General features: G+C 67.9%; 198 protein-coding genes and 1 pseudogene (2 of these 199 only partly in view). 114 read left to right on the top strand and 85 right to left on the bottom strand.

The window, feature by feature from the left end; all coding sequences use genetic code 11:
- Window positions 1-331, bottom strand: the beginning of a protein-coding gene (locus tag ABIC50_RS14695; protein WP_354164921.1) for an AraC family transcriptional regulator. 641 nt of this gene lie to the left of the window's left edge; only the first 331 of its 972 coding nucleotides appear in the window; the start codon lies at window positions 329-331; the stop codon falls past the left edge of the window.
- A gap of 94 nt (window positions 332-425) precedes the next feature.
- On the opposite strand from ABIC50_RS14695, the gene ABIC50_RS14690 reads away from it, so the two are divergent.
- The gene (locus ABIC50_RS14690) at window positions 426-1,259 is read left to right on the top strand and encodes an oxidoreductase (RefSeq protein ID WP_354164918.1); all 834 of its coding nucleotides are present in this window, start codon (window positions 426-428) and stop codon (window positions 1,257-1,259) included.
- 80 nt (window positions 1,260-1,339) lie between these two features.
- Here the strand turns inward: ABIC50_RS14690 and ABIC50_RS14685 are convergent, their stop codons facing one another.
- Complete coding sequence (locus ABIC50_RS14685) at window positions 1,340-1,714, bottom strand: VOC family protein (RefSeq protein WP_354164916.1); 375 nt, start codon at window positions 1,712-1,714, stop codon at window positions 1,340-1,342.
- Between the two features lie 244 nt (window positions 1,715-1,958).
- Between ABIC50_RS14685 and ABIC50_RS14680 the strand changes: the two genes are divergently transcribed.
- Window positions 1,959-2,795, top strand: coding sequence for an alpha/beta fold hydrolase (locus ABIC50_RS14680; RefSeq protein WP_175679614.1), 837 nt, complete (start codon window positions 1,959-1,961; stop codon window positions 2,793-2,795).
- Window positions 2,796-2,876: 81 nt separating this feature from the next.
- On the opposite strand, the gene ABIC50_RS14675 is transcribed toward ABIC50_RS14680, so the two are convergent.
- The gene (locus tag ABIC50_RS14675) at window positions 2,877-3,584 is read right to left on the bottom strand and encodes a DUF3142 domain-containing protein (RefSeq protein WP_354164913.1); all 708 of its coding nucleotides are present in this window, start codon (window positions 3,582-3,584) and stop codon (window positions 2,877-2,879) included.
- A gap of 7 nt (window positions 3,585-3,591) precedes the next feature.
- On the bottom strand, window positions 3,592-5,763 hold the full coding sequence (locus ABIC50_RS14670) for a PA5441 family protein (RefSeq protein WP_354164910.1): 2,172 nt from the start codon (window positions 5,761-5,763) through the stop codon (window positions 3,592-3,594).
- A 419-nt stretch (window positions 5,764-6,182) separates the two neighbouring features.
- On the opposite strand from ABIC50_RS14670, the gene ABIC50_RS14665 reads away from it, so the two are divergent.
- From ABIC50_RS14665 to ABIC50_RS14655, 3 genes are all read left to right on the top strand, one after another.
- Window positions 6,183-7,688 carry a hypothetical protein gene (locus ABIC50_RS14665; protein WP_354164908.1) on the top strand — a complete coding sequence of 502 codons (1,506 nt, stop codon included), beginning with the start codon at window positions 6,183-6,185 and terminating at the stop codon, window positions 7,686-7,688.
- A 32-nt stretch (window positions 7,689-7,720) separates the two neighbouring features.
- Window positions 7,721-8,047 (top strand): hypothetical protein, encoded by a 327-nt coding sequence (locus ABIC50_RS14660; RefSeq protein WP_011660617.1) that lies wholly within the window; start codon window positions 7,721-7,723, stop codon window positions 8,045-8,047.
- 146 nt (window positions 8,048-8,193) lie between these two features.
- A complete protein-coding gene (locus ABIC50_RS14655; RefSeq protein WP_354164905.1) occupies window positions 8,194-9,246 on the top strand; it encodes a helix-turn-helix transcriptional regulator in 1,053 nt (350 codons plus the stop codon).
- 45 nt (window positions 9,247-9,291) lie between these two features.
- Here ABIC50_RS14655 and ABIC50_RS14650 read toward each other — a convergent pair whose 3' ends face one another.
- Window positions 9,292-10,704 carry a 3-deoxy-D-arabino-heptulosonate 7-phosphate synthase gene (locus tag ABIC50_RS14650; RefSeq protein ID WP_354164902.1) on the bottom strand — a complete coding sequence of 471 codons (1,413 nt, stop codon included), beginning with the start codon at window positions 10,702-10,704 and terminating at the stop codon, window positions 9,292-9,294.
- Window positions 10,705-10,709: 5 nt separating this feature from the next.
- Between ABIC50_RS14650 and ABIC50_RS14645 the strand changes: the two genes are divergently transcribed.
- Window positions 10,710-10,943 (top strand): hypothetical protein, encoded by a 234-nt coding sequence (locus tag ABIC50_RS14645; RefSeq protein WP_354164899.1) that lies wholly within the window; start codon window positions 10,710-10,712, stop codon window positions 10,941-10,943.
- 42 nt (window positions 10,944-10,985) lie between these two features.
- On the opposite strand, the gene ABIC50_RS14640 is transcribed toward ABIC50_RS14645, so the two are convergent.
- Entirely contained in the window at window positions 10,986-11,747 is a 762-nt protein-coding gene (locus ABIC50_RS14640) for a 2-keto-4-pentenoate hydratase (RefSeq protein ID WP_354164896.1), read from the bottom strand.
- A gap of 265 nt (window positions 11,748-12,012) precedes the next feature.
- Here ABIC50_RS14640 and ABIC50_RS14635 point away from each other — a divergent pair, with 265 nt between their 5' ends.
- Both ABIC50_RS14635 and ABIC50_RS14630 read left to right on the top strand, forming a co-directional pair.
- Window positions 12,013-12,492, top strand: a complete 480-nt coding sequence (locus tag ABIC50_RS14635; RefSeq protein WP_105832331.1) for a universal stress protein — start codon at window positions 12,013-12,015, stop codon at window positions 12,490-12,492.
- Window positions 12,493-12,506: 14 nt separating this feature from the next.
- The gene (locus ABIC50_RS14630) at window positions 12,507-12,698 is read left to right on the top strand and encodes a DUF2964 family protein (protein ID WP_011660611.1); all 192 of its coding nucleotides are present in this window, start codon (window positions 12,507-12,509) and stop codon (window positions 12,696-12,698) included.
- Between the two features lie 106 nt (window positions 12,699-12,804).
- Here the strand turns inward: ABIC50_RS14630 and ABIC50_RS14625 are convergent, their stop codons facing one another.
- Window positions 12,805-13,995, bottom strand: coding sequence for a tetratricopeptide repeat protein (locus tag ABIC50_RS14625; protein ID WP_354164893.1), 1,191 nt, complete (start codon window positions 13,993-13,995; stop codon window positions 12,805-12,807).
- Between the two features lie 427 nt (window positions 13,996-14,422).
- Here ABIC50_RS14625 and ABIC50_RS14620 point away from each other — a divergent pair, with 427 nt between their 5' ends.
- The 9 genes from ABIC50_RS14620 (at window position 14,423) to ABIC50_RS14580 (ending at window position 26,419) form a co-directional block, all read left to right on the top strand.
- The gene (locus ABIC50_RS14620; RefSeq protein ID WP_354164890.1) at window positions 14,423-18,193 is read left to right on the top strand and encodes a nitrate reductase subunit alpha; all 3,771 of its coding nucleotides are present in this window, start codon (window positions 14,423-14,425) and stop codon (window positions 18,191-18,193) included.
- Window positions 18,190-19,725, top strand: coding sequence for a nitrate reductase subunit beta (narH, locus tag ABIC50_RS14615; protein ID WP_354164887.1), 1,536 nt, complete (start codon window positions 18,190-18,192; stop codon window positions 19,723-19,725). Before ABIC50_RS14620 ends, narH begins: the two co-directional genes overlap by 4 nt.
- Window positions 19,722-20,423: a nitrate reductase molybdenum cofactor assembly chaperone gene (gene narJ / locus ABIC50_RS14610; RefSeq protein WP_354164884.1), complete on the top strand. Its 702-nt coding sequence runs from the start codon at window positions 19,722-19,724 to the stop codon at window positions 20,421-20,423. Before narH ends, narJ begins: the two co-directional genes overlap by 4 nt.
- Window positions 20,424-20,447: 24 nt before the next feature.
- A complete protein-coding gene (narI, locus tag ABIC50_RS14605) occupies window positions 20,448-21,131 on the top strand; it encodes a respiratory nitrate reductase subunit gamma (RefSeq protein WP_138850576.1) in 684 nt (227 codons plus the stop codon).
- 9 nt (window positions 21,132-21,140) lie between these two features.
- Window positions 21,141-21,929 (top strand): peptidylprolyl isomerase, encoded by a 789-nt coding sequence (locus ABIC50_RS14600; RefSeq protein ID WP_354164882.1) that lies wholly within the window; start codon window positions 21,141-21,143, stop codon window positions 21,927-21,929.
- A 15-nt stretch (window positions 21,930-21,944) separates the two neighbouring features.
- The gene (locus ABIC50_RS14595; protein ID WP_354164879.1) at window positions 21,945-23,210 is read left to right on the top strand and encodes an MFS transporter; all 1,266 of its coding nucleotides are present in this window, start codon (window positions 21,945-21,947) and stop codon (window positions 23,208-23,210) included.
- A gap of 99 nt (window positions 23,211-23,309) precedes the next feature.
- The gene (locus ABIC50_RS14590) at window positions 23,310-25,046 is read left to right on the top strand and encodes a site-specific integrase (protein WP_354164876.1); all 1,737 of its coding nucleotides are present in this window, start codon (window positions 23,310-23,312) and stop codon (window positions 25,044-25,046) included.
- Between the two features lie 78 nt (window positions 25,047-25,124).
- Window positions 25,125-25,448: a TfoX/Sxy family protein gene (locus ABIC50_RS14585; protein ID WP_354164873.1), complete on the top strand. Its 324-nt coding sequence runs from the start codon at window positions 25,125-25,127 to the stop codon at window positions 25,446-25,448.
- 59 nt (window positions 25,449-25,507) lie between these two features.
- Window positions 25,508-26,419, top strand: a complete 912-nt coding sequence (locus ABIC50_RS14580) for a hypothetical protein (RefSeq protein WP_354164870.1) — start codon at window positions 25,508-25,510, stop codon at window positions 26,417-26,419.
- A gap of 20 nt (window positions 26,420-26,439) precedes the next feature.
- Here ABIC50_RS14580 and ABIC50_RS14575 read toward each other — a convergent pair whose 3' ends face one another.
- Complete coding sequence (locus tag ABIC50_RS14575; RefSeq protein ID WP_354164868.1) at window positions 26,440-28,617, bottom strand: DUF4132 domain-containing protein; 2,178 nt, start codon at window positions 28,615-28,617, stop codon at window positions 26,440-26,442.
- Window positions 28,618-29,157: 540 nt separating this feature from the next.
- On the opposite strand from ABIC50_RS14575, the gene ABIC50_RS14570 reads away from it, so the two are divergent.
- Window positions 29,158-30,585 (top strand): aminotransferase-like domain-containing protein, encoded by a 1,428-nt coding sequence (locus tag ABIC50_RS14570; RefSeq protein ID WP_354164866.1) that lies wholly within the window; start codon window positions 29,158-29,160, stop codon window positions 30,583-30,585.
- Between the two features lie 37 nt (window positions 30,586-30,622).
- On the opposite strand, the gene ABIC50_RS14565 is transcribed toward ABIC50_RS14570, so the two are convergent.
- Together ABIC50_RS14565 and ABIC50_RS14560 are read right to left on the bottom strand one after the other, a co-directional pair.
- Window positions 30,623-31,747, bottom strand: a complete 1,125-nt coding sequence (locus ABIC50_RS14565; protein WP_354164863.1) for an aminotransferase — start codon at window positions 31,745-31,747, stop codon at window positions 30,623-30,625.
- Window positions 31,748-31,895: 148 nt separating this feature from the next.
- Window positions 31,896-32,513 (bottom strand): LysE family translocator, encoded by a 618-nt coding sequence (locus tag ABIC50_RS14560; protein WP_354165265.1) that lies wholly within the window; start codon window positions 32,511-32,513, stop codon window positions 31,896-31,898.
- Between the two features lie 67 nt (window positions 32,514-32,580).
- On the opposite strand from ABIC50_RS14560, the gene ABIC50_RS14555 reads away from it, so the two are divergent.
- Complete coding sequence (locus ABIC50_RS14555) at window positions 32,581-33,504, top strand: LysR family transcriptional regulator (RefSeq protein ID WP_354164860.1); 924 nt, start codon at window positions 32,581-32,583, stop codon at window positions 33,502-33,504.
- Window positions 33,505-33,629: 125 nt separating this feature from the next.
- Here the strand turns inward: ABIC50_RS14555 and acnB are convergent, their stop codons facing one another.
- Window positions 33,630-36,215, bottom strand: coding sequence for a bifunctional aconitate hydratase 2/2-methylisocitrate dehydratase (acnB, locus tag ABIC50_RS14550; RefSeq protein ID WP_175669504.1), 2,586 nt, complete (start codon window positions 36,213-36,215; stop codon window positions 33,630-33,632).
- Window positions 36,216-36,801: 586 nt separating this feature from the next.
- Between acnB and ABIC50_RS14545 the strand changes: the two genes are divergently transcribed.
- Entirely contained in the window at window positions 36,802-37,464 is a 663-nt protein-coding gene (locus tag ABIC50_RS14545) for a glutathione S-transferase family protein (protein WP_229083397.1), read from the top strand.
- Window positions 37,465-37,528: 64 nt separating this feature from the next.
- On the opposite strand, the gene ABIC50_RS14540 is transcribed toward ABIC50_RS14545, so the two are convergent.
- From ABIC50_RS14540 to fdhD, 5 genes are all read right to left on the bottom strand, one after another.
- Complete coding sequence (locus ABIC50_RS14540; RefSeq protein WP_229083398.1) at window positions 37,529-37,786, bottom strand: MoaD/ThiS family protein; 258 nt, start codon at window positions 37,784-37,786, stop codon at window positions 37,529-37,531.
- Window positions 37,787-37,847: 61 nt separating this feature from the next.
- A complete protein-coding gene (locus ABIC50_RS14535; RefSeq protein ID WP_175708251.1) occupies window positions 37,848-38,411 on the bottom strand; it encodes a molybdenum cofactor biosynthesis protein MoaE in 564 nt (187 codons plus the stop codon).
- 47 nt (window positions 38,412-38,458) lie between these two features.
- Entirely contained in the window at window positions 38,459-39,577 is a 1,119-nt protein-coding gene (gene moaA, locus ABIC50_RS14530; protein ID WP_354164857.1) for a GTP 3',8-cyclase MoaA, read from the bottom strand.
- Window positions 39,578-39,761: 184 nt separating this feature from the next.
- Window positions 39,762-40,976, bottom strand: a complete 1,215-nt coding sequence (locus ABIC50_RS14525; RefSeq protein WP_354164854.1) for a molybdopterin molybdotransferase MoeA — start codon at window positions 40,974-40,976, stop codon at window positions 39,762-39,764.
- Complete coding sequence (gene fdhD / locus ABIC50_RS14520; protein ID WP_354164851.1) at window positions 40,973-41,845, bottom strand: formate dehydrogenase accessory sulfurtransferase FdhD; 873 nt, start codon at window positions 41,843-41,845, stop codon at window positions 40,973-40,975. Before fdhD ends, ABIC50_RS14525 begins: the two co-directional genes overlap by 4 nt.
- Before the next feature lie 417 nt (window positions 41,846-42,262).
- On the opposite strand from fdhD, the gene ABIC50_RS14515 reads away from it, so the two are divergent.
- The 4 genes from ABIC50_RS14515 to ABIC50_RS14500 all read left to right on the top strand — a co-directional run bounded on the left by ABIC50_RS14515 (window position 42,263) and on the right by ABIC50_RS14500 (window position 46,125).
- A complete protein-coding gene (locus ABIC50_RS14515; RefSeq protein ID WP_229083404.1) occupies window positions 42,263-43,663 on the top strand; it encodes a cytochrome ubiquinol oxidase subunit I in 1,401 nt (466 codons plus the stop codon).
- A 2-nt stretch (window positions 43,664-43,665) separates the two neighbouring features.
- On the top strand, window positions 43,666-44,673 hold the full coding sequence (gene cydB, locus ABIC50_RS14510) for a cytochrome d ubiquinol oxidase subunit II (protein ID WP_354164848.1): 1,008 nt from the start codon (window positions 43,666-43,668) through the stop codon (window positions 44,671-44,673).
- Window positions 44,674-44,776: 103 nt separating this feature from the next.
- On the top strand, window positions 44,777-45,697 hold the full coding sequence (locus ABIC50_RS14505; protein ID WP_175708246.1) for a bestrophin family protein: 921 nt from the start codon (window positions 44,777-44,779) through the stop codon (window positions 45,695-45,697).
- Between the two features lie 41 nt (window positions 45,698-45,738).
- A complete protein-coding gene (locus ABIC50_RS14500; RefSeq protein ID WP_354164846.1) occupies window positions 45,739-46,125 on the top strand; it encodes a VOC family protein in 387 nt (128 codons plus the stop codon).
- 97 nt (window positions 46,126-46,222) lie between these two features.
- On the opposite strand, the gene trpS is transcribed toward ABIC50_RS14500, so the two are convergent.
- Window positions 46,223-47,236, bottom strand: coding sequence for a tryptophan--tRNA ligase (gene trpS, locus ABIC50_RS14495; protein WP_354164843.1), 1,014 nt, complete (start codon window positions 47,234-47,236; stop codon window positions 46,223-46,225).
- Window positions 47,237-47,445: 209 nt separating this feature from the next.
- The gene (locus tag ABIC50_RS14490) at window positions 47,446-47,601 is read right to left on the bottom strand and encodes a hypothetical protein (RefSeq protein WP_006753127.1); all 156 of its coding nucleotides are present in this window, start codon (window positions 47,599-47,601) and stop codon (window positions 47,446-47,448) included.
- 313 nt (window positions 47,602-47,914) lie between these two features.
- Here ABIC50_RS14490 and ABIC50_RS14485 point away from each other — a divergent pair, with 313 nt between their 5' ends.
- The 5 genes from ABIC50_RS14485 to argE all read left to right on the top strand — a co-directional run bounded on the left by ABIC50_RS14485 (window position 47,915) and on the right by argE (window position 53,022).
- The gene (locus tag ABIC50_RS14485; protein WP_354164841.1) at window positions 47,915-49,078 is read left to right on the top strand and encodes a tetratricopeptide repeat protein; all 1,164 of its coding nucleotides are present in this window, start codon (window positions 47,915-47,917) and stop codon (window positions 49,076-49,078) included.
- Window positions 49,079-49,269: 191 nt separating this feature from the next.
- Window positions 49,270-50,616, top strand: a complete 1,347-nt coding sequence (locus ABIC50_RS14480; RefSeq protein ID WP_354164838.1) for a flavin-containing monooxygenase — start codon at window positions 49,270-49,272, stop codon at window positions 50,614-50,616.
- Window positions 50,617-50,742: 126 nt separating this feature from the next.
- Window positions 50,743-51,180, top strand: a complete 438-nt coding sequence (locus ABIC50_RS14475) for a RidA family protein (protein WP_354164835.1) — start codon at window positions 50,743-50,745, stop codon at window positions 51,178-51,180.
- Between the two features lie 8 nt (window positions 51,181-51,188).
- Window positions 51,189-51,866, top strand: a complete 678-nt coding sequence (locus ABIC50_RS14470) for a DUF1028 domain-containing protein (RefSeq protein WP_354164832.1) — start codon at window positions 51,189-51,191, stop codon at window positions 51,864-51,866.
- Window positions 51,859-53,022, top strand: a complete 1,164-nt coding sequence (gene argE, locus ABIC50_RS14465; protein ID WP_354164830.1) for an acetylornithine deacetylase — start codon at window positions 51,859-51,861, stop codon at window positions 53,020-53,022. The genes ABIC50_RS14470 and argE overlap by 8 nt, the downstream gene beginning before the upstream one ends.
- A gap of 70 nt (window positions 53,023-53,092) precedes the next feature.
- Here argE and ABIC50_RS14460 read toward each other — a convergent pair whose 3' ends face one another.
- Window positions 53,093-54,016 carry a LysR substrate-binding domain-containing protein gene (locus tag ABIC50_RS14460; protein ID WP_012372721.1) on the bottom strand — a complete coding sequence of 308 codons (924 nt, stop codon included), beginning with the start codon at window positions 54,014-54,016 and terminating at the stop codon, window positions 53,093-53,095.
- 353 nt (window positions 54,017-54,369) lie between these two features.
- Between ABIC50_RS14460 and ABIC50_RS14455 the strand changes: the two genes are divergently transcribed.
- The gene (locus tag ABIC50_RS14455; RefSeq protein WP_105832362.1) at window positions 54,370-55,791 is read left to right on the top strand and encodes a purine-cytosine permease family protein; all 1,422 of its coding nucleotides are present in this window, start codon (window positions 54,370-54,372) and stop codon (window positions 55,789-55,791) included.
- Window positions 55,792-55,916: 125 nt separating this feature from the next.
- On the opposite strand, the gene ABIC50_RS14450 is transcribed toward ABIC50_RS14455, so the two are convergent.
- The 5 genes from ABIC50_RS14450 to ABIC50_RS14430 all read right to left on the bottom strand — a co-directional run bounded on the left by ABIC50_RS14450 (window position 55,917) and on the right by ABIC50_RS14430 (window position 63,905).
- Window positions 55,917-58,214, bottom strand: coding sequence for an FdhF/YdeP family oxidoreductase (locus tag ABIC50_RS14450; protein WP_354164827.1), 2,298 nt, complete (start codon window positions 58,212-58,214; stop codon window positions 55,917-55,919).
- 99 nt (window positions 58,215-58,313) lie between these two features.
- Window positions 58,314-61,166, bottom strand: a complete 2,853-nt coding sequence (locus tag ABIC50_RS14445; RefSeq protein ID WP_354164824.1) for an ATP-dependent Clp protease ATP-binding subunit — start codon at window positions 61,164-61,166, stop codon at window positions 58,314-58,316.
- A 508-nt stretch (window positions 61,167-61,674) separates the two neighbouring features.
- On the bottom strand, window positions 61,675-61,944 hold the full coding sequence (locus ABIC50_RS14440) for a hypothetical protein (protein WP_354164821.1): 270 nt from the start codon (window positions 61,942-61,944) through the stop codon (window positions 61,675-61,677).
- A gap of 100 nt (window positions 61,945-62,044) precedes the next feature.
- Window positions 62,045-62,860, bottom strand: coding sequence for a family 1 encapsulin nanocompartment shell protein (locus ABIC50_RS14435; RefSeq protein WP_011660567.1), 816 nt, complete (start codon window positions 62,858-62,860; stop codon window positions 62,045-62,047).
- On the bottom strand, window positions 62,853-63,905 hold the full coding sequence (locus ABIC50_RS14430; RefSeq protein WP_502913471.1) for a Dyp-type peroxidase: 1,053 nt from the start codon (window positions 63,903-63,905) through the stop codon (window positions 62,853-62,855). Before ABIC50_RS14430 ends, ABIC50_RS14435 begins: the two co-directional genes overlap by 8 nt.
- Window positions 63,906-64,445: 540 nt before the next feature.
- Here ABIC50_RS14430 and ABIC50_RS14425 point away from each other — a divergent pair.
- From ABIC50_RS14425 to ABIC50_RS14400, 6 genes are all read left to right on the top strand, one after another.
- The gene (locus ABIC50_RS14425; RefSeq protein WP_011660565.1) at window positions 64,446-64,898 is read left to right on the top strand and encodes a phosphate-starvation-inducible protein PsiE; all 453 of its coding nucleotides are present in this window, start codon (window positions 64,446-64,448) and stop codon (window positions 64,896-64,898) included.
- Between the two features lie 154 nt (window positions 64,899-65,052).
- A complete protein-coding gene (locus tag ABIC50_RS14420) occupies window positions 65,053-65,508 on the top strand; it encodes a DUF1269 domain-containing protein (protein ID WP_354164815.1) in 456 nt (151 codons plus the stop codon).
- Window positions 65,509-66,044: 536 nt separating this feature from the next.
- Window positions 66,045-67,469, top strand: a complete 1,425-nt coding sequence (locus ABIC50_RS14415) for an aminotransferase-like domain-containing protein (protein ID WP_175734102.1) — start codon at window positions 66,045-66,047, stop codon at window positions 67,467-67,469.
- 289 nt (window positions 67,470-67,758) lie between these two features.
- Window positions 67,759-69,297, top strand: coding sequence for an FAD-dependent oxidoreductase (locus ABIC50_RS14410; protein ID WP_354164813.1), 1,539 nt, complete (start codon window positions 67,759-67,761; stop codon window positions 69,295-69,297).
- A 194-nt stretch (window positions 69,298-69,491) separates the two neighbouring features.
- Complete coding sequence (locus tag ABIC50_RS14405) at window positions 69,492-70,697, top strand: zinc-dependent alcohol dehydrogenase (protein ID WP_175669480.1); 1,206 nt, start codon at window positions 69,492-69,494, stop codon at window positions 70,695-70,697.
- Window positions 70,698-70,725: 28 nt separating this feature from the next.
- Window positions 70,726-71,058: a four-helix bundle copper-binding protein gene (locus ABIC50_RS14400; RefSeq protein ID WP_012372709.1), complete on the top strand. Its 333-nt coding sequence runs from the start codon at window positions 70,726-70,728 to the stop codon at window positions 71,056-71,058.
- A 63-nt stretch (window positions 71,059-71,121) separates the two neighbouring features.
- Here the strand turns inward: ABIC50_RS14400 and ABIC50_RS14395 are convergent, their stop codons facing one another.
- Window positions 71,122-72,708 (bottom strand): PAS domain-containing hybrid sensor histidine kinase/response regulator, encoded by a 1,587-nt coding sequence (locus tag ABIC50_RS14395; RefSeq protein WP_354164810.1) that lies wholly within the window; start codon window positions 72,706-72,708, stop codon window positions 71,122-71,124.
- A gap of 287 nt (window positions 72,709-72,995) precedes the next feature.
- Here ABIC50_RS14395 and ABIC50_RS14390 point away from each other — a divergent pair, with 287 nt between their 5' ends.
- From ABIC50_RS14390 to ABIC50_RS14340, 11 genes are all read left to right on the top strand, one after another.
- Window positions 72,996-73,367 (top strand): chemotaxis protein, encoded by a 372-nt coding sequence (locus tag ABIC50_RS14390; RefSeq protein ID WP_354165262.1) that lies wholly within the window; start codon window positions 72,996-72,998, stop codon window positions 73,365-73,367.
- Between the two features lie 274 nt (window positions 73,368-73,641).
- On the top strand, window positions 73,642-74,499 hold the full coding sequence (locus ABIC50_RS14385) for a BON domain-containing protein (RefSeq protein ID WP_354164807.1): 858 nt from the start codon (window positions 73,642-73,644) through the stop codon (window positions 74,497-74,499).
- Window positions 74,500-74,546: 47 nt separating this feature from the next.
- Window positions 74,547-77,354: an ABC transporter transmembrane domain-containing protein gene (locus ABIC50_RS14380; RefSeq protein ID WP_471685651.1), complete on the top strand. Its 2,808-nt coding sequence runs from the start codon at window positions 74,547-74,549 to the stop codon at window positions 77,352-77,354.
- Window positions 77,296-77,823, top strand: a complete 528-nt coding sequence (locus ABIC50_RS14375; RefSeq protein ID WP_175669476.1) for a hypothetical protein — start codon at window positions 77,296-77,298, stop codon at window positions 77,821-77,823. Before ABIC50_RS14380 ends, ABIC50_RS14375 begins: the two co-directional genes overlap by 59 nt.
- Before the next feature lie 187 nt (window positions 77,824-78,010).
- Window positions 78,011-78,760: an SDR family oxidoreductase gene (locus ABIC50_RS14370; protein WP_105832425.1), complete on the top strand. Its 750-nt coding sequence runs from the start codon at window positions 78,011-78,013 to the stop codon at window positions 78,758-78,760.
- Window positions 78,751-79,362 (top strand): D-glycero-alpha-D-manno-heptose-1,7-bisphosphate 7-phosphatase, encoded by a 612-nt coding sequence (locus ABIC50_RS14365; RefSeq protein ID WP_011660554.1) that lies wholly within the window; start codon window positions 78,751-78,753, stop codon window positions 79,360-79,362. Before ABIC50_RS14370 ends, ABIC50_RS14365 begins: the two co-directional genes overlap by 10 nt.
- Window positions 79,359-80,561: a glycosyltransferase family 9 protein gene (locus ABIC50_RS14360; RefSeq protein WP_354164804.1), complete on the top strand. Its 1,203-nt coding sequence runs from the start codon at window positions 79,359-79,361 to the stop codon at window positions 80,559-80,561. Before ABIC50_RS14365 ends, ABIC50_RS14360 begins: the two co-directional genes overlap by 4 nt.
- A gap of 3 nt (window positions 80,562-80,564) precedes the next feature.
- On the top strand, window positions 80,565-82,310 hold the full coding sequence (locus ABIC50_RS14355) for a carbamoyltransferase family protein (RefSeq protein WP_175703590.1): 1,746 nt from the start codon (window positions 80,565-80,567) through the stop codon (window positions 82,308-82,310).
- Window positions 82,307-83,308 (top strand): glycosyltransferase family 2 protein, encoded by a 1,002-nt coding sequence (locus ABIC50_RS14350; RefSeq protein ID WP_354164801.1) that lies wholly within the window; start codon window positions 82,307-82,309, stop codon window positions 83,306-83,308. Before ABIC50_RS14355 ends, ABIC50_RS14350 begins: the two co-directional genes overlap by 4 nt.
- On the top strand, window positions 83,305-84,381 hold the full coding sequence (locus ABIC50_RS14345) for a glycosyltransferase family 9 protein (protein WP_354164799.1): 1,077 nt from the start codon (window positions 83,305-83,307) through the stop codon (window positions 84,379-84,381). Before ABIC50_RS14350 ends, ABIC50_RS14345 begins: the two co-directional genes overlap by 4 nt.
- Window positions 84,371-85,321: a glycosyltransferase gene (locus ABIC50_RS14340; RefSeq protein WP_175679568.1), complete on the top strand. Its 951-nt coding sequence runs from the start codon at window positions 84,371-84,373 to the stop codon at window positions 85,319-85,321. Before ABIC50_RS14345 ends, ABIC50_RS14340 begins: the two co-directional genes overlap by 11 nt.
- Before the next feature lie 49 nt (window positions 85,322-85,370).
- Here the strand turns inward: ABIC50_RS14340 and ABIC50_RS14335 are convergent, their stop codons facing one another.
- Window positions 85,371-86,444, bottom strand: coding sequence for a sigma-54 interaction domain-containing protein (locus ABIC50_RS14335; protein ID WP_354164796.1), 1,074 nt, complete (start codon window positions 86,442-86,444; stop codon window positions 85,371-85,373).
- Between the two features lie 349 nt (window positions 86,445-86,793).
- Here ABIC50_RS14335 and ABIC50_RS14330 point away from each other — a divergent pair, with 349 nt between their 5' ends.
- Window positions 86,794-88,161, top strand: a complete 1,368-nt coding sequence (locus ABIC50_RS14330) for a sigma-54-dependent transcriptional regulator (protein ID WP_011660547.1) — start codon at window positions 86,794-86,796, stop codon at window positions 88,159-88,161.
- A gap of 17 nt (window positions 88,162-88,178) precedes the next feature.
- Here ABIC50_RS14330 and ABIC50_RS14325 read toward each other — a convergent pair whose 3' ends face one another.
- Window positions 88,179-89,102 (bottom strand): glycosyltransferase family 2 protein, encoded by a 924-nt coding sequence (locus tag ABIC50_RS14325; RefSeq protein ID WP_354164794.1) that lies wholly within the window; start codon window positions 89,100-89,102, stop codon window positions 88,179-88,181.
- A complete protein-coding gene (locus tag ABIC50_RS14320) occupies window positions 89,081-89,788 on the bottom strand; it encodes a PIG-L deacetylase family protein (protein WP_354164792.1) in 708 nt (235 codons plus the stop codon). The genes ABIC50_RS14325 and ABIC50_RS14320 overlap by 22 nt, the downstream gene beginning before the upstream one ends.
- Window positions 89,789-89,928: 140 nt before the next feature.
- On the opposite strand from ABIC50_RS14320, the gene ABIC50_RS14315 reads away from it, so the two are divergent.
- Window positions 89,929-92,235: a hybrid sensor histidine kinase/response regulator gene (locus ABIC50_RS14315; protein WP_354164789.1), complete on the top strand. Its 2,307-nt coding sequence runs from the start codon at window positions 89,929-89,931 to the stop codon at window positions 92,233-92,235.
- A 68-nt stretch (window positions 92,236-92,303) separates the two neighbouring features.
- On the opposite strand, the gene ABIC50_RS14310 is transcribed toward ABIC50_RS14315, so the two are convergent.
- Window positions 92,304-93,350 carry a UDP-glucuronic acid decarboxylase family protein gene (locus ABIC50_RS14310; protein ID WP_041491851.1) on the bottom strand — a complete coding sequence of 349 codons (1,047 nt, stop codon included), beginning with the start codon at window positions 93,348-93,350 and terminating at the stop codon, window positions 92,304-92,306.
- Window positions 93,350-94,666 (bottom strand): glycosyltransferase family 4 protein, encoded by a 1,317-nt coding sequence (locus ABIC50_RS14305; protein ID WP_354164786.1) that lies wholly within the window; start codon window positions 94,664-94,666, stop codon window positions 93,350-93,352. The genes ABIC50_RS14310 and ABIC50_RS14305 overlap by 1 nt, the downstream gene beginning before the upstream one ends.
- A 241-nt stretch (window positions 94,667-94,907) precedes the next feature.
- On the opposite strand from ABIC50_RS14305, the gene ABIC50_RS14300 reads away from it, so the two are divergent.
- The 7 genes from ABIC50_RS14300 to ABIC50_RS14270 all read left to right on the top strand — a co-directional run bounded on the left by ABIC50_RS14300 (window position 94,908) and on the right by ABIC50_RS14270 (window position 99,659).
- Window positions 94,908-95,312: a BON domain-containing protein gene (locus ABIC50_RS14300; protein WP_011660541.1), complete on the top strand. Its 405-nt coding sequence runs from the start codon at window positions 94,908-94,910 to the stop codon at window positions 95,310-95,312.
- 27 nt (window positions 95,313-95,339) lie between these two features.
- Window positions 95,340-96,368, top strand: coding sequence for an SDR family oxidoreductase (locus ABIC50_RS14295; protein ID WP_011660540.1), 1,029 nt, complete (start codon window positions 95,340-95,342; stop codon window positions 96,366-96,368).
- Between the two features lie 37 nt (window positions 96,369-96,405).
- Entirely contained in the window at window positions 96,406-96,705 is a 300-nt protein-coding gene (locus ABIC50_RS14290) for a DUF2795 domain-containing protein (RefSeq protein WP_012372690.1), read from the top strand.
- 88 nt (window positions 96,706-96,793) lie between these two features.
- Window positions 96,794-97,360: a hypothetical protein gene (locus tag ABIC50_RS14285; protein ID WP_012372689.1), complete on the top strand. Its 567-nt coding sequence runs from the start codon at window positions 96,794-96,796 to the stop codon at window positions 97,358-97,360.
- A 130-nt stretch (window positions 97,361-97,490) separates the two neighbouring features.
- On the top strand, window positions 97,491-98,348 hold the full coding sequence (locus ABIC50_RS14280) for an SDR family oxidoreductase (protein ID WP_354164783.1): 858 nt from the start codon (window positions 97,491-97,493) through the stop codon (window positions 98,346-98,348).
- A 28-nt stretch (window positions 98,349-98,376) separates the two neighbouring features.
- Entirely contained in the window at window positions 98,377-98,988 is a 612-nt protein-coding gene (locus ABIC50_RS14275; protein ID WP_175736796.1) for a DUF4142 domain-containing protein, read from the top strand.
- Between the two features lie 59 nt (window positions 98,989-99,047).
- A complete protein-coding gene (locus ABIC50_RS14270; RefSeq protein ID WP_011660535.1) occupies window positions 99,048-99,659 on the top strand; it encodes a DUF892 family protein in 612 nt (203 codons plus the stop codon).
- A gap of 135 nt (window positions 99,660-99,794) precedes the next feature.
- On the opposite strand, the gene ABIC50_RS14265 is transcribed toward ABIC50_RS14270, so the two are convergent.
- Window positions 99,795-101,231, bottom strand: a complete 1,437-nt coding sequence (locus ABIC50_RS14265; RefSeq protein WP_354164781.1) for an NRAMP family divalent metal transporter — start codon at window positions 101,229-101,231, stop codon at window positions 99,795-99,797.
- Complete coding sequence (locus ABIC50_RS14260) at window positions 101,228-101,881, bottom strand: UdgX family uracil-DNA binding protein (protein WP_354164778.1); 654 nt, start codon at window positions 101,879-101,881, stop codon at window positions 101,228-101,230. The genes ABIC50_RS14265 and ABIC50_RS14260 overlap by 4 nt, the downstream gene beginning before the upstream one ends.
- A 232-nt stretch (window positions 101,882-102,113) precedes the next feature.
- Here ABIC50_RS14260 and ABIC50_RS14255 point away from each other — a divergent pair, with 232 nt between their 5' ends.
- Complete coding sequence (locus ABIC50_RS14255; RefSeq protein WP_212073917.1) at window positions 102,114-102,590, top strand: response regulator; 477 nt, start codon at window positions 102,114-102,116, stop codon at window positions 102,588-102,590.
- Between the two features lie 27 nt (window positions 102,591-102,617).
- On the opposite strand, the gene ABIC50_RS14250 is transcribed toward ABIC50_RS14255, so the two are convergent.
- Both ABIC50_RS14250 and ABIC50_RS14245 read right to left on the bottom strand, forming a co-directional pair.
- Entirely contained in the window at window positions 102,618-103,832 is a 1,215-nt protein-coding gene (locus tag ABIC50_RS14250; protein ID WP_354164775.1) for an MFS transporter, read from the bottom strand.
- Window positions 103,833-103,879: 47 nt separating this feature from the next.
- Window positions 103,880-104,143, bottom strand: coding sequence for a DUF4148 domain-containing protein (locus tag ABIC50_RS14245; RefSeq protein ID WP_175679557.1), 264 nt, complete (start codon window positions 104,141-104,143; stop codon window positions 103,880-103,882).
- A gap of 220 nt (window positions 104,144-104,363) precedes the next feature.
- On the opposite strand from ABIC50_RS14245, the gene ABIC50_RS14240 reads away from it, so the two are divergent.
- The 3 genes from ABIC50_RS14240 to dctA all read left to right on the top strand — a co-directional run bounded on the left by ABIC50_RS14240 (window position 104,364) and on the right by dctA (window position 107,637).
- Window positions 104,364-105,257, top strand: a complete 894-nt coding sequence (locus ABIC50_RS14240; protein ID WP_354164772.1) for a LysR family transcriptional regulator — start codon at window positions 104,364-104,366, stop codon at window positions 105,255-105,257.
- A gap of 69 nt (window positions 105,258-105,326) precedes the next feature.
- Window positions 105,327-106,262, top strand: a complete 936-nt coding sequence (locus ABIC50_RS14235) for a LysR family transcriptional regulator (RefSeq protein ID WP_175664696.1) — start codon at window positions 105,327-105,329, stop codon at window positions 106,260-106,262.
- Window positions 106,263-106,314: 52 nt separating this feature from the next.
- Complete coding sequence (gene dctA, locus ABIC50_RS14230) at window positions 106,315-107,637, top strand: C4-dicarboxylate transporter DctA (RefSeq protein WP_354164769.1); 1,323 nt, start codon at window positions 106,315-106,317, stop codon at window positions 107,635-107,637.
- A gap of 25 nt (window positions 107,638-107,662) precedes the next feature.
- Here the strand turns inward: dctA and ABIC50_RS14225 are convergent, their stop codons facing one another.
- From ABIC50_RS14225 to ABIC50_RS14160, 10 genes are all read right to left on the bottom strand, one after another.
- Window positions 107,663-108,445, bottom strand: coding sequence for a substrate-binding domain-containing protein (locus tag ABIC50_RS14225; protein ID WP_354164766.1), 783 nt, complete (start codon window positions 108,443-108,445; stop codon window positions 107,663-107,665).
- A gap of 63 nt (window positions 108,446-108,508) precedes the next feature.
- Window positions 108,509-109,804 carry an MFS transporter gene (locus ABIC50_RS14220; RefSeq protein ID WP_105832390.1) on the bottom strand — a complete coding sequence of 432 codons (1,296 nt, stop codon included), beginning with the start codon at window positions 109,802-109,804 and terminating at the stop codon, window positions 108,509-108,511.
- Between the two features lie 321 nt (window positions 109,805-110,125).
- A complete protein-coding gene (locus tag ABIC50_RS14215; protein WP_354164764.1) occupies window positions 110,126-111,133 on the bottom strand; it encodes a hypothetical protein in 1,008 nt (335 codons plus the stop codon).
- Entirely contained in the window at window positions 111,130-112,953 is a 1,824-nt protein-coding gene (locus ABIC50_RS14210; RefSeq protein WP_354164762.1) for a tetratricopeptide repeat protein, read from the bottom strand. Before ABIC50_RS14210 ends, ABIC50_RS14215 begins: the two co-directional genes overlap by 4 nt.
- Complete coding sequence (locus ABIC50_RS14205) at window positions 112,950-113,678, bottom strand: peptidylprolyl isomerase (RefSeq protein WP_354164759.1); 729 nt, start codon at window positions 113,676-113,678, stop codon at window positions 112,950-112,952. Before ABIC50_RS14205 ends, ABIC50_RS14210 begins: the two co-directional genes overlap by 4 nt.
- A gap of 137 nt (window positions 113,679-113,815) precedes the next feature.
- Entirely contained in the window at window positions 113,816-114,964 is a 1,149-nt protein-coding gene (locus tag ABIC50_RS14200; RefSeq protein ID WP_354165257.1) for a DUF2827 domain-containing protein, read from the bottom strand.
- 41 nt (window positions 114,965-115,005) lie between these two features.
- A complete protein-coding gene (locus ABIC50_RS14195) occupies window positions 115,006-116,109 on the bottom strand; it encodes a DUF2827 domain-containing protein (RefSeq protein ID WP_354164757.1) in 1,104 nt (367 codons plus the stop codon).
- The gene (locus ABIC50_RS14190) at window positions 116,106-117,266 is read right to left on the bottom strand and encodes a DUF2827 family protein (protein WP_354164754.1); all 1,161 of its coding nucleotides are present in this window, start codon (window positions 117,264-117,266) and stop codon (window positions 116,106-116,108) included. The genes ABIC50_RS14195 and ABIC50_RS14190 overlap by 4 nt, the downstream gene beginning before the upstream one ends.
- Window positions 117,267-117,414: 148 nt before the next feature.
- Complete coding sequence (locus ABIC50_RS14185) at window positions 117,415-118,110, bottom strand: OmpA family protein (protein WP_354164751.1); 696 nt, start codon at window positions 118,108-118,110, stop codon at window positions 117,415-117,417.
- A 107-nt stretch (window positions 118,111-118,217) separates the two neighbouring features.
- Complete coding sequence (locus ABIC50_RS14160) at window positions 118,218-126,953, bottom strand: YadA-like family protein (RefSeq protein ID WP_502913470.1); 8,736 nt, start codon at window positions 126,951-126,953, stop codon at window positions 118,218-118,220.
- Between the two features lie 1,714 nt (window positions 126,954-128,667).
- Between ABIC50_RS14160 and ABIC50_RS14155 the strand changes: the two genes are divergently transcribed.
- Window positions 128,668-128,934, top strand: coding sequence for a hypothetical protein (locus ABIC50_RS14155; RefSeq protein WP_012372664.1), 267 nt, complete (start codon window positions 128,668-128,670; stop codon window positions 128,932-128,934).
- A gap of 650 nt (window positions 128,935-129,584) precedes the next feature.
- Window positions 129,585-129,980, top strand: coding sequence for a hypothetical protein (locus ABIC50_RS14150; protein WP_138850518.1), 396 nt, complete (start codon window positions 129,585-129,587; stop codon window positions 129,978-129,980).
- Between the two features lie 269 nt (window positions 129,981-130,249).
- Here ABIC50_RS14150 and ABIC50_RS14145 read toward each other — a convergent pair whose 3' ends face one another.
- The 3 genes from ABIC50_RS14145 to ABIC50_RS14135 form a co-directional block, all read right to left on the bottom strand.
- Entirely contained in the window at window positions 130,250-130,732 is a 483-nt protein-coding gene (locus ABIC50_RS14145; protein ID WP_006753979.1) for a PRC-barrel domain-containing protein, read from the bottom strand.
- Between the two features lie 90 nt (window positions 130,733-130,822).
- Window positions 130,823-131,254, bottom strand: coding sequence for a CBS domain-containing protein (locus ABIC50_RS14140; RefSeq protein WP_011660523.1), 432 nt, complete (start codon window positions 131,252-131,254; stop codon window positions 130,823-130,825).
- A gap of 94 nt (window positions 131,255-131,348) precedes the next feature.
- Window positions 131,349-131,600: a hypothetical protein gene (locus ABIC50_RS14135; protein WP_006753981.1), complete on the bottom strand. Its 252-nt coding sequence runs from the start codon at window positions 131,598-131,600 to the stop codon at window positions 131,349-131,351.
- A gap of 144 nt (window positions 131,601-131,744) precedes the next feature.
- Here ABIC50_RS14135 and ABIC50_RS14130 point away from each other — a divergent pair, with 144 nt between their 5' ends.
- The 11 genes from ABIC50_RS14130 to ligD all read left to right on the top strand — a co-directional run bounded on the left by ABIC50_RS14130 (window position 131,745) and on the right by ligD (window position 142,131).
- Complete coding sequence (locus tag ABIC50_RS14130; protein WP_011660522.1) at window positions 131,745-132,050, top strand: hypothetical protein; 306 nt, start codon at window positions 131,745-131,747, stop codon at window positions 132,048-132,050.
- Between the two features lie 370 nt (window positions 132,051-132,420).
- Complete coding sequence (locus ABIC50_RS14125; protein WP_126223740.1) at window positions 132,421-132,678, top strand: hypothetical protein; 258 nt, start codon at window positions 132,421-132,423, stop codon at window positions 132,676-132,678.
- A complete protein-coding gene (locus tag ABIC50_RS14120; RefSeq protein ID WP_354164749.1) occupies window positions 132,675-132,986 on the top strand; it encodes a hypothetical protein in 312 nt (103 codons plus the stop codon). Before ABIC50_RS14125 ends, ABIC50_RS14120 begins: the two co-directional genes overlap by 4 nt.
- Window positions 132,987-133,035: 49 nt before the next feature.
- Entirely contained in the window at window positions 133,036-133,344 is a 309-nt protein-coding gene (locus ABIC50_RS14115; RefSeq protein ID WP_354164748.1) for a hypothetical protein, read from the top strand.
- Window positions 133,345-133,672: 328 nt separating this feature from the next.
- Window positions 133,673-135,112 (top strand): RNA polymerase factor sigma-54, encoded by a 1,440-nt coding sequence (locus ABIC50_RS14110; RefSeq protein ID WP_354164745.1) that lies wholly within the window; start codon window positions 133,673-133,675, stop codon window positions 135,110-135,112.
- A gap of 69 nt (window positions 135,113-135,181) precedes the next feature.
- Window positions 135,182-135,364, top strand: a complete 183-nt coding sequence (locus ABIC50_RS14105) for a DUF3008 family protein (RefSeq protein WP_011660519.1) — start codon at window positions 135,182-135,184, stop codon at window positions 135,362-135,364.
- Between the two features lie 54 nt (window positions 135,365-135,418).
- Window positions 135,419-135,580, top strand: coding sequence for a DUF1328 family protein (locus tag ABIC50_RS14100; protein ID WP_006498332.1), 162 nt, complete (start codon window positions 135,419-135,421; stop codon window positions 135,578-135,580).
- Window positions 135,577-135,963, top strand: a complete 387-nt coding sequence (locus tag ABIC50_RS14095) for a DUF3022 domain-containing protein (RefSeq protein ID WP_006753988.1) — start codon at window positions 135,577-135,579, stop codon at window positions 135,961-135,963. Before ABIC50_RS14100 ends, ABIC50_RS14095 begins: the two co-directional genes overlap by 4 nt.
- A 171-nt stretch (window positions 135,964-136,134) precedes the next feature.
- Window positions 136,135-138,243, top strand: coding sequence for a catalase HPII (katE, locus tag ABIC50_RS14090; RefSeq protein ID WP_471685650.1), 2,109 nt, complete (start codon window positions 136,135-136,137; stop codon window positions 138,241-138,243).
- Window positions 138,244-138,300: 57 nt separating this feature from the next.
- Entirely contained in the window at window positions 138,301-139,308 is a 1,008-nt protein-coding gene (ku, locus tag ABIC50_RS14085) for a non-homologous end joining protein Ku (protein WP_105832395.1), read from the top strand.
- Window positions 139,309-139,332: 24 nt separating this feature from the next.
- Entirely contained in the window at window positions 139,333-142,131 is a 2,799-nt protein-coding gene (ligD, locus tag ABIC50_RS14080) for a DNA ligase D (RefSeq protein ID WP_354164742.1), read from the top strand.
- 5 nt (window positions 142,132-142,136) lie between these two features.
- Here the strand turns inward: ligD and ABIC50_RS14075 are convergent, their stop codons facing one another.
- Window positions 142,137-143,462 carry a cation:proton antiporter gene (locus ABIC50_RS14075; protein ID WP_354164740.1) on the bottom strand — a complete coding sequence of 442 codons (1,326 nt, stop codon included), beginning with the start codon at window positions 143,460-143,462 and terminating at the stop codon, window positions 142,137-142,139.
- A 42-nt stretch (window positions 143,463-143,504) separates the two neighbouring features.
- The gene (locus tag ABIC50_RS14070) at window positions 143,505-143,861 is read right to left on the bottom strand and encodes a DUF3175 domain-containing protein (RefSeq protein WP_354164737.1); all 357 of its coding nucleotides are present in this window, start codon (window positions 143,859-143,861) and stop codon (window positions 143,505-143,507) included.
- 144 nt (window positions 143,862-144,005) lie between these two features.
- Between ABIC50_RS14070 and ABIC50_RS14065 the strand changes: the two genes are divergently transcribed.
- The 5 genes from ABIC50_RS14065 (at window position 144,006) to ABIC50_RS14045 (ending at window position 146,499) form a co-directional block, all read left to right on the top strand.
- Entirely contained in the window at window positions 144,006-144,431 is a 426-nt protein-coding gene (locus ABIC50_RS14065) for a hypothetical protein (RefSeq protein ID WP_354165248.1), read from the top strand.
- Between the two features lie 91 nt (window positions 144,432-144,522).
- Window positions 144,523-144,888, top strand: coding sequence for a DUF3022 domain-containing protein (locus tag ABIC50_RS14060; RefSeq protein WP_012372653.1), 366 nt, complete (start codon window positions 144,523-144,525; stop codon window positions 144,886-144,888).
- Between the two features lie 237 nt (window positions 144,889-145,125).
- The gene (locus ABIC50_RS14055; RefSeq protein ID WP_011660511.1) at window positions 145,126-145,674 is read left to right on the top strand and encodes a type 1 glutamine amidotransferase domain-containing protein; all 549 of its coding nucleotides are present in this window, start codon (window positions 145,126-145,128) and stop codon (window positions 145,672-145,674) included.
- Window positions 145,675-145,677: 3 nt separating this feature from the next.
- The gene (locus ABIC50_RS14050; protein WP_354164734.1) at window positions 145,678-146,019 is read left to right on the top strand and encodes a DUF1488 family protein; all 342 of its coding nucleotides are present in this window, start codon (window positions 145,678-145,680) and stop codon (window positions 146,017-146,019) included.
- A 270-nt stretch (window positions 146,020-146,289) separates the two neighbouring features.
- On the top strand, window positions 146,290-146,499 hold the full coding sequence (locus ABIC50_RS14045; RefSeq protein ID WP_105832399.1) for a hypothetical protein: 210 nt from the start codon (window positions 146,290-146,292) through the stop codon (window positions 146,497-146,499).
- Between the two features lie 74 nt (window positions 146,500-146,573).
- Here the strand turns inward: ABIC50_RS14045 and ABIC50_RS14040 are convergent, their stop codons facing one another.
- Complete coding sequence (locus ABIC50_RS14040) at window positions 146,574-147,821, bottom strand: phosphatidylserine decarboxylase family protein (protein ID WP_175675695.1); 1,248 nt, start codon at window positions 147,819-147,821, stop codon at window positions 146,574-146,576.
- Window positions 147,822-147,952: 131 nt separating this feature from the next.
- Here ABIC50_RS14040 and ABIC50_RS14035 point away from each other — a divergent pair, with 131 nt between their 5' ends.
- From ABIC50_RS14035 to arsN2, 6 genes are all read left to right on the top strand, one after another.
- Window positions 147,953-148,204 carry a hypothetical protein gene (locus ABIC50_RS14035; protein ID WP_354164731.1) on the top strand — a complete coding sequence of 84 codons (252 nt, stop codon included), beginning with the start codon at window positions 147,953-147,955 and terminating at the stop codon, window positions 148,202-148,204.
- 126 nt (window positions 148,205-148,330) lie between these two features.
- Window positions 148,331-148,666 (top strand): ArsR/SmtB family transcription factor, encoded by a 336-nt coding sequence (locus ABIC50_RS14030; RefSeq protein ID WP_354164728.1) that lies wholly within the window; start codon window positions 148,331-148,333, stop codon window positions 148,664-148,666.
- A gap of 22 nt (window positions 148,667-148,688) precedes the next feature.
- The gene (locus ABIC50_RS14025) at window positions 148,689-149,183 is read left to right on the top strand and encodes an arsenate reductase ArsC (RefSeq protein ID WP_175698852.1); all 495 of its coding nucleotides are present in this window, start codon (window positions 148,689-148,691) and stop codon (window positions 149,181-149,183) included.
- Window positions 149,184-149,249: 66 nt separating this feature from the next.
- Window positions 149,250-150,320, top strand: a complete 1,071-nt coding sequence (gene arsB, locus ABIC50_RS14020) for an ACR3 family arsenite efflux transporter (RefSeq protein WP_138850503.1) — start codon at window positions 149,250-149,252, stop codon at window positions 150,318-150,320.
- A 20-nt stretch (window positions 150,321-150,340) separates the two neighbouring features.
- Window positions 150,341-151,063, top strand: coding sequence for an arsenical resistance protein ArsH (arsH, locus tag ABIC50_RS14015; RefSeq protein ID WP_354164726.1), 723 nt, complete (start codon window positions 150,341-150,343; stop codon window positions 151,061-151,063).
- Window positions 151,064-151,101: 38 nt separating this feature from the next.
- The gene (arsN2, locus tag ABIC50_RS14010) at window positions 151,102-151,530 is read left to right on the top strand and encodes an arsenic resistance N-acetyltransferase ArsN2 (RefSeq protein ID WP_354164723.1); all 429 of its coding nucleotides are present in this window, start codon (window positions 151,102-151,104) and stop codon (window positions 151,528-151,530) included.
- A 66-nt stretch (window positions 151,531-151,596) separates the two neighbouring features.
- On the opposite strand, the gene treY is transcribed toward arsN2, so the two are convergent.
- From treY to ABIC50_RS13950, 12 genes are all read right to left on the bottom strand, one after another.
- Window positions 151,597-154,371: a malto-oligosyltrehalose synthase gene (treY, locus tag ABIC50_RS14005; RefSeq protein ID WP_354164721.1), complete on the bottom strand. Its 2,775-nt coding sequence runs from the start codon at window positions 154,369-154,371 to the stop codon at window positions 151,597-151,599.
- Window positions 154,368-156,599 carry a 4-alpha-glucanotransferase gene (malQ, locus tag ABIC50_RS14000; RefSeq protein WP_354164719.1) on the bottom strand — a complete coding sequence of 744 codons (2,232 nt, stop codon included), beginning with the start codon at window positions 156,597-156,599 and terminating at the stop codon, window positions 154,368-154,370. Before malQ ends, treY begins: the two co-directional genes overlap by 4 nt.
- Window positions 156,596-158,467: a malto-oligosyltrehalose trehalohydrolase gene (gene treZ / locus ABIC50_RS13995; RefSeq protein ID WP_354164717.1), complete on the bottom strand. Its 1,872-nt coding sequence runs from the start codon at window positions 158,465-158,467 to the stop codon at window positions 156,596-156,598. The genes malQ and treZ overlap by 4 nt, the downstream gene beginning before the upstream one ends.
- A gap of 9 nt (window positions 158,468-158,476) precedes the next feature.
- On the bottom strand, window positions 158,477-160,591 hold the full coding sequence (glgX, locus tag ABIC50_RS13990; RefSeq protein ID WP_175661228.1) for a glycogen debranching protein GlgX: 2,115 nt from the start codon (window positions 160,589-160,591) through the stop codon (window positions 158,477-158,479).
- 34 nt (window positions 160,592-160,625) lie between these two features.
- Window positions 160,626-162,827, bottom strand: a complete 2,202-nt coding sequence (gene glgB, locus ABIC50_RS13985) for a 1,4-alpha-glucan branching protein GlgB (protein ID WP_354164714.1) — start codon at window positions 162,825-162,827, stop codon at window positions 160,626-160,628.
- Window positions 162,824-166,234, bottom strand: a complete 3,411-nt coding sequence (gene treS / locus ABIC50_RS13980; protein ID WP_354165245.1) for a maltose alpha-D-glucosyltransferase — start codon at window positions 166,232-166,234, stop codon at window positions 162,824-162,826. Before treS ends, glgB begins: the two co-directional genes overlap by 4 nt.
- Complete coding sequence (locus ABIC50_RS13975) at window positions 166,234-169,635, bottom strand: maltotransferase domain-containing protein (protein WP_354164711.1); 3,402 nt, start codon at window positions 169,633-169,635, stop codon at window positions 166,234-166,236. Before ABIC50_RS13975 ends, treS begins: the two co-directional genes overlap by 1 nt.
- Window positions 169,636-169,934: 299 nt before the next feature.
- Window positions 169,935-170,423, bottom strand: coding sequence for a phage protein NinX family protein (locus ABIC50_RS13970; RefSeq protein WP_354164708.1), 489 nt, complete (start codon window positions 170,421-170,423; stop codon window positions 169,935-169,937).
- Between the two features lie 12 nt (window positions 170,424-170,435).
- Entirely contained in the window at window positions 170,436-171,245 is an 810-nt protein-coding gene (locus tag ABIC50_RS13965) for an endonuclease/exonuclease/phosphatase family protein (protein WP_105832414.1), read from the bottom strand.
- The gene (locus ABIC50_RS13960) at window positions 171,236-173,455 is read right to left on the bottom strand and encodes a VTT domain-containing protein (protein ID WP_354164705.1); all 2,220 of its coding nucleotides are present in this window, start codon (window positions 173,453-173,455) and stop codon (window positions 171,236-171,238) included. Before ABIC50_RS13960 ends, ABIC50_RS13965 begins: the two co-directional genes overlap by 10 nt.
- On the bottom strand, window positions 173,452-173,790 hold the full coding sequence (locus ABIC50_RS13955; RefSeq protein ID WP_006753757.1) for a hypothetical protein: 339 nt from the start codon (window positions 173,788-173,790) through the stop codon (window positions 173,452-173,454). The genes ABIC50_RS13960 and ABIC50_RS13955 overlap by 4 nt, the downstream gene beginning before the upstream one ends.
- Window positions 173,787-174,482, bottom strand: a complete 696-nt coding sequence (locus ABIC50_RS13950; protein ID WP_011660492.1) for an MgtC/SapB family protein — start codon at window positions 174,480-174,482, stop codon at window positions 173,787-173,789. The genes ABIC50_RS13955 and ABIC50_RS13950 overlap by 4 nt, the downstream gene beginning before the upstream one ends.
- 200 nt (window positions 174,483-174,682) lie before the next feature.
- On the opposite strand from ABIC50_RS13950, the gene ABIC50_RS13945 reads away from it, so the two are divergent.
- Window positions 174,683-174,925 carry a DUF6566 family protein gene (locus ABIC50_RS13945; RefSeq protein ID WP_011660491.1) on the top strand — a complete coding sequence of 81 codons (243 nt, stop codon included), beginning with the start codon at window positions 174,683-174,685 and terminating at the stop codon, window positions 174,923-174,925.
- 124 nt (window positions 174,926-175,049) lie between these two features.
- Here ABIC50_RS13945 and ABIC50_RS13940 read toward each other — a convergent pair whose 3' ends face one another.
- Window positions 175,050-175,724: an HAD family hydrolase gene (locus tag ABIC50_RS13940; RefSeq protein ID WP_105832417.1), complete on the bottom strand. Its 675-nt coding sequence runs from the start codon at window positions 175,722-175,724 to the stop codon at window positions 175,050-175,052.
- 193 nt (window positions 175,725-175,917) lie between these two features.
- Between ABIC50_RS13940 and ABIC50_RS13935 the strand changes: the two genes are divergently transcribed.
- A complete protein-coding gene (locus tag ABIC50_RS13935) occupies window positions 175,918-177,102 on the top strand; it encodes a sugar transporter (RefSeq protein ID WP_354164702.1) in 1,185 nt (394 codons plus the stop codon).
- Window positions 177,103-177,375: 273 nt separating this feature from the next.
- Here the strand turns inward: ABIC50_RS13935 and ABIC50_RS13930 are convergent, their stop codons facing one another.
- The 3 genes from ABIC50_RS13930 to ABIC50_RS13920 all read right to left on the bottom strand — a co-directional run bounded on the left by ABIC50_RS13930 (window position 177,376) and on the right by ABIC50_RS13920 (window position 181,341).
- Entirely contained in the window at window positions 177,376-178,545 is a 1,170-nt protein-coding gene (locus ABIC50_RS13930) for a helix-turn-helix domain-containing protein (protein ID WP_354164699.1), read from the bottom strand.
- A 163-nt stretch (window positions 178,546-178,708) separates the two neighbouring features.
- Window positions 178,709-179,836, bottom strand: a complete 1,128-nt coding sequence (locus ABIC50_RS13925) for an NAD(P)-dependent alcohol dehydrogenase (RefSeq protein ID WP_354164697.1) — start codon at window positions 179,834-179,836, stop codon at window positions 178,709-178,711.
- Window positions 179,837-179,850: 14 nt separating this feature from the next.
- A complete protein-coding gene (locus ABIC50_RS13920; protein WP_354164695.1) occupies window positions 179,851-181,341 on the bottom strand; it encodes a benzaldehyde dehydrogenase in 1,491 nt (496 codons plus the stop codon).
- 989 nt (window positions 181,342-182,330) lie between these two features.
- Between ABIC50_RS13920 and ABIC50_RS13915 the strand changes: the two genes are divergently transcribed.
- The 10 genes from ABIC50_RS13915 to ABIC50_RS13870 all read left to right on the top strand — a co-directional run bounded on the left by ABIC50_RS13915 (window position 182,331) and on the right by ABIC50_RS13870 (window position 190,769).
- On the top strand, window positions 182,331-182,834 hold the full coding sequence (locus ABIC50_RS13915) for a hypothetical protein (protein ID WP_175736740.1): 504 nt from the start codon (window positions 182,331-182,333) through the stop codon (window positions 182,832-182,834).
- Between the two features lie 264 nt (window positions 182,835-183,098).
- The gene (locus tag ABIC50_RS13910) at window positions 183,099-183,503 is read left to right on the top strand and encodes a hypothetical protein (RefSeq protein ID WP_354164693.1); all 405 of its coding nucleotides are present in this window, start codon (window positions 183,099-183,101) and stop codon (window positions 183,501-183,503) included.
- Window positions 183,504-183,975: 472 nt separating this feature from the next.
- Window positions 183,976-185,112 (top strand): muconate/chloromuconate family cycloisomerase, encoded by a 1,137-nt coding sequence (locus ABIC50_RS13905; protein ID WP_354164690.1) that lies wholly within the window; start codon window positions 183,976-183,978, stop codon window positions 185,110-185,112.
- A 34-nt stretch (window positions 185,113-185,146) separates the two neighbouring features.
- Window positions 185,147-185,434, top strand: coding sequence for a muconolactone Delta-isomerase (gene catC / locus ABIC50_RS13900; protein ID WP_354164687.1), 288 nt, complete (start codon window positions 185,147-185,149; stop codon window positions 185,432-185,434).
- A gap of 75 nt (window positions 185,435-185,509) precedes the next feature.
- The gene (gene catA, locus ABIC50_RS13895; RefSeq protein WP_354164685.1) at window positions 185,510-186,463 is read left to right on the top strand and encodes a catechol 1,2-dioxygenase; all 954 of its coding nucleotides are present in this window, start codon (window positions 185,510-185,512) and stop codon (window positions 186,461-186,463) included.
- A 116-nt stretch (window positions 186,464-186,579) separates the two neighbouring features.
- Window positions 186,580-187,938, top strand: coding sequence for a Rieske 2Fe-2S domain-containing protein (locus tag ABIC50_RS13890; protein ID WP_354164682.1), 1,359 nt, complete (start codon window positions 186,580-186,582; stop codon window positions 187,936-187,938).
- Window positions 187,935-188,423: a benzoate 1,2-dioxygenase small subunit gene (benB, locus tag ABIC50_RS13885; protein WP_006753839.1), complete on the top strand. Its 489-nt coding sequence runs from the start codon at window positions 187,935-187,937 to the stop codon at window positions 188,421-188,423. The genes ABIC50_RS13890 and benB overlap by 4 nt, the downstream gene beginning before the upstream one ends.
- 38 nt (window positions 188,424-188,461) lie before the next feature.
- Complete coding sequence (benC, locus tag ABIC50_RS13880) at window positions 188,462-189,487, top strand: benzoate 1,2-dioxygenase electron transfer component BenC (RefSeq protein ID WP_354164679.1); 1,026 nt, start codon at window positions 188,462-188,464, stop codon at window positions 189,485-189,487.
- Window positions 189,484-190,260, top strand: coding sequence for a benzoate diol dehydrogenase BenD (benD, locus tag ABIC50_RS13875; RefSeq protein ID WP_175704675.1), 777 nt, complete (start codon window positions 189,484-189,486; stop codon window positions 190,258-190,260). The genes benC and benD overlap by 4 nt, the downstream gene beginning before the upstream one ends.
- A gap of 116 nt (window positions 190,261-190,376) precedes the next feature.
- The gene (locus ABIC50_RS13870; protein ID WP_175679518.1) at window positions 190,377-190,769 is read left to right on the top strand and encodes a RidA family protein; all 393 of its coding nucleotides are present in this window, start codon (window positions 190,377-190,379) and stop codon (window positions 190,767-190,769) included.
- Here the strand turns inward: ABIC50_RS13870 and ABIC50_RS13865 are convergent.
- The 4 genes and pseudogenes from ABIC50_RS13865 to ABIC50_RS13850 form a co-directional block, all read right to left on the bottom strand.
- Window positions 190,769-190,867, bottom strand: a pseudogene (locus ABIC50_RS13865) (SDR family NAD(P)-dependent oxidoreductase); the annotation flags it as partial. The gene ABIC50_RS13870 and the pseudogene ABIC50_RS13865 sit on opposite strands and share 1 nt — an antisense overlap.
- Before the next feature lie 35 nt (window positions 190,868-190,902).
- Window positions 190,903-194,040: an efflux RND transporter permease subunit gene (locus ABIC50_RS13860; protein ID WP_354164677.1), complete on the bottom strand. Its 3,138-nt coding sequence runs from the start codon at window positions 194,038-194,040 to the stop codon at window positions 190,903-190,905.
- On the bottom strand, window positions 194,037-195,146 hold the full coding sequence (locus tag ABIC50_RS13855) for an efflux RND transporter periplasmic adaptor subunit (protein ID WP_354164674.1): 1,110 nt from the start codon (window positions 195,144-195,146) through the stop codon (window positions 194,037-194,039). Before ABIC50_RS13855 ends, ABIC50_RS13860 begins: the two co-directional genes overlap by 4 nt.
- An 82-nt stretch (window positions 195,147-195,228) precedes the next feature.
- A complete protein-coding gene (locus tag ABIC50_RS13850; RefSeq protein ID WP_006753846.1) occupies window positions 195,229-195,846 on the bottom strand; it encodes a TetR/AcrR family transcriptional regulator in 618 nt (205 codons plus the stop codon).
- A 76-nt stretch (window positions 195,847-195,922) separates the two neighbouring features.
- Here ABIC50_RS13850 and ABIC50_RS13845 point away from each other — a divergent pair, with 76 nt between their 5' ends.
- Entirely contained in the window at window positions 195,923-197,383 is a 1,461-nt protein-coding gene (locus ABIC50_RS13845) for an efflux transporter outer membrane subunit (RefSeq protein WP_354164672.1), read from the top strand.
- A gap of 29 nt (window positions 197,384-197,412) precedes the next feature.
- Here ABIC50_RS13845 and ABIC50_RS13840 read toward each other — a convergent pair whose 3' ends face one another.
- The 4 genes from ABIC50_RS13840 to coxB are packed head-to-tail and all read right to left on the bottom strand — an operon-like array spanning window position 197,413 to window position 203,142.
- On the bottom strand, window positions 197,413-199,032 hold the full coding sequence (locus ABIC50_RS13840; protein WP_354164669.1) for a c-type cytochrome: 1,620 nt from the start codon (window positions 199,030-199,032) through the stop codon (window positions 197,413-197,415).
- Window positions 199,023-199,424, bottom strand: a complete 402-nt coding sequence (locus tag ABIC50_RS13835) for a cytochrome C oxidase subunit I (protein ID WP_212072006.1) — start codon at window positions 199,422-199,424, stop codon at window positions 199,023-199,025. Before ABIC50_RS13835 ends, ABIC50_RS13840 begins: the two co-directional genes overlap by 10 nt.
- Window positions 199,421-202,069 carry a cytochrome c oxidase subunit I gene (gene ctaD, locus ABIC50_RS13830; protein ID WP_354164667.1) on the bottom strand — a complete coding sequence of 883 codons (2,649 nt, stop codon included), beginning with the start codon at window positions 202,067-202,069 and terminating at the stop codon, window positions 199,421-199,423. The genes ABIC50_RS13835 and ctaD overlap by 4 nt, the downstream gene beginning before the upstream one ends.
- Before the next feature lie 14 nt (window positions 202,070-202,083).
- The gene (gene coxB, locus ABIC50_RS13825) at window positions 202,084-203,142 is read right to left on the bottom strand and encodes a cytochrome c oxidase subunit II (protein WP_354164665.1); all 1,059 of its coding nucleotides are present in this window, start codon (window positions 203,140-203,142) and stop codon (window positions 202,084-202,086) included.
- Between the two features lie 283 nt (window positions 203,143-203,425).
- Here coxB and ABIC50_RS13820 point away from each other — a divergent pair, with 283 nt between their 5' ends.
- Window positions 203,426-204,409 carry an SDR family oxidoreductase gene (locus ABIC50_RS13820; protein ID WP_354164662.1) on the top strand — a complete coding sequence of 328 codons (984 nt, stop codon included), beginning with the start codon at window positions 203,426-203,428 and terminating at the stop codon, window positions 204,407-204,409.
- 5 nt (window positions 204,410-204,414) lie between these two features.
- Entirely contained in the window at window positions 204,415-206,193 is a 1,779-nt protein-coding gene (locus ABIC50_RS13815; RefSeq protein ID WP_354164661.1) for a glycoside hydrolase family 15 protein, read from the top strand.
- Between the two features lie 221 nt (window positions 206,194-206,414).
- Here the strand turns inward: ABIC50_RS13815 and ABIC50_RS13810 are convergent, their stop codons facing one another.
- A complete protein-coding gene (locus tag ABIC50_RS13810) occupies window positions 206,415-208,241 on the bottom strand; it encodes a thiamine pyrophosphate-requiring protein (RefSeq protein WP_354164658.1) in 1,827 nt (608 codons plus the stop codon).
- Window positions 208,242-208,405: 164 nt separating this feature from the next.
- Here ABIC50_RS13810 and ABIC50_RS13805 point away from each other — a divergent pair, with 164 nt between their 5' ends.
- The 11 genes from ABIC50_RS13805 (at window position 208,406) to ABIC50_RS13755 (ending at window position 220,673) form a co-directional block, all read left to right on the top strand.
- Window positions 208,406-209,506 carry an enolase C-terminal domain-like protein gene (locus tag ABIC50_RS13805; RefSeq protein ID WP_354164655.1) on the top strand — a complete coding sequence of 367 codons (1,101 nt, stop codon included), beginning with the start codon at window positions 208,406-208,408 and terminating at the stop codon, window positions 209,504-209,506.
- A 42-nt stretch (window positions 209,507-209,548) separates the two neighbouring features.
- Window positions 209,549-210,400, top strand: a complete 852-nt coding sequence (locus tag ABIC50_RS13800; protein ID WP_354164652.1) for a hypothetical protein — start codon at window positions 209,549-209,551, stop codon at window positions 210,398-210,400.
- On the top strand, window positions 210,397-211,062 hold the full coding sequence (locus ABIC50_RS13795; protein ID WP_354164649.1) for a gluconate 2-dehydrogenase subunit 3 family protein: 666 nt from the start codon (window positions 210,397-210,399) through the stop codon (window positions 211,060-211,062). The genes ABIC50_RS13800 and ABIC50_RS13795 overlap by 4 nt, the downstream gene beginning before the upstream one ends.
- Window positions 211,052-212,722, top strand: coding sequence for a GMC family oxidoreductase (locus ABIC50_RS13790; RefSeq protein ID WP_354164646.1), 1,671 nt, complete (start codon window positions 211,052-211,054; stop codon window positions 212,720-212,722). The genes ABIC50_RS13795 and ABIC50_RS13790 overlap by 11 nt, the downstream gene beginning before the upstream one ends.
- A 58-nt stretch (window positions 212,723-212,780) precedes the next feature.
- Window positions 212,781-213,173, top strand: coding sequence for a CopM family metallochaperone (gene copM, locus ABIC50_RS13785; protein WP_354164643.1), 393 nt, complete (start codon window positions 212,781-212,783; stop codon window positions 213,171-213,173).
- 207 nt (window positions 213,174-213,380) lie between these two features.
- Entirely contained in the window at window positions 213,381-214,121 is a 741-nt protein-coding gene (locus ABIC50_RS13780; RefSeq protein WP_175745646.1) for an FRG domain-containing protein, read from the top strand.
- Between the two features lie 219 nt (window positions 214,122-214,340).
- On the top strand, window positions 214,341-214,823 hold the full coding sequence (locus ABIC50_RS13775; RefSeq protein ID WP_175675656.1) for a BON domain-containing protein: 483 nt from the start codon (window positions 214,341-214,343) through the stop codon (window positions 214,821-214,823).
- A 113-nt stretch (window positions 214,824-214,936) separates the two neighbouring features.
- Complete coding sequence (locus ABIC50_RS13770) at window positions 214,937-215,422, top strand: DUF1641 domain-containing protein (protein WP_354164640.1); 486 nt, start codon at window positions 214,937-214,939, stop codon at window positions 215,420-215,422.
- 301 nt (window positions 215,423-215,723) lie between these two features.
- Complete coding sequence (locus ABIC50_RS13765) at window positions 215,724-217,106, top strand: HlyD family secretion protein (protein ID WP_354164638.1); 1,383 nt, start codon at window positions 215,724-215,726, stop codon at window positions 217,104-217,106.
- 85 nt (window positions 217,107-217,191) lie between these two features.
- A complete protein-coding gene (locus tag ABIC50_RS13760) occupies window positions 217,192-218,796 on the top strand; it encodes a DHA2 family efflux MFS transporter permease subunit (protein ID WP_354164635.1) in 1,605 nt (534 codons plus the stop codon).
- A gap of 2 nt (window positions 218,797-218,798) precedes the next feature.
- Window positions 218,799-220,673 carry an efflux transporter outer membrane subunit gene (locus ABIC50_RS13755; RefSeq protein ID WP_354164632.1) on the top strand — a complete coding sequence of 625 codons (1,875 nt, stop codon included), beginning with the start codon at window positions 218,799-218,801 and terminating at the stop codon, window positions 220,671-220,673.
- Here the strand turns inward: ABIC50_RS13755 and ABIC50_RS13750 are convergent.
- From ABIC50_RS13750 to ABIC50_RS13735, 4 genes are all read right to left on the bottom strand, one after another.
- Window positions 220,621-220,989 carry a hypothetical protein gene (locus ABIC50_RS13750; protein WP_354164629.1) on the bottom strand — a complete coding sequence of 123 codons (369 nt, stop codon included), beginning with the start codon at window positions 220,987-220,989 and terminating at the stop codon, window positions 220,621-220,623. The two genes, ABIC50_RS13755 and ABIC50_RS13750, sit on opposite strands and share 53 nt — an antisense overlap.
- Before the next feature lie 5 nt (window positions 220,990-220,994).
- Complete coding sequence (locus ABIC50_RS13745; RefSeq protein ID WP_175745640.1) at window positions 220,995-221,561, bottom strand: GNAT family N-acetyltransferase; 567 nt, start codon at window positions 221,559-221,561, stop codon at window positions 220,995-220,997.
- A 338-nt stretch (window positions 221,562-221,899) separates the two neighbouring features.
- Window positions 221,900-222,121, bottom strand: a complete 222-nt coding sequence (locus ABIC50_RS13740) for a hypothetical protein (protein WP_011661424.1) — start codon at window positions 222,119-222,121, stop codon at window positions 221,900-221,902.
- A 65-nt stretch (window positions 222,122-222,186) separates the two neighbouring features.
- Window positions 222,187-222,450, bottom strand: coding sequence for an HPr family phosphocarrier protein (locus ABIC50_RS13735; RefSeq protein WP_041491840.1), 264 nt, complete (start codon window positions 222,448-222,450; stop codon window positions 222,187-222,189).
- 355 nt (window positions 222,451-222,805) lie between these two features.
- On the opposite strand from ABIC50_RS13735, the gene ABIC50_RS13730 reads away from it, so the two are divergent.
- Together ABIC50_RS13730 and ABIC50_RS13725 are read left to right on the top strand one after the other, a co-directional pair.
- Window positions 222,806-223,156, top strand: coding sequence for a zinc ribbon domain-containing protein YjdM (locus ABIC50_RS13730; protein ID WP_354164627.1), 351 nt, complete (start codon window positions 222,806-222,808; stop codon window positions 223,154-223,156).
- Between the two features lie 43 nt (window positions 223,157-223,199).
- Window positions 223,200-224,036 carry a spermine/spermidine synthase domain-containing protein gene (locus ABIC50_RS13725; RefSeq protein WP_175734175.1) on the top strand — a complete coding sequence of 279 codons (837 nt, stop codon included), beginning with the start codon at window positions 223,200-223,202 and terminating at the stop codon, window positions 224,034-224,036.
- Between the two features lie 33 nt (window positions 224,037-224,069).
- Here the strand turns inward: ABIC50_RS13725 and ABIC50_RS13720 are convergent, their stop codons facing one another.
- Together ABIC50_RS13720 and ABIC50_RS13715 are read right to left on the bottom strand one after the other, a co-directional pair.
- Window positions 224,070-224,255 (bottom strand): ribbon-helix-helix protein, encoded by a 186-nt coding sequence (locus ABIC50_RS13720; RefSeq protein WP_006752901.1) that lies wholly within the window; start codon window positions 224,253-224,255, stop codon window positions 224,070-224,072.
- 92 nt (window positions 224,256-224,347) lie between these two features.
- Entirely contained in the window at window positions 224,348-225,106 is a 759-nt protein-coding gene (locus ABIC50_RS13715; RefSeq protein WP_354164625.1) for a YoaK family protein, read from the bottom strand.
- Window positions 225,107-225,421: 315 nt separating this feature from the next.
- On the opposite strand from ABIC50_RS13715, the gene ABIC50_RS13710 reads away from it, so the two are divergent.
- Together ABIC50_RS13710 and ABIC50_RS13705 are read left to right on the top strand one after the other, a co-directional pair.
- Window positions 225,422-225,772, top strand: a complete 351-nt coding sequence (locus ABIC50_RS13710; protein WP_006752899.1) for a hypothetical protein — start codon at window positions 225,422-225,424, stop codon at window positions 225,770-225,772.
- The gene (locus ABIC50_RS13705) at window positions 225,769-225,981 is read left to right on the top strand and encodes a twin transmembrane helix small protein (RefSeq protein WP_006752898.1); all 213 of its coding nucleotides are present in this window, start codon (window positions 225,769-225,771) and stop codon (window positions 225,979-225,981) included. Before ABIC50_RS13710 ends, ABIC50_RS13705 begins: the two co-directional genes overlap by 4 nt.
- A gap of 202 nt (window positions 225,982-226,183) precedes the next feature.
- Here ABIC50_RS13705 and ABIC50_RS13700 read toward each other — a convergent pair whose 3' ends face one another.
- The 4 genes from ABIC50_RS13700 to ABIC50_RS13685 form a co-directional block, all read right to left on the bottom strand.
- Entirely contained in the window at window positions 226,184-227,227 is a 1,044-nt protein-coding gene (locus tag ABIC50_RS13700; RefSeq protein WP_354164623.1) for an AraC-like ligand-binding domain-containing protein, read from the bottom strand.
- Between the two features lie 132 nt (window positions 227,228-227,359).
- Entirely contained in the window at window positions 227,360-228,886 is a 1,527-nt protein-coding gene (locus ABIC50_RS13695) for an amidase (protein ID WP_354164620.1), read from the bottom strand.
- A gap of 57 nt (window positions 228,887-228,943) precedes the next feature.
- Complete coding sequence (gene oxdA / locus ABIC50_RS13690; RefSeq protein ID WP_354164617.1) at window positions 228,944-229,996, bottom strand: aliphatic aldoxime dehydratase; 1,053 nt, start codon at window positions 229,994-229,996, stop codon at window positions 228,944-228,946.
- Window positions 229,997-230,089: 93 nt separating this feature from the next.
- Window positions 230,090-230,686, bottom strand: partial view of a transporter gene (locus tag ABIC50_RS13685; RefSeq protein ID WP_354164615.1) — the 3' portion only. It continues 300 nt past the right edge of the window; 597 of the gene's 897 nt are visible here — the last part of the coding sequence; its start codon lies off the right edge, out of view; the stop codon is at window positions 230,090-230,092.

Below are 230,686 nucleotides of genomic sequence, written 5' to 3'. Positions count from 1 at the left end.
ACAGCGCGAGCAGCGGGTGCTCCGCCGTCGCGTCGGTTTCCATGCTGAACGGCACGGGCACCGACACCGCCAGATAGTGATCCTCGTCGTACAGATAGCGTTCGCCGCCGAAATAGCCGCGCTTGCGGCCCTGGCACACGATCACGATGCCGGGGTCGTACAACACCGGCGTGCGCGACAGCGCGCGGTTCGACCGCAGGATGCGCACGCTCGGCAGCGCGGTCAGGTTGTAGCCTTCGTCGGGCGCCAACGCGTGCAGCAACGCGATCAGACGTTGGCGGCCGCGCGCGGGCAGCGACGGCGATCGGGGCGAGGAGGGCGCGGCGCTCATAGTTTTGTGCAAGAAAATCAGCAGAATTGGGCTTATTCGGCGTAGGTCGTCAGACTAGTATGCATGCTTCGATCGACATTTGGGAGAAGCTCACATGGCATCCGGCAACCTCATGCTTATCACCGGCGTCAGCAGCGGCTTCGGCCGCGCGCTCGCGCAGGAAGCGCTGGCCGCGGGTCATACGGTGGTCGGCACCGTCAGAAGTGAAGCGGCGAGGCAGGCGTTCGAAGCGCTGGCCCCGCAGGCGGCGATCGGGCGCGTGCTCGACGTGACCGACTTCGAGCGCATCGACGGCGTCGTCGCGGACATCGAGACGAACGTCGGCCCCGTCGACGTGCTGGTGAACAACGCCGGCTACGGGCACGAAGGCATCCTGGAGGAGTCGCCGCTGTCGGAGATGCGCCGGCAGTTCGACGTGAACGTGTTCGGCGCGGTCGCGATGATCAAGGCCGTCGTGCCGTTCATGCGCGAGCGCCGGCGCGGCCGCATTCTGAACATCACGTCGATGGGCGGCCACATCACGATGCCGGGCATCGCGTATTACTGCGGCAGCAAGTTCGCGCTGGAAGGGATTTCGGAAACGCTCGGCAAGGAGCTCGAGCCGTTCGGCATCGCGGTGACCGCCGTCGCGCCGGGCTCGTTCCGCACCGACTGGGCCGGCCGCTCGATGGCACGCACGCCGCGTTCGATCGCCGATTACGACGCGATCTTCGATCCGATCCGCCAGGCGCGCGAGGAAAAAAGCGGCCGGCAATTGGGCGATCCCGCGAAGGCCGCGCGCGCGATGCTCGCGGTCATCGCGGCGGACCGTCCGCCGGCCCATCTGTTGCTCGGCAGCGATGCGCTGCGGCTCGTGCGCGCCAAATGGGCGGCGCTGGAAGACGAGATGCGCGCATGGGAGGCGGTGACCGTGTCGACGGACGGTTGACGCGCAATGGCTCGCGTGTCACGCATCCGCGCTCGGCTGCGTGACGCACGGATGCAGTGCATCGTGGCCCGATCGAACGATCAGGCCTCGGCGCGCGAGCAAACGGCTTCGATGTTGTGCCCATCCGGGCCGATGACGAACGCCGCATAGTAGTGCGCGTGATACTGCGGGCGCAGGCCGGGTGCGCCGTTGTCCTTGCCGCCGGCCGCGAGCGCCGCACGGTGGAACGCGTCGACCTGCGCGCGCGTGTCGGCCGCGAATGCGAGGTGAAGATGGGCCGGCTTCTCGTCGGTCTGGAACAGGCACAGCGTCGGCTTGCCCGGCACGCCGAGTTCGACGCCGTAGGTCGGCACGCCTTCGTCGAGGACCGCCACGCCGAGCGGTGCGAGTGCTTGGAGAAAGAACGCCTTGCTGGCTGCGTAGTCGCTGACACCGAATTTGACGTGATCGAACATGAATGTCCCTGAAGTGAGTGGGGCTGCACGGCGGATCCGACGCGATATTGCCATACCGCGCGGCGGCCCGCCGGGCCTCGTTCATGCTGATTCAGTTCATTTCATGACAGGGTCGCGGTTTTCCGCTACAACAGCTAAGTGCCGCATCGGTCGGCGCGGTGTGCCGCCGCGCCGCGGTTCGTGCCGACACCCGCCCGGGTGCCCGGCCGGCACGCGTTCATCTACCCCAAAGGAGCCTGCAGCCATGCCTTACATCACCACGAAGGACAACGTCGAGATCTTCTACAAGGACTGGGGCCCGAAGGATGCACAGCCGATCGTGTTCCACCATGGCTGGCCGCTGTCGTCCGACGACTGGGATGCCCAGATGCTGTTCTTCGTCCAGAAAGGCTATCGCGTGATCGCGCACGACCGCCGCGGGCACGGCCGCTCGGCGCAGGTGTCCGACGGCCACGACATGGATCACTACGCGGCGGATGCGTTCGCGGTGGCCGAGGCGCTCGACCTGCGCAACGCAGTGCACATCGGTCACTCGACCGGCGGCGGCGAAGTCGCGCGCTACGTGGCCCGGCACGGCGAGCCGGCCGGCCGCGTCGCGAAGGCGGTGCTGGTCAGCGCGGTGCCGCCGCTGATGCTGAAGACGGACGCGAACCCGGAAGGCCTGCCGCTCGAGGTATTCGACGGCTTCCGCAAGGCGCTCGCCGACAATCGCGCGCAGTTCTTCGTCGATGTGCCGAGCGGCCCGTTCTACGGCTTCAACCGGCCCGGCGCGACGGTGCACCAGGGCGTGATCCAGAACTGGTGGCGCCAGGGCATGATCGGCAGCGCGAAGGCGCACTACGACGGGATCAAGGCCTTTTCGGAAACGGACCAGACCGAGGACCTGAAGGCGATCACCGTGCCGACGCTCGTGCTGCACGGCGAAGACGACCAGATCGTGCCGATCGCGGATGCCGCGCTGAAGTCGATCAAGCTGCTGAAGAACGGTTCGCTGAAAACCTATCCGGGCTACTCGCACGGGATGCTGACGATCAACGCGGACGTGCTCAACGCCGACCTGCTGGCTTTCGTGCAGGCATAACGGTGTAAGCGGTGCATGCCCGCTTCGGCGGGCTGCGACGCCGATGTGCGGGCGGGATGGCGGCCACCGCGTTTTCGCCCGCTAGTCGTTGCGCAGGAATACGACGTAGCCGCGGAACCACGGATTCGCGGCGAGGTACGGCGGCGCGTCCCACTCGCCGCCCTGGATCACGCCGATGCGAAACGGCAGCTGCAGCCGTGCGACGCGCGGCAGGTAGGCCGCATGGTCCGGAATCGTGCTGCGGCCCTGGTAGGTCTGCACGACCACTTCATCGACGATCCCCCTGAGCTGGTTGACCTGGTCGGTATCGATGCGGCTGCTCCAGTCGAGCAGCCCCGTGATGCTCAGCCGGCAATCGGCGGGCAGCGTGTCGCGCAGCGTCCGCAGGAATTCGAGGTAATCCTGCAGATGCCGCGTGCGCGCGTCGAAGTCGATCTGGATACCGGTGATCGTGCGGCCCGACGCGCGCCAGCGCTCGAGCTGCGCGAGCATGATCCGCGTCACGCGCGGCGTCCAGCGCAGCGTATGCGCACGATAGACGAGCCACACCCGGGCGTTCGGCGCGGGCGGCAGCGCGACGCCCTGCGCGATGACGCGTACCTGCGACTCGTCGCGCGGCGACGCTTCGATCTGCCCTTGCAGCACGTACAGCGTGCGCGCGCCGCTGACGACCGGCTGCGGCTTCACGCCGGCCCACAGCCAGAACGCGTCGTACCGCGCGGCGTCGACGGTGCCGGCCAGCGCGACGCGGCAGGCCAGCAGCAGAACGACACACGCGATGCGCTTCACGCGGCGCTCACCAGTAGTAGCGGAGCTTCTGCGCCCACGGCGTGCCCGGATACGCGGTTTTCAGCGTGTCGAACCAGCGCTTGCGCACGTTCTTCGGCACGTCCTTGCCGCCGCATTCGTTGGTGCCGCCTGGCGCATAGCAGTTGATCGAGCGGTAGAGCGCGTACGCGCGGTCGTTCGGGCTGGCCTGCGCATCGGCGATCACGGTCACGTAGCTCGACATCCGCTCGTACGGCTTGCCCGCGAACTGCGACGGCGCGCCGCCGAGCGTCGGCGGCACGCGCGTGGCGGCCGCCGCCGACGCGTTGCGCATCCACGGCGGCACCGCGTCGCTCTCGAGGCCGACCGCGGGCGGATGAAGGCGCACGAAATCGGCGAGGCAGTTCAGCCCTTTCGCGTCGGCGGGATTCTGTTGCAGCGCCGCGGCGATCTCGCGCGCGGACGGGCACACATAGCCGTCGTCGTTCCGGGCGCCCGACGCGATGAACGGTTTCAACGGAGCGGCGGGCGCGCCGGATACCAGCGCGGTATCGGCGATGAAGTCGGCGTAGTGCGAGCGCGTGAGCTCCTTGTACAGCAGCGTGTACAGCGCGGTGTCGCGCAGCGCACCGCCGGCCGCCTGGTTCTGCGCCTGCGTGCGCAGCAGGTCCGCATTGGCCGTGTGCTGCAGCAGGACGGCCCGGATCGCGGCGTTTTGCACGAGCGAATCGTCGGCGAACACGTCGTTGACGAGCCCGGCCTGCTCCAGGTTGATCGCGAGCGCGAGTTCCAGCGCCTCGCGCTGGAAGCGCAATTTCGCGAGCGGAATCAGGTCGCGCCACAGCTGGCGTGCCTTGTCGCCCTGGCCGCTATCCTCCAGCGCGAACGCGCGCAGCGCCTGCTGGCTCAGGCCGAAGTAGTCGAGCGGCGCGGCGGGCGTCGGCGGCAGCAGCGCGAGCGCGGCATCGGGCTTGCGTCCGATCTGCACATACCAGGTGGCGAGCAGGTAGTCGTACAGCGCGGGCGCGTTCGCGAAGCGCGGTTTCTGCGCCTGCAGGTCGTCCAGCGTCAGCGGCTTGCCGCGGCTCGACTCGCTGTTTTCCGGCGTACGCATGCGCAGCAGGTCGACGGTCGCGAGCACGGTCGGCGACTGGATCTGGCGCGCGTCGAGTTCCGATCCGAACAGCAGCTTGCTGTCGAGTTCGTTCGCCAGCTGGATCAGCGGCACGTTCGACGTCGCCGGCGACCAGCGCGCGAGCGCGTGACCGTAGAGGTCGGCCTGCTGTGCGACGTCCCCGCCGAGCCACGCGACGCGCCGCAGCAGCCCGTTGGCGGAAACCGCATAGCGCCCCTGCGGATACACCTTCAGGTAGGTGCGAAACACGGTGTTCGCGGCGTCGAGCGACACCTTCGTGACGCGTGCGCGCGAGGGCGTCGGGTTGTCGTTGTCGAATGCGTTGGCCTGCGCGGCGTTCAGTTGCGCGCGCCCGGCCATATAGAGGCCGGTTTCCTTCAGCCACGGGTTCGCGCTGTGCGATGCGCTCGCGAAGGCGCGCGTCGCGGCGTGGAAGTCGGCACGGTAGAACGCGTTCGCGCCGTCGAGGTACGTGGCGAACTGCTGGCCGAGCGGCGACTTGACCGGCGGCTTCGTCCACGCGGCGCTTGCGCCGCCCGCCGCACAGGTTTTCTGAGCGATGTCGGCGCGCGCCGCGCGCAGGCGGGCGGCTTCGTCGGGGGGAAGGCCGCCGGCACCGTCCAGTGCGTCGTTGAACGCATCCGCGCCCGCGTCCTTGCTACGACAGATGCTGCCTTCGCCGTCGGCGTACCGGTTCGACGGCGCATCGGCGTCCGCTGCGCCGCCGGCCGGGTCGGGCGCCTTCTGGCCGATATCGATCCACCCGGAAAAATCCATCGGGAACGGCACGATCATCTGGCTGATCCGGTCTTTCGGCGGGATGGTTTTCGGATCCGGAAACACCCGCGCGACCTTGGCGCTGTCGACCATCATCAGCATCGCGTTGATGCGCGTGTCGTTGGCGGGGCTCAGCATCGGCACGTTGCCGCACGAGTACGTACCCTGGCGGAGCGTGGGCGGCACGTTGCAGCTGTCGTCCGAGCTGGCGTGGGCGGCGGGCAGGCAAAGCAGGCTGGTCGCCAGTGCGGCGAGCAGGTTTCGGTTCAGCGTCGGGTTTCTCGGCATTTTTCTTGTACTAGGTGGGGCCGCGAGGGCCGGTTCTCTCAGCGGGCATTTCGCCTGGGCGCGTATCGTACCTCACGAGCCGGTTCGGTCGCCGGCCCGGCGAGATGGAAGTCCACTCACTGTAGACGCAACGCCACCTTGAATCCGGAGCGCATGAATTAAGATGCAGCCGGCAGTGACGGACATCCGGCGATCGACGACAAGTCGTCGTCTTCGCCGTCCGACGGGGGTGGTCTGCAGAAGGCGGCGTTCGGGTTGATCCGCGCGACGGAATCGATCCTGACGGGGACATGAAACGGCGCCGCGTTGCATGCCTGTTCAATAGTATTGCTAATCGATCGGCCGACAGACGCGATGCGGCGGCGTTTCGGCCAACGGCAGACGAGAGCATGCCGAAAAAAGAAAACAAGAGGATTCCGATGAAACCCATTACATGGTTGGTCGTGTCAGCCGTTCTCGCGCTGAGCGCATGCGGCGGCGACGACGTCGCCACGAACGGCGGCGCGTCGTCGTCGACGCCCGGCATTCCCGGTTCGCCGTCCGGGACGACACCGCCCGGCGGCGGTTCGAGCGGCGGCCCGACGGGCGGCGGCACCGCGCAGCCGCAGGCCGGCTGGTCGACGGCCGTCGCGGTGGACGGCAAGGGACCGGAAGGGGACCCCAGCGTGTCGATCGACGCGAGCGGCAATGCGCTCGCCACGTGGATGACCCTTGGCCCGGCCGGCACGAACGGCAACGAAATGTGGGGCGCGCGCTATGTCCCGGGCTCGGGCTGGGCCAGCGCGACGCGGCTCGACACGAGCGACGGTTCGCACTCGATGAACGGGCTGACCGGCGTTCAGCCGCAACTGGTCGGCAACGCGAGCGGGCAAGCGGTCGCGTTCTGGACGGAATGGATGCCGGGCCCCAACACGTACGCACTGTGGGCGCGCCCGTACAGCCCGGCTACCGGATGGGGCGCGCCGCTCGAGCTGGCGGCGGACATGGCCGGTTCGTCCTATACGGCCGGGATCGACAGCCAGGGCAACGCGCTCGTCGCGTGGACGCAATCGATCAGCCTGCTCGATACGCGCATCGCATGGACACGCTATACGCAGGCGGGACAGTGGTCGCCGACGGCGCTGATCCAGATGCCGGTGCAGACCGGGCCCGGCGCGGTGACCGGCGATACCGACAACGTGAGGCCGATGATGTCGGTGCTGCCGTCCGGCCGCGCGGTGCTCGCATGGCGGCAGACCAACCATACGAAGTCGGCGCTGTGGACGGCGACCTACGACGCGACCAACGGCTGGACCGACGTCAACCAGGCCGTCTCGAACTCGAGCCTGTTCACGACGATCATCTCGCCGGTGGCCGGCATGGACGCGAAGGGCAACATCACGCTGCTCTGGGGGCAGCTCGACGTGACGGGCGGCCAGATCCTCACGGCGACGATGTCGCAACGCTACGTGGCCGGCACCGGGTGGCAGCCCGCGCAGCCCGTCGTGCCGGCGATCGCGGAGCCGACCGGGTTCATCGCGACGCCGATGCTGACCGTCAACGAAAACGGCGTGGCCGCCGCGATGTGGGCCGAAGGGGGCGCCGTGCTGCAGGCGAGCGTATCCGATGCCAGCGGCAACTGGGGACCGCTGCAGCGGCTGACGGAGCACCTGAACGGGGCGGCCGCGCAGTATCCGCCGCTGGTGATCGACGCGGCCGGCAACGTGACGGCCGCCTGGCAGGACACGGGCTTGCCGGGCGCGTCGGCCGTCATCGCGGCCACCTACCGGAACGGTGCATGGAGCGCGTCGACGGTGGCGGCGCAGAGTGCATCGTGGCCGGCGCTGGCCGTCAACGGCACGGGGTCGATGGCGCTTATCTGGCAGTCGTATGTCGCGAGTATCGGCAGCCAGCTGCAGTCCAGTTTCTATACCCCCGGCTCGTAAATCGCGTTGCGCGGGAAACCGAAGGAGAAACGATGAAGCAAACCTTGCATTGCACCGTACGGACCGCGCTGGGCGCCGCGGTTGCCGGCCTCGTGCTGTCCGCGTGCGGCACGACGCAGATGAACATGGTCGACGTGCAGACGTCGACCGCGAAGACGCTCGGGCTCGCGTCGTCCGACGAGATCACCATCGCCAACGTGCAGTACGGGAAGAAGGACGCGCTGGGCGGCCAGAAGGTGAGTTACAACGCGACGACGGGCAAGGGCCGGCGTTTCGGCTGTACGGTGTTCATGATTCCGGGGCTCACGCCGATAGATCGGCCGACGTACAACAACTGGGAGTGCCATCCGCAACGCTGATGGCTGCGATCACGACGACGCCTGCCGCGGGGCGTCGGTCGACCGCTTGTGGACGATATGCCGCGCCGGCCTTGCGTCGGCGCAATTTGGTCCGATAATCGACGAACCGATTCATTCCTTCCCGTCGGCTCGATAAAAAAACCGTCATGGATCAAGCGGCATTCGTCCCTGTTTTCAAGTTTCGCACGACCGATTATCCCGAGCCGGACCGGTTCCACGTCTGGGTCAAGGACATGCTGTGCGACTACCGGCTGGAGGACCCCGGCGGCCACGGCCCGTTCGACGCGCAAGCGAGCGGTGCGGCGCTCGGCCCGCTGATCCTGTCGGGCCGGCAATGGCGCTCGCGCGCGCCGACCTATATGGTTCACCGGACCACGCGGCGGATCCGGCTCGACGGGCAGGATTCGATCCGCTTCACGCTGCTGCTCGGCGGCCGGCTCGCGAGCCATACCGGCGGCCCCGAGCTGATCAAGCGCGCCGGCGACGTGTTCGTGTACGACGTCGCGCAGATCAACGACTGCCGGGTCGAGGCCGGCGACGTGATCAGCCTGGTCGTGCCCAGATACCTGCTGCCGAGCCATGCGGCGCAAGCGCACGGGCAGACGCTGACGAGCGGCGTGGGCCGCCTGGTCGGCGATCAGATGCTGTCGTTGTTCCGGAATCTGCCGGACCTGCGCATGCACGACGTGCCGAGCGTCGTGCAATCGTTGTTGCTGCTGCTGGCGGCGGCGGTGGCGCCGAGCGCACAGGCACTCGGCGAAGCGCGCGGCCCGATCGACAACGCGCTGGTCGAGCGCGTGCGGCGCTACATCGACCTGCACCTGCTGGAACCCGACCTGACGCCCGAGCGGATCTGCCGGGACATCGGCGTGTCGCGGGCACGGCTCTATCAGCTGTTCAAGGAAGAGGGCGGCGTGATGCGGCAGATCACGCGCAGGCGCTTGCGTCACGCATACCACGTGCTGGCCGATCCGCAGCGCCGCCATCGGCGCATCGCGGAAATCGCATGGGCGCACGGCTTTCCCGACGAGAAGTATTTCCACCGGCTGTTCAAGGCCGAGTTCGGCCATACGCCGAAGGAAACGCTCGAGTGTGCGGCCGCGCCGGTGCTGCTGCCTTGCGGTGCGGGCGACGATCGATGGGGCGACGGCGGCCGGCTGGCGGGATGGACGTTGCCGTTCGGCGTGCTCACCAATTGAGCGGGCCGCGCGACGCCGTTATGCGGCGGCGGCCCGCTTCGACCTTCACGCGCACGCGCTGCTCGCGACGCCGCCTTCGTCCGCGTCGTCGATCGCGGCGCGCAAGTCGTCGATGGCCACCATCAGTTCGCGGACCTGCCGCAACGACGGGTATTGATGCAGCACCGCATGCCATTGCGGCTGCGTCAGCAGCGCCTGCCAGATCACACCGAGGCCGGCCGGATCGGTATCGGGCTGCCGCGCGAGCGCGCTCGCGTATTCGAGGCTCGCCTGCGCCGACAGCAACTGCATCCGGCTCGCGGCGCCCAGCAGGCGCGGCGTCGCGTCCGCGGACGCATCGCAGCAATAGAGTACTTCCCGTCGCAGCGCCGCGTCGTCGGTCGTCAACGCGCGCAGCGACGCGCCGTGCACGCGCACCGTGCCCTGATGCGTCTCGAACGAATAGATCGTGTCCGCGTCGGCCTGCGCGAGCAGGTTCAGGCCGCGCAGCAGTCGCGGCAAATCGGTCGTCGCGGCGTCCGCCGACGCCTTCGCCTCGACGAGGAAGCGCACGTTCCACACGGGCGCCGCTTCGTCGCCGCGCGTGCGTTCGAGCAGGATCGCATCCCATTCGGTCTTCGCGCGGTCGTGGCGGCCCGGTATCGATGACGGCACGCGCATCGACGTGACCACGCGGTACATGCGCTTCTGGTCGATCGCGTCGAGCCGGCGGGCCAGTGCGTCGAGCGCCTGCGCGGCCAGCGCTTCGACGGCCGCGCCGCGCTGCTGGGACGCGACGCCCTGCGCGACGGCGACCGTGCTGCCTTCGAGCGGGCCTTGCCGGACCCACAGTGCGCGGTATCGACGGACGTGTTCGTCCGATGCCAGCGCGTCGAGACGCAGCAGGCGTTCGAGTGCGGCACCGTCCTTCAACTTCACGATGTCCTGCTCGAAAGGGGTGTCGGTCGCCATGCCGGGCAGCGCGAGCAACTGCTCCAGCGTGGCATGCAGTTCTCCCCACGATGCGGACGTTGCGGCCGCATGCAACCGCGCGAGCCCGTCGCGCTGCCACGCCTGCGCGCTGCGCTCGAGCTTGGCCGGGTGCGCGATCGCGTTGACGGCCGAGTGCAGCGCGCGCCGGTCCTGCTCGGCATGCGCATGCAGCGACGCGTATTCGCGCACGCTCGGCGCGTCGTGCCGCAGGACCGACGCCTGAAACGCGTGATCGCCGGCATGCGGATCCATCGCAGCGCGGATCATGTGCGCAAGGGCATCGATGAAGCGCTGCCGCAGCGCCGCGCCGGGAGACCGGTCGTCGGCCAGCATCCGGCGTGCGTCCTCGATCACGCGCGCGAGGGTCGCCGCCGGGTTCGTGGCATCGGCCGGCGTCGGCGCGCCGTCGAACGGCGGCAGCTGATAGCGGCGCGTGACGGAGAGCAGGATTTCGTCGAGCAGGGCGGGCAGCGGTGTCAGCGACATGGCGTATGGGCGTGAAAGCGGTTCGCGTGCCCGCGGTTCGAACCGCGGGCGACGATGTGCAACGTTATCACGCCGGGCAGGACGAAGCCGGCCGGCGGGCCACGAAACGCGAGCGGCCGGGCATGCAGCTGGCGACGGTCCGCCGCCAACCCGCCGTCGTGGATCGGCTTCAGCTCGTGACGCCGTCGACGTCGTGCGCAGCGCGCTGCACGTTCATCAGGATCGCCGGGCCGCGTTGACGTGGGCTTCACCCCAGCCCGGGCAGCGGCGCCCGCGCCAGGTTACGCCGTCAGCGTTACCGACAGGCTGCCGAGCTCGCCGAAGCGCACGGTCAGCGCATCGCCGAGCGGCACGTCGATCGCGCCCGCATACGAGCCGGTCGTCACGATCTGGCCGGCGCGTGCGCCGTCGCCGCGCGACGCGAGGAAATTCACCAGCCATACGAGCGGCTTGAGCGGATCGCCGTCCGGATGGCGGCCGTCGATCGTGCGATTCAGCGCGCCTTCGAACGACAGCGCGAGCGTCTCGAGCGGCACGTTCAGGCCGTCCGGCACGACGGGGCCCACGCACAGCCCCTGGTTGAACTGCCCGTCGGCGAGCAGTTCGAACTTCGACGCGCGCGCGGGCTCCGCATAGCGGCAGCCCAATACCTCGAGCACGATGCGCACTTCGCGGATCGCGCCGCGTACGTCGTCCTCGTCGTACGGCTGCGCGCGGGCCGGCAGGTCGCGCGCGAGCACGAACGCGATTTCCGGCTCGATCCGCACGATCGGGCCGCCGACGACGCGGTACGGCGCATCGGCTTCGCGGATCGTCGACGCGAAGATCGGCGCGACGATCACGCGGTCGGGCGGCGGCAATGCGCATTTCCATCCGCCGATCGTTTCGCCGAGCAGATCGGCGACGCGATGCTGGATCGCGAGCGCGGTGTCGACGTTCTCGGGGCGGAAGGCGTCGGGCAGCAGCGGGCCGGGCGCGCCGGCATGGCGGGCGGCGACGAGATGCTGGGCGGCGCCGTCCACGCGTTCGGTAGTCGTTGTCATGTCGGTTGAGCGAGTTGAAAGTGAACCGGCAAAAAGGGGCCGGACGAAGATCGCAGCTCTGATGATAGCGCCTTCGGCAGCCTGGCTGCTCGGTCGCGCGGCGCGGCCGCAGGCCCGGCACGTCGATTTCCCCGCGTGGCGCTTTGCCGCACGACGGGCTTCGGACGGACCTTGATCGCCGTCAACCCTCGAACCCGCCGTCCGCCGATGATGGGGGCATGGCCGCGCGCGACCGCTCGCGGCAACTCACCCCAGCGAGGTTCGTATGTACAAGAAGATCATGGTGGCCATCGACGGCAGCGCTTCGTCGAAACAGGCGCTTGCCGAGGCCGTGAAGATGGCAGTGGCGGCCGATACGCATGTCAGCGTCGTGTACGTGGTCGACAAGTCCGTGCTGTTTACGTACGCGGGCCGCTTCGATCCGCATTCGCTCATCGAGGAAATCCGCGACGACGGGCGCAAGGTGCTGCGTGAAGCCGAACAGATCATCGCGCTGGCCGGCGCGAAGGGCGAGGGCGAACTCGTCGAGACCGAGACCATCGGCGAGGACATCGCGGAACGCCTGCAGCGTTACGTGAAGGAGTGCGGCATCGAGCTCGCGGTGGTCGGCACGCACGGGCGGCGCGGCATCCGGCGCGTGCTGCTCGGCAGCGTCGCCGAGCGCTTCGTGCGCGGCGCAACGTGCCCGGTGCTGCTGGTTCGCGGCGACGACGGCGACGTGCCGGCGTCCGCCGCGGCGGCCTGACACGGGGGCGCGCGATGATACGTCGCCAGTCCCGGATCGTCGTCGCGACGATCGCCGTGTTCCTGTCGCTGGCGGGGATGATGGCCGTCGTGACCGGGCTGCTGTTCGACCAGGCGATCGCGCTGCGCGGCGGTGCGATCGCGTTGATCGTCGGCGTGGCCGGTTTCGTCGTGATGCTCAACCCGGGGCCCAAGGGTGAAGGGTGAGACGGGGAAGACACCGGTCTTCTCTTAACGGCGCGTGCCGGCGCCCGGTAGTGGCCGCCGGGGCCCGACGATCACGGCCTGCCGCGTGCGGCGGGCCCGTGACGGATCACGTGCCCGTCGTACCCGACGCCGACGCACCGGCCTCGGCAGGCTTCTCCTGCACATTCAGCCGCTTCAACGTTTCCGCCAGCTCCGTGTTCTTCGGCTGAATCTTCCTCGCCTGCGCGAACGCATCGCGCGCTTCATCCTGGCGGTCCAGCTTCCACAACACCTCGCCCTTGTGCGTGAGGCCGGTCGCCCACGCTTCGCGCGTGTCACTGTCGCCGTCACCATTTTTCTCGAAGATCGCGATCGAGCGGTCGAACCACGTGAGCGCTTCGTCGTTGCGGCCGAGCCGATATAGCGCCCAACCCTTGCTGTCGAGCGCATACGCATCGTCGGGCGCTTTCGCGAGATGCGCGTCGATCATCGCGAGCCCGCGATCGACGGCGACGCCCGCGTCGACCAGCCGATAGCCGGTGTCGTTCAGGCGGTCGTCGGGGATCTCGCCGAGATCGAGCACGGCGGCCACGCGGCCGGCGTCGCGTTCTTCGGTCGCGAGCGACAGCAGCTTGATGACGATCTGCTGGCGCAACTCGCTGCCGATCCGGTCGCCGTTGGCGACCAGGCTGCCGAGGTATTGCGTGTACAGGTCCGGCGAACCCGGTACGTTTGCGCTGTTCGCAATCGCCGCGCCGGGGCCCGCGCACCAGTCGGTGTCGGCAGAATCACCCAGCATCCCGGTGTACAGATTGACGGTGCGCGGCGTGCGTGATTGCGCGTAGTACGTGTAGCCGTTCGCGTCCGAGTGGCCGCACGCCAGATATTCGTGCTCCACGTCCAGCAGGTAAGGGAAGCCGCGCAGCGGCGCGTCGCTGCCCGCATTGACGAGCCGGAACGATTCGCCCAGGTCGCCGTCGCCGATGACCGGGTTGAACACCCACTGCTTCTGCGGATGCGATTTCGGCAGCCGGATCCGCACGGTGCGGCCGGCGTCGTCGGTCGTGCCGAATACGACGCTGTCGTGCTGGCCCGGCTTGACCGGCAGGCCCGCGATGACCTGGCCCGGCAGGAACAGCCGGTAGCGCGCATTCGGCAGCGGCTGGTGCGTGACCGGGTCGCGCAGCACGAACTGATGGACGTAGGCGCCTTTGCCGAGCGACGTCGTCGGCGCGATATAGGTGCGGGCGTGAGCGGCGGGCAGCGTGGCGCAGCCGATCACGGCGGCAATGCATGCGGTGAAAAGGCGTGATGTCATGAAATGCGGTTCTTATAGGTAAAGGTGTTATTGACCGACGGCCGGTAAACCTTCGAATGCATTGCGCAGTCTTCTATAAACAACGTGCTGCGGGCCGGCGATCGCCCGACGGGAATCGCCGTTCATTCAATGCCATTCGAGGCGGATTGCGCCCGACCGATCCACGGGGAAACGGACGGGCAGGCGCAGCGGAGCGCCCGCGTGCAGCATAACAGGTGGTGCCGCTCGATCGTCCTGTTTGCGATCGTTGCAGACGGATGAACGATATCGTGATTTGTATCAAATCGTGATACGTCGCTTCGCCCGACAATGGATTCGACCACGGTGAGAAGGACGCAGCGATCGAAATTCGATGGTCCTTTACAACCGGTATTTCACCTCCTTAAATAATCAGGGTCTGCGAACAGACCGGAAAAACGAGATCCCCATGAGCCATTTCCTGGACAGATTGCGTTATTTCTCCACCACGAGGCCAACCTTCTCCGACGGACACGGCGCCGTCACCGACGAAGACCGCAAATGGGAAGACGGCTACCGGATGCGCTGGCAGCACGACAAGATCGTCCGTTCGACTCACGGGGTGAACTGCACGGGCTCATGCTCGTGGAAGGTCTACGTGAAAGGCGGGATCGTCACCTGGGAAACCCAGCAGACCGATTACCCGCGCACGCGCCCCGACATGCCGAACCACGAACCGCGCGGCTGCTCGCGCGGTGCTTCGTACTCCTGGTATTTGTATAGCGCGAACCGCCTGAAGCATCCGATGGTGCGCAGCGCGCTGGTGAAGCTGTGGCGCGAACGCCGCCGCACGCTCGGCGCCGTCGACGCGTGGCGCTCGATCGTCGAGGACGACGACGCGCGGCGTTCGTACCAGAGCCGTCGCGGGCTCGGCGGCTTCGTGCGTGCGAGCTGGGACGAGGTCAACGAGATCGTTGCGGCCGCAAACGTTTACACGGTCGAGCGGTACGGGCCCGATCGCGTGGTCGGCTTCTCGCCGATCCCGGCGATGTCGATGGTGTCGTATGCGGCCGGCTCGCGCTACCTGTCGCTGATCGGCGGCGTGTGCCTGAGCTTCTACGACTGGTACTGCGACCTGCCGCCCGCGTCGCCGCAGACCTGGGGCGAGCAGACCGACGTGCCGGAATCGGCCGACTGGTACAACTCGACGTTCATCATGATGTGGGGCTCCAATGTCCCGCAGACCCGCACGCCCGACGCGCACTTCCTCGTCGAGGCGCGCTATCGCGGCACCAAGGTCGTGTCGGTGTTCCCCGATTACGCGGAAGGCGCGAAGTTCGGCGACCTGTGGCTGCATCCGAAGCAGGGCACCGACGCGGCGCTCGCGCTCGCGATGGGGCACGTGATCCTGAAAGAGTTCCACCTGGCCGGCAAGAGCGACTACTTCATCGACTACTGCAAGCGCTACACCGACATGCCGTGCCTCGTGCGTCTCGTGCCGCACGGCGACGGCTACGTGCCCGAGCGTCTCGTGCGCGCATCCGACTTCGACGACGCGCTCGACGAAGCCGCGCACCCGGACTGGAAGACCGTGATGATCGACGACGCGACGGGCGAATTCGTCGTGCCGGTCGGCTCGGTGGGCTTTCGCTGGGGGCAGCAGGCGGACGCGGACAAGGGCAAGTGGAACCTGCGCGGCGAGACGTCGAAGGGCGCGGCGCTGTCGCCGCGGCTGTCCTGCACGGCCGAGCACGACGACGTGGTCGACGTGCTGTTCCCGTACTTCGGCAACCAGCCGCACGCGCACTTCAACTCGACCGCTCACGGCTCCGAGCTGTCGCGCCGGATCGGCGTGCGGCGCGTCGCGACGCGCGACGGCGAGATGCTGGTCGCGACCGTCTACGACCTGTTCGTCGCGAACTACGGGCTCGACCAGGGGTTGGGCGGGCGCGACGTGGCCGCGAGCTACGACGACGATCTGCCGTATACGCCGGCGTGGCAGGAAACGATCACCGGCGTGAAGCGCGCGGACGTGATCTCGGTCGCGCGGCAGTTCGCGGAGAACGCGCACAAGACGCAAGGCAAGTCGATGGTGATCATCGGCGCGGGGATCAACCACTGGTTCCACATGGACATGTCGTACCGCGCGATCATCAACATGCTGATCATGTGCGGCTGCATCGGCAAACCGGGCGGCGGCTGGTCGCATTACGTGGGCCAGGAGAAGCTGCGCCCGCAGACGGGCTGGACCGCGCTCGCGTTCGCGCTCGACTGGAACCGGCCGCCGCGGCACATGAACGCGACGTCGTTCTTCTACGCGCACACCGACCAGTGGCGCTACGACACGATGGACCCGAGCGCGCTGCTGTCGCCGCTCGCCGACAGGACGCAGTTCCACGGCTCGCCGATCGACTACAACGTGCGCGCGGAACGGATGGGCTGGCTCCCGTCCGCGCCGCAGCTCGCGGTGAATCCGCTGAAGGTCGGCGCGAGTCTGGGCGATGCAGCTGAAGCCGGCGCCGACGTCGCCCGGCAGCTGAAGGCCGGCACGCTGCGCATGGCGTGCGAGGACCCGGACGCACCGGACAACTTCCCGCGCAACCTGTTCGTGTGGCGCTCGAACCTGCTCGGCTCGTCGGGCAAGGGGCACGAGTATTTCCTGAAGCACCTGCTCGGCACGACCAACGGCGTGCAGGGCGAGGACCTTGGCGCGACGGGCGGCGCGCGTCCCGAGGAAGTGAAGTGGCACGACGACGCGCCGCGCGGCAAGCTCGACCTGCTCGTCACGCTCGACTTCCGGATGTCGACCACCTGCATGTATTCGGACGTCGTGCTGCCGACCGCGACGTGGTACGAGAAGGACGACATGAACACGTCCGACATGCATCCGTTCATCCATCCGCTGTCGGCGGCGGTCGATCCCGCGTGGGAATCGAAAAGCGACTGGGACATCTTCAAGGGAATCGCGAAGCGCTTCTCCGAGTTGTGCGTCGGGCATCTCGGCGTCGAACGCGACGTCGTACTCGCACCGATCGCGCACGACACGCCGGGCGAGCTCGCGCAGCCGTTCGACGTGCACGACTGGAAGCGCGGCGAATGCGAGCCGGTGCCGGGCCGTACGATGCCGGCGGTGATCGCCGTCGAGCGCGACTACCCGAACACCTACGCGCGCTTCACGTCGCTCGGGCCGCTGATGGACAAGCTCGGCAACGCGGGCAAGGGCATCGGCTGGGATACGAAGGACGAAGTGAAGCTGCTCGGCGAACTGAACTACACGGTCGCCGACGGCGCCGCGCAGGGGCGCCCGCGCATCGACACCGCGCTCGACGCGGCCGAGGTGATCCTCGCGCTCGCGCCGGAGACCAACGGCGAAGTCGCGGTGAAAGCGTGGCATGCGCTGTCGGGCCTCACCGGCATCGATCACACGCACCTGGCCGTCGCGCGCGCGGATGAGAAGATCCGCTTCCGCGATATCCAGGCGCAGCCGCGCAAGATCATCTCGTCGCCGACGTGGAGCGGGATCGAATCCGAGCACGTGTCGTACAACGCGGGTTACGTGAACGTGCACGAACTCGTGCCGTGGCGCACGCTGACGGGCCGTCAGCAGCTGTACCAGGACCATCCGTGGATGCGCGCGTTCGGCGAGTCGCTGTGCGCGTACAAGCCGCCGATCGACACGGGCAGCTACGAACACATGGTCGGCAAGCGCTCGAACGGCAACCCCGAGCGCGTGCTGAACTTCCTGACGCCGCACCAGAAGTGGGGCATCCACAGCACGTACACCGACAACCTGCTGATGCTGACGCTGTCGCGCGGCGGCCCGATCGTGTGGATGTCGGAGGACGACGCGAAGGCGATCGGCGCGGTCGATAACGACTGGATCGAGTGCTACAACTCGAACGGCGCGTTGTGCGCGCGGGCGGTCGTGAGCCAGCGGATTCCGTCCGGGATGGTGATGATGTACCACGCGCAGGAGAAGATCGTGAACACGCCGGGCTCCGAAATCACCGGCACGCGCGGCGGCATTCACAACTCGGTCACGCGCATCGCGCTCAAGCCCACGCACATGATCGGCGGCTATGCGCAGCTGTCGTACGGCTTCAACTACTACGGCACGGTCGGCTCGAATCGCGACGAGTTCCTGATCGTGCGCAAGATGAGCAGGATCGACTGGCTCGACGGAGAAGAGCGCGCGGTCGAGCCGGCAACGCAAGCGGTGCGGGCGGGAGAAACGTCATGAAAATACGTGCACAGATCGCGATGGTGCTGAACCTCGACAAGTGCATCGGGTGCCATACCTGCTCGGTGACCTGCAAGAACGTGTGGAGCAGCCGCGAAGGGATGGAATACGCGTGGTTCAACAACGTCGAGACGAAACCGGGCATCGGCTATCCGAAGGACTGGGAAAACCAGGACCGCTGGCGCGGCGGCTGGCAGCGGCGTGCGGACGGCAGGATCGAGCCGCGCCTCGGCGGCAAGTGGCGGCTGCTCGCGCAGATTTTCGCGAACCCGCACCTGCCCGAGATCGACGATTACTACGAGCCGTTCACGTTCGACTACGCGCATCTGCAGGAAGCGGGCAACACACGCGCGATGCCGGTTGCGCGACCGCGCTCGCTGATCAGCGGCCAGCGGCTCGAGAAGATCGAGTGGGGCCCGAACTGGGAGGAAATCCTCGGCGGCGAGTTCGAGAAGCGCGCGAAGGACTACAACTTCGAGAACGTGCAGAAGGACATCTACGGGCAGTTCGAGAACACCTTCATGATGTACCTGCCGCGCCTGTGCGAGCACTGCCTGAATCCGGCATGCGTCGCCGCGTGCCCGTCGGGCTCGATCTACAAGCGCGAGGAAGACGGCATCGTGCTGATCGACCAGGACAAGTGCCGCGGCTGGCGCATGTGCGTGTCGGGCTGCCCGTACAAGAAGATTTACTACAACTGGCAGAGCGGCAAGGCCGAGAAGTGCATCTTCTGCTATCCGCGCATCGAGGCCGGCCAGCCGACCGTGTGTTCGGAGACCTGCGTGGGCCGCATCCGCTACCTCGGCGTGCTGCTGTACGACGCCGACCGGATCAGCGAGGCCGCCAGCGCGGAGAACGAGAAGGACCTGTACGAAGCACAGCTGTCGCTGTTCCTCGATCCGGAGGATCCGGCCGTGATCGCGCAGGCCGAACGCGACGGCGTGCCGGCCGCGTGGATCGACGCCGCACGGCGCTCGCCGACCTACAAGATGGCGATCGACTGGAAGATCGCGTTCCCGCTGCATCCGGAATACCGGACGCTGCCGATGGTCTGGTACGTGCCGCCGCTGTCGCCGATCAACGCCGCCGCGAACAGCGGCGCGCTCGGGATGAACGGCTACCTGCCGGACGTCGAATCGCTGCGCATTCCGCTGCGTTATCTGGCGAACCTGCTGACCGCCGGCGACGAGGCGCCGGTGAAGCTCGCGCTCGAACGGCTGCTCGCGATGCGCGCGTTCATGCGCGCGCGCCACGTCGACGGCATCGACGCGCGCGGCGTGCTCGACCAGGTGGGGCTGTCGCTCGCGCAGGTCGAGGAGATGTACCGCTATCTCGCGATCGCGAACTACGAGGATCGCTTCGTGATCCCGACGACGCATCGCGAGTATGCGGAGAACGCGTACGACCTGCGCGCGTCGTGCGGCTTCTCGTTCGGCAACGGCTGTTCCGACGGCCGTTCGTCGGCGAGCCTGTTCAGCGCGAAGAAGGAGAAGGGCACCAGGACGATTCCGATCCACGAGGTATCGCGATGAGCACCGCACCCGATCCGACCTACGCGGCGTTCGCGGCGCTGCTCGACTATCCGGACGACGCGCTCGTCGACGTGCTCGACTCGATCGAAGTTCATCTGCGCGAGCGCATGCGCGTGCCGCAGGCGGTGCGTGTGGGCCTCGACAGGTTCTTCGCGTACGTGCGCGAGCGCGACCTGCTGACGCTGCAGGAGAACTACGTCGCGCTGTTCGATCGCGGCCGCGCGACGTCGCTGCACCTGTTCGAGCACGTGCACGGTGAATCGCGCGATCGCGGGCAGGCGATGGTCGACCTGCTGCAGATGTACGAGCGGCACGGGCTCGCGCTGAACCCGGGCGAGCTGCCCGACTACCTGCCCGTGTTCCTCGAATACCTGTCGCGGCTGCCGGCGCCCGATGCGCGCAACCTGCTCGCCGAAACCGGCGAGATCCTGCGCGCGCTGGCCGGCCAGCTCGCGCAGCGCGGCAGCCATTACAGCTTCGTCGTCTGCGCGCTGCTGCCGATGGCCGGCCTCGCGCCGGTCGATGCACCGGCCGCCGCGGACGACGACGTCGCCGCCGAGCGTCCGACTGCGGACGACTATCGCGCGCTCGACGCGTCGTATGCGGACGAAGCCGTGCGCTTCGTCGGCGCGGCAACGCCGGCGTCGACGGAGCAGACGGTGCGGTTCCACGACAAGCGGCCGGCCCGCGGCGCGTGAGCGCGGGCTCAACTGGGGAAAGACATGAACGCTTACTTGCATCAGTTCCTGTTCGGGATCTACCCGTACATCTGTCTCGCGGTGCTGCTGGTCGGCAGCCTGATCCGCTTCGACCGCGAGCAATACACGTGGAAAAGCGATTCGTCGCAGTTGTTGCGCCACGGCATGCTGCGGCTCGGCAGCAACCTGTTCCACTGGGGCGTGCTGGTCGTCGTGCTCGGGCACTTCGGCGGTTTTCTGGCGCCGCACTGGCTCGTGTCGCCGTTCCTGTCGGCGTCCGGGCACCAGCTGGTCGCGATGGTGGCGGGCGGCGCGGCCGGTGTCGCGGCGATCATCGGATTGACGATCCTGATCTGGCGGCGCCTGGGCGACGCACGCATCCGCAAGAACAGCCGCACGTCGGACATCGTGATCGTGCTGATGCTGTGGGTGCAGCTCGCGCTCGGGCTCGGCACCGTCGTGCTGTCGACGCGTCACATGGACGGCGTGATGTTCGAGCAGCTCACCGACTACGTGAAGGGCGTCGTCACGTTTCGGCCGGACATCGCGAGCCTGCTCGTCGGCGTGCCGCTGACGTACCGGCTTCATATCCTGCTCGGCTTCACGATCTTCCTCGTGTCGCCGTTTACACGGATGGTGCATATCTGGAGCGGCATCGCATCGGTCGCGTACCTGATCCGCCCGTACCAGCTCGTGCGCAAGCGCTGAGGAGGTGGCATGAATAACGTTCTCTCCGAAGTCGCGACGGTGCCGCTGACGATCAACGGAATTGCCATCGACGACGCGGCCATCGCGGCCGAAGCCGCGCATCACGGCGATGCACGCGATCCACTCGATGCGGCGCGGCATGCGCTCGCGGTGCGCGAGCTGTTGCGGCAGCGCGCGGTGTCGCTCGCGCTGATCGACGAACGCGCGCCGCTCGACGACGCGGCGGTCGACGCGCTGCTCGAATGCGAGCTGACGCACGTCCCTGAACCCGATCGCGCGGATTGCGAGCGCTACTACGCGCAGCATCCGGCGCGCTTTCGCCGCAACGACATCGTGTATGCAAGCCACGTGCTGTTCGCGGTGACCGACCGCGTGCCGCTCGCGCCGCTGCGGCAACGCGCGGAACGCGCGCTCGCCGACGTGGTCGCCGCGCCCGATACGTTCGAAGCAGTGGCGCGCGAATCGTCGAACTGTCCGTCGGCGCAAGTCGGCGGCAGCCTCGGGCAATTGCTGCGCGGCGACACCGTGCCGGAATTCGAGGCCGCGCTGTTCGACACTGACGGGCTCGGCGTGCTGCCGAAACTCGTCAACACGCGCTTCGGCTTTCACATCGTGCGCATCGAGCGCCGCGTGCCGGGCGACATCGTGCCGTTCGACGAAGCCGCCGGCCAGATCGCCGCATACCTGTCGGAACGCGTGCGGCAACGGGCGATGCGGCAGTACGTGGCGATACTCGCGGCCGGCGCGCACGTCGAAGGCGTGACCTTCGACGGCGCGAACGGGCCGCTCGTCCAATGAAACGGGGTTTTACATATGGCAACTCAACAAGTTAACGTCGGCGTGGCTGCGGATCCGCAGACCATTCCGCTGCGCGCGTGGTCGGTGCTGGCCGCGAGCACGCTCGCGTTCATGGTGTGTTTCGTCGTGTGGATGATGTTCGGCGTGCTTGGCGTGCAGTTGCGCACCGATCTCGGCCTGAACAGCACCGAGTTCGGGCTGCTCACGGCGACGCCCGTGCTGACCGGCGCGCTGATGCGCTTGCCGCTCGGCACGTGGACCGACCGCTTCGGCGGCCGTATCGTGATGACGGTGCTGCTCGTCGTGTGCGCGGTGCCGGTCTACATCGTCAGCTACGCGACGCAGCTCTGGCAGTTCCTCGTGATCGGGCTGTTCCTCGGCTGCGTCGGTGCGTCGTTCGCGGTCGGCACCCCGTATGTCGCGCGCTTTTTCCCGCCGAAGCGGCGCGGGCTCGCGATGGGCGTGTTCGGCGCGGGCACGTGCGGTGCGGCGGTCAATCTGTTCGTCACGCCACTGCTGCTCGCCGCGTACGGCTGGCGCTTCGTGCCGCGCGTGTATGCGGTCGCGCTGCTCGTCACCGCGGTGATCTTCTGGTTCGCGTCGGCGCCCGATCCCGGCGCGGGCAAGCGCGGCGGCTCGATGCTCGACTCGTTCAAGGTGCTGCGCGACCCGCGCGTGTGGCGGCTGTGCCAGTACTACTCGATCACGTTCGGCGGCTTCACAGCGCTGTCGCTGTGGATCCCGCAGTACCTGAAGAGCGAATACGGGATGTCGCTCGTGATGGCGTCCGCGTTCGCGGCCGGCTTCTCGCTGCCGGGCTCCGTGCTGCGCGCGCTCGGCGGCGCGCTGTCCGATCGTTTCGGCGCGCATGCGGTCACGTGGTGGGGGCTGTGGGTCGCGTGGATCGCGCTGTTCGTGCTGTCGTATCCGGCGACCGACTTCGTGATCCACACGATCGACGGCACCGCGTCGCTGAACCTGGCGATGCCGGTGGCCGGCTTCGTCGCGCTGACCTTCGTGCTGGGCGCGGTGTTCGCGTTCGGGATGGCGTCGACCTTCAAGTACGTCGCCGACGATTTCGCGGACAACATGGGCGTCGTCACGGGCATCGTCGGGCTCGCGGGCGGGCTCGGCGGCTTCCTGCTGCCGATCCTGTTCGGCATGCTGCTCGACTTGCTGCGCGTGCGCACGACCTGCTTCATGTTCCTGTACGGAATCGTGTGGGTGTCGCTGATCCTCATCTATCTGTCGGAAGTGCGGCGCACGCCCGTGGCGGGTTGAGCGCGGTTGCGCGAGGCCGGTAGCGTCCGGCCTCGCCCAGGTAGTCGTACCGCGCGTCGGCCGTTTGCGACCGTGCGCAGTTCTGTCAAACTTGCGCCCATGACACCGCGCCTCACCCTGCCGCCTTCCTCCGATTCCGCGCCCGCGCTCGCGGGCTTTCCCGACGCCGACGAACTCGCCGCGCTGCGTGCGTGGTACGCGGGCATGACCGTGCGCCAGGCCGTCGAGCACTACCTGCCTGGCCGGCTCGGCGAAGGGCGCTCGGCGCGCGGCGTGATCGGCGCAATTCGGCGTCGCCTCGTGCGGGTCGCGCGACAGGCCGGACGGCCCGATCTCGCCGAGCAGCTCGGTCATGCCGACAGCGAGCGCATGCAGATGGCGAAGGCCGCGACCGATGCGATCGGCGTGCTGCGCCATGCGCGCGCGCCGGTGCCGCAGATCAGCGATGATGTCGGCCTGTGGCTGCCGGCGCGTGCGGTCGTCGCGCTGCGTGCGCACGGGATCGCGACGCTGGCCGATCTGACCGTGCGGATTCCGCGCCGGCGTCAGTGGTGGCGCGCGATCGCGGGGCTCGGCGTGGCGAGCGCGCGGCATATCGAGGCGTTCTTTTCCGCGCATCCCGACCTGACCGAGCGGGCGCGCGCACTGATTGCCGCGACGCCGCGCGGCAGCATCGTGCCGTGGGAGCAACTGAAGCTGCCGCACGAGGTCGACGGATCGGCCGGCACGTTCCGCGCGCCGCGCGCCACCAGCACGCTCGATGCGGACAACGATTACGCGGCCGTGCACGCGTGGCTGTCGCTGCACGAATCGGCCGCGACGCGACGCGCGTACCGGAAGGAGGCCGAGCGGCTGATCCTGTGGGCGATCGTCGAGCGCGGCCGTGCGCTGTCGTCGCTGACGACCGAGGATGCGGTCGCGTATCGCGCGTTCATCCGGCGCCCGACGCCGCACGAGCGCTGGGTCGGCCCCGTGCGGCCGCGCGGCGCGCCGGACTGGCGGCCGTTTTCGGGCGGGCTGTCCGCGCGCTCGGCCGCGTACACGCTGTCGGTCCTTGGCGCGCTGTTCCGCTGGCTGATCGAGCAGCGCTACCTGCTCGCGAATCCGTTCGCGGGCGTCAAGGTGCGCGACACGCGCGGCGCGAATGCGCTCGACACGTCGCATGCGTTCACCGAAGGCGAATGGCTGCTCGTGCGCACGATCGCGGACGGGCTCGAGTTTCGCAAGGACAAGCCGTCCGGTGCGCCGGGATCGAGCTGGACGCCGGCCGCCGCGCAACGGCTGCGCTTCATCCTCGATTTCGGCTATGCGACCGGGCTGCGCGCGAGCGAGTTGGTCGGCGCGACGCTCGGCGACATCGACACGGACGCGCACGGCGACGCATGGCTGAAGGTGATCGGCAAAGGCAGCAAGGCCGCGCGCGTCGCGCTGCCGCCGCTCGCGCGCACGGCGCTCGATCGCTATCTGGTCGCGCGCCGGCTGCCGGTCACACCCGTGCGCTGGCGGCCCGACACGCCGCTGATTCCGAGCCTCGCGGAAGACGGCGCGGCCGCGATCACGAGCGTGCGGCTGTGGAAGGTGATGCAGCGGTTCTTCGCGCAGACGGCCGCGCTCGTCGATGCCGACAACCCGGCGCTCGCGCAGAAGCTGCGGCAGGCGAGCCCGCACTGGATGCGGCATACGCATGCGACGCACGCGCTCGCGCGGGGCGCCGAGTTGACGACCGTGCGCGACAACCTGCGGCATGCGTCGATCTCGACGACGTCGATCTATCTGCACGGGGACGACGTGAAGCGGGCACGGCAGATGTCGAGTGCGTTTTCGGCGGACAAATAAGCGGGGCGCGAGCGGATCGAACGGAACGACACGGCATCGATGACGGTCAGAACGGTTATTCGGTCACGGAGCGGGTGGATGGCATCGAGTCAGGGAACCGTCGATTTCATCGTCGAGCAGATGGCCTCGGCCGGCACGGTGTCGGCCCGCAAGATGTTCGCCGAATACGGAATCTACTGTGACGGCAAGATGGTCGCGCTGGTGTGCGACGACCGGTTGTTCGTCAAGCCGACGTCCGACGGGCGTGCGTTTGTCGGTACCTGCGACGAAGCTCCACCGTATCCGGCAGCAAAACCGCATCTCGTCATTGGAGGCGATCGCTGGGACGACCGCGAATGGCTGTCGACGCTGATCCGGATCACCGCCGCGCAATTACCGGTCCCGGTGAAGCGAAGTCGATAGCGGTCGGCATCTTCCGTGAAACTGGCGCGCCAACCCGCACGCCGCACTGGAGCACAACAATGGAGACAACCCTACACCCGCAAGCCCCGCGATACGCTCGCCGCGCCTGGCACGCGCTCGTCGCGGCGCTATGCGTGGGCTGGAGTGCGCTGTCGTTCGGCGCGGACGGCGCGGCGGCGCTGCTCGACCGCTATCACAGCCTCGGCGAGCAACTGAAGAACAACCCGTTCCACCGCCCGCTGTACCTCGAATCGTCCGAGGCATCGTCGACGTTGAAGGGTGATATCTACGCGGTCGTCGACTATCCGTTTTCCGTCGTGAACGGCAAGCTCAACGATCCCGCGCAGGGCCCCGCCAATTGGTGCGCGGTGCTGATCCTGCATCTGAACACGAAATATTGCCATGCGTCGACCGGCAGCGACGGCCCGGTGCTCGACGTGAACCTCGGCCGCAAGATCGAGCAGAAACTGTCGGATACCTATCGCGTGCAGTTCCGCTACGGCGTGGCCGCCGCGACGCCCGACTACTTTCAGGTCGACCTGACTGCCGACAGCGGCCCGATGGGCACGAAGGACTACCGGATCGCGCTGGAGGCCGTGCCGATCGGCGCATCGCGCACGTTCCTGCACCTCACGTATTCGTACGGCTTCGGCACGGTCGGCCGCATGGCGATGAAGACCTACCTCGCGACGGCCGGCAGCGACAAGGTCGGCTTCACGCTCGCGAGCGGCGCATCGACGGCGCAGCCGCAATATATCGGCGGCGTGCGCGGATTGCTGGAGCGCAACACGATGCGCTACTACCTCGCGATCGACACGTATCTGGCGACGCTCGACAAACCGCTCGAGCAGCGCCTTGGGCGCTGGTTCGATGCTACCGAGCAGTATCCGCAGCAGTTGCATGAAGTCGAGCGGGCCGCGTATCTGCGGATGAAAGCGCAGGAGGTGCAGCGGCAGCAGGCGGCGCGATGACGCCGGCTGCCGGGCGTCGATCAGTCGATCAGTAACCCCGCCACGACGTCGACAATCCGCTGCAGCAGCGCTTCGTCGTAAGGCAGCCACGGCACCGCGCGCAGCGGCGACGGCGGCGGCTCGATCGCGGGTTCGACGGGCTCGCCGTCACGCGTCACGCGTCCGGTCGCGCAATGCACCGCCCACGCGCCGACGCGTACATGGCGTTCATCGAGCGTGATCCTCCCTTGCGCAACCGGTTCGGCGAACACGAGCGACAGCACGTGCCGGCGATGGCGCGCCATCACGCCCAGTGGAAGATCCGACAACCGGTTCAGGCGGTGCTGGCGCTCCGTGTCGAGCGCGCGCTGGCGGACCGGGTCCGTCGTGAGCGCCGATGCCGCCGCGCGCGTCGCGTCGTCGTCGAGCGCGAACGCGGCCACGCTGACGAGCAGGTCGACCGCGCGCGCAATTTCGGAGAAGACGACGCGGTCGATCTCGCCGATCGGCACCGGCGCCCAGCGCCGTTCGTGCCGGCGCTCGACATGCAGCCGGCGCGATGTGCCGTGGCCTTCCGAACCGGGATAGAGCCGCGCGTCGACGAGAAAGGTGGCGCGCACGTCGCCGAACTCGCGGACGAGCCCGTCGTCGTACGCGCGGATCGACCAGCCTTCGCGGCGCGCGACGCCGAGCAGCGGCCGGCTCGACAGCACGTGACCTTCGAACATCGCGCAGTCGCTCGCCGACGCGTCGCCATCGGGCGGCACGTAATACTCGCGGAAGGCCTGCCGGACCGGTTGCCGCAGCGAACGGCCGACGATCGCGCGCTGCCATGCGAGCCGCTCGTCCGCGTCGGCCAGCAGCGGGTGCCAGAGCCGGATGTCGCTGTCGGCCGCGATGTCGCATGGGTGGCCGGCCGCGTCGCGCGGCACGACCTTGCCCTTCGCGATCTCGGGCATGAACGACTGCGTAGCGCCATCGCGGCCGCGTGCCTGCCAGATCATCCGAGCGGAGAACGCGGCGCCGGCCGGCGCATCGACGAGCCGCTCGCGCCATTCCGCGTGGCCGAGCGACATCGGCTGCCAGAAGCCGGCTTCCATGCAAGTGGCGAGCATCGCGAGCTGCTTCTTGTCGGGCTTCGCGTCGAGCGTCATCCGCAGCGCGGTGTGCGGCCGTTCGCCGAGCGCGCGTTCTGCCGGTTTCAGGTTGCGCGCAAGCTTCTTCTGCACGCCCGCATGACGCACGACGGTCAGCGCGTCGCGCAGCGCGCGCACGCTCTCGGGCGTCGGGATCGTCTCGACCGCGTGACCGAGTGCGATCGCGAGCGACTGCGACGGCGCGGTCTTCGCGGCTGTTGGTGCGACGCACACGCCCGTCAGCAGCGGCCCGATCAGCGGGCGCAGCCAGGCTTCGTCGCGATACGCGGCCACGCGCGCGGCGCGCGCGACGACCTGCGCGTCGTCCGTCGTGAATGCGCGGTCGGCCTCGTACGGCACGGCGCCGGCATGAAGCGCCGCGACCTGCCGCGCGGCGTCGGTCAGCGCGTCGCGCGCGAATGCGACGTACGCGGCGTCTTGCGCGAGCGTGACGGCCGGATCGCTTAAGTCGATCCACAGCCGCTTCGGCGCGAAATAGCCGTCGTTCGTCGCGGCCAGCGCGAGCAGCGCGGCCGGGCCGAGCTCGGGCAGCACGTCCAGTTCGCGCACGCGAAACGGCGAGTCCGCCAGCGCTTGCGCATACGCGTCGCGGCGTGCCGAGAAGTCGCGGCGGCCGGCGAACCAGTCGAGCGCATACGCGCCATACGCGGACACCGCGCGCAGCCTGCCTTCCTCCGGTTCGGCGACGATGCGGGCGAGTTCGGCCTGCAGCGCGGGCGACGGCAGCGCGTCCAGGCAGGGCAGATCCTCCAGCGCACGCTTCCATCCGCCGGCCGGGATGTCGCGGAACAGCTCGAGTGCCGCATCGGCGTCGACGAGCGGCACGAGGCCGAGCGCATCGATCTGCCGGCGCAGCCAGCGCGCGAATTCGGCGCGCGGGTCGTGGTACGCGTGGTCGCGCTGCATGATCTCGTGCTCGACGCGGCGCAATGCCGGCCAGACCGCGCCGAGCGCATGCGCATCGAGCGCCGACAGGTCGATCGGCGAGCCGGTGAAGCGCGGATGGTCGGCCGTGCCGGTCAGCCGTGCGACCAGCAGCGCAACGAGGGGGCGATCAGTCATGCGCTTTCCGATGGGTCGGTCGGTTCGTTCTGGCGCCATTTCGGTACTTGCCCGGCGGCGCGGGCTCCGTCGCCCGGGCCGGCTGTCTGGTCGATTGGATAGTGCATGGTCTGACTCCGGCAATGAAACCGAGCGGGCGCACAGTATTGCACCCCAATTGCGATAGCCGACGAACGCCCGCGCGGCGGGCGATCCGGCCGCACCGCCCAAGCGTTCCGGCCATTCGGCCATTTCATAAGACGTACAGTTGTCCCGCCCTACGCGAGTCGGGCCGAACTGTACTCTTGTTCCCACGTTCGATGTGTGTACCCGCCACCAACTGTTCTGCTCTTAAGATTCATCCATCAAGTGCACAGTGCCGCGGATCCCGTTGTAACGGAACCTCCCGGCGCATTTTCAAAAGCGAGCCACTGCGATGGAAAAGGCAAAACCGGAGGGAGCAATCAGGCAGAACGACAGCCCGGTCGGCGGGCAGAACACGCGCGTATCGGACGCGCACGGGACGGCGGCGCGCATGCGCAGGCCGGCGGGGAGCGCGCGATGAAGCTCTACGAAAAACTCGCGGACGACATCGAGCGCCTGATCCGCCAGGGCGTGTACCGGCACGGCGACCGGATTCCGTCGGTACGGCAGGCGAGCCAGCAGCACCGGATCAGCATCACGACCGTGCTGCATGCGTATCTGCTGCTCGAAAGCCGCGGGTTGCTGGAAAGCCGGCCGCAGTCCGGTTACTTCGTGAACCTGCGCCGCGACGACAACCACGCGCCGGTGCGCGAGCTGCGGCCGTCGAAGCCGATCGCGATCTCGTCGTCGGTCGACATGAGTCGGCTCGTGCTGTCGACGCTGCGCTCGATCGGCACCGACGACGCGGTGCCGCTCGGGTCGCCGTATCCGGACCCGAGCCTGTTTCCGTTCGAGAAACTGAACCGCTATGCGTATGCAGCCGGCCGCGACAAGTCGCTGTGGGGCGTCACGGACGGGCTGCCGCCCGGCCATCCGCGCCTGATCCGGCAGATCGCGCGACGCTATCTGGAAAACGGGATGTCGGTCGATCCGAACGAGATCATCGTGACGGTCGGCGCAACGGAGGCGATCAATCTGTGTCTGCAGGCAGTCGCGAAACCGGGTGACACGATCGCGGTGGAGTCGCCGACGTTCTACGCGATGCTGCACGCGATCGAGCGCATGGGGATGAAGGCGATCGAGGTCGCGACGCACCCGGAATACGGAATCGACATCGCGGCGCTGGCGGCCATTGCAAAGTCGCAGCCGATCGCCGCGTGCATGGTGATGCCGAACTTCCAGAACCCGCTCGGCTTCCAGATGCCCGACGAGCGCAAGCGCGAATTAGTTGAGTTTGCAACGAAAACCGACATGCCGATCATCGAGAACGGCGTGTACAACGAACTGTATTTCGGCGAGTCGCATCCGAGCGCGCTGAAGTCCTACGACCGCACCGGGATCGTGTTGCACTGCTCATCGTTCTCGAAGAGCCTGACGGCCGCCTACCGGATAGGCTGGGCGTTGCCCGGGCGCTATCGGGATCAGGTCGAGAAGCTGAAGTTCCTGAACACGCTGGCGACGCCGTCGCTGCCGCAGCTCGCGATCGCCGAGTTTCTCGAACGCGACGGCTACGAGCATCACCTGCGGCGCTTGCGCAAGGCGTATGCGCAGCAGGCGAACCTGATGCGCGCGATGGTGTCGCGGTTCTTCCCGGAAGGCACGCGCATCTCGAGCCCGGCGGGCGGGTACGTGCTGTGGGTCGAGCTGCCGGCACAGGTCGACGCGATGCGCCTGTACCAGCTCGCGCTGGAGCAGGGCATCACGATCGGGCCAGGCTACATGTTCTCGATCACGGACAACTACCGGAACTTCATCCGGTTGAACTACAGCAGCCCGTGGTCACCGGAGATCGAGCAGGCGGTGATCGCGGTCGGGAAGCTCGCGGCATCGTGCATGCAGTCGTGAAGCGAAGGGCGGTGCGCGTCGCACGCACCGCCTTCGCTCAGCCGGCTTTCGCGCGTAAATACTCCGACACGCGCGCGAGCCCTTGCTCGAGCACCGTCCGGTTGTTGGCGTAACCGATCCGCACATAGCCTTCCATGTCGAGCGCGCTGCCGGGCGTGAACATCACGCCGGTTGCCTCGATCAGCTCCGTGCAGAACGCGCGCGACGGCATGTCGAACGCGTACTTGAGCAGTGCCGTCGTGCCCGACTTCGGCTTGACCCAGGAAATCGCCGGCTCGCGTTCGACCCATGCTTCGAGAATCGCGAGGTTGGTGCGCGTGATGTCGTGACTGCGCTTCAGGATCACGTCGCGGTGCTCGAGCGCGAGCGTCGCGAGGTAGTCGTCGATCATCCCGACGCTGATCGTGTTGTAGTCGCGATGGACGCTCACCGCGTGGATCAGCTCGACCGGCCCCGCGATCCAGCCGAGCCGCAGCCCGGCGAGCGAGTACGTCTTCGACATGCTCGCCGTGCTGATTCCGCGTTCGTACAGGTCGGCGATCGAGGCGCTGTAGCCGCTGCCGGCCTGGTCGGTGCCGCGATAGACCTCGTCGCACAGCACGTACGCGCCGCAGCGTCGCGCGATCTCGACGATCTTGCCGAGCAGCGCTTCGTCCATCAGCGAGCCGGTCGGATTGTTCGGGTTGTTGATCGCGATCAGGCGCGTCTTGTCGTCGACGAGGGACGCGAGTGCGTCGAGATCGGGCAGGAACGCGTCTTCCTCGCGCAGCTTCAGCACCTTCACGTTCGCGCCGTAGCTTTCCGGAATCGAGTAGTGCTGCTGGTAGGTCGGCAACACCGACACGACCGTATCGCCCGGCTCGACCAGCGTTTCGTAGATGAGTGCGTTGCCGCCGATCGCGCCGTGCGTGACGATCACGTTCGCGGCCGACTGGCGCGCGTAGGTCGACGCGATCGCTTCGCGCAGGCGCGGCGTGCCTTCGATCGCGCCATACGTGAGCTTCATCGGCCGTAGCGCGTCGAGCAGCGTGTCCTGCGTGCCGGTCATCGTCAGCAGCTGATCGACGGTCAGCGATTCGACGCACGTTTCCGCGAGGTTGTACGTACAGCGGTTCTCGTACAGATCCATCCAGCGTTCGACGCCGAATTCCTTGATCTTCATGGTCGTTCCTTTGTCCGGTTGGCCTGGAAAGCGATGCTGCCAAGTATCTGCCTTTCAAAACATAATGTCCAGAGTAGACTAAAAATCTATATTTTATGGACAGTGTGAAAGGAAGCCGAGCCCGTCGATCAAGTCGATTCCGTGCCGCTCAGCGACCGCCGCGCGCAACGGCCAGCATGATCCCGAAGCCGACGAGCAGAACACCGAAGGTGCGGTCGATCCAGTGACGTAACGACAACAAGCGATCTCGGACGGCATCGGCGGAGAAACAGACCGCCACCAGGCTGAACCAGCCTGCATGTGCCAGCGCGATGAACAGGCCGTAGCCGATCTGCACGTGCAACGGCGTGTCGGGCCGGACCGCCTGCATGAACAGGCTGACGATGAACACGGTGGTTTTCGGATTCAGCGCGTTGGTCAGGAAGCCGGTGCGCAGCGCCGCCCGATCGGACAGCGGCGCGGCCTGCGTCGCGGGCCGACCGTCGGCGGGCCTGGCTGCGAGCATCCTCACGCCGAGGTAAATCAGGTAGATCGCGCCGACGAGCTTGACGGCGTTGAAGAGCCACACCGATTGGCGGACCAGCAGGCCCACGCCGAGCAGCGTATAGCTCACGTGAACCGTCACGCCCAGCGCGATCCCCCATGCGGTGAGCAAGCCCGATCGGCGCGACAGCATCAGGCTGTTGCGCGTGACCATCGCGAAATCCGGCCCCGGGCTGATCACGGCCAGCATAGTGATGGTGACTACGACTATCCATTCCGTCATTGCATCGTCCTTTCGGTTTTCTTCGTGATGCGCCAATATTAGGGATCACGATTCGCCGGGAAAAGCGATGATTTCTGACCAGGATGGTGAGTTTGGCTCACAGAACGTCCGTGCCGCGCTGCCGTCGCTGATGGCCTTGCGCTGCTTCGAAGCGGCGGCGCGCCACGAGCATTTCAGCCGTGCCGCCGACGAACTGCACGTGACGCACGGCGCGGTCAGTCGTGCGGTGCGTCTGCTCGAAGACGACCTGGGTGTGGCGTTGTTCGAGCGGCGCAGTCGTCGCGTGTTCCTGACCGACGCGGGCCGCAAGCTCGCGCAGGCCGTCCACGACGGCCTGCATCTGATGAGGCAGGCCGCGCATGAGTTACGGACCGACGCGGCCCGTGCGCAGCGGTGGGTGCTGTCGTGCGAACCGACGCTGCTGATGCGCTGGCTGATTCCGCGCTGGCCGGACTTCCAGGCAACCTATCCGCGCGTCGATATCCATCTCGCCGCGGCGGGCGGCCCGTTCTCGTTCGATCACGGCATCGACATCGCGATCCGCCGCAACGACTTTGCATGGCCCGCGGGGTATCACGCCGAGCGACTGTTCACGGAAAGGGTGGGGCCGGTGTGCCGGCCGGATCGCGTCGATACGTGGTTTGCCGGCGGTCGCGATGACCGCACGTTGAAGCGGGGCGCGCCGCGACTGCATACGCGCACGCGGCCGGACGCATGGAAGGAATGGGCGGCGGCCGCGCATCAACCGGCGGGCAGCGGGCGCGGGCAGATGTTCGACCATTTCTATTTCAGCCTTCAGGCGGCCGTCGCGGGGCTGGGTGTCGCGATCGGCCCGTGGCATCTCGTTCGCGACGACCTCGAAAGCGGGGTGCTGGTCGCGCCGATGGGTTTCGTCGAAGACGGCTCGCACTATTGCCTGCTGACGCCGGAGCCGGTGAAGGACGGAAGCGCGCAGTCGGCGCTGCTCGACTGGCTGAGGACGATGGCCTGACGCGTGAGCCGGGTCGCTGTGCGACGCAGGCGACCTTCAAAAAAAATGGCGCCGCAGGCATTCAGCCCGCGGCGCCATTGCGTGTCGCCACGGCGGGTACGACCCGCCGCAGCTCGACCGCGTGCTTAGATCTGCACGGTGTCGGCAACTTCCTTGAAGTCTTCGATCTGGTCGAAGTTCATGTACTTGTAGATCTTGTCGCCGTCCGCGGTGAGCACGCCCATGTCGGCCATGTACTCTTCCTTCGTCGGGATCCGGCCCAGACGCGAGCAGATCGCCGCCAGTTCCGCCGAGCCGAGGTACACGTTCGTGTTCTTGCCGAGGCGGTTCGGGAAGTTGCGGGTCGACGTCGACATCACCGTCGCGCCTTCGCGCACCTGTGCCTGGTTGCCCATGCACAGCGAGCAGCCCGGCATTTCGGTGCGGGCGCCGGCCGTGCCGAACACGCCGTAGTGACCTTCTTCGGTCAACTGCTTCTGGTCCATCTTGGTCGGCGGGGCGACCCACAGCTTGACCGGGATGTCGCGCTTGCCTTCCAGCAACTTCGACGCCGCACGGAAGTGACCGATGTTGGTCATGCACGAGCCGATGAACACTTCGTCGATCTTGGCGCCCGCGACGTCGGACAGCGTCTTCACGTCGTCCGGGTCGTTCGGGCATGCAACGATCGGCTCGTGGATGTCGGCCAGGTCGATCTCGATGACGGCCGCGTATTCGGCGTCGGCATCCGGCGACAGCAGTTGCGGGTCGGCCAGCCACTGCTCCATCGCCGCGATACGGCGCTGCAGGCTGCGCGGATCCTGATAGCCCTGCGCGATCATCCACTTCAGCAGCGTGATGTTGCTGTTCAGGTATTCGATGATCGGTTCCTTGTTCAGGTGCACCGAGCAACCGGCCGCCGAACGCTCGGCCGACGCATCCGACAGCTCGAACGCTTGCTCGACCTTCAGGTCGGGCAGGCCTTCGATCTCGAGAATGCGGCCCGAGAAGATGTTCTTCTTGCCTTGCTTGGCGACCGTCAGCATGCCTTGCTTGATCGCGTACAGCGGAATCGCGTTGACCAGGTCACGCAGCGTGACGCCCGGCTGCATCTTGCCCTTGAAGCGGACCAGCACCGATTCCGGCATGTCCAGCGGCATCGTGCCGGTGGCGGCCGCGAATGCGACCAGGCCCGAGCCTGCCGGGAAGCTGATGCCGATCGGGAAGCGCGTGTGCGAGTCGCCGCCGGTGCCGACGGTGTCGGGCAGCAGCATGCGGTTCAGCCACGAGTGGATCACGCCGTCGCCCGGGCGCAGCGCGATGCCGCCACGCGTGCTGATGAAGTTCGGCAGCGTCTGGTGCGTCTTCACGTCCACCGGCTTCGGATAGGCGGCGGTGTGGCAGAACGACTGCATCACGAGGTCGGCCGAGAAGCCGAGGCACGCCAGATCCTTCAGTTCGTCGCGGGTCATCGGGCCCGTGGTGTCCTGCGAGCCGACCGAGGTCATCTTCGGTTCGCAGTACGTGCCCGGACGCACGCCCTGGCCTTCCGGCAGACCGCATGCGCGGCCGACCATCTTCTGCGCGAGCGAGAAGCCCTTGCCGCTGTCGGCCGGCTGGTGCGGCAGGCGGAACAGCGTCGACGGTGCGAGGCCCAGCGCTTCACGCGCCTTCGCGGTCAGGCCGCGGCCGATGATCAGCGGAATGCGGCCGCCGGCGCGCACTTCGTCGAACAGCACGTCGGACTTGACCTGGAATTCGGCGATCACGTTGCCGTCCTTCAGCGCCTTGCCTTCGTACGGGCGCAGTTCGACCACGTCGCCCATTTCCATCTGCGACACGTCGAGTTCGATCGGCAGCGCGCCGGCGTCTTCCATCGTGTTGTAGAAGATCGGGGCGATCTTGCCGCCGAGGCACACGCCGCCGAAACGCTTGTTCGGGACGAACGGGATGTCTTCGCCGGTGAACCACAGCACCGAGTTGGTGGCCGACTTGCGCGAGGAGCCGGTGCCGACCACGTCGCCGACGTAGGCGACCAGGTGACCCTTTTCCTTCAGCGATTCGATGAACTTGACCGGGCCGCGCTTGCCGTCTTCTTCCGGCGTGATGCCGGGGCGCGCGTTCTTCAGCATCGCGAGCGCGTGCATCGGGATGTCCGGGCGGGTGGTGGCGTCCGGCGCCGGCGACAGGTCGTCGGTGTTGGTTTCGCCCGTGACCTTGAACACGGTGATGGTCAGGCTTTCCGGCACTTCCGGACGGCTCGTGAACCATTCGGCGTCGGCCCAGCTCTGCAGCACGGCCTTCGCGTGCGCGTTGCCCTTGTCGGCGAGTTCCTTCACGTCATGGAACTGGTCGAACATCAGCAGGGTTTTCTTCAGTGCGTCGGCAGCGACGGCCGCGACGGCGTCGTCCGACAGCAGCTCGATCAGCGGCTGGATGTTGTAGCCGCCGAGCATCGTGCCGAGCAGTTCGGTCGCGCGCTCGCGCGAGATCAGCGGGCAGGCCGTCTCGCCCTTCGCGACGGCGGCCAGGAAGCCGGCCTTCACGCGGGCGGCTTCGTCGACGCCGGCGGGGACGCGGTGGGTGATCAGGTCGACTAGCGTCTGCTCTTCGCCGGCGGGCGGGTTCGCCAGCAGTTCCACCAGCTCGGCGGTTTGCTGAGCCGTCAGCGGCAGGGGGGGAATACCGAGCGCGGCGCGGGCGGCCACGTGAGCACGAAAGTTTTCAAGCATGGGGGGACCTGCTGAGATTGCGTTTCAGGGGAAGGGCTTTCCAGGCACGCCGAGGCTGCTGTTCCGGACACTGCTTCACTGCTTTCGACGGGATTCTAATCGCAATCGGGTCAGGCGTCAAATGTCTTATGTCTTATATAAGAGTTGGGGTTTGAGGCTTCCTGTTGGCGGGTCGCGGCGCGGCGGTTGAGCGGAAGCCGACCGCGGCGCGAACCCCCGAAGGCATTCATTCCGGGGTAGGCGCGGAATCAGGCCCCACTTGCATCTGCGCGAGGCTGCGGCTTCCACGTGTGGCGCATCGTTCAGTGCACTGAACCGGTGCTGGGCGTCGTGTCAGAGCGGCTTGGAGATGCAACTACGATCACCCCGACCGTTTGCCGATCGCTCGCGCTGGATGAAAAATCGATGCACGATATCAGCGGCCGGCATGGTCACGGCAGCGCCGACGTGGTGAGGAAGGCTTTTACGCGCCGCTTCGGCGTGCGTCCCACACCGAAGATGCGCGGCATCTCGCCGAACGAACGGCGCCGAAGCACGAAGCGTCACCGTGACCGTCACGACGTGAAAACCCATGGAGGAGCGACAAATGAAAATCATCACGGGTCCGTTGAGCATGTTCGGCGCGAAGGTCGAGATCGCGGCGCACGAGAAGGGCATCGCCTTCGAGCGCGTGCTGGCGCCGTTCAGCCAGCAGCGCGGCTACGACCCGAAGCATCCGGACGTCCTGCGCATCAACCCGAAGCGTCAGGTGCCGGTGCTGATCGACGGCGAGCTGGAGATTTTCGATTCCACGCAGATCTTCGAATATCTCGAGGACGTGCAGCCCGATCCCGCGTTATGGCCGGTGCAGCCGAAGGCGCGCGCCGTTGCGCGTCAGCTGGAGCACTGCAGCGACGAGATCTATTTCCCGCACGTCATCCGGCTGATGGGCCTCGAAGCGACGCCGGAGCATCCCGACGCGCAGGCCGCACGCGACGCAGCGCGGCAATACTATCGACGCATGGAAGGCGTGCTGGCGGACCGGCAATATCTGGCGCAAACCTATTCCTACGCGGACATCGCGTTCTACATGGCGCAGTTGTTCGGCGCGCGCAAGGGCGCGCCGATGACGTCGGAGACGCCGAATCTGCTCGCGTGGCGCGAACGAATGACCGCGCGTCCGGCCGTGCGGAAAGTGGCCGGCGCGATGGCGGGCTATCTCGCCTCGATCGATCATCCGGTTCCGGATTTTCTTCGCGGGCTCGACTAGCGATCGGTTTCGCATCGCGCGGCGACGATTTGCCGAGCGGTGATCGCCGCTCGATGCGAACGGATCACCCGCCCGTCACCGGCGGAAAGAACGCCACCTCGCTATCCTCCCGCACGACGAAGCCGCCCGTCACCATCTCGAGATTCACGGCCGCCCGCACCGGCCGATCCATTCGCAGCGCTTCTCCACTCCGCGCGTCGCGTGCGGCGAGCGTGCCGCGCAGCGCGTCGACGGTGACCTCATCCGCATCGATCTCGACGACTTCCCCGTCGGTATGCAACTGTTCGCGAATGCTCGCAAAGTATTTGATCGTCAGTTTCATCGCGATGTCCCGGGCGAAATCGGAGGAAGCGGAAAAATCGGAAAAGGCATGGCCGGCACGTTCATCCCCATCGCCGCATCGCCTGATCGTCATGCGCCTTCGGCTCGACCCAGCCGGACACGCCGTCGTGCCGGATCTCCTTCTTCCAGAACGGCGCGTGCGTCTTCACGAAGTCCATGATGAACTCGCACGCATCGAATGCCGATGCGCGATGCGCGGCGGCGACCACGACGATCACGACCGGCTGGCCGAGCGGAATCCGCCCGACGCGATGCACGATCCTGACCGCTTCGAGCTGCCAGCGCGCGCCGGCTTCCTCGACGATGCTCCATAGCGCCTGCTCGGTCATCGTCGGATAGTGCTCGACTTCGAGTGCGATCACGTCGTCGACGTCGCCTTCGTTGCGCACGACGCCGAGGAAATTCACGACCGCGCCAACATTCGGATTGCGAACGATCGGCGCGATCTCTGCGCCGGCGTCGATCGCCGCGTATTGCACGCGCACCTCGAAGCCGGCGGCAATCGCCGGCGGCGGTTCGCTGTGCAGCGCGGATGGCTCGGGATGGCTGTCGTCACGCGACGGATCGTCGGGTGGCGCGCCACGGGATTCGGTGAAACTCGTCATGACGGGGTTCTCCTGTAAGCGGTGCGCGCCGCTTCGCGCGGCAGCCGTCAGCCGCCGACGAGCGACATGCGCACGGTCGGATAGGTCTTGCCCGACGGCCGCGCCGCACGCGTCGCCCGCCGCTCGGAATAGCGGTCGTCGCGCTGCATCCAGCGCGCGCGCACGGCGTCGGCGAGCTGGCCGGTCGATGCGTTGTCGTCGAGCCACGGTCGCAGATCGGTGCCCTGCGTGGCGAACAGGCACGTATAGAGCTGGCCGTCGGCCGACACGCGGGCGCGCGAGCACGTGCCGCAGAACGGATGCGACACGCTCGCGATGAAGCCGACTTCACCCGCGCCATCGATGTGCCGGCAGCGGATCGCGGTGGCGTCGTGCCCCGGTTCGCCGACGAGCACGAGCGGATAGCTTGCTTCGATCAGCTCGCGCATCCGCGTGGCCGGCACGACCTTGTCGCCGGACCACGCGCTCGCGCCGCCGACGTCCATGTATTCGATGAAGCGCACCGCCACGCCGCTATGCCGGAAATGACGCACGAGCGGCAGGATCTGGTCGTCGTTCGCGCCGCGCTCGATCACCGCGTTGACCTTCACCGGCGCGAGCCCGGCCGCCTGCGCGGCCTCGATGCCGGCCAGCACGCGCGCGACGGGCACGTCGGCATCGCTCATCCGGCGGAACACGGCATCGTCGATCGCGTCGAGGCTCACCGTCACGCGCGACAGGCCCGCATCGCGCAGCGAGCATGCCTTGGCGGCGAGCAGCGAACCGTTGGTCGTCAGCGCGATTTCGACGGGCTTGCCGTCGATGGTCGTCAGGGTCGCGAGCCGTTCGATCAGCGCTTCGAGGTTGCGGCGCAGCAGCGGCTCGCCGCCGGTGAGTCGGATCTTTTCGACGCCGAGCGAGATGAACGCGCGCGCGATCTTCTCGAGTTGCGCGAACGACAGCCGCTCGGACGACGGCATGAACGCATAGTCGGGCCCGAAGCTGTCGCGCGGCATGCAGTAGCCGCAACGGAAATTGCACTGGTCGATGACGGACAGCCGCAGATCGCGCAGCGGCCGCGCGAGCGTGTCGAGCGGGCGGGAGAAGGCGCCGGGCGATGCGCCGCCGGAGGCGGCGGCGGCCGGCGCGGAAACGATGGCATTCACGATCGGTTCGTCGGCCTGCATGAAGTGAGCGGAACGGCGTCGCCGAGCGGCCGCGTATGCGCCGACGTATCGGCGCACAGGTCGTGACGAGCGTCATCGTGAGGATAGTCCGCCGGACTTTTCCGGCAGAGGCACAATCCCGCCCGAAATGCAGGAATACAGTTCGCGATCCTGCATGCACGAAAGGCGGGCATCGCATGCATGCTCATGCGAGCCAGTGCGCGAAATCGTAATACGGCACCGCGTCGCCGCGTGCGATGCGTCGACCGGCCGGCAGCCGCGCGAGCCCGCTCGCCTGCACGAGCGATTGCAGCGTGCCGGCGCCTTGCTGCCGCAGCGTGTCGAGTACGGGTGCGCCGTGGGCGTCGATGGTGCGGCGCACGCGCACGAAGCGTTCGCGCTGCGCATCCGGCTCGACGTCGATATCGATCGGCAGCGACGGCACGGCCGGCACGCAGTCGTCGCGCCCCTGCAGGCGGCGGATCAGCGGCGCGACGAACAGCGCGAACGCGGTCATCGCGGCGCCCGGATTGCCGGGCAGCAGCACGACGGGCCGGTCGTCGAGCCGCGCGAGCGCGACGGGCTTGCCGGGTTTCATCCGCACGCCGGAGACCACGAACGACGCGCCGAGCGCGGTCAGCGCGGGGCGCAGCAGGTCCTTGTCGCCGACCGATGCGCCGGCGACGCACACGACCACATCGCAGCGCGCGGCCAGCGTGCGCAATGCCTGATCGACGGCGGTCGCGGTGTCGGCGGCATGCTCGCTCGCCGCGACGATGGCACCGGTTCCCGCCACCAGCGCGGCGAGCATCGGCGCGTTGCTGTTGTAGATCTGCTGCGGCGCACGCGGCTGGCCGCACGGGACGAGCTCGTCGCCGGTCGCGAGAATGCCGACCCGCAGCGGCGGCCGCACATCGATGTGCGCGCAACCCTGCGCGGCCGCAACGCCGACGTGCATCGCGCCGAGCCGCACGCCGGCCGGCATCAGCAGGTCGCCCGCGCGTACTTCCTCGCCGCGGCGGCGGATATGCGATCCGGCGCGCTGCGGCGCGTCGAACGCGACCCAGCCGTCCTGCTCGTGTGCGTGCTCCTGCATCACGACGGTGTCGGCGCCGGGCGGAATCAGGCTGCCGGTGAAGATCCGCGCGGCCGTGCGCGGGGCCAGCGGCGACGGCGCGTCGCCCGCATAGCAGCGCTGCGCGACGCGCAACGGCTCGCCGTGCGCGAGGTCCGCGTGCCGGACCGCATAGCCGTCCATCGCGCTCTGGTCGGCGGGCGGCTGGTCGAGCACGGCGGCGAGCGGCGTGGCGAGCACTTGGCCGGCCGCTTGCGCGACCGGAATGGAGACGGCCGCAGGCGGCGGGGCGAACGCGCCGGCGAAATGCCGTTGGGCGGTATCGAAATCGGTCAGGGGTGTCATCGAGCGGTGAGCGCATGCGGTTGCGCATGCGTGGGTTCGGGTAACGGGAGCGCGTCGGGCGACACGTATTCGACGAAGCCGTCGTTGCGGCAGAAGCCGAGCAGCCGCACGCCGGCTTCGCGGGCGACGTCGATCGCGAGCGACGTCGGCGCGGAGATCGTCGCGATCATCGGGATGCCGACGCGTGCGGCCTTGCGCACGAGCTCGTAGCTCGCGCGGCTCGACAGGAACACGAAGCCCGCGCGCAGGTCGGCGCGGCGCCGCGCGAGCCGGCCGATCAGCTTGTCGAGCGCATTGTGGCGGCCGACGTCCTCGAAGACTTCCAGCACGGTGCCGTCGCGCTCGCACCACGCGGCCGCATGGATGCCGCCGGTCGCGCGCATCAGCGGCTGCCGCGCCGGCAACGCACGGGCGGCGCGCGCGACGGCGTCGGCACCGATGCCGGCCGCCGCGCCCGCGGCCGCGATGCGCGGTGGATGCAGGTCGAGCTGCGCGATGCTTTCGATCCCGCAGACGCCGCAGCCGGTGCGGCCGGCCAGCGCGCGCCGGTGCGCCTTCAGCGCCATGAACGCCTGCTGCGACACGGTGAGCTGCACTTCGGCGCTGTCGGGCCGGCATTCGGTTTCGATGTCGAAGACGTCGGACGCGCGCTCGACGATCCCTTCGCTCAGCGCGAAGCCGAGTCCGAACGCGTCGAGGTCGATCGGCGTCGCCATCATCACCGTGTGCGCGATGCCGTTGAACACGAGGGCAACCGGCGTCTCGTCGACGACGCGGTCGACGGCGCCCAGCGCGTCGCCGGCACGGTGACGCGTCACATGACATGCGCGGCTGCCGGCCGGATCGTCGGGGCGGTCGCTGGGCTCCATGCGGTTTTCTCCAGGGGGAAATCGGGAATCGGCCGGCGCGGGCGCCGGGCGACGGAAACGGCTTCTGCGAAGGGCGGTGCGCGGCGTCGCGCCGGCTCGCCACGGGCAGGCTTCGAGCCGATGGTACGGGCGTTCGGCCCGGGCGCGGATGCACAGCGTCGCGATGCGGAAAGCAGTACAGCTGACGGCCTCCCGGCCCCGAAACGGGTTTTCCGTACACACATCTTTGGACCGGGGGAAAGCACAGTTTCAGCGCACGTTCGCGCGATTGCGAGTATCGTCCGAAACGCGATATCGTCATTCACGCTTCGTTGCCGTGCACCGCGATCCGTTCAGGTCGGCGCGTGCCGTCGCGAAGCCGTCGCGCGATTTCCTGCTTCGAGCTGACGTCCTCACAACCACGAGCAAATTACGGTCATGGAAATCTTCGATGCGTTCCATCTCGCACGATTGCAATTCGCGTTCACGGTGTCGTTCCACATCGTGTTTCCGGCGATCAGCATCGGCATGGCGAGTTTTCTGGCGGTGCTGGAATGGCGCTATCTCGTCACCGGCGACGCCGCCTATAAATCGATGTTCCAGTTCTGGTCGAAGATCTTCGCGATCGGCTTCGGGATGGGCGTCGTCTCCGGCGTCGTGATGGCCTACGAGTTCGGCACGAACTGGGCGGGCTTCTCGCGCGTCGCGGGCAACATCACCGGCCCGCTGCTCACTTACGAAGTCCTGACCGCCTTCTTCCTCGAAGCCGGCTTCCTCGGCGTGATGCTGTTCGGCTGGCAGCGCGTCAGCCCGCGGGCGCACTTCTTCGCGACGCTGATGGTCGCGGTCGGCACACTGATCTCGACGTTCTGGATTCTCGCGTCGAACAGCTTCATGCAGACGCCGCAGGGCTACAAGATCGAGAACGGCCTCGTCGTGCCGGTCGACTGGTTCAAGATCATCTTCAACCCGTCGTTCCCGTATCGCCTCGTGCACATGACGATCGCGGCGTTCATCGTCGCGGGCTTCATCGTTGCCGCGTGCGGCGCGTGGCATCTGCTCAAGGGGCGTCGCGACGAGCCCGTGAAGCGCAGCTTCTCGATGGCGCTATGGATGCTGCTGCTGCTCGCGCCGATCCAGATCGTCGTCGGCGACGCGCACGGGCTGAACACGCGCGAATACCAGCCGGCGAAGATCGCGGCGATCGAGGGGCTGTGGGAAACGGAGAAGGGCGGCACCGCGCTGAACCTCGTCGGCCTGCCCGACATGCAGGCCGAAACGACGCGCTACGCGATCCAGGTGCCGCACCTCGGCAGCCTGATCCTCACGCACAGCTGGGACGGCGAGATTCGCGGGCTGAAGGAATTCGCGCCGCAGGACCGCCCGTATTCGCCGATCATTTTCTGGACGTTCCGGATCATGGCCGGCCTCGGGATGCTGATGCTGCTCACCGCGCTGCTCGGGCTGCTGCTGAGAAAGGGCGGGCGCCTGTATGAAACCCGCTGGTTCCAGTGGTTCGTCGTGTGCATGGGGCCGTCGGGCATCATCGCGCTGCTGGCCGGCTGGATCACGACCGAGGTCGGGCGGCAGCCGTGGACCGTGTACGGCGTGCTGCGCACCGTCGATTCGGTCTCCCCGCTTACCGCGCAGCAGGTCGGCGTGTCGCTCCTGGTCTTCGTGGTCGTGTATTTCCTGGTATTCGGAACGGGTATCTACTACATGATGAAACTGATGAAGCGCGGGCCGGCAGCCCAGGCCGGCTACATCGAACTGCACCGGCATCCGGGGCTGCGCAAGAGCGCGCTGTCCACGCCGCTGAACGTCACCGAGGCGGAGTAACCATGCACATCGATCTTCCTGTCGTGTGGGCCGCGATCATCGGCCTCGGCGTGTTCATTTACGTGATGCTGGACGGCTTCGACCTCGGCATCGGCCTGCTGTTTCCGTTCTTCGATGCGAAGGCCGAGCGGCAGGTGATGCTCGACACCGTCGCGCCGGTGTGGGACGGCAACGAGACCTTTCTCGTGCTCGGCGGCGCGGGCCTGTACGGCGCGTTCCCGGTCGTCTACTCGACGCTGCTGCCGGCGAACTACCTGCCGCTGATCCTGATGGTGGTCGGGCTGATCTTCCGCGGCGCCGCGTTCGAGTTGCGCGCGAAGGCGAACCGCACGCAGCACCTGTGGGATCTCGCGTTCATCGGCGGTTCCGCGCTTGCCGCGTTCTGTCAGGGGATCGTGCTCGGTTCGCTGCTGCAGGGCATCCGGATCGTGAACCACCAGTTCGCGGGCGGGCCGTTCGACTGGCTGTCGCCGTTCAGCCTGTTCTGCGGGATCGGCGTGCTCGTCACCTATGCGACGCTCGGCTGCGGCTGGCTGATCCTGAAAGTCGACGGCGAACTGCAGCGCAAGATGCGCGTGCTAATGAAGCCGCTCGCGGGCGTGCTGCTCGCCGTGATGGGCGTGGTCAGCCTGTGGACCGTGATCGGGCTGCCGGCGGTCGCGCACCGCTGGTTCGGCAGCGGCTACCTCGGCTGGTTCCTGCCGGTGCCGATCCTCGTCGCCGCGTGCGTGTGGGGCATCTTTCATACAGTGAAGCGCCAGCACGAGGCGACGCCGTTCCTGCTGACGCTCGCGCTCGTGTTCCTCGGCTACACCGGGCTCGTGATCAGCATCTGGCCGAACATCGTGCCGCCGTCGCTGACGATCTGGGAGGCGTCGTCGAGCCATTCGAGCCAGCTGTTCGCGCTCATCGGCACGGTGATCGTGCTGCCCGTCATTCTCGTGTACAACGCGATGCAGTACCGCGTGTTCCGCGGCAAGGTGCGCGAGGGCGACATCGGCTATCACTGAGCGATGCGCGGTATCGATCCGACAGCGGCCCGCCACGCGCGGGCCGTCGCACATCGGGCGCCGGCGCCGGCATTGGTATTTTCTTGGCAGTCGAGACCACACCATGATCGTCAGACCACGACAAAACTGGCTCAGGATGCTGTTCGTATGGAACGGCTCCGTGCTGCAGTCGATCATTCCGCAACTCGTGTTCATGGCAATCGTCAGCACGCTGGCGGTCTTCACGAACGGGCGCATCTTCGGCGAGAAGATTCCGCTGAACACCGCGCCGTTCACGCTGTTCGGGCTCGCGCTCGCGATCTTCCTCGCCTTTCGCAACAACGCGAGCTTCGAGCGCTTCAAGGAGGCGCGGCTTCTGTGGGGCAACCTGCTGATCGCGGCGCGCACCGTCACGTCGCAATTGCACCGCTACCTGCCCGACAGCGTCGGCGACGCGGAGCGCAACCGGCTCGCCGATCTGCTGATCGCGTTCACGTATGCGCTGAAACATCAGCTGCGTCATACCGATGCGACGCAAGACCTGCAACGCATCCTCGGTGCCGAGCGTGCCGCCGCGTTCGCGCACAAGTGCTACCAGCCCGTCGCGATTCTCGATGAACTGCGCGGCGGGATCGTCCGGGCGCTGGGCCGGGGGGCCGGCCACGACGCGACGTGCTGGATGTTCGATGCGCAACTGGTCGAGCTGGGCCGGGCGGTGGGCGGCTGCGAGCGGATCCTCACCACGCCGATTCCGTTTTCGTACAGCGTGCTGCTGCATCGCACTGTCTATGCTTATTGTGTGCTGCTGCCGTTCGGTCTCGTCGATTCGACGGAGTTCTTCACGCCGCTGATCTGCGTATTCATTTCGTACACGCTGATCGCGCTCGAAGCAATCGCGAACGAGGTGGCCGAGCCGTTCGGCCTCGCACCGAATGCGCTGGCGCTCGACGCGATGGCGCGCACGATCGAACGGTCGGTGCTGGAGCTTGGGGATCGCGCGATGCCGGAGGAATTCGTGCCGGCGTCGACGTATCAGATTACGTAAGCGCCACCGCGCGGCGGCACGCACGATCAGGAGAACATGTCATGCGTATCTACGTGACGAGCATCTTTGTCGACGATCAGGACAAGGCACTCGCGTTTTACACCGACACCCTCGGCTTCCGGCTGAAGAACAACGTGCCGGTGGGCGAGTACCGCTGGCTGACGGTCGTGTCGAAGGGCCAGCCCGACGGCACCGAGCTGATGCTCGAGCCGAGCCATCATCGCGCGGTCGCGCCTTACCGTCAGGCGCTTTACGAGGACGGCATTCCGGCGGCGTCGTTCCAGGTCGACGATCTCGACGCGGAGTTCGCGCGGCTCGACGCGCTCGGCGTGCGCTTCACGCTGGCGCCGATGGACGCGGGGCCCGTGCGGATCGCGGTGCTCGACGATACGTGCGGGAATCTCGTGCAGCTCATGCAGATGAAGTGACGCGAAGGCGCGGATATCGGCGCGCTCATCGGCACGCCGCGACCGGCGGCGCGCCCTGCATGCGACGCCGGAGTCCAAGCGCCGCCGCCGTCACCGCTCAATCGAAATACGTGAGCCCCATCGCGCCTTTCACCTCCGCCAGCGTCGCGCCGGCTACCTCGCGCGCATGCAGCGTGCCGCGCTTCAGGATCGCCATCACCTCGGCCTTGTCCACCTCGAATTCGCGGCGGCGCGCACGGATCGGCTCGATCAGCGCCTGCAGCCGCTCGTTCAGTACGCGCTTCACGACGCTGTCGCCGAGGCCGCCGCGGCGATAGTGCGCCTTCAGTTCATCGACCTTCGACACGTCGGGTTCGAATGCGTCGAGGAACGTGAACACGACGTTGCCCTCGACCTGGCCGGGATCGCTGACGCGCAGGTGGTTCGGGTCCGTGTACATGTCCTTCACGGCCTGCGTGATCTCGTCGGGCGTGGAGCCGAGCGTGATCGCGTTGCCGAGCGACTTGCTCATCTTCGCCTTGCCGTCGATGCCGGGCAGCCGCGTGACGGCCGAGAGCACGGCCTCGCATTCGACCAGCACCGGCTTGTCGACCGTCGCGTTGAAGCGGCGCACGAGTTCGTTGGTTTGCTCGATCATCGGCAACTGATCGTCGCCGACGGGCACGTGCGTCGCCTTGAACGCGCTGATGTCGGCGGCCTGGCTGACGGGGTAGGTCAGGAAGCCGGCCGGGATGTCGCGTTCGAAGCCGCGCAGGCGGATCTCTTCCTTGATGGTCGGGTTGCGCTCGAGGCGCGCGACCGTGACGAGGTTGAGCAGGTATTGCGACAGCTCGGCGAGCTCGGGCACCTGCGACTGGACGACGACCGTCGAGATCGCCGGGTCGATGCCGACGGCCAGGTAGTCGAGCGCGACCTCGATCACGTTCTCGGTGACGCGCTGGCGGCGGCCCATGTTGTCGGTCAGCGCCTGCGTGTCGGCGAGCAGCAGGAACTGCGTCGCCTCGTGCTGCATTTGCACGCGCGCGCGCAGCGAGCCGATGTAGTGGCCGAGATGCAGCGGGCCGGTCGTGCGGTCGCCGGTGAGGATGGTCGGACGGGTCGGGTGCGTCATGGTACGGGTTGGCTCCGGGTTATCGAAGCCACCAGCCATGACGTAGGCGCAGAAACGACAATGCCGCCATGGCTGGCGGCATCACGTTCGGGACATGCAAAAGGAAACGGGCCGCCTGGGTCAGGCGCGCCACCAGCGATGCACGTTCGGCGAGGCAGGTTTGATTTCCATGGCGCGAGTATAGCGCAGGGCGCGGGCCGCCGTGCGCGTCAGCGGATCACCGACTCCATCGCGAGGTAGGCGGTTTCGGCGGATGGCCACAGCAGGTACAGCAGGCCGGCCATCAACAGCAGCGCGCCTGCGCGTACCATCGGCGTTCGGTCTTTCCCGCTCAGGGTCATGATGTGCTGCTTCAGTTTCTTCATGCTTGCAGGCGCGACGTGCGCCACTCCAACGGTTGCTGCAACGGCGCCGGGTAGGGCGGCTCCGAGATGCTACGGGGTTCAACGAGAGGCCGGGCCGGCGATTCGGCGCGGAAAGAAGCGCGCGCGGGGGATCGAAAAAGGGAACGATCAGGCGTCCCTGGGCGCATCGCAGACGCGACGCGCATCGTACCAGTTCGGGCGCGGGAGGACAGTCAACAATTGTCGCGTGATGGTCGGATCAAGGGTCATCGCCTAAAATTGGCGCAGCGTTGGCGAAGGTGTTTTTTCGGTTCGGCGCCATTGCCGAGGGCCGGTGAAATTTCCCGGAACCAGGGCTTGCCGACCGGGCTTTTGTATCCGCATCCGTGATGCGCATGCCAGCAATGCGTTCATTTTTCAGGTATTCGATATCGTGCGAACTCAATTGCGTCCGATCGCCACCGACCGTATCGGCTTGATCCGATGGGCTTGCGTTTTTCTGCTCGTCGGGTGTGCGGCCTGCTCGCGGACCGATGCGCTTCCCCGCAATATGTCGCTACCTGCCTTCAACCCGCATCGCGCCGCATTCGAGTGCAAGCATGAAGCCGACGTCGTTCCGCCGATCGATCAGGACGCGGATCGATGGAACCGGCAAGCGATGGCGCTCACCAGTTCGCTGCTGTGGCCGAACCAGCGCAACTACAAGGGCGCTGTCGATCTCTGGACGAAGGCCGCCGAGCGCAAGCACTGGAAGGCGATGTTGAATCTGGCGAGTGCGTACGCTCAGGGCGATGGCGTGGATCGAGATTCGGAACGTGCCGTGCAGATTGTCGAGCAGGCAATGAAACTCGGCATACCTGCGGCCTATGACCTGATGGGCACGTATTACATGAACGGGACGGGCGTGAAGCAGGACGCGAGCCGCGCGTATGGGTTCCGGCAACTCGCTGCCGATATGGGCAACCCGAATGCGATGGCATATCTGGGCGGCAAGATGGATGCCGTGTATGACGATCCCAAAGCGGGCTTCTGGGGTAATCGCAAGATTGCGCTTCAGATGCTCGAGTGTGGATTTGCGCAGGGGAATGGAGATGCAGCGTATGCGCTCGGGACAACACTCGTTGGTTCCGACAAGTCGCGAGGCGAAGACAATGAACGCGCCCTCAGAATTCTGCACGACGGGGTGAAGTACGGCAGCGCCCGGAGTGCTGCGTATTTGTTCGGTGCGTTCGATGATGGTGATCCGGTGGCCGGTAACGCAAAGGATCGCGCCCGCGCCGAGCGCTACATCATTCTCGCCGACCGTCTCGAGCGCGATCCGGACCTGCGTCTGCCGAACCTGGACAAGGTTGTGCCGCTGCCGCCGGCCAGACTGCCGACGTGGAATGGCGACAAGAAGACGTTGATCGATGCGGCGCAACCTCTGACGTCGGTTTCGCCCGCACCTTCTACCTCCGTCGGGCATCGTGCCGCCGACCACGCGCAGCCACAGGGATAGCCCTGACCGGTGACCCGGGCGCTGCGCCGTATGCCCGGTCCACTGGCCGTCCTCACCACCCCCAGCTTTTTTCTCGTCAACAACGACAAAAATGATCGTTTCGCCCTAGCCTGCCTGTCAGCAGAATGTCTCCATTCCCCCTCGCGCGACGACACGAGCATCGCAGCGAGCCGCACTTCAAGGAGACAGCCGTGGCAGTGGAAACAACCTCAATCGATACGCTGGTCGTCGGTGCCGGCCAGGCCGGCGTGGCCATGAGCGAGCACCTGGGCAAGCTCGGCGTGCCGCATCTCGTGCTGGAGCGCGACCGCATCGCCGAGCGCTGGCGCACCGGGCGCTGGGATTCGCTGGTCGCGAACGGCCCCGCGTGGCACGACCGCTTTCCCGGGCTCGAATTCGATGGCCTCGATCCCGATGCGTTCGCAACGAAAGACCAGGTCGCCGACTACTTCGAAGCCTACGCGCGCAAGTTCAGCGCGCCGATCCGCACCGGCGTCGAAGTGAAAAACGTCGTGCGCAACACTGGCAAGGCGGGCTTCATCGTCGAAACGTCGGACGGCACGATCGAGGCGAACCGCGTGGTCGTCGCGACGGGGCCGTTCCAGCGTCCTGTCATTCCGCCGATCGCGCCGGACGATGCCGGCCTCGTGCAGATCCATTCCGCCGACTATCGCAACCCGGCGCAATTGCCGGACGGCGCGGTGCTGGTGGTCGGCGCGGGTTCGTCGGGCGTGCAGATCGCCGACGAACTGCAGCGCGCGGGCCGGCAGGTCTACCTGTCGGTCGGCCCGCACGATCGTCCGCCGCGCGCCTATCGCGGCCGCGACTTCTGCTGGTGGCTCGGCGTGCTCGGCGAATGGGACAAGGAAGTCGCGACACCCGGCCGCGAACACGTGACGATCGCGGTGAGCGGCGCGCGCGGCGGCCACACGGTCGATTTCCGCGCCCTCGCGCACCAGGGCGTGACGCTCGTGGGGCTGACGAAGGCATTCGACGGCGGCGTCGCGACGTTCGAAAGCGATCTCGCGAGCAATCTCGCTCGCGGCGACGAGAACTACCTGTCGCTGCTCGACGCGGCCGACGCCTATGCGGCGCGCAACGGCCTCGACCTGCCTGAGGAACCGGAAGCCCGCCGCATCCTGCCGAATCCGGACTGCGTCACGCAGCCGATCCTCGCGCTCGACCTGGCCGGCGCAGGCGTCACGTCGATCGTCTGGGCGACGGGCTACGCGCTCGACTACAGCTGGCTGAACGTCGACGCGTTCGCCGCGAACGGCAAGCCGCAGCATCAGCGCGGCGTGTCGAAGGAGCCGGGCGTCTATTTCCTCGGCCTGCCGTGGCTGTCGCGACGCGGCTCCAGCTTCATCTGGGGCGTGTGGCACGACGCAAAACACATCGCCGACCACATCGTCACGCAGCGCAAGTACCTCGACTATCACGACGCGTCGCAACGCCGCGCGCAAACGCGCACCGGGCACGGCGACACGGCCCGCACCGCGCAGGCCGACGCGCGCCCGCTGGTCGACGCGATCGGCTGATACCGATTCGGCATTCGGCATCCGCGCCGCTACCCGCACCCACGAACACTTATCAGCACCCGCCGCACCGCGATCGTGACCGTTTCCCGCGCGACGGGCGCACACACCGACCTTCGAAGGACCTCGATGAGCCAGCCTACCCATACCCGTATCCGGATGTTCAATACGAAGGATACCTACCCGAACCAGACGCTCGACAACGACCTGTGCCAGGCCGTGCGCGCCGGCAACACCGTCTACGTGCGCGGCCAGGTCGGCACCGATTTCGACGGCAATCTGATCGGCCTCGGCGATCCGCGCGCGCAGGCCGAGCAGGCGATGAAGAACGTGAAGCAACTGCTCGAGGAAGCCGGCAGCGACATCACGCACATCGTGAAGACGACGACGTACCTGATCGACCCGCGCTATCGCGAGCCGGTGTACCAGGAGGTCGGCAAGTGGCTGAAGGGTGTCTATCCGATCTCGACGGGGCTCGTCGTCTCGGCGCTCGGCCAGCCGCAGTGGCTGATGGAGATCGACGTGATCGCGGTGATCCCGGACAACTGGCAGCCGAACCGCACATAGGAGGCGACATGACTTTCTCCATCGTCGGGCGCTGCCCGGAAACGGGCCAGCTCGGAATCGCGATCAGCTCGTCGAGCATCGCGGTGGGGGCGCGCTGCCCGTGGGTGCGGGCGGGCGTCGGCGCGGTCGCGACGCAGAACATCACGCTGCCGGCGCTCGGTCCGCAGATTCTCGACCTGATCGAGCACCAGCAGCTCGCGCCGGCCGCCGCGCTCGACCGCGCGCTCAGCGCGAACGGCTGGAGCCAGTACCGGCAGGTCACGGTGATCGACGGGCAGGGGCAGACGGCGTGCTTCACCGGCAAGGAGGCGCTCGGCACGCACCATGCGGTGCGGGGCGAGCAATGTGTGGCGGCCGGCAATCTGCTGTCCGCGCCGGCCGTGATCGACGCGATGGCGCGCGCGTTCGAGCAGGCGCCCGGGCTGCTGGCCGATCGCTTGCTCGCCGCGATGCACGCGGCGATGGCGGCGGGCGGCGAGGCGGGGCCGGTGCATTCGGCCGCGCTGAAGGTGGCCGGCGACGTGACCTGGCCGATCGTCGACCTGCGCGTCGACTGGGCCGACGCCGACCCGATCGGGCAGCTGGGCGCGCTGTGGCAGGCCTATCGTCCGCAGATGCAGGATTACCAGACGCGCGCGCTGAACCCGACCGCCGCGCCGAGCTACGGAGTGCCCGGCGATGAGTGACACGTCGAGCCGCGCATTGCTCGAGCGGCTGATCGGCTTCGCGACGGTCAGCCGCGACTCGAACCTCGCGATGATCGACTTCATCCGCGACTACCTCGACGGCTTCGGCGTCTCGAGCGAGCTGTTCTACAACTTGGAGCGCACGAAGGCGAGCCTGTACGCGACGATCGGGCCGCGCGATCGCGGCGGCATCGCGCTGTCGGGCCATACCGACGTGGTGCCGGTCGACGGCCAGGCGTGGACGGTCGAGCCGTTCCGGCTGACCGAGCGCGACGGCCGGCTGTACGGGCGCGGCACGGCCGACATGAAAGGCTTCATCGCGTCGGTGCTCGCGGCCGTGCCGGTGTTCGTCTCACGGCCGTTGAACCCGCCCGTGCATCTCGCGTTCTCGTACGACGAGGAAGTCGGCTGTCTCGGCGTGCGGCCGATGCTCGACGCACTGGCGACGCGCGAGCACCGCCCGCGCCTGTGCCTGATCGGCGAGCCGACCGAACTGAAACCGGTGCTCGGTCACAAGGGCAAGCTCGCGATGCGCTGCCACGTGAAGGGCGCCGCGTGCCACTCGGCGTACGCGCCGCTCGGGGTCAACGCGATCGACTACGCGGCGAAGCTGATCGGCCGCCTCGGCGAGATCGGCGCGTCGCTCGCGCGGCCGGAGCATCACGACAGCCGCTTCGATCCGCCGTTCTCGACCGTGCAGACCGGATTGATCAAGGGCGGCCGCGCGTTGAACATCGTGCCGGCCGAATGCGAGTTCGATTTCGAGGTGCGGGCGCTGCCGGCGTTCGATGCGCACGACGTGCCGAGGAAGCTGCAGGATTATGCGGAATCCGAATTGTTACCGAGGATGCGCGCGGTGCAGCCCGATACCGACATCCGTCTGCAGCCGCTCGGCGCGTATCCGGGGCTCGCGACTTCGCCGGACAGCGAAGCCGCGCGGCTGCTCGCGATGCTGAGCGGCTCCGACGCGTTCGGCACCGTCGCATTCGGCACCGAGGGCGGGCTGTTCGGACAGGCCGGCATTCCGACGGTGGTGTGCGGGCCGGGCAGCATGGACCAGGGGCACAAGCCCGACGAGTTCGTCACGCTCGAACAGCTGCACGGCTGCGACGCGATGCTCGGCCGTCTCGCGACGTATCTCGCGTCGGCCGGTTAATCCGGCTGATCCGGCCGTCCAACCGCATGCCGCACGCCGCCGTTCGGCGGCGCGTGCGGTTCCTTCGTTGCTATCGCGCCGATTCCGCGACGATCTGCGCCAGCCGTTCGCGGCAGAACTCGACGAACGACTGCGCCTGCTTCGTGAGCTGCCCGCGCTTCAGCCGCGCGCTCACGAGCCCCGACGGGCTCACCGTTTCGCTCAGGCCGATCGTCACGACGCGCCGGCCGTCGTACGTGTATTCGGAATGCGGGCGCGTGACGAGCAGCGAGAAGCCGAACCCCTGGCCAACCATCCCGCGCACCATCTCGATCGACGGCGAAGCGAACACGATGTTCGGCGTGAGCCCGAGCTCGTGAAACAGGCTGACGAAATACGTGCGGCTCGGCAGCACGTCGAGCAGGATCATCGGCTCGACGCTGAGCTCGTGCAGCGACACGTGCGACTGGCCCGCGAACCGGTGGTTCTCCGGCAGCAGCACGTACGGCTGCTGCGCCGGCATCAGCGGCTCGGTCTCGATCGTGCCGTCGAGGTCGTGGTCGTAGAGAAACGCGAGATCGAAGGTGCCGGCCGTGAGGCCCTGCACGAGCTCCTGCTGGTCGCCGTCGCGCAGCCGGATGTTGACGCCCGGATAGCGTTCGCGAAAGCCCGCGATCAGCTGCGGCAGATAGAGCGGCGCGACGGTCTCGAAGCAGCCGATATCGATCTGTCCGCTGATCACGTCGTTGTCGGCGAGCGCGTTCTGCTCGAACTCGTGCGCGATGCGCAGCAGCTCCTGCGCCTTCCGGTAGAAACGCGTGCCGCTCGGCGTCAGCGACACGCCCTGCGCGTGGTGGCGGATGAACAGCTTCACGCCGAAGCTTTCCTCGAGCCCCTTGATCGCGCTGGAGATCGACGGCTGCGCGATGAAGAGCTGGCGCGACGCCTCGGCGACGCTGCCGGATTCCACCGTCGTCACGAAATATTTCAGTTGCCGCAAAGTGTAGTGAGCCACGAGCACCTCTGATGCCGGCCCCGCGCGCGTGCCGCCGCGGGGCGTGTTCTGTCCGCTGTTTTGCGTAGCACCTTACCCGAAGACGCCCGACGCCGGAATTTCCGCTGCAGAGCTTTTTCGTATGTCCCGAAAATATTTTTAGTATTTTCCGGTCGCCGCATGCGTGGCGCACCATCGTCTGCAATCCGGATCGCGACAAAAACGCGCATGCGCGGGCGGGGCAGGTCATCCGCCTCCGCCCGCATGCGGCACACCGTTGCCCGCGTATCCGGACCCGATTGCAGGCGCGCGCATCGTCGCGCGCCGGCGGAAACGGCACGCGCGCATCGCCGCGCAGGACAGGAGACTTAGCCATGACGACCGCGGATCGCAACGCGTCCCCCATGATAGAGAAACACACGATCGGCTACGTGCCGCCCGCAGACCGCCACGGCAAGGTGCGCGACCTGTTCACGCTCTGGTTCGGCGGCAACATCGCGCCGCTGCCGATCGTGACCGGCGCGCTCGGCGTGCAGATCTTTCACCTGAACCTGATGTGGGGGATCGTCGCGATCGTCGTCGGCCAGGCGGTCGGCGGCGTGCTGATGGCGCTGCATTCCGCGCAGGGGCCGCAGATGGGCATCCCGCAGATGATCCAGAGCCGCGCGCAGTTCGGCTCGTGGGGCGCGTTGCTGGTCACGGTGATCGCGGCGGTGATGTACGTCGGCTTCTTCGCATCGAACATCGTGCTGGCCGGCAAGTCGGTGCACGGCATCGCGTCGTCGGTGCCGGTGCCGGTGGGCATCGTGATCGGCGCGGTGGGCTCGGGGCTGATCGGGATCGTCGGCTACCGGTTCATCCATATCCTGAACCGGATCGGCACGTGGGTGCTCGGCATCGGCATTCTCGTCGGCTTCTGGATGATCCTGTCGAACGTGAGCACTACCGATTTCCTCACGCGCGGCGGCTTCGACTTCGCCGGGTGGCTCGCCACGGTGTCGCTGTCCGCGCTGTGGCAGATCGCGTTCGCGCCGTACGTGTCGGACTATTCGCGCTACTTGCCGGAAGACGTCGGCGTCGCGTCGACGTTCTGGGCGACCTATCTCGGCTGCACGATCGGCTCGACGCTCGCGTTCATCTTCGGGGCGGTCGCGGTGCTCGCGGTGCCGGCCGGCGCGGACACGATGGACGCGGTCAAGCAGGCGACGGGCCCGCTCGGCCCGCTGATGCTGCTGCTGTTCCTGCTGAGCGTGATCAGCCACAACGCGCTGAACCTGTACGGCGCGGTGCTCGCGGTGATCACGTCGGTGCAGACCTTCGCATACCGGTGGATTCCGACCGCGAAGACGCGCGCGGTGGTGTCGGTGGTGATCTTCGTCGCGTGCTGTTATGCGGCGATCGGCGCGTCGACCAACTTCGTCGGCAATCTCGTCGATCTCGTGCTCGCGCTGCTCGTCGTGCTGGTGCCGTGGACGGCGATCAACCTGATCGACTTCTACGTGATCCACAAGGGCAAGTACGACATCCAGTCGATCTTCATGGCGGACGGCGGCGTGTACGGCCGCTTCAATCCGCAGGCGCTGCTCGCGTATGCGATCGGGATCGCCGTGCAGATTCCGTTCATGAACACGCCGATGTATGCGGGGCCGATTCCCGCGCATCTCGGCGGCGCCGACCTGTCGTGGCTCGTCGGGCTGGTGCTGACGTCACCGCTGTACTACTGGCTCGCGACGCGCGACAGCGCGTACCGGCGCCGGCAGACGGGCGCGCAACTGCCGTCGTCGGCGGCGCGGTAAGCGGATCGTCGTTCGACGCGATCAACGAAAACGGCCGCCGCATCGATAGCGATGCGGCGGCCGCGAGAGGAGAAGGTGGGGCGATGCGCGGGCGTGTCCTATCGAGCCGTGCGTCGCCAGCCTGCTTACCCGCGGGTCAGACGACCGCCGACCGCCGAGCGCGCGACGCGCACCGGCACCGACTTGTACGACGGCGCGCCGCTTTCCTTGTCGATGTAGTCGAGCGGCACGAGCACGTTCGCTTCCGGGTAATACGCGCCGACCGATCCCGGCGCGATGTCGTACTCGATCGCGGTGATCTTCTCGAGGCGCAGCGTGCGGCCCGACGCGGTGGCCGTCTCGATGTCGACGAGGTCGCCGTGTTCGAGTCCGTACTTCGCGAGGTCCGCCGCGTTCATGAACAGCACGTCGCGTCGGCCGAACACACCGCGATAGCGGTCGTCGAGCCCGTAGATCGTCGTGTTGTACTGATCGTGGCTGCGCAGCGTGATCAGCCGCAGCACCTGCTCGGCGCCGAGCACGTCCGCGTCTTCCTTCACGCCCTTGTAGATCGAGAACATCGCCTTGCCGGTGGCCGTGGGCCATACGCGCTCGGTCGGCGGCAGCGGCAGACGGAAGCCGCCCGGCGTGCGGATGCGCTCGTTGAACGCCTCGAAGCCGGCCACCGTGCGGTCGATCAGATCGCGAATGCGGTCGTAGTCGGCGATCAGGTCCAGCCACGCGACCTTGCTGGCCGGCAGCGTCGCGTGAGCGATTCCGGCGACGATCGCGGGCTCGGAGCGCAGCTGGTCCGACGCGGGCTTGAGCTTGCCGGCCGACGCGTGGACCATCGACATCGAATCCTCGACGGTGATCGACTGCCGGCCGCTCGCCTGCATGTCGAGCTCGGTGCGGCCGAGCACGGGCAGGATGTAGGTTTCCTTCGCGACGAGCAGGTGCGAGCGGTTCAGTTTCGTGCCGAGATGCACGCTGAGATCGAGCTTCGCCATCGCGGGGAACGACTGCTCGGGATCGGGCAGTGCGACCGCGAAGTTGCCGCCCAAGCACAGCAGCGCCTTGGCCTGGCCGTCGATCATCGCCTGCATCGCCTGCACGGCATCGTGTCCGTGCTGCGCGGGCGGCTTGAAGCCGCACACGTCCTCGATCTTCTGCAGGAACTCGGCCGACGGCTTCTCGGTGATGCCGACCGTGCGGTTGCCCTGCACGTTCGAGTGGCCGCGCAGCGGGCACACGCCCGCGCCGGGCTTGCCGATGTTGCCGCGCATCAGCAGCAGGTCGGCGATCAGGCGCACGGTGGCGGTGCCCTTGTTGTGCTGCGTGACGCCCATCCCGTACGTGACGATCGTCGCGTTCGACTTCGCATACGCGAGCGCGACCTGTTCGAGCTGCGCCTGGCTCAAGCCGCTCGCGCGCTCGATGTCGTCCCACGACGTGGCCTCCAGGTCGGCGCTGAACGCGTCGAAACCGCTCGTGTGCTGCGCGATGAAATCCTTGTCGAGCACGTCGCCGCGCTCGGCCTCGAGCTGCAGCAGCGCCTTCATGATGCCCTTCAGCGCGGCCGCGTCGCCGCCCGCGTCGACCTGGTAGTACGTCGACGCGATGCGCGTCGAGCCGAACGACGCCATCTCGATCATGTCCTGCGGATCCGCGAAGCGTTCGAGCGCGCGCTCGCGCAGCGGATTGAACACGATGATCGGCACGTTGCGGCGCGCGCACTCGTGCAGCGTGCCCATCATCCGCGGATGGTTGGTGCCGGGGTTGTGGCCGATCGAGATGATCAGCTCGCAGTGGTCGAAATCCTCGAGCGACACCGTGCCCTTGCCGATCCCGATCGACTGCGGCAGGCCGACGCTGGTCGGCTCGTGGCACATGTTCGAGCAGTCGGGGAAGTTGTTGGTGCCGAGCTCGCGCGCGAACAGTTGATACAGATAGGCGGCTTCGTTCGACGCGCGGCCCGACGTGTAGAACTCGACCTGCTCGGGCGGCAGCGCGCGCAGCACCTCGCCGATGCGCGCGAACGCATCGTCCCATTCGACCGCGCGAAACGTGTCGGTCGCGCGATCGTAGACGAGCGGATGCGTGAGCCGGCCCATGTTCTCCAGCTCGTAGTCGGACATCCGCAGCAGCGACGACACCGGGTTCGCCGCGAAGAACTCGGGCGTCACCCGCTTGGTGGTCGCTTCCCACGTGACGGCCTTCGCGCCGTTCTCGCAGAACTGGAACGTCGACTTGTGCTCCTTGTCGGGCCACGCGCAGCCGGGACAGTCGAAGCCGTCGGGCTGGTTGGTCCGCATCAGCACGATCGGCGCCTCGAAGGTTTCCATCTGCGTGCGCACGGCCTCGGCTGTCGCGCGAAGCGCGCCCCAACCGCCGGCGGGCCCATCGTACTTCCTGATGCCTGGCACTTCGCGTCGATTTGTCATCTGAATCTCCATCAGCCGGCCCGCTGCGGGCCGGCTCGGGTTGCGCCGCATCGCGGCGTTGGGGGGCAAGCGGGCCCGTGCATGCGGGCCCGCGTGTTATTACTGCGGGTCCTTCTTCGCACCGGACGACTTCTTGCCGGATGGCTTGGCTGCAGGCACAGGCACGGGTGCCGGCGTCTCGTCTTTTGCTTCGTTATCCTTCGCATCGGACGCTGCCTTCGCCGCCTTGCCATTCGGCCGTGCCTTGCCGTCGGCGTTCCGGTTCGCATCCTTGACGTCCTTGGCCTCGGCCCGCGCGAGCTTGTTGAACGTCACCGCGTCGCTCGCGTTGTCGTAATCGACTTCGACGCGATCGCCGGACTGCAGCTTGTCGGCGAGGATCTCCTTCGCGAGCTTCGTCTCGATGATCTGGCGCACCTGCCGCTTCAGCTCGCGCGCGCCGAATTCCGGTTGATAGCCGGCTTCGGTCAGGTGTTCGACGAGCGCGTCGCCCATCACGAGCGTGATGTCCTGCGCGGCGGCGGTGCGTACCACGCGGTCGAGCTGGATCTGCACGATCGAGCGGATGTTCTCCTTCGACAGCGCATGGAACACGATCACCTCGTCGATCCGGTTCAGGAACTCGGGGCGGAAATGGCCCTTCAGCACCTGCATCAGCTGCTCGCGGATCGCCTTGTCGGTCTTGCGCGCGGCCTCCGGCTGCGTGAGGTTGTCCATGATGATCGCGGCGCCGAGGTTGCTCGTCGCGATGATGATCGTGTTGCTGAAGTCGACCACGCGGCCCTTGCCGTCGGTCAGGCGGCCGTCGTCGAACACCTGCAGCAGCACGTTGTAGACGTCCGGATGCGCCTTCTCGATCTCGTCGAGCAGGATCACGCTGTACGGGCGGCGCCGCACGCGCTCGGTGAGCTGGCCGCCTTCGTCGTAGCCGACGTAGCCGGGCGGCGCGCCGATCAGCCGCGCGACCGCGTGCCGTTCCATGTACTCGGACATGTCGATGCGGATGATCGACTGCTCGTCGCCGAACACGGTCTCGGCCAGCGCCTTCGCGAGCTCGGTCTTGCCGACGCCGGTCGGCCCGAGGAACAGGAACGTCGCGATCGGCCGGTGCGTCTGGCCGAGCCCGGCGCGCGACAGCCGCACGGCGTCGCTCACGGCGACCACGGCATCGTTCTGGCCGATCACGCGCTCGCGCAGCTGCTCTTCCATTTTCAGCAGCTTCTGGCGCTCTTCCTGCGTGAGCTCGGACACCGGAATGCCCGTCAGCCGCGACACGACCTCGGCGACCGATTCGACGGTCACTTCCAGCGTCTCGGAACCGGTCTTGCGCTGCCACGCCTCCATCTTTTCGTCGAGCGACTTCTGCTTCGCGTTGATCTGCTCCTCGAACTGCTTCGCCTGGTCGAAGCGCTTGCGCGACGTTGCGTAGTCCTGCTCGCGCTTGAGCTGCACGATCTGCGCTTCGTCTTCCTGGATGTCGGCGGGGCGCGAGGTCGCGCCGATCCGCACGCGCGCGGCGGCCTGGTCGATCAGATCGATCGCCTTGTCGGGCAGGAAGCGCGCGGTGATGTAGCGGTCGGCGAACTCGGCGGCCGCGACGAACGCGTCGTCGGCGAACGTGACCTGGTGGTGCGCCTCGAGGCTGTCGCGCAGCCCGCGCAGGATCACGATCGTCTGCTCGACGCTCGGCTCCGGCACGAACACCGGCTGGAAGCGCCGTTCGAGCGCCGCGTCCTTCTCGATGTGCTTCTGGTATTCGTTGAGCGTGGTCGCGCCGATCAGGCTCAGTTCGCCGCGCGCGAGCGCCGGCTTCAGCACGTTCGCGATGTCGAGGCCGCCTTCGCCGCCGCCCTGGCCCGCGCCGACGATCGTATGCAGCTCGTCGATGAAGAGGATCAGCTCGTCATGCTTGGCCGTCACTTCGTCGATCAACTGCTTCGCGCGTTCCTCGAATTCGCCGCGATACTTCGCGCCGGCCACCATCGAGTTGATGTTGACCTCGACGAGCCGCTTGCCGCGCAGCACTTCGGGCACGTCGCCGTTGACGATCCGCTGCGCGAGGCCTTCGACGATCGCGGTCTTGCCGACACCGGGCTCGCCGATCAGCACCGGGTTGTTCTTCTTGCGGCGCGCGAGCACTTCGATCGTGCTCTCGATTTCCTGCGCGCGGCCGAGCACAGGGTCGAGCTTGCCCTGGCGCGCGATCGCGGTGAGGTCGCGGCCGAACTTGTCGAGATTCGGCGTGCCGGTCGGCGCGTCGACGCGGCCATCTTCCGCGCCCTTGCCGACAACCTTCACGACCTTCTGGCGCAGCGCTTCCGGCGTCACGCCGTATTTCTTCAGCAGCGTGCCGGCGATGCTGTCCGGCACCGCCGCGAGACCGATCAACAGGTGCTCGGGGCCGATGTACGAGTGGCCGAGATCGCGCGACGCCTGGAATGCGTACTGCACGGCCTTCTTCACGCGCGGCGAGATCGACAGCTTGTCGAGCGACGCGTCCGCGGCAGCCGTGCCGGTGTGCGCATGCTCGTCGATGTAGGCCTTCAGGTCCTGCGGCGACAGCTTCAGTTCCTTCAGCAGCGCTGCGCACACGTCGGTATCGGCGAGCGCGTACAGCAGGTGTTCGGTGTCGAGTTCGCTGCGGCGCAGTTCGTGCGCCTTCTCGGCCGCGCGCTGCAGCAGTTCGAGCGTCTGCTCGCTGAACGCGTCGGTCGGGTCGACCGATTCGCGCGGAATCTCGGCGGCCAGCGGCGACGCGTCGCCGTCCTCGCCGAACAGCGAGGACCCACCGCCGCCCAGCAGCGAATCGAACGGGTTCAGCATGCTCTGATGCCGCATCAGCTGACGGAAGTGGTAGTCGCAGATCGAGATCGTCTTGCGCTCGCCGTCCTGCATCACGGTGGCGCGCGCGACGGCCGGCCGGGCGTGACAGATATCGCAAAGTGCGGGCATGGTGGTCTGGCTCCTGTCAATGAACGTGGATCGAAAGGGAAATCCCGATGCGCGACGGCACGGCAACACCGGTGCGTCGCTCAGCCCGCGGCATCACTTCGACTGCGTTCAAAATAGCGAATTGGCCGAAGGCCTCCAAGACACAGTTCCGCACCGGCCCGGCCGGGAATTGCACCCTCACATGCACGCGTGCGTCCGGTGCAAGGAGTACAGACGAGCGCGCATGCGGGTGCGGCGTGCGGGATCCGGAAACGGCGCGGCACGCCACGCGCGCGAAGCGCGGTGCGACATCGGCGCGCAGGGCGCCGGCAGACGCAAACGGGAAGGGGCCGCACGCGGTGAAACGCGGTGCATGGGCAGCGGCGCGATCGCGCGGGGTGGTGAGGGAAGCGGGCGGATTACGCCGGGCCGCGCACGCCCCGCAACCAGTGCATGGCGCGCGGCCGACGGCGAAGCGGGCGGGTTGCACGGTGCTGGCCGGATCAGGCGCAACCGTGGCGAACCGGCGTCAGTCGGAGAGTTTCATCGCGAGGCGCTGCCGCGCAATCTGCTTCACGTCGGTCGACAGTGCCGCATCCTGCAGACCATTGGCCCAGACGGAGAACGAATCCTCGATCAGGTTGCGGGTGTCGGGCGGCAGTTCGGCCAGCATCAGCGACACCACGGTGAACAATACGGCGGTGTCGGCAGCCTGGCGGCTCGCGTTCGCGTCGATGGTTTGCTTCAGGCTGTCGACCGATGCTTGCAACGACTGCAATGCTTGATTCGAATCGCTCATGTCACGCTCCATCCAGGAGGGTTCGGCCGGCGACGAACGTGCGGCCGGCAACGCGGCCGGTGTGCGCGACGCCCGCCGGGCATCGCGCGCGGGCAGGCCGTCAGGCCGCCGTGCTGGCTTGCGGCGCGACGGCCACCGATGCCTCGCTCGTCAGCATCAGGAACGTGAACGTTTCGCGCAGGTACAGGCGGACGACCTTGTCGGTATGGCTCGTATAGCCGATCGACACGTCTTCGCCGAGGTGCAGCTCGTAGTCGCCGCCGCGGGTGGACAGCACGCAACCGCCGCTAATCGCCGGCGCCCACACGATCTCGCCGCTGACGATGCGCTTGATGTGGCCGAGCACCGGGTAGCCCTGGTCGCGCGCTTCGCTGAGCGCCGTGTAGGCGTCCGAGCCGAGCACGACCGTGTACGGGCCGTCGACGCCCGCGAGCCGCAGCGCTTCCAGCGCATCGCTGATCGCGTCCGGGTACGCGCTGACGTCGGTCGGCAGTATGAGCTTGCGGTTCGACGTGCCTTCGCGGATGCCGACGATGTCCGCGGCCAGATAGCCGTCGAAGATCGCGCCGTCTTCCGCGAACGCCAGGCGCTGCGCGGCATCCTTCGCCGGCTGCCAGTCGGCGTCGCGCGCGCCGCGCTCGACGCTGTCGATCGCATCGCGGCTCAGCTCGAACGGCACCGTCAGCTCGACGACGTTGCGGACCTCGCGCAGCCGCGCGCTCACCTGTTCGCGCGGCGCGGTGACGTCGCGCAGATGCCCGGTGCCGACGGCGGACAGCCCCGGGCCCGCCGGGCCTTCGACGTCGACCACGCGGCGCCCGGCCACCGAGCGCTTGAACGTGCGGGCGACTTCTTCCTCGATCTGCGCCCACGCGGACGAGGCAATCGGCGCGAGTTCGCGGTGCAGGTTATTCATAGGCTTTGACTCCTTTCAGCGATCCGATATTCAGCGAGCCGTCACGACGCGGCTCGGGCGATGAGGGTGCGGGCTGCGCGGCGGCGTCAGCGTCGGCCGGTGCGGCGCGATCGGCGAGCGCTTCGAGCAGGTCGGCCGACGGCACGAAGAACAGCGAGCCGGTGACCGCGCGGCTGAAGTCGAGCAGCCGGTCGTAGTTGCCGGGCGGGCGGCCGACGAACATGTTCTCGAGCATCTTTTCGATCGGCGCCGGCGAACGCGCGTAGCCGATGAAATAGGTGCCGAATTCGCCGGAACCGGGGCGCCCGAACGGCATGTTGTCGCGCAGGATCTTCACTTCCTGGCCGTTTTCGTCGAGCGTGGTCAGCGAGCTGTGCGAGCACGACGGCTTCACGTCCGGCGCGAGCTCGATGTCGGACAGCTTGGTGCGGCCGATGATGCGCTCCTGCGTCTCGACCGAGAGCGCGTTCCAGCCGGCCATGTCGTGCAGGTACTTCTGCACGAGCACGTAGCTGCCGCCCGCGAATTCGGCGTCCTCGTCGCCGATCACCGTGAAGTCGACCGCGTCGCGGCCTTCCGGGTTCTCGGTGCCGTCGACGAAGCCGATCATCGCGCGCTGGTCGAAGTTGCGAAAGCCGTGCACCTCGTCGACGACCGTGACCGCATCGCCGAGCGCGGCGAGCAACTGGGTCGCGAGTTCGAAGCACAGGTCCATCGCGTCGGCGCGAATGTGCAGCAGGATGTCGCCCGGCGTCGCAATCGCGACGCGCTGGCCGGCGCCGAATTCGCGGAACGGATGCAGCGACGCGGGACGCGGATCGCCGAACAGCGCGTCCCATGCGTCGGAGCCGAAGCCGCATACGCAGGACAGGTTGCCGCCCGGCACGCGCTTGCCGACCGAGCGCACGAGCGCGGCGATGTCGCCGCACCACGCGCGGATCGTGTCGGCGCGCTCGGCGCCGGGGTTGACGGTGGCGACGAGGAAGATCGCGCTGCGCGTGATCGGCTCGTGAACGGCCTGGGAAAGCGGGGGACGGGTTTGCATCGCGGCCTGCCGGTCAGTCATGTCGGGACGGACGGGCCGCGGCTGCCGCGGCGCGCGAAGACGAGCGAGTGGACTGTGTCATGCGACTGTTCTCTTTGTGACATGCGGATGAAGGACGTTGCGCGGGCATCGCGCAACGGGCCGCAGCGGCGGCGGCCTGCCGTCCGGGCGCGAAAGGGAAGGCAGGCAGGAGGGCCGCGCGTTCGCCCGGCGCGTGACCTCGCCGCACCGCGTAACGTCGTCGAGCCTGCAATCTAGCAGCTTCGGCGGGTCTTTGGAACACGTATCGACGATCTGTCATTCGAATCGGTTGATCGGCGTTCGATTTTGCAACGCATGCGTGCAGCTGTACTCCTGAAGCGCGCGCCGCTGTGCTCTTGAGCGGGCGCGACGCGTGCAGTAGATTGGTTCGCTCCACTCGCCGACGAGGACCACCATGACGAACCTGCTGGAAGCGATGCGAATTTTTGTCGCGGGGGTTGAGCACGGCGTCGACGGGGCGTCGAGCGCGGCACCTACCTCATTGCAACGGTCATCGCCTTGAACACGTCCACTGCTTCCGCCGATACGGCCGCCGAGCGCATCCGCCGCCGCTTCGGCCACTTCCTCCATGCGGCCGAGCTGGCCGGGCTGATCGTGATCGGTCTGGCGACCGCGTTCGCGATGACGCAGGAAGCGTGGAAGGTCGTGCTCGCGGGCGAGGTGTCGCTCACCGACCTGCTGCTGATGTTCCTGTACCTGGAAGTGCTCGCGATGAACGTGCGCTATCTGCGGCTCGGCCGGCTGCCGGTGCGCTTTCCGTTGTTCATCGCGATGACGTCGCTCGCGCGCGACCTGATCCTGCGCGGCGCGACCGACGGCCCGGAGCGGATGCTGATGACCACGTGCGGGATCGTGCTGCTCGCGGTGGGCGTGCTGATTCTGAGCTTCGGCCAGCATCGCTTTCCGGCGGAGGTCGACGATGTCGAGGAAGATGCGCATACGCGTCGGTAACGTGCGGCCCGCATCGCTCGTGCTCGTGACGCAGCGGCAGGCGCGCGTATCGCACCCACGGATCCCGGAACGCAACGCGCGCCCGGTCCGACCCATCCGCGGATGACCGTCGACTGGCGGCGCTCGCGTGGCTCATCAACCCGAGAGGTGTCGCATGACCAAGCAACTGATCGTCGCCGTATTCGGCAGCGTCGACACGGCCCGTCAGGCCGCGAACGATTTCGATGCGCTGTCGGACAAGCATGAAGGATTTCACGTCGACAATGGCGTCGTCGTCGAAAAGGATGCGAACGGCAAGCTCGCCGTGCTCGACGCCGAATCGCGGTCGTTCAAGGGCGGCCTGATCGGCGCGATCGCGGGCGGGCTGCTCGGGATGCTCGCCGGGCCGCTCGGCGCGATCGCCGGCATGGCGGCCGGCGCGGGGGCCGGCATCGTCGCGGACGCAGCCGGCAATGCGCTGCTCGACGGGCAGTTCGTCGAATCGGTCGCGACACGGCTCGCGCCGGGCAGCGTCGCGGTCATCGTCGAGGCGGACGAGGCGACGCCGTTCTCGGTCGACAACATCGTCACGGGATTCGGCGGGAAGGTCGTGCGCCATGTAATCGGCTAGGTCTGACTTGCGGCGTTAGAACCGCATGAACGCCGGCGTTCGGCCCGCGCGGATCGCGTCGACGACACCTGCGCGTTCGTGCGACGCCGAGCATCGTGACGCACGAACCGGCATTGCGCGTGCGCGGGACTTAGGGACTTAGACGATCAGCTATACCGAGCGTCGGTGCGCACGACGTGACGCTCAAACGTCGCCACGCAAATCGCATCGTGCCGTTTCGCGTCACGACCTCACGTACGCGAAGGAATGGATGACACGACACGCGGCTGCTTGCCACGGTCTTCCCATCTGTTCACCACACCTGCGCGATTTGACGTTTGGCCGCCAAACTGTCACTTACATTCGCCGAATTGACGCAGTAGGATGCCGATCCTCGTCATGATGGATTTCGCATTGCTACCCGCCTCCAATTTCGGTAACGGCCGACGCTCGCACCAGGACGCCCGCCAGCGGGCACGGCTATCCGGCTTCGCGCATCGGCGCGGCACGCGCGCACACGCGTCGCGGGCCGGTTCACCGCTGGCGGGGCGAGGCGGATGAAGCTCTACGAGAAATTCGCGAACGACATAGAGAGACTCATCCGGCAACGCGTGTATCGACATGGCGATCGTGTGCCGTCGGTACGGCAGGCGAGCCAGCAGCATCGGATCAGCATCACGACCGTGCTGCATGCGTACCTGTTGCTCGAAAGCCGCGGGCTGCTGGAAAGCCGGCCGCAATCCGGCTACTTCGTGAACCTGCGCCGCGACGACAACCACGCGCCGGTGCGCGAGCTGCGGCCGTCGAAGCCGATCGCGATCTCGTCGTCGGTCGACATGAGCCGGCTCGTGCTGTCGACGCTGCGCGCGATCGGCACCGACGACGCGGTGCCGCTCGGCTCGCCGTATCCGGACCCGAGCCTGTTTCCGTTCGAGAAGCTGAACCGCTATGCGTACGCAGCCGGCCGCGACAAGTCGCTGTGGGGCGTGACGGACGGGCTGCCGCCCGGCCATCCGCGCCTGATCCGGCAGATCGCGCGACGCTACCTGGAAAACGGGATGTCGGTCGATCCGAACGAGATCATCGTGACGGTCGGCGCGACTGAGGCGATCAATCTGTGCCTGCAGGCGGTTGCAAAACCGGGCGACACGATCGCGGTGGAGTCGCCGACGTTCTACGCGATGCTGCACGCGATCGAGCGGATGGGGATGAAGGCGATCGAGGTCGCGACGCACCCGGAATACGGAATCGACATCGCGGCGCTGGCAGCGATCGCGAAGTCGCAGCCGATCGCCGCGTGCATGGTGATGCCGAACTTCCAGAACCCGCTCGGCTTTCAGATGCCCGACGAGCGCAAGCGCGAACTGGTTGAGTTTGCAACGAAAGCCGACATGCCGATCATCGAGAACGGCGTGTACAACGAATTGTATTTCGGCAACGCACACCCAAGCGCGCTGAAGGCGTTCGACCGCAACGGCATCGTGCTGCATTGCGCATCGTTCTCGAAGAGCCTGACGGCCGCCTACCGGATCGGCTGGGCATTGCCGGGCCGCTATCGCGAACAGGTCGAGAAGCTGAAGTTCCTGAACACGCTGGCGACGCCGTCGTTACCGCAGCTCGCGATCGCTGAGTTTCTCGAGCGAGACGGCTACGAGCATCACCTGCGGCGGATTCGCAAGGCGTATGCGCAGCAGGCGAACCTGATGCGCGCGATGGTGTCGCGGTTCTTTCCGGAAGGTACGCGCATCTCGAGCCCGGCGGGCGGGTATGTGCTGTGGGTCGAGCTGCCGGCACAGGTCGACGCGATGCGCCTGTACCAGCTCGCGCTGGAGCAGGGCATCACGATCGGGCCCGGCTATATGTTCTCGATCGCGGACACCTACCGCAATTTCATCCGGCTGAACTACAGCAGCCCGTGGTCGCCGGAGATCGAGCGGGCGATCGTCACGGTCGGCAAGCTCGCGGCGGCTTGCATGAATTGACGGCGCGGTGGCGTAGTGCGCGAAGTGACGTTCGGGTCACGTCCCACATCGCCATCACGTCGCTTCGCGTGACGGGATGAAGAAGGGCGTGGCATGCGGATTGCGCGCGTCGCTACACCCCCACGCATTCGACATGTTGCGCCGCAACGTGGATGACGTTGTACGCCAGTCGTGAATCGCACACGAGCCACACTCCACGTTTGCATGCGCTGCGGGGTCGTCCGTACCTGTTCTTTTCAGGGAGGACGCCGATAATGGGACCGTTACCCCACACTCAGGGAGCCATGCCATGTCCGCAAGTGACGCCTCGTCTTCACGTCCCGATCTCGCGCAGGGCATCGCGCTCGACGACATCGCCGACGGCGCGATGATCGAAGGCCGGGTCGGCGACGCAACGGTGCTGCTGGTGCGCCGCGCCGACGAACTATTCGCCGTGACCGGGCAATGCCCGCACTACGGCGCGCCGCTGGCCGACGGGCTGCTCGTCGGCGACACGATCCGCTGCCCGTGGCATCACGCGGCGTTCTGTCTGCGCACCGGCGCAATGCTGCGCGCGCCGGCGCTCGACGGTCTGACGTGCTGGCGCGTCGAGCGTCGCGATGGCCGCGCGGTCGTGCTCGATGCACAGCCTGCCGCGTCGCCGCCCGTGCTGAAAGCGGCCTGGCTGCCCGAATCGGTGGTGATCGTCGGCGGCGGCGCGGCCGCGATCGCGGCGGCCGTGACGCTGCGGCAGGAAGGCTATCCGCACGCGATCACGCTGCTGAGCGCGGACAGCGAGCCGCCGTACGATCGGCCGAACCTGTCGAAGGATTATCTGGCCGGCACGGCCGAAGCCGACTGGCTGCCGCTGCGCGGTGCGGCGTTCTATACCGAGCAGCGCATCGACGTGCGCTGCGGCACGCGTGTCGCGCGGATCGATCCCGCGGCGCACGCGGTCGAACTCGCGGACGGCAGCCGCGTCGGCTACGGCGCGCTGCTGCTCGCGACGGGCGCCGAGCCGAACCGGCTGACCGTGCCGGGCGCCGAGCTACCGCACGTGCGCGTGCTCCGCTCGCGCGCCGATTGCGATGCACTGATCGGCACGCTGAAGCATGCGCAGCGCTGCGTCGTGGTCGGCGCGAGCTTCATCGGTCTCGAGGCGGCCGCCGCGCTGCGCACGCGCGGGCTCGTCGTGCAGGTGGTCGCGCCCGATGCGCATCCGATGGCGCGTGTGCTCGGAGACGCGCTCGGCGACACGCTCCGCGCGCTGCACGAGTCGCACGGCGTGACGTTCCATCTCGGCGTGACGCCCGCACAGATCACGCCGGATGACGTGATGCTGTCGAACGGCGACGGGCTGCCGGCCGACGTCGTGGTGGTCGGCATCGGCGTGCATCCGGACGTGACGCTTGCGCAGGACGCGGGGCTGGCCGTCGATCGCGGCGTGACGGTCGACCGATTCCTGCAGACGAGCGCACCGGACATCTACGCGGCCGGCGACATCGCGCGCTGGCCCGACCCGTTGACGGGCCAGCGCATTCGCGTCGAGCACTGGGTCGTCGCGGAGCGGCAGGGCATCGCGGCGGCGCGCAACATGCTCGGCCAGCAGCGGCCGTTCGACGCGGTGCCGTTCTTCTGGACCCAGCACTACGATCTGACTGTCCGCTATGTGGGACATGCGGAGCAATGGGACCGCGTCGAGATCGACGGCGACCTGCGCGCGCACGACGGCTCGGTGACGTACTGGCGCGGCGACAAGCGGCTCGCGGTCGCGACGATCGGCCGCGATCTCGACTGCCTGAAGGCGGAAGAGGCGCTGGAGCAGCAGGGTGGTGCAGGGTCACGCTGATGGTCGCGTTTGTCGCGCATTGACTGCGTCGCGCGGCGGCTGAAGCCGCGACCTAAGGCCGACCAACCGCGCACGCGGCAAGCACGACAAGCACGACAAGCACGACAACCCCAGCACGCCCTGACAGGCGCGCACCTTGCTCGAAAGCGCGACGGTGACTTCACCGTTCCCGCTTTCGACAAGGAGGGCCTGACATGAAAGCAGTGGTATTTCACGGCATCGGCGACATTCGCATCGATACGGTACCCGACCCGGAAGTCTCGCAACCGACCGACGCGGTCGTGCGCCTGACCGCCAGCGCGATCTGCGGCACCGACCTGCACATGGTGCGCGGCACGCTCGGCGGAATGAAGCCGGGCACGATTCTCGGCCATGAAGGCGTCGGCATCGTCGAGACGGTCGGACGCGACGTGCGCAACCTCAAGCGCGGCGATCGCGTGCTGATTCCGTCGACGATCGCGTGCGGCAGCTGCGCATACTGCCGGGCGGGCTACACGGCGCAATGCGACGTCGCGAATCCAGGCGGCCCGCGCGCGGGCACCGCGTTCTTCGGCGGCCCGGCGGACACCGGCCCGTTCGACGGGCTGCAGGCCGAATACGCGCGCACGCCGCTTGCGAACGCGAGCCTGATCCGGCTGCCCGACGCGATCGACGACGACCGCGCGATCCTGATGTCCGATATTTTCCCGACCGGCTATTTCGGCGCGCAGCTCGCGGAGGTGAAGCCGGGCGACACGGTGGCCGTGTTCGGCGCGGGGCCGGTCGGCCAGTTCGCGATCGCGAGCGCGAAGCTGCTGGGCGCGGGGCGCGTGATCGCGATCGACCGCATCGCGTCACGGCTCGACATGGCATGCGCGCAAGGCGCGGAAACGATCGACTTCTCCGAGGAAGACCCGGTCGACACGGTGCTGCGCCTGACCGGCGGGATCGGCGTCGATCGCGTGATCGACGCGGTGGGCGTCGACGCGATGCGCGCGACGCACGGCCCGGCCGCGGCCGACCGCGACGCGGCGCGCGCCTTCGATGCGGAAGTCGACGCCGTCGCGCCGCGCCGCAAGCCGGACGGCCGCTACTGGACCCCGGGCGACGGGCCGTCGCAGGTGCTGCAATGGGCGGTGCGCGCGGTCGCGAAGGCCGGCACGGTCGCGGTGATCGGCGTGTATCCGCCGCAGGCGCGCGTATTCCCGATCGGCGAGGCGATGAACCGCAATCTCACGATCAAGATGGGCAATTGCAATCACCGGACCATCACGCCGCACTTGATCGAGCTGGTGCGCAGCGGCGCGTTCGACCCGGTGTCGGTGCTCACGCGCTGCGAGCCGCTGACGAACGCGATCGACGCGTACCGCGCGTTCGACGTGCGCGAGCCCGGCTGGATGAAAGTGAAGCTGACGCCATGACGATCCCACTGGAACGAGGAGCACTGCGATGAGCGATACGAATACTCGCTACGACAACTGCATGGCCGCGTGCGACGCGTGCGCGCACGCCTGTGACGCGTGCATGGCCGCGTGCCTGGCGGAGCCCGACGCACACAAGCTGGCCGACTGCATCGCGCTGGACATCGAATGCGCGCAGCTGTGCCGCTTCGCGTCGGGCGTGATGGCGCGCGGCAGCGTGGTCGCGCCGCGCGTGTGTGCGCTGTGCGCGCAGGTCTGCGAGCTGTGCGCGGTCGAATGCCTGCGGCATCTGCACGAACATTGCCGGCGCTGCGCGCTGGCGTGCGACGCGTGCGCGGCGATGTGCCGCGCGATGGCTTGAGCAGGGCCTAAGTGCGCGCCTGCTCGAGGGCTCGAGCGAAGGCGTAAGCGATCGCGCACACGGTCATGGCGTGCCATGCACCGTGCGCGCGACACGCTGCAGCAGCGCGTCGAGCACGGCCATCTCGAGGGGTTTCACGAGGTGATCGTCGAAGCCCTCGCGCGCCGTGCGCGCGAGATCCGACGAGCTGGCATGACCGGACAGCGCGACACAGATCATGCCGCCCGGCGTGTCGATCGCGCGCAGTTCGTGCAGCAGCGTGTAGCCGTCGACGTCGGGCATCGACAGGTCGATGAGCATCAGGTGCGGAACGGCTTCGCGCACGAGCGCCAGCGCGTCGCTCGCGTTGTACGCGACGCGCGGCACGTGCCCCTTCAGTTGCAGCAGCACGGCTAGCGTGTCGGCCGAGTCGCGGTTGTCGTCGACGACGACGATGTTCAGCGGCGCGGCGGCCGGCTTCCCCGCGCGCGGCGCGGGCGCTTCCGTCCGTGCCGTTTCGACGTGGTGCTCGACGGGCAACCGTACCGTGAACGTCGCACCGTGGCCGGGGCCGTCGCTTTCCGCGGAGATCCTGCCGCCATGCAGCTCGATGAACGACCGGCAGATCGCGAGGCCGAGCCCGAAGCCGTCGGACGGGCGCCGGCCCGGCACGCCGTCCTGGTCGAACAGGTCGAAGATCGTCTCGAGCGAACCCGCCGCGATGCCGACGCCGTGATCAGTCACGCGAATCGCGACGGTCGACCCTTCGCGGTCGGCGGAGACGTCGATGCGCGCGCCGGGCGGCGAGAACTTGGACGCGTTGTCGAGCAGGTTGTGCAGCACCTGAACGAGCCGCGCAGCGTCGCCGCGCACCACCACCGGCTCGGGCGGCAGTTCGACGCGAAGATGCTGCTGACGCGCGGCCAGCTTCGGCTGGATGCTCTCCACGCCGCGGCACACGACGTCGCGCACGGTCACCGGCGCGTTGTCCAGCTCGACCTTGCCGGCCGTGATGCGCCCGACGTCGAGCAGATCGTCGACGAGCCGCGTCAATTGTCCGACCTGACGGTGCACCGCGTCGCGGCATTGCGCGAGCACCGGCGCCGGATCGGGCAGCGTTTGCAGCACGCTGACGGAGTGGCGCAGCGGCGCGAGATGGTTGCGCAGTTCGTGCGCGAGCATCGCGATGAACACGCTGAGCCGGTGCGTCGACATTTCCAGTTCGGCGAGCCGCTTGCGCTCGGTCATGTCGCGCGTGATCTTGATGAAGCCGGCCAACTGGCCCCCATGATCGCGCACGGCCGTGATCGTCACGCTGGCCCAGAACAGTGACCCGTCCTTGCGCACGCGCCAGCCTTCGTCCTCGAAACGGCCGTGCGCGCTCGCTTCGCGGAGCCCCAGCGCCGGCCGGCCCGCGGCGATCGCGTCGGCCGGATAGAAGCGCGAGAAATGGTGGCCGATGATCTCGGTGGTGCGATAGCCCTTGATGCGCTCCGCGCCCGCGTTCCAGGTCGCGACGTTGCCTTGCGGATCGAGCATGAACACCGCGTAGTCGGTGATCGCACCGACGACGGTTTCGAAGCGGAACTCGGCGAAGCGATGCAGCAGATCGCGTGCATCGGCGGGGCCGAGCGGCGGAGGCAATTCGGAAATGGCGTCGTCTTTGTTCATCGAACCTGAGTCTAATGAGGGAGGCCTCGGGCCAACCCGGCCGCGCCTGGCGGGACCGGCGGCGGCGATTCGAACCGGATTGAGTCGCTCGAAAGCATACGGGAACCCGATTCACCTGATCAATGGGTGCGCATTGTGCATGCCGCGTATTGAATGGCGCGGCCGATCGGGCTGCCAGCCGCCCGATCGCCGCGGACGCGGCATGCCGATTGCGTCGTGGTCCGACCCGCGCTACACGGGCGCATCGGGCACGCAGGCGGTCCTGCGGCCCGGCGGAACACGAGGACATCGACAGGAACAGTACACTGAATCCCGACAACGAGCCGGTCGGCCCGGACGACGAGAACGCGTCGCGCGGGCGCGACGGCCGCGCGCTGGGCCCGAGCGACTCGTCCGACAGCGGCAGCGACACGGCCGGCGCGCGGCGCCATCCGTTCGACATCGATTCGCCGCTCGACGAGCACGCGCTGGAACGCGGCGACGCGGCGCTCGACAGCGATACGGACCGCGCGGGCACCGGCGAACGCGCATCCGCGGACGGCGATGCGGGGCTCGAGGACGCCGCGGATATCGAGCCGGACCGCACGGAACGATTCGACGAGGCCGGCGGCCTTGAGGACCCGGACGAGCCGACAGGCCCGGGCACCGGTGGCGCATAGGGCCCGATACGGCGAGGTTCCGCGCAAAAACTGCAATCGCGTTGCAGATAGGGGCGGCAGCCGGCGCCGCCGACCGGCGTTCGACCGGAGAGCGCCCAAGAACACGGAGAAGCAGCGGGCGGCGTAAACCGAGGAGCCGCGGCGAGTCGCCAACCCGCGTCGTCGTGTCGGGCCTTGCCACGAACGCGGCACGCGATTTGCAACCGACCGAACGACGCGCGCCGCGCTGCGGCATGGAGCCGTGCGCGGCACTGGGGCGCGCAAGGAGGACACGATGCAACGACGATATCCGGGACGGCAAGCCGAACGCAGCGGGCCGCCCGACTGGCAGGAACGCGGCGAACGTGCGTACCGGGGCGGCGAGCGCGACTTTCGCGGCGACGAAACCCGGCGGCACGACGCCGACTATGAATCCGCGTACCGGCGCTTCGCGAGCGAGAACGTCGGCCCGGAAGACTGGGGCAGCGAATGGAGCGAACGCTCGGCGCGCACGTCGGCCGAGCGGCGTCCGGGCGACGTCGGCGACTGGCGCGACGCGCCGGGCGGGTCGCGCGATCCGGAATGGGAAGCCGAGCGCGGCTATGGGAACCGCGGTCGTCGCATGGAAGGTGGTGAAGGCCGCGAAGGTCGCGAAGGCCGGTATGGCGGCGATCAGCCGGGTTTCCGCGAGCATTACCGCCTGGGCGGGTACGGCGGCGAGCGCGACCATGATCCGCGCGATCCACACGATCCGCGCCGTGCCGATGCGCAACGCGAAGCGATGCGCCAGCGCCGTGGCCCGAAAGGCTATACGCGCTCGGACGAGCGCATTCGCGAGGACGTCTGCGAGCGGCTGGCGCACGCGCTCGACATCGACGTGAGCGACGTGTCCGTGCAGGTGCGCGACGGCCGCGTCGAACTGGACGGCACCGTGCCGTCGCGCTGGATGAAGCACGACATCGAGGACATCGCCGACGGCTGCATGTGCGTGCGCGACGTCGAGAACCGCGTGCGGGTGCGCCGCAACGACGACGAACACCAACCGGGCACGGTGCTGCATCCGTCCCAACGCACCGTCACGCCGACGCAGCCCGCCGTGCGCGACCCCGAACCGGGCAGCGGCACCGGCCGCGACCGCGAATCGCACCATTGACGGACGATGCGCGGGACGACCCGACCACGGACCCAGGCCTCGCGCGCATGACGGCCGGCACCGACGAGCTGGCGCGCGACGGCCGCGACCCGCGCGGCAACGGCGCGCGCCATGACCGCCGCGATCCCCGCGACAGCCGCGACCACGACGTGCGCGGCCTGCGCATGCGCATCGCGCTCGAGCTGTGGCGCGCGATCCGGCATTACCGCACGCGCGTGTTCGCCGCGATCGTGCTGCTGGTGCTCGCGAAGGCGGCGGCCGTATCGGTGCCGCTACTGCTGAAGGATATCGTCGACGGATTCGGCCGCGCGGCCGGCCAGCCGATCGCGCTGCCGGTGCTGCTGCTGTTCGCGTATGCGGTGGTGCGCTTCGCCGCGAACGCGTTGAACGAAGTGCGCGACATGACCTTCGTGCAGGTCACGCAGCACACGGTCGCGTCGTTTACCGTCCGCACGTTCGGCCATCTGCACCGGCTCGGCGCGCGCTTTCATTCGCAGCGCGAGACCGGCATGGTCGTGCGCGATCTCGAGAAAGGCACGGCCGGCATCGCGTACCTGCTCGGCGTCGCGGTGTTCACGATCGTGCCGACCGCGATCGAGATCGGCTCGGTGCTGGTGATCGTGATCAGCAAGTACGGCGGCGGCTTCACCGCGGTCATCCTCGTCACGTTCGCGGTCTACGCGGCGTATACGACCGTGTTCACCCGCCGGCGCACGCGCTACCAGCGCCGCGTGAACGCGCTCGAGGCCGAATCGAACTCGCGCGTGGTCGACAGCCTGCTCAACGTCGATACCGTCAAGTACTTCGCGCGCGAGGACGTCGAGCGCAGCCGGCTCGAACGCGTGCTCGACGACTGGCGCGAGGCGGGCGTCGAGAACCAGTACGCGCTGTCGACGCTGCACATCGGGCAGAGCGCGTGCATCGGCGCGGGCATCGCGGCGGTGATGCTGCTGGCCGGCCAGTATGTCGCGCGCGGCACGATGACGGTCGGCGACCTGGTGCTGATCAACGCATACATCATCCAGATCAGCCTGCCGCTGAACGCGCTCGGCTTCGTGTTCCGCGAGGCGAACGACGCGATGACCAACATCGAGCGCCTGTTCGGGCTGCTCGATGCGCGCGGCCTGCCGGGCGAGGACGGCGATGCGCCCGGCGCGCAGCCGCTCGTGGTGCGCGGCGGCGCGATCGAGTTCGAGCATGTCGACTTCAGCTACGAGCCGAGCCGGCAGATTCTGTGGGACGTATCGTTTCGCATCGAGCCCGGGCAATCGATCGCGGTGGTCGGCGGCAGCGGCTCGGGGAAGTCGACGCTCGCGCGGCTGCTGTTCCGGCTGTACCAGCCCGATGCCGGCACGATCCGGATCGACGGGCAGGACCTGCGGCTCGTGACCGAGCGCAGCCTGCGCGATGCGCTCGGCATCGTTCCGCAGGACACGATCCTGTTCAACGACACGCTGGCCTACAACATCGCGTACGGCAGGCGCGACGCGACGCGCGGCGACGTGATCGCGGCCGCGCGCGGCGCGCAGCTCGACACGTTCATCGAGCGGCTGCCCGATGCGTACGACACGCGCGTCGGCGAGCGCGGCGTGCGGCTGTCGGGCGGCGAGCGGCAGCGCGTCGCGATCGCGCGTGCGTTGCTGAAGGCGCCGCCGATCGTCGTGTTCGACGAGGCGACGTCGGCGCTCGACACGCGCTCGGAGCGCGCGATCCAGCAGGAGCTGATGCGCGTCGCGCGGCACCGCACGAGCCTCATCATCGCGCACCGGCTGTCGACGATCGTCGACGCCGACCGGATTCTCGTGATGGAGCACGGCCGGCTCGTCGAGCAGGGCACGCACGACGAGCTGCTGGCGAGCGACGGCGTGTATGCGCAGATGTGGTCGCTGCAGGCGAAACAGCGCGAGCTGGAGCGCACCGAAGCGAAATTCGCGCGGCAGCCGGTGCGGATCAATCCGCTCGTCGCGCACGTGCTCGACTCGCTGGCGGAGGCGGCCGCCCGGCGCGGCGTGCCGGTATTTCGCGAACTGTCGAACGAGGATCTCGTCGTGGAGGCCGATCCGGCCGCGCTGCGCCGCTTCGTGTGGGAGCTGTGCCGCGGCGGGATCGACGTGAGCGGCGGCGGCCAGGTCGAGGTGCGCACCGCGCGCCACGACCCGGAAGCGCGCATCACGATCACCTGCGCGGGCGTCGAGGCGCCGGAGTTGTCGCTGCTCGATCTCGAACGGCTGCAGGACACGATCGAGGATGCCGGCGGCTACGTCGTGCGCGAGCGCGACGACCACGGCGTGACGTTGCACCTGTCGCTACCGATGTGCGCGGTGGCGCCGGCATCGCTACAGGCGGCCGGTGCCGGCGCAACCGTGCCGACGAAACCGCTCGACGGCGTGCGCATCGCCTGCGTCGACGATCACGACGAGGCGCGCGAGGCGCTCACCGCGCTGCTGAACTTTGCCGGGGCGGACGTGCGCGCGTTCGCGTCCGGACAGGCGCTGCTCGACGACCTGTGGCACGCGCGCCGCGCGGACTGGCCGGCGCTGCTCGTGTGCGACATCGACCTCGGCGACGACGAGGAGGACGGCTACACGGTGATGCGCCGGGTCCGCCAGCTCGATGCCGAACGCCCGCGCGACGGCCGCGCGCCGCTCGAGGCGCTCGCGTTGTCCGGCCATGCGCGTGAACGCGACCGCACCCGCGCGGTCGAAGCGGGTTTCCATGCTTACCTGACCAAGCCCGCCGCGGCGGACGACCTGATCGCGGCGCTGCGCGCGCTCGCGTTTTCCTCCGGAGAACTCCATGCCGAACCTTCTGAATCCGACGCCCCCCGAAACCCTGACCCAGCGCCGCGGCGGTAGCGCGTTCGCCGATCGCCAGGCCGCGGTCGCGGCCGTCGAGCTGCTGCTGCCGACGTTGTCGGCCGCGTTGCAGAGCGACTTCGTCGGCGACAGCGGCTGCCTGCACATCGTGATCATGGATCCGGCGCTCGGGCCGCGCGACGCTGCATTCGAGGACGCCATCCTCTACGAGTTCTCGCTGCCCGACCCGAAGGACTGGGATGCCGACTATCGCGCGTACGCACGCGCGAAGGCGCGGCTGTCGTGGGAAACCGGCCGCGACGGCCACGTCGTGCAGGCGCTGGAGCCGTACCGGCTGCGCGCGGGCGACACGAACCTGTGGGGCGGTGTCGCGCAGCACGGCATCGTGGTCGGCGTGTCGGGCGCACAACCGTGGTTCGACGAGGCGTTCGCGGGTTGCATCGCGCACTGCCTGCGCGCGGTCGCGAAGCACCGCGCGCAGGCGACACCGGACGCGCTCGCTATCTGAGCGCGGGCGCGCGGGCACGTTTTTACAGCCCGTTATAAAAAAGCCAGCGACCGCGCGCCGCCCGCCGACACGGCACGGGCGCGCGCGCACGGGCATGCTTCTCGCTGTACCCCTGTACCGACGCTTGTCGCGACAAGTGTCACGGCCACGATTCCGCCGATTCTTCGGACGCATACAGGAGGTGCATGTGAACGCGACTCACGATCCCGCCCGCCAATCTCTTGCCGGACGCACCGCGCTCGTGACGGGCGGCGGCCGCGGCCTCGGCGAGGCCATCTGCGAGGAGCTGGCGCAACACGGCGCGCACGTGATCGTCGCCGATCTCGACGGCGACCGCGCGGCGGCCGTCGCGCAACGACTCGAGCGGCATGGCGGTCAGTCGGTCGGACGGCCGCTCGACGTGCGCGACGAAGCGTCGGTGCTGCAGGTGGTGCACGACGCGCGCGAGGCGCTCGGCGATCTCGACGTGATCGTCAACAACGCGGCGATCGACGTGACCGCGCCGATCGACGACGTCAGCGTTGCAGCGTGGCAGCAGGTGATGATGACGAACCTGTTCGGCCCGTACCTGATGTGCCACGCGGCCGTGCCGATGATGAAGGCGCGCGGCAGCGGCCATATCGTCAACATCGCGTCGACGGCATCGAAGCGCGCGTGGCCGAATGCGTCCGCGTATCACGCGACGAAGTGGGGGCTGCTCGGGCTGTCGCATGCGCTGCATGCGGAGTTGCGGCCGGCCGGCGTGAGCGTGTCGGCGATCGTCGCGGGCGGGATGCGCACGCCGTTCCTGCTCGACCGCTTCCCCGACATCGACGAGGACACGCTGCAGCCGCCGGAGCACGTCGCGGCCGCCGTGCGGTTCGTGCTGACGCAGCCGCCGGGGACCGTCGTGCCGGAGCTGATGGTGCTGCCGATGAAGGAGACGTCATGGCCCTGAAGCGCGAACGGCGGCTGCCGGGCGCCGTGCTGCTCGACAAGGACGGCACGCTGCTCGAGAACGTGCCGTACAACGTCGATCCCGCGCGGATGAAACTCGCGCCGGGCGCGGCGCGCGCGCTGCGCACGCTCGGCGAGACCGGCATGCCGATCGCGGTCGTGTCGAACCAGCCGGGCGTCGCGCTCGGCCGCTTTACCGAACGTGAGCTTGGCGCGGTCCGCCAGCGTCTCGCCGAACTGTTCGAAGCGAACGGCGCGGTGCTGGCGGACTTTTTTTACTGCCCGCATCACCCGGCGGGCAGCGTGCCGCGCTATACGTGCGACTGCATCTGCCGCAAGCCGCGCCCCGGCATGTTGCGCCGCGCGCTCGCCACGCTCGGCGCGGTCGCGGAATGGAGCTGGATGATCGGCGACATCCTCGATGACGTCGAGGCCGGCCGCGCCGCACGCTGCGGCACGATCCTGGTCGACTGCGGCAACGAGACCGAATGGCGGATCGATGCGACGCGCACGCCGCTCCACGTGGTCACCCGTCTCGACCTCGCCGCCGACATCGTCGTGCGCGAGGCCGTGCGCCGTCACGGCTCGTGGGTGCGGCGATGAGCGCGGCGTGGGATCGTGCACGCCGGATCCTGTGCGTGCGGCTCGACAGCCTCGGCGACGTGCTGATGACGACGCCCGCGCTGCGCGCGCTGAAGGAGAGCGGCCACGGCCGCCGGCTCACGCTGCTGACGTCGCGCACCGGCGCCGCGCTCGCGCCGCATCTGCCGATGGTCGACGACGTGTGGACGTATGACGCGCCCTGGGTCAAGCATCCGGAGGCCCGCGGCGATCCGGTCGTCGATCTCGACATGATCGACCGGCTGCTGGCCGGTCACTTCGACGCGGCCGTGATCTTCACCGTGTACAGCCAGAGTCCGCTGCCGGCCGCGATGATGTGCTGGCTCGCGGGCATCCCGCTGCGGCTCGCGCATTGTCGCGAGAATCCGTATGAACTATTGACCGACCGCGTGCCGGAACCCGAGCCGGAATCGTTCGTGCGCCACGAGGTCGCGCGCCAGCTGGCGCTGGTGCGCTCGATCGGCGCGAAGACCTCCGACTGGCGGATGGCGTTCGAGCCCGGCGACGCGGCGCGCGATGCGCTGCACGCCCGGCTGCGTGCCGCGCTGGAGCGCATCGGCGGCCCGCGCCGGCCGGGCTCTGCGCGCGCGCGCTGGCTCGTCGTGCATCCCGGCGCGAGCGCGGCGTCGCGGCGCTGGCCGGCCGAGCGTTTCGGCGCGGCGGCCGCGCGGCTCGCGCCGCTGTTCGACGGAATCGCGGTGACGGGCAGCGCCGACGAGCGGCCGCTCGTCGAGGCCGTGTGCGAACGCGCGGGGCCGCGCGCGGTGCCGCTCGCCGGCGCGCTGCCGCTCGGCGAGCTCGGCGCGCTGATCGAGACGGCCGACCTGCTGCTGTCGAACAACAGCGGCCCCGTGCATCTCGCGGCCGCGCTCGGCACGCCGGTCGTCGACCTGTACGCACTGACCAACCCACAGCACACGCCGTGGCGTGTGCCGCATCGCGCGTTGAACGTCGATGTGCCGTGTCGCAACTGCTATCGCAGCGTATGCAACCAGCCGGGGCATCCGTGCCTGCTCGGCGTGAGCGTCGACGACGTCGTCGCGGCGACGCACGCGCTGCTGCGCGGCAGCGAGCGCCATGCGCAACGCGCGGCCGCGCGCGCCGCCGTACGCGGCGTCGAGCCGGTCGCCGCGAACGCATCGAACGTGATTCCCTTCGCGCACGTCATCACCAGGAGCTGACGCATGCCCGACTCCACTTACACGCTCGGCATCAACGCCGCCTTCCACGACAGCGCCGCGTGCCTCGTGCGCGACGGCGTCGTGCTCGCCGCGGCCGAGGAGGAACGCTTCACGCACGTGAAGCACGCGAAGCGGCCGGTGCCGTTTTCGACGTGGGAGCTGCCGTATCACGCGATCGACTACTGTCTCGCGGAAGCCGACATCACGCTGGCCGAGGTCGACCATGTCGCGTATTCGTACGATCCGTGGCTCGAACTCGATCGGCACGGCAACACGCCCGAGCTGACGCTGCCGCTGGCGCCGTCCGCGCACGCGCCGCGTGCCGACGGCGCATCGCCCTGGCATCCGCTGTTCCTGTCGTCGATCGTGAACGCGCCGCGTCAGCTCGCGGGCGGAGCGCCGCATCATCTGCAGCGGCGCTTTCGCGGCGTCGCGCACGACGGCCCGTTCCGCTGGCACTTCATCGAGCACCATCTCGCGCACGAGGCCAGCGCGTTTCTCGCGGCGCCGTACGACCACTGCGCGGTGATGACGCTCGACGGACGCGGCGAACGCGCGACGACGAGCTACGGCGTGTTCGACGGCCAGGCTTACCGGCGGCTCGGGCAGATCAACCTGCCGCACTCGCTCGGCCTGCTGTACGAGCACGTGACGCGCTACCTCGGCTTCCTGCATTCGTCCGACGAGTACAAGGTGATGGCGCTCGCGTCGTACGGCAAGCCGGTGCTCGCCGACGAGATGCGCAAGCTGGTGAGCTACAACGGCGAAGGCCGCTACGAGGTCGTCGAAGCCGATCTGGCCGCGCGGTTCGGCGCGCCGCGCGAGCGCGGCGGCCCGATCGAGCCGCATCACTGCGACATCGCGCACGCGCTGCAGGTGGTGCTCGAGGAAACGGTGTTGCAGGCGGTCGACTGGCTCGCCGCCGAGAGCGGCGAGAAGCAGCTCGCGATGGCGGGTGGCGTCGCGCTGAACTGCGTGATGAACGCGAAGATCCGCGATCGCGGGCCGTTCGACGACGTGTGGGTGCAGCCGGCCGCCGGCGACGCGGGCACGGCGCTCGGCGCCGCGTTGTGGACCGACTTCCGGATGCGCGGGAGGCGCGGCGACTGGCGGATGGACCATGCGTATCTCGGACCGTCGTACAGCGACGACGCGATCGAGGCGTTCCTGAAGGAGGCGCAGCTGCCGTACCGGCGGCTGGCCGACGTCGCCGCGCAGACGGCCGCGCTGCTCGCGGCGAACCGCGTGATCGGCTGGTTCCAGGGCCGCATGGAGTTCGGCCCGCGCGCGCTCGGCGCCCGCTCGATCCTCGCGTCGCCGATCGATCCGGACATGCAGCGCAAGCTGAACCGGATCAAGGACCGCGAGGACTTCCGGCCGGTCGCGCCGGTCGTGCTCGAAAGCCGTGCGCATCAGTGGTTCATCGGCGGGCGACGCACGCCGCTGCGCGCGCCGTTCATGCTGTTCGTATACGACGTCGCGCCGGGTGCGGAAGCGAAGATTCCGGCGGTGCGCCACATCGACGGCACCGCGCGCGTGCAGACCGTCGACGAACAGCAGCATCCGCTGCTGCACGCGCTGTTGTCCGAGTTCGACGCGCTCACCGGCGTGCCGGTGCTCGTCAACACGTCGTTCAACACGCGCGGCGAGCCGATCGTCTGTTCGCCGCGCGACGCGATCGAATGCTTCTGGACTTCGCCGCTCGACGCGCTCGTGATCGGTTCGTTCCTGCTGGAGAAGCCGAGATGAACATGCGCGCCACGCAACTGCCGCCGGTCGTGTCGGTCGTCGTGCCGACATACCGGCGGCCCGACCTGCTCGAGCGCTGCCTCGACGCGCTGTGCGTGCAGGTGTTCGATCCGACGACCTACGAGATCGTCGTCGTCGACGACGATCCAGCCGGCAGCGCGCGGGCCGTCGTCGACGCGTGCCGCACGCGCGTGGCCGACGTGCCGGTGATCCGCTACATGACCGCGCCCGATACGCAGGGGCCGGCCGGCGCACGCAACGTCGGCTGGCGCGGCGCGCGCGGCGCGCTGATCGCGTTCACCGACGACGACACGATTCCCGATCCGACCTGGCTGCGCCACGGCGCGGCCGCGCTGCAGGCCGAGCCGTCGGCGGCCGCGGCGGCCGGGTGCATCGACGTGCCGCTGCGGCCGCGCCCGACCGACTACGAACGCGATGCCGCCGGCCTCGCGCACGCGGAATTCGCGACCGCGAACTGCTTCGTGCGGCGCGCGGCGCTCGAACGCGTCGGTGGTTTCGACGAACGCTTCACGCGCGCGTGGCGCGAGGACGCCGACCTGATGTTCGCGCTGCGCGAGCATGCGGGGCCGATCGTCGAGGTCGACGCCGCGCGGATCGTGCATCCGGTGCGCCCCGCGCGCTGGGGCGCGAGCATCGGCCAGCAGTCGAAGGTGTATTTCGACGCGCTGCTGTACAAGAAGCATCGTGCGACCTACCGGCGTCATATCCGGCCGATGCCGCCGTGGAACTACTACGCGGCCGTGCTGTTCGCGCTCGGCGCGATCGGCTGTTTCGCGGCCGGCTGGCGCACGGCGGGCATCGCGTGCGCGCTCGCATGGGGGGTGATTACCGCCGCATTCTGCGCGAAGCGGCTGCGCGGCACGCGGCTCACGCCGTCGCATGTCGCCGAGATGATCGTCACGTCGATCGCGATTCCGCCCGTGTCGCTGTACTGGCGCATGCGCGGCGCGCTTCACTTCCGGGTGTTCTTCCTATGATGTTCGATTCCGCTTCATCGTCCGGCCCGAGCCGCATCGCGGTATTCCGCGCGCTGCAGCTCGGCGACATGCTGTGCGCGGTGCCGGCGCTGCGCGCGCTGCGGCGCGGCGAACCGGATGCGCGCATCACGCTGATCGGGCTGCCGTGGGCGCGCGAATTCGCGTCGCGCTTCTCCGACTACATCGACAACTTCATCGCGTTTCCGGGCGCGCCGGGCCTCGGCGAGCAGCCGGAAGCCGACGCAGCCGCGCGCGAGGCGTTCGTCGCGGAATGCCGTGCGCGCGACTTCGATCTCGCGATCCAGCTGCACGGCAGCGGCGCGCAGACCAACGCGATCGTCGCGTCGCTCGGCGCGACGCGCACCGCGGGCTTCGTGCCGGCCGACGGCGGCACGACGGCGCTCGACTGTCAGGTCCCGTGGCGGGACGGCGAACCGGAGGTCACGCACTGCCTGTCGCTCACGCGCAAGCTCGGCTATCCGGACTGGGGCGACTACCTCGAATTCCCGCTCGGCGGGCTCGACTACGCGCTCTGGCATGTGCTGTGCGAAGAACACGCGCTCGATCCGGGCCGCTACGTGATCGTCCATCCGGGCGCGCGGATGGCGTCGCGGCGCTGGCCGGTCGAGCGTTTCGCGAGCGCCGCGCGGCAGCTCGCGTCCGAAGGCTGGCAGATCGTGCTGACCGGCACGCGCGCGGAAATCGCGCTGGCCGCCGCATTCGCCGAGCAGCTCGGGCGGCCGTGCGTGAACCTGTGCGGGCGCACGCCGCTCGGCGCGCTGGCCGCGCTGATCGGCCGCGCGCGGCTGCTGCTATGCAACGACACGGGCGTGTCGCATGTCGCGGCGGCGCTCGGCACGCCGAGCATCGTCGTCGCCTGCGGCAGCGATACGGCGCGCTGGGCGCCGCTCGATGGCGAACGTCATCGCGTGATCGCGAACTACCCGGCGTGCCGGCCGTGCATGTTCGACACCTGCCCGTACGGGCACGAATGCGCGAGCGCGATCGGCGTCGACGACGTGATGGTACGGGCGGGCGAACTGCTCGCGGAGGAGAGACGTCATGTCACGTAAGCGGTTGCGCGTGCTGACCTGGCACGTGCATGGCAACTATCTGTATTACCTGTCGCAGGCGCCGCACGATTTCTACCTCGTGACGAAGCCGCAGCATCCGCCCGGCTATGCGGGTCGGGTCGGGCATCTGCCGTGGGGCGACAACGTGCACGAGGTGAGCGTCGAATGCGTGCGCGACACCGAGTTCGACTGCGTACTGTACCAGCATCACCGGCACTACGAGCAAGACCGGCTGCGATTGCTGAGCGACGCGCAGCGGGCGCTGCCCGCGCTGTTCGTCGAGCACGATCCGCCGCGCGAGCATCCGACCGATACGCTGCATCCGGTGCAGGATCCGAACATGTTGCTGGTGCACGTCACGCCGTTCAACGCGCTGATGTGGGACAACGGCGTCACGCCGACGCGCGTGATCGAGCATGGCGTGCTGCTGCCCGACGGCATCGAGTATCGCGGCACGCTGCCGAAGGGCGTGACGGTCGTGAACAACCTCGCGCGGCGCGGGCGGCGTCTCGGCGCGGACCTGTTCGAGGTCGTGCGCCACAGCGTGCCGCTCGATCTGGTCGGGATGGGCTCGACCGACCTCGGCGGCATCGGGGAAGTGCCGAACCCGGCGCTGCCGCAGTTCCTGTCGCACTACCGGTTCTTCTTCAATCCGATCCGCTACACGAGCCTCGGGCTCGCGGTGATCGAGGCGATGATGATCGGGCTGCCGATCGTCGCGCTCGCGACGACGGAGATGGCGCAGCTCGTGAAGACCGGTTACAACGGTGTCGCCGATACGCGGCCCGACGTGCTGATCGACGCGATGCGCATGCTGATCCGCGATCCGGAACTCGCGCGCGAGTGGGGCGCGGCGGCCAAGCGCGATGCGTGCGAGCGGTTCGGCATCGAGCGCTTCGCGCGCGACTGGGACAACGCATTGCGCGACGTTGCGTCGTAGTGTGAGCGGGGCCGTGATCGACGCGATGCAGCCCTTGAAGCGGGTGCGCTTAGGCGCTCGACGGGCTCGCCGGCGAGGGCACGCTCGCGGCGCTGCTGGTGGTGCTGCCGCTCGTGCTGTTGGCACTGCTGCTTGTGCCCGACGTCGACGCCGCGGTGCCGTTCGTCACGTTGCGCTCGTGTTCGGGCAGCAGCGCGAGGCGGTTGTACAGCGTCTTCAGGCTGATGCCGAGCGCCTTCGCGGTGCGCGGCTTGTCGCCGTTGAAGTGACGCAGCGACGCGACGATGAAGCGCTGCTGCGTATGCGCGAGCGTCGTGCCGATATGCAGCGTCATCGCGTTGTGGCGCACTTCCTCGCGCGGCGGCAGGCGGCGCGGCAGTTGAAGTTCGATCTGGTCGTCCGCGAGGATGAACGCACGCTCCAGCGCATTGCGCAACTCGCGCACGTTGCCGGGCCACGTGTATGCGCGCAGCGCCTTCATCGCCTGCATCGACAGGCGCTTGCGCGTGCGGTGCCGCGCGTTCAGCCGCTCGACGATCTGCAGCGCGATGTCGCCGACGTCGTCCTCGCGCTGCCGAAGCGCGGGCACGTGCAGCGCGATCGTCGCGATCCGGTAGAACAGGTCCTCGCGCAGCCGGCCGCTGCGCACGGCCTCGACCGGATCGTGATGGGTGGCCGCGACGATCCGCACGTCGAGCGGAATCGCCTCGTGGCCGCCAACGCGCACGATCGTGTTCGATTCGAGCGTGCGCAGCAGTTTCACCTGCAATTCCGCGGGCATTTCCGCGATTTCGTCGAGAAACAGCGTGCCGCCGCGCGCGGCTTCGAACATGCCCACATGTTGTGCAACCGCGCCGGTGAAGCTGCCTTTTTCATGTCCGAACAAATGGGACTCCGCGATGTCTTTCGGAATCGCACCGCAGTTGACGGGCACGAACGGGCCGCGCCGGCGCGGGCTCATGTCGTGAATCAGCCGCGCGACGATGTCCTTGCCGGCACCGCTTTCGCCGACCACGAGCACACTCACGCGCGTCGCGGCGACGCGCGAAATTTTCAGCAGCAAGTCCTGGATGGTTCGCGAACGGCCGAACAGCCGCGTGCCGTCATCGTCGGATTTCGACATGGGTGTTGTTATCGCATTGGGAAGTTTTGACCGAAGCCGCCGAGACAAGGTGAAAAAATGACGTGGTATACGCCGCTTTTCACGTAGAAAGCATACCGCTTATACGTGCGACCGCAGATTGAATCTGGCAATGCGATCGGCGCGGGCGGATAGATTTATTCGATGAGCGGCGAATGCATCACACGCCTCTTCTATACTGCTAAGCAGTCGTTTGTCATGGCAGGACAACTTGTCTGCTTGTTCGTATGCGGTGCGATCGTAGTTCCGGAGCCCCGGCGTCGTACCCCGCATCGCATGCCCGCCGCGGTTTCGGCCGATGTTCGAGCCGGCCGCATCACAAGGAGCTTCGATGCCTTATGTCCTGATTGTCGAAGACGACGCCGATACGCGCGCGATGCTCGCGGCACTTGCCCAGTCGCAGCAGCTTGCATGCGACACGGCCGCGACGCTCGAAGAAGCGCGCACGCTCGTCTCGACGAATACCCCCGATCTGGTGCTGTGCGACCTGGTGCTGCCGGACGGCAACGGAATGGATCTGTTCGACGCGTTGCCCAAGCGCGGGCATTGCGAAATGGTGCTGACCACTGGCCACGCGAGCCTCGAAACTGCGATCGACGCATTGCGGCGCGGCGCGTCCGACTATCTGGTGAAGCCGCTCAACATGCAGCGGCTGAACAGCATCTTCGCGCGCGTGCCGCGCACCACCGCGCTGCATGAGGAAATCGCCGAACTGCGCTCCGAACTGCAACGCCTCGGCCGCTTCGGCCGGATGCTCGGCAGCTCGCCCGCGATGCAGGCCGTTTATGACGCGATCGGCCGCGTCGCGCGCACCGAAGCGTCGGTGCTGCTCACCGGCGAATCGGGCACCGGCAAGGAGCTCGCCGCGCAAACCGTGCACGACCTGAGCCTGCGCCGCCGCGGCCCGTTCCTCGCGGTGAACTGCGGCGCGATCGCCGCGAACCTCGTCGAAAGTGAAATGTTCGGCCACGACCGCGGCAGCTTCACCGGCGCGGAGCGGCAGCACAAGGGCTTCTTCGAGCGCGCGGACGGCGGCACGCTGTTCCTCGACGAAATCACCGAAATGCCGGTCGAATCGCAGGTCAAGCTGCTGCGCGTGCTCGAAACCGGGCGGCTCACGCGGCTGGGCTCGACGCGCGAGATCGACGTCGACGTGCGCATCGTCGCCGCGACCAACCGCGATCCGGAAGCCGCGATGGCGGACGGCAAGCTGCGGCCCGACCTGTATCACCGGATCAACGTGTTTCCGATCCCGCTGCCGTCGCTCCGGGAGCGCGGCGACGATATCCCGATGCTCGCCGACGCGTTCCTGCAACGCTACAACGAGGAAAGCGGCCGCAACCTGCGCTTCGCGCCGGCCGCGCGCGAAGCATTGAAGTCGTACGCATGGCCCGGCAACGTACGCGAGCTGCGCAACTTCGTGCAGCGCGCGAGCATCTTCAGCGACGCCGACGTGATCGACACGCTGCCGCCGCCGATCATGGACGAACTGTCGAGCATGGTCGAGTCGCACGAAGATCGCGTGACGGTGCCGTTCGGCACGCCGCTCGAGGAAGTCGACCGCAAGCTGATCCTCGGCACGATCGCGCAATGCGGCGGCGTGAAGGCGCAGGCCGCCGAGGTGCTCGACGTCAGCCTGAAAACGATTTACAACCGGCTCGCGCAACTCGAAGACGAAACGGAAAAGCCGGACTCCTGATGCGCGCAGCGCTGCGCTCATGCGCGTGCGCGCGTGCGGCGGCGCTCGGCGTCGTCCACGCGGCGGCGCATGCGCTCGACCTCCGGCGGAATCGCATGCCGCTCGCGCAGGACCCACGGCAGCCCAGCGAGCGCAGGCGTGACGCCGCGTTCCCGCCACAGGCGCGGCAGCATGCGCAGCGTATGCGCGAGCGCGGCGCCGGCCGGCCATCGGAGCCATGCGGTCCATACCGCGTTGCGGGTCGACACGCTCGCGCGCGCGTGCACGTCGCGCTGCTTCGAAGGGTAATGATGGACCGTCAGGTGCGGTGCATATACGAGCCACGCGCCTGTGCGATACAGGTCGAGCGCGAGCAGCGCTTCCTCGCCGCCGAGGAAGTAGCGCGGATGATAGCCGCCGGCCTTCACGAACGCGTCGCGCCGGAATGCGGTCGCGCCGGCCAGCAACCCGAGGATCGGGCGGCCCGGCAGCGCGACGCTCGCATCCAGCGGGCTGTCGGCCATCAGCCGGCAGGTCGGGTCTTCGCGCTGTTCCGGGCCGACCAGCACGCGCGCGGTGACGGCCGCGACATGCGGATACGCATCGAGCAGGTTCGCGGCTTCGGCGAGCGAGCCGGGCGCCCACCATGTGTCGTCGTCGCAGAACGCGACGTGGCGCGTGCGCGCGACGGCCACGCCGAGATTGCGGCCGGCCGCGCCGAGATTGGCCGGCGCATGCACGAGCGCCACGTGCGGGAAGCGGTCGCGCACGAGCGCGGCGGTATCGTCGTCCGAGCCGTTGTCGACGACGACGATCGCGGGCCGGTCCGGCAAGTCGGACAGCCGCGCGAGCGTGCGCGCGAGTTCATCGGCGCGCCGGTACGTCAGCACGACCGCGGTCACGCGCGCTTCGCGCGGCTGCAGCGCGACGCGCGGCGGCGTTACGCGGACACGTTGTCGCATTCGAGCCGCCAGTACGTTTCGGGTTCACGGAGATCGGCGCGCATATGAGGCTCGAACAGCGCAATCTGGCTCGCATACGCGTCGACGGCGGCGGCCTTCGCTGCCGCGCCGTCGGTGCGATTGCCCGCCGGCGGGCCGACCGGGTGACCGATCCAGCCATGCTCGCGCCAGTCGATCACGCGCTTGGCCATCAAGCCGTCGATCCGCCGATACGGCACATCCTCGTAGAAGCGCCAGACGCGCGCCGCGTCGCCCGCGCGGCTGTTGTCGCGCAGCAGCGTCAGCACCGCCTGCTGCACCTGGATGTGATCGCGGTGAAACAGGCCGGCCGGCGCGAGCACACCGAAGCCCGGGTGGGCGTCGATCGTGTCGGCAAGGCGCGCGGCGATCGCCGTCGACGCGGCCCGCGTGCCGTACTGGTCGTCGAGGAAGTCGAGCCATACCGGCTGCGCGTCGAGCATCGCGAGCGCGCGGCGGTCTTCGTCGCGGCGGCTGCGCACCGCTTCGTCGGCGGTGCGAAAGCCGGCCCGGCGATCCCATGGCGGCGCGTCCGATCCGCGCGCGGGAATCCCGGCGAAGACGGTGACGACCACCGAGTCCGGCGCCTGCGCGAGCAACTGCCCGCAACTGAAGACGGCATCGTCGAGATGCGGCGAGATGACGAGCCAGCGTGTCGGAGCGGTCATGTTTTTCAGAGTCTCCTTGGTATCCGATGTAAGCGGCCGAGCGGGCGGAGCCGACCGGCGGGCATGCGGACAAGCAGGCGGCATGCCCGTGTGTTCGCCCGTTGCCGGGTGCCGTCGAGCTTCCGGCAGGAGCGTGTCCGATGAGTGAAATTGCACGGCCGCAGGCCGGAAATTACGCAACCGCCGTGATGCTCGTCGCGACCGCGACCGTGCTGCAAACGCTGGCGATCCGCTTCGGTGGCGTGAACCTGCCGCTGATCCTGTATTACCCGCTGCTTGCCGGCGCCGCGTGGGCGACGTCGTTCCTGTTCGGAATCCTGTCGACCGTGCTCAGCGGGCTGCTGGTCTGGACGCTGTTCCTGTCCGATGCATCCGCGTATACCGGGCCGCTGCCCGACCGCCTCGTGCGGCTCGGCATCTTCATGCTGGTCGGCGTGCTGGTGTGCGCGATTGCGGCGCGGCTGCGGCACGCACGGCGTACGAACCATCTGGCCTACCAGCGCGAGGCCGCCGCGCGGCGGCAGCTCGACTCCGTGCTGCAGGCGTTGCCGGACGGCGTGATCGCGACCGATGCGCAAGGCCGCATAACCTACGTGAACGCGGCGGCGATCGCGCTGGCCGGCGGCGCGCTCGAGGATGCGACGGGCCGCCCTGTGCGCGACGTGCTGCACGTGTTCGACCGCGACGACCGGCCCGTGCAGCCGACACCGCTCGAGCGCGCGCTCACCGGCGCGCATGCGCTGTCCGACCGGCACTGGCTGCACGGCGCGGACGGCAGCCCGCCGGTACCGATCGTCGAGGCCGCGTCGCCGATCGTCGACGCGCACGGCAACCTCGACGGCGCGGTGCTGTTGCTGCGCGATGCGGGCACGGAGCGCGCGTTGGCGGAGGTGTCGCGCCTGCAGCGCGCGGTGGTCGACGCGTCGCCGGACGCGATCGTCGGGATCGACCGCGAGGGCCGCATCGTCAGCTGGAACCCGGCCGCGCAGCGGATCTTCGGGTATGACGAAGCCGACGCGCGCGGGCGCCCGCTCGAAACGCTGGTCGCGATGCGCTGGCTGCGGCGCAATCCGCTCGCCGATTCGTTCGACGCAATGCGCGAAGCGGTCGGCCCGCTCGAATTGCTGTGCGTGCGCCGCGACGGCCGGCGTTTTCGCGCAACGGTGTCCGCGGGCCCCGTGCGCGGCGACGCGCGCAGCTGCGTCGCGCTGTCGCTGACGCTGCGCGAGACGGGCGCGCAGCGCCGGCGCGACCTGCGCACGCAGCGCTCGCTGCAGGGTGCGCGCGACGCGCGCGACCGCGCCGATACGTCGAATCGTCTGAAGGACGAATTGCTCGCGACCGTGTCGCACGAACTGCGCACGCCGCTGAACGTGATCTACGGCTGGATCGAGGTGCTGCGCAATACGCGCGACGACGCGCTGGAACAGCAGGCGATCGATGCGATCGACCGCAGCGCGCGGTCGCTGACGCGCATGGTGGGCGACATCCTCGATGCGTCGTCGCTCGCGACCGGCAAGTTGCGGATCGATCCGATGCCGGTCGACGTGGTGCGGCTCTTCTCCGATACGGTTGGCGCGTTTCAGACGGCTGCGTCGTCGGCCGGCATCGTGCTCGAGTTCGAGTGCGCGGCGAGCGCGTGTGTGGTGTCGGGCGACGCGGAACGCCTGCGGCAGATGCTCGCGAACCTCGTATCGAACGCACTGAAATTCACGCCGGGCGGCGGCGCGGTGACGGTCACGCTGTCGCGCGACGACGCGCACGCGGTGCTGGTCGTCGCGGACACCGGGCAGGGCATTCCGCCCGCGTTCATTCCCCATGTATTCGACATGTTCCGCCGCGCGGACGATTCGCCCGCGTCGCCGCGGCGCGGGCTCGGGCTCGGCCTGTCGATCGTGCGCCACATCGCCGGGCTGCACGGCGGCCAGGTGCGGGTCGAAAGCGCGGGCCGCAATCGCGGCGCGACCTTCACGGTGACGCTGCCGGCCGGCTGGCAGCCGACCGGCGCAATGGCGTGGGGCATCGCGCAGGCCGATGCCCGGCGCGAGCGGCTGATGCTCGATGCGCAGCGCATCCTGATCGTCGACGACGACGCGACCACGCGCGCGAGCCTGACGGCCGCGCTGACGACACTCGGCGCGGCCGTGTCGATCGCGTCCTCGGGCCGCGAAGCGCTCGCGGTGGTCGCCAAGCTTCAGCCAACTGTCGTGCTGTCCGATCTCGCGATGCCCGACGGCGACGGCTTCTGGCTGCTCGACGCGTTGCGGCACGGCCGTGCGCACGGCGCGACGCCGCGCGACCTGCGCGTGCTGGCCGTCACGGCCCACGCGGGCCCCGCCGACGAGCGGCGCGCGCTCGAAGCGGGGTTCGACGGCTTTCTGTGCAAGCCGGTCGACGTGCGGGAACTCGCGCACAAGATCGCGGACGTGACGCAGCGCGACGGCTGATGCGTGGTGCGCATCGGCCGTCGCGGCGGCGCGCGCGGTAACGTCGCTTCAAGTCATCGTATCGATCCTCATGTCGCCGCCGCCGGCCGGTTCTGCGTGCTGATCTGCGCGAGCATGTGCGACGCGATCTGCGTGCTGCGCACGAGGTCGCCCGGCTCGTGATGCATCGCCTGCCGATGGATGAAATACCGCGCGGTATGCGCGAGCCCGGTCGCGAGCGGCGTCGTCGCGCGCCAGCCGAGGCGCCGGTGCGCGACCTCGAGATCGGGCCGCCGCTGGCGCGGATCGTCGGACGGCAGCGGGCGGAACTCGATCGGGACCGTCGCGCCGACGATCCTCACCACCTCGCGCGCGATATCGATCATCGCGATCTCGTCGTCGCTGCCGAGGTTCACCGGCTCGCACGCGTCGCCGGGCTCGTTCATCAGACGGATCAGCGCGTCGACCATGTCGTCGACATAGCAGAACGAGCGCGTCTGCCGGCCGTCGCCGTAGACGGTCAGCGGCTCGCCGGCCAGCGCCTGCGTGATGAAGTTCGACACGACGCGCCCGTCGGCCGGATGCATGCGCGGCCCGTACGTATTGAAGATGCGCGCGATCCGCACGTCGACGCCGTACTGCCGGTGATAGTCCATGAACAGCGTTTCCGCGCAGCGCTTGCCTTCGTCGTAGCACGCGCGCACGCCGATCGGATTGACGCGGCCGCAGTAGTGCTCGTCCTGCGGGTGCACGTCGGGGTCGCCGTACACCTCGCTGGTCGACGCCTGCAGGATGCGCGCCTTCACGCGCTTCGCGAGGCCGAGCAAGTTGATCGCGCCGTGCACGCTGGTCTTGGTCGTCTGCACGGGGTCGCGCTGGTAATGCACCGGAGACGCGGGGCACGCGAGGTTGTAGATCTCGTCGACCTCGACGTACAGCGGAAACGTCACGTCGTGGCGCATCAGCTCGAAGTTCGGCGCGTCGAGCAGGTGCGCGATGTTGTCCTTCGTCCCCGTATAGAAATTGTCGACGCACAGCACGTCGTGCCCGGACGTCACGAGGCGTTCGCACAGATGCGAACCGAGGAAGCCGGCGCCGCCGGTAACGAGTACGCGTTTGCGATCGTAGCCCTTCATCATGCATTCTCCTTGCGGTTCGCGAGTACGGCCGGCGTCGCGGCGACGGGGGTGCGCCGGCTGTTGGCCGCCGTGCCGGCGCGCTGCGGATGCGCGACGTCGCGGTAGATGTCGACGAGGCGATCGGCCACGCCGCGCCACGTATAGAAGCGGTGCGCGCGCAGGTAGCCGGCGCGGCCGAGCGCGTCGCACAGGTCGGGGCGCGCGCGCAGCTGCACGAGCCGCTGGGCGAGCGCGGCCGGATCGCGCGGCGGCACCAGGTAGCCGGTCACGCCGTCGTCCACCGTGGTGCGGATGCCGCCCACGTCGCTGCCGATCACCGGCGCCGCGCAGGCCATCGCCTCGACCGGCGTGATGCCGAACGGCTCGTACCACGGCGTCGTCACGAACACGTCGGCCGCGCTGTAGTACAGGTGCAGCACGTCGCGCTCGCGCCGTCCGACGAAGATCACGCGTTCCGCGATGCCGGTGTCGTGCGCGAGCGCGGCGAGCCGAGCGAGTTCCGGATCGCGGGCCGGATCGGGCGTCGCGTGGCTGCCGCCGACGATATAGAGCCGCGTCGGCCGCTGCGGGTCGCGCGGCATGCGCGCGAGCGCGTCGATCACGGTGTCGATCCCCTTGCGCGGCACGAGCCTCCCGAGCTGCAGCACGACGAACGCGTGCTGCGGCCAGCCGAGCTGCGCGCGCGCGTCGGCACGCGGCACCGGCCGGAATTCGCGCGCATCGAACCCGCACGGCACGATCTCGATGCGCGCGGCGTCCGCGTGATAGTGCGTGGTCAGATCCAGCGCGTCCTGCGGGCATTCGGCGATCAACCGGTCCGAGCGGCGCGCGAGCGTGTCCTCGATCGCGAAGCGTTCATCGGGAAAGCCGTCGGCCGCGCCCTGATGCAGCCGCCGCACGCGCCCGAGCGCATGGAACGTCGTGACGAGCGGAATGCCGAGGCGCTTCTTCACGCGCAGCGCGGCCTCGCCCGACATGAAGAAGTTCGCGTGCATCACGTCGACCGGATCGGCTTCGCGCCGCATGCGCGCGATCATGTAGTCGGCGAACGCACCCATGTACGGCAGCAGCCGCTCCTTCGGCACGTCGACCGGCGGGCCGGCCGGCACGTGGATCACGCGCATGCGCGGGCCGATCTCAACGACTTCCGGCAGGTGCGCATTGTCGCAACGCGTGTAGACATCGACGTCGAGGCCGCGCTCGGCCAGTTGCTTCGCGACGTTCGCGACGTAGATGTTCTGTCCGCCTGCATCCACGCCGCCGATCACCCCCAGCGGCGACGCATGTTCACTGATCAACGCAATTCTCTGCATGGTGTTGCTCCGGTGGTCGAGGCCGCGCCGACGGGCCCCGTTGCGTCCCGATTCGGCAATCGGCATGCCCGGGGTTTTGCGGGCGAAACCCCCCATCGATGCGCCGAAAAAATTACAACGCGTTGGATGAAAGGGCGTCTGATCGGCGTGTCGCACGCCCATCCGGCGGGCAGCGCGCGGCACGCGATTTGCGCCGTGTCGATACCCGCCGGCCATGCCGGCCCCACGAAAGGAGGTCACGATGAAGGTATTCCCGCTGCAAGCCCGCGCACCGCGCTTTCGCCGTCGTCCGGCGACGCGCCTCGGCATGGCGGTCGCGATCGCCGCGGCCGTCGCGTGCACGGCCGTCGCGCCGAACGTGTTCGCCGCCGGCGACGACGGCGCATCGTCATCCATGTCGTCGTCGACGCATACGAGCACCGGCGCGAAGATCCGCGACGCGACCATCACGACCAAGGCCAAGGCCGAACTGGTCGGCACGAGCGGCCTGTCGGCCGGCGACATTCACGTGAAGACGCGTCACGGCATCGTGATGCTCACCGGCAGCGTGCCGGACGAACAGCAGCGCACGCAGGCGGTGAGTGTCGTCAAGCAGATCGAGGGCGTGCAGGACGTGCGCGACCAGTTGACCATCCGCCCGAAATAACCGCGGCCCCGTGAAAGGAGTCCACTGATGAAGTGCATGCTCAAACCGGTCGGCGAGCAGACGATCGTGATCACGGGCGCCACGAGCGGCATCGGCCTCGTCACCGCGCGCAAGGCGGCACGGCGCGGGGCGAAGCTGGTGCTGTTCGCGCGCAACGAGGACGCGCTGAACACGCTGTGCGAGGAAATTCGCCAGCATGGCGGCCTCGCGGTGCCGGTCGCCGGCGACGTCGGCAATGTCGAGGATCTGCAGCGCGCGGCCGCGAAGGCGGCCGATACCTATGGCGGTTTCGACACGTGGGTCAACAACGCAGGCGTGTCGATCTTCGGTACGGCGGCCGCGGTGCCGCTCGAGGATCAGCGCCGGCTGTTCGACACCAACTACTGGGGCGTCGTGCATGGCTCGCTCGTCGCATCGGACCATTTCCGCCGCAAGAACGATTTCCATGGCGGCGCGATCATCAACATGGGCAGCGAGGCGTCCGACGCGCCGCTGCCGCTGCAAAGCGCGTACACCGCATCGAAGCACGCGGTGAAGGGCTTCACCGATTCGCTGCGGCTCGAGCTGGAGTCGGATCACCTGCCGGTATCCGTCACGCTGATCAAGCCGGCCGCGATCGACACGATGTTCGTGATGCACGCGAAGAACTACATGAACGTCGAGGCGAAGCTGCCGCCGCCGATCTACGACCCGGAGCTCGTCGCCGACGCGATCCTGTACGCGGCCGCGCATCCGCGCCGCACGCTGTTCGTCGGCGGCGCCGCGAAGTTTACGTCGGCCAGTGCGTACCACGCGCCGCGGCTGTTCGATCGCGTCGCGGCCACGCTGTTCTCGCGCGGCCAGCGCACGGTGCGCCCGGCACGCCCGCGCGACGACAACGCGCTGTACGAGTCACGCCACGTATTGCACGAGCGCGAAGGGATGGAGGGCCACGTGCTGCGCGGCTGCGCGTACAACGCGGTGGTGCAGCGGCCGAAGGTGGCCGGCGCGATCGCGCTGGGCGCGGCGGCGCTGGCGGTTGCCGCATTGGCGCGCGCGCGCCGCGCGCCGACCTGATCGCGCCTTTCCGTTATTTCATCTGAAGGAGGTTTTCATGTCATCCCGACAACATACGGGCCACGAGTACAGCCACTCGCGCGCGCACGAAGGCGAGCGGGTGCAGCAGGACCACGACAAGGGCGGCCATCAGACCGGGCACGGCAAGGCGCCCAGCCCCGTCGACGTGCAGAAGGCGCTGAAGGGGATGGACTATCCGGCCAGCAAGTCGGACATCGTCGAGTGCGCGGAACGCTCGAATGCGGATCCGGGCGTGCTCGACATGCTGCGGCAGATTCCCGATCGCGAATACGGCACGCCCGCGTCGGTCTCGAAGGAACTCGGGCGGCTGATGTGAGCGCTGCCGGGTCACGCCGTGCGCGCCGTCGCGTGCACGGCGCGTCACCATCACCATTACCGTCACCGTCACGAGGAGGAGCATGAGCATGGCGATGATCGTCGCAGGCCGCTTCACGACGTTCGATGAAGCGGAAGGTGGGGCGCGCCACCTGTACGAGCGCGCGTTCGGCCCGGACGACGTGTCGATCTTCTTCCTGAACCCGGGCGGCCAGCACGCGCGCTTTCCGATCGGCGGCGACGTGTATGCCGATACGGCCGCGAAGCCGGGCGGGCGCGGCGCGATGGTCGGCGCGCTGCGCGGGCTGGCGATCGGCGCGGTCGTCGGGATGATCGTCTATGCGATCGGCGTGCACTACTGGTTCGTGCCGGCCGCGGGCGCACTCGCCGGCGCGTATCTCGGCGCCTTCGGCGGCGCGCTCGGCCGGATGCGCGGCCAGCAGGCCGAAGGCAAGGGCACGCTCGCGCACACCGAAACCGGCGTGATCCTGGCCGCGCGCGTGACGGCGACGACCGCCGCCGCCGCGGAAGACGTGCTGCGCGCGACCGGCGCGCAATCGATCGAGCGCGTCGAAGGCGACTGGCAGGACGGCCAGTGGCGCGACTTCGATCCGGTGCGCCGGCCGGACGGCACCACGCAGGGCGCGCCGCATTGAGCAGGTCGTTTCTGCACGTGCTTGCAATGCGGTGTGGCGCTCGGGCCCTGTCACCTTGCCCGGGCCGGCGTGCCGGACGTGGCACGCCGATTGCGACACGTGTCGCCGACACCCGTTCAAGGAGGAACCCATGACCACGGCAAAGACCCCGCCGCCCCAGAAGCAGACGCAGCAGCCGGGCAGCGAGCGGGACATGCATCCGAAGCCGCGCGACGAAGCGGCCGATTACGTCGGCAGCGGGAAGCTCGCCGGCAAGGTCGCGCTCGTGACCGGCGGCGACAGCGGCATCGGCCGCGCGGTGGCGATCGGTTTCGCGAAGGAGGGCGCGGACGTCGCGATCGTCTACCTGAACGAATCGGACGATGCCGCGCATACGAAGCACCTGATCGAGCAGGCGGGCCGGCGCTGCGAGGCGATCGCGTGCGACATCGGCGAGCGCCGCCAGGCGCGTGACGCCGTGGCGCGCACCGTCGAAAAGTTCGGCCGGCTCGACGTGCTCGTGAACAACGCGGGCGAACAGCATCCGCAACCCGGCATCGAGGACGTGACGGAGGAACAGCTCGAGCGCACGTTCCGCACCAACGTGTACGGGATGGTCTTCTGCACGCAGGCGGCGCTTCAGCACATGAAGCCCGGTGGACGCATCGTCAACACCGCGTCGGTCACCGCGTATCACGGCAGCCCGAAGCTGCTCGACTACTCGGCGACCAAGGGCGCGATCGTCGCGTTCACGCGTTCGCTGTCGATCGAGCTGGCCGAGCGCGACATTCGCGTGAACGCCGTCGCGCCGGGGCCGATCTGGACGCCGCTGATCCCGTCGACCTTCAGCGCCGACGAAGTCGCGAAGTTCGGCTCGAACGTGCCGCTGAAGCGGCCGGGGCAGCCCGACGAGCTGATCGGCTGCTACGTGCTGCTCGCATCGGAAGGCGCGAGCTACATGACGGGACAGACATTGCATCCGAACGGCGGCTCGATCGTCGGCGGCTGACGGCTCCCCCCACACAAGGAGAAAGCGCATGAAGCAACCCAACTGGACGATCGCGGCGCTCGCCGCGGGCGTGCTCGCCGTGTCGGGACTCGCGCACGCACAGATGCCGAGCGAGCCGCCCGCATCGAATTCGCATGTGCCGGGCGGCGTGATCAACCCGTCGTCGGGCGCCGCCATGGGCGACACGGGCATGGCGAAGGCGCCGCAGGGCGGCGACGCGGAATTCATCGACAAGGCCGCGATGGCCGGCAAGGCCGAGGTGCAGGCGAGCCAGCTCGCGTTGAAGCAGGCGCAGTCGGCGGACGTGCGCGCATTCGCGAAACGCATGGTGGCCGATCACGGCAAGGCGAACGCGAAGCTCACCCAGATCGCCGCGCGCAAGGGCATGAAGCCGCAGGTCGAGCAGATCTCGGATCCGGACGTCGAGGCGCTGCGCGGCAAGAGCGGCCACGACTTCGACACCGCGTATGTCGCGGCGGCCGGCCCCGACGCGCACCGCAAGGCGGTCGCGCTGTTCGAAGGCGAGGCGCGCGACGGCAAGGATCCGCAGCTGCGCGCATTCGCGAAAGCCACGCTGCCGACGCTCAAGCATCACCTGAGCATGGCGGAGGCGCTCCAACGCAAGGTGGGCGCGCAGTAACGCGCGCCCGGTTCAACCCCAGGGCCGCGTGGGCGGCCCGCATTTTCGGAGAAGCAGTCATGGCCCAACGGCAATCGAAGCACGAAGGCATCCTCGAACTGCTCTGTCAGGCGTACGAGACCGAGCTTGGCGGGGCGAAGATCTACGAGGCCGCGATCAAGTGCGCGACCGACGCGGACCTGCACAAGGAATGGGAGAAGTACCACCGCGAGACGATGCATCACCAGGAGGTGCTGCGCAAGCTGTTCGAAACGCTCGGTCTCGATCCGGACACGCAGTCGCCGGGGCGTGCCGCGGTGGCGGCGACCGGCAAGTCGCTGGTCCAGGTGATCGAGCAGGCGAAGAAGCAGGCCGATCCGGCGGTCGCGCAGGTCGTCGCGGCCGAATGCGTGGTGCTCGCCGAAACCAAGGATCACCTGAACTGGGAGCTGATCGGCTATGCGGCTGACCAACTGCGCGACAGCGACGCGGCGAAGGCGCTGAAGGCCGCGCACGACGAGGTCGAGGCCGACGAGGACCATCACCTGTATCACACCCGCGGCTGGGCGCGCGAGATGTGGATCGAGTCGATGGGCTTCAAGGCCGTGCTGCCGCCGCCAGAGGAAGTGAAGAAGGTGGAATCGGCGGCCGATGCGGCGCGTGCCGAACGTTCGCGCGGCAAGATGATGTAACCGCGCCGGACCGGCAACCGGGCTGTGTCGCACACGCGGCCGCTCGGTTGGCCGGCTTTTTTCCTCTGTGCTCTTCCTTTCCCGTTTTCGCTTCAATGGTTGCGCACGCAACCGCCTTCAATCGCATCGTCACGCTCAGCTCAGCATGTCCACAGTCATCAGGACCACCGACGCCGCCATCAGCGCGACCGCGAGCCATCCGAACAGTTTCGACACGATCCCGCTGCCCGGCTGACCGGCCGCGTCGCGCCGCTGCGACAGCAGCATCACCAGCACGAGCATCGGCACCGCCGCGATGCCATTGAGCACCGCGCTCCAGTACAGCGCCTTGATCGGATTGACCGGACTGAAACAGATCGCGATGCCGACGAGCACGCAGGCCGCCAGCACCGCATAGAACGCGGGCGCGCGCCGCACCGGCTCGTTCAGGCCTTCGCGGAACCGCCAGGCCTCCGCGCAGCCATAGGCGGCGCTGCCTGCGAATGCGGGGATCGCGAGCAGCCCGCAGCCGACGATGCCGAACGCGAACACCAGGAACGCCGCTTCGCCGGCGATCGGGCGCAGCGCCTCGGCGGCCTGCGCGGTGGAGCCGATGTCGTGCTTGCCGTGCGTGAAGAACACCGCCGCGCCGATCACCATGATGCAGAACGACACCGCGTTGGTCACGATCATCCCAGTCCACGTATCGAACGTGATGCGTCGTTCGGCCTCGCGGCGCGCGCCGGGCGCGCACGCGGTGTCGCCGTTGCGGCGCTCGGCCTGGGTTTCCTCCACTTCGAGCGCGGCCTGCCACACGAACAGGTACGGGCTCAGCGTCGTGCCGAGCACCGCGACCGCGGTCGTCGCGTATTCGTGCGTGAACGCGACATGCGGCAGCACGAGCGCGTGCAGCAGGTTGCGCCAGTCGATGTGCACGAAGCCGAGTTCGAGCACGTACGCGAGCAGGCCGAGCGTCATCCATTTCAGCCAGCGCGCGTAGCGCTCGTAGGACAGCAGCACCTGCAGCGCGAGCGACCCGAGGCCGTAGACGGGCGCATACCAGTAGCTGCGCCCGCCGGCGACGAGCGCGGTCGCGTCGCCCATCGCGGCGAGATCGGCGCCGACATTGATCACGTTGACGATCACGATCATCACGATCAGCCCTTTGGCGAGCCGGTCGGAGAACTGCTTGCGGATGCCCGCGACGAGGCCTTCGCGATTGGTGCGTCCGATGAACGCCGACGCGAGCTGCACGGCCACCATCATCGGCAGCGCGACGATGGTCATCCACAGCATGTGGAAGCCGAACTGGCTGCCGGCCTGCGCATAGACCGCGATGTTGCTCGGGTCGGCGTCCGACGCGCCCGCGAGCAGGCCGGGGCCGAGCCGGCGGTACCAGGGCTTCGCGGCGGGGGCGGCGGTGGCAGCGGCGGCGGTACCGGCAGCGGCACCAGCATCGGCACCGGCGCCAGCATCGGCACCAGCACCGGCACCGGCACCGGCACCGGCACCGGCACCAGCACCAGCACCAGCACCAGCACCAGCACCAGCGCCGGCCTCGCGCGACGCGTCGTCGCCGCGCAGATCGTTCATTCGGCGTCTCCCCGAGCGCCGTGCGTGCCGCCGCTGCCGCGCGCGAGGCGCGACGCGGTGCGCAGCGCGTCGACGAGCGTCCGGTAAGCCTGCTCGCGCGAATCGGCGCCGCGCGTGCGCAGCACGTAGGACGGGTGATAGGTCGCGACGACGAGACAGCCGTCGGGCGAGCGCACGGGCTGGCGCGTGCGCTCCAGCGTCGCGTCGTTGTCCTGCAGCACGGCCCGCAGCGCCGTCGCGCCGAGCGCGACGATCACGCGCGGGCCCAGCGCGGCGAGCTCGCGCTCGAGCCAGTAATGGCACGCGGCAACCTCGCGCTGCGCGGGCGTCTTGTGCATCCGCCGCTTGCCGCGCGGCTCCCATTTGAAGTGCTTCACCGCGTTGGTCACGTACACGCTCGCGCGCTCGATGCCGGCTTCGTCGAGCGCGCGGTCGAGCATGCGGCCAGCCGCGCCGACGAACGGGATGCCCGTGCGGTCTTCCTGATCGCCCGGCTGCTCGCCGACCAGCATGATGCGCGCGTTCGTGGGCCCCGCGCCGGGCACCGGCTGCGTCGCGTGTTCCCACAGTCCGCAGCGGCGGCACGCGTCGAGCGTGGCCGGCGCTTGGTCGTCGGGCGAGGCCGGCTTTGCGGGCGCGTGGCGCGTCATGCATGGCCTCCCGCGCGGGTAGTTGCCGCCCCTGTGTCACGGGGCGTTCGCCGGCGGGCTGCAGGCGGATTGAAGTCCCTACCGGGTCGGAACAGCGGCGGTGCGCGCATCGACGGCTCCCATATCGACGATTTCGACCATTTGCAGCAACCGGCATGCCGCGTGCAGGCGGTTGCGCCAATATGGGCGCGCAGTTTGCGCCGGGGCCGTGTCCGATCACAGGAGAAACGCGATGCAAATCCTCTCCGGCGACGATCCGGCCGCCGACGACGTGCTGCTGTGGCGCCCACCCGATAGCGTGCCGCGCCGGCTGCGCCGCGTGCTGGTCGTCGACGACTATCGCGACGCGGCCGATGCGCTGCGATTGCTGCTCCAGGCGCGCGGCTTCGAATGCCGCGTCGCGGACGATCCGTTCGCCGTCTGCGATCTCGCGCGCGACTGGCAGCCGTTCGCGATCGTGCTGGACATCGCGATGCCGGGCCTCGACGGCCTGCAACTCGCGACGCGGCTGCGCGGCGACCCGCACACCGCCGACATGCTGCTTATCGCGTGCACCGCATTCGCGTCGCAGAGCGATCGCGAGCGTGCGCGCGAAGCCGGCTTCGACGCGCATTGTGCGAAGCCGCTGACGCCGCACCGGCTGCTGCGTTATCTGGACGCCGCCTACGGCGGCGCGCGGCAGGACGCGGGCGTTACACGGGGTGTGTAAAAAAACCGCGACGGCCGGCTGCGGTCGTCACGCGCGGCCGGCGGCCTCGGCGCGCAACGCGGCCCGCGCCGCCAGCGCGGCGAACACGCCGGCGACGACGAGCAGGCCCGCGCTCAGCCCGAACGTCGCGCGATAGCCGTGCAGGTCGAACAGCACGCCGCCGGCCGTCGCGCCGAGCGCGATCGCGAGCTGCACGACCGCCACCATCAGGCCGCCGCCGGCTTCCGCGTCGCGCGGCAGCGCACGGGCGAGCCACGTCCACCAGCCGACGGGCGCCGCGGTGCCGAGCAGCCCCCAGACGGCCAGCAGCGCGGCGGTCGCGCCGATCGAATGGCCGAACGCGATCAGCGCGACGGCGACCGCCGCCATCAGGCCGGGGATGACGATCAACGTCCGGTACAGCCCGCGTTGCAGGAACGTGCCGATCAGGATCGTCCCCGCGAACCCGGCGACGCCGATCACGAGCAGCAGCACCGACAACCCGGTGGCGCCCGCATGCGTCACGGCTTCGAGGAACGGCCGCAAGTACGTGAACAGCGTGACCTGCCCCATGAAAAAGACGCTGACCGCCGCCATGCCGAGCGCGCCGGGCGCGCTCGCCAGCAGCGCGAACGCGCGCCCGGGCGAGGCGCTGCCGTGCGCGGCGTGCATCCGCGGCAGGCTCGCGAGCTTCCAGCCGAACGCGATCGCGGCGACCGGCACGACGCAGAAGAACGCCCATCGCCAGCCGACGATGCCGCCGAGGAAGCTGCCGAGCGGCGCGGCGACGACGGTGGCCAGCGCGTTGCCGCCGTTGACGATCGCCAGCGCGCGCGGCACCTGCCGGTCCGGCACGAGGCGCATCGCGGTGGCCGCCGACATCGACCAGAACCCGCCGATGGCGACGCCGATCAGCGCGCGCCCGGCGATGAACGCCAGATAGTTCGGCGCGAATGCGACGACCGTGCCGGACACGATCATCAGCACCGTCAGCGACAGCAGCACCCGCTTGCGGTCGCGCCGCCCGGCCAGCGACGAGATGAACAGGCTCGTGAGCAGCGCGAACGCGCCCGACACGGAGATCGCCTGGCCCGCTTGCCCTTCGCTGATCCGCAGGTCGTGCGCGATCGGCGTCAGCAGGCTGACCGGCATGAATTCGGATGCGACGAGCGCGAACGCGCCGAGCGCCATCGCGAGGACGGCGCCCCACGCGGCGGCGCGAACGGGCGCGGGCCCGCGATCGGAAGAGGAAACGGCTTGCATCGTGGAATCGGGAAGAGTGCGGATCGGTGGCGTCGGCGATGGGCGCGTCAGTCGCAATGCGCGACGACCGCCGTGCCGCGATCGGCCAACGACGTGCGGCCGTCGGCATCGCGCGCCGCCATTACGTGCGTGGATGCAGCCCGCGCATCGTCGACCCACGTGCGCGGATTGGCGCGCGCCGGATTGAAGCCGGCGGCTTCGTAGCGAATCATGTCCTCGCGCACCTGCTCGCGCGTCAGGCCCTGCGCATGGGCGAGCAACGGAGCGGAAACGGCAAGCGCGGCGACGAAGAGACGAAGAAGGGATTTCATGGGATGGACTCCGGGGAGAATACGTGGAAGGTTCCCGAGGCTGGGAAGGCGCACGGCAGCCTGAACGCTTCGCAGTCTATCGGCCCGCGATCGATCGATTAAGTAGCGCGGCGCGCTTGGACTTATAAGCTGCGCCGATGAATCGACCGAGGCCGCGGCGGGCGGCGCGGGGAGGTGTCGGTGCTACGATGGGCGTCCGTTTCGACAGGAGCCGCCCGACATGCCGCGCGAAAACCTCAACGATCTGCTCGTGTTTCTGGCGGTGGCGCGCGACCGGAGCTTCACGCGCGCGGCGGCGCGGCTCGGCGTGTCGCAATCGGCGCTGAGCCAGACGGTCCGCGATCTCGAGACGCGCCTCGGCGTGCGGCTGCTGACGCGCACGACGCGCAGCGTGTCGACGACCGAAGCCGGCGAGGAACTGTTTCAGGCCGTCGCGCCGCGCATCGACGAGATCGAGATGAAGCTCGCCGCGGTGGCCGATTTCCGCGACAAGCCGGCCGGCGTCGTGCGGATCACGGCCACCGAGCATCCGATCGACACGATCATCTGGCCGAAGCTCAGGCGCGTGCTGCCCGATTACCCGGACATCCGCGTCGAGCTGTCGGTCGACTACGGGCTGGCGAACGTCGTCGAGGAGCGCTACGACATCGGCGTGCGCTACGGCGACCAGGTCGCGAAGGACATGATCGCGGTGCGCATCAGCCCGGACATCCGGATGACGATGGTCGCGTCGCCGGCCTATCTCGACGGCCGCAAGCCGCCGAAAACGCCGCAGGACCTGCTCGATCACGACTGCGTGACGCTGCGGCTCGCGACCGCGAAGGGCATCTATGCGTGGGAATTGAAGAAGGGCAGGAACGAGATCCAGGCGCGCGTGAGCGGCCGCATCACCTGCAATACGCAACCGCATATGGTGCAGGCGGCGCTCGACGGCTTCGGCATTGCGTTCGTCACCGAGGACATCGTGCTCGACCACGTGCGCAGCGGGCAACTGCGGATCGTGATGCCGGACTGGTGCCCGGTGTTTCCCGGCTATCACGCGTACTATCCGAGCCGCCGCCAGGCATCGCGCGCGTTCTCGATCGTGATCGATGCGTTGCGGCATCGCGCATAGCGGGATGGTGTGGGTCGGCTTTGCCCGGATCATGCACAATACGCGGCAACTGAGATGGGGAGACGGCCCGTGGGAATCAACTTCGATCTGACCGACTTGCAGGCGTTTCGCGCGGTGGTGGAGCTGGGCAGCTTCCGGAAGGCCGCCGACGCGATCAGCATTTCGCAACCCGCGTTGAGTCGGCGGATCGACAAACTCGAGGAAGCGCTCGGCGTGCGCCTGTTCGAGCGCACCACGCGCAGCGTCACGCTGACCACCGTCGGGCGCGTGTTCGCGCCGAGCGCCGAGCAACTGCTGGACGATCTCGACGTCGCGCTGCTCGGCATCCGCGACGTGTCAACGAGCCGCCTCGGTCATGTGACGATCGCGTGCGTGCCGTCGGTGGCGTACTACTTCTTGCCGAACGTGATCGCGAGCTATCATCGCCGCTTTCCGCGCATCCGCGTCAAGCTGCTGGATGCCGGCGCGAACGAGGTGCTGAGCGCCGTGATCAGCGGCGAGGCCGATTTCGGCGTGAGCTTCATGGGCAGCCAGGAGCCCGAGATCGACTTCAAGCTGCTGCTGCAGGAGCGCTTCGTCGCCGCATGCCGGCGCGACCATCCGCTCGCGCGCAAGAAGCGCGTGACCTGGAACGAGCTTTACGAGTACGAGTATGTGTCGGTGGACAAGACGTCCGGCAACCGCCTGCTGCTCGACCAGGCGCTGACGACCGTCGCGCCGCGTGCGCCGAGCGTATGCGAAACGCGCCACGTGACGACGCTGCTCGGCTTGATCGAAGCCGGGCTCGGCGTGGCCGCGGTGCCGTCGATGGCGATGCCCGGACACGACCATCCGCTGCTCACGAGCGTGCCGCTCGTCGAACCGGTGGTCAAGCGCCGGGTCGGTATCGTGAAACGGCGCGGGCGCCCGCTGACGCCGGCCGCGGAAGAGTTTCACCGCGCCATCGTCGACGCCAAACGTGCGGGCGCCGGCACCGGCGCCGCACGCAGCGACGGATCGACGTGACGAATACAAAATATCCGATGAATACAACAGGAACATCGAGGAAGACAGCATCGTGAGGTGGGCAAGACCGCTTCGTTCGCTCTACGTGCAGGTTCTGCTCGCGATGGTGCTCGGCGTGAGCGTCGGGCACTTCTGGCCGTCGGTGGGCGCGATGCTCAAGCCGCTCAGCGATGCATTCGTCGGTCTCGTGCGGATGATGATCGCGCCGATCGTGTTCTGCACGATCGTCTCCGGCATCACGTCGCTCGCGAACGGCAAGGCCATCGGGCGCACGATCGTCCGCGCGCTGGTGCTGTTCTATCTGCTGACCGCCATCGCGCTCGCGTTCGGGCTCGTCACCGCGTTCGTGCTGCGGCCCGGCGCCGGCATGCACGTCGACGTCCACCATCTCGACGCGAGCATCCTCGCGCAATATGCACCGCACGCGCAACCGCACGGGCTCGTCGAGTTCGCGTTGAGCGTGATCCCCGACACGATGCTCGGCGCGTTCCAGAAGGGCGAGGTGTTGCCCGTGCTGCTGCTGTCGCTGCTGTTCGGTTTTTCGCTGAATGCGTATCCGCAGGCCGGTCGGCCCGTGCTGGCGCTGATCGACGGCGTCGCGCAGATCGTGTTTCGCGTGCTTGCGATGGTCATGCGGCTCGCGCCGCTCGGCGCATTCGGCGCGATGGCGTTCACGGTGGGACGCTTCGGCATCGGCTCGGTCGGCTCGCTCGCGCGGCTGATGGTGGCGTTCTACGTGGCTTGCGTGCTGTTCGTCGCGCTGGTGCTCGCGCCGCTCGCGCGGCTGCACGGCTTCGCGTTGTGGCGGTTGTTGCGCTATCTGCGCGAGGAGCTGCTGATCGTGCTCGCGACGTCGTCCACGGAGCCGGTGCTGCCGCGGCTGATCGTCAAGCTGGAGTCGCTCGGTTGCGACAAGGGTGTGGTCGGCCTCGTGCTGCCGGCCGGCTACTCGTTCAACCTGGACGGCACCGCGATCTACCTGACGCTCGCGGCATTGTTCATCGCGCAGGCGTGCGACGTGCCGCTGTCCGCGCCGCAAATCGCGGCGATGCTGGCGGTGATGCTGTTGACGTCGAAGGGCGCGGCAGGCGTGTCCGGCAGCGGACTCGTCGCGCTCGTCGCGACGCTCGCCGTGATGCCCGATCTGCCGGTGGCCGGCGTCGCGCTGCTGGTCGGGATCGATCGCTTCATGTCGGAGGCGCGTGCGCTGACGAGCGTGGTCAGCAACGCGTGTGCGGTGATCTTCGTGTCGACGTGGGAAGGGGCGTGCGATCGCGCGCGTCTTGCGCGGATGCTGAACGCGGCAGGGCCCGCGGGCCCGAACGGCGCTGGTGATGCCGAGGCCGATACCGCGCGTGACGGGAAGGCGGTCTGACGCACGCCTTCCCTTTGGTGCGTGCTCAGTGTGCGGAGACGGAATCCAGTCCGGTCGATTTCACTTCCGACTGCACGTCGGGCGACGCGAGATAGTCGAGCAGCGCCTTCGCTTCCTTCGGATGTTGCGCGCCGACGGGGATGCCGGCGGCAAAACGCGTGACCGACTGCAGCGATTCGGGAATCTTGCCGACGAAGGTCGCGCCTTTAACCGGCAGCAGTTCGCTGACCTGCTGGAAGCCGATTTCGTAGTCGCCGTTCGTGACCACGGACGCGACCGGAATCCGCGGGACCATCTTCGCCTTCGCTTTCACCTGATCCTCGATGCCGAGCTTCCTGAACAGTTCCCGCTCGATGTACACGCCGCTCGCGCTGTCCGAATAGGCGATCGACTTCGCGTGCAGCAGCACCTGCTTCAGCGCGTCGGGCGAGCTGATGTCGGGTTTAGCCGCGCCGTCGCGCACGACCATACCGATGCGCGAATCGGCCAGCTCGACGCGCGATCCGGCGATCACCTTGCCTTGCTTGATCAGATCGTCGAGCGCATAGCCGACCATGATCACCGCGTCGGCCGGCTCGCCGCGCGCGAGCCGGTTCGGAATCGCTTCGGGCGACTTGCCCATCGACGGGCCGAGCGCGGTGGCAAGCGTGTTGCCCGTGCTCGACGCGAACTGCGGGCCGAGCAGCTTGTACGCGGCGGTGAAGCCGCCCGAGCTCATCACGTGCAGGTCGGCGGCCTGCACGTTCGCGCTGACCGCGCTGGTGGCGACGAGCGCGGTCGCGCACAGTTTCAGAAGCAGGTTTTTCATCGTCATGGTCGTTGTCTTGGTCCGGGTCTTACGAAGTCGGGGCAGGTCGTTCGGCATCACGCGTCAGTGCGCGGGCGTGAGCGTCGCCGGGTGCCGGCGATAGAGCGCGAACGTCGCAAGCAGCGCGCACGCCGCGGCAAGGCTCATCCAGTAGCCCGGCGCGGCCTTGTCGCCGGTCATGTGGATGAGCGCGGTCGAGATGGCGGGCGTGAAGCCGCCGAACACGGCCGTCGCGAGGCTGTACGCGAGCGAGAAGCCGGCAACGCGCACTTCCACCGGCATCACTTCCGTGAGCGCGACGACCATCGCGCCGTTGTAGATCCCGTACATGAACGACAGCCACAGCAGCACGAGCAGCATGTTGACGAACGACGGCGCATGAGCGAGCAGCGACAGCGCGGGATAGGCGGTCGCGATCGCGAGCACCGTCATGCCGACGAGCAGCGGCCGGCGGCCGATGCGATCGGACAGCGCGCCGCCGATCGGCAGCCAGACGAAGTTCGACAGGCCCACGCACAGCGTGACGAGCAGGCTGTCTGCGGTGCTCAGGTGCAGGACGGTCTTGCCGAAGGTCGGTGCATAGACCGTGATCAGATAGAAGCTGGTCGTGGTCATCGCGACCAGCATCATGCCGGCGACCACGACGCGCCAGTTATGCATCAGCGTGGTGAAGACTTCCTTCATGGTCGGACGATGCCGGCGTGCCTTGAACTCCTGCGTTTCCTCCAGTTTGCGGCGCAGCATGAAGATGAACGGCACGATCATGCAGCCGACGAAGAACGGCACGCGCCAGCCCCACGCGGCGATCGCCGACGCGCTGAGCCAGTGATTGAGCGCGAAGCCGAGGGCCGCCGCGACGACGATCGCGACCTGCTGGCTGGCCGACTGCCAGCTCGTGAAGAAGCCCTTGCGGCCGGGCGTGGCCATTTCGGCCAGATAGACCGACACGCCACCCAGCTCGGCACCCGCCGAAAAGCCTTGCAGCAGGCGCCCGAGCAGCACGAGCGCCGGCGCGAGCAGGCCGATCGTCGCGTAGCCCGGCACGAACGCGATCAGGATGGTGCCGCTCGCCATGATCGCGAGCGTGACGATGAGGCCCTTGCGGCGGCCGACGTCGTCGATGTATGCGCCCAGCACGATCGCACCCAGCGGCCGCATCAGGAAGCCGGCGCCGAACACGGCGAACGTCATCATCAGGGACGCGAACTCGCTCGCGGCGGGAAAGAATACGGCCGCGATCTGGGTGGCGTAGAAGCCGAACAGGAAGAAGTCGAACTGCTCGAGGAAGTTGCCGGCCGTTACGCGGAATACCGCGGCGGCCTTCGAACGTCCGGTCGGAAGGCTGGGCGAGGGGTGCATCTGGGTGTCTCCAGTGAATCGGGAAAATGCGCGGGGAGCGGTTGATTGTCGTTTTCGGCATGTTCGCCCGGAGACGGGGAAACGATAAGTGCGATTTTTGGAAGGATTGATGTTGTTTGGTTATCAATGGGCGGCGGGGATTTGATTGGACAAAAGCCCGGCTGCGCCACTGGCAGGGCAACGAACGCGCCCCGGACGATCAAAAAGAACCGGCGAGGCAGGGGAAGCCTCGCCGGCTGAAATGTCCCGGCTCAGGAGGGGGTGCCGGGACATGAACGCACGACTCAATTGAGTGGGTACGGGCGACCGGACGTCCGGGAATTACTTCACGCTGGCAGTCTTCAGGTCGGGCGAAGAAATGGCACCCGATATCACGCTGATCGACTTGACTGCTGGACGCGTCACCTGCGCAAGCGCCGACTGCATGTCCGGCCAGTGAAAGACCTTGCCCCATGCGAGAACCACAACCAGGACGGTTGCCGTCGTCAGCGCGAACACTTTCCACGTGCGGCGGGATGTCGGCTTGCCACGCTTCGCCGCGGGCCCCGCCGGCCCCATTTGTGACGGCTGCATCGCGCTGGTGAAGCGGATGTCGTTGACGAACACCTTGCCGATGTCGTAGCGGTTGTGCGCCGGAATCGGCGGCTGCGACTGCGGATGCGATCGCACGGGTGCATCGATCGCTGTCGTCCCTTCGCCGATACGAGGTCGCACCGGTTCGAAATCGGCGGTGACTGACGTGAGTCGCGTGGACACCTGATCGAGGAACGCATTCACATCCGCGTGCAAATAACCCAGCACATCGATCGAATCGTCGTTCAGATGCTCGGCAATCGTCGCGAGTTGTGCGGCGAACAGTCCCGGCAAGTCGGACACGTCAGCTTGTTCGATGAGCATATGGTGCTTGACGAGCCCGCCGACGATGGCCGCGCTCACGCAAGTGAGGGCGCATGTCGCCTGGGCCGGCACCGCAACCCGCGCGGCCACGTGATCGCTCAATTCCGTTGCATCGATGCCGGTTGCGTGTGCGACGAGCGTGAAGCCCGCATGCTCGAGCTCTTTCAATTTTCCGGTCGACTCGACCCACGTCGCGCACTCGTCGCGAATACGCGGATTGATCGTGCGCGACATGAGCGCGCCGAACACAGCGATCGTTTCATCGCGGCCTTCCGCTGCGCGGGCTGCCAATGCCGCAATCAGGATCGCCGCGGATGATGCAAACACCTGTTCGATGGCTTGCGGCGGCAATCCGACTTGTTGCGCGAGTTTCTGACGAACGACATCGTCGGCGCATGCGCGAAGCGCGGCTGAAAGATTGATCCGTTTCAATGGAGGCTCCCCGTTGGGTTCGTTGTGATGGGTTCGTGCGTGTCCCGCTTCGAGGCGAGCACCGCCAGATCGCGCGCCAACGCTTCGAACACCGGCGCCCATTCCCCGTATGCGGGCTGCCGATAAAGGCGGGTGTTCGGATACCACGGACTGTCGGCCCGCTCGGTCATCCAGATCCAGTGCGGATTCACGTCGAGCAGTACCCAGGTTGGAACGCCGAGCCCGCCTGCCAGATGTGCGATCGACGTGCAGACGGTGATGACCAGATCGAGGCTCGCGACGAGCGCCGCCGTATCGTCGAACGACGACAGACCGGATGTCGGATCGAGCAGCGGCAGCCCCGCGTTTTGCAGACGCAGCACATCGCCATGTGCATCCATCTGCAAATTGACGAACGTCACGTCGCTCATGCCCGCGAGCGCATGGACGTAATCCATCGGATCGACCGAGCGAAGCGGATTGCGCTGATGCGTCTTGCTGCCGCTCCACGCAATGCCGACACGCAATTTCCGCTCGCCTGGCAGCGCAGAACGCCAGTTGGCCACGTTCGCGCGATCGGCCTTCAGGTACGGTGTGCCGGGCAGGTCGGCCAGCCGCGCATCGAGCACGCAAGGCAGGCTGCCGACCGGCAAATGAAAGTCGAACGGCGGTAGAGGGCACTGATTGTGTGCGATGACCGTTTCGACCGCATCGCCAAGACTGCGTGCAAAAAGCGCATGCAGCGGTTCGAAACAGCAGTACACGAGCTTTCCGTGTTGCTGCCTGACGTATTGGGCAAATGCCGGGACGAAACGCATGAATTGCAATGCGTCGCCGTGGCCCTGTTCTCCCCACACAAAAATCGTTTTGCCGGCGAGCGGTTCACCGTTCCAAAGCGGAGCCGGGATGTTCGGTGAAATGTCGCGCAGTTCGGGCGATCCGGCCCACCGTGCTTCGTGATTGCGCCAGCCGTTCTCATAGTCGCCGCGCAGCAATTGCAGCATCGCGACGGTCCACACGATCGACGGGTTGTTCGGCTCGAGGCTCAGCGCACGCTGCGCGATGTCGAGCGCCGCGTCGAACCGCCCACATTCACGCAGCACGTAGGAATACGTCTGCAATGCCGTGACGTAGTTCGGCGCAAGGGCGCAAGCACGCTCCGCTGCCACGAGGCTATCGGCGATGTTGCCGGTTTTCAGCAGCACGGACGCGAGGTTCGTCCATGCCAACGCATGGTTGGGTTCTTCCTCGATCGTCGTTTCGAGCAGCTTGCGCGCCTCGTCATGCCGGCCCAATTCCAGGTAAGCCGCGCCCCAATTGTTGCGCAGCATCGGCAAGCGGGGATTCATGTCAGCCGCCTTCTCATAGGCGGCGAGCGCTTGCGCGTAGTGGCGCGCAGCGTGATTCGCGAGCCCGAGGCGGAACCAGTTGTGAGCGTCGGCAGCGAAATGCCGACACAGCACGAGCGCGATATGGGTGGCATCTTCGACGCGACTGCAACGCAGCGACGCATCGAACCAATCGATCAGCCAGCTATCACCGAGGTTTTCCTTTAACCCCACGCGATGAAACCACTCGCATGCGTCGACATCGTCTCCCAAGCGAATGGAAAGGCGCCCGCGTTCGATCAGCGCGTCGACACTGTCCGGTTCGATGTGCAGCGCCCGATCGAGCATATCTTGCGCGTCATGAAGCCGACCGCGCAGCAGCATCAACCGGCTGCACGCAATGAAGGCTCGCGGGTTGCCCGACTCGATTGCACGATCGGTATCGAGCAGGCGCGATGCGCCGATCAAATCGCTGCGCGTGATGCGGGTTTCTACGTCCGAGAGCCATTTCATTGCGATGCACTCCGCAGAATTTGAGCCGGCCGGATCTCGGCCTTTCGGGCAAGCTGGCCGATGAACGTGACGAAGGCGTCATCGTTGCGTTTGCTTTCCATCGCCTTGCGCATTGCGCCGCCGGCCTGCGCATACGACGGGATGACCGTATCGCGCCGCTCGTCGAGCCGGGCAACGATGAATCGGTCACCGACGTGCAATGGCGCGTTCGTGAACTGGCCGGGCTGCATCGTCGCGAGTGCCTGCGCGAGCGGCAACGGCAAACCGAGCGTCTGGCGTTCTTTCACCGGCAGCTTGAAGCTGATCCAACCGGTTTGCGCGTCGCTTGCGTGGCTGCGCGTCGCGACATTCGCGAACGCTTCCCCCTTTTCGAGCAACGCCAGCGCAAAGCGAGCGGTCGGTTCGTCGGCGAACGACATTTGACTGACCTTGTATTGGGTCGGTCCGAGCTGGCTGACGATTTCGTTGTAGCGCTCGCGAACTTCGTCGTCCGTAACCGGCTGCACCGGCACATGCCGGGCGACGTACAGGCGATTCTCCGTATCGACTTTCGCTTTTTGCATGGCGGCGCGCACGGGTTGTGCGTTACCCAAACCGTCGCGCTCGGCTGCCTGACGAAGCAGCTCGCGCGCGACGAGCCCCTGCAACACTTCGCCGCGAGCCGATTCGGGGCGCCCGGTCATCGCTTCGTCCAGTTCGACGCGATGCAGCGCGACGCCGTTCACCGTCGCGACCACATCATCGGAAGCCGCCGACGCGGCGGGAGCGTGCAATGTCGCCGCCATCATTGCGAGTGCCACCCAGCCTGGCACGCGCGGCGTTCGAATGCTTCGCATGGTTGTTTTCCTCCTGTGTTTTTTTGTCAGGCCGCAATCGATTCGAATCCGGGCTTCACGAGCTGACCGAGCAGTTCGTCGTAACGGGCAATGAGCGGTTGGTGGGTGGCAAGGAACGGCGCAATGGCGGCACGCTGACGCTCGCGGTATGCGTCGAAATCGTCGTCGTGATGCTTGATCGCGTGAACGAGCTGCTTCGCCCCCGCGTCGATATCGCTGTCCGCGTAGTAGTACCCGACGTCCTTGCAAAGGTGCGCGTTGTGCACGAGCGCATAGCCGTTCCATGCCACGTCGAAATAGAAGTAGTTGAGCGCCAGGCCCCACTGATGCGACACGACGATATCCGTGTGATCGGCGAGAAACTGCGGTGTATCGTGCCGGCCGACGAAACTGACCTTGCCGTCGCGCACGAGGTCGAGGTAATGGGCGATGCCGATGAATTCCGGGCACGAGCGCGCCAGATGCTCGGCATTGGTCACGTGGACGAACCCCATCCGCTCGCCGATTTCCCGATAGGCGCGCTCCGCGATCAAGAGCGGATTGAGGCAGAACTTCAGCACGTCGATATTGGGCTCCATGACGGAGACGCGCATCGCCGCTGCTCGTCCCGGTCGATACTCGCCTTTGGACGGTAAATGGTGCGTACGCATGTCGAGACACATCGGGTCCCACACGAAAGGCACCGGCACCACTTCCTGGCGGCGAAGCACGCCCAGAAAACCGGCCGTCGTCTCCATCACCTGCGGGATGACCCAAACCTGGTCATAGTTCTGATTGATGAACACGTGATCGGTCAGGCGGCGGCCGAAGATCATCGCTTCGGTCATCTGTACGTACTCGGGCCCGCAGCAGTAGCTGACGATCTTCGTGTGCTGCGATTTCAGGTACGCGGTCTGCTCGTTGCTGATCTGGCCGCCCAGCTCGATCAGCACGTCGAGCGTGTCCTTTTCTTCTTCGAACGTGCACGTGGGAAACTGTTCGAGATCCCAGGGCAGGGCGGAAGTGATCGGCACGTCCGTGGTGTTGACGAGCACGACATCGTGACCCAGCGGCGAATGCTGAAAGAGCTTCGCGAGATACAGCGCGTTCTGCTTGATGCCGTTGACCCACAGGCTTTCGTTCGCATGGCGAAGCCCGATGGTGATGCCGATGCGTAATCCGCATGGAAACTTCATCATTACCCTCCGTCGTTTTCTCTGATGAACCAGCCAGTCACTCAACCACTTACCGCCGCCGCGATCGCGGCGCTGTATTGCTCGACATTCGCGGGCGCCAGCGGATCGAGCGTCGCGAGAAAGCCCCGCGCTTTCGTCTTGTAGTCGTCGAGATTCGCGTCGTGTACCGCGAACGCTTCGCGAAGCGCCAACGCACCGTCTTCGCAATCGAATCCTTCGTATCGATACCCGCAACCGCGCAACAAATCGGAGTTGTGGATCAGCGGGTAGCCGCCGTGCAGCGCTTCGTAATAGATGTAGTTCTGCGTGTTCTCCCACGTGTGCGACACGATCGCATCGGCTTCGCGCGTGAGAATTTCGTGGACGGGCAAACGCGGCTCGAACGTCGCGCGACCCTGCACAACCAGGTCGAGACTGCGTGCGAAGCCCACGAATTGCGCATCGCTTTTCAGTTGCATCGTGTTGAACACGCGCAGGTATTCGATGAGATCCGGCTGTTGACGGTGTGCGAGGTCGGCCACCAGCATCGGAATATGCGACGTCTTGACCATGCATATATTCGGTTCGAGCACGGCGATACGCCAGCGCGAGCGGCCTGCCTGATATCCGAATCCGCCGTCGGTCGCGCGCTCCACGAAGGCCGGGCTCCACAGGTGCTGCATCGCCGTGACGGGCGCGCGCAAAGCCGTTTCGTAGTAGCTGGCGCACGTCTTCTCGAATGCCGGAAGCGTCCAGATTGCGCTGTACGGCGTGCCCGAGACGAGCATCCCGTGAGGCAGCGCGAACATCATTCGCTCGATATCGATCACGTAATCGTTCGCGACGCGCATGCCGATGACGCGACCGCCTTTCTCCCGGAAAGCGCGTGCCCAGTCGGGATTGAGTTGCGCGCTCAGTTCGATAATCACGTCGAGCTTCTGTCGCGCGGTGTCGAGATCGATCACCGGGACCGGTGCAAACTCGAGAAATTGCGCGGCGGATGCGGGATCTCCGTCGCCGCCGTTCACGAGATACACGGATTCGATGTTCGGTGCATGCTTGAGCAGCATCGCGAGGAAGTAGCAGTTCTGGAAGATGCCGTTTTCCCAGATCGATTGTTGCCCCTTGCGCAGGTAAATCGTCACACCGACGTTCAGCTTGTTCATGCGACGACTCCCGGTGCAACGCAATTCCGCGCAGTTTTGCCGGTCAGCGCGAGCAGGCGGCGCGCGTACACGGAGCAGTTCGCGGTTGCGCGGGGCGCGAGCGACACGAGAAAGCTGCGCGCGCGCTGTGTGTAGTATTTGTGCTCGGTGTCGTGGCGCTGAACGGCACGCAGCAGCTGCACCGCGCCCGCCTCGATATCGGATTCCGGGTAAAAATAACCGAGGCTCGACAGCCACGGCGAGTTATGGATGAGCGGATAGCCCCCGTACAGCGCGTCGAGATACAGGATGTTCTGATCGTTCTGCCATTGGTGCGCTATCAGAGCGTCCGCGTTTTGGCTCATGAAGCCGGCGAAATCGTGACGGCCATCCAGCCGCACCCGCTCGGCGCGGCTCAAATCCATCGAATTCAGGAGAAACGAGAACGACGCGTGCTCGCGCATTTGGATGCTGTTGAGCACGTGCAATCCGCGAACCGCGTGCTGGTCTGCGCGAAACGCCGCCTCACCGATGAGCATCGGGATCACGCAGCATTTCACAACCGAAATATTGGGCTCGAAGACGGCGAAGCGCAGCCCACGCGGGCCGGTTTCGCCGCGAGTCGAGCGGGATTCGTATCCGAAGCGCAGTCCGGCCTGTTCGATCGCCTGAATACGCTGTTCGATAAACGTGCTGTCCCACAGAAACGGCACTTCGTGCACGGGGCAACGGTGCAGGGTGCGCAGCATCGGCATCAGCGTGCGATCCTTGCCCAAAATCCAGATTTCATCGCAGCGATTCGCGCGCGAGAAATAGCCGCTGCGTTGAAATACGCTTGGCTCGACAAGACCGACGTAAGGCTGACCACAGCAGAAGAACACGACCTTTTTGCCTTGCGCTCGCGCATAGTCGAGCCATTCCACGTCGAGCCCGCCGCCCATTTCGAAGATCACGTCGGGCGGCTCCGGAAGATCGCGTGGCGCGACGAGCGGGATGTCGCCGGCGAGTGCGATGGCTTCCGGCGGCAAGGATGGCTGATCGCCGCAGTTCAGAAGCACGATATCCGCCACGAAAGGCAACTCGCGCAGCAGCTGCACAAAATAGAAGATGTTCTGACCTAGCCCGTTTTCCCATATGGATTGACCCGCGTGCGTGAGTACGGAAATTCCAATCTTCATGTTCTGGTTCTCAGGGTTTTCGTTGTGTTGAGTAACGACTCAACAAATCCGGTTATCGGCAGGGCGGAACGGTGAAATACGGGAAAATTTTACGGGCCGAGTCAGATACTCAAAGCCTCGAATCATGCGTTTCTCATTGACTCAAGCATCATTCGAGCGTGATGTCCACGCGGCGATTCTTCGCGCGTCCGGCCGGTGTTGCATTGCTCGCCACGGGGTTGTTCTCGCCGTAGCCGCGCACGTCGAATTTCTGTGCCGCCAGGCCGTGTTCACGCAGATATTGCGCAACGGATTGAGCGCGCCGCTGCGACAACTGTTGATTATGTTCGGCGGTGCCGGTCGAGTCGGTATAGCCGCTGATCGTCACGGTTTTGAATGGCGTACCGTGTGCCGCTTCGATCAGCGCATCGAGCTTGTCGCGAGCATCCGCCTTCAGCGTCGATTTGTCCGTGTCGAAGTTGGCGTCACTGTCGAGTGTGATGTGCTTCGCGGTAACAGGGGCAGCCGCGACGGGCGCCGGGACCGGCGCAGGTTTTACCGCGGCCGGCGGCGCGGGCTGAGCCGGCGTCGCGCACTGGAACGTCAGGATCCGCACGTCCCGCGGATTCTGCTCGTCACCCAGCGGTGCCACTGCTTCGAGCGGCTGCACCTGCTTTTTGCCGCACATTTCCACCGCTTCGGAATAGCACGCTTCCTGCCCTTCGAAAAGACCATGACAATCGACGCGGTACGCCTGTTGCCCGTTCGGCATGCTGACGCGATACGCATTCCACGTCGGGCCTTGTGAAGCGCAAGCCGCCAGCAGCACGGTTACACCGATAACAAGAAGGGATTTCACTGACATTTTTGGTTTCCTTGTTTGATTTGCCTGATCGGTTGCGCGGAACGGACCTGAGAGAGCGTCCGTTCCGCGCGTCACAACGTCATCGCATTACGGCTTCGCTGGAATCGTTACCACTGGTAGGACGCGCCGACGCCGTAGGACTGACCGCCGCTGCTGATACCGACACCGCCGCGCACCTTCAGGTTGTTGGTAATGCGCGCGGTGAAGCCGATGGCCGTCGCGCCGTAACCCTGGAAGCTCGCGCCGCCGATACCGACCGAAATCGTCTTGCCCTGGTCGACATCGGGGATCATCGTCAACGCAGTCGCGGCAGCGACACCGCCGTATGCCTTGCGGGCAACCGAATTGATGGAGTTGCTCAGGTCGTTCCGCACGTTCTGCAGTTGCGACATGTTCACGCCATCGGTCGGGTTGATGCCCGGCCCGACGTTGGTCAAACGGCGTTCGTTGCCGGCCGAGCCGATGGACACGGTGTTTTCCTGGTCCGCGACGGAATCCTTGCCCAACGCAACGGAATTGCGTCCGCTCGCGATCGCACCGGCGCCCAACGCGGTCGCGTTGTCGCCCGATGCAGTCGAGTCGACGCCCATCGCGCTCGATTTCGCGCCGGTCGCGTTCGCGTGGTAGCCGATCGCCGTTGCAGCATTTCCAGCGGCGTTTGCCTTGTTGCCGAATGCGGAAGCATTGACGCCCCCGGCGGTCGCGTTCACGCCAATCGCGACAGCATCGGTACCCGTTGCGCCATCGTTGTTGTAGTTCCCGCCTTGCGTGCCGTTGTCGTTGATGCTGACGTAGTGCGGCTTCGCCGCACCGATCGCGCCAATTGCAGTCGACAGCGACGTGATGCCGGTGCTCGTGCTCGTGCTGAGCGAATCAAGCCCGCTCGTGACGGTGGAAAGACCCGTCGAAAGCGAACTCATACCGGTGGACAGCGACGACATACCGGTGCTCGTGGACGTGCTCAGGCTCGACACAGCGGTGCTGGTCGAAGTGGACAACGAGCTGACGCCCGTGCTCAGGCTCGATACCGAGGTCGACGTCGAAGTCGAGAGCGACGTGACCGAACTCGTCACGGTCGAAAGACCCGTCGACAACGAGGACACGCCCGTGCTCAGCGAAGAAATGCCGGTGCTGGCCGACGTGCTCAACGAAGACATCCCGGTGCTCAGGCTGGAAGTTCCCGTCGAAGTCGACGTCGAAAGCGACGACAGGCCGGTACTCAAGCTCGAGACGCCCGTGCTCAGCGAAGATATGCCGGTGCTGGTCGACGTCGAGAGCGAATCGATTCCGCTCGTCACCGTCGAAAGTCCGGTCGAGAGCGAACTGACGCCAGTCGAAAGCGAGCTGATACCGGTGCTGGTCGAGGTCGACAGCGAGTCGACCGAGCTCGTCACCGTGGAGAGGCCCGTGCTGAGCGACGAAACACCGGTGCTCAGGCTGGACACCGCCGTGCTCGTGCTCGTGGACAGCGATGACACGCCGGTGCTGAGCGAAGAGATGCCGGTGGAAGTCGACGTCGACAGCGACGAAAGGCCGGTGCTCAGGCTGCTCACGCCCGTCGACAGCGACGACACTCCCGTGCTCAGCGAGGAAACCGCCGTGCTCGTGGAAGTCGAGAGCGAATCGACACTGCTCGTCACCGTCGACAGGCCGGTGCTCAAGCTCGACACCGCGGTCGACGTGGACGTGGACAGCGACGAAACACCGGTGCTCAACGACGAAACCGCCGTGGAAGTCGACGTGCTCAACGACGAAACGCCCGTGCTCAGGCTGGAAACCGCCGTCGAAGTCGACGTGCTCAACGAATCGACGCTGCTCGTCACGGTCGACAGGCCGGTCGACAGCGAGCTGATGCCCGTGCTCAGGCTGGAGATGCCGGTACTCGTGGAAGTCGAAAGCGACGACACGCCGGTACTGAGGCTCGATACCGCCGTGGACGTCGACGTCGACAGAGAAGACACGCCCGTGCTCAACGACGACAGGCCGGTAGACAGCGAGGAAATGCCCGTGCTGGTCGACGTCGACAGCGAGCCGATCGCGGTGGACGTGGACGTGCTCAACGAATCCACGTTGCTCACGACCGTGGACAGCCCCGTGCTCAACGAAGAAATTCCCGTCGACGTCGAGGTCGAGAGCGACGAAACACCCGTGCTCAGGCTCGAAACGGCGGTCGAAGTCGAAGTCGACAGCGACGAGATTCCCGTGCTCGTCGACGTGCTGAGCGATTCGATCGACTGGTTGGTCGCATCCAGCTGTGAACCATTGATTGCGTCCGTGCTGTCCTTCGAAATCTGACCGGCCGCCACGTTCGTCACCTGGCGTTCCTGGCCCGGTGCGCCGACGCTCACCACGCCGACCGGATTCGCACCCGCGAACGAGTACGTCGTGCCGCCGATCACCGCACTCGGCGTCGGGTGTGCGACGTCCGTGATCGAGCCTGCACCCAATGCGACCGAATTGTCGTTCTTCGCATTGGCGCCGTCGCCGATCGCAACCGCGCCCGCGCCGCTGGCGGTGGCGTTCGTACCCGCCGCCAACGCATTCAGGCCGGTTGCACCGTCGTTGTTGTAGTTGCCTTCCTGCACGCCGTTGTCGTTGACGGAATAGTAGTGAGTCTTGCTTGCAGAAATAGCGGTGGACAACGAAGAAATGCCGGTGCTGGTCGAAGTCGACAGTGACGATACGCCGGTCGAAAGCGAATCGATCCCGCTCGTGACCGTCGAAAGGGCAGTGCTGGTGGACGTGCTCAAGCTGGAAATGCCGGTCGACGCACTCGTGCTGAGCGAAGAAACACCGGTGCTCAGCGAGCTTGCCACCGTCGACGTCGACGTGCTCAGTGACGAAATGCCCGTCGACGCCGAGGTCGACAACGACGAAATACCGGTGCTGAGCGACGACACGCCGGTGCTCAACGACGAAATGCCGCTGCTCGTGGACGTGCTGAGCGAATCGACGGCGCTCGTCACCGTGGACAGGCTTGCGCTGACGCTCGAGATCCCGGTCGACGCAGAAGTGGAGAGCGACGAGATGCCCGTGCTTGCCGACGTCGACAGCGAACCGATGCTGCTCGTGACGCCCGAAATGCCGGTGCTCAGGCTCGAAACTGCCGTGCTGGTCGACGTCGACAGCGAATTGATTCCGCTGGTGACCGTGGACAGACCCGTCGAAGCCGACGTACTCAGCGAAGAAATGCCCGTGCTGAGTGAGTCAATGCCGCTCGTCACCGTCGACAAACCGGTGCTGGTCGACGTCGACAATGACGACATGCCGGTCGACAGCGAAGAAATGCCCGTGCTCGTGGACGTGGACAGGGTTTCGATCGCCGTATTGGTCGCGTAAAGTTGCGAGCCGTTGATCGCATCGGTGCTGTCCTGCGTGATCTGGCCCGCGGCCACGTTGGTGATCTGGCGTTCGGCATCCTTCGCGCCGACGCTCACGACGCTTTGCGGATTTGCACCTGCGAACGTGTACGCATTTCCCCCGATCGTCGCACCCGCAGTCGGCGTTGCGGCGCCGGTAACGGAACCGGAACCGAGTGCTACGTCGCCGGCATTCGTGGCCGCTGCGCCCGAGCCGATCGCAACCGACGTTGCGCCGGCCGCGTTCGCGTTGTTGCCCACCGCGACGCTTGCCGCGCCGCCCGCCGTTGCACCGACGCCGGCCGCCAGCGCATTGATACCGGTTGCGCCGTCGTTGTCGTAGTTCGCGCCTTGTACGCCGTTGTCGTTCACGGAGTAGTAGTGCGTCTTGCTCGCTGAAATCGCGGTAGACAGCGAACTCGTTGCGCTCGACAAACCGGTCGACAGAGAACCAATCCCGCTCACGACGGTTGAAAGACCCGTCGATGTCGACGAAGAAACGGAGCTGATGCCGCTTGCGATCGTGGACAGGCTGGCCGACGTTGCCGTGCTGAGCGACGACATACCGGTCGACAGTGACGACACGCCCGTGCTCAACGATCCGATATTGCTGGAGACCGTGGACGAGGCGGTGCTGGTCGACGTGCTCAACGACGAAATGCCGGTCGAGGCCGAAGTCGACAGCGACGACAAACCGGTGCTCAGCGAGCTCACGCCCGTGCTGAGGCTGGAAACCGCCGTGGAAGTGGACGTGCTCAGGCTCGACACACCGGTGCTCAAGCTCGACATTCCGGTCGATGCGGACGTGCTCAGCGACGAAATGCCGGTGCTGGCGGACGTGGACAGCGACGCGACGTTGCTGTCGGTGGTCGAAAGACCGGTCGACAGCGAATTGATGCCGCTGGTGACGGTCGACAGGCCCGTACTGGTCGACGCGCTCAGCGACGAGATGCCCGTCGATGCCGACGTGCTGAGCGAAGACACGCCGGTGCTCAACGACGAAACACCGGTGCTGAGGCTCGACACCGCCGTGCTCGTGCTCGTGGACAGCGACGACACGCCCGTGCTCAGGCTGGAAACGGCCGTCGACGTGGAAGTCGAAAGCGTGTCGATCGCGGTGTTGGTGGCGAAGAGTTGCGAGCCGTTGATCGCGTCGGTGCTGTCCTGCGTGACCTGTCCGGCGGCGACGTTCGTGATCTGACGTTCGCTGCCCGGCGCCCCAACGCTGACGACGCCTGCAGGCGCGGCGCCCGCGTATTGATACGTCGTGCCGCCGACCGTGCCGCTCGTGGTCGGAACAGCCGCGGCGGTCACGGAACCATTGCCCAGCGCAACCGAATTCGCGGTCGAGGCACTGGCGCCCTGACCAATCGCGACAGCGTTCGTCGCGGTGGCCTCTGCGCCGTCACCCACGGCCACTGCGCTTTGTCCGGCTGCATTCGCGGCATAGCCGACGGCCGCCGCATTGCTTCCGGCTGCGGTGGCGCCGACACCTGCCGCGATGGCATTGATGCCGGACGCCCCGTCGTTGTTGTAATTGCCGCCCTGGACGCCGTTGTCGTTGACGGAATAGTAGTGCGTCTTGCTGGCGGAAATGGCCGTCGAAAGCGAGCTTGCAATCGTGGAAGTCGACGTGCTCAACGAGGAAACACCGGTGCTGAGGCTGCCGATACCGGTGCTCGCGCTCGTGGACAGCGACGAAATGTTGCTGATCGCGCCGGACAGGCCGGTGGACAGCGAGCTGGCGGTCGTACTGGTGCTCGTGGACAGCGACGAAAGACCGGTACTCAGGCTGGAAATGCCCGTCGAAGCGGACGTGCTAAGTGAGCTGACGCCCGTGCTCAACGAGGACATGCCGGTCGAAGCCGAGGTCGACAACGAAGACAGGCCGGTGCTCAAGCTCGATACGCCGGTCGACAGCGAGGACACGCCCGTGCTCAGGCTGGACACAGCGGTCGATGCGGAAGTGGAAAGCGACGACACCGCCGTGCTTGCGGACGTGGACAGCGACGACAAACCGGTGGACAGCGAGCTCACACCCGTGCTGAGCGACGACACGCCCGTGCTCAGGCTGGAAATCCCCGTGCTCGCACTCGTGGACAGCGAATCGACTGCGAGGTTCGTTGCATTGAGTTGCGAACCGTTGACCGCGTCGGTGCTATCCGGGCTCAGCTGACCGGCCGCTACATTCGTGATTTGTCGTTCCGAACCTTTCGCGCCGACACTGACGACGCTTTGCGGGTTGGTGCCGGCAAACGCGTATTGCGTGCCGCCAATCGTTGCGTTCGGCGTCGGATTGGGCGTGCCGGTCACGGAGCCGGTGCCCAGCGCGACATCGTTCGCGTTCGTCGCCGTGGCGCCCGAACCGAATGCGATGCCACCGCTGGCCGCTGCGGCGGAAGCGTTACCCAATGCGATCGAACCGGTGCCCGTGGCGCTGTTCGAATTGCCCATCGCGAGTGCACCCGTGCCGTTCGCCGTATTGTTCATACCGACCGCGACGGCCCCGTCGCCGATCGCCGAATTCGGATCGCCGATCGCAACCGCGCCGTTACCGCTTGCCGTCTGCTGGTTGCCGATCGCAACGGCGCTGCCGCTCAGCACGGCCGACTTCGAACCGATGGCCACCGAGCCGGGGCCGGCCGTTGCCGCGACGCTGTTACTGTCACCCATGGCGACGCTGGAAGCAGCCAGTGCCTGCGAGTCGTAGCCCACCGCCGCGGCATTCACGCCGCCCGCCGACGCCCCTACGCCTGCGGCAATTGCGTTGACACCGGTTGCCCCCTTGTTATCGTAATTGGCGCCCTGCGTTCCACCGTCATTGACGCTGTAGTAGTGCGTTTTGTTCGCATCGACCGCGGTGCTGAGCGATGCGACGTTGCTGTTCGTCGTGGACAGGCCCGTGGACAGGCTGCCGATACCGGTCGATGCCGAAGTCGACAGCGAGTTGACCGCGCTGGTCACACCGGAAATGCCGGTGCTCAGCGACGAAATCCCGGTGGATGCGGAAGTCGACAACGACGAAAGGCCCGTACTCAACGACGAAACACCGGTGCTCAACGAGCTGGCGACCGTCGACAGCGACGACACGCCCGTGCTGAGACTGGAAACGGCGGTAGATGTCGACGTGCTCAGCGAGGAAACTCCCGTCGACAGCGACGACACGCCCGTGCTCAAGCTGGAAACAGCGGTCGATGTGGACGTGCTCAACGAATCGACGGCCTGGTTCGTTGCGTTGAGCTGCGAGCCGTTCACGGCATCGGTGCTGTCCGACGTAAGCTGTCCGGCCGCGACGTTCGTGATTTGACGTTCTGCGTCTTTCGCGCCGACGCTCACCACGCTTGCCGGTTTCGCGCCTGCAAACGTGTACGCATTGCCACCGATCGTTGCACCCGCGGTCGGGTTTGCCGCTGCCGTCACCGAACCGGAGCCCAACGCCACATCACCGGCATTCGTCGTTGCTGCATTCTGGCCGATCGCGACGGAACCGGCCGCCGCGCCGTTTGCCGAATCGCCGAATGCCACGGCGCTCGTGCCGCCTGCGGTCGCATTCGTGCCGACGGCAATCGCATTTACGCCGGTCGCGCCTTTGTTGTCGTAGTTTCCTTGCTGCGTGCCGTTGTCGTTGATGCTGACGTAATGCGTGCGCGTCGTGGAAACGACCGTACTCAGCGACGACACGTTGCTGTTCGTCGTGGACAGTCCCGTCGAAAGGGAAGACACGCCCGTGCTCAAACTCGATACACCGGTCGACAGCGAGCTGACACCCGTGGACAGACTGGAAACGCCGGTCGACAGGGAGCTAACGGCTGTCGATGCGGAAGTGGACAGCGACGCGACGTTGCTGTTCGTCGTCGAAAGGCCGGTGCTGAGCGAACTGACGCCCGTGCTCAAGCTCGACATTCCGGTCGATGTGGAGGTCGACAGCGAATCGAGGTTGCTGTCCGTGGTGGAAAGGCCGGTGCTCAGGCTCGAAACAGCCGTGGAAGTCGACGTCGACAGCGAGTCGATCGCGGTGTCGGTCGCGAAGAGCTGCGAACCGTTGATTGCGTCGGTGCTGGTGCCCGTGACACGACCCGCGGCGACGTTCGTGACTTGCCGTTCCGCGCCGACTTTGCCCACACTCACGACACTCGATGGCGTGCCCCCGGCATACGTGTACGACTTGCCGCCGATGCTGCCGGTCGCCGTGGGATTGGCCGCAGCCGTCACCGAGCCGGTTCCCAACGCGAGACTGTTCGCGTTGGCAGCGGTTGCGTCCTGACCGATCGCCATGGCGCCGGCGAGTGAAGCAGTCGCTCCCTGACCGATCGCGGTTGCGCCGGCGGCCGATGCAAGCGCTGCGCCGCCCAGCGCAAGCGAATTTCCACCGACAGCCGAAGCGGCATTGCCGAGCGCCACATCGTTGCTGGTCGACGCGGTGCCGGCCGCCCCCGCAACTGCATTGGTGCCCGCCGCGAATGAATCGGTCCCGTTTGCCTTGCTTCCCGAGCCGATGGTAATGGCGCGAAGCCCTGACGCGACTGCCGATACACCGATCGCCGTCGCATTCGTATTCGATGATGTGGAATTGATGCCGATGACAGTCGCGTTGACGCCGGACGACTCCGCGCCGTTACCGATCACGAGCGAATTCGTGTTGCTGCCGACCGCGGAACTGCCGATCGCCATCGAGCCCGTGCCGCTTGCGGTTGCCAACGAGCCGATGGCGGTGTTGTTCGTGCCCGTCGCGATTGCGCCGGCGCCTACGGCGGTCGAGTTTCCCCCGCTTGCGGTCGCTGTTGCACCGAGCGCCATGCTTGCAATTCCTGAGGCTGATGCCGAATGTCCAAGCGTGACGGAATCTGTTGCTGAAGCGATCGAAGCAGCGCCAAGGGAAAGGCCGTAGTCACCGGTTGCCAGCGCTCCCGCACCGATCGCCGCGCTACTCGCTCCGACGGTTTGCGCGGAAATCCCGATCGCCGCGCTTGCTTCACCGCTGGCGCGTGAACCCGAACCGAACGCAACTGCGTTCAGGCCGGTCGCGCGCGCCGAAGTACCGAAGGCGGCGGAACCTTGTGTCGAGGCGACCGCGAAGATCCCCATCGCCGTGGCATTGATGCCCGTTGCCTGCGTGTCCGCACCTACCGCGGTCGTCCCCGATGCACCCGCCGTGGCGCCGCAACCCACGGCAACGCTTTTGAACGCCGCAGTGACCGTCGACTCCGAACATCCGGTCCCGGGGATATTGACGACCTGCGCATACGCTTCGTCGGGAGCGCTCAGCCCGGCAACCACCGCGACCGCTGCGACCGTCAGCACACTCAGCGCCGGCATCCCATCCAGGAAGCCATCCACGATGCCGACACCCATGGCGCCGATGCTCGAGCCCGGTGAGGTAGTGACGACACTGCTGGCGCTTTTGCCGCACGCCGAGTCCAGTTCGGACACAGCGACCCACGCGCCGAGAGCATCGTTCCATATGGATCGATAGTTCTTGTTCATTCTCTGATTCCTGTTGACGAAGGTTTGCGCGCCTACAGCAATGCGCCCCGTTCTCTCCCGCGACAGCCACCGCGTTCACGCACCGGGAGGTTCGTGCGTGTTAAATGCGCCATCCTTTATTACTCAAAAACTCCGCGGCGATCCTAACGTAAACAACACGAAAAACGTATATGAGTGGATGAGTAAAGGAGTTAATCAGGAGTGGAATTGAGTTATTCAAAAACCCAATTGAATTAAGGTGTTACGGGCGTGCAATATTTTCCGAAGCCTTATGCTGCGGGGCGGGGCGGTGTGTTATTCCGCGAAGCCGGGCGTGAATCGAAGATATAAAAGAGCTGATTTAATGCGCGGCAAGTGGTGAAAGTTCCAAGCATGGAAAATGCGGTCGTGTCTTTCTCGCCACACATGATTAAGAATATTTAAGGATTTTTAAGGTGTGGCGGCGACCTGTTCTCGATATCTATCCGGCAAATGCATCGGGCGGGTGATTTCCGTGCGCGTGATCGCGGTGCCGTCTGCAGTGCCGGCGGCTATGGCAGCAAGCGACGCGTTGTGCGATTCCAGATACACGTGCGGCTGTTTTTGCGGTCACTCGGTGCGCCATGCCGCTGACCGGTACGCCCGACGTTGCCAGAGCAAACGGGTCCTCGTTGGTGTCGCCGCTTTCGTGTGCAGGCGTGGGTTCTGGTTCGATGCGCGTCGGCTGCCGTCGCGGTTGCGGTAGGCGTGATCGCGACGCGCGAGGCTTGCGCGCAGGGCCCCGAATCGCGGCGCCGATGCGCGCAAACGATCACGTCGAGCTGAATACGTTCGCCGAACGCGAAAAGGGACGGTGATTAGAAACTCCCGCGACTCACTCGCGGAGCATTCGGCGTCACTATCAACTGTCAAGCATGGTTAAGTCAGGGGCATGCGATGCCGTGGAGCCGTGCGCACGAACACAAAACTCGATACACTCGCGCTCACTTATCAGTTGTCTGTTGACATCGTCGGCAAGCCGACAGTCGAGCGACAGCTCATCAAGCAAATTCAACAAGTGGCTGCCTCCGACAGGACGGTAGACACAAGTACAACGAACGGGGAATTTTGCGGCTTATGGAACGCTCTACGAGGCGCAAACCGCTAACGCATATGTTCGGGGCGCGCCGTCTTTACGGCGGCGATCATCATCCTGGATTGCACGTGCGGTCCTTCCTGATTTCAGTGCGCGTGCACCTGCGATCGGCTGTCGCAATCACATTGTCCGCCGCTGAATCGCGTAACAACGAGAGTACGACTCCGCGCTCGTTGCGCTGGTTTTCCGCCAGTTCCAGGTCATGCATTCGCGGGCGCGCCACGCGGCCGGAATTCAATCACGTTGTGACGTATTGCGGGTTCTGGGCCACGTTTTCCTGCGAAATGCATGATCGCGCCCGCGGGTTTGCTACAAGACAGAAAAATTATTCGCTACATTGTTGACGTTGTATCTATTAACCACGCATACTTAACTCAACGACTCAATAGCATATATTGATGCGTTGAGTTGAGTAATCGAAATTGGCGGTGAATATATGATTGTGCAAGGGGTCGATGAAAAGAGCTGCGTTGGAAAATCCACGAGCGCCGTCAACCCTCGCGAGGTATCTGTCTAGCGGATCCGCACGCATCGCGGGTTAATTTTCCGCGAGCGCATGAGTTAATACACGGATGAGTGTTTGATTAAAACAGGAATGAAATGAACAAATTTCAGTTGAATCCGCGTTATGCGGCGGATGAGAGTGCGCCGAGCAAACCCATCGACCTCATCGCGGGCGCAACGTTCGTGCAGTCACAGGCGGCGAAGAGCCGCCCGGAGAAGCCGATCAGGCTCAACCTCGATATCGCTCCGGCGGTACACCGACTGCTCAAGCTGTACGCGCTCGAAAACGGGATGAGTGTGTCGGAAGTCGTTCGTTCGCTGATTGACGGGCTCGTGCGGCCCGAGCACCAGCAGCGACGCTAAGCAGGCAGAGCGGTGAAGGCCATTGCAGTGATCGAGAGATTCACACACCCGATCATTCGCGAACCGCAATGTTTTCGTTCGGCGATGTGCGCGGGGCACCTTGTCGACCGACGTAGCCACGTCCGTTTCGATCCGAAGGCAGGAAGATGCACCAGACTCTTTCCCGGTGCGGAGCACGAGGATGGTTATATGCGGATCTTCCCGAGCGACGCAGCCCGCCTTCGCTATAGCATGGTTTTTGAGTACTGCGACGGACATGCGCCGGCCGTCCGGGGTGCGATGTGCTGACGCCATATCGCAACCCGTGAGCGCGGCATAACGCGATCATGGACTCCCGTCGAGCCGCCCACGAGGCGGCTTTTTTGTTTGTTATACGTGATATAGCTCGCGTGATAATGCCTGACGCAAGATCGTTGTAAGGCGGCATTGCGCCCGCACTGAGCGCCGCCCCGTAAACCCTTGAATTTCCGCACTAAAAAGCCGACCGATTATCAACCAGGAAGCGTTTTACTCGACTGTGTCGAAAGCATTACAGAAAAATCGGAATTACCAGATCGGCCAACGTTTGCGAGAAGGACTTTCCCCTGTGTCAGTTGGCGTGGGTTTTCGGTTACGATGCGAGCTTCGTGGAAATCAAGTGAGTAACGTAAATGAGTAAAGTAAAAACTCAAAAGCTCAGTGACACTCCGGCGCCGGCAAAGCGCGCGAAAGGTCCGGCATCGAAGACCGCCACGGCAAATCGGGATCTGTTCGGGGACGACAAAACGAGCGCAGCAGCCGCACCTGCCAAGCGCACGCGCGCCGGGTCCGCTGTCAAACGGCCCACGGCATCACGGCCCGCTACCACGCAGCCGACGGCGAAAGCCTCTCCCAAGAGGGCCGCGCCCGTGGGTTCCGTACGGATCAATTTCGACCTTGAAAGAGTGATTCACAAGCGGTTGAAGATGTTGGCAGTCGAGGCCGATTTGACTATCGCGGACTGGATGCGGGCCTTGATTCAAAAAGAACTCGAACATATCGAGAAGACGGCGCGGCGCGCGCGATAAACGCGTGAACCGTTGTTCAGACTGTGGGCAATTGCTTGTTGTTTCGCAGATATGCTCATCCGGCGAGTCGATGTTTGCATCGCCATCGTTCGCAATCAACGTTGCGCACTACCAACCAAGGCCGGGCCGGAGCGTCGCGTCATGGTGTGCCGGCTCGATGTCTCCAACACTGACGCACCGTCGCATGCGCGGCGCTTGTCCGGAGACAAAAAAAGCCCCGCATCGAGCGGGGCCCTGTCGGCTAACTCACCGGCAAATCGTGAACGGTTTTAATGTGTGCCGCGCGTACGCGGATCGTTGAGGTCTTCGGTCGGATCGGTCAGCCCGAGCTCATCGCCCGCGCTCCAGTACGGCGTGCTGCCGTAGTACTCGTGCAGCGGCTCGGCCCATTGCGGGTCAGCCATCGCCGGCCAGTGATCCTTGTCGAAGCCCGGTGCGTTCTTGATCCGCTCTGACGATACCGACAGCAGGAAGCATTTGCGTTCGGTATCGAGCGTCAGCGCGCTCCATGGAATCGCGAGCAGCTTGTCGCCGATGCCGAGCAGGCCGCCGCTCGAGAGCACCGCATACGCGATGCGGCCCGAGCGCACGTCGAGCATGATGTCCTTGATCTTGCCGACGTCGTCGCCATCGGTCGTATAGACCTTGTCGCCTTCCAGCGTGTCGGCCGCCATCACGTCGGGGCCGGGGCCCGCCGCCGTCGCGGCGCCCTTGCCGATGATGCGGGTCCGTCCTTGATCGGGAGTCTGCATGGTTGTCCTCCTGGCTGCATGGGGCGCGACCGTGCCCGGGATGGGCCCTCCGGGTCGCGCGGGTTATCGGGCGAGGCGAGGATCGCCCCGTCACGTCCGCTTCGGTTGCGACACGCCTTCCAGCGTGTTCGCGACTTCGTCACGTATCGGGCCGGCCGTGCGCGTCGCGATGTCCGCGAGCGACAGCATGCCGACCAAGCGCTGGTCGTGATCCACGACCGGCAGGCGGCGCAACTGCGCGTCCGCCATGTAATGCTGGATCTCGTCCAGCGGATCGTCCTCGAAACACCATTCGATCGGGCCCGACGCGACTTCATGAATCCGCGTTTCCGGCGGCTTGCCGACCGAGATCGCGCGCACCGTGAGGTCGCGGTCCGTGACCATCCCGACCAGCCGGTTGTTGTCGCACACGGGCAGCGCGCCGATGTCGTAGCGCTCCATCAGTTGCGCGGCATGGCGGATCGAGTCGGTCGGCGCGATATGCACGACGTCCTGCGACATGATTTCGTTGACGCGATGCATCAGGTCCTCCTTCCAGGTTGAAGCGGGGCCATTCGATTCAGCAAGCGGCGTGCCGCGTCGCGCGCGGCCACCGCACCTTCCCGGCCGTCATCCGTCATTTGTCGCGACGTTTGGCCGGGTCTTGCCATGGGCCGTCGTCATGCGTGCCCGGCGGCGTGTCGGGTTCGATGCGCGTGACGCCGCCGGTCGCGGGCGGATCGCTGGCGGGGAACGTGTCCTCGAGCTGCTTGTCGATATGCCGCTCCGAGTGGCGCGTTTTCGTCTGATCCTGGTGCTTCAGCGGCGGCGACGTGTCGGGTTGCTCGTGCGCCGGCGCGTCGCGGCCGGACCGGGTCGAATCCTTCATGGCAAGCCTCCGTGTCGGTGACGATGAACCATTCAGCGCAACGGCCGTGCCCGCGGCGGGATGCGGCACGCGATTTGCCGCTTGGGCGGCGACGACGACGCGCGGCCCGATATGCCGCACATGCACACACGCACAGGAGGCACGATGACCAATCCCAAACAGCGACCAGGGGTGCGCTATGAAGTCAACGTATGCGGCGGCGGGTTCGATTCGGTGAAGAGCCATTTCAGCACGTGGAAACACGAGCCGCTGATCTACCGGCCCGATCGCAGGATGTTCGAAGGCAAGGCCGACGTGCGGCCGCTCGGCGACGAGACGTTCGGCTCGACTGAGCCGGCGCGGTTGGCCCTGCAGCGCGCGTGCGACCCGCACGATCCGTATGCGCTCGCCGCGCGGGTGCGCGACGACGGCCGCGAGCTGTGGCTCGTGATGGCCGCATACGAAGCGTAGCGACTCTGTTGAAAGAATTGCAGCGCGCGGTGTAGCGAATGCACGGCGCGCTGTGTGGCGGCATGCGTGTGCATGCGGACGGTGCCGGACTGGACGGCACGCGGGGGGTACGCGGCCGGGACGCAGATGGCACGCAGCGGGCACGCGGCCGGGGCGCAGAGGGTACGCAGAGGGCAGGCAGACGACATGTGGACGGCGCGCAGATGGCACACGGCCGGCACGCGGACGGCACGTGGACGGCACGGAGGCTCGCGGACACCACGCGAACGCCCCGCCCGGCATGCGGCTTGCGGATCACGAGTGCGTAGACCCTCGAGCGGCGTGCGCCCGCGCATCACCGGTCCGGGCCGTTGAGGAGCGACACGATCGAATGCCCATGAATCGACACCCCGCCCAGTCGTTGCACCGGCCCGAGCCGCCGCCGCCCGGCATCACGCCGGAGCCCGAGCCGCCCGAGCCGGATATCGTGCCGCCCGGCACACCCGAACCGTTTCACGATCCGGAGGGCGACCCGCCGGTGCACCCGCCGCCGGAACGCGAGCCGCCGACCCGGGAGCCGCCGGTTCACGCGCTGCCGACGGGCGTGCCGCCGGCCGCGTTCACCCCATCCATGGAGGGCCCACGATGAGCATCAGCGTGAAACCCGGCATGCTGCGCGACATGGCCGAGACCCTCGGCCGCCATTTCGAGGCGCGTGCGATGCCGTTCCATGTCGAGGAGCAGCCGTCCGGCGCGCTGCATTTCGGCTTCCGCGTCGACGGCCATCCGGCGTCGCTGACCGTCACCTTCGACGCCGACGCGTTCGCGGCGCTCGAAGAGGCCGGCACCGACCGCCAACGCGGCGCGCTGACGCGCGTCGCGGCCGAATTCGACACGATGATGGCGCGTCGTGCGCCGACCGCGTACGCGGGCGATTTCCATTTCAACCGGCTCTGAGCCGCGCCGCGATGGCCGGCCAGCGCCGCCGATTCCACGGAGGATGCCGATGAAGCCGATCCAGACGATACGCGTAGGCGCATGTGCGTGCGCCGCCGCGTGCGCGCTGGGCGCATGCACGCAACCGCAAACCTATGGCCCGCGCGGCGCACCGCCGGCGCCGCCGGGCGCGCATGGCGCGTCGCCGACCACGACCATGCCGGACGCGAATACGCGCTACGACACGCGTCCGTCGCCGCACAACACGATGCCCGCGGGCGCGACCGGCGGCGCGGCGGTCGACGTGCCGCAGCCGGGGCCGAACGGCGTGGAGGGCGACCGGCCGCTGCCGGGCACGCCGCCGCTGATGCAGTACTGACCTGACGCGGTACGCATCGCGGGGGAGGCTGCCGAGCGCCGAAGCGCCGAAGCGACGAAGCGATGAAGCAACGAAGCGCCGAAGCACCGAAGCACCGAAGCACCGAAGCACCGAAGGGCGCGATGCCATCCATTCATTCCGGCGCGCGCGCCCTGCGCGAATTTCGTGCCCCCTAACTTCCCGGCGCTTGTAAAAAAGCGGCTCCGAAGCGCCCGGATCATATGGTGCGAAGCGGCGAAAGCCGCGCCGGACGGCGGTTCGCCGCCCTGGCATGAAAGGTGCATGAATCCCTGCACGTGAATTTCGCACACAGTCAGGAGGGGCATCGATGTCCGTCACGCTTGCGCTCCAGATGCGACAGCATCTGGCACTCACACCGAGGCTGCAGCAATCGCTGCGTCTGTTGCAGCTGTCTTCGCTCGAATTCCAGCAGGAATTGCGGCAGGCGCTCGACTCGAATCCGTTTCTCGAAGATGGCCAGGGCGACGACGAAGCCGTCGCCGAGGCTGACGCGCCCGAACATCCGGCCGAGGCCGCCGCGCCCGAGCCCTTGCCCGATGGCGATGACGTGCGTCCACCGGACGGCGACATGTCGTACACGGCCGCGCCGGCGCCGCGCACCACGGGCCGGCAGGGCGACGACGTCAGCGACCTGTCGCCCGGCGAATGGATGGCCGCCGAACCGTCGCTGCACCAGCAGCTGCACGACGCGCTGCGTCTCTATCCGCTGAACCGGCGCGACCGCGAGGCCGCGCGCATCGTGATCGACGCGCTCGACGAGGACGGCTACCTGCGTCAGGAGCTGTCCGAACTGCTGGTCGCGGCCGATCCCGCGTTGCTGCTGTCGGAACAGGATCTCGGGGTTGCGTTGCGGCTCGTGCAGATGCTCGACCGCCCGGGGATCGCCGCACGCTCGCTGTCCGAATGCCTGCTGCTGCAGCTCGACGCGATTCCCGCCGGCACGCCGGCGCTCGCGGAAGCGAAGGTGATCGCGCGCGAACATCTCGAACGGCTCGCGCGGCGCGAGACCGCAGAAATCCAGCGGCGCGTCGGCTGCAGCCAGGCGACGATGCAGGCCGCGTGCGCACTGGTACGCGGGCTCGATCCGCGCCCCGGCAATCATTACGGCAGCACGCGCGGCGACTACGTAGTGCCCGACGTGATCGTGCGCCAGGTGCGCGACGAATGGATCGTGACGATCAACCCGGCCGTGCTGCCGCGCGCGCGGCTGCACGAACGCTATGCGACGCTGTTCGCGCAGTCGAGCGGCGAGCGCGATTCGCCGCTCGGCCAGCAATTGCAGGAAGCGCGCTGGTTGATCCGCAACGTGCAGAAGCGTTTCGACACGATCCAGCGTGTCGGCGAATGCATCGTCGCGCGGCAGCGCGACTTCTTCCGCTACGGCGAGATCGCGATGAAGCCGCTCGTGCTGCGCGATATCGCGGAAGAGCTCGACCTGCACGAATCGACGGTGTCGCGTGCGACGGGCAACAAGTACATGGCCACGCCGCACGGCACGTTCGAGTTCAAGCACTTCTTCCCGCGCAAGCTGGAAGCGGCCGGCAAGGGCGTGTGCTCGGCGTCGGCCGCGAAGGTGCTGATCCGCGACATGATCGCGGCCGAGCGCCATACCGACCCGCTGTCCGATGTCGCGCTCGCGCAGAACCTCGCGGGGCGCGGCATCCTTCTTGCTCGTCGTACGGTGACCAAGTATCGCCAGGCCATGAAAATCCCGCCGGCCGAATTGCGTCGGCGCGACGCCGCCTGACGATACCGTCCAAACCGCGCGCGGCCCGCGAGTTGCGACCGTCGCGCGCGCCACCGAAAGGAGGAAATCATGCCAGCCAAATCCCAGGCCCAGCAGCGCGCGGCGGGGGCCGCCCTGTCGGCCAAGCGCGGTGACACCAAAATGAAGGATCTGAAGGCGCCGTCGAAGTCGATGGCCAAGTCGATGAGCGAGAAGGAGCTCGAGAAAATGGCTTCGACGCCGGCGCACGGCAAACCCAAGCACAAGCATTGATCGACGGCGACCCGCGCCGACGATCGTCGTTCTTCAGGACTCCAGGAGGAATTCATGCTGAGATATGCCATCATCTTCTTCGTCATCGCGATCATCGCGGCCGTGTTCGGCTTCGGCGGCATCGCGGCCGGTGCGGCCGAGATCGCGAAGATCCTGTTCTACATCTTCGTCGTGATCTTCCTGGTCACGTTGCTGCTGGGTGTCGTACGCCGATGACGGCCACCCCCGACCGTTCGCAGCGCATCGCGGAACTCGAGACTGCGCTCGCGAACGGCTTTCCATCGGAGTCGACCCTCGTCGTGCATACCGACGACGCATCGGGCCGGCTCACGATTCAGGTGTCATGGGTGCGGGTGCCGGCCGATGAAAACGCGCGTCAATGGCGCTGCGTGGTCGACCTGCGCTTCGATCCCGATGTGCTCACGCGCTATGCGTCGCTCGGCGCGGACGACCGGCTGCGCGTGCGCACCCGGCTGTGCGACCTCGCGCGGCGCGCGGTGGACGAACAAAAGCCGCGTGTCGAGGACGCCGAGATCGAATGCAACGTCGCGCTCGACGTGACGCGCGACGAGCTCGACAGCGCGTTGCGCGCGCCCTGACGCAGGCGCCGCAGCCTGCAGCGACACCGCAGGCGGGCCGCCGCGGCATACGCCGCGCGGCTCGCCCGTTTTACGTGCCGGCAGCCGTGTGCGCCGCTACGCGCCCGTACACGCCGCCCTTCACAGAACCGAAACCGAACCGAAACCGAACCGATACGAGAGGACGCGCGCATGACCAATCCCCCGCAATCCGGCAATCCGACGCCCAATCCGCCGCAACCCGACAGCGCGAAGTCGCGCCAGCTCGACGAGAATCGGCTGCGGCCCGATGGCGAGGCGCTGCGCACCAACCAGGGCGTGCGCATCGCCGACAACCAGAACACGCTGCGCGGCGGTGCGCGCGGCCCGTCGCTGCTCGAAGACTTCATCATGCGCGAGAAGATCACGCACTTCGATCACGAACGGATTCCCGAACGGGTCGTGCACGCGCGCGGCTCGGCCGCGCACGGCGTGTTTCGCGTCTACGAGCCGATGGCCGACTACACGAAGGCCGCGTTCCTGCAGGACCCGGCCGCCGAAACGCCGGTGTACGTGCGCTTTTCCACCGTGCAGGGCCCGCGCGGCTCGGCCGACACGGTGCGCGACGTGCGCGGCTTCGCGGTGAAGTTCTATACCGAAGAGGGCAACTACGACCTGGTCGGCAACAACATGCCGGTGTTCTTCATCCAGGACGCGATCAAGTTTCCCGACTTCGTGCACGCGGTGAAGCCCGAGGCGCCGAACGAGATGCCGACCGGCGCGTCCGCGCACGACACGTTCTGGGATTTCGTATCGCTCGTGCCCGAAACCACGCATACGGTGCTGTGGCTGATGTCCGACCGCGCGCTGCCTGCGAGCTTTCGCGCGATGGACGGCTTCGGCGTGCACACGTTCCGCTTCGTGAACGCGGCCGGCGCCGAGCATTTCGTGAAGTTCCACTGGCGGCCCGTGAGCGGCGCGTATTCGCTGCTGTGGGACGAAGCGCAGCGCATCGCCGGCCACGACCCCGATTTCAACCGGCGCGACCTGTGGATGGCGATCGAGCGCGGCGACTATCCGGAGTTCGAGCTCGGCGTGCAGCTGATCGATCCCGCCGACGCGGACAAGTTCGACTTCGATCTGCTCGACCCGACCAAGCTGGTGCCGGAAGAACTGGTGCCGGTGCGCCCGATCGGCCGCATGACGCTGAACCGCAATCCGGACAATTTCTTCGCGGAGACCGAGCAGGTCGCGTTTCACCCGGGCCACGTGGTGCCCGGCATCGACTTCACGAACGATCCGCTGCTGCAGGGGCGCCTGTTCTCGTACACCGACACGCAGCTGAGCCGGCTCGGCGGCCCGAACTTTCACGAGATTCCGATCAACCGGCCGGTGTGCCCGTTCGCGAACAACCAGCGCGATGCGATGCACCGGCAGACGATCGCGGTCGGGCAGGCGTCGTACGAACCGAATTCGCTGAACGGCGGCTGGCCGCGCGAGACGCCGCCCGCGCCGTCCGGCGGCGGCTTCGAGACGGTGCACGAACCGCTCGAAGGCGACAAGGTGCGCGTGCGCAGCGAAACGTTCGCCGACCATTTCTCGCAGCCGGCGCTGTTCTACCAGAGCATGACCGAGATCGAGCAGCGGCATATCCGCGACGCGTACTGCTTCGAGCTCGGCAAGGTGACGAAGCCGGAGATTCGCGAACGCGTGGTCAACGAGATCATCGCGCGGTTCGACGCGGGGCTGGCCGCGCAAGTCGCCGAACGGCTCGGGCTGCCGGCGCCGCAAACGGCCACGACGCCGGCAGTCAAGCAGCGCGCGCCGTCGTTGAGCCTGATCGGCCGGTCGAAGCCCGGTATGCGCTCGCGCAAGATCGCGCTGATCGCGACGCCCGGCGTGAGCCAGACGCTCGTCGAGCAGGTGCGCGGCGCGCTGACGTCCGCAGGCGCGGTGCCGACGATCGTCGCGCCGACCCTCGCGCCGATCGGCAGCATCGTGCCGCAGGCGACGCTCGCAGGGATGCCGTCGGTGATGTTCGACGCGGTGTTCGTGTGCGGCGGCGACGGCGACGGTCGCAATCTCGCGCACAGTGCCGACGCGCGGCACTTCGTGCGCGAGGCGTTCAAGCACCTGAAGCCGATCGCGGCGGTCGGCTCCGGGCGTCATTTGCTGAGCGCCGCGCATCTGCCGGATCCGGCCGAGGGCGTGTGCGTCGCGCAAGCGGCCGATCTCGACGCGCTGCTGCGCACGTTTTCGGACGAGATCGGCCGGCATCGGGTCTGGTCGCGCGAGCAGCAGGCGGCCGAGCTGCCGGCATAGCGTCGCACGGCGCCTGCCCCTTCGGGGGCGGGCGCGGGTGCGGCAAGGAGGACAGGCATGGCACCGCGGATGATATGGAAAGGCGCGATCAGTTTCGGGCTCGTTCACGTGCCCGTGCAGCTGTTCCCGGCGACACGCACCGTGAAGCCGTCGTTCCGGCTGCTCGACAAGCGCTCGATGGATCCGGTCGGCTATCGGCAGATCAACAAGCGCACCGGCAAGGAGGTCACGCGCGAGGACATCGTGCGCGGCTACGAGTACGAGAAGGAGCGCTACGTTGTACTGACCGACGAAGAGATTCGCGCGGCGAACCCCGAATCGACGCAGACGGTCGACATTCTGACGTTCGTCGACGCGGACGCGGTGTCGTTCCTGTATCTCGACACGCCGTACTACCTCGTGCCGGACCGCAAGGGCGAGAAGGTCTATGCGCTGCTGCGCGAGGCACTGAAGGACAGCGGCAAGATCGGCATCGCGCTCGTCGTGATGCGCGACCGCCAGCATCTCGGCGCGCTGATTCCGGTCGGGCCGCTGCTCGCGCTCGACACGTTGCGCTGGCAGGAGGAGCTGCGCCCGCTCGACGAACTTTCGGTGCCGACGGAGGACGCGAAGCACGCGGGTGTGACCGCGCGCGAGCTGACGATGGCGAAGAAGCTGATCGACGACATGGCGGGCAAGTGGACGCCCGACGAGTATCACGACACGTTCCGCGACGACATCCTCGAACTGGTCGAGCGCAAGGTGCGCTCCGGCAAGATCGAGGAAATCGAGGACCGGCCGGCGCAGACGGGCCGCGCCGCGACCAATGTGGTCGACCTCACCGAGCTGCTCAAGCGCAGCCTGAAGGGCGGCGGTGGCGCGCGCGCATCGGACCTGCGCGACGAACGCGCGGAAGAGGAGGCGGAGACGTCGCCGCCCGCCGGCGCACGTCGCAAGCCGGCCGCGAAATCCGCGTCGAAAGGCGCGGCCACAAAGACCGCGGCGAAGCGGCCGGCCGCGAAACGCGCGGCGACGGGCGCACATGCGGCGAAGAAAACCGCCGTGCGCGGCAAGCACGCCGCATGATGCCGCACGACGCGAGGTGATGCGATGGCCGGCAAGCTCGATCCGTATCGGCGCAAGCGCCACTTCGGCGCGACGCCGGAACCCGAAGGCGCGCACGGGCACCGTGCGAAGGCCGCTGCGAAGCCCGCCGCGCGCACGCGCGCACGGGGCGCTCACCCGCTGCGCTTCGTGATCCAGGAGCACCACGCGCGGCGACTGCACTACGACTTCCGGCTCGAACTCGACGGCACGCTGAAGTCGTGGGCCGTGCCGAAGGGGCCGAGCTTCGATCCGTCGGTGAAGCGCCTTGCCGTGCACGTCGAGGACCATCCGCTCGAATACGCGTCGTTCGAAGGCCAGATTCCGGAGGGCCATTACGGCGCGGGCTCGGTCGTCGTATGGGACGAAGGCACGTGGACGCCCGATGGCGGCCTCGCGCAGGCACGCGAAGGCTATCGCGCGGGCAAGCTGACGTTCCGGCTCGACGGCGAAAAGCTGCACGGCGGCTGGGCGCTCGTGCGCAGCGGGCGGCAGGAGGGCCGGCAGGAGCAGTGGCTGCTGATCAAGGAGCGCGACGACGACGCGCGCAGCATGGATGAATTCGACGTCGTCGGCGAGCGGCCGGGCAGTGTGCACGACGGCGCGGCGTCGAAGCGTGCGGCCGCGAAGAATGGCTCGGCGCGCGGGTCGCGAAGCGGGCAGCGCGAGAAGTCCGGCACGTCCGCCGCGCGGCATGACGACCACGGCCACGACGGCCACGCCGGCGCGCCTGTCGATCCTTCCCGGATCGAAGGCGCGGTGCGCGCGCCGCTGCCCGAGCACGTCGCGCCGCAACTCGCGACGCTGGTCGACGGTCCGCCGACGCAGGGCGACTGGTGCTATGAACTGAAGTTCGACGGCTACCGGATTCTTGCCCGCATTTCCGGCAAGGGCGCGCGCCGGCATGTGAAGCTGATGACGCGCGAAGGCCGCGACTGGACCGCGAAGCTGCGCGCGCAACGCGATGCGCTCGCAGCGCTCGACGTCGACGCCGCGTGGCTCGACGGCGAGGCCGTCGTGCTCGGCAAGAACGGCCTGCCCGATTTCCAGGCATTGCAGAACGCATTCGGCGGCGGGCATTCGGACGAGATCACGCTGTTCGTGTTCGACCTGCCTTATCTCGACGGTTACGACCTGCGCGACGCGCCGCTGACCGCGCGCCGCGCGTTGCTCGAACCCTTGTTCGCCGACAGCGACCCCACGCGACTGCGCTTTTCGCCCGATCTCGGCGACGACGTCGCATCGCTGATCGCGAGCGCATGCGACACCGGCCTCGAAGGGCTGATCGGCAAGCGTGCCGAGTCGCGCTATCGCGCCGGACGCTCACCCGCGTGGATCAAGCTCAAGTGCCGGCGCCGGCAGGAGTTCGTGATCGGCGGCTATACCGAGCCGTCGGGCAGCCGGCACGGCTTCGGCGCGCTGCTGCTCGGCGTGCATGAACCGGCGCCGGACGGCAAGCGGCGGCGCGGGCCGGGGCCGCTGCGCTACGTCGGGCGCGTCGGCACCGGCTTCGACACGCGGATGCTCGACCGGCTTACCCCCATCCTGCGCAAGCACGAACGCGACACGATGCCGTTCGATCCGCCGCCGCGCGAACGCTCGCGCACGCCCGTGCACTGGATCGAGCCGGTGCTCGTCGCCGAATGCGAATTCGCGGAATGGACCGGCGACGGCATCGTGCGGCAGGCCGCGTTCATCGCGCTGCGCGACGACAAGCCGGCGGCTCGGATCGTCCGCGAGGTGCCGAAGCATACGGAAACGGAGGTGCAGATGGATCAGCGTCAAACCACGCAGCACGAAAGACACAAACCCAAGGGCGCGGCGCACGCAGAGCGCGACGCAAGCGACACCAGCGACGGCAAACACCCCGCGCGCACCCGCGGTTCCCGTCGCGCCGAGGCCGACGATACCGGCCCCGACCAGCTCGGCCGCGTCCGCATCAGCCATCCGGAGCGCGTGATCGATTCGCACAGCGGCACGCGCAAGATCGATCTCGCGCGCTACTGGCAATGGGTCGCGCCGTGGCTGCTGCCGGACCTGAAGGGCCGCCCTGTGTCGCTCGTGCGCGCGCCGGGCGACATCTCGGGCGAGCTGTTCTTCCAGAAGCACGCGGAGCGCCGCGAGATCCCGTTCGTCACGCAGCACGAAGGGCTCGATCCGGGCCATGGCCCGCTGCTGTCGCTCGACAGCGTCGATGCGCTGCTCGGCGCCGCGCAGATGGGCACGATCGAGCTGCATACGTGGAATGCGCACGCGTCGAACATCGAGCGGCCCGACCGGATCGTGTTCGACCTCGATCCCGATCCGGCGCTGCCGTGGAGCGCGATGATCGACGCCGCGCAGCTCGTGCGCGGGCTGCTCGACGAACTCGGCCTCATCTCGTTCTGCAAGACGAGCGGCGGCAAGGGGCTGCACGTCGTCGTGCCGATCACGCGGCACATGGGATGGGACGAAGTGAAGGACTTCTCGCGCGCGGTCGCGCAGCATGTCGCGGGTGCGTTGCCCGATCGCTTCACCGCGACGATGGGCCCGAAGCACCGGCGCGGCAAGATCTTCATCGACTATCTGCGCAACGGCCGCGGCGCGAGCACGATCGCCGCGTATTCGGTGCGCGCGCGGCCGGGCCTCGGCGTGTCGGTGCCGCTGCGGTGGGACGAGGTGCCCGACACGACGGGCGGCGCGCAATGGACGATCGACACGCTGCACGAGCGCCTCGATCGACTGAAGCGCGATCCGTGGGACGGCTATGACGACACGCGCCAGCGGATCACCGCACAAATGCGCGCGCGGCTCGGCACGTCGTGACGCAATCAGGGTCCGCGCCGGTGCTGCAGACGGTAATACCAATCCATCAGCGGCGTCGCGGAGATCCCGTGCGCGATCACCGACGCCACCACGACGGCAAGCACCGGCGCCGCGAGCGGCCGCACGGTGCTGGATGGCCCGTGTTCGAGCGCGAACAGCAGGTAGTAGAACGAACCGATCCCGCGTATCCCGAACCAGGCCATCAGCCGCCGCTGCGCAAGCGTCGCGTGTGAACCGGTGAGCGTCAGCAGCACCGCGAACGGCCGCACGGCGACGAACAGCACGAGGGCCAGCGCAATCGCGCCCCACGTGACGAGCGGAGCCGACAGCGTGCCGAGCACGCTGCCGATCATCGTCATCACGAGCGCCTCGGCGATGCGCTCGAGCTCGATCGTGAAATCGAGCACCGATTCGGCCATGAACGCGTGGACCTTCTCCGGATGTTTCTCGGTCGCGCTCACGTCTTCCGAATCGACCTGGCCGATCACTTCGCGCGGCGGGCGATCGCCGCTGGCTTGATGCTCGACGCGGCGCATCGCGACGCCCGCGGCGAACGTCGCGATGAAGCCGAACGTATGCGCGAACTGCGCGGCGCCGAACGACAGCACGATCAGCGCGAGCGCGAAGAAGCCTTCGAAGCCGAGCGCCTGCGCATAGCGGGTGCGCAACCGGCCGATCGCCTTGGTCGTGGCCGCGCCGAGCAGGCCGCCGATCGCGGCGGCGCCCACGATGCCCCACAGCACGGCCAGTGCGAACGTGCCGGACAACGGCGGCGGCCCGTGCGGCGTATCGGGCACGCCGCACAGCGCGAGGCCCGCGAGCGCGAACGGTAGCGCGATCCCGTCGTTCATCCCGCCTTCGCCGGACAGCGCGAAGCGCACCAGATCGCGGTCGCCGGGATCGTGCACCTGCACGTCGTGCGCGAGCACGGGGTCGGTCGGCGCGAGGATCGCCGCGAGCAGCAGCGCCGGGCCCCAGCCAAGGCCGAGCGTCAGCACCGCGCAGCCGGCGAGCAGCGGCACGGTGACGATCATCGCGAGCAGGCCGAGCCGGCATGGCACGAGCCACAGCTTGTCGGACAGCGGCACGCGCAGCCGCAGCCCGATCGCGAACAGCGACACCAGCAGCGCGACCTCCACGATCTCGCGCAGCAACCGCGCGTCGCGTTCGATATCGAGGTGGAGAAGCCCGACGCCGGACGGACCGAGCGCGACGCCGAGCACGAGATAGATCATCGCGGTGCTGCACGGCAGACGGCGCAGCGCCGACGTCGCGACGCCCATGCCCATCAGCACCGCGCCGATGATCAGATACCACAGCGTTTCATGCATGCGAGGAAGCGGAATGTTTCGATACGAGGCAGGCGGGGGCCGTCACGGCTTGCGCCCGAACGCCTCGCGCAATTTGCGCTTCGCGCGTTCGAGCGTCGTGCGGCGCGTTTTCGGCAGCGTGCGGCCGGCGCGATTCACGTAGAAGTTCAGCATCGACATCGCCGACTGAAACGGCGTGGCCTTGCGACGGCGGCTATGTTCGGCCGAGCGCTTGAGCGAAGCGGCGATCTCGCCCGGATCGTCCGACTTGAAGATGTCGGGCTCGATGTCGAGCGCGTCGCTCTTTTGCATGACCTCCGCGGACCAGCGCTTGCGCGAATGCGAAGCGTGGCCGCGGGTGCGTCCCGGACGGCGGGTCGCGCGTTTACCGTGCGGATGGGAAGCGGAAGCTGAAGGCATGGCGGGGCTCCGTACGGATTCGGGATGACGGGTGACGGGGCCGCAAGCCGCGTGCCGCGCCGGCTGACCGGCACGGGCCTTGCTGAATCGCAGGGGCAGGACAGACATTTCACGACCAGCGATTCCATTGACGGAGAACGCTCCATGAAACCAGCATCCGAATCGAAAGCTGCCGCGCGCCGGATCGCCGCATGCGCGGCCGTCGCGCTCATCGCCGCGGCGCCAGCCGCGTGGGCACAGAATTCGCAACGCCCGGGTGAGGGCACCGGCGCGCCCATCCTGTCGCCGGCGGACGACACGTCGGCGCAGGGAACGGGCGGCATGACCAACGGCAATACCGCGGCGCCGCCGCCGGCGACCCGCATGCAGGAACCGCGCGGCACCCGCTCGCACGTGCGCCCGCAGGTACGGCCCAAGCCGGGCGGCCCGAGCGGGGCCGGAACCGGCGGTAGCGGCAGCACGGGCGGCGGCGGCGCGGCCGGCGGCAGCGCAGGCAGCGGTGGCGCAGGCGCAGGTGGCGGTGGCGGTGGCGCGGGCGGCACCGGCGGCGCGGGTTCCAGCGGTTATTGACGATTCCCGTGTCGCGCCGGCATGGCCGGCGCGGCGCGATGGCGGCCGGCGGCCCCGCGGCCGTCACGCCGCCACCACGCAGGAGAACATCATGCAATCGAATTACCGAACTACGTTCGACGCAATCGACCTCGATACCGACGACGTCGATAGCGACGAGCTCGATACGGCGGTGAATCTCGACGTCGAGACCGGCAGGATCACCTTTCATGCGGCGTGGGCGCTTGCGCCCCATGCACCGCAGGGCATCGCGCGGCACTCGGTCGTGCTCGCGCTCGACTGCGACACGATGGCGCGCTACGCGGACCTCGACGACGGCGCGCGGATGCGCGTGCACGCGATGCTGCACGACAGCGTGCAGGCCACGCTCGAATCGCTGTCGGACGCCACCGAGGACCTGACTGTGACGGTCGAATTGACCGACGCGATGCTCGACGCCGCGCGTCACCTGCAATGAGCACGGCGCGCGCAGTCACGTTACATATTCCATTGAAATCTTTGCAGGCGCCGCGGCGCCCGACGTACGGCGAATCGCGCGCGCCACGCGGCGGCATACCTCGGGGCCTTCGTTGATACCGGGGTCGTGCCCTGTTGAAATCGGCTCGTACGATTTGCCTCGACGAGGCTGCGGCACGCCGTTTGCTTCGCGACGGGCATGGCACGACCGGTGCCGCAACACAACAGGGAGCATTCCATGACAGGCAAGCTGGACCATTGCAAGGTAGCGATACTCGCGGTCGACGGCTTCGAGGAAGCCGAGCTCGTTGAACCGCAGCGCGCGCTGAAGGCGGAAGGCGCGCAAGTCGACGTGATCTCGCAGAAGCCCGGCGAGATCCAGGGCTTCAGGCACGTCGACAAGGGCGATCGCGTGAAGGTCGACCATACGTTCGACGATGCGCGCATCGGCGATTACGACGCGGTGGTGCTGCCGGGCGGCGTCGTCAACGGCGACGCGATCCGGATGCTGCCGGCCGCGCGCGAATTCGTGACCGCGGCCGTCGGCGCGGGCAAGCCGATCGCGGCCATCTGCCATGGCGGCTGGCTGCTCGTATCGTCGGGGCTGGTCGAAGGCCGCACGATGACGAGCTGGCCGAGCCTGCAGGACGACATCCGCAACGCGGGCGGCAAGTGGGTCGACGAGGAGGTGGTGCGTGACGGCAACCTGATCACGAGCCGCAAGCCCGACGACCTGCCTGCATTCAACGGCGCGCTGGTGCAGTCCCTCGCGTCGCGAGGAGCGTGAGCGATGCCGACCGAATCCGTTCACCGCGCGAGACTGACCGACGCGCCGCCGGAGTTCGACGGCGCGGTGATGCAGATGCGCTTCGTCGTCGAGTTCGACGGGAAGCCGCAGATCTGCGCGATCACGGTCGAGGCGCTCGAGGATCATTTCGGCGCGCGCTCCGCGCTCGAAGCCGACCTGCGCGAAGCATTCGAACGCGGCCGTGCACGCATCGAAGCCGCGTGCGCGGAAGTGCTCGCCGACGGCAAGGGGGGCGCCGAGCTGCACAGCGGCTACTTCCGCGTGCAGGACAAGGCGGCGGGCAACACGGCCCGCGCCGGCATGGCCCGCTCGCGGAAATCGTAAGTCGCCGGAGCCCAGGTCGGGCGCGCGCCGTATCATGCTCGCCGTCGCGCCGGCGTTGTCGCTCCGTTACACGCGGTTGAAAACTTTGCAGCGGCCGTCATGCGGCTCGCAGGGACACATCGCGTCGCGCGCAGGCCGCGCGCGGCGCGACTGCGTCTCACATACTGGCACGCTCCCTGCATGTAGCTTTCGATGTAGGCGCCCGATGCGCGCCCGCGCCGACGCGGTGCGCTGCCGCCTCGCACGAAGCTGGACACGGGGGAGACGAACATGCTGACAGCCCATGAATTTGCCGCGCTGTTCCTGGTGCACCGCGCGCCGGAACAGATTCAGAGCGACCGCGACGACGTCGTCGCGCTGGTCGAACAACAGTTGATCGAGATACGGTGTGACGCGTCGGGCGCGAGCCGTCCCGCGCTCACCCCCGACGGATTGTCGATCGTGCAGTGCATGCAACGGCACGGCGGCTCCGACGCGTGAGGCAATCGCGTAACGCGATCGCGTAACGCGATCGCACCATCGCGCGCCAGCGCCGGCGCCGGCCGGCACGCGGCTCAGCGCGCGATCGCGACCGGCGCGTTGACTTGCACGACGGGCGTATCGTCGTCGAACGGCGGCGTGTGCACGAAGTGGTCGATCACGCCGGGTTCGAACAGCAGGCAGTAGGTCGAGCCGCCGTACTGGAAATAGCCGATCTCCTCGCCCTTGTCGATGCGCTGCCCCGGCATGACCTCGATCACGCACGACGACACGTCGCCCATCCCGACGAACACGCCCACCACGGTGCCGATCCCCGGATCGTCGCAATCGATCGCGATCACCGCGCGCGCGGCCACCGCCGTCATGTAGCCCTGCGAGTCGTTGAGTCCGGCCGGATCGGGACCTTCGGCTTCCGCGACCGAATAGTAGGTGCCGTCGACGCGGTATGCATGCGTGACGGTGCCGCGCACCGGCGCGTGCCAGCGGTGATAGTTGTACGCGCTCAGATACGCCTGATAGAGGTCGCCGCCGACGAAGCGTTCGGCGAGCGGCAGTCGCGCCGGCGTGAAGATGTCGCGCAGCGAATACGGTTGCCCCTTGATCCAGAACTTGTCGCGGATTTTCAGGCTGGACTCGGTGTGATACGGCTGGGCCTCGCACGCGCTGACGATCACGTGCGGATCGCCCGGCGCCGCGACGGGCCGCGCATCCGCGCGAAACCGGCGCGTGAAGAAGTCGTTCCACGAAGCAAAGCCCCAGTGCGGTTGATCTTCCTGATACTGGAACTGCGACAGGCCCAGGCGCTCGCGCGCTTCGTCGCAGAACCAGCCGTCGGGCGCCGACGTGTCGAGATGCGTGCACGAATGCGGGCCGCCGAGGAAGTCGCACCATACGTTCAGCACCTGCTTCAGATGCGCGTTCACCGCCGCGTCGCGAAACACCGCGTGGCCCGACGGCATGCACATCGGCCAGTCGAGGAATGCGTTCAGCGGGCACACGATCAGGCTCGATTCGCTGAACGGCGGCGTGTAGGTCATCAGGTGATCGATCACGGTCATCAACTCGCCGATCGACGCGTAGCCGAGCTTACGGCCCGATTCGAGCGCCTCGTCGATCGCGCGCGTGAGGCTCATGCGCAGCACGGCATTGTCGTCGAACAGTCGCGCGAGTTCCTGCACGGCCGGTGTGCGCAGCCGTTCGCCGGCATGCGCGCGCGCTTCGCCCGCAATTTTTTCACGATACGCGGCCATGTGCGCTTCCTCGCTGGCCATCCATCCGCCGAGGCGATGGCGGGTGGCGGGCGTGCTGCGGTCGGTCGGCATGGTCACCTCCGGTTGGGGTACGAAACGGATAGCAAGGAAGAGCAAGGCGCTTGCCCGACGCGCGGCACCGAAATTGCGGCGCTCGGGCGATCGTTTCTTCTTTTCTTCTTTCGATGACCAGGAGGGCAAACATGAATGCGGATTCGAATGGACGACAGAGCAATGACGCGGCTTCGACCGGCGAGCGCCGCGGCGGCGAGCAGCGGACCGTGGCGCCGACCCGCACGCGGGCGCGAGTGCGCGCGGCGACGTCGCGTGAGCCGACGCGGCGCAGTGAGCGCAGGAGCGACAACGGGCCGGTGACGACGGGCGGGAATGACGCGACGGGCAAGCCGCTTTGGGAGGACGACAGCGGGGAGATGCCGCCGGAAGAATGGTCGTGATGATGTAACGGGCGCCGGGCGGGGCCGGTGCGGTGCCGGTGGCTCAACCGCCCGGTTCTGGCACGGCCCAGGCTTTTTTGCGATGCGGAAGTTCCATCGTTTCCACATTTCGAGTATTATCGAAACATGGAAACGAACCAGACCATCGCCGCGCTGTCCGCCCTCGCGCACGAATCCCGCCTCGCCGTCTTCCGCGCGCTCGTGCAGGCCGGCCCCTTGGGCTTGGCGGCCGGCCAAATCGCGACGCTGCTCGACGTGCCGCCGTCGTCGCTGTCGTTTCATCTGAAGGAACTGGCCCACGCGCAGCTCGTCACGAGCCGCCAGGAAGGCCGCTTCGTGTTCTATTGCGCGAACTTCGCGACGATGAACGGCCTCGTCGGCTACCTCACCGAGAACTGCTGCGGCGGTAATCCGTGCTCGCCGGTTTCCGCCTGTTCGCCCGCCTGCACCGATCCAACGTAAGCCACCTTCACGCGCCCCGCCGATGACCACCAACGTCCTGATCCTCTGTACCCACAACTCCGCGCGCAGCGTGCTCGCCGAGGGCATGCTCAATCACTGGGCCGCGAAGCTCGGCCGCGACGTGCGCGCGTACAGCGCCGGCAGTGCGCCGAGCGGCCGGCTCAATCCGTTCGCGCTGGATGCGCTCACGCGCGCCGGCGTCGACGTCAGCGGATACCGCAGCAAGAGCTGGGACGAATTCGTCGGCGACGGCGCGCCGGAAATGCGCATCGTCATCACCGTCTGCGACAGCGCGGCCGCGGAGACTTGCCCGTACTGGCCCGGCAGCCCGGTGAAAGTGCATTGGGGCTACGCCGATCCGTCGAACGCGACGGGCGGCGATGCGGGCAAGCAGCTCGCGTTCGAACTGACGCGCGAGGCGCTCGGCTACCGGATGCTGCAACTGCTGGCGCTGCCGCTCGAACGCATGAGCAACGCCGAACTCCAGGCGGCATTGACCGCCATCGCGCAAAACTGAGCGGTCGCGCGGCGGCATGCACGAACCTGCATGCCGCGTGCCTTCCTCCCTCCCGAGCCACGTCCGATGAACACGTCCAACGTCGTCCCGCCTCGCAACGCCGCCGTCAGGCCCGCGATCAACTTCTTCGAACGCTACCTGACGCTCTGGGTCGCGCTGTGCATCGTCGCCGGCATCGCGCTCGGCCAGCTGCTGCCCGGCCTGTTTCAGCGGATCGGCCGCATCGAATACGCGCAGGTCAACCTGCCGGTCGGGTTGCTGATCTGGGTGATGATCGTGCCGATGCTCGTGAAGGTGGACTTCGGCGCGCTGCATGAAGTGCGCCGACATGTGAAGGGGATCGGCGTCACGCTCGCCGTGAACTGGCTCGTCAAGCCGTTCTCGATGGCGTTCCTCGGCTGGCTGTTCGTGCGGCAGCTGTTCGCGCCGATGCTGCCGGCGGACCAGCTCGACAGCTACATCGCCGGCCTGATCCTGCTGGCCGCCGCGCCGTGCACGGCGATGGTGTTCGTGTGGAGCCGGCTCACGGGTGGCGATCCGCTATTCACGCTGTCGCAGGTCGCGCTGAACGACAGCATCATGGTGATCGCGTTCGCGCCGCTGGTCGGGCTGCTGCTCGGGATGTCCGCGATTACCGTGCCGTGGGCGACGCTGCTTACGTCGGTGGTGCTCTACATCGTGATTCCGGTGATCCTCGCGCAGCTTTGGCGCAAGCGGCTGCTGAGGAACGGCCAGGCCGCGTTCGATGCCGCGATGGCGCGGATCGGCCCGTGGTCGATCGCCGCGCTGCTCGCGACGCTCGTGCTGCTGTTCGCGTTCCAGGGCGAAGCGATCCTGAAACAGCCGCTGGTGATCGCGTTGCTCGCGGTGCCGATCCTGATCCAGGTGTTCTTCAATGCGGCGCTCGCGTACTGGCTCAACCGCGCGGTGGGCGAGAAGCACAACGTCGCGTGTCCGTCCGCGCTGATCGGCGCATCCAATTTCTTCGAGCTCGCCGTCGCGGCCGCGATCAGCCTGTTCGGTTTTCACTCCGGGGCGGCGCTCGCGACCGTCGTCGGCGTGTTGATCGAGGTGCCGGTCATGCTGCTGGTGGTGCGCATCGTGAACCGGTCGAAGGGCTGGTACGAGCGCGTGTGAGCCAACTCCGGAATCCCTCCATGACCGACCGACTGACCGACCTGCCGCAACTCGATCCCGCTTTGTTCCAGGTGCCGGACGCGAGCCGCTTGCGGCCGGCATCGCCGTCCACCCATCCGCCGCGTTTCCTGCTGCTGTACGGTTCGCTGCGCGAGCGTTCGTTCAGCCGCCTGCTGGTCGAGGAAGCCGAGCGCCTGCTCACCGCGATGGGCGCGGAGGTGCGCGTGTTCAATCCGAGCGGCCTGCCGCTGCCCGACGATGCGCCGGAGAGCCATCCGAAAGTCGTCGAACTTCGCGAACTTGTGACGTGGTCGGAAGGGATGGTGTGGTGCTCGCCGGAACGACACGGCGCGATGACGGGCATCATGAAGTCGCAGATCGACTGGATTCCGCTGTCGGTCGGCGCCGTGCGACCGACGCAGGGCAAGACGCTCGCGGTGATGCAGGTGAGCGGCGGCTCGCAGTCGTTCAACGCGGTGAACCAGATGCGCGTGCTGGGGCGCTGGATGCGCATGCTGACGATCCCGAACCAGTCGTCGGTGGCCAAGGCGTTCATGGAATTCGACGAAGCGGGGCGGATGAAGCCGTCGGCCTATTACGATCGGGTCGTCGACGTGCTGGAGGAGCTGGTGAAGTTCACGCTGCTGACGCGTGATATCGGCCCGTATCTGGTCGACCGGTACAGCGAAAGGAAGGAAAGCGCGGAGGAATTGTCGAAGCGGGTGAATCAGCGGGGGATCTGACACGCAACGTGCCGTCAATCCAATCAGGAGTCGATGTCATGCAACTTCGCTCGGCAGCGTTATTCGACCTGGCCTCGATCGAGGCATTGCTGCGCGCTTCGAACCTGCCGACTGCCGGTGTCGCGGAGCATCTGGGAAACTTCGTCGTGCTTGCCAATCCGCTCGACTTGATTGGATGCGGCGGTATTGAATACCACGAAGACTGCGCGTTGATCCGGTCGGTTGCCGTCGTACCGCACGCGCACGGAAAAGGCTTCGGTGGTGCGATCGTGGAACGGTTGATCGCGGCGTGTCGCGCACGCTCTGTCAGGTCGATCGGATTGCTGACGACCACCGCGGAGGACTATTTCGCCGGCTTTGGTTTCGTGCCGGTTGCCCGTGAGGATGTACCGGGGCCGTTGCTGGCATCCAGCCAGTTTCGTGGTGTGTGCCCGCAGACGGCCACCGCGATGTTATTGGCGTGTTGAGCGGGTAGGTGGGACCGCCGTATGTAGATTGATCTGCGGGAGCCGCCCGCCTTTGCACGAAACCGACTACAGCTCGCGGCGCTTCGTATCGCCCGCCACCAGCACCGCAACCGGCAACACGGCAAGACATCGAGCGAGCCGCATCGTGCCGTCCGGCGTCTCGACTTCGCTGCCGTCATTCAACCAGTCGATCCACCGCTCGCCGGCGCCGCGCGGCAGCACCACGGCCGTATCTCCCCATTCCCGAGGCTCGACGCGCGGCAATTCCGGCGCTTCGCCCAGCCAGCCACACGCGAGCCGCGTGACGATCACCACGATCGTTGCGCTTTCGTCGCGCCGGGCGAACGCCACCGCATGCCGGCCGAGCCGGCCGCGCACGCGCAGCGGCACATAGGCGCCATCCGCGAACGTCGCGGGCCAGCGTGCGCGCAGCGCGAGCATCCGCTCGACGAGCGCGCGCTTCACGCGCGCATCGGGCCAGTGCCGCAGATACGCGGCGACCGGTTCATCGACCCGCTCGGCCGCCAGCGCGGCAAACGGCACGTCGCGCCGGTTGTCAGGATCGACGAGCGAGTGATCCCATGACTCGGTCCCCTGGTACAGATCGGGCACGCCCGGCGACGCCATGCGCAGCGCCGCCTGCGCGAGACTGTTGACGACGCCGGCCGGCGCGATCCGCGCGACGAACGCATGCAGCCGATGCACGAAATCGCCCATGCCGCGCGGCGTCAGGATCGCGCGCACGAACTGCTCGCAAGCGCGCTCGTAGTCGGCGTCCGGCGCGAGCCAGTCCGTGTGCTGTTTCCCTTCGCGCAAAGCCTTCGTCTGCCAGCGCACCACGCGCTCCGCCAGCGCGGCAAGTCCGGCCGCATCGTCGGGCGCGAGCCCCGGCGGCCAGCAGCCGACCAGCGTCTGGTACAGCATCGCTTCCGCGGCCGGCCCCGGCGCCCACGCGAGATCGCGATGCGCACCGCCGCGGTGCGGCTGGTTCAGCGCGGACCAGTCAAGCGACACCGCGCGCCACGCGTCGGGCATTTCGCTGAGCACCGCGAGCCGCATACGCGCATCCTCGCCGCGCTTGTGATCGTGCGTCGCGGTCGCGACGAGCGTATGAGGAACGGTGCGCGCGCGCCGCCGGTTGCGCGCATGGAACGCGCCGCGCGACAGGCTGAAGTCGCCCGCATCGGCGCCGACTTCGTTGCGCGACAGCAGTCGTCCGTACCGGTAGTTGGCCGTGTCCTCGACGCCCTTCGCGGCGAGCGGCGCGGTGAGCTGCGCGAACGCGACACGCGCCGCGTGCAGCAGCGCGGCATCCGCGCGCGGCACGCGCATGCCCGGCAGCCCGAGCCAGCCGGCGACGCGATCGAGCGCGTAGCGGTCGGACGGATCGATCGCGGCGCATGCCGCGTCGTACGCGAGCGCCAGCACGCGACCATCGGCGCCGGTGGGCTCGTCGCCGGGCGTCGGGTACATCCGGTACACGGGCAGATGCACGGCCAGTTCGCCGAGCACGCGATGGATCGCAATCTGGCTGACGTCGCGCGTAGCGGGCGCCGCACGCGCGATGCGGTGCAAGGCGCGCGCGACGCGCGCGTGCTCGCCGGCGAGCTGCCGCTTCAGCACGCGCCGCTTGCCGGCCACCGCTTCCTGCGCGAACGAGCGTGCGGACCCCGACACGGCCGCCCAGTGCGCGGCGAGCGGCGCGGCGCCGGCCGGGTCGTGCAGCAGCGCGGCGACGTCGTTCATGAAGTCGTAGCCGGTCGTGCCGTCGACGCGCCAGTCGTCGCGCAGCGTCTCGCCCGGCGCGAGGATCTTCTCGACGACGACATACGGCCGCTCGTCGCGCTGCGCGGCGAGCCGCGCATGCAGGCGGCGGCAGTACGCGCGCGGATCGGCGAGGCCGTCGACGTGATCGACGCGCAGGCCGTCGATGTAGCCGGCCGCATGGAGCCCCAACGGCAGCGCGTGCACCGCGTCGAACACCGCATCGTCCTCGACGCGCACGGCCGCGAGCGTCGCGATGTCGAAGAAGCGCCGCCAGTTCAGCTCGTCGGCGGCCGTGCGCCACCACGCGAGCAGGTAGTGCTGGCGTTCGAGCAAGCGGTGCAGGCACGCGCGCGAGCGTGCGCGGCGCGGGTCGGCGCCGCGCAATATCGCGTCGAACGCGTGCGGACCCTGCGCGGCGGCGTAGTCGCGCAGCGCCGCGTGCGCGGCCGCGACACGCGGGCCGCCGCGCGCCGATGCAGTGGCGAAACGCTCGGCGAGCGCGTTCAGGTCCGCGCGGTTCGCGATGCGCAGGATCTCCGCGTAGGTGGCGATGGCGACCGGCAGCCGCCTGCCCGGGCACGCGATGAAAAAGCGCCCGGCCGATGGATCGGCGCCTAGCGTGATGTCGCCGGACGCGAGCGCGTCGCCGTAGGGCACGCCGAGGCAGGGCAGCAGCACCTTGCCGTCGAGCGCCGCATCGGGCGGGTGCCAGTCGATGTCGAAGTAGCGGGCGTACGGGCTCGCCCGTCCCCATTCGAGCACGTCGTTCCACCAGCCGTTCGACACGCCGCCCACGCCCATGTGGTTCGGCACGATGTCGACGATCACGCCGAGGCCGCGCGCACGCAGTGCGTCGACGAGGCGCCGGAAGCCGGCTTCGCCGCCGAGCTCCGTGCTGATCGCGCGATGGTCGACGGTATCGTAGCCGTGCAGCGAACCGGGCTCGGCCGTCGTGATCGGCGACAGGTACAGATGGCTCACGCCGAGGCGCGCGAAATAGTCGGCGTGGGCGGCTGCGTCGTCGAACGTGAAGCCCGCGTGCAACTGCAATCGCAAGGTCGCGCGCGGCGTCATGCGTCGTCCTCCGCGGGTCGGCGCGCGTGCTCGATCGCCGCGATGCGGGTGCGCGCGTCGGCGTCGAACAGCGCGTCGACCGCGCGCGGCAGCCGGCGCAGCCAGTTCGGATGGCCGCACGGGGGGCCGGGGAGATTCGGTTGCTCGTCGAGCGCGAGCAGATCCTCGAGCGGCACGATCGCGAGCGGTGACGGGCTGCGCGCGACGTATGCGAGCACTGCGTCGACGGGCGGCGTGTCGGCGGACGGAATCGGATCGCCGGCCGGTGCGCAGCCCGCGTGCTGCAACGCGCGCCACAACGCCGCGCGGTCGGTGGTGCGTTCGGCCTGGGCCGCGCGCAGGTCGAAAGAAGCAGGGGGCGGCGCGTCGGGGCCGTCATCCTGCGCGGGCGCATCGCTGCGCAGGACCGGATCGATCCGTGCGTCGTGGCCGGTGTCGTGTGCGGCCGCGGCGCGGCCGACGTCGTCACCGGCAGGGTGCGGCTTCGCCGGCGCCGCAGCGGCCTCGGCGGCAACCCGCCGCCATTCGAGATCGACACCCCGCCACCAGCCGGCCACGGTCGGCAGGTCATGCGTCGACGTCATCGCGATCGTGTCGCGATCCCACGCGGACGGCGGCCGAAACGCGCGATCCGCGTCACGTTCGAACCACAGCACGCGCATCCCGGCGATGCCCTGCGCGCCCAGCCGCTCGCGAAAACCCGCCGGCACCGTGCCCAGATCCTCGCCGATCGCGACCGCCCGGTGCCGCGAGGCCTCCAGCGCGACGAGCCTCACCAGATCGTCGAGCGGATAACGCAGGTATGCGCCGTCGCGCGCCGATCCGCCTTCCGGCACGATCCACATCCGCGCGAAGCCGAGCACATGATCGATGCGGATTCCGCCGGCATGGGCGAAGGCCGCGCGCAACAGGTCGATGAACGGCGTGAAGCCGTTCGCGCGCAGCGCGGCGGGCGTCCACGTCGTCACGCCCCACGCCTGGCCGTCCGCATTGAACAGGTCGGGCGGGGCGCCGACCGACACGCCGCGCAACAGCGTCGTGCCGTGCGCCCACGCGTCGCTGCCCGCGCGATCGGATCCGACCGCGAGGTCGGCGATCAGCCCGACCGCCATCCCGGCATCGCGCGCCGCCTGCTGAGCGTCTCCAAGCGCGCGCGACGCGCACCATTGCAGGAACGCGTGGAACGCAATCGCGTCGGCGTGCGCATGCGCGAATGCGTCGACCTCGGCGGTGGCCGGCATCCGCCACTGCGCCGGCCAATGCCGCCAGTCGGCGCCGATTCCGTGTTCGATGCAGAACGCCTGCAGCGCGTCGAAGCGCGCATGCGCGTCGAGTGCCGCACCGCCCGCCGCGCGAAACTGCTCGAACGCGTCGCGCGAGGGCTCGCCGTTCGCACGCCACGCATCGAAGCACGCGCGCAGGCGGCGCAGTTTCTGTGGCAGCACCTGCGGCCAGTCGATCAGCGGCATATCCGGCGCGGGCGCGACGTCCGCCGCCGCGCCGTTCGTGCGCCGCACGACATCGGCCCCCGGTACGGCATCGCCGTCGAGATACGCGACGTTGTGCCAGCGCCGCGACGACGGCGAATACGGGCTGTCGTGCTCGGGCAGCGCCGGATAGCCGGCATGCGTCGGGCTGATCGCGACCGCGTCGGCGCCGTGCCGTGCCGCGTGCGCGGCGAGGCGCGCGAGCGCGGTGTAGTCGCCGGAGCCGTCGTCGCCCGCGCGCCGCAGGCCGTAGAGCTGGGCCGAGATACCCCAGCGGCGCGGCGCATCCGGCAGGCCGTCGGCAGCCGCAAACGGCCGCGCGCGCGGCGGCGCGATCGCGAGCCCGATGCGGTGCTCGCCGATGTCGAGCGTGTGATAGCCGGGCTGCGCGAGCGGCGGCAGCCGGCCGTATTCGCCCGCGCCGGCCACGCGCCCGTCGACGTGCTCGCCCGATTCCAGCGTGATCCGCCAGCGCGCGCCGCGCGGCGCGACGCTGCGCGGCAGCGTCAGCGGCACGCCCGCGTCGCCCGTCACGACCGGCGGCGCGGCGTCGTGCGCATCGAGCAACGCGGCCGCGCTGTCGACCCGCTCGATCGGCGTGCCGCAGGGCCAGCCGAGCGCATCGACGAGCGCGACGAGCGAATCGTCGGTCACACGCCGCGCGACGCCGCCCGCGTCGATCCAGTCGGGTTCGAGCCCGGCCGCACGCGCGAGTTCGGCGATCGGTACGTCGGTCGTCATGGTCGCGTGTGCCCGTTCGCGCGGTGTTTCAGCGCATCGTGGTTGACCGCGCCGTCGCGCCACGCGATGCAGGTGCGAGGGGGCAGCCGCTGGTCGGCGAGCCGGTCGCGCGCGCGCGGCGGCGTCTCGAACACGATCTTGCCGACCGGCAGCGCGGGCAGCACCGCGTCGTGCGAGCCGGGATTGAACGCGATCGTCAGCGTGCTGCCGTCGCCGAGCCGCCAGCGCGCGACGAGCGCCTCCGCGTCGGGGCTGACGTGACCCGCCAGCAACTCGACGCCGAGCGCGCGCGCGCCGGGCAGGTGCGGCGTCACCAGCGCCGCGCGCACCGTCAGCGCGCTGCGGTAGAAGTGCCGCCATGCGTCGGCATCGGGCCACGCATCGTCGTCCGCGTGGGCCGGCGACGAGCGCACGAACGTGGTGACATCGTTCGGATCGGGGATCGCATCGCGATGCGCGGGATCGGCGAACGCGGAAAACGCGGAGAATTCGCGGCGACGGCCTTCGCGCACCGCATCGGCGAGCTCGCCGCGATAGTCGGTGAAGAACTGGAACGGCTGCGTGCTGCCGTCTTCCTCGCCCATGAACAGCAGCGGAATCTGCGGCGCGAGCAGCATCAATGCGGTCGCGGCGCGCACCGCGTCGTCGTTCGCGAGCGCGCGCAGCCGTTCGCCGAACGCGCGGTTGCCGATCTGGTCGTGGTTCTGCAGGAACGTGACGAACGCGGTCGGCGGCAGGTGCGCGCTCGGCTCGCCGCGCGGCGCACCGCCATGCAGCGGCGACGGCTCGCCCTGATACGCGAAGCCTTCGCCGAGCGTGCGCGCGAGACGGCGCAGCGGCGCGTCGGCATACGCGCGGTAGTAGCCTTCGTGCTCACCGGTCAGCAGCACGTGCGCGCTGTTGTGGAAGTCGTCGTTCCACTGCGCATCGAAGCCGTTCGGCCCGAGCAGGCTCGCGGTATTGCGTTCGTTCTCGAGCACCAGATGCACGTGGCGCGCATCGCCGAAATGCGTGCGCACGCGCCGCGCCAGCTCGCGCAGCCACGCATCGTCGTCGATCGCATGCGCGGCGTCGATGCGCAGGCCGTCGAAACGGAATTCGTCGAGCCAGTACAGCGCGTTGTCGATGAAGAACGCGCTCGTCTGCGCGCGCGAGAAATCGATCGCCGGGCCCCACGCGGTCTGCCGGTCGGCCCGGAAAAATTCAGGTGCATAGCGCGGCAGCAGGTTGCCGTCGGGGCCGAAGTGGTTGTACACGACGTCGAGAAACACCTGCAGTCCGAGCCCGTGCGCGGCGTCGACGAGCGCCTTCAGCTCCTCGGGCCGGCCGTATGACGCAGCGGGCGCGAACGGCAGCACGCCGTCGTAGCCCCAGTTGCGCGCACCGGGGAACGCGTTGACGGGCATCAGCTCGAGCGCGGTCACGCCGAGCGCGGCGATGTCGGGCAGGCGCCGCTCGACGCTCGCATAGCCGCCGCAGGCACCGACGTGCAGCTCGTACAGCACCGTCTCGTGCCACGGCCGGCCACGCCACGCGTCGTTGCGCCAGCGGTACGCGGCGGGATCGACGACCTGGCTCGGGCCGTGCACGTCGGACGGCTGGAAGCGCGACGCGGGATCGGGCACCGCGAGGCCATCATCGAGCAGGAAGCGATACAGCGTGCCGGCGCCGCAGCGCGCGACGACCTCGAACCAGCCGTCGCCGGTGGCTTGCATCGCGATGCGCTCGTCGCCGTGCAGTTCGACCGCGGCCGTGCGGCTCGCGGGCGCCCACAACCGGAAGCGGGTGTGCTGCGCGTCGACGCAGGTCGCGCCGAACGACGACGCGAACGCGTGCGTGCCGGATGGTGGTGCGGTACGTGACGACATGGCGGTTCCTCACGAGGGCAGGTCGGGTGGCACGGCCGCGACCGCGATCACGGCCGTGTGTGCGGCGACGTCGAGGCCGGCCTCCGGCCACGAGCGCGGGCCGGAGTCGGGCGTCGCGGTGTCGAGCAGCACGCGGTAATCGAGCACCGGCGCGGGCGGCTTGAACTTGATGGTGCCGGCCGACGCGTTCAGCATCACGAGCAACGCCTCGGTGCGCCCGGTGCGGCCGGTGCCCACGCGCCGCATCGTCAGCGCGCGGCGCTCGCCGTCTTCCCACGCGGGCACGCTCAGCTCGAGGCCGTGTTCGTCGAACCAGCCGATCTCGCGCATGCCCGGCGCGCCGTCGCGGTCGCCCGACGGATAGCGCGGCGCGGACATCACCGGGTACATGCGCCGCAGCGCGGCGAGCCGCGACACGAAACGGATCATCTGGACGCCTTCCTCGCTGTGCGCGAGGTCCCAATCGAGCCACGATATTTCGTTATCCTGGCAGTACGCGTTGTTGTTGCCGTGCTGCGTGCGGCCGAATTCGTCGCCGGCGACGAGCATCGGCGTGCCGAGCGCGGTAAACAGCGTCGCGAGCATCGAGCGCGCGACACGCGCGCGCAGGTCGAGGATCGACGCATCGTCGGTGGCGCCTTCGACGCCCCAGTTCGCGCTGCAGTTGTCGTCGCGGCCGTCGCGGTCGTCCTCGCCGTTGGCCTCGTTGTGCTTGTGCGCATACGACACCAGATCGGCGAGCGTGAAGCCGTCGTGCGCGGTGACGAAATTGACCGACGCCCAGGTCCGGCGCCTTTGATGGTTGAACAGGTCGGCCGAGCCCGCGAGGCGCGCGGCGAGTTCCGGACGCTGGCCTGCGTCGCCGCGCCAGAAGCGCCGCACCGTGTCGCGAAAGCGGTCGTTCCATTCGGCGAAGCCGGGCGGATGACGGCCGAGCTGATAGCCGCCGAGGCCGAGATCCCACGGTTCGGTGATCAGCTTGCGCTGCGCGAGCACCGGATCCTGCCGCAACGCGTCGAAAAACCCCGCGCCCGGCTCGAAGCCGTGATCCTCGCGGCCGAGCGTCACGCCGAGATCGAAGCGAAAGCCGTCGATGTTGAACGCGGTGGCCCAGTAGCGCAGCGAATCCATCACCATCTGCACGACGCGCGGGTGCGACAGGTTCAGCGTGTTGCCGCAGCCGGTCTCGTCGACGTGGTAACGCCGGTCGTCCTGCCGCAGCCGGTAGTAGCTCGCGTTGTCCAGGCCGCGCCACGACAGCGTCGGGCCGAGCTCGTTGCCTTCACACGTGTGGTTGTAGACGACGTCGAGCACGACCTCGATGCCGGCCGCGTGCAGCTGCCGGATCGCGATGCGCATTTCGTCGAGCCGCCGCGTCGTCAGGTACGACGGCTCCGGCGCGAAGAACGCGGCCGTGTCGTAGCCCCAGTAGTTGCGCAGCCCGCGGTTCACCAGCGCCCGCTGCTGCAGGAACGCGTGCACCGGCAGCAATTCGATCGTCGTCACGCCGATCGACAGCAGGTGATCGATGAACGCCGGATGCGACAGCGACGCGAACGTGCCACGCTCCGGCACGCGCAGCCCGGCGCGGCGCATCGACGCGCCGCGCACGTGCGTCTCGTAGATCACGGTGCTGCGCCACGGCACGTCCGGGCGCCGGTCGTTGCGCCAGTCGAACGCCTCGTCGACGACCACGGCCTTCGGCATCGCGGGCGCCGAGTCGCGGCGGTCCATCGACAGGTCCGCGCGGTTCGAATGCACGCGATAGCCGAACAGCGCGTCGGACCAGCGGAACTGGCCGACCAGCTTGCGCGCGTACGGGTCGAGCAGCAGCTTGGTCGGGTTGAAGCGATGGCCGTGCTGCGGCTGGTACGGGCCATCCGCACGAAAGCCGTATACGGTGCCCGGATGCGCGTTCGGCAGGTAGCCGTGCCACACCTCGTCGGTGCATTCGGGCAGGTCGAGGCGCGCGAGTTCCTTGCGGCCGGTCGGGTCGAACACGCACAGCTGGATACGGTGCGCGTGCGCGGAAAACACCGCGAAGTTGGTGCCAAGGCCGTCCCACGTGGCGCCGAGCGGATAGCAGCGGCCGGGTTCGAGACGGGAAGGCAGGGCGGTCGGCATGGGGGGATGGTCTCCGTGTCGAGGGCGCCGGGCGTCAGGCCGGGCTCAGCCATAGGGTCGCGAGCGGCGGCAGGCGCAAGGTGGCCGACCACGACTGGCCGTGCGAGGGCACGTCTTCCGTCCACACGGCGCCGTCGTTGCCGGCATTCGTGCCGCCGTACACGGCGGCATCGGTGTTCATCAGTTCGCGCCAGTGCCCGGGCGCGGGCAGCCCGATGCGATAGCCGGGGCGCGGCACCGGCGTGAAGTTGCAGATCGCGACGACGAGGCGCCCGCTATCGTCGCGGCGCGCGAACGCGAATACGCTGTTGTCTCGATCGTCGCCGATCAGCCAGAAAAAACCGGACGCGTGACAGTCGAGCGCGTGCAGCGCCGGCTCGGCCGCGTAGGTGCGGTTCAGGTCGCGCACGAGCCGCTGCACGCCGCGATGCGCGGGTGCGTCGAGCAGGTCCCAGTGCGGCGTCGCATCGTGCGCGAACTCGGCCCACTGCGCGAATTCGCTGCCCATGAACAGCAGCTTCTTGCCCGGATGCGCCCACATGAAGCCGAAGTACGCGCGCAGCGTCGCGAGCCGCTGCCACGCGTCGCCCGGCATCTTCACGGCGAGCGAGCCCTTGCCGTGCACGACCTCGTCGTGCGACAGCGGCAGCACGAATCGTTCGGAGAACGCATAGACGAGCCCGAACGTCATCCGGTCGTGGTGATAGCGGCGATGGATCGGATCCTCGCGCACATACGACAGCGTGTCGTGCATCCACCCCATGTTCCATTTGAAGTCGAAGCCGAGCCCGCCGTCGCCGGTCGACGCCGTGACGCCCGGCCACGCGGTCGATTCCTCCGCGAAGGTGACGACGCCCGGCGGCGCGAGCGTACCGTGCAGCGTGTCGTTGAGCGTGCGCAGGAACGCGACCGATTCGAGGTTCTCGCGCCCGCCGTGGATGTTCGGCACCCATTCGCCTTCGTTGCGCGAATAGTCGCGGTACAGCATCGACGCGACCGCGTCGACGCGGATGCCGTCGACGTGATAGCGGCGCGCCCACGCGAGCGCGGACGCGATGAGGAACGCGCCGACCTCGTTGCGTCCGAGATTGAACACGCAGGTGTTCCAGTCCGGGTGCATGCCTTCGCGCGGATCGGCGTGCTCGTACAGCGCGCTGCCGTCGAATTGCGCGAGGCCGTGCGCGTCGTTCGGAAAGTGCGCGGGCACCCAGTCGACGATCACGCCGATGCCGGCCGCGTGCGCGCGGTCGACGAAGCGCGCGAAGCCGTCGACCGGCCCGAAGCGCGCGGACGGCGCGAACTGCGCGAGCGGCTGGTAGCCCCACGAGCCGCCGAACGGGTATTCGGAAATCGGCATGAATTCGACGTGCGTGAAGCCCATGCCGCGCACGTACGGGATCAGCCGCTCGGCGAGCTCGTCCCAGGTGGCGCTGCGGTCCATCTCCTCGGGCACGCGCTGCCACGATTCGGCATGTACCTCGTAGATCGACCACGGCATCCGAAAGCGCCGGTCCGCGGGCGGTCGCGCGTGCAGCCAGCCGTCGTCGTGCCACGTGAACGCGTCGAGCGCCGCGGTGTCGGCGACGACGGACGCGGTGCGCGGCGGCGCTTCGGTCGCGCGCGCGCACGGGTCGGCCTTGTGCGGCAGCACGTGTCCGTCGGCCGCGCGCAGCTCGTACTTGTAGTGTTCGCCGGCGCCGGTGCCCGGCACGAACAGCTCCCACACGCCCCACGGCCGGCGCAGCCGCATCGGATGACGGCGGCCGTCCCACATGTTGAAGTCGCCGACGACCGATACGCGCTGCGCGTTCGGCGCCCACACCGCGAAGCGCACGCCGTCGACGCCGTCGACGCGCGTGGGCGTCGCGCCCAGGCAGTCGAGCACGGCGGCCGGGTCGCCGGCCGCGAAACGCGCGAGCGCGGCCTCGTCGAGCAGCGTGCCGAACGCGTACGCGTCGTCGGTGATCTGGCGCGTGTCCGGCCAGTCGATGGCCAGCCGGTAGCGGCCGTCGTGCGCGAGCGTACCCGCGAAGCAGCCGGCGTCGTCGACGCACGCGAGCGCGCCGAGTTCGTCGCCGTCGGGCGTCACCGCCCGCACGCGCTGCGCGCCGGGCAGCAGCGCGCGCACGACGACCCGGCCGGCGTCGGCGTGCGGGCCGAGACACGCGAACGGGTCCGGATGGCGGCCGGCGAGCAGCGCGTCGATGTCGGTGCGGTCGAACAGCATGTCGGTCATCGGTTGCCTCCGTGGTCGGGCGCGCGGTCGGTCGCGAGCAGGCGTTCGATCAGCGCCGCGAGCCCGCCGACCGGCACGCCGAGCCAGTCCGGGCGGTTCGCGGCTTCGTAGCACAGCTCGTACGACGCCTTGTCGATCAGGAACAGCGCGAGCAGGCGGTCCGCGTAACGCGGGTCGACGAAGCGCTCGGGCGCCTGATCGGCGGCCGCGCGATAGCATTCGACGAAGCGGTCGGCGGCGGCCTGCCCGAAGCGGTCGAACAGCGCGCGCTTGCGGCCGGCCGTCTGCGGCGGCGCCTTCTCGATCGCGAACTGCGCGGTGGCGCTCACGTACGACAGCGAGCGCAGCAGCCCGGCCACGTCGCGCAGCGGATGCGATTTCGCGCGGCGCCGGTCGAGCGCGCGCGCCGGCTCGCCTTCGAAGTCGATCAGCAGCGCGTCGCCTTGCACGTCGAGCACCTGGCCGAGATGGAAATCGCCGTGAATGCGCGTGCATTGCGCGTCGAGCGTGCGCGGCACGAGTTCGCCGATGGCCTGCACGGCCGCGTCGCGCGACGCGAGCAGCGTGTCCGCTGCCGCGCGGTTGACCGGATCGAGCTTGTCGAGCTGCGTGCGCAGCACGTCGAGCGCGCGCTCGAACGACGCGATCGCATCCACGCACCAGCCGTCGACGTGCTCGGGAGTCGCGGCTTCGGGCGCGAACGCGGGATCGTCGGACGGCTGCGCGAGCGCGACGTGCAACTGGCCGAGCCGCGTGCCGATGATGCCCGCGAACGCCGCGTAGCCGAGCAGCGCATCGGGCTCGTCGTCGACTTCGGCCGCGTCGCCGTCGCCCGCGGCCGGCAGCGCAAGTTCGTCGATCGCGCGCCGCAGGAAGTCGAACGAACGCGTCCACGCGTCGCCCTGGTTGTCGACGTAGCGCTGCAGGATCGCGACCGTATGCGGCGTGCCGTCCGGATCGACGTGCACGACTTCGCCCGCGAGCGTCGCGGTGTTCGCATAGCCGATCCGCGTCAGGTGCCGGCTCATCTCCGCTTCCGGATGGATGCCGTGCGCGACCTTGCGCACGAGCTTCAGCACGATCGCGTCGCCGATCACGAGCGAGCTGTTGCTCTGCTCGGCCGCAAGCCAGCGCACTTCGGCCTCCTCGCCGGGATCGAGCCCCGCGAGCGCGTGCTCGGGCAGGAAATCGAGGCGGCCGCCGTCGGACGTCGGCACCGTCGCGCCGTCGCGCAGCTTGCGCAGCATCCCGCGCGCGAATGCCGGCAGCGCGAACGCGTCGGTCAGGTAGCCCACCGTATGGCCGCGCCGCACGCGGGCGAGCGCGAGCTGCGTGAACAGCGGATGCGAGGTCTCGCCGCCCCACGCGGTGGCGAGCGGCACGACATAGCGCTCGACGCCGCCGTCGCTCGCGGACACCCAGGCCTCCGCGTACTGGAACGGTTCGTCCGGCATCGGCGTGACGACGTTCAGCCATGCGTCGCCGATCTTGCGGTCCTTCGATGCGAACCAGCGGCGCCGCGTGAGCCACGACGCGAGCGCATCGTGCGCGAGCGTGTGCAGTTGCCCGACGTCGGGTCGCGCGTCGCCGCGCCGCATCACGATCGTCACGTATTCGGGCAGCGGCTCCGCGTGCGGCTGCCGCCACGACGGCTCGCGGCCGTGCTCGGACAGCACGAACCACAGGAACCCGTATGGCGGAAAGGTCAGCAGATACGTGAGCTGCCCGATCGGCGGAAACGGCGAGTCCGACGTCATCTCGATCGGCACGCGGCCCGCGAATTCGGACAGGTCGAGCTCGACCGCCTGCGACGCGCGCGACAGGTTCGCGACGCACAGCACCGTCTCGTGGCCTTCGAGCTCGCGCAGATACGCGAGCACCTTGCGGTTCTCCGGACGCAGGAAGCGGATCGTGCCGCGGCCGAACGACTGCGTCGCGCGGCGCGTGGACAGGATCCGGCGGGTCCAGTTCAGCAGCGAATGCGGGTCGCGCGTCTGCGCCTCGACGTTGACCGCGTCATAGCCGTACAGCGCGCCCATCACGGGCGGCAGCACCAGCAGTTCCGGGTCCGCGCGCGAGAAGCCGCCGTTGCGGTCGGACGACCATTGCATCGGCGTGCGCACGCCGTCGCGGTCGCCGAGGTGGATGTTGTCGCCCATGCCGAGCTCGTCGCCGTAGTAGATCACCGGCGTGCCGGGCATCGACAGCAGCAGCGAGTTGATCAGCTCGATGCGGCGCCGGTCGCGCTCCATCAGCGGCGCGAGGCGGCGCCGGATCCCGAGGTTGATCCGCGCGCGGCGGTCGCTCGCATAGGTCTGCCACAGCAGGTCGCGCTCCGAGTCGGTCACCATCTCGAGCGTCAGCTCGTCGTGGTTGCGCAGGAACACGGCCCACTGGTTGCTCGGCGCGAGCGCCGGCGTCTGCCGCATGATGTCGATGATCGGGAAGCGGTCCTCGCTCGCGATCGACATGTAGATGCGCGGCATCAGCGGAAAGTGGAACGCCATGTGGCATTCGTTCTCCTCGCCGAAATATTCCTGCACGTCCTCCGGCCACTGGTTCGCTTCCGCGAGCAGCATCCGGTTCGGATACTCGGCGTCGATCGTCGCGCGGATCCGCTTCAGGATCGCATGCGTTTCGGGCAGGTTCTCGTTGTTGGTGCCTTCGCGCTCGACGAGGTACGGCACCGCGTCGAGCCGCAGCCCGTCGATGCCGAGATCGAGCCAGAAGCGCATCACCTGGATCACCTCGCGTACGACGGCCGGGTTGTCGAAGTTCAGGTCCGGCTGGTGCGAGTAGAAGCGGTGCCAGTAGTACTGGCCGGCGATCGGGTCGTGCGTCCAGTTCGATGTTTCGGTATCCAGAAAGATGATCCGCGTGCCCGCGTATTTCGTGTCGGTATCCGACCACACGTAGTAGTCGCGATGCATCGAGCCGGGCTTCGCGCGCCGTGCACGCTGGAACCACGGATGCTGGTCCGACGTGTGGTTGATCACCAGCTCTGTGATCACGCGGATGCCGCGCGCGTGCGCTTCGCGAATGAAGCGCCGCACGTCGGCGAGCGTGCCGTAGTCGGGATGCACGTCGCGGTAGTCGGCGATGTCGTAGCCGTCGTCGCGGCGCGGCGACGGGTAGAACGGCAGCAGCCAGATCGTGTCGACGCCGAGCTCGGCGATGTAGTCGAGCTTCATGATCAGGCCCGGGAAGTCGCCGATCCCGTCGTTGTTCGAGTCGTAGAACGACTTCACGTGTACCTGGTAGATGATCGCGTCCTTGTACCACAGCGGATCGTCCGCGCAGAGCGCGGGCGCGCGGCGCCGTGAACGGCGCCGGCGCGGCGTGCCGGCCGGTGCGAGGGACGGGAATTGCGCGCGACGCACGTCGTCGAGGGGATCTTCGCGTTTCATCATCCGTGTGCTCCGGAATGGCCCCGGGCATCGGCCGGGTCGGGCGCCGCCGCTCGCGCGGCGCCGGGAGACGGCGCGAGCCGCCAGATCGCATACGGCCGTACATGCGGGTCGAGCGATACGTACTGGCGATGCCCGCGCCAGGTTTCGGCATGCGCGGCGTCCTGTTCGAGCGCGTCGAGCGGTTCGCCGTCGACGAGCCCGAAGCCGCGCCACAGCGCCGCATCGAGCGTGAAATTCGCGGCCTGCGGATGCCACGGGTCGAGGCTGATCGCGACCGCGACGACGCTGTCGTGCGCGGGCGTCGCCTTCACGAACACCAGCACCTGGTCGTTGTCCGCATCGACGAAGGTGAGGCCGAGATGGGTCTGTAGCGCCGGATGGTCGCGCCGCGCGCGATTCAGCCGCGCGATTTCGCCGCCGATGTGCGCGGCCTTGCGCCAGTCGCGCACGCGCAGCTCGTATTTCTCCGCGTCCGCGTATTCCTCGCTGTCGGGCAGCGGCGCCGATTCGCCGATCTCGAAGCCCGAGTACAGGCCCCACGACCCGGCGAGCGTCGCCGCCAGCGCCGCGCGGATCACGAACTGCGAGCGTGGCGCGTTCTGCAGGTGGCGCGGATTGATGTCGGGCGTGTTCACGAAGAAGTTCGGCCGGAAGAACTCGCGTGCGGGGCCGGCCGTCAGCTCGGTCAGGTAGTCGATGAATTCGCGCTTCGTCTCGCGCCACGTGAAATACGTGTACGACTGCGAGAAGCCGACCTTCGCGAGCCGGTACATCATCCCCGGCCGCGTGAACGCCTCCGACAGGAACACCACGTCCGGATGCTTGCCGCGCACGTCCGCGATCATCCACGCCCAGAACGGCAGCGGCTTCGTGTGCGGATTGTCGACGCGGAAGATCCGCACGCCGGCGTCGACCCAGAACAGCACCGCGTCGCGCAGCGCGACCCACAGGTCGGGCAGCGCATCCGGCGCATAGAAATCGGGGTTCACGATGTCCTGGTAGCGCTTCGGCGGATTCTCCGCATAGCGCAGCGAGCCGTCGGGCCGCCACGCGAACCAGCCCGGATGCGCGGCGAGCCACGGATGATCGGGCGAGCACTGGATCGCGAAATCGAGCGCGATTTCCAGACCCTGCGCATGCGCCGCGTCGACCAGCGTGCGGAACGACGCGAGCGTGCCGAGCTGCGGATGCACGGCCGTGTGGCCGCCTTCGGGCGAGCCGATCGCGTACGGGCTGCCGACGTCGTCGGGCCCGGCCGTCAGCGTGTTGTTGCGGCCCTTGCGCGCCGTCGTGCCGATCGGATGGATCGGCGGGAAATACAGCACGTCGAAACCCATGTCGCGGATGCGCGGCAATTGCGCGATCACGTCGTCGAACGTGCCGTGCCGGTGCGGGTCGTTGCTCGCCGAGCGCGGGAACATCTCGTACCAGCTCGAGAAGCGCGCGGCGCGGCGTTCGACGTCGACCGGGTAGACGGCGTCATCGTGCGTGACGAACGGCCGGTAGCGCAACGCCGCGTACGCATCGGCGAGCGCGGGCGCGCCGAGCAGTTCGAGCCGCTTGTCGGGCGATGCGTCGTTGAACTCGGCCGCGAGCTGTTCCATCCGCGTGCGCGCGCGCCGGTCGGCCGGATCGGCGTGCTTCAACGCGGTCGCGAGCAGCAGTTGCGCCTCGCGTAGCTCCAGCGTCACGTCCTGGCCGGCCGCGCGTTTCTTCGTGATGTCGGTGACGAGCGATGCCCAGTCGTCGCGCCATGCGATCACACGGAACGCGTGGCGGCCGAGCCGGTCGAGTGAGATGCACGCGTGCCAGCGATCGTTCGGCTCCGCGACGAACGGCACTTCGCGCCATGTGTCTTCGTCGTCGGCTCGCCATTGCAGTGCGGCCGCGAGATGCGCGTGGCCGTCCGTGAAGATCGATGCGTGCACAACTAGTGTTTCGCCGATCACGCGCTTGATCGCGAAGCGGCCGCCGTCGACCGCCGGCTCGACGCGCTCGATCGCGATCCGGTCGGCCGCGAGCGCGGCCGACAGCGCGGTGCGCTCGCCCGCCGCATCGGTGCGAGCGAGCGCGGGCGGCGCGCGCCGCGCGTCGAGCAACGCATAGCCGCCGGGCTCGAGCGTGAAGGCTTGCAGCGCGACCGGCGCGGCGGGCGCGGATTTGCGCGAGCCGTTCGGTGGCGAGATCTGCGTGAAGCCGCCAGGCACGCCGGACAGGATCGTCGCGGGATCGACGTGCGTCGGCGCATCGAGATCGGGATTCAACGCGATCAGCAGGGCGGTGTCGTCGTGTTCGAGCGACGGACCGCTGCCGCGCAGCAGCGCCGTCGCGCGCGCGCCCGGCGCGCTCAGTTGAGCGATTTCGCCGCGCTCGGCCGCGAGTGGTGTCGCGCGGCGCCATGCATTCGCGTCGGCGATCGCGCCGGACAGGTCGAAGCGCGCGTCGTCCAGCGCGGCGCGGAAGCGTACGGCGTCCGCGTCGCGCGCCATCAGCGGCAGCGTGACGCCGCGCTCGAAGCCCATCGGCACGAGCCAGCCGGTGCCGACCGCGGCGGCGGTCCACAACGCGCGGTGGTACGCGCGGGCGACCGTCTCGTCTGGAGCGGTATTCCAGTTGTCGGCGAGGCGCGGGCCGTCGATTGCGTCCGGAAACGCGATCGGCGAGCCGATGCGCCGCAGCAGCCGGTGTTCGTCGACGAACCACGGCGCATGCAGGTCCCACCAGCGTACCGACGAGAACACCGCGTCGAAGCCGGCCGCCTCGAGCTGGGCGAGCGCGTCGCGCGCATGGCCGGGCACGCCGGCCAGCACCGCGACGTCCGGGCGCGCGCGGCGCAGTGCCGCGCGCCAGCCGGGCCACCACGCGGCCGGCAGGTGATGCGGCGCGTCGATCAGGAAACCCGACGCACCGGCATCCGCGAACGTGGCGAGGTGCGTGCACCACCACGCGGACAGCGCGTCGTGCGCGGCGTCTTCGCCGACCTGGGCATGCGCGACATCCATTTCATGCGCGGCGCTGCGCGGATCGATCAACGCGTCGTCGTGCGCGCGCTCGACGTACCAGTCCGGATGCTCGGCGCGCAGCGGGTTGTCGCGCGCGATGCGGTCCGGCACCACTTCGAGCAGCACGCGCAGCCCGTGGCCGTGCGCGAGCTGCGCGAGCCGCGAGAACGTCTCGAGCGCGCCGGCGCGCGTCGCGAACGTTGCGGCTGGCCGGTGGAAGTCGGCGACGTGGCGCGGGAAGCCCGCGACGCTGGCGGCCCAGAAGCCGCCGATCAGCACGTGGTCGAAGCCCATGCCGGCGATGTGCTGGAACGTATCGGGCCATGCATCGAGCGGGCCGACGAGGCGGGCGTCGCAGAAGTAGATGTGAGGAGCGAAGGGCGGTGTGGGGTTCATGGGTAGCGTGTGCAGGCGGCGGCCGGATCGGCAACAGATGTGCTTGTCGCAATGCGTGTTCCTGCTATGAGACGGAGGGGGTGCAAACGCTCACGCGCGATTCGGGGCGGTTGGGATGGTCGTTTTTTGCAGCCTGGGGCGCGGTGGCGGTGCTTTTATGCGGGGGCGCACGTTCGAGAAGGGGGGCGGCAGAGTGAAACTTTTGCCAATGGCGTCGAGATACCGATGAAAAACTCGGCGCATGCGCTGTCATCATCGCGACAACCCGCAAGCAGCCGATACCCCCGGCAACACACCCTTCACATCCGCGGAATCGACCGAATATCCGAACTGTCTCCCGTCGCCGTATCATCGTCCGCTTCCGGAATCGGCACCCCAGGGTCGTAGCGCACTGCCGCCCCATGCTCGATCCGGTGCGCGAACGACGGCGGAGCGTCGACCTCGTCGCCGAAGCGCGCACGCACGAACGCGCGCAGCACCGCGGTGCGCACGTCCGGCGCGCGTGCCGCGCAGGTCGACGGGCCGTCGATGAAGCTGGCGTCGCATTCGACGCCATCGCCGCGCCGCGTGATCCGCAGGTCGGCCACGCGCTCGAGCACCGCGCCCGCATCGGCCCATGACGCCGACGGCGCGAAATGCGCGTCGAGGCGGCGCAACGCGTCGCACGCGCCGGTCAGGATCACCTTCGGGTCGACGGCCGTGAAGCACAGCGTGTCTTCCTCATCCGCGCACAACGCGCGTGCGCACCAGTAATCGAGGGCGGCTCCGGCGAGTTCGTCGGTTCGCATCGGCAAGCTCCGTCAGGTTTCATCAGGGTGGGGCGCTCGTCGCGCAAGCGGCGTGCCCGGCGTCGCACGCATGCGCGCGACGAGCGGGTAGTGATCGGACGCGCGCCGCGCGCGCATGCTGCGATGCACGTTCACGTCGACGAGCCACTCGCCGGGATGGATCCAGATCCGGTCGAGCGAGAACACCGGGTACAGCGTCGGGAACGTACGCGGCGCCGGCGCGCGCCGGAACCGCGTGACGAGCGCCCGCAGCGCGCGGCCGCGCACGAACCATTCGTTGATGTCGCCCATCAGGATCACCGGCATCGCGCCGGTGTCGAACGCGGCGAGCAGCCGCTGCACCTGCGCGCTGCGCTCGCTCGCCGACAGCCCCAGATGGGTCGCGACCACGCGGATCATGCCCGCGCTGGAGTCGATGTCCGCATCGAGCGCGCCGCGCGGCTCGCGCTGGTGAAACGACAGGTCCAGCGTGCGCGCCGCACGAATCGGGCAGCGCGACAGCACGGCGTTGCCGTAGCGGCGCTCGGGCGTGTCGATGGTCGGGCCGGCCACCGCGTGCATGCCGGTGGCGTCGCGCAGATGCGCGAGCACGTCGGGCGCGTGCGTGCCGCCCAGCGGCACTTCCTGCAGCGCGATCACGTCGGCGTCGAGTTCGTGGATCACCTGCGCGATCCGGTGGGCCGCGCGTGTGTGCCACTTGCCGTAGCCGCCGCGGATGTTGTACGTCGCGATCCGCAGGTCGCGCCCGCCCGGCGCGGCGGGGGGCGGGCCGTCGGACGTGACGATGTCCGGCGGCGGGGCCGGTTGCACGCTCAGCGCCATCGTCGCAGCACCCTGACGAGCAGCACCGACACGCCGACCAGCACGGCGCCGATCGCCGCGAGCCACGCGAACGCGCCGGGCCCCGGATGGCTGAACGCGGCGGTCAGTTGGTGCGCGAACGTGACGGTCAGCACGATACCGGGCAGCATCCCGATCGCGGTGCCGACCAGATAGTCGCGCAGGCCGATGTGCGATGCGCCGGCGACCAGGTTCACGATCGTAAACGGCGCGATCGGCAGCAGCCGCAGCACGGCCATCGCGACTACGCCGCGCCGGCCGAGGTGTTCGCTGAGCCGGTTCGCGCGCGCGCCGGCGAGCCGGCGCACCGCGTCGCGCCCGAGCCAGTGTCCGATCCCGTACGTCGTGGCGGCGGCTGCCATCGTGCCGAGCGCCGCATACGCGAAGCCCGGCCACGCGCCGAACACCAGGCCCGTCACCGTGATCAGCAGCGTGATCGGCACCGACAGCGTCGCCGCGATCACGTAGCCGGCCAGCAGCAGCGCGGGCGCACCGGGCAGTTGCGCGGCGTGAGCGGCCATTCGCGCGAGCGACGCGATGTTCAGTTCCTTGCCGAGCGGCGAGAAGCGCCACGCGAGCGCGAGCGCCGCGACCAGCAGCACGGCCGCGCCGAGCACGAAGAAGCGCGCGGTCAGCACGCGGTGCTGCTCGCGCGGCACGAACTCGCGGACGAAGCGGTCCGGCTCGATCGGCTGCTCGGGGTCGAGCCGCGCGCTGACCGGCACCAGCGCGTCGAGTTGGGGCGTCACGACCGGCTCGAGCGTGCGCAGCGTGCGGCCGGGCTTGTCGCGCAACCGGTCGAGCACGGTATTCGGACGTTCGTCATGCGCGAGCGCGGCGGCAACCTCGGCCGGCGTCGTGTCGAGATGTTCGGCCAGCAGCCGGTCGCGCAGGCCGGCAATCGCGGTGCGGATGCGCGGCTCGCCGGCCGCGACGAGCGCGATGCAGCATTCGGTATCGAGCACCATCGACCGGTTATTGAGGTTCGCGCTGCCGATCACGATGCATTCGTCGTCGGCGATCGCGATCTTGCTGTGCACGTTCACGCATGCGTCCCCAAGCCCGTCGACATGCGGATACAGCAGCCGATAGCGGTCGAAGCGATCGGCGGCCTTGAGCGTGCCATGCAGCCGCGCGCGCAGCACGCCCATCGTCGCTTCCTGCAGCCAGCCGCTCTGCACGCGCGGTGCGACGACCGTCACGTCGGGCCCATCCGGATCGGCGAGCCGCTCGGACAGCGTTTCGCGCACCACCGCCGCGGTGAAATACTGGTTCTCGATATACAGATGGCGGCGCGCGGCGCGGATCGTGTCCTCGACCAGCGCGGACACCTGCCGCACCGGCTCGCGATCGCGGTGGCGCGGCGCCGTATAGGCGATGCCGAGCCGCACGTCGCGCAGGTCGACGCGCGCATCGGGCGGCCACGGATCGACGTCTTCCTCACGATCGAGATGCCGCTGCGCGCGGATCGCGATCGGACGCCCGCATGCATTGAACCAGCGCGCGCGTGCCTGCTTGCCGATCGCGGCGGCTGCGTCGCCGTCGAACATCGCCTGCACGTCGTGAAACGGCCCGTACGGCATCCCGTGCGCGTCGCGGCGGCGCGGATCGTCGGCCGCGTGCGCGGGCGTATCCCAGCGTGCGCGCGTCAGGTCGAGCCCGCCGACGAACGCGAGGCGGTCGTCGATCACGACGAGCTTCTGATGATGCGATGCGCCGCGCGGATGCGTGTCGTCGAGCCGGAACCGGATGCCGCGATGCGCGCGCCACGCGGCGCGATAGACGGGCGGCCAGTCGCGCTCGAGCGCATAAATCATCGCGAAGTCCCACGCGAGCACGTAGATGCGCAGGTTGTGCCGCGACGATGCCAGGGCGTGCAGAAAGGCGGCGAGCGTGTCGGGCAGGCCGTCGCCGGGGTCGGCAGGCGGCAGGTACATGCGGCTGTCGACGTCCCAGCCGACGATGAACACCGTATGGCGCGCCCGCAGCAACGCGGCACGCAGCGTCGCGAAATACGCGTCGCCGTCCACCAGCATCGCGAAGCGGTCTGCATGGCGGATCGTGTCGCAGTTGCGCCCGCGCTCGAGCAGCCCGTGGCGCAGCAGCTCGTCCGTGCGCGACGGGTCGGCTGTCGCGCCATCGGAGCGCGCCGTCGCGACGCTGGCGCGCGTCATGCGTCCCGGCACGATCATCGGGCGTCGACGTCCCGGTCGCCGTCGATGCGTTGCAGCAGCACGTCGCAACGCGCGCGCAGCGCCTGCAGTTCCGGTGAATCGGCGTCGAGCCGGATGCGTTCGCCGCTGTCCGGATCACCGTACGCGCACGCGATCTCGTAGATGCCTTGCGCAATCGTGGCGGACGCGTCCGCGATCCTGATCCGGTCGAGCCAGCCGCATTCGGCGTGATGGCACGCGAGCCACGCGCGCAGCGCGCCGACCGTCTGGCTGGCCGTCATCCACGCGCCGCCGCGCATGCGCGCCGTCAGCTGGCTCGTTACGAGGTAGGAGAGCAGGTCGGTCTGAGTCACGCAAAACTCCTTGAAGAAGTATCGGGGCGACAGGTCCGTACGCCGGCGAGGTTTTGCAGCGCCGCGCAGATCGCCGCAAATTCCGCGCCGCTCGTGCGCGAGAACGACACCGAGATGTCGTCCGTGTCCGGATCGTCGTCCGACTGCTGGACGATGAATCGCTTCACGCGCACGCGGTCGGTGCCGAGCGTGTCGTGCAGCTTGCCGAGCGTCAGGCCGCCGCGCTGGACGACGAGCCGCAGCGTGCGCTGCTGCCGCTGGGTGATGAAGCGGCGCTCGAGCGGCTTCACGCCCGCCAGGATCACGAGGACGATCACGGTCGCGCCGAGCGACGCAACGTACATGCCGCCGCCGACCGCGAGACCGACACCGGCCACTGCCCACAGGCTCGCGGCGGTCGTCAGTCCGCGCACGACTTCGCCGCGCAGCAGGATCGAGCCGGCGCCGAGAAAGCCGATGCCCGATACCACCTGCGCGGCGACCCGCGACGGGTCGAGCACGACGCCGCTCTGGCCGTGTACGTCTTCGAAGCCGAACGTGGAGACGAGCATCACGAGTGCCGAGCCGACGCATACCAGCATGTGGGTGCGCAAGCCGGCGGCCCAGTTGAGCCGCTCGCGTTCGAGTCCGATCACGCTGCCGAGCAGCGCGGCGAGCAGCAGGCGTCCGAGGAGTTCGAGATGGCCGATCATCGTGGCCTCCTTTTGTTTGGCGTACTGGAGCGGTTCGCTACCGGTTCGATACCCGGTTCGCTGCTCAATAGGGACGCAAGGCCCGTGCCGGATCGGCCGATACCGGGCACGCCGCGTGCGCGCGGGGCCGGCGGCGCGCGCGGCGATCATGCGGCGCGCATTTTTTGCATCTTTATCGCAGATAAGTACAGGGGGCCAGGATGCAACATCAACAGGACGCACAGGTTCGCGACCCGTATCGCGGCCACGAGATTCGCGTATGGGCGCGCCGCAACGCGCGGGGTGCGTGGGACGACGAGGTGCAGGTGTATGTCGACGGCGCGCGCATCGAGTTGTACGTACCGGAGCCGGCCGGCACGGAGTGGCTGACCGAGGACGAGGCGCTGCGGGCGGGCGTCGAGCGCGGGCGCTATCTGGTCGACAAGCGCGTCGACGACGACTGATCCCGCCGGCACGGTGTTCGCACGCGCGTCCGGCATGGAGGCGCGTGCCCGCCGAGGGGAACGAAGTCGGGGAAGGCGATCGCGGGGAAGTCGGCCGATGCGGGTCGGCCGGACGATTCAGGCGTTACGGCCGCGCCGCGATCTCATCCAGATGCCACAGCAGATCCGCCGGATCGTCATACACGCGCAGCGCGCCCGCGCGTTCGAGCTCGTCGCTGCCGTAACCGCCCGACAGCAGCCCGACGCCGAGCGCCCGGCAGCGGCTCGCGGCGAGCATGTCCCAGATGCTGTCGCCGACCACGACCGTATGTTCGATCGGCACGTTCAGTTTCGCGGCGGCGGTCAGGAACAGGTCGGGATCCGGCTTCGCGTACTTCACCTGATCGCGCGTGACGACCACGTTCTTCTCCGGATCGACGCCGAGCGCCTCCAGATTGATCGCGGCGGTTTCCATCCGTCCGCTGGTCGCGATCGCCCAGCGAATGCCGGCATTCGTCAGCGCGGCCAGCAGCTCGCGCGCACCCGGCAGCGGCCGGACCTGCGCGCGCAGCCGCTGATACGCGGCCGCGTGCAGCCGCGCGAGCCGCTCGACGCGCTCGGCGTCGATGTCGCCGGCCGTCTCGCGCAGCAGCTGGTTCAGGAACAGGCCACCGCTCATCCCGATCTTGCGGTGGATGCGCCACACCGACAGCTCGATGCCCTCGGCATCGAGCGCTTCCTTCCACGCGAGCACGTGCTGATAGACGCTGTCGACGAGCGTGCCGTCGAGATCGAACAGAAATGACGTTTCAATGCGCATGTAAATCTCCTGGCCCGATGGCGTTCGGGCGATTCGTTCGGGGAAAGTGGATTCGACACATTATCGGCGCACGGCCGTGTCATTGCCGTGTTCGCGCATCGCGGCCGGCAGCGGCGTTTCAAGCGCCGCTGGTACAATCGCGCCGATGCGCCGGGCCGGCTGCCCGCGCCACCAACCTTCGTCGAATTCCCGTATGGCAACCCCGGACGCCGTCAGTTCCGAACAGTCGTGGTGGGGCGTTCTGGCCCTGGCACTCACTGCCTTCATCTTCAATACCACCGAATTCGTGCCCGTCGCGCTGCTGAGCGCGATCGGCGACAGCCTGCAGATGCAGCCGACCGCCGTCGGCCTGATGCTGACGATCTACGCGTGGACAGTCGCCGTCGTGTCGCTGCCGCTGACGTTCGTCACGCGTCACGTCGAGCGGCGCAAGCTGCTGAGCTGCGCGCTGCTGGTGTTCATCGGCAGCCATGTCCTCACCGGCGTCGCGTGGAATTTCACGGTGCTGATGCTCGGCCGGCTCGGCATCGCGTGCGCGCATGCGGTGTTCTGGTCGATTTCCGTTCCGCTGGCCGTGCGGCTCGCGCCGAGCGACCGCAAAAGCCGCGCGCTCGGCCTGCTGGCGATGGGCACGGCGACCGCGATGGTCGCCGGCATTCCGCTCGGGCGCGTGATCGGCGAGGCGCTCGGCTGGCGCGTCACGTTCCTCGTGATCGGCGGCGCGGCGGCCGTCGCGTTGCTGGCGCTGCGCATGACGCTGCCGACGCTCCCCAGCCAGGGCGCCGGCTCGCTCGCGAGCATCGGCACGTTCCTGCGCAAGCCGGCGCTGGTGTCGCTGTACGCGATCACCGTGCTGGTGATTTCCGCGCACTTCACGTCGTATACGTATATCGAGCCGTTCGTGCAGAGCGTCAATCATGCGAGCAGCAGCCGGATTACCTACGTGCTGATCCTGTTCGGCGTCGCCGGCGTGCCGGCCGCGCTCTGCTTCAACCGCGTGTTTCCGGAGCGGCCGGCCGATTTCCTGATCGCGTCGATCATCGCGTTGTCGGCCTGTCTGCTGATCCTGTTCCCGAGCGCGCTGAACATCGTCACGCTGTCCGTTCACACGCTGGTGTGGGGCGGCGCGATCGTCTGCTTCGGTCTCGCGATGCAGGCGTGGGTGCTGAAGCTGGCGCCCGAGGCGACCGATCTCGCCGTGTCGATCTTTTCCGGGCTGTACAACGTGGGGATCGGCGCGGGTGCGCTGCTCGGCAACCATATCGCCGGCGCGTTCGGGCTGCCGTGGATCGGCACGTTCGGCGGGGTGGTCGGGATCTTCTCGGCCGGGATCGCGTGGGCCGCGTTGCGGCTGCATGAGCGGCGGGCGGTGGCGTAGCGGGCCGATTCTCCGTCGCGCCGGCGATTGACGATCACGCCGCCATGGCGGCATCGACCTGTCGTGCTCGACGATTGCGGCGGCGGGTCCGTTCCCTGATCCAGCGAATACCCGAGCAAGCGGTTCGCGACGGGGGATGCGACGGCGGCGATCGGGTTCGCAAGGAATCGGGCAGGGCGATGGCGTGGCCGCCATCGTTTCATGCTTATCGCCGCACGCCGCACGCCGCACGCCGCACGCCGCACGCCGCACGGCCGCACGTTCTACGCCGCGTCAATGCAGCCCGTCAGTCCCGATCCCCGCAGCTTCGAGCCGCCTGAGCTTCGCATACAGCGTCGTGCGTGAAATGCCGAGTTGTCGCGCGGCCGCCGACACATTGCCGTCGTGTTCGCGGAGCGCGCGGCGGATGGCTTCGAGCGACTGTTCGTGCAGGCTTGCCTGCGGGCTCGCGGCCGCCGCCGCGGTGCATACATCGGCGGCGTCTTCGAGCACGTCGGCGTGGCGCGCCGTCGTCGCCCGATCGAGCGGCGCGCGCAGCGTGCGCACCCATACGTGGCTACCATCGTCGCGCGCGATTCGCTGCGGCGTGCGCGCCGGGGTCAGCAAACGACGCTGTTGCGCGGGCGTCGCGCCGGGAAACAGTTGCCGGAGGTCGTACGGCGCGACCGGCCCTGCGGGCGCGAGATCGAGCATCTGCCGGGCAAGCCGGCTCACCGCGCGCACGCGGCCCGCTCCGTCGAGCGCGATGACGCCGGCGAGCGGCGTGCCGAGCCAGCGCGGATCATGCTGGACCTGCAGCAGATGGCAGTCGCGCAACATCGCATACAGCCGCTGCTCGGCGGACAGCGCCGCGTGCCGGAACTGCTCGCGCAGCTGCATGACGTTGCGCCGGCCGATGCCGGTGATGTCGAGCGCGCCGATCACTTCACCGTCGAGGCCGACCAGCGGCACCGCGAGGCAGAATACCCGCGAGAACTCGTCGAGATAGTGCTGGGCGCCCGCGACGACGGCCTCGGCGCCGTCGTGAATCACGCAGCTCGGCGCGGTCGTGCCGATGTTCGGTTCGACGATCCGGCGGCCGGCGACGATCGGCGTCAGCAGCGCGTCGTCGCATTGCGGGCTGCGCCGCGCATGCACGATCGTGCCTCGCGGATTGACGCAGAAGATCGTCCAATCGCGGCCGCCGAACGCCGCCCACAGCGGCTCGATCTCCTGGGCGACGCAACGGTAGAGCCGCCGGTCCGCGCGCGATTCGTCGAGCTCGCGCTGCATTTCATAGCGGGCGTGTTGCCATGGCCGCAGCCCGGCGTCGCGCGAACGCAGCCACGAGCGCGCGACGCTGGCCGGCAACGCCGTTTCGGGCAGCGGCTCACCCGCGGCGAACCGGGCGCGGAGCCGGTCGAGGTCGACCAGCCGTGCAGGAGATTCAGGGGCTGTATTCACACATGCGCTCCATGTGGGTCGAATGGCCGGGCCAGGCATGCCGGCCGGCGTGTCGCGCGAATGCGTAATATAGCCCGGTGCCCGAAGCGGGGTATCGTCGTGCGGTGCAAGGGCGCAGCGTGCCGTCGATTTGCATCGGGATGCCGCTGGCGGCACCCCGCGCTCAATGCGGCAATCGCAGGATCGGTTTGAGCGTGATGCCGCTGCTGCTGTCCGCGGCGGCCTGGTTGATCTGCTCGAGCGGATAGAACTTCACCAGCCGGTCGAATGGAAACCGGCCTTGCAGATGCAGCTGCACGAGTTGCGGAATGAACGTCTGCGGCACGCTGTCGCCTTCGACGATCCCGCGGATCGTGTGGCCGCCGAGCAGCAGGCTGTTCACGTCGAATTCGGCCTTCGTGCCGAGCTTCGGCGCGCCGACCACACCCATCGTGCCGCGCGAGCCGAGCGCGTCGATCCCTTGCGACAGCACGGCCGGCAGCCCCGTCGATTCGAGCGCGTAGTCGACACCGCCGCCGGTGATCTCGCGGATCGCGTCGGCGACGTCCACTTCCTTGCTGTTGAGCGCATGCGTCGCGCCGAGTTCCAGCGCCAGCGCGAGCCGCGACGGCACGATGTCGACGGCAATGATCGTCGTCGCGCCGGCGATACGCGCGGCCATCACGGCGCTCATTCCGACCGCGCCGGCGCCGAAGCTCGCGAAGCTGCTGCCCGTGCGTACCGCGAGCGAATTGATCACCGCGCCCGCGCCGGTCTGGATCCCGCAGCCGAGAGGGCCGAGCAGTTCGAGCGGCGCTTCCTTCGGCACCTTGATCGCGTTGTTCTCGCGCGCGAGCGCGTAGCTCGCGAACGACGACTGCGCGAAGAAATGATCGTGCAGCGGTTCGCCCGCTGCGTCGCGGATGGCCGTCTGTCCGTCGGCATCGGCACCGCCGAAGTTCAGCGCGAAGAACTGCCGGCAATACGCGCCGTGACCGCCGACGCACGACGCGCAATGGCCGCACGCGCCGTAGGTCAGCACGACGTGATCGCCGGCGGCGAGCGTCTTCACGTTCGGGCCGACCGCCTCGACCACGCCGGCGCCTTCGTGACCGAGCACGGCCGGCAGCGGCACCGGATAGTACTGGTCGCGCACGATCAGGTCGGTGTGGCACAGGCCCGTCGCGACGACGCGCACCAGCACCTCGTCGCCGCGCGGCGCGCGGATTCGGGCCGGTTCGATCGAGAAGGGCGCGCCGGCGGCGCGGGCGACGGCCGCGGTGACGGCGCGCGTATCGTTTTCGGTATACATGGTCGGTTTCCTCGTCAAATCGGATACAGCGGCGCTTCGCCCTTGATCGTGAGCCACTGCCACTGCGTGAATTCTTCCCAGTTTGCCGCACCGCCGATGCTCGAGCCATTGCCCGATGCGCCGACGCCGCCGAACGGGTTGATCGCTTCGTCGTTGACCGTCTGGTCGTTGATGTGCAGCAGCCCGGTATTCAGCCGCTCGCCGATCCTCAGCGCACGGCCGACGTCGGCGGACAGGACCGCCATCGACAGCCCGTATTCGGTCCGGTTCGCGAGCGCGATCGCGTCTTCGTCGGTATCGAATGGCACGACGATCGCGACCGGCCCGAAAATCTCCTCGTCGAACGCCGGATTGCCAGGCGCGACGCCGCTCAGCACGGTCGGCTCGAAGAACAGGTCGCGATAGCCGCCGCCCGTCTCGACGCGTGCGCCGGCGCGACGAGCCGCGTCGACCACGCTCGCCGCATGGTCGCGTTGCGCGGCGTTGATCAGCGGGCCGAGGCCGACGTCGCCGCTGGCCGGATCGCCGACGCGCAGGCTTTGCGCCTTCTCGACGAGCTTCGCGACGAAGCGGTCGTGAATCGCGCGCTGCACGAGCACGCGGCCGGTCGCCATGCAGATCTGGCCTTGATGCAGATACGCGCCCCATGCGGTGTTCGCGACCGCGCGGTCGAGATCGGCATCGTCGAGCACGATCAGCGAATTCTTGCCGCCGAGTTCCAGCGACACCTTCTTCAGATGGCGGCCGGCCGCTTCGCCGACCTTGCGCCCGGCCGCGGTCGAGCCGGTGAACTGGATCATTGCGACATGCGGATCGGCGACCAGCGCGGCACCGGCCGCGCCATCGCCGGGCAGCACGTGCAGCACGCCTGCCGGCAAGCCGGCGAGCTCGAACACGCGCGCGATCGCGACGCCGCCGCACACGGCGGTACGTGGATCGGGCTTCAGCACGACTGCGTTACCGAGCGCGAGCGCCGGCGCGACCGCGCGCATCGCGAGGTACAGCGGGAAGTTGAACGGCGAGATCACGCCGACAACGCCGCGCGGGCGGCGACGCGCGAGCGACAGCCGGCCGGCCGCCGACGGCAGCACCTCGCCGGCCGCGCGCGACGGCAACCCGGCCGCTTCGTGCATTGCCATGATCGTGACCGACGTTTCGAACGATGCCTTCGCGCGCGTCGAGCCGCTTTCGCGCACGAGCCAGTCGACGATTGCATCGAAGTGCGTTTCGGCGACGGCCGCCGTGCGACGCAGGATCGCCGCACGCTCGTCGTACGGCAGGCCGAACCATGCGGGCTGCGCGCGATGCGCGGCGGCCGACGCGTCGGCGATGGCCGCGCCGTCGGCGAGACCGATGCGGCCCAGCGTGTTGCCGGTCGCCGGTTCGATTACGTCGGCGGCGTGCGCGCTCGCGTGCCAGCGTCCGTTGAAGGTCTTGCCGCGCCAGATGTCGGCGTCGAAGAGGGCGGTGTTGGTGGTGGTGCTGGTGCTGGTGCTGCTATCCATTTACGCTCCTGGGGAAATTCGGATCGGCCGGATCGGGTGTTGCTGGGGGCTTGGGTGTCGACCGGCATGCGGGCGAGGGTAGGCAGGGGCGGCGGAAGGGGGCTATACGGGTTTGTTCCCACCCGCCGGGGCTGCGCGGGGCGTGGGGCGTTTGTGGTTATGTGTGCGGAAATTGAACAGTCGTTGCGCGGATGGTTGCCGTTTGCGGGCTGATGACACTGCGTGGATTGCACCCGAAGCCGTCTTCCGACGCCTGTTGACGACAATGGCTAGTACCGGATCCTCTCCGGACGTTTGAATAAGGCGTCACCTCTGCGACTGCATCGTCGGCATAGCGTGTATTACGTGCAACTCAAACGCGAACTTATTCGCAGATTCGATAATTGTGAAAATATACGCTTTGTCGTTCTTCTATTAATAATAGGTGAATTCCGGCCTGCGGCGATACAAATTTTTAAGTATAGATTGGGCTGCACATAAGTTATGCGCCAACATGGAGCGCGAAACTTCCTCAAGCAAAAAAGAAATTTCTAGTTCACGGCCTTTCTTTTTCTATACTTTCTAATCGTTGATTGGCAACGCCAATAAAATTCCGAAGTGAATATTATTAATATGAAGCGCGATTTTCGCCATGGCTTTGACGTGTCTGCTGACTATTGCGGAACAAAGCAAGGCCGAGAGCCAGGCGCGGGGCGAGCATCCTTTTCGCGTGGTCAGCGATCAGTCAGGTCGCGGTAAGGTGCGCTACAAAGGTCCGACGATGAGTACTGCCCTGAGTGCGTAAAGCGATTCAGGAGAGAGACCAAACTCGGCTCATTTTCGCGAAAACATTCCCGGCGCGTATTTTATATCACGATTTTAATTTCTGGATTAAGTCGAAAACCTCACCGACAAAAAGGTGATTGATCGGTGCTTCCTTAATCTGATGAAAGGAGAAAAATGGTAATTAGCAAGCCGGTTATTTATCAATAGCTTCTTGGAGAACAAGCATGAAGAATCTAGCTTTGATTGCATTGACAGCGGTGCTGGTCGCTCCCGCGGCATGGGCCGAAACCAATGCCGCCGATGGGCCCAGTGGAGCGCATTTTGCAACTGCTGCGCCGGTATGCACCGTAGATCAATCCACTCTGGATGTCAGTTGTACCGGGGCTACCATCGGGGGGATCGGCCACACGAATGCGACAGCGAACCTGTCGGCGACTTACTCGGGCACCGTACAGTGCAGAAACCATGGCGGTCAGGTCGTTGACGTGAAGACGCAGGTCACGGATGCTGCTTCGTCGGGAAAGCTGATCGCGTCCAAGAACGGGCAAATCGTCGTGCCGCCGCTCGGTGTGGTGGCGCCGACGGCGCAACAGTTACTTGCCAATGCCAGCTGCCCCAACGGGAACTGGACCAAGCAGCTTACCGCGGGCCCGGCCCTCGCGAATTTCGTCTATACGATCACCTTCGCGGGCTTCAGCGGGCCTTATTTTAGCCTCGTGGGTCCTTGATTGACGTGGCACAGGCTTCGGCACATTCCACTGAACGGGAAGACCCCGACATTAGCGAGAACGCCCTAAGCCATAGGATGGGCGTGCCAGCATCCGCTGGCACGTCTGCAATCGGCGGCGACTACCAGTGCCGTCATTTCCTACGGTGCAACGCCCACTTTTTCCTGAATCATCGGATCCTTGGTCATGCAACACGATGTTCACCCTGGTTGCCGCGCGTGGCATGTCCCACATGCAGCGCGCTATTTTGTGCACGCTCGGTCGATGCTGCTGTTTAGTCTGCTGATCACCGGATGCAGCGGAGGGGATTCCGCTCCACCATCAACGGCAGCTCCGCAGCAAGCTTCGTCGGGAGTGGGCCCCTTGGCGGCGCATGGCACGCCGCCAGGAGGGGAAAAATCGGCACCGTTGGGAGTGGTGGACGAACCTCCCGTGCCGTTGACAGGCTCTGCCAAGATGGTGCAACTCAGCGTGCTACCGCATCTGTCATCGCTGTCCGACCGTGAGAGAGCGGGGTTGCTCATGCTGCTGCCATCCAGGTCGGCATCGCAACGGCTGGCCTTGATTAACATGTATCCCAGCCTGGTCAAGCTCCCGGAGCAGCAAAAGGAACTGTTGCTGGACAACCTAGAAAAAATCGTCCCGGTCACGGTAAGTGAGCGTCAATGACCGCTTCCTTCCGAACGAAGCTTTGGTGCCTTTAACGTCACACCAAAAATGGGCATGCAGGGGACCAACGCAGGGATTTGATGTTGTGCGAGCGGCGGACGAAGGCAGTCCGCATTAAGGCCCACTACCGAATGCCGTAGCCGAAGCCCCCCGGCCAACCCCACCGTTTTGCCCTCAGGAAAACCCTGATCGAGTCAGGCATACCACCCGTTTCAGCCGGTTTTCCCACTGCCGAAAGCAGCCGCATTGCACCTCCACCCACGCGACACCTAGCCCACGCCCGACCAAGCTCCAGCAAGCCTCTTAGCCCGCATACCCAGCAAAACAGGTATGGCGCAGCGCAATATTCCTAGTCGAAAACCCGATTTCAATACCTCCCAGGTATCAAAAACCGCGCCCAAAAGTATTGGACGCTCCATTTCGCCGCCGCGTATAAATCCGTTCCATGAACTCCCCACACGCAGCGCACCCCATGTCCCCGATCACGATCGAACGCATTGAAACCAGCCTCGTCGACCTGCCGACGATCCGTCCGCACAAGCTGTCGGTCGCCACCATGCACGGCCAGACGCTGATGCTGGTAAAGGTGCTCTGCAGCGACGGCGTGACGGGCCTCGGCGAAGGCACGACGATCGCCGGGATGGCCTACGGCCCGGAAAGTCCCGAAGCGATGAAGCTCGCGATCGACACGTACCTCGCGCCGGCGATCATCGGCCAGGATGCGACGCGCATCCAGACGCTGATGGCGTTCCTCGGCAAGCTCGCGAAGGTCAATCACTTCGCGAAGAGCGCGCTCGAAACCGCGCTGCTCGACGCGCACGGCAAGCGCCTGGGCGTACCGGTCAGCGAGCTGCTCGGCGGTCGCCGGCGTGATCGTCTGCCGGTCGCGTGGACGCTCGCATCGGGCAACACGGCGACCGATATCGCCGAGGCCGAGCGGATGCTCGACCTGCGCCGCCACAACGTGTTCAAGCTGAAGATCGGCGCGAAGCCGCTCGCCGACGACATCCGGCACGTGGCCGAAATCAAGCGGGCGCTCGGCGAGCGCGCGTCGGTGCGCGTCGACGTGAACATGGCCTGGAGCGAAACGCAGGCGGCGCGCGCGATTCCGGCGCTGGCCGATGCCGGTTGCGAACTCGTCGAGCAGCCGGTGGCGTCGGCCGCGGCGCTCGCACGGCTGATGCGCCGCTTCCCGGTCGCGCTGATGGCCGATGAAATCCTGCAGGGCCCGGACAGCGCGTTCGAGATCGCGAAGCATCACGGCGCGGACGTGTTCGCGATCAAGATCGAGCAGAGCGGCGGCCTCTTTGCCGCGCAGCGCGTCGCGGCGATCGCGGATGCGGCCGGCATCGAGCTGTACGGCGGCACGATGCTCGAAGGCGCGTTCAGCACGGTCGCGTCCGCGCATCTGTTCGCGAGCTTCGCGAACCTGCAGTGGGGAACCGAACTGTTCGGACCACTATTGATCACCGAAGAAATCCTCACGACCCCGCTCGACTACAGCGATTTCGAATTGACCGTGCCGAGCGGCCCGGGCCTCGGCATCGAACTCGACGAAGCGAAGGTCGCGCGCTTCACCCGAGACGGGCTGACGAAAGTCTCCCGCTAACCCGCGCTAACCGATTACGTATCAGGACATCACGATGATTTTCCACGTACGCATGGACGTCAACCTGCCGGCCGATCTGCCCGCCGCGGTCGCCGACGAGATCAAGGCCCGCGAGAAGGCGTACTCGCAGGCATTGCAGCGCAGCGGCAAGTGGCGCCACATCTGGCGCATCGCAGGCGAGTACGCGAACTACAGCGTGTTCGACGTGTCGGGCAACGCCGAGCTGCACGACATCCTGACCGGCCTGCCGCTGTTTCCGTACATGAAGATTTCGGTGACGCCGTTGTGTCGCCACCCGTCGTCGATACACGACGACGTTTGAGCCACGGAGCCGCTCGTTCTCCGACAGCGAGCACCCCGGGTCACGATTCCCCTAAATACACGTGGAGACACCATCATGAGCGTCAAAGTTTTCGATACGAAGGAAGTGCAGGATCTGCTGAAGGCCGCGTCGAACGCGGGCACGAACGGCGCGAACGGCACGAACGGCGGCAACGCGCGCACGCAGCAGATCGTCCAGCGGCTGCTCGGCGACCTGTTCAAGGCGATCGACGATCTCGACATCACGCCCGACGAAGTGTGGGCCGGCGTGAACTACCTGAACAAGCTCGGCCAGGACGGCGAAGCGGCGCTGCTCGCGGCCGGCCTCGGCCTCGAGAAGTATCTCGACATCCGGATGGACGCCGAGGACGAGGCGATTGGTCTCGACGGCGGCACGCCGCGCACGATCGAAGGCCCGCTGTATGTCGCCGGCGCACCGGTGCGCGAAGGCGTCGCGAAGATCGACCTCGACGCGGACGAAGGCGCGGGCCCGCTCGTGATCCACGGCACGGTCACGGGGCTCGACGGCAAGCCGGTGGCCGGCGCGCTGGTCGAATGCTGGCACGCGAACTCGCACGGCTTCTATTCGCACTTCGACCCGACCGGCAAGCAGAGCGATTTCAACCTGCGCGGCGCGGTGAAGACGGGCGCGGACGGCAAGTACGAATTCCGCACGCTGATGCCGGTCGGCTACGGCTGCCCGCCGCAGGGCGCGACGCAGCAGCTGCTGGATCGCCTCGGCCGTCACGGCAACCGCCCGGCGCACGTGCACTTCTTCGTGACCAGCGACGGCCACCGCAAGCTGACGACGCAGTTCAACATCGACGGCGACCCGCTGATCTGGGATGACTTCGCGTATGCGACGCGCGAGGAGCTGATTCCGCCCGTGACGACCAAGACCGGCGGCGCCGCGCTCGGGCTGAAGGCCGACGCGTATCAGGACATCGAGTTCAACTTCGTCCTGACGCCGCGCGTCGAGGGCAAGGACAACCAGATCGTCGAACGCCTGCGCGCTTCCGCCACGGCATAACCGCCCGCCGGCCCGGCGGCGCGCATGCGCCGCCGCCGCCCGGGCTCCCGCGAGATTCAATCGATACCGATGCGAGCGTGCTTGCAGGACCCGGCACGCGCACAGGAGGAACCAACATGTCCGCCACGATCGACCCCACCACCGAACTGGACCACCTGCTCGCCACCGCCGTGCAGGACGACAAGGAAGCCGGCGTGTTCCGCTGCCGCCGCGACATCTTCACGAACGAGGCGCTGTACGCGCTCGAGATGAAGCACATCTTCGAGCGCAACTGGGTGTACCTCGCGCACGAGAGCCAGATCCCGAACAACAACGATTACTACACGACGTGGATCGGCCGCCAGCCGGTCGTCATCACGCGCGACAAGGCCGGCGAGCTGCACGCGGTGATCAATGCCTGTGCGCACAAGGGCGCGATGCTGTGCCGCCGCAAGCACGGCAACAAGGGCAGCTTCACGTGCCCGTTCCACGGCTGGACCTTCTCGAACACCGGCAAGCTGCTGAAGGTGAAGGACGAGAAGACGACCGAGTATCCGGTGCAGTTCAACACGCACGGCTCGCACGACCTGAAGAAGGTCGCGCGCTTCCAGAGCTATCGCGGCTTCCTGTTCGGCAGCCTCAGCGACGACGTGCTGCCGCTCGAGGACTACCTCGGCGAGGCGCGCGTGATCATCGACCAGATCGTCGACCAGGCGCCGAACGGGCTCGAAGTGCTGCGCGGCAACTCCTCCTACATCTACGAAGGCAACTGGAAGATGCAGATGGAGAACGGCTGCGACGGCTATCACGTGAGCACCGTGCACTGGAACTACGCGGCGACGATGGGCCGCCGCAAGGAAGACGGCACCAAGGCCGTCGATGCGAACAGCTGGAGCAAGTCGGTCGCGGGCGTGTACGGCTTCGACAACGGCCACATCCTGCTGTGGACCAAGACGATGAACCCGGAAGTGCGGCCCGTGTACCAGCACCGCGACGAGATCGAGGCGCGCGTGGGCGCAGTGCAGGCCGACTTCATCGTGAACCAGACGCGCAACCTGTGCGTGTACCCGAACGTGTTCCTGATGGACCAGTTCAGCACGCAGATCCGCGTGGTGCGTCCGCTCGGCGTCGACAAGACCGAAGTCAGCATCTTCTGCTTCGCGCCGAAGGGCGAGAGCGAAGCGGACCGCACGACGCGAATCCGCCAGTACGAGGATTTCTTCAACGTGACCGGGATGGGCACGGCCGACGATCTCGAGGAATTCCGCGCATGCCAGGCCGGCTACGCGGGCATCACGGCGATGTGGAACGACCTGTCGCGCGGCGCGCCGCTGTGGATCCACGGGCCGGACGAGAACGCGAAGAAGATGGGGCTGAACCCGCGCATTTCGGGCGAGCGCAGCGAGGACGAAGGGCTGTTCGTGTGCCAGCACGAACACTGGGTGCACGTGATGCGTGATGCCCTGAAGAAGGAACGCGGGGAGGTGACGGCATGAACATCGATTACCGGACCATTTGCGCGGCGCTGTATCGCGAAGCGCGCCTGCTCGACGATCGCGAGTGGGACGAGTGGCTGACCTGCTACACGGAGGACGTCACGTACTGGATGCCCGCGTGGGACGACGACGACCGGCCGACCGACGATCCGCAAAGCGAGATCTCGCTGATGTACTACGCGGATCGCGGCGGCCTCGAGGATCGCGTGTTCCGGATCAAGACCGAGCGCAGCGGCGCGTCGACGCCCGAGCCGCGCACCAGCCACAACGTGACGAACGTCGAGGTGCTGGCCGAGCGCGACGGCGAAGTGGACGTGCGCTACAACTTCGACACGCTCAACCATCGCTACCGCGTGACCGATCACTACTTCGGCACGATGTTCGTCACGCTGCGCAAGGTGAACGACGCGCTGCTGATCTCGCACAAGAAGATCGTGCTGAAGAACGACTATATCCGGCAGGTGCTCGACGTGTATCACGTCTGACGCCGATTGTTTCGACAGTAACCGAGGGAGACGAGGTCATGTCCACCTACAAGATTGCACTGAACTTCGAGGACGGGGTCACCCGCTTCATCGACTGCAAGGCCGGCGAGAAGGTGCTCGACGCCGCGTTTCGCGCGAAGATCAACCTGCCGATGGACTGCTCCGACGGCGTGTGCGGCACCTGCAAGTGCCGCGCGGAAAGCGGCAGCTACGACCTCGGCGACGACTACATCGACGCCGCGCTCACCGAGGACGAGAAGGACGGCGGCCTCGTGCTGACGTGCCAGATGGTGCCGCAAAGCGATTGCGTGATCGCGGTGCCGACCTCGTCGGTCGCGTGCAAGACCGGCCACAGCGCGTTTGCCGCGACCGTGACGCGGGTCGAGCCGCACAACGATGCGGCGATCGTGCTCGAGCTCGACGTCGACGCGGCCGCGCCGGTGTTCCTGCCGGGCCAGTACGTGAACATCGGCGTGCCGGGCAGCGGCCAGTACCGGTCGTATTCATTCTCGTCCGCGCCGGGCGACACGAAGGTCGGATTTCTGATCAAGAAGATTCCCGGCGGCGTGATGAGCACGTGGCTCGAATCGGCGGCGCCCGGCGACACGCTCGAGCTGAACGGGCCGCTCGGCAGCTTCTACCTGCGCGACGTCGCGCGGCCGCTGCTGTTCCTCGCGGGCGGCACGGGCCTCGCCCCGTTCCTGTCGATGCTGGAGGTGCTCGCGCGCAGCGGCTCGCAGCAGAAGGTGCACCTGATCTACGGCGTGACGCGCGATCTCGACCTGGTGCTGGTCGACGCGATCGAAGCGTATGCGGCGAAGCTGCCGAACTTCAGCTTCGCGACGGTCGTCGCCGATGCGGCATCGAGCCATGCGCGCAAGGGCTGGGTCACGCAGCACATTCCGGCCGATGCGCTGAACGACGGCGACGTGGACGTCTACCTGTGCGGGCCGCCGCCGATGGTCGATGCGGTGCGCCAGTACTTCGACGACCAGGGCGTGAAGCCCAACAGCTTCCACTACGAGAAGTTCACCCCGAACGTGACGACGGCAAAGGCGGCATGACCATGCAACGATTCTCCGGAAAGGTCGTCGTCGTCACCGGCGCGGCGCAGGGCATCGGCCGCGGCGTCGCGCTGCGCGCGGCGGCCGAGGGCGGCCGCGTGCTGTTCGTCGATCGCGCGGAATTCGTGGCCGAGGTGGCCGCCGAAGCGCCGGGCGGCAACACGGCCGGCTTTGTCGCCGATCTCGAGACCTACGATGGCGCGCACGCGGCGATGGCGTTCGCGGTCGCGACGTTCGGCCGGATCGACGTGCTGATCAACGGGGTCGGCGGCGCGATCCGGATGCGGCCGTTCGCCGAGTTCGAGCCCGCGCAGATCGACGCGGAAATCCGCCGCTCGCTGATGCCGACGCTCTACAGCTGCCACGCGGTGCTACCGCATCTGCTAGCGGGGGGCGGCGGCACGATCGTCAACGTGTCGTCGAACGCGACGCGCGGGATTCGCCGCGTGCCGTACTCGGCCGCGAAGGGCGGCGTCAATGCGCTGACGGCGGCGCTCGCGATGGAATACGCGGAGCACAACATCCGCGTGGTCGCGACCGCGCCCGGCGGCACCGCGGCGCCGCCGCGCCGCGTGCCGCGCAATGCGGCCGGCGACAGCGAGCAGGAACAGGCGTGGATGGCCGAAGCGGTGCGGCAGGTGACCGACTCGACGTTCTTCAAGCGCTACGGCAGCCTCGACGAACAGATCGCGCCGATCCTGTTCCTCGCGTCCGACGAAGCGAGCTACATCACCGGCACGGTGCTGCCGGTCGCGGGCGGCGATACGGGTTGAGCGGCGCACCACTTGCCGAACCGTGCTTCATGCGTGCACACGCCGCAGCCGTGCGGGCACGCTATCCGACACTCACCTAATCGGCCGGCGCCGCGAGCCCGGCCACGGAGACACTCATGCGCGAACGCGAAGCGATCATTCCGGCCGGAATGGAGGCCGTGTACGAAAAAATCGGCTATGCACCGGCGATCAAGGTCGGCGATACCGTCTACGTGTCCGGCCAGATCGGCCGTGACGCCGCGATGCAACTGGTGGAAGGCCGCGAAGCGCAGATCGTGCAGGCGTTCGAGAACCTGAAGCGCGTGCTGGAGGCCGGCGGCGCTTCGCTCGACGATGTGGTCGACCTGACGACCTTCCATACTGACATGCGCGACCTGCCGCTGTTCATGCAGGTGCGCGACCGTTATTTCCATGCGCATCCGCGGCCTGCGTGGACGGCGGTCGGTGCGCACATGCTGGGCGGTTCGCCGGGCTATATCGTCGAGATCAAGGCGGTGGCGGTGCTGTAACCGAACACGCGGCACCCGCGCTTCGCGAACTTCTCGGCGGCGGCGCGCCCGATGCCCGACGACACGCCAGTCACGACGACAACGGTGGGGTTCGACATGGCTGCTTCCTTCGATACGATGAACGGGCTGGGTATCAATCGCGCGCGTCGAGCGCGGGTGCAAGCGTAGGTTCGGGAAGCGACGCCTCGTGTTCGCCACGGCGCGAACCGGCGGCATGGCCGGGCCGGATTCGATACCAGATCGCATACATCGCCGGCAGGAACACCAGCGTGAGGACCGTGCCGGCGAACGTGCCGCCGATCAGCGTGTATGCAAGCGTTCCCCAGAACACCGAATGCGTGAGCGGAATGAACGCGAGCACGGCGGCCATCGCGGTCAGGATGACCGGGCGGGCCCGCTGTACGGTGGCTTCGACGACCGCATGGAACGGGTCCAGCCCCGAGAGTTCGTTCTGATGGATCTGCCCGATCAGGATCAGCGTGTTGCGCATCAGGATCCCCGACAGCGCAATGAGCCCGACCAGCGCGTTGATGCCGAACGGCTGCCCGAACAGGATCAGCGTTGGCACCACGCCGATCAACCCGAGCGGGCTCGTCAGGAACACCATCACCATCGCGGAGATCGAGCGCACCTGGAAGATAATGATGACGAGCGTGATCGCGAGCATGATCGGGAACAGCGGCAGCATCGCCGCGGTCGCCTTGCCCGATTCCTCGATGGAGCCGGCCTGCTCGATCCGGTAACCGCTCGGCAGCTTGTCGGCGATCGGTTGCAGCGCCTTCGTGATCGCGGCCGATACGTCGGGCGGCTGCAAGCCATCGGCGATGTCGCCGCGCACGGTGACAGTCGGCACGCGATCGCGCCAGCGCATGATCGGCTCCTCCATGCGCACGTCGACCTTGCCGACCTGCGACAGCGGAATGTGCTGGCCGTTCGCGCCGACGAGCGTGAAGTCGTCGAGCCGCGCCGGGTCGAGCCGCGTATCGCCGCCCGAACGCGCGATCACCTGCACGGTTCGAATATCCTCGCGCACCGCCGTGACGGGCACACCGGTGAGCAGGAACTGCAGTTGCTGCGCGACCGCGCCCGACGTCAATCCGACCGCCTGCAGGCGATCCTGCTGCAACGTGAAGTGCATCGTCGGCGCGCGCGTGCCCCAGTCGGCATTGACCGTGCGCATCATCGGGCTGCCGGTCATCACGCGCTGAACGTCGGTCGCGATGCCGCGCAGCGTGTCCGGATCGGGGCCCGTGATCCGGTAGGCCACCGGGAACGGCGAATACGGACCGAACACGAGTTGCGTCACGCGCACGCGCGCCTCGGGCGCGAGGCCGTCGGCGATGACTTTTCGTAGTCGCGCCTTCAATGCCTCACGTTCCTTCTGACTGTCGGTGCGCACCACGATCTTCGCGAACGACGGATCGGGCAGCTCCGGCCCCATCGCCAGATAGAAACGCGGCGCACCCTGGCCGACATACGCGGTGACGATCCTCGCTTCCTTCTGTCTGGCGAGCCATGCCTCGACCTTCGACGTGGTGGTGCTGGTCTGCGAAATCGACGTGCCGTACGGCATCTGCACCTCGATCAGCACCTCGGGGCGATCGGAGATGGGGAAAAACTGCTTCTTGACGATCGCCATGCCGAGAATCGCGAGCACGAACAGGCCGACGACCGAACCGGCGACCAGCCATTTGCGGGCGATCACGCGCGTCAGCAACTGGCGGAAGCGGTTGTAGCGGGGCGTGTCGTAGATCGCATCGTGACCGCCTTCGAACTTCTTGAAGTTCGGCAGCATCTTCACGCCGAGGTACGGCGTGAAGGCCACCGCGATGACCCACGACGCGATCAGCGCGATCCCGACGATCCAGAACATGTTGCTGGTGTATTCGCCCGCGGTGGAGCGCGCGAAGCCGTTCGGCATGAAGCCGACCGCGGTCACCAGCGTGCCGGCCAGCATCGGCGCGGCCGTATGGCTCCACGCATAGGCTGACGCGGCCACGCGGTCGTAGCCTTCCTCCATCTTCACGACCATCATTTCGATCGCGATGATCGCGTCGTCGACCAGCAGGCCGAGCGCGAGGATCAGCGAGCCGAGCGTGATGCGGTCGAAGTTCTTGCCGGTCGCGGCCATCACGACGAACACCACGGCGAGCGTCAGCGGCACGGCCGCGGCGACGACGAGCCCCACGCGCCAGCCCATGCTGACGAAGCTCACCAGCATCACCACGAGCAGCGCGGCGAAGAACTTGACCATGAACTCGTCGACGGCGGAGCTGATGTTCACGGACTGGTCGGTCACCTTGGTCAGGCTCATGCCGAGCGGCAGCCCGCTATTGATCGCGCCGACCTCGTGGTCGAGGGCCTTGCCGAGGTCGAGCCCGTTCCAGCCGTCGCGCATCACGATGCCCAGCAGCAGCGCGGGTTCGCCGTTGTTGCGGATCAGGAACGTCGACGGGTCTTCGTAACCGCGCTCGACGGTGGCGATGTCCGACAGTTTCAGCGTGCGGCCCTGCGCGACGATCGGCGTGTCGCGAATCTTCTGCAGCTTGTCGAACGCGCCGTCCACGCGAATGAAGATCTCCGGGCCGCGCGTCTCGACGGAGCCGGCCGGCGTCAGCGCGTTCTGGCCGTTGAGCGCGGCGAACACGTCCTGCGGGCTCACGCCGAGCGTCGCGAGCCGGTCGTGCGACAGCTGGATATAGATGCGCTCCGCCTGCTCGCCGATGATGTCGACCTTCTTCACACCCGGCACGTGCAGCAGCCGCTGGCGCAGCGTCTCCGCGTCGCGCACCAGCAGGCGCTGCGGCTCGCCCTTGGCCTTCAGCGCGAAGAGGGCGAACGTGACGTCCGCATATTCGTCGTTGACCATCGGGCCGATCACGCCCGACGGAAGATCGTTCGCCACGTCGCCGATCTTCTTGCGCGCCTGATAGAACTGCTCCTGCACCTCGGACGGCGGCGTGCTGTCGAGCAACGTCAGCGTCGTGAAGGCCAGGCCGGGGCGCGTGTACGTTTCGGTGCGGTCGTACCAGCGCAGCTCCTGCATGCGCTTTTCGATCTTTTCGGCGACCTGGTCGTGCATTTCCTGCGCGGTCGCGCCGGGCCATGCGGTGACGATGGTCATCACCTTGACCGTGAAAGCCGGGTCTTCCGCGCGGCCGAGCTTGAAGAACGACACGAGCCCGGCGAGCGAAATCAGGCAGATCAGGAACAGCGTGACCGCGCGCTCGCGCACCGCGAGCGCCGACAGGTTGAAGCGGCGCTCGCTCACGGTCGTGCTCCTTCGCTTGCGACCGCGATGGCCTGCGGCGACACGCGGACCGTTTCGCCTTCGCGCAGCAAGTGGGCGCCGAGTGCGACGACGCGCTCGCCTTGCTTCAGCGTGCCGGACACGCGGGCGCTGTCGTCGTCCAGATGCTCGAGCTTGACCGGCCGCCACGCCACCTTGGCCGGATCGCCTGCGACGACCCACACGCCGGGCCCCTTGCCGGCGTCCAGCAGCGCGCCGATCGGCACCTGCAGGCCGGCTTGCGGCGCGCCGTCCGCGATCCGGATCGTTACGGTCGCACCCAGCGGTGCGCCGGCCAACGCACCTTGCAGCACATAGCGCGCTTCGAATGTGCGCGTTCTGGCATCCGCGGTATCGGAAAGCTGGCGCAGCGTCGCGGGAACGCTCGCGTCCTGCTTGCCGAACAGCTCGGCCTGCGCGCTCGACCCGATTGCCGGGCGCAGGGTTTCGGGCAGCTGGATCACGGCCTCGCGGCTGCCGGCGTGCGCGAGCCGCACCACCGGCTGGCCCGCACTGACCACCTGACCGGGCTCGGCGAGGGTTTCCATCACGACGCCATCGCCGTCCGCGACGAGTTCCGCATAGCCCGTCGCATTGCGCGACACGTTCGCGTCGGCCTCGGCGGCACTCAGTTGCGCCTTGGCGGCATCGGCCGCCGCCTTGATCTGGTCATAGGCCGATGCCGATATCGCTCCGGTGCCGCGCAGGTCGCGGTAGCGGGCTTCGTCCTCGGCGGTCTGCCGCGCGCGGGCCCGCGCGGCAGTCACGGCCTCGTCGCGTGCGCGGGCTGCGAGCTTCAGGTCGACGGGGTCGAGCCGCATCAGCGGCTGGCCGCGCCGGACGGTTTGACCGGCGTCGACGAGCCGCTCCTGCACCTTGCCGGAGACCCGGAACCCGAGGTCGCTCTGTACGCGGGCGGCGACGGTGCCAGTAAACGCGCGGGACGCGGGAACGGCCGCCTGCACGACGGCGGTACGCACGAGCGGCGCTTCCGTGCGCGGATCGGAAGGCGCTTTTCCGCTGCACGCGGCTAGCGCGAGCGGCAATGCGGAAGCGACTGCGAGGAGAGCGAGGCGACGCCTGACCATGAAAGACCCAGTGACGAAGTGTTCGGGGCTTTCATTGTGAATCGAGTGACTAAAATAGTCAATAGTCACAAACGGTGACGTATCACGGGGCCAGGCTGCGCAGAACGAGGTTCGACAACTGCGCGGGCGCGGCGTCGGTCGTGTCGAGGTTGTATTGCAGCAGCAGCGGATTCAGGTACGGGCGCATCACCAGGTAGATCGCCATCGCGGTTTCGTCCAGCGGCGTCTTGCGCTCGAACTCGCCGTTTTGGCGGCCTGCCTGCAGCACGTCCTGCAGCAGTTTCTGCACGCGCGCTTCGTAGGCCTGCACCGACTGCCAGTTCCCGGTGGCGGCCGACGCGGCGATATCGTAGAGCTTGCGGTCGCGGAAGAACAGCCGCAGGCTCGCTTCGGTAAAGACCTTGAACATCCGCCGCAGCTTCTCGGTGGGCAGTTCGGCCTCGGCGACGGCCGCGCGCACCTCGGTTTCGATCTCGTGCAGGCAGTTCGCGCAGATCATTTCGCCGATCGCCTGTTTCGACTCGAAGAACTTGTAGATATAGGCTTTCGAGAAGCCGATCGCCTTCGCGAGATCGGACACGGTCGTCTTTTCATAACCGTACCGGCTGAAGTGCTCGGTGGCGGCAACGACGATCTGGTCCCGGACGTCATGGTCGGCCGGCCCCCGCGCGGGGGCCGGGGAAGAAGCGGTTTTTTTCATGGGCTGCAGCCGACAGGATGGACAACGAGTGACTATTTGGTATTATAGTCACTATCGAATTCTTGCGAAAACCGTCATGCTACCCAAACCCGTCGTTGCCGCGGTTCTTGTTGCCGTCCTGTTGGCAGGTTGCGCCGTCGGTCCCGACTACGTGCACCCGGAGGTCGCGATGCCGCAGCGGTTCCAGGGCCAGGCCGCCGTGGACCAGCGGCACGCGGCCGCCGATGCCGACCTCGCGACGTGGTGGACGGGGTTCGGCGATCCGCAACTGACGCGCTACGTCACGCTGGCCCTGGCGCAGAACCTCGATCTCGCGCAGGCCGCGGCACGCGTCGCACAAGCGCGCGCAGGGCTGAGTGCGGCGAATGCGGCTCTGCTGCCTTCGGGCGAGGTGAGTGGTCAGGCGGCGCGCGTCTACCAGTCGGTCGAAACGCCGCTGGGACGCGTGCTGAACTCGGCGCCGGGGTTCGACCGTCACGGCAGCGACTATGAGGCCGACTTCAACGCGAGCTGGGAACTGGACGTGTTCGGCGGGTTGCGCCGCGGCCGCGAAGCGGCGCTCGCCGACTACCAGGCGTCGGAAGCCGGCGCGGTGGCGACGCGCCTTGCCGTCGCCGCGCAAACCGCGGACATCTACATCACGATTCGCGGGTTGCAGGGCCGGCTGAAGGTCGCGCGGCACCAGGTGCAGACCGAGCAGGATCTGCTGTCGACCATCAGCCTGCTGTATGGCAAGGGTCTCGCGGCGGAGCTTCAGGTCAGGCAGGCCGAAGGCGCGCTCGCGCAGGTTCGCGCGACGGTGCCCGTGCTCGAAGCGGCGCTGGACACGGCGATGAACGCGCTCGACGTGATGCTCGGTTCGCAGCCCGGCACGCATCGGGCGGAATTGCTCGACGGCGGCGACGTGCCGGTTGCGCCGCGGATCGCGGCGACGGGAACGCCCGGTGAACTGCTCAGGCGGCGGCCCGACCTGATCGTGGCCGAGCGGCGCGTGGCGGCGGCGAACGCGCGCATCGGCGTGGCCATCGCCGAGTATTACCCGAAGTTCTCGCTGAGCGGGTTGATCGGCAGCGCGACGACGCTGGGCGCGGGCAACCTGTTTACCGGCGGCGCGAACCAGGCTGCGGGCGTGCTCGGGCTGCGCTGGCGGCTGTTCGACTTCGGCCGGATCAATGCGCAGATCGCGCAGGCCAAAGGGCAGGATGCCGAAATGCTGGCCGCGTATCGGCTCGCGGCGCTGCACGCGACGGAGGACGTCGAAAACGCGTTCTCGGCGCTCGTCAAGCGCGACGAGCAGGCTGCAGTTCTTGGCGGCGGCGTGGATTCGCTGGGCCGGGCGAGAGCCGCGTCGTTTGCGGCGTACCAGAAAGGTGTCGTCAGCCTGATCGAGGTGCTGCAGGCCGATGAAAACCTGCTGCGCGCGTCCGACCAACGCGTGCAGGCGCAAACCGAATCCGCACGCGCGGCGGTCGCGGCGTTCAAGGCGCTCGGCGGTGGGTGGCAGGCGCCGGGATCGGAAGCGGTGGCGATGCGGTAGTGACTTCGTCGGAATGCGGCCGATGGCCGTCATCGATGAATCTCCGCCCGCAACCGCTTCACCTCCTGCTCCGACACCGGCGCGGCGCGATTCCCCCACGCGCCGCGCACGTAGCTGACCACCGCCGCGATTTCGCTGCTCGTCAGCGCGCCGCGCATCGCGGGCATCCGCTGCACGGGGCCGTTCGTGCCGGGCGCCGGCCGCGCGCCTTCGACGACGATCCGGATTGCGCTCGTCGGATCGGCCGCGAGCACGGCCGTATTGCCCGCGAGCGGCGGGCCGTGATCGCGCACGCCGGCGCCGTCCGCGCCGTGACAGCGCGCGCAGAACCCCGCATACACGCCGGCGCCCGGCGCCTGCTGACCGCCTTCCGGCCGCGGCCCGGCGGCCGTCAGCCGCGGGACGCCGACGCCCAGCGGGTTCGTCGCGGCAGTCGGTTGCGCGGGCAACGATTTAAGGTAGACGGCGATCGCGCGACGATCGTCGTCGCTGAGCAGCGCGGTGCTCTCTTCGACGACCGGCGCCATCGCGCCGAACACCGCGCCGCGTACCGCATGGCCGCTGCGCAGGAAGGCGGCGAGCTCATCGATCGTCCAACGGCCGAGGCCGTCCGCATCCGCGCCGGTCAGGTTCGGCGCGAACCAGTGATCGTTGATGCCGCCGGTCAGGAACGCCGGGCTGCGCTCGTCGTAGCCGCGCTCGTTGTAGGCCGGCCCGCGCGGCGTGTGGCACGCGCCGCAGTGGCCGAGCCCCTGCACCAGATACGCGCCGCGATTCCACTCGGCCGATTGCGACGGTTGCGGCACGAACCGGTCGCGGTTCGCGAATACGAGGCTCCATAGCCCGAGCGCCCAGCGCTGGTTGAACGGAAACGGCAGCCGCGTGAGTTTCGCCGCGTTCGCGGACGGCGCGACGCCGCGCATGAAATACGCATAGAGCGCGCGCACGTCGGCGTCGGTCATCCGCGCGAACGACGGGTAGGGCATCGCCGGGTACAGCCGGCTGCCGTCCGCGCGCACGCCGCGCCGCAACGCGTCGTCGAACTGCTGCAGCGTGTAGTGGCCGATTCCGTGCGCCGGATCCGGCGTGATGTTCGGCGCATAGATCGGCCCGAACGGCGAATTCACCGGTTGGCCGCCCGCGTAGGGCGTGTGATCGGCCGCGTCGTGGCAGGCCGCGCAGTCGCCGGCAAGCGCGAGGTAGCGGCCGCGCGCGATCGTCGCGGCGTCGGCGTTCGCGGCGGCAGCGGCGACCGTCGGGCGTCGGGCCGCCTTGGCCGATGCCGCATCCGGTGGCGCGGCGGGCGTTGGGGCCGACACAGCCGACGCAGCCGACGCAGCCGACACCGCCGACGCCTGCGCAGCAGGCGCCCCCGAAAGCCTGCGATCCTCCTTCACGCGAGCCGACATCGACGCACCGGCATCGGCCGCCGACGCACCGATCCGCACGAAGCGCCAGCCCGACGCGGGTTCGGGCGCTTCCGCCGCCGACGCGGCGTCGGCCGTATCGCCGGCGGACGCAGGATGATCGTCCCGCTGCATGTCGCACGCGGCGAGCGCGACGCAAGCGGCGAGTACGGCGAGTGCGGCAAGGGCGACGCTGATCGCACGCCCGGGAAAGCGGAACGAAGCGAACGAGATCAGCGCCATGGACTGCACGGCCCCACGAAAGCCGACACGATGCCCGTGAACACGAGACCGATCACGAACCCGAGCGCGGCGAGCATCCCGCAGCGCGCGAGGAATCGCGTGCTGTCGTCGCGCGTCGCGGCCTGAACGTTGGCGTCATGCCGGCGTTGCCACGTGCGCACGAGCCAGGTGGCGAACGCCGCCGCCAGCGCGAACGCGCATGCGGCGATCAGCGCGAGCCACACGCCCACGTGCGCCCAGCGCGGCGCGGCCTGCGCGACGCCGAGCGGATAGCACGCGGTCGACGCGAGCGTCTCGGACGCGAGCATCTGCGCGAACCACAGCGCGGGCGCACCGATCAGGCCGGCCGCGATCGCGAGCAGGGGCGTCCACGAGCGTCGCGCGCCGTTCATCCCGACCTCCTGAGCCAGTACGGCGACACGTACAGCGCGGTGAAGATGAACAGCCACACGATGTCGACGAAGTGCCAGTAGAGCCCGCCGACCGTCAGCGCGACGCGCCGCTCGCCGCTGAAGAACCCGGCGGCCGTCCAGCCGGCGAGCAGCGCGAGGATCGCGAGCCCCGCCACCACGTGCGCGAGGTGAAAGCCGGTGATCGTGAAGTACAGGCTGCCGTACAGGTGTACGGTCGGGCCATACGGATGGTCGCGCCACTCGTGCAGCTGAACCAGCGCGAACGCGATGCCGAGCACCAGCGCGACGGCGAGCGCGGCCACCGCGCGCGGCCGCTTGCCGGCCCGCACCGCGCGCTCGGCGAGCCACACGAACCCGCTGCTCGACAGCAGCACGACCGTGTTGCCGGCCGCGAGGCCGATCTTCGGCATCCCTTCGGGTGGCCACGGCGCGGACGATTGCGATTGCAGATAGAAGTAGCAGAACAGCAGGTAGCCGAACAGTCCGGCCTCGGTCACGATCAGCGTGATGACGCCCCACCAGCCGCCCGCGCGTTCGCCGCAACTGCCGACCGGCAGCGGTTCGACGCACGCGGCCGGCGCGCCTGCCGGCGCCGTGACCGACGACGGTTCGTCCGGATGCGCGCCGGCCGCGGCCGACGGCGCCTGCGTGTCGTCGCGGGCCGGCAGGTGCGCGCGCTGCCCGAGCGTGCCGCGCGGCCACAGCCAGACGGCGGTCGCGATCGCGCACCCGGCGACGGCCACGCAGACGAGCGTCGGCGAGCGCGCCAGCATCGCCGCGAACACCGCGGTGGCAAGCAGCGCCAGCGCGAACGGCACGCAGGTGTCCTCCGGCATCTTCAGGATCGCGCTGGGCGCCGCCGCGAGCGGCGTGACGGCGAGCGCCTCGCGGCCGTCGGCGAGCCGGTAGCCGACCCGCAGGCTGGTGCGCTTCGGATCCTCGCGGGTTTCCCACAGCGGATGCCGCGAGCCGACGAGCGGCAGTACCGCGAAGTTGTACACGGGCGTGGGCGACGCGACCGACCATTCGAGCCCGGCGCCGCCCCACGGATTCTCGCCGGCACGCGCGCCGCGCCGCGCGCTGACGAGCGCGTTGACGACGAACATCACGATGCCGATGCCGAAAATGAACGAGCCGATCGTGGTCAGCAGGTTCGACGTGTCCCAGCCCATTCCGGACGGATAGGTATAGATGCGGCGCGGCATCCCGAGCAGCCCGGCGACGTGCATCGGGAAGAAGCCGAGGTTGAAGCCGACCAGCACGACCCAGAACGTCAGGCGTCCGAAGCGCTCGTTCATCATCCGCCCGGTGAACTTCGGGAACCAGTACGTGACGCCGCCGAGCACCGGGAACACGTTGATGCCGAGCAGCACGTAATGCAGGTGCGCGACGACGAAATACGTGTCGGTCAACTGCCAGTCGAGCGGCACCGCGGCCGTCATCACGCCGGACACGCCGCCGACCACGAACATCAGCACGAAGCCCGCGAAATACAGGAACGGCGTGCGGAACACCGGCCGGCCGGTCCAGATCGTCGCGAGCCACGCGAACACCGCGACCGCGCTCGGGATCGAGATCAGCATGCTCGCCGCGCCGAAGAACGCGAGTGCGAGCGGTGCGATGCCGGTCGCGAACATGTGGTGCACCCACACCTCGAAGCCGATCAGCATCGTCGCGACCGTCGACACCGCGACGGCCTCGTACGCGACGAGCGGCCGCCGGCAGAAGGTCGGCAGCGCGTCCGACACGATCCCCATCGCGGGCAGCACGACCACGTACACCCACGGGTGCGCGAACATCCAGAACAGGTGCTGCCACAGCAGCGGCCGGCCGCCGTTCGCGACATCGAAGAAGTGCGTGCCGGCATTGCGGTCGAGCCACAGCAGCAGGAACGCGAGGCTCACCGACGGCACCGCGACGAGGTTCGCGACGGATGCGGTCAGCGTGCCCCATACGATGATCGGCAGCCGGTCGATCGACATCCCGTGCGCGCGCATGCGCAGCAGCGTGACGACGAAGTTCGCCGCGCCGCCGGTCGTCGAAATGCCGAGCAGGATCATCCCGAGCGCATAGATGTCGATGTTCGCGCCGGCGCTGTAGTCGAGCGACGTGAGCGGCACGTAGTTGAACCAGCCGCCGTCGGGCACCGCACCGAGCGGAAAGCTCGCATACAGGAACAGCCCGGCGAACAGGAACACCCAGTACGAGAACGCATTGAGCCGCGGGAACGCCATGTCGCGCGAGCCGAGCATCAGCGGCCACAGATAGTTCGCGAAGCCGGACAGCACCGGCAGCGCGTACAGGAAGATCATCGTGACGCCGTGCATCGTGAACAGCGCGTCGTACTGCGCGGGCGTGAGCACCGTTGCGTTCGGCCGCGCGAGCTGGATGCGCATCACGAGCGCCTCGACGCCGCCGAGCAGCAGGAACGCGAAGGCGGTGACGATGTAGCGCAGCCCGATGCGCTTGTGATCGACCGTGCCGAGCCAGCCGCGCCAGCCGGGTTCCGATTCCCACAGCGCGGCGAGCGCGCGCTCGTGCGCGGAGCCCGGCGGCGCGTCGCCGAGGTCGGGCACGCGGCTGAGCGCGGTGGGCGCCGTGGGCGTGTCGTGGGCAACGGCCATTCGTGATCCTCCGTTCAGTGCAGCGTCGCGAGATAGGCGGCGAGATCGTCGGCGTCACGCGGCGCGAGCGCGAACGACGGCATCAGCGTCTGCGGCTTGATCTGCTGCGCGTGCGCGATCCAGCGCCGCAGGTTCTCGGGCGTGTTGTCGAGCGTACCGGCCGCGAGCAGCCGGCGCGACCCGAGATGTGACAGGCCGGGGCCCGCGTCGCCCGCCGCGTCGGTGCCGCGCACCGCATGACAGCCCGCGCAGCGCGTGGCGAACACGCGCCGGCCGCGCTGCTCGGCGCCGGCCGCGGGGGCACTCGCCGGCTGCCGCTGCGCGGCGAGCCATGCGCGAAACGCGTCGGGCGGCTCGGCCACGACCTCGAACGCCATGTGCGCGTGTTGCGCGCCGCAGTATTGCGAGCACTGTCCGCGATAGACGCCCGGCCGGTCGGCTTGCAGCCATTGATGGTTGGTCTGGCCGGGAATCGTCTGCGTTTTGCCGGCCAGTTGCGGGACCCAGAACGCATGGATTACGTCGGCGCTGTTCAGCTCGATCGCGACGGGCTCGCCCACCGGGATGTGGATCTCGTTGGCGGTGACGAACGCGGGGCCGCCCGCGTCGTCCGGATAACGGACCGCCCACCACCAGTCGTGCGCGGTCACGACGATCGTCAGCGCCGGCGGGCGCGGCGGCGCCGCGACCACGCCGAGCACGCGCAGCATGTACACGAGCGCGGCGAACAACAGCACGATCGAGATCGCGGAGCCGACCGTCACGATCGCCAGCCCGCTGCGCGGCGCACCATCTGCCTGCGCGCGGCGGCGAAATATCGCGATCAGCAGCAACACCGCAATCGCGATGCACACGAACGTGCACAGTGCGACGAGCGCCCAGCCGAGCACGAACACCGGCCGCGCGGCGGGGCCTGCCGCATGCGCGACGTACGCGAGCGGCAGCGGTCCGGCGGGCCCGGCGGTGGCTTTCCCCAGTTCACCGGCCGCACGCGCGACCGCCGGCGCGACGAGGCTTGCGACGGAAGCGAGGCACGCGATACGGCGCGCTTGGGCGAACGGTGGAACGGGCAACGCGACTCCTTGCCGGATTCGACGGCATGACCACAAACCGTTCGCGGCGCAGCAATTTCCGTGCGCGCTGCGCGCGTCTGCGCATGGTTCGGAGATTGCATGCGCAACGTCCGGCGCGTTACAGCCGGCTTGTAAATTGGGCGACCGTTCACCGCCCGCGCCCCGATTGCAAGGCCCGCACGCCGCGCGGCATGCCGCTTGCTACGCCGATCGCGTTCCGGCACGCAATGCGCAAGCAGCCCTTGGCGTGCGGGCCACCCTGAAACAGCGGGAGGAATCGACCGTGAAGACCGTCGCGATCACCGGTGCGAGCGCCGGCGTCGGCCGCGCGACTGCGCACGCGTTTGCGCGGCTCGGCGCGAACGTCGCGCTGCTCGCACGCGATCCGCGCGCGCTGGACGACACCGCATCCGAAGTGCGCGCGTATGGCGTCGAAGCGCTGCCGATCGCGGTGGACGTCAGCGACGCCGCCGCGCTCGATGCGGCCGCCGAACGCATCGAGAACGAACTCGGCCCGCTCGACGTGTGGGTCAACAATGCGATGGTGACCGTGTTCGCGCCATTCGACGAAATTTCGCCGGAAGACTATGCACGCGTGACCGAAGTCACTTACCTGGGCTGCGTGTACGGCACGCGCGCGGCGCTCGCGCGGATGGCGCCGCGCAATCGCGGCACGATCGTGCAGGTCGGCTCCGCGCTCGCGTACCGGTCGATCCCGCTGCAGTCGGCGTACTGCGGCGCGAAGCATGCGATCCGCGGCTTCACCGACGCGCTGCGCTGCGAGCTGCTGCATGCGCACAGCCGCGTGCACGTGACGATGGTGCAACTGCCGGCGATCGACACGCCGCAGTTCGACTGGGCCCAATCCACGTTGCCGAATGCGCCGCGTCCGGTCGCACCCGTCTATGCGCCGGAAGTGGCGGCCGACGCGATCGTGCAGGCCGCGCGTCGTCCGTGCCGCGAGCGCTGGGTCGGCTGGTCGTCGCTCGCCGCGATCGCGGCGAACGCGTTCGCGCCCGGCTGCTTCGACCGCTATCTCGCGCTGACCGCCGTGCGCGGCCAGCAACGCGCGACGCCGGCCGGGCCGCGCGAGTCGAATCTATGGCATACCGTGCCGGCCGGCCATGCGACGCGCGGCGCGTTCACCGCCGAAGCGCGCCGCACCGGCGCCGAGGCCGGGCTCGGCACGTCGCGCGCGTTCGCGTTCGCGGCGGTCTTCGCGGTGCTCGCGGCGGGTTTCGTCGCCGCGCGCAAGCTGGACCGGTGAGCGCGATGCGGATCGAGGACTACGCGCTGATCGGCGACGGCCGCAGTGCCGCGCTCGTCGCGCGCGACGGCAGCATCGACTGGTTGTGCTGGCCGGACTTCGACTCGCCGCCATGCTTCGCCGCACTCATCGGCACGCCCGACAACGGCCGCTTCCGCATTGCGCCGCGCGACGCGCATGCACGCGCGGTGCGCCGCTATCTGCCCGGCACCGCGATTCTCGAGACGACTTTCGAAACATCGTCGGGCTGCATCGTGATCCTCGACTGGATGAGCTGGAATACGGCCGATCCGTGCCTGATCCGCAGCGTGCGCGGCGAGCGCGGCACGGTCGAGATCGACGTCGATCTCGGCGTGCGCTTCGACTACGGCCACGCGCTGCCGTGGTGCCGTCCGTTCGGCCGGCGCTGGCGGATGATGACGGGCGGCGATGCGATGTGGCTCGATACCGAGATGCAGCTCGACGTGCAGGAAGACCGGCTCGTCGGCGCGCAGCGCATCGCGGCGGGCGAGCGCGTGGATTTCGCGATCAGCTACGCGCGTTCGTACGACCGGCCGCCGGTCGTGCCGGACGCCTACGCGTCGGTGCGCGACACGCAGTCGTTCTGGCGCGGCTGGGTGAAGTGCAACACGGCGGAAGGCCCGTATCGCGACGCGATCGAGCGTGCGCTGATCACGGTGAAGCTGCTGTCGAGCCTGCGCACCGGCGGCATCGTCGCGGCGCCCACCACTTCGTTGCCCGAACGTTTTGGCGGCGAGCGCAACTGGGATTACCGGTTCTGCTGGCTGCGCGACGCGAGTTTCACGCTGCGCGCGCTGGTGCGCTGCGGCTACCGTGAAGAGGCCGCGCGCTGGCGCGACTGGCTGGTGCGCGCGATCGCCGACCATCCGTCGCAATTGCAGGTGCTGTATGCGGCCGACGGCGGCCGTCGCGCGGCGGAATGGACCGCCCCGCATCTGGCCGGCTACGAAGGCGCGCAACCGGTGCGCTTCGGCAACGCGGCGGCCCTGCAGCTGCAGCTCGACGTGTACGGCGAGGTGCTCGGCGCGCTGTACCATGCGCGCCGGCACGGTTTACCGCCCGACGACGACGCGTGGATGCTCGAGCGGCGGCTCATCGAGCATCTCGCGACGGTCTGGCGCGACCCCGACGAAGGGATCTGGGAAGTGCGCAGCGGCCGGCACCTGTTCACGTCGTCGAAGGTGATGGTCTGGGCGGCGGTCGAAAGCGCGTGCCGCTCGGCGCGCGCGTTCGGTCATCACGCGCCGCTCGACGTGTGGCAGCGCTGGGCCGATGCGATTCGCGACGATGTGTGCACACGCGGTTACCACGAGCAACTCGGCCGGTTCGTCGAGCGCTACGACGGCGAAGGGCTCGACGTGAGCCTGCTGCTGATTCCGCTGACGGGGATGCTCGACGCGTGCGATCCGCGCGTGGTCGGCACGGTTGCCGCGATCGAGCGGGAATTGCTGGAGGACGGGCTGCCGTTCCGCTATCGGCCGCAGCCTTTCAACGACGGCTGCGAAGGCGACGAAGGCGCGTTCGTCACGGCCGGTTTCTGGCTCGTGCAGGTGTACCGGATGCAGGGCCGCGACGACGATGCGCTCGCGCTGTTCGAACGGCTGCTGAGCCTGCGCAACGACGTGGGGCTGCTGGCCGAGGAATACGACGTGAACGCGCGGCGCCTGTGCGGAAATTTCCCGTTTACGCTCGCGCAGGTCGGGTTGATCAACGCGGCGCTCGCGCTGCAGGGCGACGGAAGGGACGACGTGGATATCGGCTGATGCGCTGAGCGCTGATGTGCTGACGTGCTGAGGTGCTGAGGTGCTGACGCGCGGGATGCTCTGCCGCGCTGATGCACTGACGCACTGACGCACTGACGCACTGACGCACTGACGCACTGACGCACTGACGCGCTGACGCACTGACGAGCGGGACGTTCTCGCGCGCTGCCTCGCACTGGACGCGACGGGCGGCACCGCGCCGCGCCGCCGCCCATCCCCCGCTACGACTCCTTCTTGCCCCCCTTGCCAGCATGTTCGCCATTGCCCGGCAGCACGGCCGACAACACCTGCCGCGCGGTCTCGACGATCACGTTCGCTTCGCGCGGGTCGCCCTTCACCAGCGTCTCGGCGAAGTGCTTCGCCTGCTGCAATGTCACGTGCGGCGGCAGCGGCGGCACCTCCGGATCGCTTTTCACCTCGAGCACGACCGGGCGGTCGGAAGCCAGCGCCTCGTCCCACGCGGCGCCGAGCTGTTCCGGATCGTCGACGTAGATGCCCTTCAGCCCGAGCAGCGTCGCGAAGCGCGAATACGGCACGTTCGGAATCTGCTGCGACGCGTCGAACTTCGGGTCGCCTTCCATCACGCGCTGCTCCCACGTGACCTGGTTCAGGTCCTCGTTGTTCAGCACCATGCAGATCCAGCGCGAATCGGGCCATTGCCGCCAGTACTTCGCGACGGTGATCAGCTCGGCCATGTTGTTCATCTGCATCGCGCCGTCGCCGACCATCGCGATCACCGGCCGCACCGGGTACGCGAACTTCGCGGCGATCGCGTAAGGCACCGCCGCGCCCATCGACGCGAGCCCGCCCGACAGCGAGCCCATCATCCCGCGCCGCATCATCAGGTCGCGCGCATACCAGTTCGCGCACGAGCCCGAATCGCTCGTCAGGATCACGTCGTCGGGCAGCCGCGACGACAACTCGGTGAACGCGCGCTGCGGATTCACGCCGCGCCCGGCGCTCGCCTTCGCGGCCGCGCGCGCGGCCAGCGTTTCGCGCCAGTCCGCATTCCATTTCGCGATCCGGTCGCGCCAGCCGGTGTCGCCGCGCTCCTTCAGCAGCGGCAGCAGCGCGCGCAGCGTCTCGGCGCTGTCGCCGACGAGGTTCACCTCCATCGGATAGCGCAGGCTCAGCATGTCGGCCTTCAGGTCGATCTGCACGCCGCGCGCCTGGCCTTCCTTCGGCAGGAATTCCGAATACGGGAAGCCGGAGCCGACGACGAGCAGCGTGTCGCATTCGGTCATCAGTTCGTAGCTCGGCTTGGTGCCGAGCAGCCCGATCGAGCCCGTCACCCACGGCAGGTCGTCCGGCAGCGCGGCCTTGCCGAGCAGCGCCTTCGCGGCGCCCGCGCCGAGCCGGTCAGCCACCGCGATCACCTCGTCGGTCGCGTGCAGCGCACCCGCGCCCACCAGCATCGCGACCTTCTTGCCCGCATTGAGCACGTCGGCCGCGCGCTGCAGGTCGTCCGCGTACGGCACCACCTTCGGCGGCGTATAGCCGACCCCCGAATGCACGGTGCCGTGCGCGCGCTTCGGCGGCGCGTAGTCGAGCTCCTGGAGGTCGCTGGGCAGCACCAGCGCGGTGACGGTGCGCGCGCCGAGCGCGATGCGCACCGCGCGGTCGACCAGATGGCGCACCTGCGCGGGCACCACTGCAAGCTGGACGAAAGCGCCCGCGACGTCCTTGAGCAGCGCGGGCAGATCGACTTCCTGCTGATAGTGGCCGCCGAGCGCCGCGCGCGCCTGCTGGCCGACGATCGCGAGCACCGGCATGTGGTCGAGCCGCGCGTCGTACAGGCCGGTCACGAGGTGCGTGGCGCCGGGGCCGGACGTCGCGACGCACACGCCGAGCTCGCCTGTAAATTTTGCATGCGCGGACGCCATGAAGGCCGCCATCTCTTCGTGGCGCGCCTGGATGAATTCGATCTTGCCCTCGGCCCGGCTGAGCGCGCCGAAAAAGCCGTTGATGCCGTCGCCCGGGTAGCCGTACACGCGGCGCACGCCCCAGTCGTACAGCCGTTCGACGATGAAATCCGCCACTGTCGCCATGCCGTTTCTCCTTGGTTCCGGATGAGCCGAAGTTCCGCGCGCGGGCGATTCTCCTGCGCGGCGCTGTCGGGCGCTCGCGCAAGGCGCGTGCCGCGCGATCGCGTCGGGCACGGGCGTTGCACGCGGGCGTTGCAAGCAAAAGGCAAGCAATCCGGAGCGCAACGATGGCACTTTCCGACGCGCCGGCGATCGACGACGTGCGCGCCCGCGCCTACCGCGTGCCGACCGACCGGCCCGAAGCCGACGGCACCTACGCATGGCACGCGACGACGATCGTCGTCGTCGAGGTCGAAGCAGGGCCCGTGACGGGGCTCGGCTATACGTACACCGATGCGAGCGCAGCGCTGCTCGCGAAGTCGATGCTGGCCGACGTGCTGCGCGAGCGGCCGCTCGTCGATATCCCGGCCGCCGTCGACGCGCTGTGGCGCGCGGTGCGCAACGTCGGGCGCGCCGGCGTCGCGGCGACCGCGATCTCCGCGCTCGACGTCGCGCTGTGGGATGCGAAGGCGAAGCTCGCGGGCGTGCCGCTCGCGATCCTGCTCGGCCGCGTGCGCGAACGCGTGCCCGTGTACGGCAGCGGCGGCTTCACGACCTACGACGATGCGACGCTCGCCGCGCAGCTCGACGGCTGGCGCAACGAACACATCCGCGCGTGCAAGATCAAGATCGGCGCGCAGGATGCACGCGATCCGTCGCGCGTGCGGGTCGCGCGCGACGCGCTCGGCCCCGACGTCGACCTGTTCGTCGACGCGAACGGCGCGTATGCGGCGCGCACCGCGCTCGCGTTTGCGGAGAAGGTGGGCGATTGCGCGATCCGCTGGTTCGAGGAGCCGGTCAGCAGCGACGATATCGACGGTCTGCGCTTCGTGCGCGAGCACGTCGGCGCGCGCGTCGACGTCGCGGCCGGCGAGTACGCGTATACGCCCGACGACTTCCGGCGCCTGCTCGAAGGCCGCGCGGTCGACGTGCTGCAGGCCGATGCGACGCGCTGCGGCGGCGTCAGCGGCTTTCTCGCGGCCGCCGCGCTGGCCGATGCGCATCACGTCGACCTGTCCGCGCATTGCGCGCCGGCGCTGCATCGGCACGTCGGCTGCGTCGCGCCGCGCATGCGCCACGTCGAGTGGTTCCACGATCACGTGCGGATCGAGCGAATGATGTTCGACGGCGCGCCGACACTCGTCGACGGCGCACTCGAGATCGATGCCGCGCGCCCCGGGCTCGGCCTCGCGTTGCGCGAGGCCGACGTCGCGGAATTCGCGATCTGAATGCATCCGGCGGCAGGGCGCCGCCACGAGCAAGGAGGACCGATGCGACACCCCAGCCACCGCACGACCGAGCAGGAAAGGTTGCTGGCCGATGCAGCGCGCCTGCTGAACCGCAGCGCGCTGCTGCTCGCCGGGTCGGTGCTCGCCGACAGCGGCGTCGAACACTATCGCGGCACCTTTCACAACCGCGCGATGCTCGCGCCGCTGGTGTCGTCGACGCTGTCGGTGCTCGCGAGCGTGCACGGCCATGCGGACGACACGCCGGAGCGCCACCGGCTGCGCGACGCAGTGCATGTCGCGTCGGCCGCCGTCGGCGTCGTCGGGTCCGCGTTCCACGTGTACAACGTGACGAAACGGCCGGGCGGCCTTAGTTGGCACAACCTGTTCTACGGTGCACCGGTCGGCGCGCCGTTCGCGCTGCTGCTGTCGGGCATGCTCGGCGCGGCCGGCGAGCGGCTGCGCGCGTGTCCGGCCGATGCGCCGCGCCTCGGCGGATTGCCGGCCGGCCGCGCGCTGGCCGGGCTCGTCGCGGCGGGGCTCGTCGGCACGCTCGGCGAAGTCGGGCTGCTGCATTTTCGCGGCGCGTTCCAGCATCGCGCGATGTTCGCGCCGCTCGTCGTGCCGCCGGTGGCCGCGTTGACGGCCGCGCAGCTCGCGCTGTCGAGCCCGTCCCGCGACCGGCGCTTGTGCCGCTGGTGGATGCGCGCGACGGCCGTGCTCGGGATCGTCGGCGTCGCGTTCCATGCGCGCGGCGTCGCGCGACAGATGGGCGGCTGGCGCAACTGGTCGCAGAACGTGTTGTCGGGGCCGCCGCTGCCCGCGCCGCCAAGCTTCACCGCGCTCGCGATCGCCGGCCTCGCCGCGACCGCGCTCGCCGAACGGGAGGCGCGATGAAGCACGTGAACGACAAGCCGCTCGCGCTGCCGCGCTATTCCCGCTACGACGTGCTCGCGAAGCGCGATACACCGTCGTGGAACGACGCGACGCGCCGCGCGATCGATGCACGGCTGCGCGTCGCCGCGGCCGCGCCGCGCCATCTCGACGCGGAACGGTTCGCGACGCTGACCGCGCTGTGCGCACGCATCGTGCCGCAGCCGCACGGCGGCGTCGGCGTCGGCGTCGTGCCGACCGCCGCGCTGCTCGACGCACGGCTCGCGTCCGACGAAGGCGACGGGTATCGCGACGCAAGGCTGCCGCCGCTGCGCGCCGCCTGGCAGATTGGCCTCGCGGCGCTGGATGCGATGGCGCGCCATGCGCACGACCGTCCGTTCGCATCGCTCGACGGCAACGACGCCGATGCGCTGCTGCACACGGTCCAGCAAGGCAGGATCGACCCGAAAGTCGAATCCGCATGGGCCGGCATGGATCCGCGCACGTTCTTCGCGAAGCGCGTGCTGATGGACCTGTGCGGCGCGTACTACAGCCATCCGTTCGCGTGGAACGAGATCGGCTTCGGCGGCCCGGCGAGCCCGCGTGGCTATGTGCGGATGGATTTCAACCGGCGCGACCCGTGGGAAGCGCGGGTGGACGGGGAGGGCGATCGCGATGGCCGCTGACGACGCATTGTCCGCCGCCAGCCCGCGTGGCCGAGACGGCCGCGCGCCCGATCCGCTGCGCGTCGGCGGCTGGTCGCCGATGCGGATGTTCCGCGACGACGATCCGGTCGACTTCGTGATCGTCGGCACCGGCGCCGGCGGCGGCACGCTCGCGTGCCGGCTCGCGGAGCACGGCTTCTCGGTCGTCGCGCTCGACGCGGGCGCATGGTGGCGGCCGCTCGAGGAATTCGCGTCCGACGAGTCGCACCAGCACAAGCTGTTCTGGACCGACGAGCGGATCTGCGACGGCGCCGATCCGCTGACGCTCGGCACCAACAACAGCGGCCGCGCGGTCGGCGGCAGCACTGTGCATTTCGCGATGGTGTCGCTGCGCTTTCGGCCCGAGTGGTTCCGCTCGCGCACGGCGCTGGGCTACGGCGTCGACTGGCCGCTCGACTGGCGCGAGATGTGGCGCTACTACCGCGAGGTCGAGCAGGCGCTGAAGATCAGCGGGCCGGTGAGCTACCCGTGGGGCCCGCCGCGCCCGCGCTATCCGTACCGCGCACATGAGCTGAACGCGGCCGCGCTCGTGCTCGCGCGTGGCGCCGACGCGCTCGGCATCGACTGGACGCCGACGCCGCTCGCGACGCTGTCCGCGCCGCGCGGTCGCGCGCATCCGTGCGTGTATCGCGGCTTCTGCATCAGCGGCTGCGCGACCAACGCGAAGCAGAGCGCACTTGTCACGTGGATTCCGCGCGCGGTCGCGGCCGGCGCCGAAGTGCGGGATCTCGCGATGGCGCTGCGGATCGAGGCGGCGGGCGATCGCGTGACGGGCGTGCACTATCAGCGCGACGGCCGCACGCATTTCCAGCGCGCGCGCAACGTCGTCGTCGCCGGCTACGCGATCGAGACGCCGCGCTTGCTGCTGCTGTCCGCGAACGGACGCCATCCGCAGGGGCTCGCGAACAGCTCGGGCCTCGTCGGCCGCTACCTGATGGCGCAGCTGAACCAGGCGTCGTGGGGGACGATGGACGACGAGGTGCGCTGGTACAAGGGGCCGCCGTCGCTGTCGCTCACCGAGCACTGGAACTACGTGGACGAAGGCAAGGACTTCTTCGGCGGCTATTGCTGGATGAGCCAGGGGCCGCTGCCGATCGAATGGGCGCGGAAGCTCGCCGGGCGCGGGCTGTGGGGCGACGCGCTGGAGCGCGAGATGGCGCGCTACAACTTCCAGGCCGGCCTGAAGATCGTCGGCGAGACGCTGCCGCGCGCCGGCAACCGTGTCACGCTCGCCGACGAGCGCGACGCGTTCGGGCTGCCGATCGCACGCGTCACCTATTCGTACGACGACAACGACCACCGGATGATGCGTCATGCGTTCGCGCAGATGGCGCGCTCGCTCGAAGCCGCCGGCGCGCGCGACATCTGGCACGAAGAAGACGACACCTGTCACCTCGCCGGCACCGTGCGGATGGGCGACGACCCGGCGACGAGCGTCGTCGACGGCGATTGCCGCAGCTGGGACATCCCGAACCTGTGGGTTTGCGACGGCTCGGTGTTTCCGACCGTCGGCGGCGTGAACCCGTCGCTGACGATCCAGGCGATCGCGTGCCGCACCGCCGATCGCATCCGCGCGCTCGTCGCGCGCGGCGACGCACATGCGCGCGCACGGTGGCGGTAGACGGTCTCCGTTCGCCGCGCCGCGCGCATTTGCCGTTCAACTTTCGAGGAGTCACGACATGAATCCGTTCACTCGCCGCCCGATGCGCAAACCCCGGCACTGCGCGGCCTGCGCGCTGCTGGTCGCGGCCGTTGCCGCGCTGCCGGCGTGGGGCCAGTTGCGCCCGCCGGCCCCCGCGGCCGTCGCCGACACGCCGACTCAAGCGTACAAGCGCGCGGACCACCGGATGATGGAAGCGATGGAAAACGCGCCGTACACCGGTGACGCCGATCGCGATTTCGTCGCGCACATGACGCCGCACCACCAGGGCGCGATCGACATGGCGCAGGTCGAGCTGAAACACGGCAAGGATCCGACGCTGCGCAAGCTCGCGCGCCGCATCATCGCCGCGCAGCGCGACGAGATCGCGCTGATGGGGCGCTGGCAGAAGGAGCACGGCGCGGCGCCGTGAGCGCCGGCGGCGATGCAGGCGAGGTCGCGCACGCCGTGATCGGTGGCGGCCGCGCGGAGATCGCAGGCGTTCCGGACGACCGGCAGCGCTGTCATGCTGCCCGCGCTGCCGCTGTGCGGGTGGCGGTCGTACCGGGTGTTTCGCGACAAGGTTCGTGGCGATATCGGCTGCGAACCCGAACGATGACGGTGTGCAAGGGTGTGCAGCATGGGACGTGAACGACGCGTGATGGACCACACGATCGACAGTGTCGCCGACTATATGGCCGCGATCGGCGCGGCGCACGGTACCACGGCCTCGCGGCTGTTTCGCGGGCAGTGCAACGCTGGCTGGCCGCTTGTGCCGAGCATCGCGCGTCAGCGTGCGTCGCCGGACGTGGAAGCGCAAATGCTCGACGAATTCACGCGGCGCGCGCTGCCGCATCTCGATCCGGCCCCGAACCTCGATGCGTGCGACTGGCTCGCGCTGGCCCAGCAGCATGGGATGCGCACGCGGCTGCTCGACTGGTCCGGCAACGCGCTGGCCGCGCTGTGGTTCGCGGTCAGGAGCGCGAACGGCATCGGGGCGGACGGCGCGGTGTGGTGCCTGTCACACGATGCCGAGGACATCGCGACCGCGGCCGAGCGCCACGCGCCGTTGCAGGTGACGCGCACCAAGGTGTTCCGGCCGCGCCACGTGATGCCGAGGATTACCGCGCAGGACGGCTGGTTCACGATCCACCGCTACGACGCCGACGCGCAGGGTTTCGCGCCGCTCGACGAGGATCCGGACCTGGCCGGGCGCCTCGTCCGCATCGTCGTGCCGGGCGAGCGCTTCGGCGCGATCCGCCGCGAACTGGCCGGCGTCGGCGTCAGCATCGGCACCATCTTCCCGGACCTCGACGGCATTGCGCAACTAACGGACATCCGCTTTTTCCCCGACGACGAGGATACGCATGCGCCACGGTGAGCGGTGGTGGCCCGCCGCACGCACTGTTGCGCAGGGCGGGTCCGGGTCCGCCCCGACGATTTTTCAACCGCTTGTCATTTCGGCCGCCCCCGGTGCGGCGTGAAGCGGCCCGCGGTCTTGCGCTTCGGTGGCGGACCGGGGCGCCCATACGAGGCACGGCACATGCTGTCTCGTGATGACGAAGCCCGGCGGTACCGGGTATCGACTACGGTGATTCCCATGACTTCCAGAACGCGTTCGAACAATCCGTTGTTGAATCTAGCGGTGGCCGTGGCGTGCGGCGCGGCGGCGATGTACTTCCTCGATCCGGCGTCGGGCCGGCGGCGGCGCGCCTACGTGCGCGACAAGGCGGCGGCGAGCCGGCACGGTGTGCTCGACTATGCGAACACGCAGGCGAAGCGGGCGGCCGACCGCGCGCGCGGCGCGATCGCCGGGCTGCGCGCCGACTGGCTCTCGGGCGATGCGGACGACGTGGTGCTCGCCGAACGCGTACGCGCCGCGCTGGGCCATCTGATCGGCCGTGCGCGCGACGTCGATGTGAGCGTCTCGCACGGGCATGTGCGCTTGAGCGGGCAGGTGGAGGAAGCGGAACGGCATGCCATCGTCGACGGCATCGCCGCGGTGCATGGCGTGAAGGCCGTCGAGGACGCGATGGGCGCACGCAGCGAATACAAGGCGCCGCCCGGCGGCCCCGTGCACTGACGGCGGCCTCGGCCGCGCGCCGGCGGGCGCGGTGAACGAAGCACGACACGAATCCGGCGCCCGCGCGGCCGCCGCCACGGCGGCTGTGCGGCGCCCCATCCGGAGAACAGCTGATGACGGATCGCCCATCCCCCGGCACGCCGCCTCCCGCACCCGAACCCGATGCGCATAACGCGCTCGAAAGCCTGCTCGGCAGCCTGCACCGGCACGGCTTCCTGCGCTTCGCGAACGAGGTCGTCAGCGCGAACGCGCAGATGGCCGAGACGTTCGTCGGCGCGCTGGACAAGCCCGGCATGCAAACCGGTGTGCAGAATCTTGCCGCACTCGTGATGGCGCTGTCGCGCATTCCGCCGGAGCAGTTCGGCAAGGCCGCGTTCGCGGCGGCCGATGCGCTGCATCACATCGGCGCGTGGAAGCCGGATGAGCACGAGCACGTCGCGCCCGGCGTGCGCGGCGCATACCGATTGCTGCACGACGAAGCGCTGTGGGACGCGCTGACGCCGTTGCTCGAAGGGTTGAAGGTGTTCGCGCAAGGCCTCGCGCGCGAGGCTCCGAACCCCGCCATCCCGCCGGTCAGCGAGAGGCAGCCGGACGCGTGACGGTCGCGCATTCGTGCGGCGCACTGTTCACGTGAGGTCGGAACAGGCGCGGATTCGCGAGCCGCGCTTCAAGACGACATGCAGCCGGCCGCGGGCCGCCTGCGATTTTTCAATGCGTTGTCATTTGTTCCGCAGGCCGACACCCGACATCGGTCGCCGGCCCGCACGAGCCGCGGCTCAACGTAGTTCAGCGCGTGCCGCACCGTCCGCGCGCCGGCCGGGTGCGCCGCTTGCTTGCCCGCGCGCTTGAAGGCCGGCGCGGGCAATGCCGCCCGCGGCCACCGCCCTGGAGCGATCTTTCATGCCCGATGCGACCCTGTTCCCGTTGTCCATTCATGAGCGATTCCGCGTCGTGCTGCGCCGCGCGTTCACGCCGGGACGACGCGGTGCGTGGGCGCTGCCGGCAGCTATTCCGCTCCCATACGCGGACGCAGCATCTACGGAGCTTGCACCGCCCACCATCACCCGCGCCGGCGACGGCAACGCCGACAGCGGCCACGACGGGCGCGCCGGCGCCGGCCGCCACGACGAACGCGACACCGACGCGCCGGCCGGCGGCGGGGGCGACGGCCATCCGCACGACGATCGCGGCGGCCGCACCGGCGGCGATGGCGACGGCGGCAGCGGCGCAGGTGAAGGCGAACGGAAGCGGCCGGGCAAGAAGCCGTTGATCATCCTCGGCGCGGTGGCGGTCGTGCTGGTGATCGCGGGGCTCGTGTGGTGGCTTGCGACGCGCAACCAGGAAAGTACCGACGACGCATACACGGACGGCAACGCGGTGGCCGTCGCGCCGCATGTCTCCGGCTACGTGACACGGCTCGCCGTCGACGACAACACGTACGTGCACCGCGGCGACGTGCTGGTCGAGATCGATCCGCGCGACTACCGTGCGCAGGTCGACGCGGCGCGCGCGCAACTCGGCCTCGCGCAGGCGCAGCTCGACGCGTCGCGGGTGCAGCTCGACATCGCGCACGTGCAGTTCCCTGCTCAATACCGGCAGGCGCGGGCACAGATCGAATCGGCGGAAGCCGCGTACCGGCAGGCGCTCGCCGCGCAGGAGCGGCAGCGTGCGGTCGATGCGCGCGCAACCTCGCAGCAGGCGATCGACGCGGCCGACGCGCAGCGCGCGAGCGCCGATGCGAACGTCGCGATGGCGCAAGCGCAGGCGCGCACCGCGAGCCTCGTGCCGCAGCAGATCCGCCAGGCCGAAACGGCCGTCGAGGAGCGTCGCCAGCAGGTGCTGGCCGCACGTGCGCAGCTCGATACGGCGAACCTCAACCTGTCGTACTGCGAAGTACGCGCACCGTCCGACGGCTGGGTCACGCGCAGGAACGTTCAACTCGGCTCGTACCTGCAAGCCGGCGCGTCGGTCTTCTCGGTCGTCACGCCGCGCGTGTGGATCACCGCGAACTTCAAGGAATCCCAACTGGAGCGGATGCGCATCGGCGATCGCGTCGACGTGTCGGTCGATGCGTATCCCGATCTCGACCTGCACGGTCACGTCGACAGCATCCAGCTCGGCAGCGGCGCGCGCTTCTCCGCGTTTCCGGCCGAGAACGCGACCGGCAACTTCGTGAAGATCGTGCAGCGCGTGCCCGTGAAGATCGTGCTCGACGGTCCGCTGCCGAACAATCCGCCGCTCGGTCTCGGCCTGTCGGCCGAACCGACCGTGCACCTGAAATGACCGGCCGCCGCGCGGCGGCCCGCTTTCACCGGAGCGATCCGATGCCCGACATCCGCACGTCCGCCAAGTTGACGGGGGCCCGTCGATGAACCGGCCGTCCGACAAGCCGCCCAACGGGCCCGCTTCGTCCGGCGGCGCGTGGCGGCCCGCCGCGAACCCGTGGGTCATCGCGATCGTCGTCACGCTCGCCGCGTTCATGGAGGTGCTCGACACGACGATCGTCAACGTCGCGCTGCCGCATATCGCGGGGACGATGTCCGCGAGCTACGACGAGGCGACCTGGACGCTCACGTCGTACCTCGTCGCGAACGGCATCGTGCTGCCGATTTCCGGCTTCCTGGGGCGCCTGCTCGGCCGCAAGCGCTACTTCCTGCTGTGCATCGCCGCGTTCACCGTGTGCTCGTTCCTGTGCGGCGTCGCGACCAACCTGGGCGAGCTGATCGTGTTCCGCGTGCTGCAGGGGCTGTTCGGCGGCGGGCTGCAGCCGAACCAGCAGTCGATCATCCTCGACACGTTTCCGCCCGAACAGCGCAACCGCGCGTTCTCGATCTCGGCGATCGCGATCGTCGTCGCGCCGGTGCTCGGGCCGACGCTCGGCGGCTGGATCACCGATCATTTCTCGTGGCGCTGGGTGTTTCTGCTCAATGTGCCGATCGGCGCGCTGACCGTGCTCGCGGTGATGCAGCTCGTCGAGGATCCGCCGTGGCGACGCGGCGCCGAGCGCGGGATCTCGGTCGACTACATCGGCATCGGGCTGATCGCGATCGGGCTCGGCTGCCTGCAGGTGATGCTCGATCGCGGCGAGGACGAGGACTGGTTCGGATCGAACTTCATCCGCGTCTTTGCGGTGCTGTCGGCGCTCGGCCTGATCGGCGCGACGCTGTGGCTGCTGCGCGTGAAGAAGCCGGTGGTCGATCTGTCGTGCCTGCGCGATCGAAACTTCGCGCTCGGCTGCGTGACCATCGCGACCTTCGCGGCCGTGCTGTACGGCAGCGCGGTGATCGTCCCGCAACTCGCGCAGCAGCACCTCGGCTATACGGCGACCCTCGCGGGCCTCGTGCTGTCGCCCGGCGCGCTGCTCATCACGCTGGAAATCCCGCTCGTGAGCCGGCTGATGCCGCACGTGCAGACGCGCTATCTGGTCGGCTTCGGTTTCGTGCTGCTGTCGGTCGCGCTCGTCTATTCGCGGCTGCTGGTGCCGGACATCGACTACCGGCACCTGGTGATGATCCGCTGCGCGCAGTCGCTCGCGATCGGCTTCATGTTCGTGCCGATCACCACGCTCGCGTACCTGACCGTCCCGCAGCGGCTCAACGACGACGCATCCGCGCTGTTCACGATGTTCCGCAACGTCGCGGGCTCGATCGGCATCTCGGTGTCGACCGCGCTGATCCGCGAGCGAACGCAGGCGCGCATGGCGCACCTGTCCACGCACATGTCGCCGCTGTCGCAGAACTTTCAGGACGCGCTGCACGAGAACGCGCGCGCGATCGGCGCGCTGTCGGGCGTGCCGCCGCCGGCCGCGCTGCAAACCGCGACCGGCCGGCTGTACGAGACGTTCATCTCGCAGGCGACGATCCTCGCGTATATCGACGTGTTCGCGATTCTCGCGGTGTTCTGCGCGTTCAGCATTCCGCTGACGTTCCTGTTCTCGCCGGTGAAGGCCGCACGCGGCGCGGGAGGGCATTGACGATGACGATGAATCGACAGCGCGGCAGCCGCCGGCATGCGCTGCAACCGCGCGGCGTAGCCGCGATGCTGGCGGCCTGCTTGGCGATCGCGGGCTGTACCGTCGGGCCGGATTTCAAGCCGCCGCAGGCGGATGTGCCGGCGAACTGGCATGACCTGCGGGTGTCGGCTGCGGCGGTATCGCCGGCATCGACGGCATCGCAGGCATCGCAGGCATCGCAGGCATCGCAGGCATCGCAGGCATCGCAGGCATCGCAGGCATCGCAGGCATCGCCGGCGTCGGGCGCATCGCCGGCATCGGGTGCATCGGGCGTGTCGGGCGCATCGGGCGTGTCGGGTGCATCGGGCGCGTCGGGCGCATCGCGCGCGTCGGGCGCATCGCGCGCGTCGGCCGCCGGCGCGCACGCGCCATCGTCGCCGACGACCGGCGCCGATCCCGACCCGCGCTGGTGGCGCGCGTTCGGCGATCCGCTGCTCGATCGCCTCGTCGAGCGTGCCGCGCGCGACAACCTCGACGTGCAGGCGGCCGTGCTGCGCATCGCGCAGGCGCGTGCGCAGGTTCGCGCGGCCGCCGCGCAGGGCTTGCCGAACGTGCGGGCGAACGCGAGCTATCAGCGCGAGCAGTTGGGCCTCAAAGGAATCATCGAGGAACAGGGCATCGATCAGCGCATCGATCGCCTCGGCGCGCCGGGTTCGCCGCTCGACCGCTTCGGGCCGGGCACCGGCGCGAGCGTGCAGCAGGGCGCGCGCGCCGCGATCGATTCGCTCGAAGCGCCGGTCAATGTGTGGCAGGCCGGGTTCGACGCATCATGGGAACTCGACCTGTTCGGGCGCGTGCGTCGCTCGGTCGAATCGGCCGGCGCGCAGGCGAGCGCCGCGGTCGCGAGCCGCGACGATGCGCTGCTGTCGCTGGAGGCCGAAGTCGCGCAGACCTATCTGCAACTGCGCGGCGCCGAAGCGCAACGCGCGCTGGCCGACGACCTGCAACGCGCGCAGCGCGACCTGCTGGATCTCACGCGCGCGCAGGCCGCGCATGGTCTGGCAAGCGACCTCGACGTGCGCAGCGCCGATGCTCGGCTCGCGCAGATTCGTGCCCAATTGCCGCAGTTCGACCAGCAGATCGTGTTGCTGCGCAATGGCCTCGCGTATCTGGTCGGAGGGGCCCCGGGCGCGCTCGACGACTGGCTCGACGCGCCGCGCGCGTTGCCGGGCGTGCCGCCCACCGTGCCGGTGGGGCTGCCGTCGACGCTGGCGCGCCGGCGGCCCGACATCCGCCGCGCGGAGGCCGAGCTGCATGCGGCGACCGCCGACGTCGGCGTCGCGGTCGCGCAGTTCTATCCGGACATCTCGCTGACCGGGCAGGTCGGGTTGCGCGCGGCGCACGTGCGCGAGCTCGCGCACTGGTCGCATCTGTTCTACTCGTTCGGGCCGGCCGTATCGCTGCCGATCTTTTCGGGCGGGCAACTCGTATCGAACCTGCGGCTGTCGCAGGCGCGCCAGGCCGAAGCGGCGCTCGCCTATCGACGGGCCGTGCTCGTCGCGCTGCGCGACGTCGACAACGCGCTGGCCGTCTATCGCACCGACCAGGCACGCGCGGCCGCGCTCGACGATGCGGTCAAGGCCGAGCAGGGCGCGCTGGAACTCGCGCGCGATCGTTACCGGAAGGGGTTGTCGCCGTTTCTCGACGTGCTCGACGCCGAGCGGCAATGGTCGGAGGGGCGGCAGCAGGCGGTCCAGGGCGCGTTGCAGACGACGACCGATCTCGTCGCGCTGTACAAGGCGCTGGGCGGCGGATGGCAGACGACCGGTTCGGCCGCGGATGCGGCTACGGTCGGCGCGGTGCCGCCGTCACGAGCCGATATGGCTCGCGCGCAATAGCTGCAGCGGTCGCGTCGGCGACACCGGCGACACCGGCAACCTCGGCAACTTCGGCAACTTCGGCAACTTCGGCAACTTCGGCAACTTCGGCAACTTCGGCAACTTCGGCAACTTCGGCAACCTCGGCAACCTCGGCAACCTCGGCAACCTCGGCAACCTCGGCAACCTCGGCAACCTCGGCAACCTCGGCAACCTCGGCGCCATCGACGACATCGGCGCCATCGACGACATCGGCGCCATCGACGACATCGGCCACATCGGGGACATCGGGGACATCGGGGACATCAGCCGCCCAGCGGCGGCCGACGCAGGGCACCGCAATTACCTGCACGCGCGCGAAAACAGCAGCGAATCGGCGTCGTTGAAGCGGATCCGTACCGGATCGGCATACCCGGCCTTCTCCGCGACGCGGAGCGACGCGACGTTGGTCGGCGCGATCAGGCATACGCTGCGTTCGAACCGGTTCTGCGCATCGAGCCAGCCGAGCGCGTGCGACAGCGCTTCGCTTGCGTAACCTTTGCCGTGCGCCCAGCTCGCGAGCGCCCACCCGGCTTCCGGCACGCCGCGAATCGACGGCTCGACCGCACGGTGGAAGTCCGCGAAGCCGAGATCGCCGACGTAGCGGCCCGATGCCTTCTCGCGAATCGCCCAGTAGCCGTAGCCGAGCAGCGGCCACAGCCCGCGATAGGCGAGCAGTCGCATCCACGAGTCGCGCGGCGCGGACGGCTGGCCGTTGAAGATGTGCGCGACGACGGTCGGCTCGGACCACATCGCGGCGAGCGCGTCGAAGTCGCCGAGCGGATGACCTTCGAGTATCAGGCGGGGGGTGTCGAGAACCGGCGGGGACATGACGGGCGGCAGCGCGCTGAATGTCATTCGGCGTTCCATGTGAAAGGGGCAGGGAAGGCGCGGCCGTGCGCCGCGCCAGGGCCCCGTACGATACCGCGGAAATCGGCGCGCCGCCGCCAATCCCTGCCTGCTTCGGGGAATGCAAACGCATCGAGCGGAGGGCCGTCGCCGGCGTCCGCCGGTGGCGGCACGGTCAAGGTCGCACGACGACACATCGCGGCCTCACTGTGGCGCACGGCACTCGACGAATGCGTGTCGATCGCTGGCAGTCCGTGGCGAAAGTCAGGCGCGGCGGATTGTGCGCGGACGCGTCACGGCGGACATCGATACGCCCGCATGTTTCGCACGAAGCGGCATCGCGCCCGCGCCGGCCGCTCCTACTTGCGGCTCTTCAAGAAGCTGCGGCCGTGCGCCGTGATCGACGCGCCGGAGCGGCTGTTCGACGCATGGCTGACGAAGCCCGCGCCGACGAGTTCCTGTTCGACCGACCAGCCGAGCGCGGGCGCATCGCGGCCGTAGCGCACATCGGCGAGGCGCTCGAGCGCCCAGAGTGCGGAGGCCGACAGGTTGGGGGTGTTGGACATGACGTTGTCGTTCATCGCTTCCTCGGAGAGTGGTGATTCAGGGTGAACGGCACGAGGCCGTGGGGTCGGGCGACGCGGAGTCAACCCGCCTGCAGCAATGGCAGCAGCGCGTGGAGCGCGGCTTCCTCGTCGGGACCGGTGGCGAGCACCTGCGCGGACGTGCCGCCATGCATCTGCAGCGCGGCGATGGCCGTCGCGTCCTTCGCGCTGCCGCTGAGCCCGTTGGCGAGCAGCAGGATGTCGCTTTTGAAGCGGTGTGCCGCCGCGACGATCGCGTCGCGGGACGCCAGCGCGCGGTCGCGGTTCCAGGCGGAGCCGATTTCAACGTAGACGACGGTTGCCACGATGCGGATCAGCCCCGGGGAAAGTCGTCGGAACGGCGTGCCAGGGCCGCCCCGCAGGCCCGGCACACGGCTTCCCGACGGGGCGCCGGGCCTTGCGCGCCCGACGCCGGTGCTTCATTCATCTCGAACATGTCGACATCCTCAGCGAAACCGCCATCAAGTCCGGCGAATGATCGAAAGTGGATGATTATAATACGACAGCTGGATTATGTGTATTGCATTATAATGCCGTGTGCATGAACGCCGCCCCGTCGCGCTGTCGACGGGCCGCCGGGATGCGCGATCCGGGCCACGCGCTTGCGTGCCCGGCATTTTTTTTTCGATTGACCCGAACTCCCACCGAATGGAAGCTGCAATGAACGCCGCCCCCGCCTGCCCGCAATGCGCGATGGAAAACACCTACCCGGACGGCACGCTGACCGTGTGCGCGGACTGCGGACATGAATGGTCGGCCGGTGCCGGTGCCGGCGCGGACGCCGGCGACGAACCGGCCGGCGACGTCGTCAAGGACGCGAACGGCAACGTGCTGTCGGACGGCGATTCGGTCGTGCTGATCAAGGACTTGCGCGTGAAGGGCTCGTCGATCACGCTGAAGATGGGCACCAAGGTCAAGAGCATCCGGCTCGTCGGCGGCGATCACGAAGTCGATTGCAAGACCGACATGGGCGGCTTCATGCTGAAGGCGTGCTACCTGAAGAAGGTCTGACCGCACGCGGTTCGACCGACTCTCCGACTACGGGCTGCCGACCATGAGCGAGGATCGAATTTCCTATGACGCATTCCTGCGGTTTCTGGCAATGCCATTGAACGACGGCCGCCCGTTCGTGCTCGAGACCAAGCACACGGTCTCGCTGCACTTCGACCACTTCGGCACGCAGAGCTTCATGTCGCTGAAGGATCCGGTCCGGCTCGAACTCGGCTATACGCGCGTGATGATGGGTTTCCTGCTGCTGCAGCCGGCGCCCGCGCGCATCTGCATGATCGGGCTCGGCGGCGGATCGCTGGCGAAGTACTGCTATCGCCATCTGCCCGATACGGCGATCGACGCGGTCGAGATCAACCCGGACGTAATCGCGCTGCGCGACGTGTTCAGGATTCCGCAAGACGACGCGCGCTTCGCCGTGATCTGCGCGGATGGCGCGGACTACGTCGGCCGGCCGGAGGTCAAGGCGGACGTGATCCTGCACGACGCGTTCGTCGCCGACGGCATGCCGGGCCGCTGCACGGGCGCCGCCTTTTTCGACGCGTGCCGTGCGCGGCTGAGCGAAACGGGCGTGCTCGCGATCAACTTCATGGACGACGATCCGGCGTTGCCGCGGCATCTCGCGCAATTGCGCGAGGTGTTCGACGCTTCGTATGCGCTGCTGCCGTGCGGCGACGACAACAACTTCATCGCGTTCGCGTGGAAGAACGGCAACCCGCTGCCGTCGCTGCGCATCCTGCTCGAACGCGCGCTGGGGTTCGCGTCGGCCGGCGAGCTCAAGCTGTCGCCCACCGCGCGGCGCATGAAGGAAGGGGAGTGCATCGCTCCCGAGCGGCTCGTGTGGCGCGCGCGTGAACACGCGCGATGGGAGATCTGCACCTGAGCTGCCCCTGAGCGCGGCGCGGGTTCTGCCGCGTTACTTCATCCGCTTGCCGAGCGCGCTCTTCGTCTTGTACGTGACGCCGTGCTTGTCGAGATACTCGCGGATCAACTGACGCACGACTTGCGACGGCGTGAGATCCTGCTCCGCGCAGAGCATTTCGAACGCTTCTTTCTTGGCGGGATCGATCAGGACGGTCAGGCGGGCGGTTTTCGTTTCCATCGTGCGGCAGGGTGGTCGATATGTTAATCAAATTATAATGCATCCGCATTCGGCGCCACGGCCGAATGCGCCGTTGCAGCGTGCGCGCCGGCTCAACGCCGGCGTTCGAGCCACGCAAGCAGGTCGTCGATCAGCGGCATCGCCGCGAGCATCACCAGCAAGCAGGCGAGCGGCACGGTCGCCACGTAGCCGACATGCTTGAAGCCGATCGCGCCGGCGATCCCGCCGACGAAGAACGACGCGAGCATCGTCGCGTGAATCCTCAATTTCGAACGGTTGGCGATGACCGCGTGCGCGTCCACGTCGACGGCCGAGCGATTCCAGTAGAACAGCTTGCCGAGCTCGATGCCGAGGTCGGTCACGATGCCGGTCACGTGTGTCGTGCGGATTTCCGCGCCCGACAGCTTCGTGATCGTCGCGTTCTGCAGACCCATGATGAAGCACAGCAGCGTGACCGTGACCGGCACGAAGAACGTTTCCCACAGCGCGAGATGGCTGCCGAGCAGCCCGAACAGGAGCAGCAGCACGGCTTCGACCAGCAGCGGCAGCACGAACTGGCTCTGCAGGCCGCGGCGCCGCCCCCAGTTGACGAGGATCGCCGAGCAGCTCGCGCCGATCAGGAACGACCCCAGCGAACTGATGCCGGCCAGCGCGAGCTGGATGTCGCCGAGCGCCGTCTGGTCGGCGATCGCCGACACGATGCCGCTCATGTGCGACGTGTATTGCTTGACCGCCAGGTAGCCGCCGGCGTTGGCCGCGCCCGCGACGAAGGCCAGCGAAAAGCCGAGCTGACGGTTCGCGGTCGCGCTGCGGTGTTTTCCGGTGAGGCTTCGAAAGTACTGCGCTGGCATAGGGGTACGCTCAATCGCCCGGACGGCGGGCATGGACAGGACGACCGCCACCGGTTTCAGGTGTCAGGCGCCCGCGCGGGCCACCGGCAAAGGGGGCCGGGTTGCTCGAATCATCTGCGAGACATGATAATGACATTATCATACTCTGTTAGCCGAATGGGGCTTTAAGTACAATGTCTGCCATGTCGGCAGGGCGCTGCCGGCCGTGGCTTGCGCGGGCGGCATCCGGTTCCACGCGGCCCGCGTGCGCCGTCCGTGCGGCGTGACTTTGCCGCTATTTCCCCGCTACGTCGTCGTTACTTCGATATCCGCCTCATGACCCCGATCAAGTTCGTTCTCCGCTACACGGCGATTCCTTTCGCAGCCATCGTGGCCGTCGTCGTGTGGGCCGTCGTGCCGTCGTCGAAGGAGATCGACGCGCGGCAATATGCGGCGCTGTCGCGCGGATACACGAGCTTTCCGCTACCGTTTCGACATGAGATCTCGGAGGCGATGGACGACGGGCGAATCAGCGACCGGCGTTACCAGACGCTCGTGCGGGATTCGCTGGGCAATGGCGTCGCACTCGACTGGCCGGCGTCGGGTGTGGCCGACGTCGCTGCCGAGCGGCAAAGACTGACTGAACTGCTGAAGGCCGATGCGGGCCTGGAGGAGCATCAACGATGAAGATTGCGCTGGTTTCGGTGGCGTTCGCGCTGATTATCGGAAGCCTGATTTTCGCGCTGTATTTCATGAATCACGACCGGGGCAGAAGCAAGCGGATGGCGTGGTCGCTCGCGGCGCGCGTCGGCTTGTCGATCACGTTGTTCCTGTCGCTGCTGATCGCGTATCGGCTCGGGTGGATCGAGCCGACGGGGCTGCCGATCGGCAGGTGAGTTCGTGCGTGCCGGCCACATCTGACGTGGTTCGGTGCGCTCGAGTTTTGCTCGGTAAGCGAGGTGTTGTGATAAGAATACTTATCCTGATGGATCGAAACAAAAGCGCCTCGGCATCGATGAAAGGTGCCTCAGGCGCGGAGCGCTCTCCATAGCGAATACCGACAATCGGATGGGCGGGGCCCGCCACACGGCCATACCGTCAACTCGCCACCCCCGCACCACCTTGCCGGCGCCACGCGCGCGGCGCCACCGCGAACCGTTCGCGGAACGCCCGGCTGAAATGCGACATGTCGTTGAATCCCCAGCGCAACGCGATGTCGGACACACGCAGCACCCCGCATTGCGGATTCGCGAGATCTTCCGCGCACCGTTCGAGCCGCAGGTTCCATATGTAGCGCATCAGCGAGGTGTTTTCCGCCTCGAACAGCTTGTTGATGTACCGCGACGATATCCCGGTCGCCTGCTCGACCATCGTGGGGTTCAAGTCCGGGTCGCGCAGATGTTCGAGCAGATGGCGTTTCACGCGCGTGAGCGTCAGCGCCTTCATCCGCGACTGCGCGACGTCGTTGCGCTGCAGGCTTCCGATGGTCATCGCGATCAGCGAGATCGCGGTATCCGACAACTGCAGCATCTCGTCCTCGGACACGTGGCGGATCTGCGACGACATCTGTTCGAGAAACCCGCGCATCACGTAGCCGACGCCTTGCCCGGTCGGCATCGGGCAAGCGGTACGGTGCTCCATCCCGACGACGAGCTGGTTGAGCGTCGTGCGCGGAATGCTGACGACGATTTCGCGCCACGACTGGCCAAACTGCAGATGATGCGGCCTGGTCGCGTCGTACACCGCGAAATCGCCCGGACGCAGTGTGACGATCTTGCCGTCCTGTTCGACCGACTGGCTACCCTCGAGCATCAGTACCGCGAAATACTTGTCCTCGTACTCGCTACGCGCCTGACGAAAGCGCCGGGTCACCGCCTGTTCGCTCGCGTGGATATCCGAGATCCGCAGCTTGTCGCACTTGCGCTGCCGCACCCGGCCAAAGAAATCGTCTTTCTGGACTGCCGCGATCTGCACATCCGCAAACAGGCGCAGGATCATCTCGCGCCAGAATTCGATGCGCTGGCTGACAGAGCCGTCGGTCGCGACCTCGATTGACGAACGCGTCCATTCGAACGGCGCAGCGCCTGACGCGAGGGCGAAGTCGTCGCAACCGGGGAAGGGAGGGATCGAAGGTGTTGTCATGATCGTGCCCCACATGGATGAGCAAACGGCAGCGAGTAGCGTGCCCGTTCAAAAACGCGTTGTCCAACCCGGTCGAAACCCCGCGCCGCATTGGCCGCCGACGCGACAGGGTGCGCCGGCGGGCCCGGCTCATCACGCGAACGTCGTCTGGCGCCAGTCGGACGACTGTTCATACGCATAGGCGCACCGGTAGATCGTCGCCTCGTCGAAGCGACGCCCGACCAGTTGCAGCCCGATCGGTAGATCTTCCGCGATCCCGCAGGGAAGCGACATTGCCGGATGTCCGGATACGTCGAACGGTGCCGTATTCGCGAGCATCTCGAACGCGCGCGTCAGCGATTCGGACATCGGGCAACCGGGCTCCGGCAGTTTCGACGCGCGTATCGGCACGGTCGGCATCAACAAAAGATCATACGATTGCAGGGCCGTGTCGTAATCCGCACGCAGCCGCCGTGCGAGGTTCTGGCACTTCGCGTAATAGCGGCCGCGATACCGGCTCGTGAAATATTCTCCGAGCAGCATCGTCACCTTGACGGTATCCGGCAGCTCGTCGGCACGCTCGCGCCAGCCCGCGTGATGATCGATCATGCCCGTCACGTACAGGCCGCGCCAGTTGAAGCCGTGGCTGTTGCCCTTCATCATCTGCTGAGTCGCGCCTTCGGCGGCAATCGGCAGCCAGATCGCCGTTCCGGTCGCATGCAACGGCACCGATACTTCGTCGACCTTCGCGCCAAGCTGGCGCAACCGATGCGCGGCGACGAGCACGGCCTCATCGACCACCGCCTCCGAATTCGCGAGTCCAAACGCTTCGCGCAGGATGCCGATCCGCAGGCCGGCTATGCCGTCCCGGATCGCACCGAGATAGTCGGCGCGCGGCGGCAGCGCCCGCTGGCGCGGATCGAGCCCGTCGTCACCGGCGATCACGTCGAGCAGCAGCGCGTTGTCGAGCACGTTGTTCGTCATCGGCCCGAGGTGGTCGACGGTCGCCTCGATTGGCATGGCGCCGGTATACGGAACCAGGCCGTGCGTCGGCTTCATTCCGTAGACACCGCAATACGCGGACGGAATCCGCACCGAGCCGCCCTGGTCGCTGCCGAGCGCCATGTCGACTTCGCCGCTCGCGATCAGCGCACCACTGCCGGACGACGAACCGCCGGCCGAATGTCCGGCCTTGCGCGGATTGAGCACGGGCCCGGACGCGCTCGTATGCGAGCCGCCGGAAAAACAGTAGTACTCGCAGGTCGACTTGCCGGCGATCGTCGCGCCGGCGTCGAGCATTCGCGTGACGACAGTCGCGTCGACGTCGGGCACGTAACCCTCGAACGTGCTCGCGCCGTTGCGCATCGGCACGCCGCCGACGCAGATGTTGTCTTTCACGGCCACGGTCTTGCCGCGCAGCTTGCCGTCGGCGGCGCCGTGGATCAGGCTCTTGCGCGCCCACGCGCCATAACGGTTCTCGTCGCCTTCCGGGCGGTAGCCGGGCGTGCGCGGATACGCTATGGCCGGCAGATAGTCGGGCAGCGCGTCGATCGCGTCGTACGCGTCGAAATTCGCCTGCAGCGCGTCGTCGTAATCGGCGAGCTGCCGGGCATCGACATGAAAGCCGAAGCCGGCTGCGATGTCGGAAAGTTGTTCGCGGGTCGGGCGTTTGATGGCCATCGACGTTCTCCAGTTCAGTAAGGCGGCGCCGCCCGAACTGCGCGGCGCCGGCACGATTCAGCGGGCGACGGCGTCGCGCATCATCCCGGTTGTCGGATGGCAGTTCACGTATTCGTAGACCTGATGTTTCGCGTCGAATACGGACACCTCGTGATACAGCCGCAGCTTCGACAGCCCGGTGACGACGCGAAAGAACGTGACGAAGATCCGAAGATGCGTCGGATGCGATTCCGCCCATCGCTCGAGGCGGTCGAGCGAGCGCCAGTGGCCGATGTTGTAGCTCTCGTCGAGCAGATTGCCGTCGAGATCGATCGACCGCACGTAGCGGTTGCTATAGCAGCCGACGTCGACGCCGTTGTCGCGCAGGAAGTCCATCCCGCCGCGAAGCGTCGGCTCGATCTCGTCGAGATACAGTCGGCGTTCGTCGTCTTCGGCCGCACGCCAGTCCTGCCCGGAACGGATCAGCGCGATGTTGTCGTGCGCCAGCACGACCACGCGGCCGCCGCGCGCCGGATCACCCGCGACGATCCGCAATTCGCCGTCCGCATGCATCCAGTCGGTTTGCGAAATCGGGAACCGGTCGCGCATCGACCCCCAGTAACCATGTTCCTCGATCTCGCCACTGACGCCGTCCATGATCGAACCGACACCGGGAAAATCGTCCGTGAACGCGTACAGCGTCTCGAACTGCTCCGCGCGCGGCGCGACGATCTCGCGGAAGTAGCCGATGCCGTCCGCGAGTCGCGCGTCGGATGCCCACCATTCGGCGACCGCCGGCGACGCGATCCAGCGCGCGTATGCGTCAGGGTCGCGCCAGTAGCCGACGGCGATCAGATTGTCGTAGCCCTGGTTGTCGGTGTGCTGCGTCAGATCATGATTGCCCGGACCGTCCGGCGCATCGAAATCGGCGACGATCCGGCGCAGCGCGGCCAGTGCGACGGAGCGCTTGTCGGCGCCGCGATACTGCACGCCGAAATAGCCCATCACGACTTGGCTCAGGTCTTCGGACGCACGGGCGACGTACATCGGGAACGGCGGCTGGTAGTCGTCGGCGACACGGCGTGACAGCGTGCGCGGGCAGACCAGGTGTTTATCGATTGCGGATTCCATGCATGGCCTCATTGGAAAGGGAGTCGGGTGTCGACGAATCAACCGTCGGTAAAACGAATCGATATGCGCCGGAAGCAGGGCGCCGGCTCATCGTCAGAAGATGTGCGCGTAACGCAGGCCGACGAGCAGACTGTTCTTCGGCCCGTTGCGCACGCTCAGGTCGGTGCCGAGCTGGACCTGTACCTGGTCGGCCTTCGTCACGAACTTCGACGCCGTCAGCCGCATCCGCGTCGTGCGCAGCGCGTCATGGCCGTCGACACCGTCGACGCGCGTTTCGCCGCCCCAAAATTGCGTGATCCCGACGCCGAGCGATGTGCCTGGATCAGGCATGTAGCGAACCATCGCCTGCGCGCTGTAGCTCATCCGCTGATGCAGCGTCGCACCGCTTGCGCCGTACGACGTGTTGTTGCCGTACCAGATCGCGTCGCCGACGACATCGAGCGCCCACTGCGCCGAGAAATGCTTCACGTACGCGGCCTGGAAGTCGAGCGACCAGCGGTTCGCGCCGAGATTCAGGCCGCGGTTCTGGTCGTAGCTTCCGGTCGGCGCATACAGGTAGACGGTCGCGGCGATCACGTCCTTCGCTTCGTTCAGGCGGAATTTCAGCGGCGCGGTCAGAATCACGTCGCCGACGCCGGTCGTGCTGCCGAGCGCGCTCGCATTGCCGAAGCCGCTCACGTGGCCGAACGG

The organism is Burkholderia sp. 567, from assembly GCF_040545115.1.
Classification (GTDB): domain Bacteria; phylum Pseudomonadota; class Gammaproteobacteria; order Burkholderiales; family Burkholderiaceae; genus Burkholderia; species Burkholderia ambifaria.
Note: the sequence above shows the minus strand (reverse complement) of the source record. Positions and strands in the feature narration are given on the sequence as shown.

Coding starts and splice junctions, on each gene's coding strand:
- ABIC50_RS14280 (WP_354164783.1), top strand. CDS start 97,491: ATGACCACGGCAAAGACCCCGCCGCCCCAGAAGCAGACGCAGCAGCCG.
- ABIC50_RS14650 (WP_354164902.1), bottom strand. CDS start 10,704: ATGTCGCTGACACCGCTGCCCGCCCTGCTCGACGAAATCCTGCTCTCC.
- ABIC50_RS14275 (WP_175736796.1), top strand. CDS start 98,377: ATGAAGCAACCCAACTGGACGATCGCGGCGCTCGCCGCGGGCGTGCTC.
- glgX (WP_175661228.1), bottom strand. CDS start 160,591: ATGCCGACCGCCCTGCCTTCCCGTCTCGAACCCGGCCGCTGCTATCCG.
- ABIC50_RS14445 (WP_354164824.1), bottom strand. CDS start 61,166: ATGCCCGCACTTTGCGATATCTGTCACGCCCGGCCGGCCGTCGCGCGC.
- ABIC50_RS14320 (WP_354164792.1), bottom strand. CDS start 89,788: ATGACCGCTCCGACACGCTGGCTCGTCATCTCGCCGCATCTCGACGAT.
- malQ (WP_354164719.1), bottom strand. CDS start 156,599: ATGACGACCGACGTACCGATCGCCGAACTCGCGCGTGCGGCCGGGCTC.
- ABIC50_RS14195 (WP_354164757.1), bottom strand. CDS start 116,109: ATGAACAAGCTGAACGTCGGTGTGACGATTTACCTGCGCAAGGGGCAA.
- narH (WP_354164887.1), top strand. CDS start 18,190: ATGAAAATACGTGCACAGATCGCGATGGTGCTGAACCTCGACAAGTGC.
- ABIC50_RS13815 (WP_354164661.1), top strand. CDS start 204,415: ATGCGGATCGAGGACTACGCGCTGATCGGCGACGGCCGCAGTGCCGCG.
- ABIC50_RS14420 (WP_354164815.1), top strand. CDS start 65,053: ATGACCAAGCAACTGATCGTCGCCGTATTCGGCAGCGTCGACACGGCC.
- ABIC50_RS14595 (WP_354164879.1), top strand. CDS start 21,945: ATGGCAACTCAACAAGTTAACGTCGGCGTGGCTGCGGATCCGCAGACC.
- ABIC50_RS14360 (WP_354164804.1), top strand. CDS start 79,359: ATGAGCGCGGCGTGGGATCGTGCACGCCGGATCCTGTGCGTGCGGCTC.
- ABIC50_RS14025 (WP_175698852.1), top strand. CDS start 148,689: ATGACCACCAACGTCCTGATCCTCTGTACCCACAACTCCGCGCGCAGC.
- ABIC50_RS13800 (WP_354164652.1), top strand. CDS start 209,549: ATGCGACACCCCAGCCACCGCACGACCGAGCAGGAAAGGTTGCTGGCC.
- oxdA (WP_354164617.1), bottom strand. CDS start 229,996: ATGGAATCCGCAATCGATAAACACCTGGTCTGCCCGCGCACGCTGTCA.
- ABIC50_RS14325 (WP_354164794.1), bottom strand. CDS start 89,102: ATGCGACAACGTGTCCGCGTAACGCCGCCGCGCGTCGCGCTGCAGCCG.
- ABIC50_RS14375 (WP_175669476.1), top strand. CDS start 77,296: ATGCCGAACCTTCTGAATCCGACGCCCCCCGAAACCCTGACCCAGCGC.
- ABIC50_RS14155 (WP_012372664.1), top strand. CDS start 128,668: ATGAACAAATTTCAGTTGAATCCGCGTTATGCGGCGGATGAGAGTGCG.
- ABIC50_RS13835 (WP_212072006.1), bottom strand. CDS start 199,424: ATGAACGGCGCGCGACGCTCGTGGACGCCCCTGCTCGCGATCGCGGCC.
- ABIC50_RS13730 (WP_354164627.1), top strand. CDS start 222,806: ATGAACGCCGCCCCCGCCTGCCCGCAATGCGCGATGGAAAACACCTAC.
- ABIC50_RS13870 (WP_175679518.1), top strand. CDS start 190,377: ATGCGCGAACGCGAAGCGATCATTCCGGCCGGAATGGAGGCCGTGTAC.
- ABIC50_RS13755 (WP_354164632.1), top strand. CDS start 218,799: ATGACGATGAATCGACAGCGCGGCAGCCGCCGGCATGCGCTGCAACCG.
- ABIC50_RS13910 (WP_354164693.1), top strand. CDS start 183,099: ATGCTGCTGTTTAGTCTGCTGATCACCGGATGCAGCGGAGGGGATTCC.
- ABIC50_RS13960 (WP_354164705.1), bottom strand. CDS start 173,455: ATGATCGTGCCGGGACGCATGACGCGCGCCAGCGTCGCGACGGCGCGC.
- ABIC50_RS14120 (WP_354164749.1), top strand. CDS start 132,675: ATGAGCATCAGCGTGAAACCCGGCATGCTGCGCGACATGGCCGAGACC.
- benD (WP_175704675.1), top strand. CDS start 189,484: ATGACCATGCAACGATTCTCCGGAAAGGTCGTCGTCGTCACCGGCGCG.
- ABIC50_RS14690 (WP_354164918.1), top strand. CDS start 426: ATGGCATCCGGCAACCTCATGCTTATCACCGGCGTCAGCAGCGGCTTC.
- treY (WP_354164721.1), bottom strand. CDS start 154,371: ATGACGCCGCGCGCGACCTTGCGATTGCAGTTGCACGCGGGCTTCACG.
- ABIC50_RS13745 (WP_175745640.1), bottom strand. CDS start 221,561: ATGGAACGCCGAATGACATTCAGCGCGCTGCCGCCCGTCATGTCCCCG.
- katE (WP_471685650.1), top strand. CDS start 136,135: ATGACCAATCCCCCGCAATCCGGCAATCCGACGCCCAATCCGCCGCAA.
- ABIC50_RS14095 (WP_006753988.1), top strand. CDS start 135,577: ATGACGGCCACCCCCGACCGTTCGCAGCGCATCGCGGAACTCGAGACT.
- arsB (WP_138850503.1), top strand. CDS start 149,250: ATGAACACGTCCAACGTCGTCCCGCCTCGCAACGCCGCCGTCAGGCCC.
- ABIC50_RS14395 (WP_354164810.1), bottom strand. CDS start 72,708: ATGAACAAAGACGACGCCATTTCCGAATTGCCTCCGCCGCTCGGCCCC.
- ABIC50_RS14300 (WP_011660541.1), top strand. CDS start 94,908: ATGAAGGTATTCCCGCTGCAAGCCCGCGCACCGCGCTTTCGCCGTCGT.
- ABIC50_RS14535 (WP_175708251.1), bottom strand. CDS start 38,411: ATGACGAGTTTCACCGAATCCCGTGGCGCGCCACCCGACGATCCGTCG.
- ABIC50_RS14440 (WP_354164821.1), bottom strand. CDS start 61,944: ATGAGCGATTCGAATCAAGCATTGCAGTCGTTGCAAGCATCGGTCGAC.
- ABIC50_RS13720 (WP_006752901.1), bottom strand. CDS start 224,255: ATGGAAACGAAAACCGCCCGCCTGACCGTCCTGATCGATCCCGCCAAG.
- ABIC50_RS14330 (WP_011660547.1), top strand. CDS start 86,794: ATGCCTTATGTCCTGATTGTCGAAGACGACGCCGATACGCGCGCGATG.
- ABIC50_RS14065 (WP_354165248.1), top strand. CDS start 144,006: ATGAAACCAGCATCCGAATCGAAAGCTGCCGCGCGCCGGATCGCCGCA.
- ABIC50_RS14200 (WP_354165257.1), bottom strand. CDS start 114,964: ATGAAGTTTCCATGCGGATTACGCATCGGCATCACCATCGGGCTTCGC.
- ABIC50_RS14455 (WP_105832362.1), top strand. CDS start 54,370: ATGACGACCGCGGATCGCAACGCGTCCCCCATGATAGAGAAACACACG.
- ABIC50_RS13855 (WP_354164674.1), bottom strand. CDS start 195,146: ATGGTCAGGCGTCGCCTCGCTCTCCTCGCAGTCGCTTCCGCATTGCCG.
- ABIC50_RS13790 (WP_354164646.1), top strand. CDS start 211,052: ATGGCCGCTGACGACGCATTGTCCGCCGCCAGCCCGCGTGGCCGAGAC.
- ABIC50_RS14240 (WP_354164772.1), top strand. CDS start 104,364: ATGCCGCGCGAAAACCTCAACGATCTGCTCGTGTTTCTGGCGGTGGCG.
- ABIC50_RS14410 (WP_354164813.1), top strand. CDS start 67,759: ATGTCCGCAAGTGACGCCTCGTCTTCACGTCCCGATCTCGCGCAGGGC.
- ABIC50_RS14630 (WP_011660611.1), top strand. CDS start 12,507: ATGATACGTCGCCAGTCCCGGATCGTCGTCGCGACGATCGCCGTGTTC.
- ABIC50_RS14365 (WP_011660554.1), top strand. CDS start 78,751: ATGGCCCTGAAGCGCGAACGGCGGCTGCCGGGCGCCGTGCTGCTCGAC.
- ABIC50_RS14110 (WP_354164745.1), top strand. CDS start 133,673: ATGTCCGTCACGCTTGCGCTCCAGATGCGACAGCATCTGGCACTCACA.
- catA (WP_354164685.1), top strand. CDS start 185,510: ATGAGCGTCAAAGTTTTCGATACGAAGGAAGTGCAGGATCTGCTGAAG.
- ABIC50_RS14635 (WP_105832331.1), top strand. CDS start 12,013: ATGTACAAGAAGATCATGGTGGCCATCGACGGCAGCGCTTCGTCGAAA.
- catC (WP_354164687.1), top strand. CDS start 185,147: ATGATTTTCCACGTACGCATGGACGTCAACCTGCCGGCCGATCTGCCC.
- ABIC50_RS14345 (WP_354164799.1), top strand. CDS start 83,305: ATGATGTTCGATTCCGCTTCATCGTCCGGCCCGAGCCGCATCGCGGTA.
- ABIC50_RS14525 (WP_354164854.1), bottom strand. CDS start 40,976: ATGACACCCCTGACCGATTTCGATACCGCCCAACGGCATTTCGCCGGC.
- ABIC50_RS14645 (WP_354164899.1), top strand. CDS start 10,710: ATGGGCGTGAAAGCGGTTCGCGTGCCCGCGGTTCGAACCGCGGGCGAC.
- ABIC50_RS14250 (WP_354164775.1), bottom strand. CDS start 103,832: ATGCAAGCCGTTTCCTCTTCCGATCGCGGGCCCGCGCCCGTTCGCGCC.
- ABIC50_RS13890 (WP_354164682.1), top strand. CDS start 186,580: ATGTCCGCCACGATCGACCCCACCACCGAACTGGACCACCTGCTCGCC.
- ligD (WP_354164742.1), top strand. CDS start 139,333: ATGGCCGGCAAGCTCGATCCGTATCGGCGCAAGCGCCACTTCGGCGCG.
- ABIC50_RS14140 (WP_011660523.1), bottom strand. CDS start 131,254: ATGCATCGCGTCAACGAAATCATGTCGCAGGACGTCGTGCATATCGCG.
- ABIC50_RS13915 (WP_175736740.1), top strand. CDS start 182,331: ATGAAGAATCTAGCTTTGATTGCATTGACAGCGGTGCTGGTCGCTCCC.
- ABIC50_RS13695 (WP_354164620.1), bottom strand. CDS start 228,886: ATGGCCATCAAACGCCCGACCCGCGAACAACTTTCCGACATCGCAGCC.
- ABIC50_RS14315 (WP_354164789.1), top strand. CDS start 89,929: ATGAGTGAAATTGCACGGCCGCAGGCCGGAAATTACGCAACCGCCGTG.
- ABIC50_RS14575 (WP_354164868.1), bottom strand. CDS start 28,617: ATGACTGATCGCCCCCTCGTTGCGCTGCTGGTCGCACGGCTGACCGGC.
- ABIC50_RS14660 (WP_011660617.1), top strand. CDS start 7,721: ATGAAGCAAACCTTGCATTGCACCGTACGGACCGCGCTGGGCGCCGCG.
- ABIC50_RS13710 (WP_006752899.1), top strand. CDS start 225,422: ATGACCCCGATCAAGTTCGTTCTCCGCTACACGGCGATTCCTTTCGCA.
- ABIC50_RS14500 (WP_354164846.1), top strand. CDS start 45,739: ATGCGTATCTACGTGACGAGCATCTTTGTCGACGATCAGGACAAGGCA.
- ABIC50_RS13705 (WP_006752898.1), top strand. CDS start 225,769: ATGAAGATTGCGCTGGTTTCGGTGGCGTTCGCGCTGATTATCGGAAGC.
- ABIC50_RS14160 (WP_502913470.1), bottom strand. CDS start 126,953: ATGAACAAGAACTATCGATCCATATGGAACGATGCTCTCGGCGCGTGG.
- arsN2 (WP_354164723.1), top strand. CDS start 151,102: ATGCAACTTCGCTCGGCAGCGTTATTCGACCTGGCCTCGATCGAGGCA.
- argE (WP_354164830.1), top strand. CDS start 51,859: ATGAGTGACACGTCGAGCCGCGCATTGCTCGAGCGGCTGATCGGCTTC.
- ABIC50_RS14580 (WP_354164870.1), top strand. CDS start 25,508: ATGGAGACAACCCTACACCCGCAAGCCCCGCGATACGCTCGCCGCGCC.
- ABIC50_RS14515 (WP_229083404.1), top strand. CDS start 42,263: ATGGAAATCTTCGATGCGTTCCATCTCGCACGATTGCAATTCGCGTTC.
- ABIC50_RS13905 (WP_354164690.1), top strand. CDS start 183,976: ATGTCCCCGATCACGATCGAACGCATTGAAACCAGCCTCGTCGACCTG.
- ABIC50_RS14385 (WP_354164807.1), top strand. CDS start 73,642: ATGCAACGACGATATCCGGGACGGCAAGCCGAACGCAGCGGGCCGCCC.
- ABIC50_RS14035 (WP_354164731.1), top strand. CDS start 147,953: ATGAATGCGGATTCGAATGGACGACAGAGCAATGACGCGGCTTCGACC.
- ABIC50_RS13715 (WP_354164625.1), bottom strand. CDS start 225,106: ATGCCAGCGCAGTACTTTCGAAGCCTCACCGGAAAACACCGCAGCGCG.
- ABIC50_RS14245 (WP_175679557.1), bottom strand. CDS start 104,143: ATGAAATCCCTTCTTCGTCTCTTCGTCGCCGCGCTTGCCGTTTCCGCT.
- ABIC50_RS13975 (WP_354164711.1), bottom strand. CDS start 169,635: ATGAACCCCACACCGCCCTTCGCTCCTCACATCTACTTCTGCGACGCC.
- ABIC50_RS14685 (WP_354164916.1), bottom strand. CDS start 1,714: ATGTTCGATCACGTCAAATTCGGTGTCAGCGACTACGCAGCCAGCAAG.
- ABIC50_RS14665 (WP_354164908.1), top strand. CDS start 6,183: ATGAAACCCATTACATGGTTGGTCGTGTCAGCCGTTCTCGCGCTGAGC.
- treZ (WP_354164717.1), bottom strand. CDS start 158,467: ATGTCGTCACGTACCGCACCACCATCCGGCACGCACGCGTTCGCGTCG.
- ABIC50_RS14540 (WP_229083398.1), bottom strand. CDS start 37,786: ATGAAACTGACGATCAAATACTTTGCGAGCATTCGCGAACAGTTGCAT.
- arsH (WP_354164726.1), top strand. CDS start 150,341: ATGACCGACCGACTGACCGACCTGCCGCAACTCGATCCCGCTTTGTTC.
- ABIC50_RS14265 (WP_354164781.1), bottom strand. CDS start 101,231: ATGAACGATCTGCGCGGCGACGACGCGTCGCGCGAGGCCGGCGCTGGT.
- ABIC50_RS14310 (WP_041491851.1), bottom strand. CDS start 93,350: ATGAAGGGCTACGATCGCAAACGCGTACTCGTTACCGGCGGCGCCGGC.
- ABIC50_RS14350 (WP_354164801.1), top strand. CDS start 82,307: ATGAACATGCGCGCCACGCAACTGCCGCCGGTCGTGTCGGTCGTCGTG.
- ABIC50_RS14055 (WP_011660511.1), top strand. CDS start 145,126: ATGACAGGCAAGCTGGACCATTGCAAGGTAGCGATACTCGCGGTCGAC.
- ABIC50_RS14130 (WP_011660522.1), top strand. CDS start 131,745: ATGACCAATCCCAAACAGCGACCAGGGGTGCGCTATGAAGTCAACGTA.
- ABIC50_RS14135 (WP_006753981.1), bottom strand. CDS start 131,600: ATGAAGGATTCGACCCGGTCCGGCCGCGACGCGCCGGCGCACGAGCAA.
- ABIC50_RS14050 (WP_354164734.1), top strand. CDS start 145,678: ATGCCGACCGAATCCGTTCACCGCGCGAGACTGACCGACGCGCCGCCG.
- ABIC50_RS14100 (WP_006498332.1), top strand. CDS start 135,419: ATGCTGAGATATGCCATCATCTTCTTCGTCATCGCGATCATCGCGGCC.
- ABIC50_RS13845 (WP_354164672.1), top strand. CDS start 195,923: ATGCTACCCAAACCCGTCGTTGCCGCGGTTCTTGTTGCCGTCCTGTTG.
- ABIC50_RS14415 (WP_175734102.1), top strand. CDS start 66,045: ATGAAGCTCTACGAGAAATTCGCGAACGACATAGAGAGACTCATCCGG.
- ABIC50_RS14640 (WP_354164896.1), bottom strand. CDS start 11,747: ATGACAACGACTACCGAACGCGTGGACGGCGCCGCCCAGCATCTCGTC.
- ABIC50_RS14545 (WP_229083397.1), top strand. CDS start 36,802: ATGAAAATCATCACGGGTCCGTTGAGCATGTTCGGCGCGAAGGTCGAG.
- ABIC50_RS13795 (WP_354164649.1), top strand. CDS start 210,397: ATGAAGCACGTGAACGACAAGCCGCTCGCGCTGCCGCGCTATTCCCGC.
- acnB (WP_175669504.1), bottom strand. CDS start 36,215: ATGCTTGAAAACTTTCGTGCTCACGTGGCCGCCCGCGCCGCGCTCGGT.
- ABIC50_RS14625 (WP_354164893.1), bottom strand. CDS start 13,995: ATGACATCACGCCTTTTCACCGCATGCATTGCCGCCGTGATCGGCTGC.
- ABIC50_RS14555 (WP_354164860.1), top strand. CDS start 32,581: ATGATTTCTGACCAGGATGGTGAGTTTGGCTCACAGAACGTCCGTGCC.
- ABIC50_RS13700 (WP_354164623.1), bottom strand. CDS start 227,227: ATGACAACACCTTCGATCCCTCCCTTCCCCGGTTGCGACGACTTCGCC.
- ABIC50_RS13920 (WP_354164695.1), bottom strand. CDS start 181,341: ATGGATAGCAGCACCAGCACCAGCACCACCACCAACACCGCCCTCTTC.
- benC (WP_354164679.1), top strand. CDS start 188,462: ATGTCCACCTACAAGATTGCACTGAACTTCGAGGACGGGGTCACCCGC.
- ABIC50_RS14585 (WP_354164873.1), top strand. CDS start 25,125: ATGGCATCGAGTCAGGGAACCGTCGATTTCATCGTCGAGCAGATGGCC.
- ABIC50_RS14560 (WP_354165265.1), bottom strand. CDS start 32,513: ATGACGGAATGGATAGTCGTAGTCACCATCACTATGCTGGCCGTGATC.
- ABIC50_RS14655 (WP_354164905.1), top strand. CDS start 8,194: ATGGATCAAGCGGCATTCGTCCCTGTTTTCAAGTTTCGCACGACCGAT.
- ABIC50_RS14430 (WP_502913471.1), bottom strand. CDS start 63,905: ATGCAAACCCGTCCCCCGCTTTCCCAGGCCGTTCACGAGCCGATCACG.
- ABIC50_RS14125 (WP_126223740.1), top strand. CDS start 132,421: ATGCCCATGAATCGACACCCCGCCCAGTCGTTGCACCGGCCCGAGCCG.
- trpS (WP_354164843.1), bottom strand. CDS start 47,236: ATGACGCACCCGACCCGTCCGACCATCCTCACCGGCGACCGCACGACC.
- ABIC50_RS13810 (WP_354164658.1), bottom strand. CDS start 208,241: ATGGCGACAGTGGCGGATTTCATCGTCGAACGGCTGTACGACTGGGGC.
- cydB (WP_354164848.1), top strand. CDS start 43,666: ATGCACATCGATCTTCCTGTCGTGTGGGCCGCGATCATCGGCCTCGGC.
- ABIC50_RS14620 (WP_354164890.1), top strand. CDS start 14,423: ATGAGCCATTTCCTGGACAGATTGCGTTATTTCTCCACCACGAGGCCA.
- ABIC50_RS14570 (WP_354164866.1), top strand. CDS start 29,158: ATGAAGCTCTACGAAAAACTCGCGGACGACATCGAGCGCCTGATCCGC.
- ABIC50_RS14150 (WP_138850518.1), top strand. CDS start 129,585: ATGAGTAAAGTAAAAACTCAAAAGCTCAGTGACACTCCGGCGCCGGCA.
- ABIC50_RS14490 (WP_006753127.1), bottom strand. CDS start 47,601: ATGAAGAAACTGAAGCAGCACATCATGACCCTGAGCGGGAAAGACCGA.
- ABIC50_RS14255 (WP_212073917.1), top strand. CDS start 102,114: ATGCAAATCCTCTCCGGCGACGATCCGGCCGCCGACGACGTGCTGCTG.
- ABIC50_RS13970 (WP_354164708.1), bottom strand. CDS start 170,423: ATGCGAACCGACGAACTCGCCGGAGCCGCCCTCGATTACTGGTGCGCA.
- narJ (WP_354164884.1), top strand. CDS start 19,722: ATGAGCACCGCACCCGATCCGACCTACGCGGCGTTCGCGGCGCTGCTC.
- ABIC50_RS14450 (WP_354164827.1), bottom strand. CDS start 58,214: ATGACAAATCGACGCGAAGTGCCAGGCATCAGGAAGTACGATGGGCCC.
- ABIC50_RS14210 (WP_354164762.1), bottom strand. CDS start 112,953: ATGAAATGGCTCTCGGACGTAGAAACCCGCATCACGCGCAGCGATTTG.
- ABIC50_RS13805 (WP_354164655.1), top strand. CDS start 208,406: ATGGCACTTTCCGACGCGCCGGCGATCGACGACGTGCGCGCCCGCGCC.
- ABIC50_RS14190 (WP_354164754.1), bottom strand. CDS start 117,266: ATGAAGATTGGAATTTCCGTACTCACGCACGCGGGTCAATCCATATGG.
- ABIC50_RS13780 (WP_175745646.1), top strand. CDS start 213,381: ATGGGACGTGAACGACGCGTGATGGACCACACGATCGACAGTGTCGCC.
- ABIC50_RS14220 (WP_105832390.1), bottom strand. CDS start 109,804: ATGCACCCCTCGCCCAGCCTTCCGACCGGACGTTCGAAGGCCGCCGCG.
- ABIC50_RS14355 (WP_175703590.1), top strand. CDS start 80,565: ATGCCCGACTCCACTTACACGCTCGGCATCAACGCCGCCTTCCACGAC.
- ABIC50_RS14145 (WP_006753979.1), bottom strand. CDS start 130,732: ATGCAGACTCCCGATCAAGGACGGACCCGCATCATCGGCAAGGGCGCC.
- ABIC50_RS14305 (WP_354164786.1), bottom strand. CDS start 94,666: ATGCAGAGAATTGCGTTGATCAGTGAACATGCGTCGCCGCTGGGGGTG.
- benB (WP_006753839.1), top strand. CDS start 187,935: ATGAACATCGATTACCGGACCATTTGCGCGGCGCTGTATCGCGAAGCG.
- ABIC50_RS14105 (WP_011660519.1), top strand. CDS start 135,182: ATGCCAGCCAAATCCCAGGCCCAGCAGCGCGCGGCGGGGGCCGCCCTG.
- ABIC50_RS13765 (WP_354164638.1), top strand. CDS start 215,724: ATGCCCGATGCGACCCTGTTCCCGTTGTCCATTCATGAGCGATTCCGC.
- ABIC50_RS14470 (WP_354164832.1), top strand. CDS start 51,189: ATGACTTTCTCCATCGTCGGGCGCTGCCCGGAAACGGGCCAGCTCGGA.
- ABIC50_RS14435 (WP_011660567.1), bottom strand. CDS start 62,860: ATGAATAACCTGCACCGCGAACTCGCGCCGATTGCCTCGTCCGCGTGG.
- ABIC50_RS14335 (WP_354164796.1), bottom strand. CDS start 86,444: ATGTCGAAATCCGACGATGACGGCACGCGGCTGTTCGGCCGTTCGCGA.
- ku (WP_105832395.1), top strand. CDS start 138,301: ATGGCACCGCGGATGATATGGAAAGGCGCGATCAGTTTCGGGCTCGTT.
- ABIC50_RS14680 (WP_175679614.1), top strand. CDS start 1,959: ATGCCTTACATCACCACGAAGGACAACGTCGAGATCTTCTACAAGGAC.
- moaA (WP_354164857.1), bottom strand. CDS start 39,577: ATGCAGGCCGACGAACCGATCGTGAATGCCATCGTTTCCGCGCCGGCC.
- ABIC50_RS14260 (WP_354164778.1), bottom strand. CDS start 101,881: ATGACGCGCCACGCGCCCGCAAAGCCGGCCTCGCCCGACGACCAAGCG.
- ABIC50_RS14030 (WP_354164728.1), top strand. CDS start 148,331: ATGGAAACGAACCAGACCATCGCCGCGCTGTCCGCCCTCGCGCACGAA.
- ABIC50_RS14565 (WP_354164863.1), bottom strand. CDS start 31,747: ATGAAGATCAAGGAATTCGGCGTCGAACGCTGGATGGATCTGTACGAG.
- ABIC50_RS14290 (WP_012372690.1), top strand. CDS start 96,406: ATGTCATCCCGACAACATACGGGCCACGAGTACAGCCACTCGCGCGCG.
- fdhD (WP_354164851.1), bottom strand. CDS start 41,845: ATGGAGCCCAGCGACCGCCCCGACGATCCGGCCGGCAGCCGCGCATGT.
- ABIC50_RS14225 (WP_354164766.1), bottom strand. CDS start 108,445: ATGAAAAACCTGCTTCTGAAACTGTGCGCGACCGCGCTCGTCGCCACC.
- ABIC50_RS13840 (WP_354164669.1), bottom strand. CDS start 199,032: ATGGCGCTGATCTCGTTCGCTTCGTTCCGCTTTCCCGGGCGTGCGATC.
- ctaD (WP_354164667.1), bottom strand. CDS start 202,069: ATGGCCGTTGCCCACGACACGCCCACGGCGCCCACCGCGCTCAGCCGC.
- ABIC50_RS13965 (WP_105832414.1), bottom strand. CDS start 171,245: ATGGCGCTGAGCGTGCAACCGGCCCCGCCGCCGGACATCGTCACGTCC.
- ABIC50_RS13940 (WP_105832417.1), bottom strand. CDS start 175,724: ATGCGCATTGAAACGTCATTTCTGTTCGATCTCGACGGCACGCTCGTC.
- ABIC50_RS14045 (WP_105832399.1), top strand. CDS start 146,290: ATGCTGACAGCCCATGAATTTGCCGCGCTGTTCCTGGTGCACCGCGCG.
- glgB (WP_354164714.1), bottom strand. CDS start 162,827: ATGACCGACATGCTGTTCGACCGCACCGACATCGACGCGCTGCTCGCC.
- ABIC50_RS14405 (WP_175669480.1), top strand. CDS start 69,492: ATGAAAGCAGTGGTATTTCACGGCATCGGCGACATTCGCATCGATACG.
- copM (WP_354164643.1), top strand. CDS start 212,781: ATGAATCCGTTCACTCGCCGCCCGATGCGCAAACCCCGGCACTGCGCG.
- ABIC50_RS14270 (WP_011660535.1), top strand. CDS start 99,048: ATGGCCCAACGGCAATCGAAGCACGAAGGCATCCTCGAACTGCTCTGT.
- ABIC50_RS14070 (WP_354164737.1), bottom strand. CDS start 143,861: ATGCCTTCAGCTTCCGCTTCCCATCCGCACGGTAAACGCGCGACCCGC.
- ABIC50_RS14040 (WP_175675695.1), bottom strand. CDS start 147,821: ATGCCGACCGACCGCAGCACGCCCGCCACCCGCCATCGCCTCGGCGGA.
- ABIC50_RS13925 (WP_354164697.1), bottom strand. CDS start 179,836: ATGTATACCGAAAACGATACGCGCGCCGTCACCGCGGCCGTCGCCCGC.
- ABIC50_RS14475 (WP_354164835.1), top strand. CDS start 50,743: ATGAGCCAGCCTACCCATACCCGTATCCGGATGTTCAATACGAAGGAT.
- ABIC50_RS14505 (WP_175708246.1), top strand. CDS start 44,777: ATGATCGTCAGACCACGACAAAACTGGCTCAGGATGCTGTTCGTATGG.
- ABIC50_RS13725 (WP_175734175.1), top strand. CDS start 223,200: ATGAGCGAGGATCGAATTTCCTATGACGCATTCCTGCGGTTTCTGGCA.
- ABIC50_RS14115 (WP_354164748.1), top strand. CDS start 133,036: ATGAAGCCGATCCAGACGATACGCGTAGGCGCATGTGCGTGCGCCGCC.
- ABIC50_RS13760 (WP_354164635.1), top strand. CDS start 217,192: ATGAACCGGCCGTCCGACAAGCCGCCCAACGGGCCCGCTTCGTCCGGC.
- ABIC50_RS14600 (WP_354164882.1), top strand. CDS start 21,141: ATGAATAACGTTCTCTCCGAAGTCGCGACGGTGCCGCTGACGATCAAC.
- ABIC50_RS14060 (WP_012372653.1), top strand. CDS start 144,523: ATGCAATCGAATTACCGAACTACGTTCGACGCAATCGACCTCGATACC.
- ABIC50_RS14285 (WP_012372689.1), top strand. CDS start 96,794: ATGGCGATGATCGTCGCAGGCCGCTTCACGACGTTCGATGAAGCGGAA.
- ABIC50_RS14075 (WP_354164740.1), bottom strand. CDS start 143,462: ATGCATGAAACGCTGTGGTATCTGATCATCGGCGCGGTGCTGATGGGC.
- ABIC50_RS14380 (WP_471685651.1), top strand. CDS start 74,547: ATGACGGCCGGCACCGACGAGCTGGCGCGCGACGGCCGCGACCCGCGC.
- narI (WP_138850576.1), top strand. CDS start 20,448: ATGAACGCTTACTTGCATCAGTTCCTGTTCGGGATCTACCCGTACATC.
- ABIC50_RS13945 (WP_011660491.1), top strand. CDS start 174,683: ATGCAACATCAACAGGACGCACAGGTTCGCGACCCGTATCGCGGCCAC.
- ABIC50_RS14295 (WP_011660540.1), top strand. CDS start 95,340: ATGAAGTGCATGCTCAAACCGGTCGGCGAGCAGACGATCGTGATCACG.
- ABIC50_RS14185 (WP_354164751.1), bottom strand. CDS start 118,110: ATGTCAGTGAAATCCCTTCTTGTTATCGGTGTAACCGTGCTGCTGGCG.
- ABIC50_RS13740 (WP_011661424.1), bottom strand. CDS start 222,121: ATGAACGACAACGTCATGTCCAACACCCCCAACCTGTCGGCCTCCGCA.
- ABIC50_RS14340 (WP_175679568.1), top strand. CDS start 84,371: ATGTCACGTAAGCGGTTGCGCGTGCTGACCTGGCACGTGCATGGCAAC.
- ABIC50_RS13950 (WP_011660492.1), bottom strand. CDS start 174,482: ATGATCGGCCATCTCGAACTCCTCGGACGCCTGCTGCTCGCCGCGCTG.
- ABIC50_RS14590 (WP_354164876.1), top strand. CDS start 23,310: ATGACACCGCGCCTCACCCTGCCGCCTTCCTCCGATTCCGCGCCCGCG.
- ABIC50_RS13770 (WP_354164640.1), top strand. CDS start 214,937: ATGACGGATCGCCCATCCCCCGGCACGCCGCCTCCCGCACCCGAACCC.
- ABIC50_RS13850 (WP_006753846.1), bottom strand. CDS start 195,846: ATGAAAAAAACCGCTTCTTCCCCGGCCCCCGCGCGGGGGCCGGCCGAC.
- ABIC50_RS14670 (WP_354164910.1), bottom strand. CDS start 5,763: ATGCCGAGAAACCCGACGCTGAACCGAAACCTGCTCGCCGCACTGGCG.
- ABIC50_RS13935 (WP_354164702.1), top strand. CDS start 175,918: ATGGCAACCCCGGACGCCGTCAGTTCCGAACAGTCGTGGTGGGGCGTT.
- treS (WP_354165245.1), bottom strand. CDS start 166,234: ATGAAACGCGAAGATCCCCTCGACGACGTGCGTCGCGCGCAATTCCCG.
- ABIC50_RS13775 (WP_175675656.1), top strand. CDS start 214,341: ATGACTTCCAGAACGCGTTCGAACAATCCGTTGTTGAATCTAGCGGTG.
- ABIC50_RS14400 (WP_012372709.1), top strand. CDS start 70,726: ATGAGCGATACGAATACTCGCTACGACAACTGCATGGCCGCGTGCGAC.